The organism is bacterium SCSIO 12643 (genome assembly GCA_024398135.1).
GTDB lineage: Bacteria > Bacteroidota > Bacteroidia > Flavobacteriales_G > Salibacteraceae > CAJXZP01.
Window position 1 is genome coordinate 1,903,156 of record CP073750.1, and the last position, 230,686, is coordinate 2,133,841.

The following is a 230,686-nucleotide window of genomic DNA, read 5'->3' on the forward strand; positions in this document are numbered from 1 at the left end:
CCGAATGATCTCGTATATCACGCATCCGATTTTGATCGTGACCTATATGCTGGCCTTTATACTTTTTCAAAAAGAGAGCTATCTATATTATACCATTACTCCAAGTGGTCGTTGGTTTTTCTTAATGATAGCGGTTTTATTGACTGTAGTGGCTCCACTCATTTCGGTTGGGTATTTGGTTTACACGAAGCAGATTTCGAGCTTTTATATGGATCAGAGGCAAGAACGAATTATCCCGATGACCATTTCCGCAGCCTATACTTTTGGGTTGTATTATATGTTCTTGAAATTTTCAATGCCACCTGTAATTATGGCCATTGTAGGTGTTGGAGTAATTGGAGTAATCATTACGCTTCTGATTACTTTATTTTGGAAAATAAGTGCACATATGATGGGTATCGCTGGGCTTAGCGGAGCGATTTTGGGAATATCACAAAGCTTTCATCCAATCAGCGACTTTATTGTAATGAGCCTATTTGTTTTGGCTGGATTTGTTGGTACGGCAAGAATCAAACAAGACGCACATACCTTAAATCAAATCTTGATAGGATGGTTGATAGGATTTATTATTTCTTATGGAGGAATGATTTACCTAATGGATAGATCATTTACCTAAAAAGGTACAATAGAAAGAGCTACCGATACTTGTTTCATTTCAGGACCTCTACCTGGAATAAAGAACTCCGTTAGCGAGAAGAATGTACTAAAATTGATTTTTCCATAACCTGCTCTGGCAATTAAACCCGCACGAACATTGTTTAAATCCGGAAAATAATACGTTTTGTATTTCACGTTGTTTTTATCTACCAGTTTATCATGCGCATCAAACTGGAAACCCACTTTCGCACCAACAGAAAATTTCCAACGATATCCCCAATCATCTTGTTTTGAACGATATCTTAATTCGATAGGAACCTCAACCCAAGAAGTACTGATTTTATTATGATCGTATGTAGTCTCAGGGTCTAACCAGTCAGAGTATAAAAATGATTTGGTAGTATCTCGTCTGATTTGTTTGTTTGAGTAGTAACTCTGTGTACTGAATCCAACACCGACAGCTCCACTAAATCCACTTTGTCCGAAAAGCTTGTCGTAAAAAATCTGAATATTTAATCCGTTATTGTACCATTGAAAATCTGTAAATCCCGGACGACTGGTAAACGTTTCGTAGCCAAAATCAATCAGCATATGATCCTGATGTGTATTACGTTCTACCTTTTTAGTTCCTTCCTGAGCAATTGAAGTATTCGCTAAAAGAATACAGGTAAATAATAAAACGGAAAATTGTTTCATGAATTCAATTTAAGTGGGCAAAAGTATCTAATTCAACTTACCGTGGCAAGAGTAAACTATTTATTGATTTGTACGTCTTTAGAGGGTATATTTGTGTTGAAAATTAACCAATTTTAAAGTTTAATGTTAAAATCGCTGCTCTCTACATTTTTTTTAGGGTTGATTTCATTCTTTTTGAGTGCGCAGAATTTGTATAAATATGCACTAAATGATAGCGTTTCCATTACCAAGGATGGAGTGGTTTTAAAAAATGCATGGGCAGGTGGATTAAACAATCCGCAGTTTAACCATATGGATGTCAACTTTGACTGCGCAAAGGATATTATCATTTTTGATCGTTCGTCTAATGTTGTTCGAGTATACCTAAATGATAGCATAGTAGATAATCCGTCCTATGTATATGCACCTGAATATTCTCGTTTTTTTCCCGATGAAATTGTCCATTTCATGTTATTAAGGGATTATAACAATGATGGCAAGGAAGATATTTTCACATATAATAGTGCAGGATTAAGAGTATTTAAAAATGTAAGTGATACAGTTTTAAAATTTGAAAAGGTTACGGATTATTTACATGCAACTGTGCATGGAAACCCTAATAGTGCGGTATATACTATTTCATTAGATTACCCATGTATTGATGATATTGATTATGATGGTGATTTGGACATTATTTCGTTTAATGTCTATGGTGTTCATGCCAATCTGTATGAAAATGTATCTACGAATTTGGAGGATTTGGATTTTGTGGGGGATAATTCATGTTGGGGTAAGTTTTATGAAAACCAGTTAAATGACTCTTTAGTTTTAGGGGCGAGTTGTAAAGGAGGAAAGTCAGTTGATTCGGTAGGAGGAAACGTATCCAGACATCTTGGAGCATCTTTAACCACGTTAGATTTACATGGAAATAATTTAAAAGACCTTCTGATAGGAGATGTGGGATATAACAATGTAAGTATGCTTAGAAATGGGGGAACCCAAACCGATGCGTATATGATTACGGTAGACTATCATTACCCGACTGGTCCAGATGCGGTGGATATGCCCACATTTCCGGTGGCATTTTATTTAGATGTAGACAATAATGATCGAAAAGACTTGATTGTGTCTCCAAATGAGAGAGATTATGGAATGGATACCGGAAATGTCTGGATGTATAAAAATTTTGGATCCAATAACCTTCCAAATTTTCAGCTGGTTAAGAAGGACTTTTTAGTTAGTGAACAATTGGATGTAGGAACAATGGCATTACCTGTATTAGCAGATATTTCAGGAGATCAAATTCCAGATTTAATTATTGGAAATATTGGATATTTTGAAAGCTATAACTCGGTTACGTTTCAAGTAGAATATGATTCTCGTATTGCTTATTATCGGAATACAGGAACCGCAGAAAACCCGGCTTTTGAATTTGTGACCGATGATTTGGCAGGAATATCGGGGTCAGACTTTGTACGTGTAGCCCCAACATTTGCGGATTTGGATGGAGATGGTGACAACGATATGATTTTCGGAGAAAGTAATGGGTCGCTAAGTTTCTATAGAAATATTGCTCCACCGAATCAAGAAGCAGATTTTGTATTGGTGACGGATACTTTTATGGGCCAGCTTTTTGGAGTTCAACCTACTCCGTATCTATTTGATGTGGATGGAGATAATGCAATGGATTTATTGGTGGGTCAAAAGAATGGGAATATTAGACTGTATTTGAATCAAGGGGATAGTACCAATCCAATTTACACACTTTCAGCTACAGATACTTTAGGGGGAATTTATAATTATTATCCGGGTTATGAGAGCAATGCGGTTCCGTTTATTGGTAAAGTTGATGGTGGACCAGATAATGTCTTGGTAGTGGCTGATGGCATTGGCAACCTGATGTACTATGATGGATTGGATAATAATTTAATGGGAATCTATACGCGTGTTGATAGTATGAAAGTTTCTAATTCAATGATCGGGGTGACTGGAGCAAACCTGAATAGTAATGATAGTCTGGAATTAATTGTTGGGGAAAGAACGGGAGGTTTGATGTATTTAAACATGGATGAAGTTGGATATAACTTCAGTCCTTATCCAAGAGATACTTGTAACCTTATGGTGAGTGTTTCAGATGGTTTAGATGGAAGCAAAACGAGTAGTTTTGATATTTATCCTAATCCAACAAATGGAACTTTTAAAGTAAAAGTATTGGCCCAAAGTTATGGAGCAGGAGATTTAATAATTTTGGATATGGCCGGTAGAACGGTGTTTAGACAAGCCATTCAACTTACTAAAAGTGCTAATGAAATTGAATTACATGCTACAGGGATGTCTTCTGGAGTATACGTGGTTCAAATTCAATTGAACAACCAACTATTAAGGGAGAAATTAGTCATTCGATAGGTAGTTATTGAATGATTCTAATGAAAAATGCCTTTATACATGAATTAAACCGACCAAAATATATGAGTTATAGATTTATACTTTTAATATTAATATCATTCGCATTTTCCGCAAATGCACAACATACGTTTAAATACACCCGAAATGACAGTATTGAGGTAGAGAAGAATGGGGTCGTATTAAAAAATGCATGGGCTGGTGGGTTGAATAATCCTCAGCTGAATCATATGGATGTCAATTATGATTGTATCAAGGACATAGTCATTTTTGATCGATCATCAGAAGTGGTACGTGTTTATTTAAACGATGGTATAGTGGATGATCCATCTTATACATATGCACCGGAATATGCCGACTTTTTTCCAAAGGATTTAAAGCAATTTATTTTATTGAGAGATTATAATAACGATGGGAAAGAAGACATTTTTACGTTTAATGGTGGAGCAGGATTAAGGGTGTATAAAAATGTGAGTGATTCTGTGATGAAGTTTGAGCAAGTTACAGATTATTTACGTGCTGGAGCTAACGGAGCTGTGTATATTACCTATGTAGATTATCCATGTATTGAAGATATTGATAACGATGGAGATTTAGATATTTTGGCGTTTAATCAATTTGGGATCAAGTTGATATTTTATGAGAATATTACACCTGCAAATCAGGATACATTAATTTTTAGAACAGATGGATCTTGTTGGGGTAAGTTTTATGAAAATCAGCTGAATGATTCATTGGTATTGGGTGCGAGTTGTAAAACAGGTGTGTCAGGAAATCCGGGAGGGGGTAATGTCGCACGTCATTTAGGGGCAACGGTGAATGCTTTGGACCTTTATGGCAATGGATTAAAAGATGTTCTATTAGGGGACGTGGGCTACAATAACCTAATCATGGTAAGAAATGGAGGAACCATAAATGATGCGTATATGATTACGGTGGAGTATCATTATCCTGCAGGTCCTGATGCTGTTGAAATACCAACCTTCCCGGGGTCATTTTTTATTGATGTAGATAACAATGATAGAAAAGATTTAATAGCCGTATCTAATGAGAGAGACTACGGAATGGATACCGGAAATGTCTGGATGTATAAAAACTTTGGAGCGAATAATTTACCAAATTTTCAATTAGTTAAAAAGAACTTTTTGGTAGATGAACAGGTGGACGTAGGTACAATGGCATTGCCGGTTCTTGCAGATATTTCAGGGGATCAAATTCCGGACTTAATTATCGGTAATTTGGGATATTTTGAGAGTTATAATTCGAATACATTTCAGGTGGTTCATAATTCCAGAATAGCATATTTTAAAAATACCGGAACTGCAACAAACCCAATCTTTGAATTTGTTACGGATGATTTGGCGGGAATTTCTTCGACCGGGTTTACCAGAATTGCACCTACAATTGCAGATTTAGATGGAGATGGAGACAACGATATGATCTTTGGGGAAAATAATGGTTCTCTGAGTTTTTATCGAAATATCGCACCACCGAATCAAGAGGCTGACTTTGTATTGGTAGAAGATACTTTTATGGGGCAACTGTTTGGAGTGCAACCTACACCATTGTTGTTTGATGTGGATGGAGATAATGCGAAAGATTTACTGGTCGGACAAAAGAATGGTAACATTAGATTATATCTAAACCAGGGAGATAGTGCCAATCCAATTTATACACTCTCTGCTACGGATACTTTGGGGGGAATATTCAATTACTATCCGGGTAAAAAAAGTAATGCAGTACCGTTTATAGGGAAAGTAGATGGTGGTCCGAATAATGTTTTAGTGGTAGCTGATGGTGTAGGAAACTTATTGTATTACGATGGAATCGATAACAATCTAATGGGAACCTATACGCGAATTGACAGTATGAAAGTATCTAATTCAATGGTTGGTGTTACCGGAGCAAATTTGGATGGAAGTGATAGTTTAGAATTGATCGTTGGTGAACGTACGGGAGGTATAATGTATTTAAATATGGATACTACTGGATATGCCTATAGTCCTTACCCAAGAGATACCTGTGCACCTATTGTTGATGATGTAGAAGATTTACAATGGAACAATGCCAGAGACTTAAGTGTTTATCCAAACCCGAATGATGGTACCTTTCGAGTTAAAGTTCATGTTCAGAAAGCAGATGTTGGAGAATTAACCATCGTAGACATGGCAGGTAGAAAGGTGTTAAGACAAAAAATCAATTTAGCTAAAAATGCCAACGAAATCGAAATATCTGACTCTGGTATTCCGAACGGGGCCTATATCATACAAATCCGATTGAATAATCAGTTATTGAGAGAAAAGCTGATTGTTCGATAAATTGTAGATACTTCGATAATTCATATTAGATGAGGGTTTATTCTCGAAGTATGTACGCATAGATAAACCGAATTTAATATGAAATTAAAACACAAATTTACTTTCATAGTGTTACTGCTGTCTACAATTTCAGTGAATGCCCAACACTTATTTAAGTACACCCGTAATGATAGTATTGAGGTTGAAAAAGCCGGAACTGTATTCAAAAATGCATGGGCCGGTGGGATGAATAACCCTCAGCTGAATCATATGGATGTCAACTTTGACTGTGTCAAAGATATTGTGATTTTTGATCGTTCGTCTAATGCAGTTCGCGTGTATTTAAACGATAATATTTCGGATGACCCTTCTTATACTTATGCTCCGGAGTATGCGCGTTTTTTTCCAGATGATTTGAAGAATTTTATGTTGCTCAGAGATTACAACCATGATGGTAAGGAAGATATTTTTACATCACGTATTCTTGGATTCCGCGTATATAGGAATGTAAGTGATACCGCATTGAAATTTGTTGAAATGACAGATTATCTTAAATCGAATACAAATGGAGAACCAACTAGTGCGGTATACGTTCTTCCAGTAGATTATCCTTGTATTGATGATATAGATTCTGATGGTGATTTGGACATATTGAATTTTAATCAGGCAGCGACCGAGCCATATTTTTATGAAAATATAACACCATCCAATAATCTGGATACCATCATATTAGAGTCGGATAAATCTTGTTGGGGTAAATTTCATGAAGACCATATGACGGATTCTTTGGTTTTGAATTCCTATTGTGGAGGACGTGTATCAGGAAATCCCGGAAGTGGTAATGTCGCTAGACATCCTGGAGCAACTTTGACAACACTGGATTTATTTGGAAATGGATTAAAAGATGTTCTATTAGGGGATGTAGGTTATAATAATTTGGTGATGTTAAGAAATGGAGGAGACATTGACGAAGCTTATATGACCACTGTAAATTATCATTATCCTGACCCTTATCCGGTAGATATGCCCACATTTCCGGCCTCATTCTTTTTAGATGTAGATAATAATTCAAGGAATGATTTGGTTGTGGCGCCAAATGAACGGGATAATGGAATGGATACAGGAAACGTATGGTATTACAAGAATTTTGGAGCGAATAATCATCCCAACTTTCAATTACAAAAAAAGAATTTTTTGGTTGGTGAACAAGTGGATGTAGGTACTATGGCTTTACCCGTATTGGCGGATATATCAGGAGATCAAATTCCAGACTTGATTATTGGAAATATAGGGTATTTTGAAAATTATGATCCTTATAATTTTATAACAACGTATAACTCTAGAATAACATATTATAGAAATAATGGTACAGCTACTAATCCTTCATTCGAATTTGTGACAGATGATTTGGCAGGGATTTCCTCTACGGGATTTACCAGAATTGCTCCGGCTATTGCCGATTTGGATGGAGATGGTGATAATGATATGATTTTCGCTGAGAATAATGGGGCCTTAAGCTTTTATCGAAATATTGCACCTCCCAATCAAGAAGCAGATTTTGTACTTGTGGAAGATACGTTTATGGGACAGTTATTTGGGATACAGCCTACTCCTTTTTTGTTTGATGTAGATGGAGATAATGCTAAAGATTTATTGGTAGGTCAGCATAACGGAAATATTCGATTGTATTTAAATCAGGGAGACAGCACAAATCCTATCTATACCCTTTCTGCAACCGATACTTTAGGTGGGATATTTAATTATTATCCTGGTTACAAAAGTAATGCGGTACCATTTATTGGTAAGATTGATGGCGGAACAAATAACATATTGGTGATAGCTGATGGAGATGGAAACTTAATGTATTACGATGGGTTAGATAATAACTTTATGGGAAATTTCACGTTGATTGACAGTATGAAAGTGTCGAATTCTATGATAGGAGTGACTGGTGCAAACCTAGATGGAAGTGATAGTTTAGAGTTGATTGTTGGTGAACGTACTGGTGGTTTAATGTATTTAAATATGGATGCGGTAGGATATGCTTATAGTCCGTATCCCAGAGACACTTGTCCTCCTATTATTGATGATATAGAAGATTTACATAAGAATAATGGAAATGACCTGAGCATTTATCCAAATCCAAATGACGGAACATTTAAAGTTAAAATACAAGTTCAAAAGTCTGGCGCTGGAACTTTAACCATAGTCGATATGGCTGGAAGAAGGGTTGTTAGACAAGTAATCAATTTGTCCAAAGGACTCAATGAAATTGATATTTCAGGAACTGGTGTTCAAAATGGAGTTTATATTGTTCAAATTCAGGTAGGGGGGCAGCTATTAAGAGAAAAGTTGATTGTTCGTTAAAGCATATATGATTTTTAAATTTAAGTTAATTACCATCATATTTACCTTATCAGCATTTTCTGTGAATGGGCAACATTTCTATAAGTACACCCAAAATGACAATGTTAAGGTGGAGAAAGATGGTGTGGTACTTAAAAATGCATGGGCAGGTGGACTGAATAACCCGCAGGTGAATCATATGGATGTTAATTTTGATTGCGTCAAAGATCTGGTGATTTTTGATCGTTCAGCGAATGTGGTTAGAGTGTATTTGAATGATAGTATTGCTGATACCCCATCATATACATATGCGCCAGAATATTCGCATTTTTTTCCTGATGATATAGTGCATTTCATGTTGTTGAGAGATTACAATCAAGACGGAAAGGAGGATATTTTTACGTTCAATATAGCTGGAATGCGTGTATATCAAAATATTAGTGATACCGTATTAAAGTTTGAAGAGATGACAGATTACCTGCGCGCAAGTGTTTATGGTGATCCTACAAGTGCCGTATATGCGATTTCTTTGGATTATCCGTGTATTGATGATTTGGATAGTGATGGAGACCTGGACATTTTATCATTCAATATAGGTGGGGTCATGGCAAATTTCTATGAAAATATAACACCTCCTGATAATCTGGATACTTTGATATTTGAATCAAATAGATCTTGTTGGGGAAGATTTAAAGAAGATCAAATGACAGACTCTATTATCCTGGGGGTAAGTTGTAAAACGTCAAATGGTGGAGGGAATGTAGCCCGGCATCCCGGAGCAACGGTCATCGCTTTAGATTTACATGGAAATGGATTGAAAGACTTGCTAGTAGCTGATCCCAAGTATAAGAATTTGGTGATGTTAAAAAATGAAGGTACGCCTACCGATGCTTACATGACCACTGTGGAGTATCATTATCCCACTGGGCCAAATCCTGTGGATATGCCCACGTTTCCAGCAGCATTTTTCTTAGATGTAGATAACGATTCCAAAAATGATTTGGTGGTAGCACCGAACGAAAGAGATTATGGATTGGATACCGGGAATGTGTGGTTATACAAAAATGTTGGCGTCAATGATATTCCAAATTTTCAGTTAACCAAGAAAAGCTTTTTAGTGGATGAACAAGTAGATGTAGGTACCATGGCATTACCCGTTTTAGCTGATATATCAGGAGATCAAATTCCGGATTTAATTATTGGCAACATTGGGTATTTTGAGAGTTATAATCCCACCACCTTTCAGGTAAAATACAATTCTCGTCTGGCTTATTATAGAAATAATGGTACTGCTACCCATCCGTCATTTGAATTTGTAACGGATGATTTGGCTGGAGTTTCATCATTAGGATTTATCCGAGTTGCACCAACTTTTGGAGATTTGGATGGAGATGGGGATAATGATATGATTTTAGGAGAAAGTAATGGATCATTAAGTTTCTATCGAAATATAGCTCCTCCTGATCAGGAAGCAGATTTTGTATTGGTTGAAGATACTTTTAAAGGCCAATCATTTGGAATACAACCTTCACCCTTGCTATTTGATGTAAATGGTGACAATGCTAAAGATTTGTTAGTTGGGCAAATGAACGGAAATATTAGGTTGTATTTAAATCAGGGAGATAGTACCAATCCTGTCTATACAATTTCCGCTACAGATACTTTGGGTGACATATTTAACTATTATCCAGGAGAGCATAGTCATGCAGTTCCATTTATAGGGAAGATTGATGGCGGAACCAATAACACATTGGTAATCGCTGATGGTATTGGTAATCTGTTGTATTATGATGGTCTGGATAACAATTTAATGGGGACTTATACACGAATAGACAGTATGAAAGTTTCTAACTCAATGATTGGGGTGACCGGTGCAAATTTGGATGGGAGTGATAGTTTAGAGCTTATTGTTGGTGAACGTACCGGAGGTTTAATGTATTTGAATATGGATGCTTTGAAATATGCATATAGTCCATACCCTAAAGATATTTGTGTGATTCGTGAGGAAGATTCAAGCGGGTGTGTAACAGATAAATTAGATATTTACCCGAATCCCAATAATGGAAATTTTAGAGTTAGGTTTAATATTCCGTATTCCGGGGATGGGGATTTGGTGATATTTGATATGGCCGGTAAAACAATATTTCGGGAACCAATATATGCAGTAAAAGGAAGGAATGTAATACAGGTTTCTAATTTGGAAATTTCGTCAGGATTTTATGTAGCGCGCATTGAGGTTCAAGGTCAGTTGTTTAGAGCGAAATTGATCATGGAGTAACTTAGGGTTGCGTATATCACGGAAATGAATTTCTTTGCTAACGTAAATGAATCATCAGTGGTATTTTATTATTAATCCCGTATCTGGAAGCGGGAAAGGGCTGTCGCAGTGGAAGCAAGTTCAGAAAGAGTTAGATAAAAACAATCTGAATTATTCATTTGAAATATCGGATTATCATCAACACACCATAGAATTAGTTAAGCAACAATACCAGAAAGGAATTCGCAATTTTATTGGAGTTGGAGGAGATGGAACTATCAATGAGATGGTTAATGCGGTGATGTCGGTTGAGAATCCTGATCAGGATGTGGTATTGGGTTTAATTCCTGTTGGAACCGGGAATGATTGGGTGAGAAATTTTAAAACACCACTTCGTCCAGAAAATATTATAGATAAGATAACCCAATATAACTTGATGCGTCATGATGTGGGGCAATTAGAAACAGATCATGATATAAATAAGCATTATTTTGTTAATGTAGCTGGAGCTGGCATTGATGGACAGGTGGTGCAAAACCTCGAAAAACTCAATGCAAATGGCAAATCGGGTAAAATGTCTTATTTATCCAGTGCTATAAAAGCATTATTGAACTTTAAGTCTCCGATAAGTAAGTGTTTTATTGGGGGCGAAATACGCTATGAAGGCGCTACGCTTCTATTGACAGCCAGTTTAGGACAATATTTTGGAGGAGGAATGCATATTAGTCCCAATGCGGAGTTGAATGGAAACAAACTGGACTTTACTGTAGTTCAAAAAGTTTCCAATTGGATTGTTTTTCCACAGTTATATAAGCTGTTTACAGGAGGAATAGAATCTATTTCATTTGTAAATAAGTATCAGAATAAATTGGGACAAATGGAGAACTCGAAAAAGATACCTGTACAAGCGGATGGAGAATATGTGGGAGCATATAAGCAGATAAAATTTTCAGTGATTCAGGATGCGATATATGTCCTGCATTAAAGAGATTTGTATTTTGCGCTTTTTACTTTAGATCTAAGGGAAATGAACTATTTATCAGTCGAAGACTTAACAAAAATGTATGGGGATAAGGTGCTCTTTGAAAAGATCACTTTTGGGTTGAATAAAGGAGATAAAGTTGGACTGATTGCAAGAAATGGAAGTGGTAAAACAACACTTTTAAAAGTTCTTGCAGGTATTGAAGAACCGGATTCCGGCAAGGTGGTTTTTCGAAAAGATATTAAAGTGGGCTTATTAATGCAGGATGTTGACTTTGAGCCGGGACTAACTATTTTGGATGCGGTATTCTCATCCGATTCTGAAGTTTTTCGAGTAGTTAAGAATTATGAGCTAGCTGTTTTGGCAGAGGATCATGAAAAGATCACGGAGCTGTACGAAAGTATGGAACGCATGGATGCCTGGAATCTCGAGAATAAAGTCAAAGAGATTCTGGGAAAGCTAGGTTTGGACCGATTAGATGCTAAAGTGGGAACTTTATCCGGAGGTCAACAAAAAAGAATTGCACTCGCGAAGTTATTGATCGAAAATCCGGATTTGATTATCCTGGATGAGCCGACCAACCATTTAGATATCGAAATGATTTCCTGGTTAGAGTCATATTTATCAACTAGTAACACCACGTTGTTTATGGTGACCCACGATAGATATTTTCTGGATGCTGTAACGAATAAGATTCTGGAAATTGATCGAGGAGACATGTATATGTATAAAGGAAGTTATGGATACTTCCTTGAAAAGCGTGAAGAACGACAGGCCAATATGGTGGCGCAAAAACAAAAAGCGCAAGGTCTTCTTAAAAAAGAACTGGAATGGTTTAGAAGACAACCCAAAGCGAGAACGACAAAATCTAAAGCCAGAATAGATGCTATTGGAGCAATTAAACAAGCGGCATCTGTAAAAACCAAAGAAGAAAAAGCAAAAATTTCTTCTCAAATGGAACGCTTGGGAAGCAAAATCCTGGAGTTTCATAATGTTTCTAAATCATATGGTGATAAAGTTCTATTCAAAGGATTTGATTACAAATTTGGACGAAATGACTTTGTGGGTTTAGTTGGAAAAAACGGAAGTGGAAAGTCTACTTTGATCAATATGATGTTAGGGAATTTACCACCTGATACTGGAAAAATCATCGTAGGCGAAACGGTTAAGTTTTCATTGTATTCTCAGGATGGGTTACAAGGAGGTATGGATCAAAGAGTGATTGAGGTGGTAAAGAAGATTGCAGAAGTGTTTCCTTTAAAGGGAGGGAAGTTTATTTCCGCTGCACAGATGTTGGAAAGGTTTCTTTTCCCTAGAGACATGCACTATTTAAGAGTGGATCAATTAAGTGGTGGGGAACGTAAAAGATTGCACTTGGTTCAGGTGTTAATGAAGAACCCAAACTTTTTGATACTGGATGAGCCCACGAATGATTTGGATATTTTGACCATCAATGTATTGGAAGATTTCTTGTTGTCCTATCCGGGATGTTTGGTGGTGGCCAGTCATGATCGCTTCTTTTTAGATCGAATTGTGCATCATGTGTTTTCTATGGATTATGCAGAGGAGATTAAAGATTTCCCGGGGAATTATACCCAATATGAAATTTGGAAAGCGGAGCAAAAGAGCATCAAACAAAGCGAGGTGAAAACGAAAGAGAAACCCAAGAAGGTGGAAAAGGTTAAAACCAAACTTTCGTATAACGAGCAAAGGGAGTTCGATGCATTGGAAAAAGAAATCCCGGAGCTGGAAAAACGGAAAGTAGAGTTGTCGGAAGAGTTAACCCGGGTAGCTGATGATCACGAAAAAATTATGAAGATATCAGCGGAGCTTACGCAAATAGTAGATGAATTGGATACCAAAGAAATGCGTTGGTTGGAATTATCAGAGTATGTTTAGCAGGGTCAACACGTAATACTTAACCTGGGTTCATTGTAGAAATAAATGGTTCCCTTTAGGTTTGACTGAGAATTATTTGAGTTGAATACTAACCTTTACATTATGGATAATATTCGAAAATATTTTGAAAAGTTCATCGATCTGGAAGATCATATTTGGAAGTTGTTTGTGGAACGATTAGAACCTGTGACCCTGTCAAAAAATGAAGTGATATTGGCGAAAGGTCAGGTGGAAAACTATGTTTCTATTATTGAAACCGGAGCTATAAGATTTTTAATTCCTAATGAAGAATCGGATTTAGATACAATCTTTGGTTTTGGCTTTAACGGACATTTTTTTAGCGCCTATGATTCTTTTATCAGAAAAACACCTGCCGAATATCAACTCGAAACTTTGGTGGATACCAAAATATGGAGAATCTCTCATCATGATTTAAATGAATTGTTTGATCAAACCAGTGAGGGGAATAGTATTGGCCGACAGATTGCAGAACAATTTTTTATAGGAAAACAAAAGCGAGAGTTAAGTTTACTTACCCAATCCGCAGAAGAGCGTTACAATAACTTGTTTACCCATCAACCCCAATTGATTAAAGAAATTCCTTTAAAATATATTGCTTCCTATATTGGGATTACGCCTCAGGCATTAAGTCGAATTCGCGCCAGAATCAGCCAGGGCATAGCGGTAGATTAATATGACATATTTAACCCTTTGAAAGGCGATACAGCATTTTATGGTTTTAGCCTTATTTGTAATCGTTCTAAATTAAAATTCCGGGTTTTTATCGTGTCATATTAATGTCTTGAATGGATGAAACGCACTACATTTGTGCATATTTTAAACATAAAATGTATTCAAAATGAGTCCTCTTAAAGGTTTTTTTAGTTCGTCAGTTGCACGAAAGTTTTGGATGGCAATTACCGGTTTCTTTCTGGTAACATTTTTGATTGTCCATCTTACCATTAATCTGTTTTTGTTTGTTGGTCCAGAGTTGTTTAACGAAGCTTCTCACTTTATGGCAACAAACCCTTTAATCCAAATCATGCAGTATGTATTGGCTGCTGGCTTTTTGGTACACATTGTAATGGGGATCAAATTGACAAGACAAAATGCTGCTGCCAGACCAGTTAAATATGCTTATGAAAATGCTTCGGTAAGTTCTACATGGGCTTCACGTAATATGATTATTACAGGTCTTTTGGTATTGGTGTTTTTAGTGTTGCATTTACGTGACTTCTTTTATGAGTTGAAGTTTACAGATCACGTATCTGATGACTATGTGCTGGTAACTAGTTTATTTAGTATTTGGTATTACGCAGTATTTTATGTTTTAGCATTTATTGGTTTAGGAATCCACTTAAATCATGGATTTCAATCTGCATTCCAATCCGTAGGTTGGAAAAACAGCAAATGGAAAGGTTTATTACAAACTTTAGGTACCGTATATAGCGCAGTGATTGCCATTGGTTTTTCTGCGATAGCTATTTATTTTTTCTTAAATCCAGTTCAATAATTAGACTATGTCAAAGTTAGATTCAAAGATTCCGGAAGGTCCAATTAAAGATAAATGGACCAATCATAAGAACCATATTAATGTGGTGAATCCAGCTAATAAACGATTAATTGATGTCATCGTTGTTGGAACTGGATTAGCTGGAGGTGCAGCTTCTGCATCATTGGCTGAAATGGGATACAATGTAAAAGCATTTGCTTATCAGGATTCTCCAAGACGTGCGCACTCCATTGCAGCACAAGGAGGTATCAACGCAGCAAAAAATTATCAAAATGATGGTGATTCGGATTACCGTCTGTTTTATGATACAGTAAAAGGTGGTGATTACCGTGCACGTGAAGCAAACGTTTATCGTTTAGCAGAGGTATCAGGTTCAATTATCGACCAATGTGTGGCTCAAGGTGTTCCTTTTGCACGTGATTATGGTGGTTTGTTAGATAACCGTTCATTTGGAGGGGTATTGGTTTCTCGTACATTTTATGCGAAAGGACAAACCGGTCAGCAATTATTGTTAGGTGCTTACTCTGCAATGAATCGTCAAATTGCAAAAGGTAAAATCGCGATGTACAACCGTCACGAAATGTTAGATGTGGTAGTTGTAGATGGGAAGGCCAGAGGAATTATTGCGCGTGATTTGATCACAGGTAAATTAGAACGTCATTCTGCGCATGCAGTTGTTATCGCTTCAGGTGGATATGGGAACGTATTCTTCTTATCAACAAATGCGATGGGTTCTAATGCAACTGCGGCATGGAAGATTCATAAAAAAGGAGCGTACTTTGCAAATCCTTGTTATACACAGATTCACCCAACTTGTATTCCACGAAGTGGAGACCATCAGTCCAAATTGACATTGATGTCTGAGTCTTTACGTAACGATGGTAGAATTTGGGTACCTAAGCATATGAAAGATGTGGAGGCAATCCGTAAAGGAACGAAGAAACCAACGGATCTTTCAGAAGACGAAAGAGATTATTATCTGGAAAGAAGATATCCTGCATTTGGTAACCTGGTTCCTCGTGATGTGGCATCAAGAGCAGCAAAAGAGCGTTGTGATGCAGGTTATGGTGTAAATGCTACAGGAGAGGCGGTTTATTTGGACTTTGCTTCAGCAATTATACGTTACGGAAAAGAAAAAGCTCATGTAACCGGATTACACAATCCAACCCAAGAAAAGATTATCGAATTGGGTAAGGCTGTGATTGAATCTAAGTACGGAAACTTATTCCAGATGTATGAGAAGATTGTGGATGAGAATCCATACGAGACTCCAATGATGATTTATCCAGCAGTACACTATACAATGGGTGGAATTTGGGTGGACTACAATCTTCAAACAACAATTCCGGGATGTTATGCGGCTGGAGAAGCAAACTTCTCTGATCACGGAGCAAATAGACTTGGAGCATCTGCATTGATGCAAGGATTGGCTGATGGATATTTCGTATTGCCATATACAATTGGAGATTATTTAGCAGCTGAAATTCGTACCGGTGAGATTCCAACGGATTTGCCAGAATTCGTAGCAGCTGAAAAAGATGTTCGCGATAGAATTCAAACTTTAATGAATATTAAAGGAACCAAATCTGTAGATCATTTCCACAAACGTTTAGGAAAAGTGATGTGGGATAAAGTTGGAATGGCGAGAAATGAAAAAGGCTTGAAAGAAGCGATGGATGAGATCAAACAAATCCGTGAAGAATTCTGGAAAGACGTGAAAATTCCTGGTTCTGCGGAAGCAATGAACACAGAATTAGAGAAAGCAGGTCGTGTAGCTGATTTCTTAGAATTAGGTGAGTTATTTGCAGTGGATGCATTACACAGAAATGAGTCATGTGGTGGTCATTTTAGAGAAGAATCTCAAACTGAAGAAGGTGAGGCATTGCGTAATGACAAAGACTTTGCGTATGTTGCAGCTTGGGAATACACTGGAAACCCAAGAGAAGCCAAACTTCATAAAGAAGAATTGACTTTCAATGATATAGAGTTAAAACAAAGAAGTTATAAATAAACCTCTCTAGAGGAAAAAATTATAGATTATGTCAGATAAAGGAATGAACTTATTACTTAAGATTTGGCGTCAGCAAGATGCTAATTCTAAGGGGAAGTTAGTAGATTATAACGTTACTGGTATTTCACCTGATTCTTCTTTTCTAGAGATGTTAGACGTGTTAAACGAGCAATTGGTAGACAAAGGAGAAGAGCCTGTAGTATTTGACCATGATTGTCGTGAAGGGATTTGCGGGATGTGTTCGTTATTCATCAACGGTGAAGCACATGGTCCGGATAAAGGAATTACAACATGTCAGTTACACATGCGTATGTTCAATGATGGTGATACGATTTATATCGAGCCATTTAGAGCAGCTGCCATGCCAGTAATTAAGGATTTGGTTGTAGATCGTACCGGAATGGATAGAATTCAACAGGCAGGTGGATACATTTCTGTAAACACTTCTGGGAATACGCAAGATGCGAATGCACTTCCAATTCCAAAAGCAGATGCAGATGCTTCATTTGATGCGGCTACCTGTATTGGTTGTGGCGCATGTATCGCTACTTGTAAGAATGCTTCAGCTATGCTATTCTTATCGGCTAAGGTTTCACAATTTGCTTTGTTACCACAAGGTAAAGTAGAAGCTGCAGATCGTGTGAAAAACATGGTGCGGGTTATGGATGAAGAAGGTTTTGGTAACTGTACCAATACCGGAGCATGCGAAGTAGAATGTCCAAAAGGAATTTCTTTAGATAATATCGCGAGAATGAATCGTGAGTATTTATCTGCCGCATTAGCGGATTAATAACAGTTCTTATTTTCTAAAACGCCCCATACCGGAATGCTGGTATGGGGCGTTTTTTTGTTTAGGAGTAATTAATCCCCCTTCTCATACAACCGAGAGGGGGAAGGGGTTTGATGATTAAAAACGGACTTTATTGAAAGTTCCGGTAACATGATAATCATATGCCTGATAATTGTGAGCGCCTTCTGCCGTAAGATCAAATCGACCTGAGATAATGCGATTAATCGTATCAAATGTGGTGATGGTTACCGAACCAGAACCGCCCTTGTTGATTTCCTGAAACCATAAGCTGACTTCTCCCGGATAATCATATTTTTTGGTGGTAATCCGTCCTGTATCCGTTTGCATATGAATAGTGAAATCGCCATTAAATTGGAGGTCTAATTTTTCATAGGAATGATATGCCCCAATTTTATGATTTCGCCCCATAGCGTTTGTACATCTATCTTGACCGGAGACCTGTATGGGAGCATTTTTTTCACACTGAAAACCTTCATCTTCGGATTGTAAAAGATCACATGAACCTAAAATTAATAGCGGTAATAAAACGAATAAAAACTTCATAACTCTATTTTTTAATGATGGTTAAGCCAATACCACCTTGTAAGAAAAATCCGGTGTAAGGTTTGATTCCGGTTTCGAACATATAACACATTCCAAAAGTTTTGTTGGTTTTGGATTTTGGGTCAATTTGGAACAGTTTAATTCCAATTCGTGCGCCTAAAGGGCCTTTTTTACTTAATGATGTGACTACATCAGTTACATCATTGCCACTCATATCTTCCCATTTGTTGGATGGCAGAACCATGAGATCGAAATAGAAATCTCTCCCAGCAGAATTAAACTGACTTCCATAAGTGTCGGTTTTTACAAATAAACTCGTAAGGGTTCTAATTCCAATACCAGCATAAAGTCCGGCTGTTTTGTAGTTGACAAAATTGGAGTTGTTGTTTAGGTCTTTAAAGCCTTCCAGATATTCTAAACTATTTCCGGTAGACTTTCTATAGAACCCTCCTCGCAGCATATATTGTCTTCTTCTTTCTGCAGGAATGGTAATAGATTTAGTGGATGTAGTTCGAGTACCATCCCAGTTATCAGTTTCTTTACGATCGAGTATAACAACTGTTTTCTTTTTAACCACTTTGTTACTGAAAATGAGATAACCTCCTAACTCTATTTCCAAATTGGGATTGAAGTTTTCTTCTTCTAAAAGTCCTACGTTAAATAGACTTCTTCTTAAAGTGAATTGTGCTCCCACAAACGATGGCAGTATTTCTACATGCCCCCAAACACCCACATTAAATGAAAGAGGGGCAATTATATCGTGTTGCATCATTTCCAAATGAAGTAGATCGGTATTGATGCTCACCATGGGAGACTTTTTAGTCTCGTTGGAGGTGATCGTATAGTTTATTTGTTGTGATAGCAGTGATGAAAGCGGTACGATACATATGACAAAGAGTGTGATAAATTTTTTCATGAGAATGCTAATTTTTTGTTTCAACAAAGATTTAGCGCTTTGGGAAGGGTTACAATACGCAAGATTGCGTATTTTTTAATCGTGGAACTACCGTTTAATTTGTATCCATAAAATTGAACACGTATGATGAATATTATAATAACCGAAGATTTACCGCAATTGGCTTTGGCTTTGAGAAACAAGGTCGAGTTAGCTCCCGAGTTTAAAGTGAAGCACATGGCAAAGAATGGTAAAGATCTGGTGACTTATTTACAGAAAGATCATCAGGTTGATGTGATTCTAATGGATATTAATATGCCTATAATGAATGGTATTGATGCGACACGGATTGTATCCGAAAGGTGGCCGGCAATAAAAATTGTTATGTGTACTGTATTTGATGATGAGTACTATCTTTTCGATGCGATCATGGCAGGTGCCAGTGGCTATTTATTAAAAGAAGAGCCTCCGGCAAAAATCCATAAATCTATCTATGAAGCATTAGAAGGTGGTGCACCAATGAGTGCAGAAATTGCGAAAAAATCGTTGAACCTAATTCGAAAAGGAACTCCTAAGAAGGAAAAGAATATTGCTGAAGAATATAATTTAACAACTCGTGAGCACGAGATTTTGGTAGCTTTATCAAAAGGTTTGAGTTATGAGCAAATAGCTAGTAATTTGTATATTAGCTACGGTACTGTAAGAAAACATGTCGAAAACTGTTACCGAAAATTAAGAGTGCATTCTAAGGTAGAGGCCATTAATAAACTCAATACATCTAATGATTAGATTTATAATTTTCCTTTTGGTATTAAGTCCGGTATATGCCGTGGGATCTGATGAAGATGCTAAGCGATTGGATGAATTAGAACAACTGGCCCGAACATCATATCGTACTCAAATTGACTCTTCTATTTATTATGCGCGTGAGATTACGACATACGATTCGAATGCCTATGATACATCATATGCCTTTGCGTTGAATTGGTTGGGGATATGTTACATGAATAAAGGTTTATCTGATACTGCAAACATGTGGTTTGAAAAGGCCATTGATTTTGCCCGGAGCAGAAGCATTTTTGATATCGTAAATAAAGCATACCTGAATCGGAGTATCAATTACTTTGGTCAGGGAGATTATCAAAAAGCTTTAGATCAAAGTTTTAATGCTTTAGAAAGCTTTCACAAAACCGGAGACACCATTGGAGAAGCGCATGCGAGCTATAATATTGCCAATGCGTTTAATCGATTAGAACGATACGAAGAAGCAAAAGAGTACTATCATAAGGCGGAGAAAACCTATCAAAATTTAAATCCGAAATGGAGCCTGGCTAATGTGTACAATGCCTTGGGTACAGTTCATAATTTTAACGAGGCGTATGATTCCGCTATATATTATTTCAACCAAAGTATAGATATAAAAGTCGCTGGTGGAGCTGAAGTCTATTGTGCTTCGGAGTATAACAATTTAGCCAGCATCTATGAAATCCAGGGAGATGTAGAAAAATCAAAGAACTATTATATTAAATCGTATCAGGCCGCAGAGTATAGGGGAAATTATGCGGTGATGGGGAATAGTCTCCACAATCTGGGACTTCTGTATTACAACCAAAAACAAAATGATTCTGCATTATTCTATATGCAAAAGGTGGTTGAAATATTGGATGTTTATGATGATGAGGAAGAAAAGATGCGGATGTTTCTGTTGTATGCCAATATCTGGTCTACAGTAGGGCAATATGACAGTGCATTTTATTATCTCAAAACGGGTAGCATGCTTTCAGATAGTATTCGTGGAGTTGAGGTACAAAAAGAAGCTGTAGCATTACATAAGAAATTTCAAGTAGCCGAAAAAAATGAAAAGCTGGCGTTACAGAAAGTGGAATTATTACAACAAGAGAAAACCCAGTTTTATCAGTATATCGCCATTGCGAGTTTGTTAATATTAGTAGGCTTCCTTTTATGGACATATATTCAAAAAAGAAAGAATGATCAGTTGCGTTTAAAAGCCTCTTTAAATGATGAGAGAAGCCGTATTGCGATGGATTTGCATGACCATGTTGGGGCAGAGTTGACTGTTGTGACCTCAAATTTAGATAGCAGAATTTACACTTCTGAATATCCGGTAGAAAAGCAAAACTTGGAGGGAGTAGTCGCTCAGGTAAGAAAGATTAGTGAAATTCTTAGAGAAACAGTTTGGTCTATACGAGCGGAGTCTATTATGGTAAAGCAGTTGGGAGAAAGGATTAGAACATTTAGCGAAAGGTTTTCCGAGGAGTCTATAAAATTAGAAATGCATACAAATTGTTCTGACCGGGTGTTAACTCCTCAAATCGCGCTGACTTCATATCGCGTCTGTCAAGAGGCTATAACCAATGCATTCAAATACTCAAAGGGAACAAAAATCAGTATCAAAATAGAACTTAAATCTCATCAATTGATCTTTTCGGTGGAAGATGATGGCATTGGTTTTAATGTGTCTGAATCTGAAGAAAGAGGTTTTGGATTATATAATATGCAACACCGTGTAGAAAAGACAGATGGGGAGTTTCATTTAATCTCCGAAGAAAATAAAGGAACTCAAATTAAGTGGCAATTTTCGGTTTGATTTTTGATTGAGAAATGCCATTAATGTATTGAATTAACCAATTAAAATTAAAGATGATCCAACGAATACTATACGTGATTACCTTATTTCTTAGTTCTACAATTTTAAATGCACAAAATGAGACAGTTCCTTTGAAAAAAGTGGAATGGAGTGCTCATGTTTTTGGAAATCCTGAAACCAACTTTTCAAAAGATAGGAAATACGCCACGAGTAGTGGTTATCAGTTGAAATATATCATTTATCCTCTGGCACACAGAAATACACGATTTGGTTTGGGGTTTGGATATGAACGTTTAAATACGTCCAATATAGATTCGTTCAGTATTCATGAAAATAGAATTCCTTTGCTAGCGTCAGTTAAGTTTTCCACTAGAGATAATGAACTGTTTTTTGCGAAACTAGAATTAGGTACTGCAGTTGTTTTCGCTTCTGAAAAACACTATGAGAATGGAGATAAAGGAGTCAATCATAGATCAGACATAGGGGCACCCATCCTTATTTCCGGTAGTGTTGGAATGACATTAATTCATCGACCGGATAAATACAATATCGGTATAGAGTTGGGATATGCTTATAAGCAATATGGATACAAGCATATCCTGGAATACAATGCGAATGCAGTTGTTTTTGGAATATTTGCAGCGTTACCTTAAAACTAATCTAAGATCGCTTTTACTCCCGGAAGTTCTTTTCCTTCAATAAGTTCTAATAATGCTCCACCACCCGTAGAAACGTAACTCACATGATTTTTTAAATCATATTTGTTTACTGCAGCAACAGAATCACCCCCACCTACAAGTGAATAAGCATCACTTTCTGTAGCGCGAACTACTGAAAATGCCACTTGCTTGGTTCCTTCTTCGAATTTATCGAATTCAAATACACCCATTGGACCATTCCATAAAATAGTTCTGGATTGCTCAATACAAGTTTTATAATGCTCAATAGCATCCGGACCTAAATCCATACCCATCCATCCTTCAGGAATGTTTTTGGTTGCACATTCAGATCGATCCGCGTCCGGACCAAAAGCATCCGCTACTGCAGAATCCTCCGGTAAAAGAACGTGTACATTTTTCTCATCGGCCATTTCAAGAACCTTCAACGCAGTATCCAGATAATCATCTTCTACCAAAGAATTTCCTATATCACCACCTTGTGCTTTAATGAATGTATAAGCCATTCCACCTCCGATAAGCAAGTTATCAATCTTATCCAGAAGATTTTCAATAATGCTGATTTTTGAAGAAACCTTAGCTCCACCAATGATTGCTGTAAATGGAGGTTTTGGATCATCCATAACCTGAGCGACATTGTCCAATTCTTTAGCCATTAAAAGACCAAAAACTTTAGAAGTTGGGAAGAATTGTGCAATAATTGCGGTTGAAGCATGTGCTCTATGCGCTGTACCAAATGCGTCATTGACATAAATATCACCTAAAACGGATAATGACTTTGCAAAATCTACATCACCCGCTTTTTCTTCAGAATAAAAACGTAGATTTTCTAATAACAACACCTCACCAGAGTTTAGATTTTCTGCTAAATTCTCAGTTGCAGAACCAATGCAGTTAGATGCGAATTTCACTTCTCTTTCCAGAAGTTCAGATAAATGATTTACAATATGCTTTAAAGAAAATTTTTCTTCAGGACCATTTTTTGGACGTCCCAGGTGAGACATTAAGATTACAGATCCTTCGCTGTTAAGCACATGCTGAATGGTTGGCAATGCTGCACGAATACGCGTGTCATCCGTAATATTCATGTTCTCATCCAGAGGCACATTGAAATCTACACGGATTAAAGCCTTTTTACCTTTAAAATCAATATCATTTACTGTTTTCATCATGTCAATTTTTTTCGCAATTCAATAGTCGTACTTTTTTTAAAAATAGCGAAAGGTTTTTAACGGTTTTTATAGGATTTGAACCGATTGTTTAAAATTTATTTTTCTGTTGAAAAACTAGCAATCATGGGCTTGATAAAATGAGTTAAAATAAGGTGTATTCACTACTTTTGGCCCAATGCAGTTTGATGACGTAATCGGACATAAAGAACTGAAATCTCGATTAAAAGAGATGATTGATGCAGGACGAATTAGTCATGCTTTGATGTTTACGGGAAATGAAGGTTCCGGTAATTTGGCAATGGCTTTGGCATTTGGTAGTTACTTATTAGCTAAAAGCAGTCAGGATTTCAATGCCGCTATGACCAAATGTGGGAAATTTGTACATCCTGATTTTCATTATTGTTATCCGATTAACCGAACCAAGAAGATTACTGGTTCAAAAATTATGTCCAAGGATTTTTTGTCTGAATGGCGTGAAGCGCTTTCAAAGAATCCTTATATGTCATCTAGCGAATGGTTGGCGCATTTGGGAATTGCGAATAAGCAAGGGCTGATTAATGTGGAGCAGGCACGAGAGATTCTAAAGGATTTAAGCTTAAAACCGTATGAGTCTGAGTTTAAAATCATGTTGATCTGGCTTCCTGAAAAAATGAATAATGCGACTGCGAATAAATTGCTAAAGATTCTGGAGGAACCTCCGCAAAAAACAGTGTTTTTATTGGTGAGTCAGAATCCTGAACAGCTGATGGCGACCATTCAGTCTCGTGTTCAGATGATCCATGTAAAACCCATTGGTCAAGCTGATTTAAAAGAAGCTATTGTTCGCAATTTTGAATTAGGTAACGATGAAGCCGAAACGATTTCCAAAATATCACAAGGGAATTACCTGGAAGCACAAAAACTGATTAATGATAATGAGGTACGCCAGTTTAATCAGGAGATGTTTATCAAGTGGATGCGGTTCTTATGGCAAAAGGAGTTTTTAGAGTTGATGCAATGGTCGGAAGTGATCTCAAAATTGGGCCGTGAAAGATTGATGTTGTTCTTTAGATATGGTTTGCACGTATTTAGAGAAAGTCTGATTATGAATTACGGTTCGTCCGATATCCAGATGACAGGAGGGGCAGAGAAAGGTTTTATTACAAAGTTTTCTCCGTATGTGAATCAGCTGAATGCCATTGATATGATTGAACTTTTTGAAGAAGCAGAATATCATATTTCGAGAAATGCCAATCCAAGGATATTGCTGATGGATGTATCCCTGAAGATGATGAAATTAGTACGTAAAAAAGTAAAATAAGAAGATATGCTAAATGTAAAGGTGATTAATAAGTCGAAGCATGATTTACCGGAATATGCTACTGAAGCGGCAGCCGGATTAGATTTAAGAGCAAATATTGATGAGTCGATTATGTTAAAACCTTTGGAAAGAGCATTAGTGAAGACGGGTGTTTTTATGGAGTTACCTGTTGGATATGAAGCGCAGGTACGTCCAAGATCAGGGTTGGCATATAAAAAAGGAATTACGGTATTAAATTCACCGGGGACTATTGATGCAGATTACCGCGGAGAGGTTGGCGTTATTTTGGTAAACCTATCAAATGAACCATTTGAAGTAGTTGATGGGGAGCGTATTGCACAATTGGTGATTGCAAAACATGAGCAAATTTCCTGGGAGACCGTTGAAGTTTTGGGAGAGAGTGACCGTGGTGCAGGAGGTTTCGGAAGTACCGGAAAGAAATAGATTACGTATCGATCGTAGGTGATTCTAATTTGAATGGGGAGTTAATCATTTAAACTCGCTTATCTTTGCATGCGCAAAACAATCATATATGAGTACTTTAAGACAAGAAAAGGTATCGGAGTTATTAAGACGTGAGTTTAGTACGATTATCCAACGAATGGAAGGAGATTTCTTACCTGGGAAGATGACCACGGTGACGACTGTTCGTATTAGCCCTGATTTAAGTTTTGCTAAGGTGTATGTGAGTATTTTCCCAACTGATGATTTGGCTGAGGATGTAGCAGCGCTAAAATCGTTTGCCCCTCAAATCCGTTTTGAATTGGGAAAGAGAGTGAGACACCAGTTGAGAATTGTTCCTCAATTTGCATTCTATGGAGATGACTCATTAGATTATGCGGAAGAGATTGATCAACTTTTGAAAGAGTAGATTTTGAATCTTCCATTTTTTATAGCCAGACGTTATTTATTCTCTAAAAAGAAGAAGAATGTCATTAACCTAATTTCCATTATATCCATGTTTGGAGTGGGAGTTGGTGCGTCTGCTTTAATCATTGTTTTATCCGCATTTAATGGAATCAATAATCTGGTAGAGGGTCTGTACTCGAGTTTTGATGCGGAGATTCGAATTGAGGTTGTTAGAGGTAAAACGTTTGAAGATACTCCGGATTTAAGACATAAGATTCAGGATCACCCATCTGTTGAAAGTTTGAACAGGTCGCTTGAAGAAACCGTTTTAATTAAATACAAAGACAGCCAGGCATTTGCAGTAATTAAGGGAGTAGACTCTGTGTTTATTACGCAAAGTGGGTTGGATAGTTTAATGTGGGCAGGAGAGCCTGAACTTAGAGCCAAAAATGGTAATCCAAAATTGATTGTAGGATATATGGTGGCCGAGCAGTTGGGTTTATTTATACATAATGCTTTGCAACCTTTGTTTGTTTATGCGGCAAAAAATACCGGAGGAAACCATGTCAACATTGATAATGCGTTTTATATCGAGCCTATTTCACCTTCAGGGATTTTTGCTATAAATCAGGATATAGATGCAAAGTACACAGTAGCTCCTTATTCATACGTTGAGGAGCTTATTCAAAAGCCAGGGCAGGTGACTGCATATGAATTGAGGTTAGCAGATAAGAGTGACCCTGAGAAAGTAAAAGAAGAAATTCAGGCCTGGATTGGAGATACATACAAAGTGAAAACAAGATATGAGCAAAATGAATTGTTGTATAAGACCAATAACACAGAGAAATGGGCCACATTTTTAATTCTGACGTTCATTTTGTTAATCGCTACCTTCAACGTGATTGGATCTTTAACTATTTTAATTTTAGATAAAAAGAGAGACATTTTCGTGTTAAGAGGGATGGGAGCTACGAAACAAATGATCAAAAGAATCTTTTTTGTGGAAGGACTTTTGATCTCTTTGACCGGAGGAGGAGTAGGGCTTTTGTTGGGGATAATATTGGTAGTATTACAGTCGCATTTTGGTTTTATTCCAGTAGAAGGTTTACTGATTGATCACTATCCTGTAGAACTAAAGTTGATGGATATTTTATACATTATCGGTTTGATTACAGTTATAGGGAGTATCGCTGCAATGTTGCCAGCCAGAGTTGTTTTAAATAGATTTAAGGCTTAAGTATTACGTATCAGGTTACTACGGAATTAAAACAAATTATTACTTTAGAAACTGTATTTACGTAACCAAAAAACTTAATAACCATGTTAGCACATATTGACATTGAGAAGGTTTTGTTTTTAGATATTGAAACGGTACCCGAGTATCCAAATTATACCGATGTTCCAGAACGTTTTCAAAAGCTTTGGGATAAGAAGTCAAAGTCTTTTGTCGGAGAAGAAGAAACATCGGCTGATGTATACAATCGGGCAGGGATCTATGCGGAGTTTGGTAAGATTGTCTGTATTTCTGTAGGGTTTGTGGCCAGAACATCAGAAGGACTTACACTTCGAATCACTTCTTTTGCCAATGATGATGAATCTATTCTTTTAAATGAGTTTGCAACGCTTTTAAATAAGCATTATTACAATATTCAAATGCACCGTTTGTGTGGACACAATGGTAAAGAGTTTGATTTTCCATTTATCGCACGAAGAATGTTAATTCATGGAATGGCATTGCCTGCATTATTAAATATTGGAGGACTAAAACCATGGGAGAACCCTCATCTGGATACGATGACTTATTGGAAATTCGGTGAGTTTAAAAATTTCACTTCATTAGATTTATTGGCGGCCATTTTTGAAATCCCAACACCAAAAGATGATATCGATGGAAGTCAGGTATATGGAGTATACTATGAAGAAAATGATTTGGATAGAATTGTGGAATATTGCCAAAAAGATGTGGTGACTCTGGTTCAGGTATATCGAAGGTTGGCGGGGCAAAGTTTGATTGAAGAATCGAACATTAAAATGGTTTAATTATTCATCTCGCATGCCTTTCTTGGCGGCATCATAATCTGGGGTTTTTAATGATTCGGAATATCCTTCTGGATAGTTGCTTTGCCCAAAAACCAGAAAATAGGAGTCTTTGGTCATACTATCCCAATGGATAATGCCTCTCCGATATTGCATAGATTGAAATAAGTTTAACCCTATAAAAGCAATAATCAATATTCTCGTAATCCATGCGCTAAACTTCCAATGGAAAGTTGTGGCAATGAAAGCTGCCAAAGGAATACTTAAAATTGCTGTTGCATCTATCATTGGTCTGGATCCAAAACTCCCACCATACCACCAACACCACCAGCTATAGATAATATAAATGTGGGCAATGAAGTAAAGTAGTATGGCCATTTTAAACTTTGACGCTTTTGATCTGGACCATAATAAAAACAACCCAATAATGGAGAATACCATGATTGGAGCATAAATCAACCAACCTTTACGAAAGCTAAATAAGCCTTCCAGAATTCGGGGGTCATTAAAGAAGAAGCCTTCATCATTATAGGAATAATAAATCCAATCACCCGTATTCATATGCCAGTACCAAAGTTGTGGAGTAATTACAAGGCATATGAGAATGAACATCAGTAGAACTTGATAATAATGGGTGAATACATCTTTTAAACGTAATACAAACTCGGCAAAAGAGCGAACGCCATAAAACAATAGAATAAGAATCACAATGGCATTTATTGGCCGTATTAAGACAATGAGACCGAAAGAGAGCCCGACCCAGATTGCATTTTTCCAATGGAAGTTTTCCAGCCATTTGATAACCTGCCAGACAAAAAGTGAAATGAGAAAAAAGTTGTAGATATGACTCATTGGACCCTCAGATGTGGTATAGTAGTAATAATTGGTTCCTAGCGCGATTCCTAATAAGGTAAATGAAACCGTTTTTTCATCGAAGTATTTTAGAAGGAGTTTCCTTTGGATAAAAATGGCAGCAATAGAAAAGAAAAGAGCAGATAATGCCATGAAAAGATGATAGATCCATGAATACCCATCAGCCGGGATATCCATTAAATGGGCTGAAAGATGTGCCAGTCCAAAAAAGGGCGTATACATCATTCCCATTCCCATAGTCATCTTTTGAACCTTATTTCCGTTTGGAGCATTTAATGTCCAAATTTCCCTTTTGTCATCAGCCGGGAGATCATGAATGAATTCAAAAGTTAAGTCCTTGTAAATGAAAGTTGCAGGCAAGTACGAGTAGTACACATACATATCATGTTTGAGCACATCTCTACTATTCCATTTGGACTGATTAAATAAAGTAAGTGTTAATACGATTGCTATAACCCAAGAAATAATAAGACTAGGAGATAGCTTCATCACTTACAGTTCGGACTTAAATGTGGTCTTTGAAAAAATATTGTATTTCAAGATCGAGTAAATGGCGCGCACACCATCTTTCCAACCAATTTTCTTACCTTCTTCGTATGTACGACCATAATAAGAAATACCTACTTCATAGATTCTAATCTTTGGAACTCTTGAAATTTTTGCGGTAACTTCTGGTTCAAAACCGAATCTTTGCTCTTTTAAATAGATGCTTTTGATTGTTTTAGCTTCAAAAACTTTGTAGCATGTTTCCATATCCGTAAGGTTCAGATTAGAGAACATATTTGAAATAAAAGTCAAAAACTTATTTCCGATAGAGTGCCAGAAGAATAAAATTCTATGCGGATTTCCGCCCATAAACCTTGATCCGTAAACTACATCAGCAAAACCTGATAGAATCGGTTTTAAAAGAATATTGTACTCTTCAGGGTCATACTCCAAATCAGCATCCTGAATAACGACATAGTCTCCTGTAGCTTCATTAATGGCTCTGTGAATAGCTGCACCCTTTCCCATATTTACGGGTTGGTTGTATAACTTCATATCCGCTTCCGGATGCTCTGCGATATACTTTTTAATGGCGCCTTCCGTATCATCGGTTGAGCAGTCATTGACTAAAACAATTTCCTTCTTGATGTTGTTATTAAGCTTAACAGCTAAAACTTTATCAAGGATCAAATGAATAGTTCTTTCTTCGTTATATGCCGGAATAAGTACGCTTAAAGTATTAAATGCCATTTCTTGAATTTGGGGCAAATGTAATTTATTTCGGTGGCTCGTGAAATACTATCGATTTTGAACTTAAATTATTGTTTTTTCTGGAAGATTAAAACTTCATATTCTTGGCCACCATACACTTGAAATGGATGAACAGGATGAAATTCTTTGAGCTTTACCAATTGAGAATCCTGTTCCAGATTCGTCTTAGGTAATCCACTTTCATTTGGACTAAAATGTGCATCCCAAATAATAATGGTACCTGGTTTTAAATCTTTATGTGGTTGGTTGTTATCGTATAACTGGTTTCGACTATGTACATCCGAAAAATGATCTAAGTCCAGTAGATATGCGTTTAAGGGATTGTAATAGATAATGTAGTTTTCATCCAGATTATTCTCTTTAATATATTTAGCAACCTGATGTAATTCGGTTTCTTCCTGGCCTAAATAAATAGGGAATTTATTTTTGGAAATGCCTTCTATAGTGACAATTATAGCAATGAGAACAATGAAGCTCCATTTGGCCCATGGACGGTGTGGTATGAGCCTAAAGAGTTGATCAGTTCCAAATAAAGCGATGCAAGCCACTGCAGGAACGATTCCGGCCATCACACGAATTAAACCGGCAGATCCACCCATACCATAGGCCCAAACCACACTATGCGCGGAAAAGTATCCTAGTGCAACTCCCAATATGAGTAATATCGAAATGGATTGGTGATTGAATTTATGTTTGAATACATAAACCAGACTCGTTACAAGTCCTACGGCAAACATAACTATGATAGGCCATCCAAAGATACCTGGAGAATGATCTACAAAATGAAGTAGTTTCCCGCTGCCGTACAAAGCCGAAGCATCGTGATATGGGTTTTTGGTGATGGGCCATAAAAAATCATGATATACAGGATATCCAGCAAGAGACATGACTATGAAACCAGTAAGCAAAAAGAAAATGGACTTGTAGTTTTTTACAAAAATGAAAGAAAACATTATTAAAGGGAAGAATATAATTCCTTCTGTTCTGGCAAAAGGAACAAAAGACATGGCTATTGCACTGTAAACGTATTTTTTATCTGTAAAAAGATAAATGGATAGAATGGTGAGAAATGCAAATATTATTTCAGTTAGACTTGAAAATGAAATCAAAAAGAACATTGGAGTAAACACCGTAAATAAAATACCTAACCATGAATTCTTGATATGTAGTTTCTCAGCACTCTTATAAACCAATAATCCGGAACCTAAAGCAATGAGAATGTTGAAAGTAACAGCACCTTTAAATCCAAATTGGGCTAGAGGAGATGCTAAAATGGTAAACATCGGTTTACCCCAGTGGTCAAAAAATAAATGAGGATGAATAAAAGCCCATTTAGCAAATAAATAATGCATATAAGTATCGGCACCACCGGGAGAACCCTCATTAAGCATATTTAAAACCATCATTGCGATAAACAAAATGGCTAACAACAGCCAGGTACCGAATTTTTTCATGATAAATTGCCTTTAAGGTTTGTGTATCAGATTGATTTTAATTTGATGTACTTTGATTTTATCAGCGTGTGAAGATACACCAATTTGAAATGTTGCACCTTCCGGGATCGTAGGAATCTGATAATAGAAGTCTGCAAAATTATAACGTGTATTTTCCTTTTGTGTAGCTGCAAAAACATGAGGACTATACCAATAGATATTTTTCCCGGTAGAGTCGTTTATAGAGAGTACAATTTCCGAATTACCTGTTTCGTATTCAATGTCTGCGACAATATGTACGTGGTTTACCTGATCCAAATGGAGAATACTATCAGCAATAAATGAAGCGATTATTTCATGTTTTTCCGATTCGAATTGCACGGGAGGATCCATAATGAAATCTTCAGAATAAATGACCTGATCTAAGTTGTAGTTGATTGTTTTTCTGAAAAAAACACCTCTGTATTTTTTCTCGGTATGTAAACCAATAAACCTGAATTTATCCCACGTCATTTCTTCCCAGTCCATGATATAATTCTGGTACTGGAATACTTGTATAATATTAATGGGTATCAAGAACAGGAATAGCAGTGTAAGCACGTGTGAATAGATTCTATTCTTGAAATGATTTAAAAACTGCGCGAGGGCAAAGGCAAAAACGATATAGTATTCTATCATGGGTCTGGAACCATAACTAGCGCCATAATACCACGACCACCAGGAGGATAGTACATAGGTAATTAATGTGACAAGAATGATAAATATGCCCAGTCGGTAATAGTTTTTGGTTCTAAGCCACACAAACAAACCTCCAAGTAGCGAAATAAAAAGTAACGGAGTATGAACAAAAGCACCTTTTCGGGCGCTAAATAGAAAATCGAAAAAAGCAGGGGATAAAAAATTAAACCCTTCATCCTGATATCCCCAAATAAAGAACTGTCCGGTTTGATGCCACCATAATAATGGGACAATACTCACTACAGCTAGAAATATCAAAAAAGCTTTATAAATATGGTTGCGATGGGAGAAGAATATGTTTGTGAATGTATTTTTAAAATCTTCAAAAGAATTAAAGAATAAAAGTAGGATCACTGCTGAGATCAAATTCACAGGTCTGATAATCGTAATGAATCCCAATATAAATGCCGCAATAAAAAAGTCAATTGTCTTTTGTTTTTGGAGATAAGAATATCCGTAGAAGCTAAATATATTGACCAGCGCAAAAGAATATACGTGTGTAAAAGATGGGTCGTATTGCACATAGTTTAAAAGTGGAGTAGCCAGAGTAAATAAGATTAGGATACTCAGGATAACAATAGGGTTGATATTAAAGCATAATAATAACCTACGGAGATATAAAAGTCCCAACCATAAATAAAATATAGCCGCAAAGAAGATAGATTTCTGATAAGGGTAACTGTATCCGTCAGCGGGGTATTTAGAGTTTAAAGCATAGATATGTGCTCCGGCAAAAAAAGGGCTCCAAAGTATAGAAACCCCAGGGAAATATTTATTGATTTGTTTTCCGTTGACATGTTTTAAATAACCCGCACTATATGATTTTTGATCATAATAGTCGGTTTGTAACGTGTCGGTATATTTAAAGTTTAAATCGTGATATATAAATGTAGCAGGAAGATAGTCGTAATAGCCTTTTCCGTCTGCTTTAATAAGTAATTCCTGATTACCGAGGTAATTGTTTATGACAAGAAGTACTGCTATGATAACAATTACTTCGGAAATCCACAGAAAATACTTTTTCAAGAATCGGGTATTAGATACGCATTTCAGGAATATCTCCTTCTACAATTAAATTTCCTTCAGTTGCATTTTTAATTTCTTCTACCGAAACTCCAGGTGCTCTTTCAATAAGCTTAAACCCCCCTTCAACAATATCAACAACAGCTAAGTTGGTGACCACACGTTTTACACATTGTACTCCCGTAATGGGTAGGCTACATTGTTTTAAAAGCTTGGACTCACCTTTTTTGTTAGTGTGCATCATAGCAACGATAATGTTATCAGCACTGGCTACTAAATCCATAGCACCCCCCATACCTTTTACCATACGTCCTGGAATTTTCCAGTTTGCAATATCACCGTTATCAGCTACCTCCATTGCTCCCAAAACTGTAAGTTGTACGTGTTGTCCACGAATCATAGCAAAACTGGTGGCAGAATCAAAATATACTGCTCCAGGTAAATGTGTAATTGTTTGTTTTCCTGCGTTGATTAAATCAGCATCTTCCTCTCCCTCGAATGGGAATGGTCCCATTCCTAAAATCCCATTTTCAGACTGGAATTCCACATTTACACCTTCAGGAATATAATTAGCAACCAAAGTTGGAATGCCAATACCTAAATTTACGTACCAACCATCTCTCAATTCTTGAGCAATACGTTTTGCAATTCCTATTTTATCTAATGCCATTTTATAATGTTTTGTAATGTGTCAAATTAATAAATGAGTAATGTTGAATTGGAGATTTAACTAATCTCTGGTTCTTACAGTTCTTTGTTCAATGCGCTTTTCAAAGTTGGCACCCTTGAAGATACGTTGCACAAAAATTCCGGGAGTATGAATTTCGTTAGGGTCCAACTCACCTGCAGGAACTAGTTCTTCGACTTCGGCTACGGTAATCTTACCTGCCATAGCCATCATTGGATTGAAGTTTCTAGCAGTTCCTTTAAATACCAGGTTCCCAGCTTCATCTCCTTTCCATGCTTTTACAAATGCAAAATCTGCAGTCAAAGCAGTCTCCAAAATATGCGGCTTACCGTTATAAACTCTTACTTCTTTGCCTTCCGCAACTTCAGTTCCATATCCGGCAGGGGTAAAGAAAGCTGGAATTCCAGCACCACCGGCACGACATCTCTCAGCCAAAGACCCTTGCGGAATTAGATCAACTTCTAATTCTCCGCTTAACATTTGACGTTCAAATTCATCATTCTCTCCTACATAAGAAGCAATCATTTTTTTGATTTGTTTGGTCTGGAGCATAAAGCCTAAACCAAAATCGTCTACTCCGGCATTGTTTGAAATACATACCAAATTATTGATTTTTGATTCTACGATGGCCTGAATCGCATTTTCAGGAATTCCACATAGTCCAAAGCCACCAAACATCATGGTCATACCACTTTCAATGCCTTTTGTAGCTTCTTGTGCGTTAGCAACAACTTTATTAATCATAATTTATAGTATTTTAAAATTTATGTTCCAAAATCAAATTCATCAGTACCACCAGAATTGTTTGATTTGGCTTTCTCACAGTCTAATTCTTTATTGTAATTCAGAGGAGCTTCAAATGGTTGTTTAGATAGGTTAAGTGTGGTATCTGCCCATGCTTTTTTCATATAGTAGCCCCATATTGGTAATGCCGTATTTGCACCTTGCCCTTTGGATGTATATCGGAATCGTACAGCACGATCTTCGGCACCTACCCAAACTCCGGTAACCAAATCCGGAGTTAAACCCATAAACCAACCATCTGAGTTATTTTGTGTGGTACCTGTTTTTCCGGCAATAGGATATGTTCTTGGAAAACCATCATATTCTCTTTTAGGTGAGTCGTAAAACAAACGCACTCCTGTACCTACAGTTACCCTAGATCCCCAACGACTTTCATCTTTACCTAAATATGGACCTCTGGCGCCATGAGTAACTCCTTCAAGTAGAGTGACCATTTCATAAGCATTTTCCTCACTCATTGCTTCGCGGCTATCTGCTACAAAATCGGCAATCACAACCCCATTTTTATCTTCAATTCTTGAAATGAAAATAGGTTCATGCCAGATCCCTTTTCCAGGGAAAGTGGCTAATGCGCCAACCATTTCGTATAGAGAAATATCTGCAACACCAAGCGCTAACGAAGGAACAGTGTCTAATTTACTGGTTACCCCCATCCTTCTGGCGTATTCAATCACGGCAGCTGGGCCATATTGTTTCATTACCCACGCGGTAATGGTATTCATAGAATTAGCCAAACCGTATTTTAGAGACACCATATCACCATATTTCCCATCACTGTTTTTAGGTGTCCAGTCTTGTAATAACCCATATTCTCCTTTATGGAATGTGGTTAATACATTTGGAACTTCATAACAAGGAGAGTGTCCGTTTTGAATGGCTAATGCATAAACAAAAGGCTTAAAGGTAGAACCTACCTGTCTTTTTCCTTGCTTTACATGATCATACTTGAAATATTTATAGTTGATTCCTCCCACCCAGGCTTTAATTTCACCTGTATGTGGATCTATAGACATCAACCCACTTTGTAAGAACGATTTGTAGTACTTGATAGAGTCCATCGGGGTCATATTCGTATCGACTTCCCCATGCCAGGTGAAAACCTTCATATCTGTTGGCATGTTAAACACAATATCAATAGAATCTAAGGGGTAGCGATGTATCGTGTGTTGACAATCTTTTGCTGTACATTCCCAAATGGTCTCTCCATTTTCGGACACTGCTTCCTGAACAAAATCTCCTCTTCGGCCGCAGTTAGCACATTCTTTACCCGTCATGATAAAATAACGTTGCGATCTTTTCTTTGCACTATTCAGAATTCGGTCAATTTGTTCCTTCTTTAAATCATTACTGAATGGTGGGTTTTTCCAGCGTTTATTGTTTTTATCAAAATCTTTTTGAAGCTCTTTACTTAGATGTTCGGCTACGGCATATTCGGCATAAGTTTGAAGCTTAGAATTAATGGTTGTATAGATCTTAATTCCATCTTTATACAGATTGTATTTGCTACCATCAGGTTTGCTATATACATAGTTTCCTTTGGCATCTTTTTCATCCAGAAGTTTCTTCATTTCTTTTTTTAGAACCTCTCTGAAATAAGGCGCTTGCCCATCTATGTGGGTCATTGTGGTGTAATTTGATCGAAGTGGAAGGACTTTTAAAGAATCTTTTTGTTCTTGTGTGATATAGCCGTTTTTAGCCATTTGGCCGTAAACTGTATTTCTTCGATTAAAGGTGCGTTCTCTTCTTTTATCTGAACCTACAGGATTGTAGTAAGTTGGATTTTTCAGCATTCCTACTAAGATTGCAGCTTCATCAATTTGAAGTTCCTCTACCGGTTTAGAAAAATATATCTGAGCAGCAGACTCGATCCCCTTCGCATTGTGGTTGAAATCAAACTTATTAAGATACATGGCAATGATCTCGTTTTTGGTGTATTGTCGTTCTAGTTGAACAGCAATAACCCATTCCATGAATTTGTATTTGATACGTTCAATTTTATTTCCAGCTCGATCAGAAAATAACAGTTTTGCCAACTGTTGTGAAATGGTACTGGCACCTCCACGTGTTCCCATTGCCGCAATAGCAGTAACCAATCGCTTGATGTCAATCCCAGAATGACTATAGAAACGTTCATCTTCAGTATTCACCAATGCGCCTACCAGTGTATCCGGAAGTTGTTCAAAAGGAACGAAGGTTCTGTTTTCTACATAAAATTTACCTAAGACCTTAAGGTCAGAGGAGTAAATTTCAGTGGCCAGAACACTATTAGGATTTTCTAACTCTTCGAAAGAGGGAAGTGTCCAGATATAACCACTGGATAATGCCCAAAAGAATACGATTGCTAAAGAAATTCCTCCTAAGAATATAGCCCACATCCAAAGGATGAGTTTAATAAATTTAGGTTTTTCTTTTTCTTTTGCCATGAGGTAAATTTAAGAATTTATCTGTTTTAAGATCACGCCAATATTTTGAACATGAGGTAAAAAATCATGACGCATACCATGTTTAATTTTCATGGTATAGGTACCTTCTTTAACGAATTTGAAACTTTGATGAATCAAGATAGGATTGTCGATGAGGTCTCCAACTCCGCTTCCAATCCATCTACCATCCGGATAAGCCATTGGGCAGTTTATGGAGTCTGTATGGGTGTATCCATCCGGTTCTGTTGTTTCGACAAATAACCAAAGGTTTTGATATGCATAGTCCGGAGTAATTCTTACATCAAATATTAGGTTATACTTATTTGAAGTATCCGGAGCATCAAACGAAAATTCAATAGGTTTAGAATAATCCCATCCTTCAGCATCAACATTCTGAAGTTGCTCATATACCACGTCATCGTTACATGATGCAAAACTGATCAAGATACTAAGCGTTAGGATGGAGTAGATTAACCTTTTCATTCTTTATTTTCACCTACGTTCTTCGGTTTACGATTTTGGTTGTTTCTATTTCTATTGTTGCGATTCTTATTAGACTTATTTTTTGCCGTTGCATTCGGACTCTTTTTGCGATTTGAATCATTTTGACCTTTAGCCTGATTTTTGTTTTGATCGTTGTTTTTTGCTTGCGAACGATTACCAGATTTTCTTCTTGACGGTCTTTTTTGTTCTTTTTTCGCTACATCCTGCTTCTCTTTTTGATCAGGTTTGTTTTGTCCTTTGTTTTGAGAACGATTCTGTGGTTTCTTTCTCTTTTTGTTTTTACTTCGGCCTTTACTTTTTGTATCGAAACGTGTTAAACTGTCTTGCCCAACTACATTTCCAAATTCAGGCTCCATTTCAATTTCCTCAGTAAAATCAGCAAACTCTTCTAAGTCTTCCGGTTGTTCATCGCGTTTGTTCATTTCAATAATTTCATGAACACGATCAATCGAAAGTGCAACTATCTTGGAGTTATCCCCAATATAGCTGTACCACATAATACCTTTGAAAATATCAGATTTAAAACAGTATGCTTTTCCTTTTATTGTGCGCAATTTAACATCACTACTAGGAAATCCTTTCAATGCGTCTAAATAACTGTCTAATTCGAAGTTCAGGCAACATTTGAGTTTACCACATTGACCCGCTAGTTTTTGCGGATTAATAGATAGTTGCTGATATCTTGCTGCGTTGGTAGATACTGAACGGAAATCAGTTAACCAGGTAGAACAACATAGTTCTCTACCACAAGAACCAATACCACCCAATCTTCCTGCTTCCTGGCGGGAGCCAATTTGACGCATTTCAATTCTAATTTTGAACTGATCAGCTAAATGACGAATAAGTTCTCTGAAATCCACACGCTCATCAGCGGTATAGTAAAATGTAGCTTTACATCCATCCGCTTGATATTCTACATCCGAAATCTTCATATTTAATTTCAGTTCCGTAGCAATATGTCTGGCCTTGAGCATTGTCGGGCGTTCCAATGAAAGTGTTTCCTGCCACTTTTCAATCTCCGCCTGATTTGGTTTTCTCAGTATGTTTTTGATGTCTTTAGAATCGGTTGGGCATTTTTTAATGCGCATTCTCCGCTTCACCAGCTCACCGAGCATACTGACAATTCCTATGTCATATCCATTCTGGGATTCAAGCACCACAGGCTCTCCAGGATGAATATCAAGTTTATTTTTATTTCTAAAAAACTCTTTACGAGTATTTTTAAACTTAATCTCAACAAGGTCGAAATCATTATATCTGGAAGGTTCCATTCCAGTCAACCAACTGTATACATTGAGCTTATCGCATCCCGATGTAGAACAAGAACCACTTGATTTACAACCACCAGAAACATTACTCGAATCAGAAACACTGCTGCAGTTTGTACACCCCATATACTTTTCTTTTCGAGAATTATTTCAATTCAAACAAAGGAAAGAATTTTATTCAATTTTTAGTTACCCAATAGACGATATTTAGAGAATTCAATAAAATATACCAATTGGTATATTTTTATATATTTGCATTTCCATGCCTTCAAAATCACAAATAACAACGGAATATATCATTAAGACGGTATCACCGGTTTTTAATCGTAAGGGTTATTCAGGAACGAGTATAAGTGATATTACTGCAGCTACAGGTTTGACCAAAGGGGCGATTTATGGAAATTTCACGGATAAGAACGAATTGGCAGTTCGTGCATTTGTTTATAATGTGAAACTGGTTTCTGCCAAAATAGAAAAGGCTATTTCTTCTTCGGATAATAGTTTGGGGAAGCTCTATGCGATTTCTGATTTTTATAAAGATTATTACCAATTCACTTATGAATTTGGAGGATGTCCCATTTTGAATGTGGGTATAGATTCCAATCATCAGAATCCGGCTTTGTTGGAGAAAGTAAAAAAGGCCATACGTAATTTACAAAGTAATCTGGCGATCATTATTCAAGAAGGGATTAATGAAGGTGAAATCAAAAAGGACGTAGATCCTAAATTGTATGCGCGGAGAATATTTTCGATGGTGGAAGGGGGAATTTTTATGTCTACCGTTTTGAAAGATAAGACCTATATGGAAGATTTAACAGAGGCAATCACCAATCTGATCAATAAAGAGTTAAAGCGGTAAATTTTTTTAAACTAAAATATACCGATTGGTATAAAAACATGATAAGAGTAATAAGACAATATCACAAAACACTTTCTGCAGTGAGTCCCAATCTGGCGGCAAATTCAGCATTTGAATTATTTAAGAAAGTACGTAAGAAAGCTATTCGTGATCGTGAGAAGCCGTTTTTTGAACGTGCAAATCAATATGATTTAGAATTTCAAGGTAAGCAGATCCATTGCTACGAATTTGGAAATCCGGAAAATGATATCGTGATTTTACTTCATGGGTGGGATTCTAATTCAGGTTGTATGTATCGATTTGTAGATCCACTTTTAGAGAAAGGGAAGTACGTTTTAAGTTTTAATTTACCCGGGCATGCGTTTTATGAAGATTCGAAGACGAATTTACATGAGGCCAAACTGGCATTCCAGCACTTTATGAATTCACTACCAAAAGGAAAAAACATCTCCATCGTTTCGCATTCTTTTGGTTCAGCGGTAACTGCTTTTGGTTTGGCGAATATGGATTTGAAAGTAGATGAATTAGTGTTTTTAACTTCACCAAATGAGATGGAGGACATTTTTGTGGAATTCAAAAATATGATTGGTTTAAATGATAAGTCTTTTAACATTTTGAAAAATAAGGCCAACAAGATTTTGGGTGAACGTTTAGAAGATATTTCAGTTGCGAAGAAATTAGAAGCGGCCAAATTCGATCATCTGTACTTATTTCATGATCAATCAGATAAAGTTTTGCCATACGGAAACTCTTTAGCGATCCATGACCATATTTCGGATTCGACATTGTATAAATACGATCAAATTGGGCATTATAGAATGTTGTGGAATGAAGATTTGGTGAATGAGGTGATCTCTGTTTTGAAATAGATTAGATATTCACTCGATCAAGAATTCTTTTGATGTCTTTCCATTCCCAAATCAGGATGACACCTAGAAATGCCAGCAAGAAAGTTGTACTTGTGAGATAATGAAGTATTTCGCTATCTATAATAATCCATGTACTTAAATACCATAAACCGAAAGCGAGAACAGAGTATCCTAAAATCTTGAATAAATTGTAAGGGATTGGGAAGTAATGATTTCCCAATAGATAACTGGCCAAAGCCATAATTCCATAAGCACTAAATGTGGTCCATGCTGCTCCTACATATCCAATTTTAGGGATAAGATAAATATTCATTCCAATAGTAATCACAGCTCCCAAAATTGCGAGCCCAGCCCCATAGATCGTGCGGTGCGTCATTTTATACCAAACAGATAGATTATAGATCCACCCCAGGAATATGTTGGCAAACAATAGAATTGGTACAATCGATAGTCCTACCCAATAATCGGAATTACGAATTAGAATCTTGAATAAATCGAGATAGAGCATGACCATTAAAAAAATGGTAGTTACCACAATAGTGTACCATTTCATTACGTCCGCATATACTTTTCGGTCATTGCCTTCATAATCTTGCGCAAAGAAGAAAGGTTCCGCTGCGTATCTGAAAGCCTGAGTGAATAGTGTAATGAGTACTGCCAATTTATACACCGCTCCGTAAATACCTACTTGTGCCAATGCGGCTTGAGTTCCCATTTCGGGTTCTAGTAAGATTCTGATGAGTCTGCGATCTAATGTTTCATTAATGATTCCGGCAAACCCTGCAATAACCAGAGGGGAAGCGTACTTAAAGAGTTTTTTCATCAATGATGGATTGATCTGAAAACTAAAACCTTGATATGAAGGAGCTATAAGTATGAATTTAACAATGGCCTGAGCCAGATTTGCAATGAAAATGTATCCAACACCAATGTTAGGGTCAAAAACCGCATCGGTAATAAAATTACCTCCATTCCTATAAACAGTGATGCAATACCAAACAAAGAATAAGTTCAAACCAATGTTAACCCCTATACTGGCGAAGTTGATCAGGGCAAATTTTAAAGCTTTTTGTTGCGTCCGCAATTGGGCCAGTGGAATGACGGATAGCGCATCAAAACCTAATGTAAATCCCATCCAGATGACGTATTCCGGATGGTCAGCATATCTCACAGCTTCTGCCAGATCAGTAGTAAAAAAAACAGTGGTAAGGATAAAGAGAACAGAAGTTAATGTGACAAAAAATAAACTGGTCCTAAAAACTTCCTCAGGAGTATATTCTTTTTTATTGGTAAATCTGAAATACGCAGTTTCCATTCCCCAGGGTAAAATAACCGCAATGAACGCAACCAACGCATAAACATCATTGACTACCCCATATTCAGCGGGAACAAAGATGGAGGTATAAATGGGGAATAATAAATAATTTAAAAACCTGCCCAAAATACTAGGAAGTCCGTATATGGCAGTTTGCCCGGCAAGCTTCTTTAATTTACTCATTGAAGATGTGTCTATGATTCCAGTGGCGAAAAGTACGCATAACTCATGTTAAAATCGAATTTGATTTTTTAGAGTTTTCAATAGTTAGGGGTGAATCATTTATAACGTAGATTCTATACTATATTTTGCTAATCCCAAAGGTAAATCACCTTTTTCGTGAACGGCATTATCACGTAAAATTTGTAACTGCAGTTCTCCTTTGCCAGAAATGAGTTCAATTTCAAACCAAACAGGAGAGCCGTCTTCAAATTCAGTAAGCAACTCAGACTCCCAATTATAGGTGTTGATAGGGCCAACTGATTTCGTGCCGCCATTTTGCAATTTATACGATACTCTATAAGTTGGGATACCATTCCCCAGATTTACGATTTTATATTGAACCGTCCACATTGGAATGGGATCCTGTTTACAGGATGAAAGTCCAAATGCGATTAACACAAAAAAAAGTAATGCGGATTTACTCATTTTGCTAAGGTAAAGGAAGTTTGATTGTGGTCAAATCTTATTTTTGAAATATGAGTTTATCAATACAATCTGATGCGCATTTTATGAAGTTGGCTTTGGCCGAAGCTCAGAAGGCATTTGAAATGGATGAAGTGCCGGTCGGGGCTGTTATTGTGAGTAACGGAAGAGTGATTGCACGCGCACATAATATGACGGAACGCCTTAATGATGTGACAGCTCATGCCGAAATGCAGGCTTTTACTGCAGCATCAGAGGCTTTGGGTGGTAAGTATTTATTGGATTGTACTTTATATGTGACATTAGAACCTTGCGTTATGTGTGCTGGCGCATCTTTTTGGACACAAATTAGCCGTATAGTATATGCTGCTCCGGATGAGAAACGTGGGTTTAATCGAATAAAAACAGAGTTACTTCATCCGAAAACAAAAATAGAAGGTGGGTTAATGGCTGCAGAGAGTGCTGATTTGCTGAAAACTTTCTTTAAAGGAAAGCGATAAATTATTTTTGGTAAATCGTTTTCATTTGAATCATTGTAGCTATACTTAAAGCTCTTGTTTTAGCTTCACGTGCGTGGTCACCGATAAATAAATCGTCTACAGTTTCATTGAATAGCTTTAGCCAGGTTTCAAACATGTTCTTGGTAAATGGGAACTTAAAATGAAGTTGTTTGTGTACGGCCATTGGATTTCCTTGATAACCAGGATTTTTTAAAATAATAGCTTCCCAGAAATCATACATTTTAGGTAAATGAGCTTCCCAATCCAGTTTTGCTACACCGTTAAACATATGGTCTAACTCTGGATCCTGTTGAACCCTTTCATAGAATGAATTTACCATTAGGATTATATCCTCTCTGGACGTGATATCTTTTTTCATGCTTAGTTTAATAATTGGTATACCTGTCCGGCAATTTCAAGTTCTTCGTTAGTTGGAGTAATCAGAATTTTCACTTTGGATTCAGGTGTTTGAATTTCTCGGATTCCTTTAACTCTGAGATTATTCTTTGTATGATCTATGTGGATACCGAGATGACCCATTTCTGCACATACCATCTTTCTAATGAGCGCGCTATTTTCACCTACACCAGCGGTAAACACGATTCCGTGAATAGGTCCTATTGCTGCGATATATGCTCCAATGTATTTTTTAATTCTGTATGTATAGACATCCAAAGCAAGTTGAGAAAGTGCATCACCATTCTCAGCTTTTTCAGTAATATTTCTAAGATCATTCTCTCCGGCAAGGCCCTTCATTCCGCTTTCTTTGTTCAGCAGATTTTTTACTTTTTGAATAGAGTATCCTTTTTCTTCTTCTAAATAAAAGATAATCCCCGGGTCTAAATCACCTACACGAGTACCCATAACCAATCCGGCCAGTGGAGTCATGCCCAATGAAGTATCAATAGACTTTCCGTTTTTTACTGCAGCCATACTGGCACCGTTTCCCAAATGAATGGTGATGAGGTTTACCTGGTTTACATCGATTCCAAGATGCTCAGCAGATACTCTGGTAACATATCGGTGTGATGTACCATGGAATCCATAGACACGAATTCCATAATCATTATACAAATATTGTGGAATGGCATAATGATAGGCTTTTGGAGGCAATGTATGATGAAACGCGGTGTCAAATACTGCTATTTGTTTGGCGTCTGGAAAAACAGATTCGGCTACTTCTATTCCTTCGTAATTTGGTGGATTATGCAGTGGTGCGAGTCCAAAAAGTTCCTTGATTTTAAGTTTGACCTGCGCATCAATGATCGTTGTTTTTTGGAATGTTTCTCCCCCATGAACCACACGATGTCCTATGCTTTCAACTTCTCTGGTATCTGAAATCAACTTGTAAGTTGGATCCAGTAACCAATCCGAAACGAGTTTTAATCCGGTTTGATGATTGGCAATGACACGCTCTTCTTTTTTTTCCTGATCTTGAGTAGACATCTGAATGACGCCATTTTTTTCACCGATTCGTTCAACCAGGCCTACAGCTAATTGTGTACCTGAAGGCATATCGATCAATGCGAATTTAATAGAAGAACTACCTGTATTGATAACTAGTGTTTTCATGATTTTAATTTACAGATTGAATTGCGGTGATGGTAACTGTGTTGACAATATCATCTACCAAACATCCACGACTTAAATCATTTACAGGCTTTTTGAGCCCCTGTAGAACAGGTCCAACGGCTAGAGCTCCGGTTTCTCTTTGAACAGCTTTGTAAGTGTTGTTTCCGGTATTTAAATCCGGGAATACCAGTACCGTGGCTTGTCCCGCAACCGGAGAGTTTGGTAGTTTCTTTTGACCAACAGCCAAATCTACTGCAGCATCATATTGAATCGGACCTTCGACCAAAATGTCCGGACGAAGTTTTTTAACTATTTCTGTAGCCTCACGTACTTTTTCTACATCAGCACCTTTTCCGGAAGACCCGGAAGAATACGACAACATGGCTACTTTAGGTTCAATACCAAATCGTTTGCTGGTGTCTGCAGATGAAATAGCAATTTCAGCAAGCTGCTGGGCATTTGGATCCGGATTAATTGCGCAATCACCATAAGCGACTACACGATCTTCCAGAAGCATAAAGAATACTGAAGATACGGTTTGTGAACCCTCAGAAGTTTTAATAATCTGTAATGCCGGTCGAATGGTATGTTGTGTGGTATGCGCTGCTCCGGAAACCATTCCATGTGCATCTCCGTGATGTACCATCATTGTACCGAAATAGGAAACATCGGTTAGTGCATCCATGGCCATATCCATATTCACACCTTTATGCTGTCTCAAATTGAAATATTCCTGAGCGTATTTTGCACGTAGAGGTGAGGTTTGAGGATTTATAATTTCCAGTTGCTCATAATCAATACTGATGTTATTTTGATGGGCTAGTGATTTTACCATAGCCTCATCACCAAGTAGAACCAAATCGACTAAATTCTGACTTTGCAGGATCTCAATTGCCTGTAGAATTCGAATGTCATTTCCTTCCGGAAGTACAATTTTACGTCTATTATTCCCTGCGATTTTTCTAAGATGATATAAGAACATCTTAGGGGTCATACCCTTGGATTTTAATCCAGCAAGTTTCTTAAAGAATTTAGATGCCTCTACATATTTATCAAAAAGATCTAGGCTTAAAGCGATTTTTTGTGTGTCTTTTTGATGAATGCTGGATTTTACCTGCTCCGCTTTCACAGATGTTTCAAATGTGAAGCTATCAACGGATAATACAGGGATTTTTTGTGGAAGTCCATCGATTACTTCAAGTGTTTCGTCTGAAGGTAACATTCCACCAGTCAGAACTATTCCAGAGACATTAGGTCTTTTGTTAGACATGCTGGCTTGCATCGCTCCAACTAAAATATCGGTTCGATCCCCGGGAGTGATCGCCAAACTTTTTTCGGTCATGAGTTTAAAGTAGTTATTTAAACGCATGGCCACAGTTTGAAAATCGTATACCAGATTATCCAGATGTTCATGACCGAACAGAACCTTTGCATTCAGTTGTTCTGCAATTTCTCGAACGGACGGACTACTTAAAATTTTATTCGTTGGAATTGCAGATAGCTCTCCCGCGTGTTCCGGAAGTTCTTTGCGAAGTTTACTTAATAATTCTGTCCTACGCTCCGGTTGAACTTTATTAATGATGGTGCCTAAAATTTTACAATTGTGGTCCTGGTATGATTGGATGGCCCATTGAATTGGGGTAAGAATATCATCAATATCACGCCCAAGTCCCTGACCTAATACCAAAACAGGTAAATCGAGGTTTTTTGCGATCAGGGCATTGAGGTCCAATTCAAACTCTGAACCATCACCAATATAATCTGTTCCCTCACAAATAACAAAGTCGTAAGCTTCCTCGAGTTGCTTGTATTTATTGATAACCTGTTCAATAAACTGGTCAAATTTGTTATGAGCCAGTAAATTAAGTGCCTCAGTACGTTCCATAGCATAAGTGCTCTCGTATGGCTGATCCAGGTTATGGTGATTTAATATAAGTTCAATGTTATGGTCTTTACATCCAACTTGTGTATCACGAATAATGGGCCTAAACAGTGCGACTTTTTTAGTATGACGAAGGGCCACCTCAAAACAGCCCAAAGCAATTAGAGTCTTTCCTGAATATGGCTCTGATGATGAGATATATAAAGAACGTGCCATGACATGAAATTTTAGAGCAAAGTTAGGCTATTATTGGATTTACTGGTGTTTAAAAACATGAAGTTTGAAGGCTGAGGACTTGATATATATCAGTGTTTTTGTGCAATTATTTTACACAAAAAAAGCTTCTGGTTATTAGAAGCTTTTTTTAATGATTAAAAGAATGAAATCTATATGTAGCTTAATCGAATCATATTACTCATGCCCTTACTTTTGATTGGCATACTGGCAATATTTACAACTAAATCATCCTCTTCCAATTGGCCTGTAGCTCTAAGTTTGGCTTTAATATCTTCAATGGTTTCATCGGTACTAACAAATTTATCGTAGAAGAAAGTACGTGTGCCCCAAACCAAACTCATCATCTTTAAAAGTCTACGGTTTCCGGTAAATACATAAACTCCGGCTTTTGGTCTGAAGCTGGAAACCTTGAGTGCGGTGTAACCGGAAAAAGTCATGGTGACGATCGCTTTAGCCGAAACCTTCTCCGCGAGGTCCAATGCTCCAAAACAAATATTGTCTGAAATGTATCTTTTGGTGTTAATTAATGGCTGGAAATCTGCGTTATAGATCCCATCAAATGTTTCAGTTTGCTTAATGATTCGAGTCATGACTTTAATTACGTCTACCGGATGCTCCCCAACTGAAGTTTCACCGCTAAGCATAACCGCATCGGCTCCGTCCATAACCGCATTGGCCACGTCATTTACTTCTGCACGTGATGGAGTGATACTATCGATCATAGATTCCATCATTTGCGTAGCGATAATAACAGGTTTGGCCATCTGTTGGCATTTTAGGACGATTTCTTTTTGAAGCAATGGAACTTCTTCTAAAGGAACTTCCACACCCAAATCTCCGCGTGCAACCATAACGGCATCCGTCACTTCAATAATATCATCCAGATTTTTAATCGCCTCAGGCTTTTCAATTTTAGCTATAATTCTGGAGTCTTTTTCTTTGCCAGTGATGATTTCACGAAGCTCTATAATGTCTTTAGCTTCACGTACGAATGACAACCCTATCCAGTGAATGTTTTGTTCCAAAGCGAATTCCAGATCTTTAAGATCTTTTTCGGTTAAACTTGGCATAGATATTTTGGTATCCGGAAGATTAACTCCTTTTCTGGAATGTAGAGGACCGCCATAAACCACTTCTAGAAGTGCTTCATCCATGCCATTAGACTCAACAACTTTGAATACCAGTTTTCCATCATCTACCAGTATTTTGTCTCCTATTTCGACATCTTTAGGAAAAGATTCATAGTTAATATGAACTTTATCAATATCACCTAAATAGGGTTTGGTGGTGAAAGTCATTTGATGACCTTGCTCCAACATGATAGGTTCGGAATATAAATTCCCAATTCGGATTTTGGGACCTTGAAGATCACCAAGAATTCCAGTATGTGTATTGAGTTCGTGATCTAGTTCACGAATTGTTTTGATTGTTTCAATTAGGTCTTGATGTACGGCATGTGAGAAATTAATTCTACATACATTCACTCCTTCCAGTATCAGTTGTTTGATTGTTTCTCTGGAAGATGTAGCCGGACCTAAAGTGGCAACAATTTTAGTTCTTTTGGGAGCGTTCATTATGTAAGTTTTGTTTTGACTTTATCTAAAGTCACAGGGAAAGCAGTCAGTACACTTTCTATTTGTTTGATCTTTTTTAGTGCATCTTCAAAATCCAATTCTTCGTAAAACCCTGTAACCACCATGAAGTAGTCAATTTGCTTTTGTGTGGGAACCAACAGAGATTTTTCTCCATGATTGCTAATTAAATGAAGTGTGAATTTTTCCGATGGATTGGTCCAGTTAAAGTATGCATGTCCATCCAGTTCCTGGATGAAGTAAATATTATCCGGATACTCTTGGGTTGCTTGTAGTTCACATTTTAAAGCACGATTAATTTCCCAAGCAAATTTGATGCTTTTTTGGTGACAACTGATCGCAATAACAAAAGCATCAGCATCGGAATCTATTTTAAGGCGCTTTAAAGCCATATGAACTCAATTAACCGGACTAAATTAAGGAAAAACGATCCTGAAAGCTTCACATTTTTTGTTAAGGAATTAAAGGGTTAATGTTAAAAAGTGTGCTTATGATTCAATTTGTTTTAGAGCTTCAGCAGCAGCTTTTTGCTCTGCCTTCTTTTTAGATGCTCCAAGAGCGCTTGCAATTTCGTTACCATCAAAAATCACCTTGCTTTGAAATGATTGTGGTTCTTCTCTTTGGAAAATGGAAGTGTGAAAGTGTACTTTGACTTTGTTTTTTTGAGCTTTTTCAATCACACGACTCTTAGGATCAGGTTCTTGCGTTAAAATTGTATTGAAGTCAACATGTGGAGCAAGAATCTGATTACGAATAAACTTATTCGTGGCTTTAAATCCTTTATCCAGGTAATAGGCTCCGATAACTGCTTCTAAGGCATTTCCACTCAAAGATGTTTCTTTGATTTCACGTCCCATCTGTACTTCAATAAGTCGGTCTAATTGAAGTGCAATGCCCAGATTATTTAGACTGGAACGACTCACAATTCTGGAGCGAATTTGTGTTAAAAAACCTTCTTTTCCTTGTGGAAACTTCTCATATAAAACTTCTGCAACCACAGAGTCTAATATAGAATCTCCCAGAAATTCCAGACGTTCATTGTTTTGAAATGAACTTTCGTAAACGGATTTATGTCGTAAAGCCTGAAGATATAACTCAGGCTTTGATGTCCGAATACCTAAAGATTTTAATAATGTACGGAGATGGGGATTTTCCTTCTCAAGAATAGCAGTCTTCCTGTTAAAGAAGCCAAACACAAATATTAACCTTTGTATTTTCTAAATAATACAGAAGCGTTGTGTCCACCAAAACCAAAAGTGTTGCTTAAGGCTGCATTTACTGTACGTTTTACTGATGAACCGAAAGTTAAATTCAAGTCAGAATCAATATTTTCATCATCTGTAAAGTGATTGATCGTTGGTGGGATCTCATCATTATGTACAGCTAGAATTGTAGCGATAGACTCAACTGCACCAGCAGCTCCAAGTAAGTGACCTGTCATTGATTTTGTAGAACTAATATTAAGCTTGTAAGCATGTTCTCCAAATACAGATTTGATTGCTTTAATTTCAGCAATATCGCCTAGAGGTGTTGATGTTCCATGAACGTTGATATAATCTACGTCTGTAGGTACTGCATCGTTAAAATCAGATAGTGTCTGCTTCATCACGTTAATGGCGCCCAACCCTTCTGGGTGAGGAGCAGTAATGTGATGTGCATCAGCAGTCATTCCACCACCAATTAACTCTGCATAAATCTTCGCACCACGCGCTAGAGCGTGATCTAATTCCTCAATAATTACGGCACCACTACCTTCACCCATAACGAAACCATCACGGTCTGCATCAAATGGACGAGAAGCTGTTTCAGGAGAATCATTTCTTAAAGAAAGCGCTTGCATAGCGTTAAATCCTCCAATTCCCGATTCTGTAATTGCCGCTTCAGCACCACCAGTTACCATTACGTCAGCTTTACCCAATCTAATAAGGTTAAAGGCATCAATCATAGCATGTGTAGAAGAAGCACAAGCAGAAACGGTTGCATAATTCGCTCCTCTAAAGCCATACTTGATAGAAATCTGGCCAGCAGCGATATCTGCAATCATTTTAGGAATAAAAAATGGATTTAGTTTTGGTTTAAAATCGGTCTTAGCCAAACCAACAACTTCATCCTGATAAGTTTCGATTCCACCAATACCTGAGGCAAAGATGACCCCAACTCGATCTAAATCGAGTTTTTCCGGGTCTAAATTTGCATCTTTAATGGCTTCATCCGAAGAGATATGAGCGAATTTGGCATACTTATCCATTCGTCTACCTTCTCTTCGATCAAAATATCCATCTACGTCAAAGTCTTTGACTTCACACGCAAATTTCGTTTTGAAATGCTCCGTGTCAAAATGGGTGATCAAAGCTCCACCACTTTTACCGGCAACTAATGCATTCCAATATTCAGGTACATTATTACCAATAGGGGTGATTGCCCCTAGTCCAGTTACAACTACTCGTTTTAACTCCATCTCAACAGGGATTAGATAAAAAAATTATTTGTTATCTGTAATGTAAGTTACAGCATCTCCAACGGTTGCAATATTTTCTGCTTGATCGTCTGGGATAGCGATTTCAAATTCTTTTTCAAACTCCATAATTAATTCAACTGTGTCTAGTGAGTCTGCACCTAGATCGTTAGTAAATGAAGATTCTAGTGTTACTTCACTTTCGTCAACTCCTAATTTGTCAACGATAATAGCTATTACTTTTTCTTTAACTTCTGACATCTCTGTAAGATATTTAATGTTAATTTATAATCGCGGCAAAGAAAAATAAAAGATGAGTGTTAAACAAGTTTTTACAATTTGTTTCAATAGTATGCGATAATGTCGTTTTTGTCCTTTCTTTTTAGGTCGGGAACCTTCACGTTATCAAGGGGTAAGCCAACAGGTATGAGTAGGTATGGTTGTTCGTTTTCCGGACGATTTAGAATCTTTTTTAAAAATCTCATCGGACTTGGCGTGTGTGTGAGGGCAAATAATCCTGCATTATGGATTGCTGAAATCAGAAATCCTACAGCAATCCCGACAGATTCATTTACATAATAATTATTGAGTTTTTGATTATCCTCTCCAAACTCATAGGAATGCTTCATTACTATAATAAGGTATGGTGCGATATCAATAAACTCTTTAATGTGATTTGTATCGAATTGCTTTAAATCTTCAAGCCATTCTTCACTCATTCTACGCGTATAGTTCTCGTATTCTTCTTTTTCTGCTGCTTCTCTGATTTTGCTTTTTATTTCCGAATCTGAAACGATACAAAATGTCCATGGCTGTTTATGTGCACCAGAAGGAGCAGTAGAAGCGGTTTGAATGATATTTTCTAAAATTTCAATTGGAAAAGTCTGATCCGAAAATTCACGTAAAGATCTTCTTTTGTCCATGTGTTCGTAGAAGTCTTTACTGCGTTGTAGCATTTCATCAGTAGGATAGGTAGTTGGATGATAAGGAATGAAATTTTCGGAATGACTCATATTTTATTTCTGTTTTTGTTTTTCTGCTTCTTTAAGTAAAGCTTCTTCTTTTGTAAGAATGACTATCACACTATCATAAAGTTCCTGCATTTTCTTAGGGGAATCTTCATAATATTCAAATGATGTTTTGAACTGAGGAAGCGTTACATTATGAGCGTTAAATATAACATTATAGTTTTGAAGTACAAGTTCCGAATTGTCTTTACCTCTAATACTAAGTCTTCTTTGAAAACGGGCCTCAACTTTACAGATGTCAGCCAGAACCTCGATCATTTGAGGTTCTGGAATTAAATCTTCTGGTTTCTTGTTGTTTTCATCATTAATACAAGAAGATATTAATGATGTGATTAGAAGGCCTAAAAATAAAATGAGTTTGTTATTCATGATTATCTATCAAATTCAAGTCTTTGACCTTGTTTGGAATCATCTATTGTGCCATTGTTATAAGCCATATGTCCATTCACAAATGTTTTTTCGACTTGAGTTCTAAACGTGGTCCCTTCAAATGGCGACCAGCCACATTTATATAATATGTTGCTTTTGTCAACGGTCCAGGGTTTATCCGGATTGATTAAAACCAGGTCTGCAAAGTATCCTTCTCTAATGAATCCTCTGCTTTTAATGCTGAAGAGCTTGGCTGGATTATGGCACGCTTTTTCAACGGTTTTGGTAATGTCAAGAACACCATCTAAATGGAATTCCATTAATGCTGTAAGTGAATGTTGAACCAATGGGCCACCAGAAGGGGTTTTGGTATAAACTCCTGTTTTTTCTTCCAGTGTATGTGGTGCATGATCAGTTGCAATGATATCTAATACGTCATTATTCAAGGCATCAATTAATGCTTGTCTGTCTTCTTCATCTTTTACCGCAGGATTCCATTTGATAAAAGCTCCTTTGGTTTTATAATCATCTCGATTGAACCATAAATGATGTGTGCATGCTTCTGCAGTGATTCTTTTATCCAAAAGTTTGCCTTGTTCAATCAGTTCTAATTCCTTTTTAGTAGAAAGGTGCATGATGTGAAGTTGAGAACCATTTTCTTTGGCTAAACGAACCGCTTTACTGGATGATTTGTAACAGGCTTCATGACTACGAATATCTGCGTGATGTTCGTAAGGAATATCATCACCGAATTTCTCAACGTATTTCTGCTGGTTTTCTTTTATGGTGTCATCATCTTCACAGTGCGTAGCAATAAGAACCGGTGAGTCCCTGAATACATTATCTAAAGAGTTGTCATTATCTACAACCATATCACCCGTTGATGATCCCATAAATATTTTGATTCCGCAGATTCTAGATGGATCAATACTTCTAATCTCATTGATGTTACTATTTGTAACACCTAAATAGAACGAGTAATTTCCTAATGAAGTTTTTGCAGCGATATCGTATTTCTTTTCCAGTTCTTCGATGGTTACCGCTTGAGGAACTGTATTAGGCATTTCCATAAAAGTGGTAATTCCACCTGCCACTGCAGCAGTTGATTCTGATTGGATATCTCCTTTGTGTGTCAATCCTGGCTCTCTAAAATGTACCTGATCATCAATTAATCCCGGAATTAGGAATTTATTTTGAGCATCAATGACATGGTCGGCTGATGGGAGTTCAGAAGTTTCTGTACCTACTTTAGAGATGATTTCATTCTCAATAAGAACAAATCCATTAAAAATTTCGCCTTCATTTACAATACGGGCGTTTTTGATTAATGTGCGCATATAGTTTTATTTATGGTGTACAAAAATAAAACAACTATGGTCACACTATCTTTGGATAAGAGGACTATTCATTATTGTTTAACAAATTGGCCGGTACTTAATTCTTGATGGTTATTTAGTAATTGGAATATGTATGTTCCTGCGCTTAGATTAGAGACATCAATTTTCCATAAGAATGAGCTATTTATGTTGTTGTAGTTTCTTTTTAGTATGATTTGGCCACTTGTATTCATAATTATTAACTGAACATTTTTTAGTTCCGCATGCGCTCCATAAAATGAAATTTCATTAGACACTGGATTTGGGAAATAAGAAATATTCAGCTTATTTGATATTTCAGGAGTAGATAAAGGCCAAAGTTCCACGGTGATGTCGGCAGTGTCCTTACATCCGTTTTGATCAATTAAAATAGCTTGTAAATATCCTGTAGGATTGGTTCCCCAATTTACTGTGATTTGATTATTATAGTTAGTAGCAATTGTTCCTCCGGTAACATTCCAACTATAAAATGCTCCATTTTGAGCATTTAAATTATAGGCTGCAACTGTATTTTGTGAAGAAATAATAGGACCAGAAATATTTCCAATCACAGGATTTGAGTGAACATCTACATTGTAAGACATATTTCCGGAACAACCTACTGTTGTGGTATAAGTAATGGTATGTGTACCAACACCAGCAGCATTAGGATTGAAAATACTATCCGTCATTCCCGCAGTTCCCGAAAAAGTTCCTCCAGCAGGATTTCCAATTAAAATAACACTTGAATCATTCAAACAATAAGAAGAGGAAATGTTCACTATTTGAGGAGAGCCGTCATGAATAGTTGCGACTTGTACAGCAGAGTCAGCACAACCGTTATTAGAAACCGTATATGTAATATTTACATTACCGATTCCATTTACTGTGGGGTCTAATATATTATTATTTACACCAATTCCGGAATACGTTCCACCGGTGGGTGATCCTCCGGTTAAAGTTACAGGACCTCCTGTTAGACATATAGATGGGATTGGAGAGAAGCTTACTGTTGGAGGTGCATTTACTGTGAATATAGCATTTCCTGGTATTGCACAAGGATTGTTTGTATCAAAATACGTTATTGTATAAGTTCCTGGTCCAGCAGCTGCCGGATCAAAAGTATTCCCATTTACTACTCCTGTTCCTGAATAAAAACCTCCTGCAGGAAATCCACTAGAAATGGTGAAAGGAGAATCTCCACTACAAACGGTGGTATCAGAAAGTGAATAAAGAACACTATTTACTACATTGATTTGACTGGAATCTGTAGCTGAACACGAGTTGTTATCTGTAAATGAATAATAAATAGTGTGGCTACCTAATCCCGCACTAGTGGCGTTAAAGGTAGACCCAGTTACAAACGACCCTGAATAGGTGCCTCCAGTAGGTGATCCTCCGGTAAGTTGTACGGCACTTGAAATTTGACATACATCATTAAATGTACCTAGCGAAACATTAGGTAATGGATTCACAGTGATTGTAGAATTTGCAGCAGAAATACATAATCCGCCTGGTCCAAAATAGGTAATGGTATGTGTACCTGCACCAGCTAATGCCGGATTAAATGTTCCTGCTAAAGTGTCTACTCCGGGTCCTGCATAATTCCCCATGATTGGAGACCCTCCGGTTAAAGCAAATGTTGGAGCATCTATACAGACATCATTAAAAGCACCCAATGAAGCTGCTGCTCCTGCAATGACAGTCAGATTTGAGGTTGCCGAACCACTACATCCGCTTGGGTCTGTATATATATATGTAATAGTATGTGTGCCCATTCCGGCAATAGCTGGATCAAATATGTTGTTGGATACCCCAGGTCCGGAATATGTTCCTCCTGAAGGTTGTCCTCCTCCTAATGTAAACGCTGCGCTATTGCTACATATAGATGCAGGTAAAGCAGGCAATGTTACAGTTGGTGGGTTGGTTACCGTAATATTTTGAGAGCTTGATCCGGAGCAAGTTCCGGAAGTTACAGTATAAGTTAAAGTATGTGTCCCTAGCCCTGCAACAGCTGGATCAAATACACCATTGGTTACACCAGGACCTGTCCATACACCTCCAGAAGGAGAGCCTCCGGTTATGGTTAATGCCATTCCGCTCACACAAATATCATTAAGCGGTTGAGTCGTTGGACTTGGAACAGGAGTAACAGTGATATAGTTGGTTTGCGTAATACTATCTGAGCCATTTACGTTCGTTGCTTTAAGTTTTACCGCATAAGTACCTGGAGTATTATACACAATTGCAGGGTTTGCATTTGTTGCACTCGAAGGAGTCCCTCCGGTAAAAGTCCATTCTAAACTAGTTGGGTTTCCAGTAGATGCGTCACTGAAAAATACGGTATCACCAATGCAAATATTGGTTGGTGTACCAGTAAATGCAGCTGTTGGAGCCGGAGATACCGGGTTTAATTGAATCCCTGAAATAATAAGAGAATAATTTTGAGAGGCAGCCAGTGACCCTTTATGAGAGATAGAAAAAGTATAGGCACCGGCAATTGGCGCATCAAAAACTACCTTTTCCACGTTGTCTTTAGTGTTATCTGCTTTTACTGCTGCGTTTGAAGGCATTGCAGAATTTAAAGTCCATGGCATTTTTATAGTTCCTGAAGGTCCGGTGATTCTTAAATCCAAATCATTAACTAACATTGAGGTGGTAGGGTCTAATGATGGTGCTACCGGAGTTCCGGCAGGATCATTCCACACGATGGTTGCTTCGATATCTTGTAGTCCGTTTGAATAATAGGTGAAAGTTGCGGTTCCGTTATTAGACAATGATGACTCAATGATTCTGTTGGTGAGCGTATCAGCAATAAGATCTGCAGCACCTTTAGCATTTAATAACCCCCAACCAAAAGAAAAATCAGGTCCGGGATTGGTGCCAGCTTCATTAGCAGTATGAATTACCAAAGCCTTTAGAGTTGATGCTTTCATGAAGGTGCTGTTAGAGTCATTATACATCTCTTGAAGTAATGCTAAAGAACCTGTGGCATTTGGAGCGGACATTGAAGTTCCGCTACTGGAATAATAATCTGTAGTATTATCCGCTCCCGTAGAATACAATGAAACCCCATTTGCTACGATATCTGGCTTAATACGTCCATCGTCTGTTGGACCCCAGCCACTAAAACTCGACATTACTACATCACTCGCTTGAGAATATCCACTTGGAATATCATTTACAGCACCTACCGTTAAAATATTTTTGGCATTTCCATTAGAAGAAATACAATCATAACCATCAACTCCTCCGTCCTGAGGACGTGATACCGTTGAGGTCACCCATCCGTTAAGGTTGTCAAATATTTCATGTGATGTTACTGAACTTGGTGGAAGATCATTTCTATCATTACCAGCGGATTTCACAATAAGATAATCAGGAGCAGCATTAGCAATTTGATCCCAACTTTGAGCTCTGAAAGTATAGAATCCGAATTGGTAATCTTCTGTACCACTAATAGTGGTGTCGCCATACCATCTCCAGGTACCGTTATTCATTTCTCTCCATCCGGTTATGGTACCATAGGAATGGTTAGAGATAATTCCGGTAGCTGAGAATGTAGTCATTTCACTGGCGTCACTATAGAAATCATGTGCGCGAACAGTAGCAGCTGTCGCCATTCCTTTTGCATTTGCAACAACACCTGATGCGATCATAGTTCCACAAACATGTGTCGCATGGTCACTATTACTGGACGGATTATCTACTTGTGTTACTCGTCCGGTTAGTTCTTGATGGGTGCCCAGGACTGATCCCCCATCCCATTCTCCGATAATCATCCCGTTACCCGTTAATCCGTATCCATTTGTGGCTCCGGCAATGATGAGATTCGTTCCAACTGTGGCTGCAGCATTGGTATTATCTGTAGAATAGAATATTGGAAATCCGGTTGGTGTAAATCCTACCAAACCAATGATGTGTCCATTGCCATCAATTTCGAGAATTTGTGCCTGACCTTTTTGTTGTAAAACAGCCGCTTTTGTACTATCCTGAATCTCTTGTGATCTGAATTGTTGAAATAGTCGAAGCAGTTCTTTTTGATCAGAAATGTTTTTTTGCTGAGCAAAAGAGAAAAAAGGAATGACAATACATAAAGTGGTAAGAAATCTAATCATGTTGTTATGTTTAGGATAGACATCAGTCGCAAATATAACTGATTTGATTTTGAATAAATTATATTAAAGTGCTAGAGGCTTTAACTAATAGGGCATAAAATGCAAAAAGCCCCTATGTTTTGAGACATAAAGGCTTTATAGCATGACGATTCCTAAACCGATGTGAAAGTACACATTTGTTTGGTTCGCAAAACACGGGAATTAAAAAAGTAATTAACAACTTGTGAATAACTCTATTTGAAAGTGAGTGAATTACAGCTCTTTCTCTACCAGGGCTGCGATTTCTACAAGGTCATTATACCAGTCAGGACCATACTTTCGTATGAGTGGTTCTTTAAGAAAGCGATATACAGGAACACTAAGTTCTTTACCAAGTGTACATGCCTCGCTACAGATATCCCATTCATCATAATTGATCGCATCAAATTCTCGATATGATTTAATTCGAATCGGGTATAAATGACATGAGATGGGTTTGGGCCAATCAATTAATCCATCATTATAAGCTTTTTCGATTCCGCATAAAGCCATTCCATCATCTCCAAAAATAACATAGGCACATTCTGCATTGTTAATTAATGGAGTTTCGTACTCATTGTCTTTTTGATCGAAAACTGAAGTGCCTTGTTGTTCAATCGCTTCAACACCCTCAGGTCTTAAGTAGGGTTTTACCTTATCGTAAACCTCTTCCAGAATTTGTTTTTCTTGATCTTCTAAAGGAGCCCCAGCATCACCAGCAATGCAACATTCTCCTTTACATGCCGAAAGATTACAAACGAATTCTTTTTGGAAAACATTTCTAGATACAATCGTTTTACCTACTTCGATCATCATGAATTATTTGAGTGCAAATATCCTTTTTTTGAATTCATGACCAATCAAATCCTTATTAATTTCTATTATTGTTTCAAGCGCACAAATTGATTGATACTTGAAAAAAACTTACTACATACTATCGATATTTTTATTGATTGGGCTTGAGTTGTTTGCCCAAAATGAAAAGCTTGACTCGCTTCATAATAAGGCCGAAGAATATAATTTAAAAGGAAGTTATGCGGAGCTGTTTTTAACATACGATGCTCTAAGAAATGAGTACGTTAATTTAAAAGATACGAATGAGATTGTTGCTACCATTTTGAATATGGCTGATGCGAGTAGAGGTGGAGGAAGTCATTCTGAAGCTTTAAAAGTGCTGGATAATCTGGAAAGCTCGGATTATCACTTAACGGTTTTAGATCAGATAGAAATGGATTTGATTCGAGGGTCCATTCATTATGAATTACACCATAGAGATAAGGCTATTCATTGGGCTCAGGAAGGTTTGAGACTTAGCTTGCAAGAGAATGAACAAGGAAACTTAGCACTTTTGTATAACCTTTTAGGAGCGTGTTATGTTGAGGTAGATACAGATTCTGCATTAAAGTATTTAGATGCTTCGGTAGAAATATTTTTGATGGAAGAAGATAGTGCAGGAGTGATATTGCCGAGAATTAATATGGCTCGTTTATATATGGAGCGAGGCGAACAAGAGATGGCGGTTAAAATGTTGCTATCATCACTTGAAATATTAGATCAATACGAAGTGGCTATTTATAGAAAAATGGCCTATGATTTTTTGGCTATTCTATACATTGAAATGAAGGATTATGAGAATGGGATTAAATACATGAAGCTTAGGGATAGTGTTAATTACATGATTAATAATAGTCAAATCAAATTTAGAATTACGCAGTTTCAGGATGAGCTAGAGCGTCAGAGAGCGGAGAGCGATTTGATGACTTTACAGGCCAAAGTGGAAATAGCAGAGGTAAAGAATAATCGTGATAGTATTATTATCACCTTAGGATTGGTATTGGTGGTTGTATTGGGGATGTTCCTATTTTTTACTGTTCGAAACAATAAGCGTATCCGGGTATTAAATACAGAATTGAAACAAAAGGCTGATGAGTTAGAGCGATTGAATGGCTTTAAGAATAGGGTGTTATCGGTTATAAGTCATGATATGCGATCTCCATTAGCACAAGTGATCACTTTTCAGCAAGCTAAGAATTCAGGTGTAAGTTTTGATGAAGAAGAGATTGCTGAAATGGATAAAACTATATTAGCAAGTGTGCAAAATGGTTTGTTGATATTGGATAATCTTTTGAAATGGGCGAACAGCCAATTTAATGGAATGTCTATTGATTTAGTAAGTTTTGATTCTTTTCATTCCATATCTGTAATACTGAATCAAGTAAGTCAATTAGCTAAAGAGAAGCATTTGAGCTTGACCACTTATGCAGATCATATTGATGTGGAAACGGATGAGGCATTGTTTCAGATTGTGATTAGAAATATTGTAAGTAATGCCATTAAATTTAGTCCATTGGGTTCTGAAATAGAAGTGAGAACTGAATTATTGGATGGTTTTTTCAAAGTTAAAATTCGTGACCAGGGTTCGGGTATTTCCCAATCCGTATTGGATAGTTTAGAAATAGGAAAGGATATTAAAGCTGAATTGGGAAGTTTGGGAGAGAAAGGCGCTGGAATCGGGTTGACACTTTCCATTGAATTCGCAAAGTTGATTCGGGGGACACTAGCATTTAAAAATTTGGAAGGAAAGGGTACAGAGGTGGTGTTTACCATACCCCAAAAACTTAAAGACTCCTAGAAGTGATATCTGACAGCGAGCAGGATGTCAATGCCATTACTATTGATTTGATTGAAGTTTGAGTTCAAATACTCGAAATAGTAAGGCAAGTTTTGTTTAGGTTTAATATTAAATCGTTCTATTCTATACCGAATTCCTGCTTTGAAGTTAAAGTTGTTGACGACATAAGTTGCTCCAAATCCAGCTTGAATTCCAGTGGTTCCGGCATAATTAATCCTATGTGTTTCGTTATTCAATTTGATAATTAAATCATTTGGAATAGAATAAAGAAGACCTGCATTAAAGTCTAAAAGAAATGTGGGGTTGACTTCAACAAAGTATTTACCATTTAAATGAAAATTAAAACGATTGAAAGAATACCCTTGTTCCTGAATTTGTCCGGAGTATTGCGTGTTGTAAAATTCCTTATTAATAGTATAGGAAAGAGACGTTTCAAGATATACCAAATTTGTGAGTTTTAAACCCAGCCCAACTTCCGGACTAAATCCTTTTCCCAATTCAATTTGTAAAGACTTCGTGCCGTCCGATAAAGAGTTATTCAAAACAGTATTATAGGTGTAGCTATTCATTCCCATACCAAAACCAATTTTGGTAACGGCATAAAACTCACTTGTGCCAAATTGAGCAAAGACCCAAAGTGGTAAACCGAATAGAACAGATGTAATAACCCTTTTCATTTTTAAGAATCGAACATGCAAAGATAAGGATGTAAAAAATCGATTAAAATGAAAAGCACCTACTTTTTAACAGTAAAAAGTGTGTTATTTATACGTTTGATCTATCCATTGATGAAGTAGTAGGGAATACTTTATGAGCAATTAGAGCTGTAATGATCACGGTGAAACTTCCAATTACATTATACCATAAATATCCCAAATCTATATAGTCGTATACGGTAAGGAAATGTAAAATTAAAACTAGCGTCTGTCCGGTCAATGCGCCTATTAATAGTGCATTTTGTTTAATGCTCTTTATAAAGAATGCCACTAAGAAGATTCCGAGAATAGTACCATAAAATAAAGAACCTAATATATTTACCAATTGGATGAGGTTGTCAAATAAATGAGCAGATAAGGCAATTCCAATGGCCAATACTCCCCAAATAATAGTGAGTACTTTGGATGCGATTACATAATGTTGATCTGAAGCTTCTGTTTTATACAATCTTTTGTAATAATCAATCATAGTAGTAGAAGCTAAAGCGTTTAGCTCACTTGCGGTAGATGACATGGCCGCTGATAGAATCACCGCTAATAGCAAACCAATGACTCCGTGCGGAAGATATTTTAGAATAAAGGTCAGGAATACGTAATCCGTATCTTTTCCATCCACATTGACATCGGCATCTTTTATTACTGTTTTTAGCTCTTTTCGAATATCCTGAGACTTTTGATATAGGTCTATGGATTGTTTTTTGTATTGCGCTTTTTCTTCGGATGATTCTGCGGATAGATAATTTTCAATAGCTTGTTTCTTTTCAGAAAAAGTCGCAGAATAGTCAGATTCTAGTCTTTTGAATTTATCTACTTGTTCGGTTTGATATACTTTTTGTTTGCCTGGTGTATTGAAAAATGCGGGAGGTTCATTGAATTGATAAAAAACGAAAACCATTAAACCGACAAACAGAATAAAGAATTGCATAGGGATTTTTAAGATGGCATTAAACATCATGCCCATCCTACTTTCTTTCAGATTTTTCCCACCCAGATATCTTTGAACTTGAGATTGGTCGGTTCCAAAATAGGATAGTGATAAGAAAAAACCACCTAGAAGTCCGGTCCAAATGGTATAGCGGTTTTTAAGGTTGAATTCCGTATCAATGATTTCCATCTTGCCCATGATTCCTCCAATATCTATGGCCTGGGCAAAACTGATTCGCGTACCCAGGTTTTCCAGGATCAGAAAGAATGCAGTAAACATTCCAAACATAATGATACCCATCTGCCACTTCTGGGTTAAACTCACTGCTTTTGTACCTCCTGAAACGGTGTATATAATGACTAATATCCCAACGAAGATGTTGGTAAGGTCTAAATCCCATCCAAGTAATGAGGATAAAACAATGGATGGTGCATAAATGGTGATGCCTGCAGCCAGGCCTCTGGATATCAAAAAAAGGAAAGCTGTAAAAAGCCTGGTTTTAAGTCCGAAACGTTGCTCTAAATATTCATAAGCGGTATAAACATTAAGCTTATAATAAATAGGTATAAAAACCGCTGAGACAATGATAAGTGCAATGGGAAGTCCGAAATAGAATTGAACGAAACCCATACCATTTTCATAAGCCTGCCCTGGAGTGGAAAGAAAGGTGATTGCACTGGCTTGAGTGGCCATAACGGATAAGCCAATAGTCCAGGAATTCATTTGGTTGTCACCTTTCAGGTAACTCGAAATACTGCTGTTTTTTCGTGTTTTCCAGGCACCATATAACACGATGAATAATAAGGTGCCGATTAAGATGATCCAATCTAATGCTACCATAATGATGAAATGAAATAGTAAACAAGAATTTGAATCAGTAGGAAAACCAGAACTCCGGCATACACCTTAGTCCAGTTATATTTTTTTTCACCTTCTTCCATTGTTATTGATTGGTTGAGTTTTCATCCTGGCTTACATCTTTACCATAGCTAATGATGTTGCCAAATAATTTATATGCGCCCAAAACTCCTGCAGGTAGCTGTCGGAAGAATGAGATTCCGGTAAATACATATTGACCTTTTCCGTAATCAGTTACCAGTAGACTTCCTTTAGCCATATCTTCGTTGGTGTCGTTCCAGCCAATGATAGGAGTGTAATGTTCGTCCCATGACCCGGCAAAATACAAGCCTCTTTCCTGGACCCAATGATCAAAATCACTTTCGTTGATTGGATTGGGGTATTTAAGAATAGGATGATCTCTTTGTAAAAGTTTTGGAGAGGCATCTTCTTCAGTTACACGTGTGCGAGATAGCCTAAAAGGATATGGACCTAATTCTTCGGTGACCAGTCCCCGGTTAGTGTTATATTGAACAAGTACAAAACCACCATTATATACATAGGTATTTAATATAGGTGAAGCACTTTTCATGGCTTTAACTTTATTAAATGCGCGAATGCCAATAATTACTCCGTCATAATGTTTTAAGCTTTCTGCAGATATATTTTCAGGATCCAAAACCGTTACCGTACAACCGATCTCTTTAAGTGCAGAAGGTATTTCGTCACCAGAACCTTTAATATATCCCCAGTTTTTTCGTGTAACCTTAATAGGTGTATTGATAAAGCGCATTTGTGCTTCCGGTAACACTACTTGTGTTGGAATATGTGGATATTCAATTTCTATCAGGCTGTTTTTGAATGGGCTCTGAGGAGTTTCCCAAACGACAGCTTTTAGTTGTAATATTTCCGAATCAATTTGATCCAAAGTGAAAGAAATAGGAATGCTTTGATTTGCTTTAAGTTGTGGTATGCTTTGTGCTTCTGATTTTTGAATTCCTGATGAGGTTTCCCATTGCAATTGAACTTTCACATTTTTAGTATCGCGATTACCTCTTACATGTAAATGTATTTTGTTGTGGAGTGATACTTTTTTGTCAAACTTCACGGTAATTGGCTCAACGATGTTTACCGGGCGATATAATTCTCCACGCACGCGATCAGTCCATTTATAAAGTAGCGGACGTTTGTATTCAATAGTTCCGCGAGAAGTTTTAAATGTAAATGTAGCTTGAACCGATGGGTTGTTTTCAGGTTGAGAAATCAGATTTCTGTGAGTTACGTTAAACCAGTCTGCTGATGATGTGTTTTCCAACCAGTACGGTGTCGTAGTTTGTGAAGAAGTCATCATAGAATCTGTTATCTCCAAATATGAATTGTTCAATGTTTTGTTAACCGTTTGTATACGATCAGAAATCTGAATGGATTGTAATTCATACGGATAGTTGCTTTGAGAAATGGCGTAAGTATGGTAGGTGAACTCTTCATTTTTAATAAGTAATGGCGAGTTTGTTCTGAAATCTAACCATAATCCACCGCAAGCCGCAATGATGTTTTTTAGCTCATACTCCTTTTGATCCTGATAGTTGTTTTGAGGCATTTCTTTAATGTCGAAATAAAGATTCACTAAATCTTCAATGCTTTTTTGAGGATTTAGAGGGTCGAATTTGCTTCGAATAGCGTTCCATTTTTTCTCAATCTTTTTTCCGCCTTCCAGATCAGACCAGGCTCTGAATTTATTTTGTAAGACGTCTTTTTGAGTGGAATCACCTTTGATTAATTTGAAGTATTCAATTCGATCTCCGCGTTGAATACTCATCCCGAATCCCTGACTTTGATGTTGGCTTCTGCTCACAGAGGCTATCTCAGAATAAGAAACTCCAAGTTGCGAATCATATGCACCTATGTTTAAGGTTACATATTCATCTTTATGATTTGCGATGTCTTTATTCCACCAGGAACTTTCATTCCAATACAATTTTTGAGTTTCCCATGTGCCATATTTTTTAGCGGATTCAGGAAATCTGTTTGGGTCGGCTGCGGCATCAAACGCTTCTGCTGCAATTATCGCTGAAACTGTATGATGTCCATGACCTGCACGGCTGTCTGGAGGGAACCGGGTCACAATAACATCGGGTTTGAATTTTCTAATAACCAGAACGGCATCTGCCAAAAGGCTGTCTTTTTCCCAATGTTTAAAAGTTTCCTCCGGAGATTTGGAATAACCAAAATCAATAGCTCTTGAAAAGTATTGGGTTCCACCATCAACGCTTCTAGCCTGAAGAAGTTCTTGAGTTCGAATAATGCCAAGAAGAGCGCCTTTTTCATCTCCAATTAGGTTTTGACCACCATCACCCCGTGTTAATGAAAAATATGCGGTATTCACATTTAGCCCTTTACTCATGTAAGCAATAAACCGGGTGTTTTCATCATCTGGGTGGGCTGCGAAATACAATACATTATTTAAAACACCGATGCGTTCAATTTGTTTTTGGATCTCAGTTCCCTGATAAGATGGTTGTTGACAAAATGCTTGAATTTGAAATAGAGCTATGAAGCTAAATATGATTGATTTCATATACATTGAGATTGTGAAGTTTCAAATATAGTTGCAGAAATTATTAGAAGGGGCATTTTGTCTTTTCAAGATTAAAAATTGTGATTTCTGTAACAAAAATTCAGGTTTTTAAGATTTAAAAACATCAAAAATGAGAAGGTATAAATTGGGAATATAGGTTAAAAAAAGATGTGGATAGATTGAAAATGAGACGGATGATTTTGGGATTTATAGAGTCAAATTTTTGCTATAAAATAAAAATCTTATTTAGAACGGTTCTAAATTAAAAAACCAATTGTCATATTTTTGACGTTTATTAACACAAACTTTGCCTTTCTACTATATTTGCGAGCTATTAAAACGCGTAAGCGAAGAATTAAATTTAAGCATTGAAATACGCTCCACATGAGTCTAAAAATTTCGATTAATAAGTATAAAGTGCATTTAGGTGTGCTTTCTTTGTTTCTAGTTTTGGCCTTTTCAGGGTTTTCACAAGACGGAAAAACATTATTTAAAGCCAATTGTGCGGCATGTCATAAGATAGATAAGAAACTAGTTGGTCCTGCTCTTGCTGGGGTGGAAGATCGCTGGGAGAGTAAAGAAAATCTTATTGCATGGATTAAAAATTCAAGCGAATATTTAAAGAACAATCCAGGTGATTCTTATGCTCAAGATCTATTCAAAGAGTATAATCAATTGCAGATGGCAGCTATGCCACTTACAGATGATGAGGTTAATGCGATCTTAGCATATGTAGCAGCGCCACCAGCAGAGAAAAAACAAGCTCCTACGCAAGAAGTGGTGACTGAGGCTCCGGCTGAAGATTACACTAATATTTGGTTGTTGGCATTTACGGCAATCTTCTTGGTAGTGATTGGGGTGTTGTTAAACGTAAAAGATTCTCTAAAGAAATTATTGTTAGATCTTAAGGGTGAAGAAGGTTTAGCTGCAATCGGAGAAGTTAATGATATAGGTCTGTCTCGCATGGCTCAAATGGGAATGTGGATGGATAACAACAGAAAAATGGTGATTGCTTTTGCAGCCGTTGGTTTTATTGTGTTGTTGTATATCATTTGGTTGCCATTGTTTAATGTGGGTGTTTATACAGGATATGCGCCAGAGCAACCAATTAAATTCTCTCACAAAATTCACGCAGGAGATGACGGTATTGATTGTGTGTACTGTCACTTTGGAGCTGAGAAAGGACGTACTTCTGGAATTCCACCAGTTAATGTATGTATGAACTGTCATAAAGGTATTGAGTCTGGAAAACGTTGGGGAACTGAAGAGATTAGTAAAATCTACGAAGCTGCAGGATGGGATCCGGAAAATCAAAAATATAATCCAAGAAAACAAAACCCGATTGAGTGGGTGAAGATTCACAACTTGCCTGATCACGTTTATTTTAATCACTCTCAACACGTAGTTGTTGGTGGGGTAGATTGTAAAGAATGTCACGGTGATGTGGCTACTTTCGACTACCCAATGCACCAGGAAAATGACCTAACAATGGGATGGTGTATCGAGTGTCACAGAACAAAAGAGGTTAAAATGGAAGGAAATCCATATTATGATAAACTTCATGACCAATTGGTGGAGAAGTATAAAGATCAAGGTTTAGAGTCGTTTACTGTAAACCAAATTGGTGGAATCGAATGTGCAAAATGCCATTATTAATAAGTTAGCCATAACGAGAAAAGACAGATATGAGTAATTCAAGACAATACTGGCAAAGTGTTGAGCAGCTGGAAAACAGCGAAGAGTTCGTTGCAAAGCATCAGAATGAGTTTTCAGAGGAGTTGCCTTTAGATCAGTTTCTAGAAAAAGAAGAATTAAGTACTACATCAACGTCAAGAAGGGATTTTCTGAAGTTTGTGGGATTTAGTCTTACCGCTGCAACGTTAGCAGCATGTGAGGCTCCGGTAATGAAATCTATACCTTATGTGGTGAAGCCAGAAGAGGTGACTCCAGGTATAGCTAACTACTATGCATCTTCTTATTATGATGGATTTGAGTTTGCACCAATTTTGATCAAAACAAGAGAAGGTCGTCCAATTCATATCGAGGGAAATAAGGAAAGCGAAATGACACGTGGTGGTATTACTGCACGTGTAAATTCATCTCTTTTAGGATTATATGACGAAGCAAGAGTTAGAAATCCTAGATTAAACGGAGAAGAAACCAAATGGAGTAAAGTAGATAAGGCGGTTAAAGCAAGTTTGAAATCTGCGAAAAAAGTTAGAATTCTTTCTAACTCTATTATTTCTCCATCAACGCAAGCTGCATTCGATTTGTTTGCATCAAAATTAGGTAGCGAAGAAGCTCCTGTTGATTTTAAACACGTAACTTACGATGAGAGTTCATCAGCAGGTATCTTAATGGCGAATAAAAATTACTTCGGTAAAGCAATTATTCCAAGTTATAGATTCGAGAATGCTAAAGTTGTGGTAAGCTTTGGAGCAGATTTCCTTTCTACATGGTTAAATACTTTAGAGTATTCGGATGGTTATTCTGCAAACAGATTGCCGGACCATGGAGAGATGTCTCGTCACTACCAGTTTGAAGGAAGTTTTTCTTTAACAGGAACAAATGCAGATATTAGAGGAGCAGTAAAACCAAATGAAATTGGTTTAGCAGTTATTGCATTATATAATGAAGTTGCGAAAGCAACAGGAAACGCATCTATTAAAGGAGCGAAATTTGAAGATGATAACGATGTTGCCGGAAAGATTAAATCTGCTGCAAAAGATTTGTTGTCACACAAAGGGAAATCATTAGTAGTTTGTGGATCTAATGATATCGCAACTCAAGAGGTGGTAAATGGTTTGAACCAAATGTTAGGTTCTTATGGAAAGACCATTGATATCACAAAACCATTAAACATTCGTAAGTCAAACGATCAGGAATTTGCAGATTTAGTTGCTGAGATGAAATCAGGTTCTGTAGATACTTTATTGATTTATGGTGTGAATCCAGTGTATAGTGCTCCAGCAAGCTTGGATTTTGCAGGTGCATTAAGTAAAGTGAAAATGTCGGTTTCATTCTCAGATAAAGCAGATGAAACAGGAAGCATGACTACTGTCTTGGCTCCGGACAATCACTACTTCGAAAACTGGAATGATTATGTTCCTGTTGAAGGTTCAGCATTTATTGCACAACCTGTTATTCGTCCATTGTTTACGAAAACTAAGACACAACAAGGAACACGTCAGGCACAAGAAAGTATTTTAAGATTCGTAAAAGTAAGAATGAGCTTTTACGATTTCATGAGAGAGAATTGGAAAACAACAATTCTTCCTTTACAAACAAAATATAGCTCATTTGATGAGCTTTGGAATAACACGGTTCATGATGGATTTGTACATTATACACCGGCTCCAGTTCCTCAAACTTTAGAGGCGATTATTCCAACGGATATTAATACATCTGCATCTAACGTAGTAAAAGGCTCTAAAGCTTCTGGAATGGTAGCTGAGTTATTTACTGAAACAAAGATGGGAATCGGGAATCAAGCGAATAACCCATGGTTGCAAGAGTTGCCAAATGCATTAACTAAGGTAACCTGGGATAACTATGTAGCGATGAACCCGGCAGATTGTAGAGCACAAGGGTATAATACTACTTATGGTCAGCAGTTACCAGCATCTTTGGTAAATGTTTCAATTGGAGGATCAACTTTGAAATTACCAGTGATCGCTACTCCAGGTCAAAAAATTGGAACTGTTTCTATCGCATTAGGTTATGGTAGAACAAAGACTGGTAGAGTGGTTGATCAAGGTGATATGGTTGCTCCTGATGGTTCTAAAACTATTGGTGCAAACGTATTCCCAGCTGTGAATGCAAAAGGTTCAACATTCAATTATTACGTGGATAACGTAACTATTGAATTGGCAGAAGAAAAAGAATACCCGGTAGGTTTAGCGCAAACGCACTTTACTGAAATGGATCGTAAGATTGTGAATGAAACGTCTATTGCAACATATGCAAAAGGAAAAGATGTTTACAATCCGGACCCAACAGTGGTTGATTCTTATGGTGTTTCTCAAAAAGTTGAAAAACTTGATTTATGGGCAGTTCAGGATATTGCTACTGGTCATAGATGGGGAATGACAATTGACTTAAACTTATGTTATGGTTGTTCTGCTTGTGTTACAGCTTGTCATTCTGAAAACAACGTTCCTGTTGTAGGTAAGGATGAAGTTCGTAGAAATAGAATCATGTCCTGGTTAAGAATTGATCGCTATTTCTCTTCTGACATGAGCAAAGCTACTCAGGGAGATACAGGTAAGATTGATATGTACCGTCAAATGGAAGTTCCTTCAGACTATCCAGAGGCTGTACACCAACCAGTAATGTGTCAGCAATGTAACCACGCTCCTTGTGAAACTGTATGTCCGGTTGCTGCAACTACACACAGTGATGAAGGTTTAAATCAAATGACGTATAACAGATGTATTGGTACAAGATATTGTGCGAATAACTGTCCTTATAAAGTACGTAGATTTAACTGGTTCAATTACGTTGGCGATTCTAAGTTTACAGATGTAAACCCTTCACAAAATGATTTAGCGAGAATGGTTCTTAACCCGGATGTCGTGGTAAGATCTCGTGGTGTGATGGAAAAATGTAGTTTCTGTGTACAAAGAATTCAAGCGGGTAAATTAGAAGCTAAGAAAGCAGGTCGTCCGGTTCAGGATGGTGAGGTGACAAGTGCATGTTCTGCAGCTTGTGCAACTGGAGCTATCAGATTTGGAGATTTGAATGATGATAAAACACAAGTTAGTAAAGTGTCTAAAGATGAAAGATCTTATCACTTGCTAGAGGAAGTAGGTACACAACCTAACGTGTTCTATCTAACTAAAGTTAGAAACGTGGATGAAGAGCGTATCCCACCAGGTATTGGTCATGGAGCTGCTCACGGTGGTGATCACGGTCACGATGCACATGGAGGTCACGAAGCGGAAGCTCACGGTGAAGCCCATGAAGAAGCGCATAACGAAGAACATTCAGCACATTAATTAAGAATAATATTACGATTAAAATAAAACCGAATGGTTAAGGAAGCAGAAGTTAGGGATCCGTTAATTCTTGGTAAGGATGTAACTTACCACAGTATTACCGAAGACGTTTGTCGTCCAATTGAAAGTAAAGCAGGCAGATTATGGTGGCTTGTATTTGGTATTTCAGTAATCCTCGCAATATGGGGAACTGGAATGATTCTATATACTATCGGACGAGGTATTGGTGTATGGGGTCTGAACAATACAATTGACTGGGCCTGGGATATTACCAATTTCGTTTGGTGGGTAGGTATCGGTCACGCAGGAACATTGATTTCAGCGGTACTGTTATTGTTCCGTCAGAAATGGAGAATGGCAATTAACCGTTCTGCTGAGGCGATGACAATTTTCGCTGTAATCATGGCAGCATTATTCCCAGGAATTCACATGGGTAGAATTTGGTTAGCATATTTCGTTTTCCCTGTACCGAATCAATTTGGTTCTCTTTGGGTAAACTTTAACTCACCACTATTATGGGACGTATTCGCGATTTCGACTTATTTCTCGGTATCGTTTGTGTTCTGGTATATTGGTTTGATTCCTGATTTCGCAACTATCCGTGATAGAGCAAAAGGACCTATCGCTAAAAAAGTATATGGTTTATTAAGCTTTGGATGGACTGGAAACGTGAAAGCATGGGTTCGTTTCGAAGAAGTATCATTGGTATTAGCAGGTTTGGCTACTCCGTTGGTATTCTCAGTACACTCGATCGTATCTATGGACTTCGCAACTTCTGTAATTCCTGGGTGGCATACAACTATCTTCCCTCCATACTTCGTTGCTGGGGCGGTATTCTCAGGGTTTGCCATGGTACAAACGTTATTATTAGTTGTAAGAAAAGTATTGCATTTTGAACACTACATTACATTCCAGCACATTGAGTTGATGAACCGTATTATCACGATTACTGGTTCAATTGTAGGTGTAGCATACTTATCTGAGTTATTTATCTCCTGGTATTCTGGTGTAGAGTATGAGGGATATGCATTCTTGAATAGAGCAACCGGACCTTACTGGTGGTCATATGCAATCATGATGACTGCAAACGTGATCTCTCCACAGTTATTCTGGTTTAAGAAATTAAGAACAAGTTTATTGTTCTCTTTCTTCATCTCTATTATCGTAAACATCGGTATGTGGTTTGAGCGTTTCGTAATTATCGTTACTTCTCTACATAGAGATTACATTCCTTCTAACTGGTCTATGTTCCATCCGACATTTGTGGATATAGGTGTGTATTTAGGAACAATCGGAATCTTCTTCGTGTTATTCTTTGGATTCACCAGATTATTCCCTGTGTTAGCGCTAAATGAGTTAAAATCTATCTTGAAATCTTCAGGTGAAGCGTACCGTGATAAAGATACTGGACACCACTAATATTTGTAGCTAAAAGCAAGAAAAATGACTAAAGAGAAATTTATATACGGAATGTACAATGATGACGACTTAATGATAGCCGGCATCAAACAATTACAGGCCAAAGGAATTCACGTGAGAGATGCCTATTCTCCATTTCCAGTTCACGGACTTGAAGATGTTTTAGGAATTAAATGGACGCGTATTGCGATTGCTGCATTTATATACGGAATTACCGGATTAACATTAGCAGTATTGGCAATTAACTATATGATGATTATAGACTGGCCTTTGAACATTGGTGGGAAGCCAAACTTCCATTTTTACCAAAACGTTCCTGCGTTTGTTCCAATTATGTTTGAGTTTACAGTATTGTGTGCGGGTCACGGTATGGCGATCACATATTTCTTCAGAAATATGACTTTGCCAGGGATGCCAGCGAGAAATCCACACCCAAGAACTACTGATGATCATTTTGCAATTGAAATTGCAGCTAAAGAAAATACGAACTTCTCTAAAGAGCAAATCGAAGAAATGGTAGCTGAGTCAGGTACTGTTGCTGTATTTGAAAAAGAGAGAATTGTAAAATTCCTATAATCGACTAAACAATGAAAAGAAACGATTTAAATGTATTAAGTATTGCTAAGAAGATTTCTGGAGCATTATTTATTGGTCTTATAGGATTGAGTTTACATTCTTGTTCATCCGATCCTAATTCTCCTGGAGTGGAGTATATGCCAGACATGTATAGAAGTCCGGCACTAGAGCCAAATATGAGACAAGAGGACGAGTATGCTAAAGACAGTATGGAAGTACGTCTACCTGCAGAAGGAACTATTCCTCGTGGTTACATGCCGTTTATGATTCCTGAATCAAATGAAGGATACGCTATGGCAGCGGATTTAAAAAATCCAATTTCTTACAGTGATGAAGTTTTAAAAGAAGGTAAAGTAATTTACGGTAAAATGTGTTCGCACTGTCATGGTAAAACCGGTAAAGGTGACGGAGGTGTAATTAACAATTCTGATTTTCCACCACCACCAGCGTATGATGGATCAATTAAAAACTTACCAGCTGGTAAGATCTTTTACTCGATCACTTATGGTAAGAACATGATGGGATCACATGCATCTCAAATTTCGCAAGAGGATAGATGGAAATTGGTATTCTATGTTCAGAAGTTACAAGGACATGATGTTGCAGCTTTATATGCTAAGGACGCAGCGCAGGAAGTAGCGGCTGATACTGTAGTACTCGCTGATTCACATTAAAAAATATAGTTCTAAGATTTAATAATACAAGAAACTTTAGATAAATGGACCAATTCACTTTTACAGATAAATCCAAAAAGATCTTTATCGCATTGATTTTGATTGGAGTTGCATCGATCATCTACGGAATTGTAGACGGAGATGTTAGTGGTCATCGTATATGGACTAGTGCCTTGATTAACGGCTGGTTCTTTTTTAGTACAGCTTTAATGGGTACCGTATTTATTGCTATCAATTCAGCTGCACAATCAGGTTGGATTGTGGTTTTAAAGCGTGTTTTTGAAGCCGTAAGTTTATATGTGCCAATTGGAGCAGTTACATTAATTATCGTGTTTATCGCATCATCTATGCAATGGAATCACATCTATCACTGGATGGATCCTGAAGCTGTGGCGCATGATCCAATTTTACAACATAAAGAGCCTTATCTGAACTTGCCATTCTGGTGGACAAGAGCTATCGTTATGCTTGGAGTTTGGACACTTTTTACTCTTATTTACAGAAGAAAGTCTTTGAAAGAAGATATGGAAGGTGGAACAAAAATCTACAAAGCAAGTATGGTAACTTCAGCGATCTTTTTGGTATTCTTCGGTTATACATCTGTTGTTGCAGCATGGGACTGGTTAATGTCAATTGATGCACACTGGTTCTCTACACTTTATGGATGGTATGTATTCTCTGGTATGTGGATTAGTGGTATGATCATGGTATTCCTAATCACGCATTACTTGATGAGCAAAGGATATTTAAAAGAAGTAAATGCAAGTCATATTCATGATTTAGGGAAATTCATTTTCGGTATATCTTTCTTGTGGACTTACTTATTCTTCAGCCAGTTTATGTTGATCTGGTATGCAGATATCCCGGAAGAGGTAACTTACTATATTCCTCGTATTAATGATTATACAGTTTCTTTCTGGTCAATGGTTCTAATCAACTTCTTAGTGCCAATGTTATTCTTGATGTCTAAGACTACAAAAAGAAACAGAAATATACTTGCTTTTGTATCGGTTATTATTTTCTTTGGCCACTGGATGGACATCTATTATTTGATCACTCCTGGAGCTATGAAAGCAGACGGACACATTGGTGTTGTTGAGTTAGGAATGATGCTAGGATATTTAGGAATGTTCCTGTTTGTGGTGTTTAAAGAACTTGCAAAAGCTCCGTTGGTGGTTAAAAACCATCCGTTGCTTGATGAGAGTAAACATCATCATATTAATTAAGAAATTAGTGAAGCATCAGATGATATAAATCTGGTGCTTCATTTTATTTTTTGGTAGTTGATTCTACCAAATTGAAACGTAAAATTTATAAACCAAATCAATCAATATGGGCTTTTTATTAGGCTTCGCTACACTGTTAGGTGTGATTTTAATTGTTCAAATCATTCGCGTATTTGAACTTACTTCAAAACTTAGTGGTAATGACCAGTCAACTGTAAGTTGGAAAGACAATCGTGCTAGAGCGTTTTCGTGGTTATTATTTTTAATTGGATATTTCGGGTTATTTATATGGGTGGTTCTTAGATGGGGACCTCATGTACTACCTGAAGCTGCTTCGGTTCATGGAGAAAGTATTGACTTTTTATTTGATTTAAACTGGCTGATTATTATCGTAGCATTCGTTATTACTCATGTGGTATTTGTAGCGTTTGTGTTGAAATTCTATGCAAGACCTGGTTCTAAAGCAGAGTTCATCACACATAACAATAAGCTTGAGATGGTTTGGACGGTAGTACCAGCATCTGTATTGGCAGTAATCATTATCTACGGTTTAAAAACCTGGGATGAATTTAATGGTGATGTTGCTGAGGATGCAATCAATATCGAGTTATATGCAAAGCAGTTTGATTGGACTGCTAGATACGCAGGTACTGATAACCAATTAGGAAAAGCAAACTTTAATTTCATCAATACTGTAAATCCACTTGGATTGGTAACTGAAGCTACTATTGATATTCGTATCGAGGAGCTGAATGCTCAAATTGATGAATTGAATGAGGAGTTGAAGCACGTACCAGAAGATGGTTTAAAAGAAAAAGAAAAACTTGCTGCAATTCATCATAAAGAAACTCAGTTGGCAAAAATTCATGCATTCAGAAGAAACAATGAATTGGCGAAAAATGCGGCTAAAGATGATAAGTTAGTAAAGGTTGAAATGCACATTCCTGTAGGACGTCAGGTGAATATTCAAATGCGTTCTCAAGATGTAATTCATAGTGCATTTATGCCTCACTTTAGAGCGCAAATGAACTGTGTTCCTGGGATGATTACTCGTATGAGATTTATTCCTACGATTACTACTGCAGAAATGCGTAAGAAAACTGGTAATCCTGAATTCGATTATATCTTGTTATGTAATAAGATTTGTGGAGCGGCTCACTATAACATGCAAATGAATATTATAGTAGATACTCCAGAGGATTACGAGAAATGGATAGCAGAGCAAGGCACATTTAATTCAAAATTAATGGCAGCTTTGGGATTAACAGAAACGGATAATAAACTAGCTCTTAAATAATTAATAAGCATTGACTATGAGCAACACAGCACACGCAGCGGATCATCATCACGAAACGTTTATTAGCAAATACGTATTTAGTCAGGATCATAAGATGATTGCTAAGCAATTCCTGGTAACAGGGATGTTTATGGCAACTATTGGTATGATCATGTCTATTCTATTTAGAATTCAAATTGCATGGCCTGGTGAAGGTTTTGCAATTGTAAATTTCTTCCTGGGAGATAAATGGGCTCCAGAGGGTATTATGGATCCAAACATGTATTTGGCTTTAGGTACCATCCACGGAACTATTATGGTATTCTTCCTTTTAACAGCTGGTTTAAGTGGAACATTTGCCAATTTATTGATTCCTTACCAAATTGGAGCTCGTGATATGGCTTCAGGATTTATGAATATGTTATCATACTGGTTATTTGCAGGTTCTTCTGTAATCATGGTGATCTCATTGTTTGTTGAGTCTGGACCGGCATCAGCAGGTTGGACAGTTTATCCTCCATTGAGTGCATTACCACAAGCAATGCCTGGATCAGGTTTGGGTATGACATTATGGTTAGTGAGTATGACATTGTTCATCGCATCGTCTATGATTGGTGGTTTGAACTATATCGTTACGATCGTTAACCTTCGTACCACAGGTATGAAGATGACACGTCTGCCATTAACAATTTGGGCTTTATTGGTAACTGCAATTATTGGTTTGTTATCATTCCCAGTGTTATTATCAGCAGCACTATTATTATTATTTGATAGAAGTTTCGGAACATCATTCTACTTGTCAGATATCTTCATCGCTGGTGAGGCATTAGATTACAATGGTGGTTCTCCAATTTTATTCGAGCACTTATTCTGGTTCTTAGGTCACCCGGAGGTGTATATCATTTTATTACCTGCCTTGGGTCTGACTTCTGAGATTATTGCAACCAATGCACGTAAACCTATTTTCGGTTATAAAGCGATGATCGGTTCTATTTTGGCAATTGCATTCTTATCATTTATCGTTTGGGGTCACCATATGTTCGTAACAGGTATGGATCCATTCTTAGGAAGTGTATTTACATTTACCACTTTGTTGATTGCAATTCCTTCAGCGGTAAAAGTATTTAACTACATTACGACTTTATATAAAGCAAATATTCAGTTTACGCCTGCGATGATGTTCTCAATCGGTATGATTTCAACATTCATCTCTGGTGGTTTAACTGGTATTATTTTGGCGGATTCTGCATTAGACATTACAGTTCACGATACTTACTTTGTTGTCGCTCACTTCCATATTGTAATGGGATTCTCTGCTGTAAATGCGATGTTTGCAGGTGTGTATCACTGGTTCCCAAAAATGTATGGTAGAATGTTAAACCAAAAAATGGGTATAGCGCATTTCTGGTTGACTCTGATCTCTGGATATGGAGTATTCTTCCCAATGCATTTTTTAGGATTGGCAGGTGTACCTAGAAGATATTATACAAATTCAGAGTTTCCATTATTCGACACTTTCGTTGACATGAACGTGTTGATGACAGTATTCGCAATTATTGCCGGGTTCGCTCAGGTGATCTTCTTCTTTAACTTTTTCTATTCAATTAGAAGAGGACCAAAAGCACCTCAAAATCCATGGAGAGCAAATACATTAGAATGGACTACTCCTGTTGAGCATATCCACGGAAACTGGCCAGGTGAATTACCTGTAGTTCATAGATGGGCTTACGATTATAGTAAACCTGGAAAACCAGAAGATTTTGTACTACAAACTGTACCTTTGGAGGACGGTGAAGTAGATGGAGAGCACTAAGCTTAATAAAACTATAAAAGGAAAGCCCTTGCCGTTGTGCAAGGGCTTTTTTGTTGTGCTATTATTGATGGTTTCAACTACATCTATGTATGCACAATTTTTTGATTCTATTGAAACCAGTTTAAAATATAAACCCAGATTGGATTTAAAGCTGGAGTCCCGAAATTCTTTTTTTGCAAATGAATGGGCAATCATAAGTGGTGCACGTGCGGGATTGGATTTTAATAAGACCTTTAAATTGGGAGTTGGTTACAGTTGGTTAAGAAAGGAAATTCAACACGCCATTATTGTGGATGATAGGTCTGTAAATGCAGATTATTTCTTTCATTACGGGGTGTTCTATGCGGAGTATACCTTTTACAAAGTGAAGCCTTTTTCTATGAGTATATATGCTTCTGTGGGAGGCGGAAGGTCCTGGGATAGATATATTGACCTCAATGGAGAGCGACAGACGGCTAATAGTAGTTTTGTTTTTGTGTATGAACCCTATATGACTGGAATGGTTGATGTGCTAAAGTACTTCTCGGTTGGTGCGGGTATGGGTTTTAGATTGGTCGCTTCCGGAAGTGATTTTTCACGTAAGCGCCTGAATACATTAATTTATGTTTTTAAGCTCAAAATAAAACTACCCGAATTGCTGGATGATACCGTCCGCAAATAAATACCTAATAATAGGTATTGTCGGCCCTTTTCTTTTGTCATTCATTTGTCACTAAATAGAATGAATCTAAATAAGGGAAATGAAAAATTATATAATACTATCCATATTAATTTGGGTATTAGGGTCATGTAGTGGTACGAAGAGTGAGGAAAAGGCTTCTACAGGAAAAGGAAAAAAGACTGCAGTGTTAATTGTGAATCACGGTTCTGTGGCGGAATCCTGGCGTAATCAATTATTAGATATTGAGACAAAGATTGAGGATGAGTTATTGGCGCAACCTGGTATTGCGGACGTAAGAACTGCGTTTATGGAATACACTGAGCCTTCTATTGCAACACGAATGAAGGAGTTTGACGAGGAAGGTTATGATGAAGTAGTTATTGTACCGGTTTTTTTGACTGTGAGCTCTCATTATTCACATGACATTCCGGTCATTGTTGGTTTAAGTGCTGACCCTAAGATTAAGGAAGAGCTTAAGAAAGAAAAAATAGAAGTGTATCGTGCAAAAGCAAGAGTTACAATTGCACCGCCATTGGATTACTCTTCGATTTTGAAAAAGAACGTAGAACGTAGAGTAAACGCTTTAAGTAAGAACCCGGACAATGAGGGAGTACTTTTAGTGGCATACGGTGATCAGCAATATAACCAGCAATGGGAAGAAATGGTGGAGAACATCGGTAAATATCTTAAGATGAAAACCGGACATAAGGATATTGCTTATGCATGGTGTGGTCATTTGGTTCATTATTCAACAGAGCCAACAATCAAAGGGATCGAAAAATTGCAGGAATTAAATGACAATGTCGTAGTGGTTCCTGTTCTTATTGCGAATGACCCATATTTCCAAAAGGATATTATCCAGAAGGCGGTTGATGCGGTCAAGGTGGATGATAACGTACTATATGTACAGGATGCTATATTACCTGATGACAACGTTAATAATTGGGTGAAGGACATTGCAATTAAAACCGTGAAAGGTTTATAATGAAATGAATTTGAATAATATACCTGTAAAGAAGGTGCTTGCAACATTGATTGCAGGTGCCTTTTTTTTGTTTTTCTGGATAAATGGCCCGTTACAGGTTGCGGATGTTTTGGGAGATCTTGAAATTGAAGAAACAGAATATGCCAAACCTATTTTAGTTGGAGCGCATCGTGAAACAAAGTCATTTGGTGAGATCGGTGATGTAGAAACGAGAGGAGATGGCTGGGTATTGATCGACAAGCAAGATACTGGCGTTGATAATTTCGGCATGGTAGCTTTAGAAGGAGAAAATGTGGCGTTTGATCCGGAATATCAAAGGAGATTAGAGGGGAAGATTAAAAAGTTGATAGATGATCCTATACAGACGAAGCCGGTTATTGATGGAGACTTTTTATATATCGAGGTAAAGTGGAAGGATAAAACATATTATTATGCCGAAAGCGGAGGTATTATTCGTCATATCAAAGGTTATGGTGGTCCTATCAATGTGGGAATTCTGATAAATGATAATGGCGCTTTAGAACGAGTGTATCATATATCTTCTAAAGAAACACAAAGCTATCTGGTGAAGGTTCAGAAAGCTGGTTATTATAATACCTATGTAGATCTGCCCCTGGAAGAAATGCATGAAATTGATGCGGTTTCGGGAGCGACTTTAACAACTACTGCAATAGCATCTACAGTTACGGATTTGGTGCATCAGTTTAGCGAGGAGTTTACCGATCATTTGGATCAGGATAGATGGATGAGTTCTTTTACGGTCGAAGCAATAGATTCCTGGTTGTGGATACTCCATATTATGGTTATAGGATTAATGTTTGTTTATGGTTTCCAGAAAAAATACAAGAAATCGAAACGAGACATTAGAATCTTGAGCATCGTTTCTGTGGTTTATATTGGGTTTTTTATGAATAGCTCTTTTACCTATATTAGTTTTATTCATCCGTTTCTGGGAACTACCCTATCTCCATTGATTGCATTTTATGCGCTATTCTCCATTTTAGGGGGCATATGGGGACGAAACACCTATTGCACATATGTTTGTCCATTTGGTCATGTTCAGCGCTTGAGCGTCCAAATTTCGGGTAAAAGATGGGTGTCTAAATTCTTTCTATCCAATAAGTGGGTGAGTGGAATTAGAAATGCGTTTGCTATTGTTTTATTAACCGGAGTTTTATTGGGTCTAAGATCCTGGGGAAATTATGAAGTTTTCCCTGATTTATTCGGATTGGATTTTGCTTCGGGGTGGTTATTGGTAGGAATATCTGTAGTTTTAATTAACCTGAAGTTTCCATTTATCTGGTGTAGAATCGCATGCCCGACCGGAGCGGTGTTAGATGGAATCTCCACTGTTTGCAAGAAGTAATTATTAATCATAAGTATAAAAAAAGCCCGACTCTAATTAGAGTCGGGCTTTAGATATTGTAAATAAAACGTATAATCTTAAGCGTTCATTGCTTCTGCACCGGAAACGATTTCTAGAATCTCCGTTGTAATAGCAGTTTGACGCGCTTTATTATAAGTTAATTTTAGATCTTTTAGTAGTTCAGATGCGTTGTCAGTCGCTTTATGCATCGCAGTCATACGTGCACCTTGCTCTCCGGCAAATGAGTCCAAAATCGCCTTGAAAATTTGAGTTTTCAAAGATTTAGGAACGATTACATCCAAAATATCTTCTTTGTTTGGCTCGAATATGTAGTCCACTGTAGCACTTGAATCATTGCTTTCTGGTGGAACAACAGGTAGGAACTGCTCTTCAACTACAATTTGAGTAGCCGCATTTTTGAAAGTATTGTATACCAATACGATTTCATCAAATTGACCTGCAGCGTATGCATCCATAACCTTTTGAGCAACCTGCTCTACGTTATCGTAGGTGAGATCATCGAAAAGTTCGTTTGCATGCTCTGGTAAAGTTCCATCAGTAACAGCATATCCGTCACGAACCATTACATCGGCTGCTTTCTTCCCAATGCTAAGCACTTTTACATTCTTATCCGAATACTTGTTATCGATAAGATCTTTTGTTGCTTTAACAATTTGAGAATTAAAACCACCACATAAACCACGGTTTGATGTGACAGGAATCAATAAAACATTTTTCACTTCGCCATGAGGACCGTAGATGCTTTCTGAAGAATCCAAGCTTGAAGTTAAATTGGATAAAACTTCAGTTAGTTTTTCAGAAAAAGGTCTCATTTGAGTAACTGCATCTTGTGCTTTTTTAAGCTTAGCTGCAGATACCATTTTCATGGCAGAGGTGATTTGCATCGTTGAATTCACCGATGTAATCCTGTTTCTTACCTCTTTTAAACTTGCCATTATTTACGTTTTTAACGTGTTCTAAAATTTAGTATGCAGCTGTCATATCAGCAGCTACTTTTTCCAATACATCAGTTTCAGCGTTGGTATATTTACCAGCTCCTAATGCATCTAAAGTTGCTTTATGAGAAGTTCTCATAGTTTCTAAGAATTCACCTTCAAATTTCTTGATATCCTTTACAGGAACAGCTTGAAGTAATCCTTTAGAACCTAAATAGATAATTGCCACTTGCTCTCCTACCGGTAGTGGTGAGTTTTGAGCTTGTTTCAAGATCTCCACGTTTCTAGCACCTTTATCAAGTACAGCTTTAGTTGCAGCATCCAAATCAGAACCGAATTTAGAGAAAGCCTCTAACTCACGGTATTGAGCCTGGTCAAGCTTCAATGTACCTGCTACTTTTTTCATTGATTTTACCTGAGCAGAACCACCCACACGAGATACAGAGATACCCACGTTAATCGCAGGACGTACACCTGCTAGGAATAAGTTAGACTCCAAGAAAATCTGTCCGTCAGTAATCGAAATTACGTTAGTTGGAATATATGCAGATACGTCACCCGCTTGAGTTTCAATAATTGGAAGTGCTGTTAATGAACCACCACCTTTTACTTTGTCTTTTAATGACTCAGGTAAATCGTTCATTGTTTTAGCGATATCATCATCAGCGATTACTTTAGCAGCACGCTCTAATAATCTTGAGTGAAGATAGAATACGTCACCTGGATAAGCCTCACGACCTGGAGGACGTCTTAATAGAAGTGATACCTCACGATACGCAACAGCTTGTTTTGATAAATCATCATACACAATTAAAGCTGGACGACCGGTATCACGGAAATACTCACCAATTGAAGCACCTGCGAATGGTGCATATACTTGCATTGGTGCTGGATCAGAAGCAGAAGCAGATACAACAGTAGTATAAGCCATAGCTCCAGCATCCTCTAAAGTTTTAACGATCTGTGCAACTGTAGAAGCTTTTTGTCCAATCGCTACATAAATACAGTATACAGGCTCGCCTTTATCATAAAATTCTTTTTGATTGATAATCGCGTCAATAGTAACGGTAGTTTTACCGGTTTGACGGTCACCAATAACCAACTCACGTTGTCCTCTTCCTACAGGAATCATCGCGTCAATAGACTTAATTCCAGTTTGAAGTGGCTCGTTTACAGGCTGACGGAAAACAACACCAGGAGCTTTACGCTCTAATGGCATTTCAACCAACTCACCTTGAATTGGACCTTTACCATCAATTGGATTTCCTAATGTGTCAACCACACGGCCAACCATACCTTCACCTACGTTGATTGATGCAATACGATTAGTACGTTTTGCTGTTGAACCTTCTTTTAAGTCCCCTTCAGGTCCTAAAAGTACAGCACCAACATTGTCTTCTTCAAGGTTCAACGCCATACCTACCAAGCCATTTTCAAACTCAATAAGTTCACCGTATTGGATGTTAGTTAAACCATAAATTCTTGCAGTACCATCACCAATTTGGAGAACGGTTCCTACTTCTTCTAATTCAGCTTCTGAATTAAACCCAGAAAGCTGGTTTCTTAATATTGCTGTTATTTCAGCTGGATTTATATCTGCCATCTTTGTAAGTTCAGATTATAATTTGCTTGTGTATGTTGTATTATATAAGTCCCTTTTAAGTGTCTTTAACCTGTTGGCAACACTTACATCAATTTGATGTGTATCTGTACGGAAAATAAAACCACCGATTAAATCAGGATTGATTTCCTCGTTGATTTCAATTGTACTGTCAGGGGCGTCTTTCTTTAAGAATGCTACGAGATCATTTTTAAGCTCATCATCCATTTTACTAGCTGTAGTAATATTTACAGATAGAATTTTGTTATAAGCTTTATATTGCTTCTCAAATGCACTGAAAATATGTGGTATAATTGATGAACGGCTGTTCTTAGCTAACAGAATCATGAAGTTTAAAGTTGTCGCAGAAATCTTATCAGCAAAGATTTCTTTATAGATAGACACTTTTTTCTCTTCTTGAATTACAGCACTATTCATCATCATAGCTAACTCCTTACTTTCGGTAAGAACATTTTGCATTGTCATAACATCAGTATTCACTGCGTCAAGTTCTTTGCGCTCAATAGCAAATGTTAACAATGCTTTAGCGTAACGTGTTGCTGCTTTATTCAACTTCATCTTAGTTCAAATTCAAGTCTTTTACATATCTCTCAGCCAATGCTTTTTGGTTGTCATCAGAAGAAAGATTTTCTTTAAGAATCAATGAAGCTACTTCAATTGATAATTCAGCTACCTGATTTTTGATATCAACCATAGCTTTTTGCTTTTCAGCTTCAATTGCAGCTTTAGCGTTAGCAGTAATTTTTTCAGCTTCAGCTTTTGCTTCAGAAGCAGCATCGCCAACAATTTTATCTCTTGTTTCACGCGCTTCTTTTAGCATTGCTTCTCTCTCAACTCTAGCTTGTTTTAACAATTCTTCATTGCTAGATTTAAGCTGAGCCATTTCTTCTTTAGCTGCTTTAGCTTCGTCAATGGCATTACGGATACCTTCTTCTCTTTCCTCAACAGAGTTAAGAATCGGACCCCATGCATATTTCTTTAAAATGATAAGTAGAATGACAAAAAGTACACTTTGCCAGAAAAAAAGACCAACCGAAAAATCGTTATATAAACTTTCCATTTTTATTCTTTAAATAAATTTTATAAAGAAGCAGTTACAACCAACCGTTGTAACTGCAATCTTAAGTTTTTAGTTTACTGCGAATAATGCAGCAAATCCAATACCTTCAATCAAAGCCGCAGCAATAAGCATAGCTGTTTGAATTTTACCAGTAGCTTCTGGTTGACGAGCGATAGCGTCCATTGCTGATCCACCGATTCTACCAATACCGATACCTGCACCGATAACAACAAGTCCTGCACCTACGATAGCTGGAATTTCCATAATCTATAAAATTTAATTATTAATATATACTTAATTAGTGATCACCGTGCTCTTCAACTGCCATACCGAAGTATAGTGCTGATAATACAGTGAAGATATATGCCTGTAATGCAGCTACAAGTAGCTCAATTAAAGACAAGAACATAGTTAAACCGAAGAATGCAGTTCCAGCGAAGTAACTATGGAACGTAAACATTAAACCGATCAAACTCATTAATACAATATGCCCTGCTGAAATGTTTGCATACAAACGAATCATTAATGCGAAAGGCTTAATAAATACTCCAAGTAACTCAATTGGAGCCAAAATGATTTTCATTGGAGTTGGTACACCTGGCATCCAGAAGATGTGCATCCAGTAGTCCTTCTTACCGTTGATTTGCGTTAAGATAAACGTCATGATTGCTAAAGAGAAAGTAATCGTGATATTACCTGTGATATTGAATCCAAAAGGCATCAATCCCGCAAGGTTTAAGAACCAAATGAAGAAAAAGATGGTTAATAAATAACCCATGAATTTTTTGTAGTGCTTTTCACCAATGTTTGGAATCGCAATCTCATCTCTAACAAAGATGATGATTGGCTCCATAAATCTACCAAATCCGGATGGTAATTGTTTGTTGTATGATTTAGCCATTCCTTTAAATAGGAAGAATAAAATCAATACAGTCAACATGATGGTAAATACATTCTTGGTGATAGAAAAGTCTAATGGGTGAACATGGTGACCATGTCCATCATCCATAAAGTTTCCTTCAGCGTCAGTAGTATAAATCTTACCGTGCGCTTCTTTGAAGTAATCTCCGTTGCTCTCCACTACACCGTGATGTAATTTAGAAGAACTAAATATGTGTAATCCGTTATCATTCCATAAGATTACCGGAAGTGGAAATCCAACCCCATGTAAAATACTGAATCCATAAGAATCAATAAGGTGATGATCAATGGTTTCTTTTACTGTTTCATCAGTAATACCAGCCTCATGTGAATTGGAAGAAGTCTCGTGATGTTGTGCGTTTAGATTAATCGCAAAAAGCATCATTATCGCGACTAAAACTTTTGTGTATACTTTTCTTTGCATTTCAATCAACAAAATGGTTGCTAAAATTAGGCTGCGAAATTAGGTATTCGATTTTATATATGATAGCAAAAAAGTTGATTTTATTTCATGCAAAAGTCATGATGCTTGGAAAGTTAATATATATCTGATTTGTAGCGTTATAGATAGTGCGCGAAAAGTATCTTTTTTGGAAGGTATTGGATCGAATCTTTGATCAACTAATCCATTTTGTTGAGAATACGAATGAGAAAAGTTGTTTCTAACGTAAGAGAAATGGCGTAAGGAATAAAAAATAAACCAAATTCGGTCTTGCTGATTTCTCCATCTAATGCGTATTCCGGATAAAAGATCAAAAAGAAGATTAAAAACTTGAATAAACTGCCTCCCATAAAAATAAAACCCAGGTTATGGGCTTGTTTTATACGTAGCATATATAGGGTGATCGTTATTGCCAGTGTGAGAATAAAGTTTACCGAATAGGATAAGTAGAATTGACCTGTTGTGATGTCAGTATATTGAGAGACATAGTGGGCGTGAATGAAGTAGGAGATAAACAATGCTATGGATAGTATCGCAGTGAATACTAATAATGGTTGTTTATTCCACATTACTTGTTCAGTTTGTTGACTTGTTGGATGAGATTGTAAAGAGATACCGCCACTGCAAATAAAGTAATGCCTATGGTAAACCAGTTTTTGTCATTGGGATATTGGGTATCTAAGTATTTACCCAGTTTGGCACCTAAATATATAGTGACGCCCATTTGCGCTCCTACACCTGTAAGTTGAATCGCAGTATTAAGCGGTCTTTTCTTTTTGTCTTTGTTCTTGTCCACCCGATGAAATTGCTTTTACTTTTCCTGAAATAGAAAGTTTACCTTCTAATTCTGCACCTGGCTCCACAGATAGTTTGCCGTAGGTGATTTCGCCACTGATTTTTCCTGTAGCTTGAACTTTCAGCATTTCTGATACATTAATAATACCTTTAAGGTTCCCTGAAACATTTCCTGTTACACAGTTCACCTCTCCTTCAATAACTCCAGTGTTTCCAACAACAAGTTTTCCTTTAGAAGTGATCGAACCATCAACTCTTCCGTCAATTCGAATATCACCTTGTGTTACAATATCACCTTTTACTTGAGTTCCTGCAGCCAGGTGGTTGCGCATTACCCCGTCTATTTCGTTTGATTTTGCCATTTTCGATTTTGAATTAAACATAGTTGTTGGTTTTCGGAGGGCAAATATAGGAATTCCTACGAAGTGTAAGGCTTGTAAGGGTATAGGTAAATCTTAAATGTGAACAGAAAATGAAATATTTAGGATTTTTAACAGAATCCAACTAATGAACTCTAAATTAGAGGTCCTTATATTTTATTGTAGCCCATCTTTGGTAGTTTACATGATCTTTTCCTTTATAAAATAAAGCATAGTTCATATAGGACACAATAAAGAAACTATTATGATTAGAAGTAATAGTTTCTAATTTAGATGCATTTTCAAATGCAGTTTTGTAGACCTTAGCTTGTTTTGCGTTTTTAAAAGATTTAATAGTAATCATGTGCGTACCTTTCTTATAAATGATGGATGACATTTTAAGCCCTTCCATTTTAAAATTCGTACGATTAAAATTACTGATGCTGGTTTTAATGTCGCTGAGTTCTTTTCCCGAAGCCTGAACAATAATAACGAAGTTATGTTTGGAAGTTAAGTCAAGTTTGTAATCCATTTCCTCCACTTCAGCTTCCATTTGTTTTTGTTGTGCTTCAGCCAATTCTTTGGCTTTTGCATCTTGAACTTTGATATTTAATCCTTCTATGATTTGTTGTGCACGGATTCCATATTCATCATCGGAATATTTGGTAGCTATTTCAGTAAGTTCTCTTCTTAATGCGTCTTCACCTTCTTCATGACCAATAGCTAAAGCGCGTAAGAACATAGCTTTTGGTTTTATTCGGGTATGTCCGTAGTTGTCGATAATACTCGTACAAGTTTCAATAGTTTGTGCGTAGTAACCACGTTTGTAGTATTTGATATAAGCTTTTTGATAAATTTTAGAAGCTTCTACAAAATCCTCATTTTCTCTTTCTAAGAAATTAGGGTCTCTAATTACTTGTGCGTACTGAGAGTCAGGAAAATCATTTAGAATTTTATTCTTGTAATAATTTGATTTTGCAAGATCTCCTTCATCTAAATGCATTCTATACAATCTATAGTAACTATCAACGGTGTATTTATGCGGATGGAATCTGTTATTTAGCTCTTCTAAAGTAGAGATGGACATTGGTGTATCTTCCATCTGATCTTTATAGATCACAGACAATGCATAATATGCTTCAATGATTTGATCGTTTGAAGCTTTGACCTGTTCTTCCGTTACCGGGAGATCTTTTAAATAATAATTAGGATCTAACCAATCACCAGAGATTTGTAGTGTGTCTCCATCTTCATTTACAAAGAAATCATTGTCTCCTCCTTCGGTAGAATCATCAAAAGTTTGTTCTTTTGAACTTCTTCTCCAGTTGTCTTCATTTGCACGTCTACCCCAAATTCTTGTAAATTCTTGCTTACCTGCATCCCGTGTGGTTGGATTGTAGAAATACCATTTATTACTTCCAGCTGGTAAACCTCCAAATCCACCTGGTCCACCCGGACCACCGGCAAATCCTCCCGGATTGTTTAATGCTCCAGCCTCAGCTTCAGTTTTATTTTGTTCCTCTAATAGTCTACGCTCTTCTTCATCCACTCTCTTTTGAATAATGTCTGCAATAAGATCTTCTCTTTCTTCGGGATCCATTTTAGCCACCATCTGTAAGCTATCCTGAGTTTCGATAATGATAATTTGAGCAACTAGATCTTTTAGGTTGTTGGATAATTTCCGAATGTTTTCGGCATCTGGGAAATCGTCTGGCATGTAAGTCACACAACTATCATAGTTGGCTTGTGCTTTTTGGTATTCTGGTTCCTTAAAATAAATCTCACCAAGACGTAAAAAGGATTTTGCTTTTTGATTGTTGTTGTCAATGCTGGCTACAGTTGATTTTTCGAGATAATCAATAGTTTGCGGAAGATCTCTTTCGTTATAAGACATTTCTGCAAGTGCATAGTAGATTTGATCTTGAAATTCAATATACTTTTCATCTCGCAACATTTTAAGAAGTTCTTTACGTACTCCTTCTGCTCCACCTGTTTCCAAACTGTAAGCCATTGCCATTTGAATGCGTGTATAAAACTCCATCTTGTATTCAGGATGCATTTTCAATACACGAGCAAATACACGCATGGATTCTTGTCGCTCTTCCTGATCTTTATAAAGCTGACCAAGTAAATATGTTAAACGAAGCCTTTCAGGTTTTTTCTTGGCGTGCGAAATAGCGGTGAGTAGTTCAGAAATTGCGCCTTCCATATTTCCCTGTGCAAGAAATATAGAAGTATACATTTTACTAATATCCAGTTTAAGTCTTTCAGGAAGTTCTTTGTCACTTTCCAGGTGTGAAAGGTATTTTAAAGCTTTTTCATAATTTTCTTCTTTGGCATATAATCGGGCTAACCATAATCGAGCATCAAAACGGGATTCCTGATCTTTATATTTTCGAGCAGCTTGATTAAGAAGTTTATAAGATTTGGCAAAATCATTTTTATAATAATAAGCTTTACCCATTAGGAAATAACAGTCGTCAATCCATTTGGTGTATTCTTTTCCTCTCTTTTTAATGGAGTTTTTGGTGATCACCTTCGCACATTTCTCAACCACAAGATCCATGTCTGAAGAAACTAAGTCAGCTTGCTCAATCGGTAGTTCTTTGTAAACAGGAAGAATTTTAGTGTAGTCATCTGGCATAGCCAAATCAATCTTAAGTTCGGCTTCCTTCATGATTTCATTGGCATTAAAATATCCATTGAAACGTGTCAATACACTATGGTAATAACGATGTGCCCACCCGGTTTTTTTGGTGGAACATCCATTAAAAAGAAATAGTCCTGCAAAAAGGAGGACTACCAGTGAATACTTCTGAAGGTTTTTTGTCAAGATAACCTGAATGAGATATTTGTTGCTGTTAACTGATTTGCGCCAAAAATATTTTATTTTATTAGAATAAATTCATTAATCTTTTCTATTAATAGAAAGAATCATGATTTTTGTAGCACTTTATGGAAGAAAAACCAGAGAAAAGACGAAAGAAAGTAATCCGGAAACTCAGGTATAAGTTTCGTTTGGTAATCATCAATGATGATACCTATGAAGAGCATTTTTCACTAAAATTAAGTCTGTTAAATATCATAACTGCCGTTGGTTTATTGATGATTTTTGTGGCTGTATTTGTAGGTGGAGTACTCGCATTTACACCATTAAGAGAATATATCCCAGGTTATTCAGATTTGGAAACCAAGAAGAATGCCGCTTATGCCGCGCATAAAAGTGATTCACTGGCGAAAGAAATCGCAATACGTGATGTTTATCTGAAGAATATTAAAAATATCTTATCAGGTGAAATTGCTGCAGATTCTATTATCGAAGCACCATTTGAAGACGTTAGGATTGAAAATATTCAAGATGTAAAAAGTCAGGAAGACTCCCTGATGAGAAAGAGTATAGAAGAACAAGAACAATATGCTTTGCATAATTCTGACGGGGAGATTGAAGATAAAGTGTATTTGTTTTTTAATCCGGTGAAGGGTACCGTAATTGAGCATTTTAATGTGAAGAAAGGACATTTTGGTGTAGATGTGGTGACCAAAGAAGGAGAACCCATTAAGTCGGTAATGGATGGAACGATTGTGATGGCAGATTATACAACTAAATCTGGTTTTGTAGTTCAAATTCAACATCATAATGATTTACTTTCGGTGTATAAGCATTGTTCAGCTGTATTAAAACAAACCGGAGAAGTGGTGAATGCCGGAGATCCAATTGCTGTTGTAGGGAATACAGGAGAGTTGACCACAGGTCCACATTTACATTTTGAATTATGGGAAAACGGAATCCCAATTGACCCTGAAAATCACATTATATTTTAATGGCGCAAATTATTGTCTATACTGATGGTGCCGCAAGAGGAAATCCTGGCCCAGGTGGATATGGTATTGTTTTAATGTCGGGAATTCATAGAAAAGAATTGTCTGAAGGATTTAGAAACACTACGAACAATAGAATGGAGCTGCTGGCTGTGATTGTAGCTTTGGAAAGCATTAAAGGAAGCGGACATTCGGTAACCATTTATTCGGATTCAAAATATGTGGTGGATTCTGTAGATAAGGGCTGGGTTTTTGGATGGCAGAAGAAAGGGTTTAAAGGGAAGAAGAATATCGATTTGTGGAAACGTTTTTTGGTCGTGTATTCAAAAAATCCTGTTAAGTTCATTTGGGTAAAAGGACATGCAAATATTCCGGAAAATGAGCGTTGTGATGCACTTGCTGTTGCAGCTTCCAGGCAAGAGAATTTACCTCCCGATGTAGGATATGAAGAAAATAACTAGTAAAATTCATTGTTCGTAACTGATTGTTTATCAGTTAATTTTTTTGGCTTTGTCAAAGAAATGTCACCAAATAACCCCACTTAGAATTCAAGCCTTTCGTGTTAAGGGGTAATTCAGGCCAATTACGTAATAGCTTTTTTTTTACCTTATTAAATCTCTATACGATGAAACAATTAATATGGATCATTTGTCTTGGAATTCATGTGTTTACGTTTGGTCAAAACAATCCTCCGGTTGCAGTTGATGATACGATTTATTTAACTTATGGTGAAGCGCATTCTGTGGATTCAATCAAGTTAAACCTCGATTTTTTGTCAAATGATTATGATGTAGATGGACATGGCTTTCAATTAGAATCGGTCATTTATACAGGTCAAAATCAAATCACATCTTTAAAGCCCGGAAATTATATTATTTGGCTGCATTACTATCCGGCAGCAGGTTATTCAGGTACCGAATCTTTCAAATATGTTATTCGAGATAATGGCTCCTCAGCCATGCGTGATACAGGAGAGGTGACTCTGATTGTGATGCAGAAGTCGTTTGCACAATTGACAATAAACAACATTAATGCAACCATTGATAAAGATGCGTTGTTTGTTAATCCCCAAGTTTATGGAAATGGTTTTTCAAGCCCTAAAATTAATGGGGTGCGTTCAATTTTTGGTTCAAATATCTGGATCTCCGGTTTACATAATAATACCGTACATTCTAATATTAGAACTTATGGCTCATGGTTAGGGACCTTTACAGGGAATTCAGGACCAGTGTCCAATGTATCACATATGGATTCATTATACAATACCAAGTGGGATCGTGTGTGGAAAGTATCAGCGCATCAGATAGATTGGCATAAAAATCATTGGAATGATTTGGGGTATCAAGTACCTCAAGAATTATTGGACTGGCCTGCACATGGAAATATTGTGAATGGTGAGGCTGCGAATCTGGCACCATTTTTCGACTATAATAATGATCAAACTTATAACCCGTATGATGGGGATTATCCATTAATTAAAGGAGACGAAGCCATTTATTTTATTTATAATGATGGGTATTCTGAGGTTTCTCTTCATCCTATGTTTGCAGAGGTTCACGGAATGGCATATGCTTTTGGTTGCGGAGACTCAGCGCTAATGAATACTGTATTTGTAGATTACAAGATTTACAATAGATCAAATAAGACGTATTATTCAACTCGAGTAGGTATGTGGAGTGATTTGGAGGTGGGAGATGCATTAGATGATTATATTCAATGTGATGTAGATCGAGGTATGTTTTTCGCTTATAACGGAAGTGATTATGATGCGAGTTATAAGAATCATCCTGGAGCTCAGGCTGTGGTGATATTACAAGGATTAAAACAGGATGATGATGGGATTGATAACAATGCGGGGATTGGGCCGAATCAAACCGTTAACGGAAAAGGGTTTGGCGATGGTATTGTGGATAATGAATATTGGGGAATGGAATATTTCCAGTATTATGTAAATACTTCTGGATCTGTATTATCTGATCCTCAGATTGAATGGGAGTATAATAATTATTTGCAAGGGATGTGGAAAGATGGTTCTAACATTGTACATGGGGGAAACGGTCATTTTAGTTCAGTTCCTCCTAATCCAACCGAAACTAAATATATGTTTCCCGATAATTCTGATTCGCAGAATTATGGTACCAATGGAACATCCGTACCGGTTTGGAATGATGCATTGGTGCAAGCTCCTGGAGACAGGAGAGGAGTTGCATCTACTGGACCGGTTACGTTTGCTCCGGGTGATGCAATTGAATTAACATATGCCTTTGTTTTGGGGAGAGATTATAATGTTGTTGGTGCTCAGGCAGGTGTTGATGTGATGTTGGAAAGAGTTGATTCGGTAAGAAGTTACTATGCCCAGGGAAAGTTAACTCCGTGTGGGTTCCCACTAAGTGTGGATCCGAAAGACCCGGAAATAGGTATGGAAATATACCCGAATCCTACACGTGATATTGTATATGTAAATCTGGAAAAACCAGATAATATGAGAATTGATGTTCTTGATGCTGCGGGTAGAGTATTGCAGACAAGAAAAGTAAATCAATCAAATGTGATCATAGATTTGACTCAGTTTTCAAACGGAATTTACTTTATTAAGGTTCACTCAAAAGATAAAGTAAGAGTTGAAAGAATAATGAAGCGATAATAATTCAATATTGGTGTGAATGAATTGATTGTTATAGAAGTTATTTAACCTTAAGCAGCTCGTTAGAGTTCGTATATAAGAAGATTTTGTTTGATAGATGAAATTTCAAGCGCGCATCCTTTTTTTCGTAGCAACGCGTGCTTGAAATTTCTCGTTTTAATGACTTTATATATTGGCTAGTTCTTTTAGGTTTTTAGATTTGTCCGAAAACAAATATAATGCAGTTACCTAAAAAAGTTAAAATTAGTGACATAACCATTAGAGATGGTTTTCAACATGAAGAGCATTTTATTCCAACTGCATCAAAAATTTGGCTGGGAAAGCAATTAATAGATTGTGGGTTTAAATCGATTGAAGTTACCAATTATGGTAATCCTAAAGGAATGCCACAATTTCAAGATGCGGATGAGGTGCTTCAGGGGATTCGAAAAACAAAGTCGGGTTGGAATGGCGCTCCCGAAACTCAGCTTACAGCGGTAACTATACGTGAAAAAGCTATAGAACGAGCGATTGAAGCCAAAAAACAGGGGTACGGGCCTGATAGAATATTGTTGATGGTGTCTACGAGTGAGGCACATCATAGAGTAAATTCCGGTTTGTCTTTAGATGAATATTGGAAAATGTCTGAGGAGTATATCCGAAAGGCAAAGGATGCAGGGCTAAAAGTCTGTGGTACGGTAAGTACCATCTGGGGGTGCCCGATTTCAGGCCCTACTGAGATGAGTTTAGCTGTTGACTTTACAGAAAGATGGTTGAATATGGGAGTGGATGATGTGGAACATGCAGATCATGATGGCTCCGCTACTCCTCAAAGCATATACGAATATTTCACAATGCTATTAGACCGGGTGAAAGTTCCGGAAGAGCATATTGTGCATTTACATACCACCAGAGGATGGGGTTTAGCGAACGTGTTGGCTGCACTTCAAGCTGGAATGGTCCATTTTGAATCTACGATGGGAGGAATAGGCGGACAGCCAGCAAACTTTGTAGATGGAGTGCCTGTGGCGGGAACAGGGGCATACTATATCAAGGATCCTAACATCTCAGGATTGGTGAGTACCGAAGATTTGGTGGTGATGTTGGATGAAATGGGTATTGATACTGGACTTCATGTGGAGAAGATATTAGAAACCGGTGAGATGGTAGAGAGAATTGTCGGACGTAGATTACGTTCTGAGAGTATTAAGAGCGGTAGAATAAAAATATAATAACATAAAAAAAGCGCTTCATGTATGAAGCGCTTTTAAATTCTATAAGAGGTTACCAGCTACCTTACTTCTTAGCAATTTGATTTGTAGAGTAATCTACAACCTGATAAACCTTACCGTCTTTATAATGGGTCCAGGTTCCTGTTTTTTTACTATCTGCAAAATAACCGATAGTTTGAAGTTCAGTATTGATATTATACGTAATCCATTTTCCACTTAACTTTTCATTTTTGAAATAACCCGTTTCGTAAAGTTCTCCGGTTTCAAAATAGTATGTGGCTTCAACTAAATCCGGTGCAATCTCAACAAACTTTAATTTTAAGTTCCCATTAGCATAAAACTCCTCTCTCACTACTTTACCATCTTGAGCAAATAAACCTGCGCTTAATACAGTAAAAAGTCCTAATAAAATTAAATTTTTCATAATCGTCTGGTGTTTGTTACAGTACAAATATAATAAGATTATGGAAATATTACGCCAATGTTAAGCTAATATTAACCAATGTAAAACAGATCTTAACTTAAATGTTTTAAAAACAGCGTTTTAGCTTCAGTCTGTTTTATCTTAAATGTTAACAATAGACTTAACATTAACTTAATAAACGAATGGAATAAGGAATAATTCGAGATTTAAAGGGATAAAAACTAATAGAATTATGGGAATTCCATTCATATATTTATCAACCTTTTGAATTCTTTCTGCACCTTTTCGATCTGATTGAAAATTGGCGTATTTTCGCGCCAATGAGTAAGATGAAGAACATACGTAATTTTTGTATAATCGCACACATTGACCATGGTAAAAGTACTTTGGCGGATAGATTATTACAGGAAACAAATACCATATCAGAACGTGAAGCTCAGGATCAGTTATTGGATGATATGGATTTGGAGAGAGAGAGAGGTATTACAATAAAATCTCATGCCATTCAAATGAGATACCTTCAAGATGGTGAAGAGTATACATTGAACCTAATTGATACCCCAGGGCACGTGGATTTTTCTTATGAAGTATCACGATCAATTGCTGCATGCGAAGGAGCATTACTTATTGTCGATGCGACTCAAGGGATTCAAGCGCAAACCATTTCAAATTTATATTTGGCTCTAGATAGTGATCTGGAAATTATTCCGGTACTGAATAAAATGGATTTGCCTAGTGCTATGCCTGATGAGGTCTCAGATCAGATTGTTGATTTGATTGGATGCGAGTATGAAGATATTATTCCAGCTAGTGGTAAGACAGGTATTGGTGTAGATAAGATATTAGAAGCTATTGTAGAAAAGGTGCCAGCACCAGTCGGAGATCCGGTAGCACCTTTGCAAGCCATGATTTTTGATTCGGTGTTTAATTCTTTTAGAGGGATTATTGCTTATATCAGAGTATATAATGGAACCTTGAAGAAAAGAGATTTGGTGAAGTTCTTAAATACCGATAAGGAATATTATGCGGATGAGATCGGTGTATTGAAATTAAATCAAGAACCATGTGATACTTTATCTGCCGGTGATGTAGGTTATATTATTTCCGGAATTAAAGTAGCGCGAGAGGTAAAAGTTGGGGATACCATTACAAGAGTTGAGGATCCGTGTGAACCTATTACAGGTTTTGAGGATGTGAAGCCAATGGTATTTGCGGGTGTTTATCCCGTAGAGAATGATGACTATGAGGAGTTGCGTGATGCAATGGAGAAGTTGCAATTGAATGATGCTTCTTTAACGTACGAGCCCGAAACATCAGCAGCATTAGGGTTTGGATTTAGATGTGGCTTCCTTGGAATGCTCCATATGGAGATTATTCAAGAAAGGCTGGAAAGAGAATTTAATATGACGGTGATCACTACTGTTCCAAACGTATCTTACATAGCACATACGAAGAAAGGAGAAACTTACACGGTGATGAACCCATCAGAGTTTCCGGACCCAGCTATTTTGGAATACGTAGAAGAGCCTTATATCTCTGCGCAAATTATTACCAAAGCAGATTTTATAGGGTCAATTATGACGCTCTGTATTGAAAAACGTGGTATTCTTCAAACGCAGAACTATTTGACTACAGATCGTGTTGAGATTATATTCCACATGCCATTGGGTGAAATCGTATTTGATTTTTACGATAGACTAAAGACAGTATCCAAAGGATATGCTTCCTTTGACTATCATCCCATAGATTATCAAAGATCAAATCTGGTTAAATTGGATATTCTTTTAAATGGCGATAACGTAGACGCTTTGTCTGCGCTGATTCATAGGGATAATGCATATAATCTTGGTAAGAAGATTTGTTCGAAGTTGCGTGAACTCATTCCGCGTCAGCAATTTGATATTGCGATTCAATCCGCGATTGGGGCTAAAATTATTTCCAGAGAGACCGTTAAAGCGGTACGTAAAGATGTAACTGCAAAATGTTATGGTGGAGATATTTCCAGAAAACGTAAACTTCTGGAAAAACAGAAGAAAGGTAAGAAGCGAATGCGTCAGGTAGGGAACGTTGAAATTCCGCAGGCAGCGTTTATGGCAGTACTAAAATTGGATTAAAAAAATCCCGATTCTTTTGAATCGGGATTTTTGCTTTTATATAATAAGGTTATTTGCTCGTTAAATGTATTTCTTCTACTTGAAGAACCTCACCGGTATCGGAATTATATAGGAATACAACTACATCCATATTTTCAGGTTTCCAGTTATCATTAATTTTTACCGAAATTTCGTCAGCTGGAGAAATAACTTCTGCAACATCACCCATGGACGGGTCTGTGAATATTGTCTTTCCATCACCGCCTCCAGGGAACCCAACTCTTAGAACATGATTGTGCTCATAGTCCTTTACATAAGGATCGTTCAATCTACTATCCTTTTGAGGAGCTATGATTTTGTTTTCCAGTAAATAACCTACAATCGCAATGTTTCCAGTTACATTTTGCAGACATGTAGCTTTATATCTCACGCGTAAAGAACGATCACCAGGTTTGCTATTATAGATGTTTTCTAATTGCAACTCGAATCTAGGAGCCATGTATGTTTGATCCGCAATAAGCTTATTTACTTCTTCTGACCATTTTTGATAATCCACTTTAACAGCTCCACTTATTTCCGTGCGGTTTAGTAATCCTCCTGGAAATCCTGAGATTTTGTATTTGATGAGAAGTTTTTCACCGGTTTTCGTTTCAAAATCTGAAGGAAAGGGATGTTCCGGGTCACTCATATCAACTTTGGCAAATGAGCCATTATGTATGGCAACAGATATAAAATCTTCTGGGTGATCAGTTTTTATTTGTTTTGCGATATCCGCCCCTTCAGGACAATTTGGGCATTTATGACCTGTGAATTCCTCAAGCATAATTCTTCGTTTAACGACTGTAGTGTCATTGTAAACAGTGTCGTTATATTGCTCATCACCCGGGCGAGCTCCGTTATTATTATAAGGTTGGGTAATTAAATTGCAACTATAGGTAATGGTAAGGAGTAAAAATGAATATCCAAAAATTCTCTTTTTCATGATCGGTTGATACTGGTTATTAACTACGAATATAACATTCTATAAATGTGATAATGCATATAATCTACGGAAAAATAATGGTTTAGGTTTTAAGGTGATTTCTAAATGGAAATAAAGTTAAGCTCAAAAAAAATCCCGATTCATTTGAATCGGGATTTTTTCATATTAGCAATAATATTATTGACTTGTAAGAGAGACTTCTTCAGCTTGAAGAATCTCGCCTGTATCAGAATTGTATAAGAATACAACTACTTCCATATTTTCTGGTTTCCAGCTATCGCTAACCGCCACAGAAATTTCATCTGATGGAGATATGACTTCAACAATATCCCCCATAGAAGGGTCCGTGAATATTGTTTTACCGTCACCGTCACCTGGGAATCCGATTCTAAGAACATGATTGTGCTCATAGTCCTTTACATAAGGTTCGTTCAATCTACTATCCTTTTGTGGAGCTATGATTTTGTTTTCCAGTAAATAACCTACAATCGCAATGTTTCCAGTTACATTTTGAAGACATGTAGCTTTATATCTCACGCGTAAAGAACGATCACCAGGTTTGCTATTATAGATGTTTTCTAATTGCAACTTGAATCTGGGAGCCATGTAAGTTTGATCAGCAATAAGCTTATTTACTTCTTCCGACCATTTTTGATAGGCTACTTTGACATTTCCATTAATTTCTGTACGGTTTAACATTCCGCCAGGGAATGCTGCAAATTTGTACTTAATTCTAAGTTTTTCACCAGTTTCTGTTTCAAAGTCCGAAGGATATGGATGCGTTGGATCGCTCATATCTACTTTAGAAAATGCGCCAGAATTGTGTATTGCAACCGAAATGAAATCTTCAGGATGATCTGTTTGTATTTGTTTAGCAATATCAGCTCCTTCAGGACAATTTGGACATTTATGACCCGTAAATTCTTCCAGAATAATTCTTCTTTTAACAACGGTTGAATCGTTGTAAACAGTATCGTTGTATTGTTCATCACCTGGTCCAGCCCCTCCCTCAGGATATGGATTGGTAACCACATCGCAACTTGCAGCTACGATAGATGTTAGTATGATAAATCCAAATAGTTTTTTCATAACGTTTATGTTTAGAACGTGCTGGATAAAGTAAGTTTAACACCATTAGATGCTGGTACTACACGACAAATTCCTCCTACACAGAATAAACCTTCTCTTTGTCGGCCATAGCTTAACATGATCTTATTGGCCTTTTGTGTATATCCTACAGCTGCAGTGAAATAGTGTATTCTTTTTTCAGCAGATTTATTTCCGTAATTGTATTGATCCAATAATGAGAACGACCAATGAGGAGAAACAGTATATTCCGCAACAAATGCGGCCCAATCGCCATCATGTTGATCTGTGAATAATGTTTGAGCTTCTACTCTTAATGTATTCTTTCTATCAAATTTAAATTTCCCCTCGGCAATAAAAACGTTTGCCAAAATATCTGATTCCCCTGGTTTCCCTTGAAGAATATCTATGTTGTAAAACAAGTTCTGATAAGTGAATTTTAATTGAAACAACTTTGAGAATTTATGAACGATTTTCATATTGAAATCATGCCATAATTTTGTGTCTCCCGGTTTGAATAAATCTGCAGAATAACCTAAACGAGTAGTCTCCATATCATTCAGGTTTGTGGTATCTACATCATTTGCAAAAGAGAAATTAACGAATAAAGTCGTTCCATATTTTCCTCCTAACAGAGATTTACGCTTAAACTTGTATACTGCATCCACCTGAAACGCCATTTCATTTTGAAGTTGAGTCGCATATGGATAAAGCGTTGCCATCAACAAATAACTGTGCGGCTTTGTTAAAGACGGAATAAAGTTAATGTATTCTTCCGTAAATTGACTGGAGTTGTCTCTGTCACTACGATAAGACATGTTAATCAATGTATGCGCAGTAACATTAATTCCGAAACCTCTTTTGGAGTAACCTAAACCTGCTTCTAACGATTGACCATTTCTAAAGATATATCGGTTATCAGCAGAAGGGTCATTGTATTTATAAGCGTATTCACTGTATACATACATCCCTTTTCTGGAAACTTTAAATCTACCATCAAGAATCATTACGTTTTCAGGTAATACCAAATCCGGACTATTATCAGGTTGGTATTTACTTACTACACTACCACCAAACTGAATCTTGGTAGGGTTGTCTTTTAAATTATCCAGTAAATCGTTTAGCTGAACATTTAAATCAGCTCCACGAACGATACCCTCACTTTGAGTAAAATAATTCCTTTGAGTACCGATTAACATTTTAATTCCAACTCCCTTGTTGTTGTACTTTACTCTAAAACCATCAAAAGAGTTGTCGACACCTAATGTCGGTTCAAAATAACTTCTTAAAGGAAATCCATTACCGAATTGTTCATAGAAGTTTCCCGCAGTGAAATCAAAATTACCCAATTTATAACCAGCATATCTATAAGGAATTCCATTTCCAATATATTCTGGACTATAACCTAATAAGGCATTTTGATAACTTTCATATCTAATTCCAGCACGGAAGTTTCCTTTGGTATAATTTAGGTTAAGAAAACCATTAAACAATACTTGTTCAGGAACATCAGGTGCACCAATAAGGGTATCATCACGATAGTATTGAGCCCCCAAATCGAAGTTTCCATGAATTTGACCTAAATCGGTACCAGCTGGTATTGGAGAATTTTGTGCGTTAACCTGAAACGCAAATACAGTTACAAATAAAAATGAAACTATTATTTGAATCTTACGCATAATGATATGTTCAGAAATGTAAAATTAAATTTCTTCTCCCGCGTTCAGCTTGTGAACAAGCTCTAGAAGCTCTTCCTCATCTCCAGGGTTATAGCCATTGTGTTGCCACACAATCTCACCTTTACCGTTTAAAAGGAATGCATGAGGTACATTGTTCACATTCATTGCACGTCTGAATTCCGAATTTACATCCAACAATGTAATAAAAGGCCAATCTTGTCCATATACATATGGTTGAACACTGTTTACAGAACGAGAATTATCGATAGAAACGATATAGATTTTCACACCAGTTTCTTCCCAGTCTGGCCACTCATCTGCAATTGCATTTAGTTCAGCTTTACATGGTGCACACCAGGTTGCCCAGAAGCTAATAATAATAGGCTTTCCATCGTTTTTAATGTTCAATGTATTGAATGTTTCAAAATCAATATTTTGAATTTGAACTTCAGGCAATTTTGCTTGTGAAAAAGCACTGATAGATAACGCAATAGCGACAATAAAAGTGGATAAATATTTCATGTTTTTTTGTTTGAGGCTGTAATTATAAACCAAACATATTAATAGAACAAAAAAAAGTGCTTTTAATATAGATGATGTCTTTTGTTTAACATAAAATTTAGAATGAAGATTTTGATTAAATTTGGAGCAGGCTCATTTTTGTGTAAGTATAAGTAAATTAGAATGTTGATGAAATGTGATTTGAAACTTCGGAACCGTAAATGGATTTTTTTAGTATTTATTTTGGGGTTCTCCGCCTGTAAAAAGGATGTTGAACCAACTAATACGCTGACGCAATATCAAAAGGATAATCAGATGTTAAGCGAATACTTGAACTTACCTTCAAGTCCATATAATTATCAGGGGATTACATTGCCTGGATATCTTGGGAATACGAATATTTTAATTCATGATAATACACCTGCGGATAACCCGGTGACTGATGAGGGTGCAACATTGGGTAGAGTTTTATTTTACGATAAAAAATTGTCCAGGAATGGAACAATATCATGTGCCAGCTGTCATGTGCAGGAGTTTGGTTTTAGTGATACAGCTACATTGTCAAAAGGATTTGAGGGAGGACTAACAGGACGCCATTCCATGGGTTTGAGTAATTCCAGATTTAGAACAAACGGACGTTTTTTCTGGGATGAACGAGCTGAAACTTTAGAAGATCAGGTATTGATGCCAATTCAGGATGCTGTTGAAATGGGTATGACTTTAACCGATTTGGTGAATGTAGTGGATCAACAGGAATATTATAAAATATTGTTTAAGCGTGCATTTGGAGATGATGAGGTTTCATCTGATCGTATTTCGAAGGCGCTTGCACAGTTTATCAGATCCATGGTTTCATTTAATTCTAAATATGACCAAGGGAGAGCCCATCATGAAGTGAATGAACCATTTGATAATTTTACTGTGCAGGAAAATTGGGGGAAATCACTTTTTAATAGCATCGATAAAGGACAATGTGGTAGTTGCCATTCTACAGATGCGATGATCACGGTTGTTTCTCGTAATAATGGATTAACCAGAGAACCAGATGATTTTGGGTTGGAAAAAACAACAGGAAATCCTTTGGATAGAGGTAAGTTTAAGGCTCCTTCTTTGAGAAATATAGCAGTTAGGCCTCCATATATGCACAATGGAGATTATAAGAGTTTAACGGAAGTTATTCAGGGATATAGTACAGGAATTAATTGGTCTCCAACATTAGATGGTCATTTAAAAATGCCGGGTGGTCAAACAGCTATTCGCTATAACTTGACTCAAGAAGAGATAGAAGCGTTAGAGGCTTTTTTAAATACGTTGACCGATACCGAATTCTTAACGAATAAGATTTATAGCGATCCATTCAAATAAAATAAAAAAAGCCGTTTACCTTTCTGGTAAACGGCTTTGTATCATCTAAGTGAGATATCTTATTTCTGGATCACTAATTGTGAAGTAGAAACCTGACCATCAATAGTCACTTCCACCATGTAAACACCAGCGTTTAAGCTTGCAGTATTTAACTCGATGTTGTTTTGACCACCGTTCACTTTTACATTGTTCATGTAGATTACAGTTTTACCTACTAAGTCTAAAACTTTAATTGACGCGTTAGCCGCATCAGCAGAAGAAATAGCTAAAGTAGTATTGCTTACTGCAGGATTTGGATAAATATTGATGTTGTTATTTGCAGCATCAACATTGTTTACAGAAGTAATTCCACTCGTTGCATTCGCAGCATTGAAAACTGTTTTGTCAGAAGCTTGTAACCAAACTACAACACCTAAATCAGTGAATTCCTCAACAGAGTGCTCAGTTGCATCATTAATCAAGTCAGTTGCATTGTTAGGTAATCTGAAGTTACCCTGGAAAGTGTAATCTTTACAGATTTTTTGGTTCATTCCAGCAGTAATGTTTACTGTTTCACCATCTGCATCTGGAACCATTTTTTTCACAACATCAAAGAACTCAGTCTCACCGTTTGTTCCAACGTTTTGAACTGTTTTGTGCTCTTTAATAGCAATTTGAAGTGAAGCGTTACCTAAATCTTTTAATGCAGTAATAGTTGCGCAAGTTCTCACTTTTTGATCTGCAACAGTTACGTTATATTCAGCATCAATGTTAACGAAAGCTGGTACTTCAAGAGCAGCAGTGTGCTCAGCCATAGTGAAGGCATTTGAGTTACCATCCCATCCACCATCGATTTCCATTCCAGGAACAGAACTAATGTTGTAATATCCTCTTCTAGTGTTTCCATCAGCAGCGTTGTATGGATCACCATCACCTGGCCAGCTCATTTGATACTTGATAGAAGCAAATTGAGAATCTGGAAGTGTAGCGATAATACCTTCGAAGTTTGCATTACCAGGAACACATGGAGGACATGTAGAACTTGTGAAAGTTTCGTAAAGAACTACTCTTGGGTATGCATTAGAATACGTTGTAGTGTTTTTGTCTGTTTTATCATTTGATGGATCAGAATCAGGATTTCCGTTAATAGCAGAAGCCCAGAACTCAACGTTGAAAGTAGCTTCAGTAGTTGGATCCCACGCAGTTGGATGCGTTACAGTAGCTGAAGTACCAGAAGCAATACTTAAACCAGAAACTGTAGCTACAACTGGAGTACCACCATCAACACTATAAGATAATTCTAAGTCAGTGATCGTTTGAGCACCTAAGTTAGTGATAGTAGCTTCAACACTTGTTCCACCTTGACCTAATTTTAAGTAATTAGGAGTCATTAAATCTGACATAGTAGCTTCGTAATCTGGTTGAACACCAGGAATGAATGCGTAGTAAGAGTTGTCCGCAGGACCAACATCAGAACCACCAGAAGTTGCACTGTTTACTGAAGCTAAAGCTGGAGACCCAGGAACACTCATTGCGTTACTAGCGTCAAATTGAATACCAGCAGTTAAAGCTACACCAGCTCCTGCATTCACATAGTTACGTGCGTCTACGATATAAATTTTGTTAGTTGTTTCTTCTAAAGCGATTGACCAGTAAACCCAGCCACCGCCTTGAGGCCATGATGCTGAAGCCCAAGTGATCCAGTATTGTCTGTTTGGTGCAGTACCGTGAGTCTTAACGATAACACCATCGTTACCACCACTTAAGTTTAATCCCCAAATACAAATTGAGTTATCTGGAATCATTGCTGTAGGAAGAGCTACATTATTACCAGGTCCCACTCCAGTTGAAGCAGTAAATGAAACAACACCATTTGGTGCAACATATACAGAATTGTAAGAGTTTCCATTAAAGGTAAATGAAAATGGTAGAGTTTGCGCTGATGACCAATCTGTATCACCAGAGTTTAATACCTGAGTATATCCTGTTGAATTAGCTAACATATAAGCAGCTGTTTGATCTTCATCGGTATTTAAACCACCAGGATTTTGACCAGCATTAATAAATGGTAATTGATAATACTGAGCAGAAAGAGCTCCCGAAATCAATACCACAGATAATAAAGTAAAGATTTTTTTCATGCGAAAAAATTTAATTTGATGTGAATAATTGAAATTTATAAGCCGTAAATCTACAATAATAATTTATTGTACAAAATTTATTTTTCGCAAAGAGTGATGGAAGTCATATGTTAAGTGTGAGTGGTAAATGGGTTGATAATTAAAAGGTTAATGTAGTAAAAGAAAAAGCCACTTACCCGCTAGGGTAAATGGCTTAATGTTTTTGTCAAGGTAATTTTTTATTTCTGAATCACCAATTGTGAAGTAGAAACCTGACCATCAATAGTCACTTCCACCATGTAAACACCAGCGTTTAAGCTTGCAGTATTTAACTCGATGTTGTTTTGACCACCGTTCACTTTTACATTGTTCATGTAGATTACAGTTTTACCTACTAAGTCTAAAACTTTAATTGACGCGTTAGCCGCATCAGCAGAAGAAATAGCTAAAGTAGTATTGCTTACTGCAGGATTTGGATAAATATTGATGTTGTTATTTGCAGCATCAACATTGTTTACAGAAGTAATTCCACTCGTTGCATTTGCAGCATTGAAAACTGTTTTATCAGAAGCTTGTAACCAAACTACAACACCTAAATCAGTGAATTCCTCAACAGAGTGCTCAGTTGCATCATTAATTAAATCTTGTGCACTGTTTGGTAATCTGAAGTTACCCTGGAAAGTATAATCTTTACAGATTTTTTGGTTCATTCCAGCAGTAATGTTTACTGTTTCACCATCTGCATCTGGAACCATTTTTTTCACAACATCAAAGAACTCAGTTTCACCGTTTGTTCCAACGTTTTGAACTGTTTTATGCTCTTTAATAGCAATTTGAAGTGAAGCGTTACCTAAATCTTTTAATGCAGTAATAGTTGCACAAGTTCTTACAGTTTGATCGTCCACAGTTACGTTATATTCAGCATCAATGTTAACGAATGCAGGAACTTCAAGTGCAGCATCGTGAAGTGCAGCAGTGAAAGAGTTAGAGTTACCATCCCATCCACCATCGATTTCCATTCCAGGAACAGAACTAATGTTGTAATATCCTCTTCTAGTGTTTCCATCAGCAGCGTTGTATGGATCACCGTTACCTGGCCAGCTCATTTGATACTTGATAGAAGCAAATTGAGAATCTGGAAGTGTAGCGATAATACCTTCGAAGTTTGCATTACCAGGAACACATGGAGGACATGTAGAACTTGTGAAAGTTTCGTAAAGAACTACTCTTGGGTATGCATTAGTGTAAACATTAATGTCATGAGTTTGAACATTGTCTGAAATGTCCGCATCAGCCACACCATTTACTGCAGTAACTTTTACTTCAATAGTGTAATCACCTTCTGCAGATGGAGTCCAAGGAGTAGTATGCGTGAAATCGTAATCTGTTAGAGGAGCAACGTTTAAACCAGTTAAAGTCGCAGCAACAGGAGAACCACCATTTACGGTATACTCTACATCCATAGAAGTAATAGCGGCACCACCGTTGTTTCTAATAGATCCTTTAATATCTACAGCACCGTTACTTAATTTAGAATAGTTAGGAATATCCAAAGAAGATAAAGTAACATCTTCGTCAGCAGGAACGTAAACAGAAATGTCGTCAATACCCATTCCATAAACCCATCCACCATCATCGTTATAACGGAAACCTACCATAATGTTTTGACCAGCATAGCTACTTAAATCAACAATTACGTCAGTCCATGCACCAGCACCTGATAATGTACCTAAAACAGAATATGATGAACCACCGTTAGTAGATACTTCAACGGTAGCAACTTCTTGAGCTCCCTGGTAGGCAGCAGCAAAATAGTATTGAGAATATTTCATGAAAACAGCGCCAGATTGATTCGTCAGGTCAATAGCCGCGGTATATAAAAAGTCATCACTTTTATCACAGTTACAATCATCATCATTGGTAGCCGCGAATTGTGTGTTGTTTCCAGTTAATGGGAAATATTGAGAACCTAATGTGTTAGCAGTTCCAACGTTCCATCCACCATCAGTAGCATTTGTGGTTACCCCCCATCCGGCAGGCATAGATCCTCCCTCAAAATCTTCACTAAAGATTTGAGCGGATAAGTTGCTCGCAAGAGCCAAGGCTCCAGCAAAAAGTAAAGTTTTTTTCATAGCATTTTCGTGTTTAATATTTGGCGCAATCTAAAAAAAAAGACTTAGTAAACAAAGTTTTAATTGACACACTATAATTTAAGTTCTATTTTTGGCGCTGATATTTACACCAAAACTTTGTTTATGATGAAAAAAATACTCCCAATATTTATAGCGGCAATGGTTTTTAGCGTAAGCTCTATTGCTCAAATTACATTTAGTAAGGATACAGCTTACTTGCAGTTGCAGGACGGGGTGTTAAATGCAGCAAAAATCTTATTGTCCAATAATTCTGGTCATGATATTGACTTAAGATGGAGCTTGATTCAATCAACGCTGAATGATAATGTAAATGGAACTTATCCTAATACCGTAAGCTGGAAAATGCAGTTTTGCGATTGTGTAACTTGTATTGGTAACGATTTTGGAGTTTTGCCAACAGGTGCTCAGTGCCCTGATGCAATGCCTGATGGTACAAATGAAGAGTGGTATTTAACTGCTGATCCAAATGGGCAAAATCCAACTGCCGATGGTATGTTTATTATCGAGGTTCAAAATGTTACTGACAACATTAAGGATACGTTGGTTTACATTGCAGAGGCTCCGAATTCTGTGAAGAAAGTGAGTTATAATGCTAATGTGGCAAGTTTTCCAAATCCTGCGAATAATGAATTAGTTGTAAACTATCAGTTGACAAATGTTTCTTCTCCTGTTTTAAATGTGTATAGCATTATTGGTGGGAAAGTAGGAGCATATGAGTTAAACTCTGTTACTGGAACATTAAACCTGAATACTTCGGATTTCGAAAATGGGATGTATTTCTTCACTATTGAAGAGAAAGGACAAAGAGTTTACATTCAAAAGTTCAATGTGGTTCATTAATCCATAAAAAAGATTTTAAAATATTGAAAGCCAAAACATTTGTTTTGGCTTTTTTATTGTTTGGAATTTAGAAGTTGTTGAATGAGTTTAGGAACTTTATCACTTGCTTTTTCTTTGAATAGCTTTATGTGATGAGGTACATCAATCTCATCTGCGTGTGGGTCGATAAGGAATATTTGGCATGAAGGAGGTACTGCATGAATTAGACCAGCTGCAGGATATACTTGTAAGCTTGTACCAATAATAATGAGAATATCCGCTTTTTGACACTTCTCATGTGCATCTTCAATTAATGGAACATCTTCACCAAACCAAACGACATGTGGACGCATTTGTTCTCCGGAAGGAGTGAGATCTCCAAGTTTAATATCCTGGTATTCGATATCCATGATTGGAGTGTGTGAAAATTCGCCTTTGGCTTGAGTTAGAAGTCCATGTAGATGCAGAACATTTTTAGAACCTGCCTGCTCATGTAGATTGTCTACATTTTGAGTAATGATCTCAACATGGAAGTGATTTTGTAGTTCGGCTAGTGAAAGGTGGGCAGAATTGGGTTTGACCTTTTGGAGTTCTTTTCTTCTGAAATTGTAAAAGTCTAAAACGAGTTGCTTGTTGTTATTCCAGGCTTCTGGGGTGGCTACCTCGTAAATACTATAGTTGTTCCATAACCCATTGGATGCTCTAAATGTGGCAAGTCCACTTTCGGCACTTATTCCAGCTCCAGTAAGTACAACGATGTTTTTCATAGTTGAAATGTGTATGGTAGCAAGATAAAATGGATGAGGTGCATTCGCAAATTTTGAATATGAAATAATTCTTGTGTTTAAATAGAGAGGAGAGGTGGTTAAGGTGATATCTATTATTTAGATTTGCCAGTTAGAACAAGAATGTTTTTTAAAATACTATGTGTTAGGGGAAAGTGTTTTACCAGAAAGAACATCGATTGATAATTGAGAAATTACGATTTATCGTATGAAGATAAGAAAGAATGAGGCCTTAAACTATCATGCAGAAGGCCGACCGGGGAAAATAGCAGTTGTACCAACAAAACCATATAATACGCAGAGAGATTTGTCTTTGGCGTATTCACCCGGAGTAGCTGAGCCATGTAAAGAGATTGCTTTGAATAAGCAAGATGTATATAGATATACGGCTAAAGGTAATTTGGTAGCTGTAATTTCTAATGGAACTGCAGTATTGGGGCTTGGGAATATAGGCCCTGAAGCTTCTAAGCCGGTAATGGAGGGTAAAGGCTTGTTATTCAAGATATTTTCTGATATTGATGTTTTCGATATAGAGGTAGATGCAACGAATGTTGATGAGTTTGTAAGAACTGTAAAGAATATTGCACCAACGTTTGGTGGAATTAATTTGGAAGATATTAAAGCTCCAGAAGCATTTGAAATTGAGGCTAGATTAAAGGAGGAATTAGATATTCCGGTGATGCATGATGATCAGCATGGTACTGCGATCATTTCTGCTGCGGCATTAATAAATGCTTTGGAACTAGCCAACAAAAAAATAGAAAAGATAAAGATTGTTGTTAATGGTGCTGGAGCGGCAGCCATTATGTGTGCGAGATTATATGTGAAGTTGGGAGCAAAACTTGAAAACATATTTATGTTGGATAGTAAAGGGGTGATTAATGCTGAAAGAGGAGAGTTGCCTTCAACAAAAGAAGCCTTTAGAAATAAAACAACGATGAGTTCATTACAAGAGGTGATCAGGGATGCAGATGTGTTCTTAGGTCTTTCCAAGGGTAATGTTTTATCGCAAGATATGGTACGTTCCATGGCTAAGAACCCGATTGTTTTTGCATTGGCAAATCCCGTGGCGGAAATTTCTTATGCTGATGGAATAGCTTCAAGAGATGATATCATTATGGCCACAGGACGTAGCGATGCGCCAAATCAAGTGAATAATGTTTTAGGGTTCCCTTATATATTTAGAGGGGCATTAGATGTTAGAGCAACTTCTATTAATGAAGAGATGAAGTTAGCAGCGGTTAAGGCATTGGCTAGTTTGGCAAAAGAACCCGTTCCTGAGGAGGTCATAGAAGCTTATAATGAAAAGAATCTGACATTCTCAAAGGAATATATTATACCAAAACCTCTGGATCATAGATTGATTACAGCAGTGTCCATTGCGGTGGCAAAAGCAGCAGTTGAAAGTGGTGTGGCAAGAGAACCGATTGAAGATTGGGTGGCTTATAAGAGAGAGCTTCAAAAAAGATTAGGTATTGATAATACCATGATGAAAAGGTTGGAGGCTAGAGCTAAAAAAGATCCGCAAAGAATTGTTTTTGCTGAGGCACATGATGTAAAAGTGTTAAAAGCGGCACAATCTGTAGCGGACAGAGGGTTAGCAAAACCAATATTACTAGGTAAGGACACGAAGATTGACCGTTTAGCAAATGAATTTGCCATTGATATTTCAGGATGTGAAATTATTGATGCCAGAAGTGAAGAGACGGAGGAGCTACGTAATAGTTTTGGTAAGATGTTCTTTGAAAAAAGAAAACGTAAAGGATTAACGTTGCCTGAAGCTAAGAAACTCATGCGGGAGCGAAATTATTTTGCGGCAGGTATGATTGAAGCAGGAGTGGCAGATGCTGCGATTTCAGGTTTGACCAGGAATTATCCGGATACGATTCGTCCAGCATTACAGGTAGTAGGAAAAGATAAAGACGCATTGAGAATTGTTGGGATGTATGTGTTGATTACCAAAAGAGGGCCTATGTTCTTTGCAGATACAACTATCAACTATAATCCAACGTCAGAAGAGCTAGTGGACATTACATTACAAGTAAATGATGCTGTCAGACGTATGAAAGTAAAGCCTGTAATTGCAATGTTGTCGTATTCTAATTTTGGTTCGTCTTCCGGTGGAGAGGCCAAGAAAGTGGCAGATGCAGTTGAAATATTACATAGGGAATACCCGGAAATTCTGGTGGATGGAGAAATGCAAGCCAATTTTGCTTTGGATACCGAATTATTAGAAGAAATTTTCCCATTTTCGCAACTTGTAAATCAAAAGGTTAATACATTTATATTTCCAAACTTAGGTGCAGGGAATATTGCGTATAAAATGTCGCAGCAATTAGCGGCATCCGATGCCATCGGTCCTATATTGCTTGGAATGCATAGGCCTTTCCATGTACTTCAATTAGGAAGTACAGTACGTGAGATAATTAATATGGTAACTATTGCGTCAATTGATGCGCAGGCTAAAAAAAGTGAATGATAGAGTATTTAAAAGGTAGATTAACCGAAAAGAACCCAAGTTACGTAGTTATCGAATGTAATGGGGTTGGATATTACTTGAATATTTCTTTGCATACATACAGCGCCATCGGTGATGGAGAAGCTTTAAGTTTATATACACATTTAGCGATTCGTGAAGATGCACATGTGCTTTATGGTTTTGCGGAAAAAGAAGAACGCCAGTTTTTTAGACAGTTGATTTCGGTTTCAGGTGTTGGTGCAACCACTGCGCAATTGGTGCTGTCTTCGTTAAATCCAAAGGATGCTATGGCTGCGATTTTGAATGGCGAGGTGGCCACTTTACAATCCGTAAAAGGAATTGGAGGTAAAACAGCACAAAGAATAATTATTGATTTAAAAGACAAAATAGGGAAATTGGATGCGATTTCTGATATTTCTTTGACCCCACACAATACCAATCGCCAAGAGGCGTTATCTGCATTGTTTGCTTTAGGATTTGATAAAAATAAATCATCAAAAATGGTGGACTCTTTATTGAAAACCAATGCAGATATGCCAGTTGAAGAACTTGTAAAATCAGCACTTAAAAAATTATAGTGTAGGTTAATTATTATTGGAATTGGGGAATAATTACAGGATAAAATTTTTGCTCATTGTTGTCTTCGCATTATTGTGCGATAACGCAGTTGTGTATGCTGGGGAAGCATCTGAGTGGAATTATTATGCGCAAAACCCAATAGATTCGGGCGATAGCGATTCTATTAATCTGGTATATCCATACGAAGATAATAGTGTAAGTCCTTTTAATTCCGGAGAGTCGCCAATCAACCTGGGAGATCCTTCCAATATCAATCAGGAAGTTCAATATGATCCGGTAACCGGTAATTATTATATCGTTTCAAAGATCGGTGATACCCTGGATTATCGACCTATTAACTATATGACGTTTGAGGAATATCTGGATTACGATTTGGATCAGGCTTTATCTAAGTATTGGAAGGATAAAAATGCTACGGAGAGTGAATTAAGTAAAGACGATGATAAGAGTAAAGATCTTATACCGTCTTTGAATGTTGATAGTAAGGGGTTCGATAACATTTTTGGAGGAAATACGATTGATATTCGCCCGAGTGGATCCGCTCAGATTAAGTTTGGTTTAAAAAATTCAAAGACTCAGAATCCTGCTTTATCAGAAAGACAAAGAAGTATTACCACGTTTGACTTTGATCAACAAATTCAGGTGAATCTGATTGGAAATATCGGGGATAAAATGAAAATGTCCATTAACTATAATACTGAAGCGACATTTGACTTTGAGAATCAGGTCAAGGTTGATTTCACGGGTTATGATGACGATATTATTCAAAAGATCGAGGCGGGTAACGTAAGCTTGCCACTATCAGGGTCTTTAATTACAGGGTCCCAAAGTTTATTTGGGTTGAAGACCAAGTTGAAATTCGGAAGACTGGAGGTGACATCGGTCTTTTCGCAACAAAGAGGTAAGAAGGAAGAAATTGAAGTAAAGGGAGGAGCTCAGGTTAAAGAATACGAGTTAAAGGCAGATGAATATGATGAAAACAGACACTACTTTATTTCGCATTTTTTCAGGGATAACTACGAGCAAGCTATGTCAAGTCCACCTTTTGTGAGTTCTCCAATAAATGTAACTCGAATTGAAGTTTGGGTGACCAATAACAATAACACGACCCAAAACACGCGAAACCTAATTGCATTCCAGGATTTAGGGGAAGCCGATCCGGATAAAGTGTTTAATCAAAATGGAACCGGACCTTTACAAGTCACTTCAACGAATGGGTTCCCGAATAATCAGGCAAATACCCTATATAATGCGGTAAATATTCCTGAAGTGAAGGGATATGATCAATCAACACCAGCGCTTGCTGCTTTAGGATACATTGCACAAGAAGATTATCAAAAAGTTGGTTTAGCAAGGTTGTTGACCGAGAATGAATATACGTTTAATCCGCAGCTTGGGGTGATTTCATTGAATATGGAAATGCAACCAAATCAGGTGTTATCCGTAGCGTTTCAATATACTTATCAAAGTCAGGTGTATCAGGTTGGGGAATTTTCAACAGACGTAGTAAACAGTCAGGCCATATTTACGAAAATGTTGAAGAGTTCGAAGATTAACACCAATGCTCCGATGTGGGACTTGATGATGAAAAACGTGTATTCTATTGGTGCATATCAGGTACAGAAAGAGAACTTTAAGTTTGATATCTGGTATTTAGATAGAAGAACAGGAGTGCCAACGAACTATATTCCTTCCGGTCCTGCGAATGTAAGTGGTCTTCCTTTGATTCAGGTGATGAATTTGGATAAGATGGATAGAAATATGAACCCTGGGCCTGATGGGGTTTTTGACTTTTTGTCCGGGCCATCAAATCTGCCATATATCAATCCTAAAAATGGAAAGGTGTTCTTCCCGGTATTGGAGCCGTTTGGTAGTCATATTCATAATATTTCAGGAGGCGATGCAGAGTTTATTGATAAGTATGCCTTTGATTCTTTGTATACGAATACAAAGCCTGATGCGCGGGCGAAATTTCCAAATAAGAATAGATTCTATTTTAAAGGAAAGTACGAGTCTTCCGTGAGCAACGAAATTTCTGTTGGTGCAATGCAAATTCCGCAAGGGTCGGTTAAGGTAACTGCCGGTGGACGTGAATTGGTTGAGGGGTCGGATTATCAGGTAGATTATAATCTGGGTAGAGTGAAGATTTTAAATCAAGGATTATTGGAGTCAGGTATTCCGATTAAGATTTCATTAGAGAGTAATTCATTATTCAATATTCAAACCAAGACATTATTAGCTTCCAGATTTGATTATAAAATCTCTAAAGATTTTGTAGTTGGTGGTACGATTATGAATTTGTCTGAGCGTCCTTTGACGCAAAAAACAAGCTATGGCGATGAGCCCATATCGAATACGGTTTGGGGAGTGGACGGAACATATCGATCAGAATCTCAGTTTTTAACACGAATGGTAGATAATTTGCCGGGGATTGACACGAAAGAAAAATCGAACTTTCAGGTAACCGGTGAGTTCGCACAATTTATTCCTGGACACTCAAAGGCCATTGGAAAATCTGGAACCTCATATATTGATGACTTTGAAGGAAGTCAATCTACCATTGATTTGAGATCAAGAACATCCTGGTCATTAGCTTCTATTCCTCAGAATCAGCCCGCGTTATTTCCTGAGGCAAGCTTGGTTAACAATACAGCACTTGGTTTTAATAGAGCTTTGTTTTCATGGTATACTATTGATCCATTATTTTTTAGGAATGACTCCCGGACACCTGATCATATTAAAAATGATCCGGCTATGCAGAGTAATCACTTCATGAGAGAGATTACCGTGACTGAGGTTTTCGAAAATCAACAGGTGAGTAGTGTGCAAAATCAAAATATTCCAACATTGGATATGGCATTTTATCCAAGTGAAAAAGGTCAGAATAACTATGATTTTGATGGTAGAGACTCTATTGGTAATGTGTATAGTGCAGGTATTAATCCGCAGGATGGAACATTATTAGAACCAGAAACCAGATGGGGAGGGATTCAAAGAAAGATTGACCAGCAAAACTTTGAGGCGTTAAATATTGAGTATATCCAGGTATGGGTAATGGACCCGTTTAACGAAGATTATGAGGGAGGAAATGACGATGGTACATTATATATCAACCTGGGATCAGTTTCTGAGGATGTGCAAAGAGATGGTCAAAACTTTTTTGAGAATGGTTTGGTCTCTCCGCCTACGGATATCGCAACCGAACCTTTTACCAGTGCATGGGGTCGATACACTCCTGGAAATCAAATTGTAGATGGGTTTGATAATGATCCGGATGCGCGTCAATATCAGGATGTTGGTTTAGATGGGATGCGAGATGTGGAAGAAGGTGAATTCTTTAGTGAATATGCAAGTAATATTGCTGGTATTCCAAACCTTGAAAATGATATTTCACAGGATAACTTCGTGTATTTCAGAGCTGATGCTTATGATAATCAACAGGCAGATATTTTAACCCGATACAAAAAGTTTAATGGTTATGAAGGGAACTCTCCATTATCGACAAGTGCAGGAGCAGCAGCGGTGGGGTCAACCCGACCAAACCAGGAAGATATTAATAAGGATAAGAATATTGACGAAACGGAATCATACTGGCAATATAAAGTAAAAGTAAGCCGTGCGGATTTTAACAGAAATAACATTGGAAATAACTATATCACAGATGTTCGAACTGCGGTGATTCCTACAAAGGATGGTAGAACCAGAGAAATTGATTGGTATCAGTTAAAAATTCCGATTCGCCAGGGGGAGCCAATAGGAGGGATTAGAGATTTTAGATCCATCCGTTTCATGAGGGTGTTTATGAGAGGGTTTGAAAATCAGGCGATCATGCGTTTTGCCAGATTGGAATTGGTAAGAGGGGAATGGAGAAAGTTTGAAGGAACATTGGAAGATCCGGGTGATTATATTTTGGGAGATGACTTTACAAACTTTGACGTGTCTGCAGTAAATATTGAGGTGAATTCCTCAAAAGAGCCTGTCAACTATGTGTTGCCTCCATTTATTCAACGGGAGATTAATGTCGGTTCAACCAACCTGAATCAATTGAATGAGCAATCTTTAGCATTAAACATTTGTGAGTTGCCAGATGGACAAGGTAGAGCGGTGTACCGTACGTTTGATTTAGATGTTCTTTCCTATAATACGATTAAGATGTTTGTCCATGCCGAATCGTATGAAAATGAATCTCCGGTGAATGATGGAGATTTAGTAGCTTTTATGCGGGTAGGAACAGATTTTGAAAATAACTATTATGAGTATGAAATTCCACTAAAGATTACGTTACCAGGACAGTATAATGGAGATGATGATCAGCAAAGATTGTTTGTTTGGCCTGAGGCGAATAATATGGAAGTCTCACTGAATGACTTCAAAGACATCAAAATCCAGCGAAATAAAGAGGCTATTGTATCTGGAGGTGGTGCTGCGAATTTTGATACGCCATATTCGGTTAAAAAAGGAAAAGCAAAAGTATCAGTTGTAGGTAATCCAAGTTTGAATGGTGTTAAAACAATTATGTTGGGTATTCGAAACCCAAGAAAAGAAGTAGGTGACGAAGATGATGATGGAGAAGGAAAATGTGCTGAAATCTGGTTTAATGAGTTGAGGTTAACGGATTTTGATGATCAAAGTGGTTGGGCATCTATCGTAACAGCAAATGCAAAACTTGCGGATTTTGCTACAGTTTCTGTTTCAGGTAGTATGAGTACACCTGGATGGGGAAGTATCGATAAAAAGATTAGTGAGAGACAAAGAGAAACCAGACAGGATTTAGATGTGCAGGCAAATGTGGAATTAGGTAAGTTCTTTGGTAAAAAATCCGGGGTGAAGATTCCAACTTATGTAGGTTATACGGTAGGTATTGTGAAGCCACAGTTTGCGCCTTTAGCTCCCGATATTGAATTTGAAAAATATGTAAAAGAAGCTTTCCCTGCCGGGAGAGAACAAGATTCGGTGCGTAACGTGCAGCAAAAAGTCGTTACCCGAAAGAGTTTGAATTTTACGAATGTTAGAAAAGAAAGAACCGATACGAAGAAGAAAAAGAAGGTATATGATATTTCAAATTTTGCCTTGAATTACTCTTACAACTCAACCGAGATGCATGATTTCGAAACGGAATTTGATAATATGAAATCATATCGAGGCGGAATTTCTTATAACTATTCTTCTGCGCCCAAAAACATTAAGCCTTTTACAAAGAGTAAATTCTTAAATAGCACAAAGTGGTTGGCTTTAGTGAAAGACATTAACTTTTATCCATATCCTAAATCATTTAGTTTTTCTACAGATGTAAATCGTCAATATCAGGAGTCCAGAACCAGAAATAATAATCCTGAGTTATTAAATACGATACCGGTTTATGTAAATAAAACATTCGATTGGAATAGAAACTATGCGGTACGATGGGATATAACCAGAGCAATTAAATTGGACTTTACCGCGCGAAATAAATCTTTGATTGAAGAGTCTGCGGGTAGACCAAGTGATTCGCTGGATATTTGGAAAGAAACAGTTAGAAATAGTATTCGAGATTTTGGAACTAATCTGAATTATAACCATGCATTTAATGGAACCTGGGCGATCCCGTTGAATAAGATTCCGGCATTGGATTGGACGAATAGTACATTCAAATACGGGTCTACATACAGTTGGGTGAGAGCACCATTTATATCTGACAATTCAGAGACTGGGGGGTTAGGGAATACGATCCAAAATACGCAGACGATGCAGATAAATGGAACTTTGAATTTTGTAAATCTGTACAACAAATCAAAGTATCTCAAAAAGGTGAACTCTAAGAGACCAACCGCAAAAAAGAAAAATGATAAGAAGAAAACGGAGGATAAAAAGGACAATAACGATACAACAAAAACCAAGACTAAAAAGCCTAAAAAAGATGGGCCGCCAAGTTTTGTAGATGGTATTTCCAGAGTGTTGATGATGGTGCGAAAAGGGAATGCAAGTTATAGTGTAACTAACGGAATCATGTTGCCGGGATATAATCAGCAAACAGAAGTTATAGGTATGAACAATAATTTTAGTGCACCTGGACTCGGTTTTGTATTTGGACAACAAACAGGATTTGGTGATAGTGATGACTTCCTGGATTATGCCCAACGGAATGATTGGCTCGTCCGGAACCCCGATTTCAATAATCAATATAGAGAGACCAGAGGGGAAAAGTTAAATTTAAAATTGACAGTTGAGCCGGTTCGAGATTTTAGGGTAGAATTAAATACCAGTTGGAATGATGCTAAAAGTTATACCACATATAACAGATATTATGATACGCTGACTTTACCAGATGGGTCTCAGGTATTTGATGATTTCAATAGAGATAGCCCGCTAGAACAAGGTAATTTTAGCACATCTTTTAATATGATAAGAACAGCATTTTCAAAAGATGGTGATGATTATACCAGTGCTCCTTTTGAACAGTTTGCTTCCAATAGAGCGATAATCTCTGAGAGATTGGGTAGAGAGTCACAACAAAGAGGGTATTCAAATGGCCCTTCTGATAGTGGGTATTATGATGGGTATGGTCCAAACCATCCTGATGTATTGATACCGGCATTTCTCGCAGGGTACAGTGGTCAGAATGCGAGTTCAATAAGCACCAATGTATTCTCGAAAATGTATATCCCAAATATGCGTTTGACATACACAGGTCTGGGAAAACTGCCATCTTTAAAGAAGCATGTTAGAAATGTGAGTATTTCATCAGGATATAAATCATCGTACATTATTGGTGGATATACTTCCAATATCTTGTTTGATGATAAAGGTGATGGTTTTACCGATGTGAGAGATACGAGTTCATTGTATAACAACTTTGTATCAGAATATACCTACAATAGTGTTACGATTAGGGAAGCATTTAGTCCATTAATCAATGTAGATGTGACATTGAAAAACTCGGTGCAAGTACGATTTGAGATTAAGAAAGACCGTACAATTAATTTAAGTACGCGAAGTTTACAGGTAATGGAGGTTCGTGGACAAGAGTTTACGTTAGGTTTAGGATATACGTTCAAGCAACTAAGAGCACCTTTCCAGCCTAAGACTAAAAGAAAAGCAATTAAGAGTGACTTTAAAGTCAGAGCGGATTTCTCATTGAGAAAAAACCTAAGTATTACCAGAGAGTTAACAACAAATATTAACAGGAATAATCCAACGAATGGTCAAAATACATTATCGGTTAAATTAACAGGTGATTATAAGTTAAACAGAAAGTTAACTTTAAGACTATTCTTCGATTATAGATCTAATACTCCTGTTATTTCATTATCGTATCCAAACTCTACAACCAACGGAGGATTTAGTATTAGGTTTAACCTTAACGGATAGGAAAAAATAATATATTTGAATCTCAAATTTTGAATAACTAATTAAAGCTAGATATAATGGGAGTACCTGCAGATTTAAAGTATAGTAAAGACCACGAATGGGTTAAAGTAGAGGGTGATGTTGCAACAATCGGAATTACTGATTATGCACAAGGAGAGCTAGGCGATATCGTTTATGTGGAAGTAGATACTGAAGGAGATACATTAGATAAAGAAGAAACATTTGGTACGGTTGAAGCCGTAAAAACTGTTTCGGATTTGTTCATGCCTATTTCAGGAGAAGTGATGGAGTTTAATGAAGCTTTAGAAGATGCTCCGGAAACTGTAAATAGCGATGCTTATGGCGAAGGTTGGATGGTTAAAGTAAAAATCTCTGATCCTTCAGAATTAGAAGCGCTTTTAGATGCAGCGGCATATGAAGCTTTGATTGCTGGATAAGGATTTGTATCTAAGTAAAAATAAAATCACAATATTTTGGGCACTGCTTATTGCAGTGCTCAGTTTTTTACCCGGTAGTAACTTCCCTAAAATGCAAATAACCAACCTTGATTTGGTTATACATTTTTTCTTCTATAGTACATTTTCATTTCTTCTTATATTAGGTAATGTACGTCAAACGCAGTTTGATGTCTTAAAAGAATCTCCAGTGTTCTGGGGATTAATAGTTTCCATTTTTTATGGTGGAATGGTAGAAATAATTCAAGGCACGGAATTTGTTTCTAGGTCCACAGAATTTTCTGATTTTATCGCTAACTCGGTTGGTAGTATCATCGGATGGATTCTGTTTCAATTTATTTATGGACCTAATAAAAACTTTAAGACATGGAACGAAAGAAGTCGCCCAAAAAAGATTTTAGAAAACAATCGCCACAATTTTTCCTCATCGGATTAGTTGTTGCGCTCAGTACAACCCTGCTTGCTTTTGAATACAAGACATTTGAGTATCATACTTATGAGTTGCCAGACCCTATTATTAATGAAATGGATGAGGATGAATTACCTCCATTAACATTTCCAAAGAAAAAAGTGTTGCCACCACCACCGGTTCAGCCTATAGAGCCCATGCCAGTTCCAGATCCAGAACCTACTCCAATGCCTGACCCGGAGCCAGACCCTATTCCAGAACCAACACCTGATCCTGATCCAGACCCAAATCCGGGAATATGGGATGAACCGGAGCCTTTGGATAAAGAAGATATTCCAATCAATATAGCTGAGGTGATGCCTGAGTTTAAAGGAGGGGAGAGAGCCATGTATGAGTACTTAGGTAAAAATGTTAAATATCCGAAGTTCGCTCTGGAAAATGGTTTGGAAGCCAAACTTTACGTTCAATTCATCGTAAATAAAGATGGATCGATAAGTGATGTTAAGGTATTGAATCCTGAAGGTTATGGTTTTGATAAGGAAGCGATACGCGTAGTATCTGCTATGCCAGGCTGGAAACCAGGTAAACAGGCAGGTAGAAAAGTAAGAGTATATTATGTGCTCCCTATTAATTTTTCGATATTATAAGTACAGTAAGTAATAATTATAAAAATCTTGCTATTTTAGCAGACTCAAAAAATTGGATATAAATGGAAGTTAAGAAAAATCCAGAAGTAGATGTAAACCGAAAGTCGGGAATGTACTTTATGATTGGTGCAGTCGTGGCTTTATCAGTGCTTTTACTATCTTTCGAATGGAAAGTGTATGAAAAGAAGGTTGCCGAGTTGGGTAAGCTGGTTCTTGATGCTGAAGAGGATGAATTGATTCCGATTACACAGCAAGAATTACCACCACCACCACCACCTCCTCCTCAGACAACAATTATTGAGATTGTTGAAGATGATGAGGAAATCGAAGAAGAGCTGGAAATCGAAGATACTGAAGCTGATGAGGATGAAGTTGTAGAGATTGTAGAGGTTGAGGAAGAAGAGGAAGTAGCAGAAGAGGAGATTTTTACAATTGTGGAAACGAATCCTTCGTTCCCTGGAGGAGAAGCTAAGATGTATGAATTCCTAGGGAAAAATATGAAGTATCCACCTATTGCAAGAGATAATAATATTCAAGGTAGAGTATATGTATCTTTTGTTGTGGAGAAAAATGGTGCGATTACCGATGTAAGAGTTTTACGTGGAATCGGTGGAGGATGCGATGAAGAAGCAATTCGTGTAGTAAAATCGATGCCAAAATGGAGTGCAGGTAAGCAAAGAGGTAAGCCTGTGCGTGTAAGATTTAATCTTCCAATCGTATTTAAATTACAGTAAAATTAATTACTTAAAATAATTGAAGCCTGTCTTATTTATTAGGACAGGCTTTTTTATTTTTATCCCTCGAATGCTTACTATGGACAGATCGGAATTGCAGAGCTGGGTAGCCAGTCAATTGGCTGAAAATGATCAGTATAAATCCTCGTATGAAAATCAGGATTTAAAAAACATAATTCAATGTATTGATTTAACAACACTAAATGCGACTGATAGTTCGAAATCGGTGTTGGAATTTGTGAATTCGGGTAGAGAATTCTTGTCTGAGAGAAGTTTACCTACAGTTGCAGCCATATGTGTATTTTCTAATTTCACGTCATTAGTGCGCAAGTCATTAGAAGATACTGGAATATCCACAGCATGTGTCGCAACTTGTTTTCCGCATGGACAAGCAAGTCTGGACGTGAAGGTCCAGGAAGTAAAAGATGCTAGAGCTCAAGGTGCTGATGAGATCGATGTGGTGATTAACAGAGGTCAGGTGCTTGATGGTGATTATGAAAGTGTATTCAATGAAATGGCTGCTTTTAAGGAAGCTGCTGAAGATGTACACGTGAAAGTGATACTGGAAGTATGTGAGTTAACATTGGAACAAGTTTATCATGTTTCTCAACTGGCCATTAAAGCGGGTGTAGACTTTTTGAAGACATCAACCGGAAAAGGAGCTAGTGGAGCGAGTTTGGAAGCATCTATGATCATGTGTAGGACGATTAAAGAGCACTACGATTTAACGGGTAAAATGGTTGGATTTAAAGCTGCTGGAGGTATTTCAACCTCTGATGTAGCCATGCAATATTACAATATGGTGTCTTCAATACTTGGAGAAAAATGGTTGAATAATGCGTATTTTAGAATTGGGGCAAGTAGCTTGTTAAAGAATCTGGTTGAAGATTTAAAATAAAGAAGAATTGGATTCAGGAATGAGAAAGTATATTATTCAAATAATTCTAACTACGCTACTATTTATTGGTGCCGGAAGACTATTTGCACAAAAGATTCTTCTACCTTTTGATCGGATAACTGCGCTGGAAGTAAATAGACAGTTATACGAGTTAGATACCAATATCCATTTTTCGTATAAACCGCTTCTCTTAAATAAATCTGAATATGATACGATCATGAAACATGTTCAGAAAAGATTAGGGGCAAAGCATCGTGAAAAATGGGGAGGAAGAAAGCTATTCAATGAAAACCTGGCGGTTCTTCAGGCAAAAGATTTTTATTTAACTATTGACCCATTAATGAACTTCGAATTTGGGAAGGATTTGGATGATAAGTCTAATGGTCAGGTGACTACGAATACGCGAGGTATATTAATTCAGGGAAATATTACTGAAAAAGTATATTTCCGTACCGATTTCTATGAAACGCAGTCATATTTTCCAACTTATATGGACAGTATGATTTTGTCAAGTGGTGCTGTTCCTGGACAAGGTAAAGCAAAGCCTTTTAAAACAAATGGATATGATTATCCTTTGGTGACCGGAATAGTCAATTTTCAGGCATCGAAAAATGTCAATTTGCAATTTGGACAGGATAAAATGTTCATCGGTAATGGTTATCGTTCGTTGTTACTGTCTGACAATTCATCTCCATTTTTATTCTTACAGGCAGGTCTAAGCCTTTTTGAAAATAAATTGAATTATCACGCAAATTGGAGCGCCCTTCAAACGTTGGTTAAAGTTCATGGTGGAGGAGGTGATGATTTGTTTGCCAGAAAACAAGCTAACTTTAATTATGTTTCTTTTAAACCAAATTCTATCTGGGAAATAGGCCTTTTTGAAGGGGTGATATGGGAAAGATGGAATGAAAACTCGTATTCTCAGGATTTTGATCCTTTGTTTATTAATCCAGTTCCATTTGTGAATTCATTCGCAAAGAAATCAGATACATTGGTGAATTCAATTCTAGGGATGAACGTGTTTGTTAAACCATTTACCTACACATCGTTTTATGGACAATTATCTTATGGACTAGAAAAAGAAGGCGTAGGTTTTCAAGTTGGAACAAAGCTGTATGAAGTCTTAGGCATTGAAGGATTGAGTTTGCAAGCAGAATACAATCAGGTAGGAGGTAATGTATATGGAGTAAAGAATGATTACGTAGATTATTTCCATTATAATCAACCGCTGGCGGTGCAGCAAATGGAAGATTTTTCTGAGGTAATTCTAATAGGAAATTATAGACATAAGAGATTTTTATTATACGCCAAAGCTTCTTTGGCGGATGTGGTTAATCCTTCAATTGGTGATGTAACTATTCAGAACTATGAAGCGAATTTGGGATATATTTTTAATCCAATTACCAATCTTATGGTAAATGCCGGGGTGAGATATAGAGATCATTCCGTTACGGGCTCAACTAATTGGGTGTACTTCGGATTGAAAACAAATTTGAGAAATCTGTATTACGACTTTTAATGAGAAGACTAAAAAAATATCTGATTGTAATCTTTGTCGTAATGGGTATTTCTCCCTTAATTGGACAAAACAGGATGTACTTGCCTTTTCAAAGGCAGACGAATATCCCACTACAAAATAATTTAGATACTTTAGGTTCTAATTTTCATCCTGATATTTATCCATACCAGACACAGGATGTTGATAGTACACAGTGGTTTAGACAGGTGTATAAAAGCGAATTTTTTAGTGATAAGTTCTTATTAGACTTCACTCTCAACAAAAAATCAGAAGAGTATCCACTTAAGTTATCCATTTCTCCAATTGGTGAATTTCTTACAGGATTTGAGTCGGGACGAGATGCGAAAACTTTTACGCAGACTGGGTTTGGTTTGAATTTTTCTGCGATGCTGGGTAAAACATTAGATGTCAATATCAATTGGATGGAGAGCCATTCAAGTTTTCCGAGTTTTGTGGAGTCGTTTATCTTTAATCAGAAAGTGGTTCCTGGACAAGGATGGGGAAGGCCCACCGATATGGGTTATCATTACAAAAATAGTAATGGATATATCAGTTATTCGCCAGGTAAATACTTCAATTTTACCGTAGGAAGAGGTAAGAATAAGTTTGGAGATGGGTACCGATCATTGTTGTTAAGTGATGCCGGGAATAACTACAATTATTTTAGAATTGTTACCAATATCTGGAAGTTTAAGTATGTAAACTTATATGCGCAAATGGATGACATATATAATGTGCCAGGCGCTCCAGGTGTAACAAATAAAAAATATTCTACTGCGCATTATTTATCCATCAATATTAAGAGAAGATGGAGTATTGGATTATTTGAAAGCATTCAATGGATGGGGCAGGATTCGGTTGTTGATAGAGGCTTTGACCCATACTATTTAAACCCTATTATATTTTTAAGACCAGTTGAGTTTAGTTTGGGTTCTGCTGATAATGCTTTAATGGGATTGAATGTTGGGTTTAAAGCAACGAATGAGATAAAATTATACGGGCAATTACTATTAGATGAATTCTTGCTAAGCGAGATTAGAGCTGGTAATGGTTGGTGGGGAAATAAATACGGAACACAATTAGGTGTAAAATATTACAATGCGTTCCATGTGGATAGGCTGACTTTGCAAGCGGAGTTCAATAGAGTAAGACCATACACTTATAGTCATCGTTCTGCGGGACAGGCTTATGGTAATTATAATCAACCATTGGCACACCCAAGTGGAGCGAATTTTAATGAGGGTGTGTTTATTGCCAGTTATTATGTCAACAAATTTTACGTAGAGTTGAAATCTACTTATTTAATGCAAGGAGTGGATGTGGATTCTGTGAGTTATGGTGCTAATATTTTTAAATCTTACGATCAACGCCCGGGCGATTATGGAATAGAAGTAGGACAGGGAGTTAAGCGAACATTGACTACATTTAATTTAAAAGCATCGTATTTATTAAGTGCAAAAGCCAATATTCGTGTGGAAGCAAATCTGTCTGGATATAATGAAGTAATAGGTTCAACGGAGAATAATATTTTCTGGGCTAGAATAGGAATTCGGACTGGAATATTTAATGAAGATTGGGACTTCTAATTTAGTTTAAATCTAAATTAGATTTTAATCCTGAGATATTTAGAATGTTATAAAGCTATACTTGGCTTTACGATATCCGGAAATAGGGCAATTATTCATTCAATTTTTTATTTTGATACTTGTCTCGTTGTCTAATAATTATAGATTTGCACTTAGTCAATCAAGGCAATCAATATGATCACTAAATCGAGAGCAGTTGTAGCTAGCTCAGCTTCGCTCATAGCTAAATTAAAAGTTTATGCCGCATTTACGAAAATGCGTTTGGCTTCTTTGGTTGTTTTTTCAGCAGTAGTTTCTTATGTATATGCCGCACCATCAGTGAGTATGGTGAGTTTGATTGTGCTTTCTATAGGAGGTTTTTTGGTAACAGGAGCTTCTAATGGAATGAACCAGATTATTGAGAAAGATTTCGATAAATTAATGGATAGAACCAGTAGCCGTCCTATTCCATCAGGACAGATGAGTGTGATGGAAGGATTTATGGTGGTGGCTATCACAGGGATTACCGGAATTTTTATGTTATGGTATTTTTTGAATCCATTATCAGGTTTATTAGGTGCTTTGGCGATGTTGATGTATGCGGGAATTTATACTCCACTAAAGCGTAAAACATCATGGGCTGTAATTATTGGAGCTTTCCCTGGTGCGATTCCTCCATTATTGGGTTATGTGGCTGTTACTGGTAAATTTGGTTTGGTTCCGGGAATCTTGTTCATAATTCAATTTGCTTGGCAATTACCACACTTTTGGAGTATTGCGTGGAAGTTAGATGAAGACTATAAAAAAGGTGGTTTTACACTTTTACCGATTAACGGGAAAAGAGATCAAGCTAGTGCCTGGGTAATATTATTAACTTCATTGTTAATGATTCCCGCGGGTTTATTACCATATTATTTTGGAGAAACAAGTATCTACTCTGCAGTCCTGATTACTTTGTTGGCATTGTGGATGGTATACTATTCTATGAAATTAGTTCAAACAAAAGATGATAAGATGGCTTTAAAGGTTATGTTTGCTTCTTTTGCATATTTGCCTTTAGTGCAATTGGCATTAATGTTTGACAAGATATTTTTAATGTAATGGCAAGCGGTATTTCCATACAAGAACAAGGAATAATTCGTTCAAAAACGGCAAAGCCTCTTTTATGGGTAGCTATGGCCGGAATGTCCATGATATTTGCTTCATTGACGAGTGCTTATGTGGTACGTCAGGCAGATTCTGATTGGTTAAGTATTGAACTACCGATGCAGTTTTACTACAGTACAGCAATTATCGTATTGAGCAGTATTACTTTGGTTTTTGCGGATGTTTCTGCAAAAAAAAATAATCAAACAGGAATTAAAATAGGTTTAATTTCAACATTTGTTTTGAGTTTGGCCTTTGTATATTCTCAGTTTGATGCCTACAATATTTTAATGGATCAGGGATTTTATTTTTCCGGTTCCGGTATTTCTTCTTCTTTTTTATATGTGCTGACTATTGTGCATTTGGCACACGTATTTGGAGGAAATATTTCTTTATTGATAACATCTATTAAAGGCCTAAAAGGTAAATATTCAGCTGAAGATAAGCTAGGAATCGAATTGGCTTCCTGGTATTGGCATTACCTTACAGGTGTATGGATGTTTTTACTTATGTTTTTACTTTATATTAAATAAATAAAATACCCAATCAATTATGGCGGGAGAAGCTACACAACAATTGACAACAGCAGAACTTTGGGCAGGAAAACGCTCACCATTTAGCATTAGCTATGGTAAAATGATGATGTGGTTCTTTTTGATTTCAGATGCATTAACGTTTACCGGGTTTCTTGGTGCATTAGCGTTTATGAGAGTTTATTTTGGAGATATTTGGCCAATTACGGAAAATATTTTCTATCACTTCCCATTCTTTCATCATACTGAGTTGCCATTATTATATGTGGCATTTATGACGTTTATCCTGATTATTAGTTCTGTAACTATGGTTTTAGCTGTGGAAGCTGGACATAGAATGGATAAGAAAGGTGTAACTAAATGGTTATTCTTAACGGTAATTGGTGGAGCTGTATTCTTAGGTTCTCAAGCTTGGGAGTGGTCAACATTTATTCACGGTTCTGAGTATGGAGCATACGATATGGGTGATGGTACCATGGGTAGAATTATGAATGAAGAAGGAACGATCATCCAGTTGAGAGATGGATCATTACTTGAAGGAGCAGCAGCTGAAGATATTAAAGCGACTCAAAGAGTAGTTCATGGGGCAAACCTTACAGAAAATGAATATGGTTTACCGCTGTACGCAGATTTCTTTTTCTTCATTACAGGTTTTCATGGAACTCACGTATTGAGTGGTGTGATCATTAACCTGATTATTTTATTACGTGTTAGAAAAGGAGTTTACGAAGAAACCGGTCACTATGAAATGGTTGAGAAAGTTGGTTTGTACTGGCACTTTATTGACCTTGTTTGGGTATTTGTATTCACATTCTTCTACTTGGTATAAACCTTATAAAACATTAATATTATGAAAAGAGACGATATTATAGAGTATTCATTAGGAGCACACCATAGCGAAGAAGAAGGTGTAAAGAAACGTAAAGAAATTTATAAGGTTACGGTTATTCTTTCTGTGATTACCATTATTGAGGTAACCATGGGTATCATCTTAAAAAAGACGGATTTCTTAGGTGCACAAGCGATCTGGGATATGATTAAGATTGCTTACATTGGATTAACGGTAGTAAAGGCAGCTTATATCATTATGATATTTATGCACTTGGGTGATGAAAGAAAACCATTAAGATGGTTGATTTTGGCACCGTATATTTTCTTCTTGTTGTATTTATTGTTCTTCTTATTAGTGGAAGCAGGTGCGGATACAGCAATCTAAGTATTATAGAAATTAATAATATTATATATAACCGTTAGTTCTCTTTGAGCTAGCGGTTATTTTTTACACGTAAGTTTGTAAGCGATCATGGGGAATAATAAAGTTACAAAGGTGATAATCGTGTTGGTGATATTGTTATTTCCATCACTTTTATATGTGATTTTTACAACCGGGAAGCATCATATTGGCCAGATGGAATATTATGGACCATCAACCGATTCATTGGTTTATCAGGTACCTAATGCTAAATTTTTAAATCATCTGGGAGACTCTATTTCCATGGATGAATTAGATGGGAATATCATTCTTTACAATTTCTTTTGTTTGCAATGTAGTGACTCAAGTGCTAGAAATGCATTGTTGGTTAAGGCGGTAACTGAGCGGTTTTTCGATAAGAAAGATATCAAATACGTGTCGATTAATCTGACACCTGGTGATTGGGGATTGGCAGAAGTTAAAGAGTATGTTAAGCCATTTAATATCGAAGAAGATCAATGGTTTTTTGTAACCGCAGATTCTAATTATTTGGAAGACTTTGTTCATAATGGACTTTTGGTGAATTCTGAGTATGATGAAATACAAAAACCTTATGCTCCGGGAATGGCCACTATTGTCATTGTGGATAAGAATAAACATATTCGAGGGTTTTTAGATGGGAATCAATATGTAGATCAGTCTACCATAATTGATGTGATTAAGCGAATTCGATTAGAAGAATACCAAAAAGCAAGTAAAAAAAGGGAGGACTATTTTGAAAGGAGAAGGTAAGTACACGGGTTGGATTGTGTTAATAGCTATTGTATTGCCCGTAGCAGTGGCCATTTTATATATTATGCCAAAAGGTGACGGAGCATCAGAAATGGTAAAGTCCATACCATTCATGAATGCTATTTTTAATGGAGCTAGTTTTTTAGCTCTGGTGTTTGGTTTGGTAGCGATCCGAAATGGTAAAAAGATGGTGCATCGCGGTTTTATGATGGGCGCGATGGCTATGAGTGCACTCTTTTTAGTTGGATATGTTATTTATCATTCGCAAGTGCCTAGCACACCATTTGGAGGCGAGGGAATCATCAGATGGATCTATTTTATCATATTAATTACGCATATCATATTAGCGGCTGGGTTGGCTCCATTGGTATTAATCACATTTGCACGAGCTTTAAAAGGCGATTTTGAGAAGCATAAGAAGATTGCAAAATGGACTTATCCAATATGGTTATACGTTTCTTTGACTGGGATCATTGTGTATATGATGATAGAACCATATTATTAAATTTGCAGACAGAATGAGTCTCAATATGTGTTCAAAGTGGTCTAAATATCTTCTGGTAACAATTTTTGTCTGGTCTAACCAATTAGCTTTTGGGCAATGTAGCATGTGTCGTGCGGTAGTCGAAAGTGATATTTCAGGAAAAGGTGCGGGAATTAATAATGGTATTGTTTACCTCATGGCCTTCCCATATATGTTAGTAGCGTTATTGGCGGTTGGGCTTATTTATAAGATGAGAAAAGATAGTATGTAAATCTATTTCTCCTCTAATTCTTCTGATTCAGATTCTTCTTCAGGTCTAAGAGCTGGCAACTCAATCATGGCCTTTTTTACAAATGCTGTAGGAAATTCTTCTTTGATTTTTTGCAATAGTCTTTCTGCTTCTAATTTGGTTCTATAATCACCAATTCTTACCTCATAATTTGGACTTTTCCATGTAAGATGAGATGCTGAATTGCAATCCGGAAATTTCTCATTGAACTCAAGTAAAATATTTCGGGCTTTTAGTTTACTATTTGCCCCGGAACCAGAGTAAAGAAGTACGGTATATCCTTTAATCTGAGGTTTGTTTTTAGATTGCTCTGTATAAATTTCGTTTAATTCCTGAACTTTGATTGGAACATTAGATTTTAAATGTCCACGGGTTGAATCTTCCAAGGCTTTTTCAACGGTGTTGGACAGGGTATCTGTTAAGATTCCTTCCCCGGTTTTCACTGTATTTGTATCAGGAGCAGCAGGAAATGATTTCCATGCATTATTTTCTTGAGAAAAAATAACCAAAGGCATCATAAAAACACTAACGAAGAAAATCAATCTGGACATAGTATCAAGTTTGAAGAGATGCAAAAATAAGCAAATCGTATTCCGAAAAATATTTTGAATAAAAAAAGGAGGGCTGTCCAATACCCTCCTTTTTCGTCAACCTGAAAAATCGTTAATTATTGATATAGTATTCAGGATTAACCTTTGTGCCGTTAAGTTCAATTTCATAATGTAAATGTGGTCCTGTAGAAGTACCTGAGGAACCTACAGTTCCAATAATATCTTTTTGAGCTACCTTTTGACCCAAGGTTACTTTAATGTCTTCTAACTGAGAATATCTTGTTTTGAACCCGTTGGCGTGTTTAAGAATAATGTTATTACCATAACCTGTACTCTTGTGTTCAATTTTAACAACTTTACCATCAGCTGTGGCCATAACCGGAGTTCCCATTTTTGCAACATAATCAATTCCTGTATGCATTTTAGCAGCTTTGGTCAAAGGATGAGTTCGCATCCCAAAACCAGAAGAAATTTTAATGAGTTGAGATGATTTTATAGGAGTTATGTTTGGCACTTTTTGACTTGGCTTTTTAAAAGAAAAGAGGACTAAAGCTACGGAAAGCATAATAAAGCTAATTCTAAATATGAATTTCATGGTCTTGATGTTTTAGTATAAGAAATAACCGAGGTAGCTGACAACAAATTTAAATGGGTGTTCTTTTCATGGAGTTAATCAAAACTTAATGGATGTTAAATTTCGTTAAACCCGTATTCCCGTTGGCTTTAAGCTTATTTTTGTGTGTTCATGCAGAAGAATATTATTAAGGTACTCATTTTTGCGATTGCATCTGCGGTTATTGCTTTGATCGCCATGCAGTATTATTGGGTTCATAGTTCCGTTGAGCTAAGAAAAGAAGAATTCTCTAGAAATGTTGCGGATGCCCTAAAATCTGTTTCAGATTATCTGATGCGCTACGAAGCTGCAACATTAATTCAGGCTCAAGAACAGAATAGATACTTGTTTATAGATGATCATGCAGAAGAGAAAATAAATACTGCTGGAGGAGATACCAATTATGAGTACATGATGATTGAACGTTATGTACAGGATGGGGAAGAGGTTCAGGTATCTATCACAGAAGAAAAAGATGGTGTTCGAGTAGCTGATTCTAAAGAAATTCAAGATAGAACTTTACCTGAGTTTGGAACGGAGAAAGAGACTGGGAGTGGTGTTTGGTCATTTGGAAGTACTGGACATTCTTATCGAGGGATCTCTTTAAACAAGGAGATAGAAGAGAGAATTGCACAGAAAAATGCTTACATCGGTGAAATTGCGAAGAGTTTGACACGAGTTAACTCTACGGAGAAATTAGAAGATCGCATTGATTCTTTGTTTTTGGATTCTTTGCTGCATTTGGCATTCTTTGAAAGAGGTATAAAAATCGATTTTGAATTTGGGGTTTTCGATTATAATGGGGTTTATCGATTCGGAAACAAACAGAAGTTGAGTACCAAACTTCAAGATTCACATTATAAAGTCCGTTTATTTAAAAATGATGTGATGGGTAAACCGGGTTACCTCAAAGTCTTTTTCCCAAAAGAAAAAGGATTTGTACTGCAATCAACTGTGTTTATGTTGTTGACTTCTTTACTCGTTGTACTTGCCATCATATATATTTTTTACTGGACTGTGAAGGCTATTATTACTCAAAAGAAAAATTCTGATATTAAGAATGACTTTATTAATAATATGACGCATGAGTTGAAAACACCGATTTCTACAATTTCTTTAGCGGTGGAGGTTTTAAATGACCCAGCGATGTCGAGTAATAAAAATCTTTTAGAGCGTTATCTGGGAATGATTAATGAGGAAAACAAGCGTTTGGGGATGTTGGTTGAGGAGGTATTACAAAGTGCAGCTTTAGATAGAAGTGCCTTTAAATTAAAACAGGAAGAACTCAACATTGCACAACTGGTAACAGAGGTGGTGGGTAAAATGGATATCAAGATTAAAGAAAAGAACGGCAATGTTCAGGTTGATGTGGACCCATCCGGATTTTATGATTTCGTTGGAGATCGTGTACACCTGACTAATGTCCTCTATAATTTAATGGATAACGCTATAAAATATTCAAGAGAAAATCCGGAGATTAAAATTGAGGTTCTGAATGTAGTAAACCAAATTGCGATTCGTGTGAGCGATAATGGTATAGGAATTGCAAAAGAGCACGTCAAGAAAGTTTTTGAAAAATTATACCGGGTACCAACAGGTAATCTACATGATGTGAAAGGCTTTGGTTTGGGCTTAAATTATGTTAAAACAATAGTCTCCAGACACCAGGGACACGTGGATGTGAAGAGTGTTTTGGGAAAAGGTTCTACTTTTATCATCTATTTACCTATTGACAGTAAAAAAATAAATTCTCCGGAACAAGAAAATTAATACTATGCAAAAATTCAGATTACTTGTAGTTGAAGATGATCCAAATTTAGGGACAATTTTAGCCGAATATTTGAGAGCTAAAGATTATGATGTGAAATTATGCGAGGATGGGCAAGAAGGGTTTGATTCATTTACAAAAAGAGAATATGATCTGGTAATTTCCGATGTGATGATGCCTAAAAAAGATGGGTTTACTATGGCTACGGAAATCAGAAAATTGAATAGTAAAGTACCCATTATCTTCTTGACTGCGAAGTCTATGAAAGAAGATACCATCGAAGGTTTTAAATTAGGTGCGGATGATTATATCACTAAGCCATTTAGTATGGAAGAATTGCTTTTGAGAATTAATGCAATTCTGAGAAGAACAAAAAGTGATGTAATAGATGATGAGAATATCAAGGATATTCAATTGGGAATGTTCAACTTCAATCCTAATGAACGTACATTAGTGAACGGAGAAACCTCTGAAAAACTTACATCCAAAGAATCTCAATTGTTGAAACTTCTGGCACAGAATAAGAATGAGGTGCTGGAAAGAGAATTTGCTTTAAAAGCGATCTGGGGAGATGATAGCTATTTTAATTCACGTAGTATGGATGTGTATATTACCAAATTACGTAAGTATTTAAGACCAGATACAAACCTGGAGATTATCAATGTCCATGGTAAAGGTTTCAAACTAATTGTGAAAAAGGCATAACATTTGCGTATAGAAAAGCGTCTGTTGCAGTTGCTGTATTTTATAAAGAAAATACATTTGCAGCGCTTAAAACATAAATGTTATGAATAAAATGAAATTTGTATTCGCAATTGTGCTGGTTTTCTTGATCTCACCAGTATTTTCTCAAGTAAATTTTGGATTAAAGGTCGGTGGTAATTACAACCTAAATAGCCTTTCGTCAGATTCATTGAATTTGAGTATTGAGAATACAACATCATTGCTTGGAGGTGGATTTGTAAGAATTAAGTTAAAGAAAATTAGTCTTCAGGGTGAAGCTTTGTTTGCAAATAAGAAAGCAGAAATCATTGATGCCAGCTCGGGAACAACTAAAGTGAGTTTTAACTCGTTTGATATACCACTGATGATCGGTTATAAATTAATTGATTTGAAAGTAGTGAAGCTAAGAGTGAATGCAGGTTTAATTCCTTCTTTCGTAACAGGAAATAGCGGGGACTTAAAAGAAATCAACTATAAGGATGCGTATTATTCAGCAACGGCCGGATTGTCATTGGATATCCCATTATTCTTATTTGATATCAGATATCAGGGTGCCATTGGTGATTACTATGAATTACAAAATGTAAATAGTAATACTACACTTTCCAATAGCATGGTTACGTTATCTGTGGGTTGGAAAATCTTGTAGCAGAAAAAAATATATGGAAAAGCCATCCCCAACAAAGTTGGGGATGGCTTTTTTGTTTTATAAACATGGAGTTCTGCCCCCATCAACAGGAATATTGATTCCGTTGATGTAGCTTGCAGCTGGAGAAGCTAAAAATGCGACAGCATTTGCAACCTCTTCTGGTTGTGCGATTCTTTTCATCGGAACAGCAGCAGCCATTTGAGCCAATATTTCATCTGTAGATTGTCCGGTTTTAGCAGATTTATTTTCCGCAATAGATTGTAATCTGACTGTATTCGTAGCACCAGGTAAAACATTATTTACTGTGATGTTATATTGTCCTAATTCATTTGCCAATGTTTTAGACCAGTTACCTACCGCACCGCGAATGGTATTAGAAACACCTAAACCGTTTAATGGCGCTTTTACCGAAGTGGAAATGATATTCACAATTCTACCAAAACCATAATCTTTCATTCCGGGTACTAGAGATTGCGCGAGAATTTGGTTAGCGATAAGGTGCTGATTAAAAGCAACTCTATATGCTTCAGGATTGGCATCAATAGCGAGTCCCCCAGCAGGTCCACCTGTATTATTTACCAGGATATGCACGGGTTTCTCATCAGCAATAAATTGATCAACTACTTCTTTTAGTGCAGATGGATCAGAGAAGTCTGCGGATAAGTAACTATGTTGAACACCGTTTGCTGGTAGTTTTGCTACTTCTGCTTCCAGTTTTTCTTTATTTCGAGCAACCAAAATGACCTCCGCGCCCATTTGTGCCAATTCTTCTGCAACAGCACGTCCTATACCCTGTGTACTTCCACACACCATAGCACGTTTTCCAGTTAAATCTAGATTCATTGTTTTTGATTTTTGTACGGACAAATGTAACAGAAGAAGTAAAGAATAGAATAGTGAATGAGAATAAGAATATATTTTTTGCTGACCGATTATTAAACTAGTCCAGAAAAAACGATTCCTTTCCTTACTTTTACCGACATAAAACAAATTCAAATGGCAGTAGCAAGACCTTTTAATTTATGGCAGTGGATAGAGGATAATAAAGACCTATTAAAGCCGCCAGTGAGTAATAAAAACTTGTATGTAGATTCCGGTGATTATATTGTAATGATTGTTGGTGGACCTAATGCGAGGAAGGATTATCATTTTAACGAAACAGAAGAATTGTTTTTTCAATTAAAAGGAGATATCAATGTAAGAATTCAGGAAAACGGTAAAGCTGTTGATGTGGCGATTAAAGAAGGTGAAATGTTCCTTTTACCTGCCAGAATTCCACATTCACCTATGCGAGGTGAAAATACTGTTGGATTAGTGATAGAAAGAAAAAGAGGTGGCGATCTAAAGGATGGATTGATGTGGTTTTGCGATAACTGTAACAACAATTTGCATAAAGTATTCTTTCCTTTAGAAAATGTAGAAAGAGACTTTTTACCAAGGTTTAAAGAGTACTATGCCTCTGAAGATTTAAGAACATGTGATAAGTGTGGACATATGATGGAAACTGATCCACGATTTGTAGAATAATTAATCACCACTAGAAAAAATAAGATGACAGATTATACGGGATTAAAGATAGATACCCATACGCACATCATGCCCCGCCATATTCCTGATTTTGCTAAGAAATTTGGGTATGAAGGTTTTATAATGTTACATCATCACGATCATGATGATAATGTGGACATGATGCAAGGTGACAAGTTTTTTAGAACGGTGGAGCCAAATTGTTTCGATGCGCATACTAGAATCAATGATTACAAAAAGTCTGGCACTCAAGTTCAGGTGATATGTACCGTACCAGTATTGTTTGCATACTTTGCTAAGCCAGAGCACGGCTATGAAGTGGCGAAGTTTTTAAATGATGATATTGCGCAAACTGTACATGATAATCCTAAACATTATATCGGATTAGGAACCTTACCTATGCAAGACGTGGATCTTTCGGTAAAGGAATTACATAGGATCAAGAAGATTGGTCTGGCTGGAATTCAAATTGGATCGAATATCAATGATTTGAATCTAAATGAAGAGGTGTTTTATCCTATATGGAAAACATGTCAGGAGTTAGGTTTAGCTATTATGGTACACCCATGGAATATGATGGGCTTTGATCAGATCAGAAAGTACTGGCTGCCCTGGCTTGTAGGAATGCCTGCAGAAACTGCGCGTGCTGCTGCATCTATGATTTTTGGAGGTGTATTTGATAAATTCCCGGAACTGAGAGTCATGTTTTCACATGCCGGAGGTTCATTGATCCCAACCATTGGAAGATTGGAGCATGGTTTTAATTGCCGACCAGATTTGGTGGCTATTGATAATAAGAATAATCCTAGAAATTATCTGGGTAAGTTTTGGGTGGATAGTATTACACACGATCCGGATTTATTAAAATATATCATCGATAGAATAGGTACTGAGAGAATTACTTTAGGTAGTGACTATCCATTTCCATTAGGAGATCTTGAGATAGGTAAGTATATCCTGGATATGGGATTATCAAATAAACAAATCGAAGATATTTACTGTAATTCGCCATTAGAATGGCTAGGTTTAGATAAGTCTCAGTTTATGTAAAAAATGAAAAAAACGCTACTACTTGCTTTTTGTCTCTTGATTTTAGGAAATGTATTTGCTCAAAATCAAGAGAAGAATGAAAGCAGACCAAAAATTGGTTTGGTTTTGAGTGGTGGTGGTGCAAAAGGTTTTGCGCATATCGGTGCAATCCAATTACTTGAAGAAGTCGGGATCATTCCTGATTACGTTACAGGAACCAGTATGGGTAGCATCGTTGGGGCGCTCTACGCAATGGGATACTCTGTTGAAGAAATGCGAAATATTTCGGATACAACGGATTGGACAGTTGTTTTGTCTAATACCGTCTCTTTAAAAGAAGTTACCGTAGCAGAAAAACCTTACTATGGTACTTTTCTAACCGAACTAGATGTTAAGAAATCAGGAGTTTCACTTCCTGGAGGTCTGATAGAAGGACAAAACCTTCTACAAACTTTATCTGGATTGACTTACCCAGTACATGGGATAGAAAGCTTTGAAGATTTTCCAATTCCTTTCACATGCGTTGCCACGGATATTGTGAATGGAGTACCTGTTGCATTAAACGAAGGTGATATTACGACAGCTATTCGTGCAAGCATGGCTATTCCAACAGCATTTACCCCTGTGGAATATGATTCGTTGTTACTGATCGATGGAGGATGGACAAGGAACTTACCCGTTCAGGAAGCTAAGGATATGGGAGCGGATATTATTATATCCGTAGACGTGGGTGCTCCGCTCAAAGAGAAAGATGAGTTGCAAAGTATGATCTCTATTTTAGATCAAACTGCGTGGCTTTTAAGTGTTCAAGACACAAAAAAGCAACTTGAGATGAGCGATTATGTGATAAAACCTCAGGTTGGCGGATTCTCCACTTTTGCATTTGATCAAGCGGATACGATCATTAATATGGGATATATAGAGGCTGCAAAGCAAAAGGCAGTTTTTGAGGCATTGGCCAAGAAAATATATCCTAATGGAAGAAATGAGGTCAAAATTGAGAAGCCCAATACGGATTCTGCTTTTGTGATTTCAGACATTAAGGTAACCGGATGCAAACTGACTTCGGAAAAATTTGTAAAAGGGCGATTAAATCTATTAAGAAAGGGGAAGGTATCAGTTAAAGAGGTTGAAAGGGAAATCGGTTTATTGTACGGGTCGATGTACTATAAAAAAGTAGGTTTTGATGTGATCCCTACTACGGATTCCACCCAGGTTTTATACGTCAAGGTTGTAGAAGATAATCCGGCTAAATTGAAGCTATCATTTTACTACGATAATGAGAATAGTTTGGGATTAAATGTCAATTTTACATTAAGAAATCTACTATTAAAAAATTCAAGATTAATTTTTGATGGTTTTATATCTGAAAACCCAATTTTCGGATTGAAATATTTAAAGTACATCGGAATTGATCAAAAAGGGTTTGTATATGCGGAAGCCGAGGGGACCAAAGATTCCAGATTTACAGGGACTAACTTATATGGGCAACCGAGTGATTTTAATTATCAGGAATTTATTGGGAGTGTTGGGGTCGCGTATACCATAAATAATAGTTGGATTTTTGGTTTGGAAACAGGGATTCTAACCGCCAGAGCAAGACCAACATCTAATCCGGATAGTTTGATTAAAGACTTGCAGCAAACAGCTTATCCGTTACGTGCTTATGTAAATCTGAACACATTAGATCGTGCGGTTTTCCCGACCAGAGGAACCCGAATTTTCGCATCAGCCAGTTACAATTTTGATATTAAAATGAAGGCCAGGTTACAACCGGATGTCACTAGTATTACGCCAGAACAAATCAATCAAGGCTTACAAGTTGATCCTTATTTTTCCTACCAACTCTCCATGCAGCAGTTTTTACCTGTGCTTCCCAAATTGTCATTGTATTTAGATGGTAAATTAGATTTTTCGAGTTCTACCGATATTGGTTTTAATGATTACGCAAAAGTTGGAGGGATTGCACCGATTTTAAAAACTGGAACACCATTTTGGGGATTAAAACGAAACGAAATTGCTTTGGTCCAAATGGCGACACTGTCTTTTGGTTTTCAATGGAATGTGGCGGGAGCATTGTATTTTAGAGGGAAGTTGAATTATTTAAATTCTAAATATCCCATGGCGCTTTTTGTAAAAGATGAAACTCCTACACTTTATGTAGAATCTCAAGATCCTTATAAGTTTAAATATAAAGATGAATATCTGGAAGAGATTTGGGGATTTGGAGGAGAATTGGCATATAACTCTCCAATAGGACCTATCCGAGCGTTGGTTCATTATAGTCCTAAAGCGAATGTGGCGCATTTCTTTATGGGGATAGGCTACAATATATTTAAGTCTAGAGGAGATTATTAAGTCGATCTCCTATTGTTTCAATAACAAGAACATAAGAAAATACAATACTTAAACCCCAATATTAAGTTGTTGTTAACTCTTTCTTTATATTACTTTTGCAGCTCAAATCGTGATATATGAGTGATGCCATCCAACATGAATGCGGTATAGCATTCGTCAGACTGTTAAAGCCATTAACTTATTATAAAAAAAAGTACGGAACGTCTTTTTATGGATTGAATAAGATGTATCTCCTCATGGAGAAACAGCACAATAGAGGGCAGGATGGAGTAGGTTTAGCGAATATTAAGCTAAACATGAATCCGGGACAACGATACATTTCCAGACACAGATCGGTAGATAATCAACCTATTAAAGATGTTTTTGAGCATGTTCATTCTCGTTTTAAAAAATATGAGAGTGATGAGCCATCAAAACTTCAAGATGTAGAATGGTTAAAGCAAAATGAAGGTTTTACCGGAGAAGTATTTTTAGGACATTTAAGATATGGAACTTACGGTAAGAATTCTATTGAAGCATGTCATCCATTTTTAAGACAAAACAACTGGATGACCAGAAATCTGGTTTTAGCAGGGAACTTTAATTTGACCAATGTGGATGAGTTATTCGATATTCTGGTTCGAATTGGTCAGCATCCAAAAGAAAAAGCAGATACAGTTACTGTAATGGAAAAAATCGGTCACTTTTTGGATGTAGAAAATCAGGAGTTATTCGATAAATACAAAACATTGGGTTATAGCAATCAGGAAATTACCAGTTTGATTGCGAAAAACCTGAATGTTGCTAATATACTAAGACGCGCATCAGAAGAGTGGGATGGAGGATACTTAATGTCCGGTATTATTGGGCATGGAGATGCATTTGCATTTCGAGATCCAAATGGCATTCGTCCGGCATATTATTACCAGGATGATGAGGTTGTCGTTGTGGCTTCCGAGCGCCCTGCAATTCAGACGACATTCAATGTAGGATACGAAGATGTTCAGGAATTAGAAAGAGGGAAAGCTTTAATCGTTAAAGCAGATGGTGAAGTATCATTTGAACAAATTTTAGAACCAAGAGAAAACCTGGCTTGTTCATTCGAAAGAATCTATTTCTCAAGAGGATCCGATAGAGAGATTTATCAGGAGCGACAGCAATTAGGAAAGAACATTTTTCCTAAGATTATGGAAAGTGTTCAGGGTGATTTTAAAAACACCGTTTTTTCATTTATTCCAAATACTGCAGAGGTATCATTCTTTGGTTTGATGCGTGCTGCAAATGAATATTTGAATGAATATAAAGCAAAAGAGATTGCCAAATTAGGTGATGCGGCAACTCCGGAGAAAATCAATGAGATACTGGCCCTGGCTCCAAGGATGGATAAGTTAGCCATCAAAGATGCGAAGCTAAGAACGTTTATTACGCAAGATGAAGGACGTAATGATCTAGTAGCTCACGTATATGATGTGTCTTATGGGGTAGTGCAAAACCGAAAAGATACTTTGGTGATGATTGACGATTCCATTGTTCGTGGAACTACATTAAAGCAAAGTATTTTAAGAATATTGGATACTTTACATCCAAAAAAGATCATTATTGTGTCGTCTGCACCTCAGATTCGTTATCCGGATTGTTATGGTATTGATATGGCTAAAATGGGAGATTTTATTGCATTCCGTGCAGCTGTGGCTTTACTAGAAGATAGAGGTCAATCTGATTTATTGGATAAAGTCTATAAGAAATGTAAAGCACAAGAGACTTTACCAAAAGAGCAGATCAAGAATTATGTGAAGGAAGTATACGATCCGTTTACGGCTGAAGAAATTTCTGCTAAAATTGCAGAATTGGTAACACCTGCAGATATTGATGCTGAGGTAGAGGTTATTTATCAAGGTCTAGAGGGCTTAAAAGATGCGTGCCCTAAGAATCCTGGAGATTGGTATTTCTCTGGCGACTATCCAACACCAGGTGGATTTAAAGTGGTGAATAAAGCATTCATTAACTACATGGAAGGTAGTAACGAAAGAGCGTATTAAACGTTCTGGAATTTTAAATATTAGGGAAGCCTCACATGTAAATGTGGGGCTTTTTTATTTCTTACGATTAATGGTATAATCTACCAATTCAATTAGAGAATCTTTAGCCTGTCCATCAGGAAAATGAACCAGTCTGGCTTTTGCACTATCCGCAAATTCCATCATCTTAGCTTTGGTGTGTTCTATGCCTCCACTTTTCAAAACGTACTGAATGACCTCATTTACTTTTTGAGAGTTTTCGTTGTGATTTTTAATGATTCGGATTAATCGACTTCGATCTGATTTAGGCGCATTATTTAGTGCGTAAATCATAGGTAAGGTCATCTTCTTTTCTTTGATGTCAATACCAGTAGGTTTTCCGATTTTGGAACCTTCACCAAAATCAAACAAGTCATCTTTTAGCTGGAACGCCATACCCACATCATTACCAAATAGACGTGCTTCTTTAATCATTTTTTCATTCCCACCAGAAGAGGCCACGCCTGCTGCACAACATGCTGCAATTAAAGTTGCAGTTTTCTGACGAATAATATCGTAATAGATATTCTCATCAAAATTGAGATTACGCGTTTTCTCCATTTGAAGTAACTCGCCCTCACTCATTTCTTTCACTGCATTTGCTACGATTTTAAGAATAGCAAACTCGTCATTGTTCAATGCTACTAATAAACCTCTTGAAAGTAAATAATCGCCAACCAGAACGGCTATCTTATTTTTCCATAATGCATTAATGGAAAAGAAACCTCTACGCTCGTAGGAAACATCCACTACATCATCATGAACTAAAGTCGCAGTATGTAGGAGTTCTATGAGTGAAGCTGCTGTGTATGTGGAATCTGTAATCTGATTCGCCATTTTAGCAGAGAGAAAAACAAACAACGGACGCATCTGTTTTCCTTTGCGCTTGATAATATAATGCATGATTTTGTCAAGTAAGGATACTCGACTTTTCATGGACTCCCTGAACTTGGATTCAAATCCCGCCATTTCGGCTTCGACAGGAGCCTTTATTTTATCTAAAACACTCATTTTAATTGGAACGCAAATATAGGAGAAACACCAGTAATCATGGGTATGTAAATCTTGGATTCGATTTATTTTAAAGCGGCCCCATTTTTATTGGCGAGCTGGCCACACGCTGCATCAATATCATCCCCTCTACTTTTTCGAACCTGAGAGTCTACCCCTTTATATTTTAGGAACGCCTGAAATTCTTCGGTGGTCTGACGCGTACTTTTTGAGAAATCAGAATCATCAATGGAGTTATACTCAATGATGTTTACTTTGGAAGGCACCTGAGCACATAGATTTGCTAGTGCACGAACATCTTCTTTGGTATCGTTAAACCCTTTAAAAAGGATGTATTCAAATGTGATTTTGTTGCCTGTTTTTTGATAGAAATACTTCAGCGCATCCATTAACACATCCAAATTGTTGGATTCATTAATGGCCATGATCTTATCGCGTTTGCTATCCATAGCTGCATGGAGTGAAACAGCTAGATTGAATTTAACCTCATCATCGCCCAAACGTTTGATGGCTTTTGCAATTCCAGCAGTAGAAACTGTCAATCTTCTGGATGCCATTCCGAGTCCTTCAGGAGAAGTGATTTTATCAATGGCACCTAGTAGGTTTCTATAGTTTAGCAACGGTTCCCCCATCCCCATAAAGACGATATTGGTGAGTCCCTTTCCATAATGCTTTTTAGATTCGTCATTGATGATAGAAACCTGATCGTAGATTTCAGCCGCATCAATGTTTCGCATCATCTTAAGTTTACCGGTAGCACAAAAAGAACATGCTAAACTACAACCTACCTGAGAAGATACACAAGCGGTATTTCTGGTTTCGGTTGGAATTAAAACACCCTCAATGATTTTGTGATCATGTAGTTCTAAGGCATATTTAAATGTCCCGTCAATACTCTTTTGAGATTCGGCAATAGTTACTGGAAGAATCTCAAAATGTTCATTCAGAATTTCGCGATGCTTCTTAGAAAGATTAAGCATCTCATCAAAAGTTTTGGCAGATTTATTCCAAAGCCAATTGTGAATTTGACGTGCTCTGAATTTTTCAAAACCATATTCGCTTGTATGAGAAATGATCTCATCAAGTGATAGTTTACGTATATCGATTTTAGACATTTTTATACCGAATACAACTGTTCAAGTTGTAAAATGCTTAGATGATAAGCATGGCGTCTCCATACGCCTGGAATCTGTATTTTTCTTTGATTGCTACATCATAAGCATGACGTACGTAATCATAATCTCCAAATGCCGCAACAGCCATCAATAGTGTGGAGTGCGAATTGTGGAAATTAGTGATCAAAGAATTTGCTACAGAAAACTCATGTGGAGGGAACAAAAACTTGTTTGACCAGCCATCAAATGGTTTTAAATAACCATCTGTAGAAACTGTGGTTTCCAAACTACGTAAAACAGAAGTTCCAACTGCACAAACACGCTTCTTTTCGTTGATCGCACGATTTACGCGCTCTGCCGTTGTTTCCGGAACGATTAGTTTTTCGCTATCCATTTTGTGTTTCGTCAAGTCTTCTACCTCAACCTGACGGAAACTGCCTAAACTGGTATTGATCGTAAGGAAAGTGTAATCTACACCATGTAATTCCAGACGCTTCATCAAATTACGGCTAAAGTGTAATCCAGCAGATGAAGGAGCTACTGCGCCTTCGTTTTTAGCGAAAATAGTTTGGTATCTATCTACATCCTCAGGTTCAACTTCACGCTTGATATAATCAGGAAGCGGAGTTTCTCCCATTTGGAAAATAAGTTCTTTGAATTCTTTATAATCACCATCAAATAAGAACCTTAAAGTTCTTCCTCTTGAAGTGGTGTTATCAATTACCTCAGCAACTAAATCATCATTTTCACCGAAGTATAATTTATTACCGATACGGATTTTACGTGCAGGATCTACTAAAACATCCCATAATCTGCTCTCGGCATTTAATTCGCGTAGTAAGAAAACTTCAATTCTTGCTCCGGTTTTTTCTTTGTTACCATACAATCTGGCAGGAAAAACCTTAGAATCATTCATGATCATCACATCACCTTCACCAAAATAATCCACGATATCTTTGAAGGTTTTGTGCTCGATTTCACCGGTATCACGATGCAAAACCATTAATCTGGATTCATCTCTTTCTGGTGCTGGATATTGAGCAATTAACTCATCCGGAATATCAATCTTGAACTTTGTTAATTTCATGCGAATTGTTTAAAAGTCTGCAAAAATATAAAATAACCTGTAATAAATCAGATGAAATAACTACTTATCATAGAGGTGAAAAGTAGATTTAATATTACTCCTCAGGAGATGGATTGTTTTTAATTGTTTCAATCCATTCTTCTATAGATGATGCATCCGCAACTTTATGGTCTCCAATAGCTGTTCGCCTTAAAGATTTAAGATAGCCTCCTACATTTAGTTTTTGTCCTAAATCGTGTGCTAATGATCTGATATAGGTTCCTTTAGAGCATTTAACTCTAAAGTCAATTTCAGGTAATTCTAACCGTGTGATCTCATATTCATGTATGGTGATCACGTTTGGTTTTAGATCTAAGTCAATACCTTTTCTGGCAAATTCATATGCTTTTTTCCCATCGATCTTTTTTGCCGAAAAAAGTGGTGGGATTTGCTCTATGGTCCCAAGAAACGACTGTACCGCTTCGTGAACAGCTGATTCGGTGATGTGAGAAATATCAAACGTTTGATCAATTTCCGTTTCCATATCATACGAAGGACGTGTGGCGCCTAAAACGATTGTTCCGGTATATTCTTTGGGCATGCCCATATAAGAATCAATTGTTTTTGTTGCTTTTCCGCAACAAACAATCAATAAACCTGAAGCAAGAGGATCTAAAGTTCCCGCATGGCCAACCTTAAATCTTTTTATTCCGGTTTTATGTTTGAGTTGATATCTTAGTTTGTTAACCACATCAAATGAAGTCCAGGTGAGAGGTTTATCCACCAAAAGGACTTCTCCGGCTTTGAAATCGTATATCCGAGACATTAGATCAAGTTAATACCGATGGCAATAAGACCTACAACGAAGCAGTAATATGCAAAATACTTTAACTGACTTCTTTTCACCAAAGAAATCATCCACGTACATGCTAAAACCCCTGAGATAAATGCAGCGAAGAAACCGATAGACAATACAGGAATGGAAAGCGTTCCGAAATCGGTTCCTCCATCCAGAATGTCTTTCGCCATCTTTCCCAAAATCAATGGAACAACCATTAAGAAAGAAAAACGTGCTGCTTTTTCTTTATCAATTCCTAAAATAACGGCTGTAGATATAGTGGCTCCTGACCTTGAAATTCCAGGAAGTATAGCGATAGCTTGTGAGATTCCTATAATGATTGAGGATAAGAATGTCACCGGTTTTTCTGTCGCTTTAGCACGATCTGCAAGAAGCAGAAGTCCTCCCGTTAGTAAAAGCAAAAAACCTACAGCCAAGACCTGACCACTAAACATAATTTCCAATTGATCATTAAATAATACACCAATCACTGCGGCAGGGATCATGGATAAAATAATTTTCACGGAAAAAATCTTCTCTTCATTCCATTCCGTTGAGAACAGACCAGAGATGATTTCCAAAATATCTTTACGATAAACAACAATGGTGCTTAATGCAGTTGCGCCATGAAGTAAAATCGTAAAAGCCATACTTTCTTTAGGTAGACTTGAATCTCCAAAGAGTGCTTTTACCAATTCTAAATGCCCACTACTGCTTACGGGCAAAAACTCAGTGAGTCCCTGGATGATTCCAAGAACTAATGCTTCTAATATGCTCATCAGATTTTACTCAGTGGTTTTTTTCATAATAGCGTATAGAATCACGCCATAACCTGAAAGAATCACAATAGGTGCAACACTTAATCTACGGGTAGAAAAAATAGCATCACTGAAAACATTTGGATCATCGGACCCACCTCCTGCCATCAGGAAGAAACCGATAATAACCAGTACAAATCCGGCAATTAAATAGATGTAATTTGTTTTAGTAAAAGGCAGTTGATCGCCTCCTGAAATTTCGTTTTTATTTGCCATTTTATCTATATAATTGATCTGTTTTTAATCTTAAATATCTTCTCACAGCCAGAGTAGTGCTCATCCAACTAATGAATAGTCCTAATGCGATAACTCCGACAATAACCATTGCATATAATTGAATATCGTTGATGTCAAAAAGTTCCGGCATTTGGTTTTGAATGGAATATACTACCAAAGCAATCAATACTATGGAAATCAATGCTCCATAGAAACCGTTAATTAAACTCTTTACTACAAAAGGTCGTGTAATAAAGCTGGAAGTTGCTCCAACGAGTTGCATACTTCTGATAATGAATCTCTTGGAGTAGATCGCCAATCTGATAGTGCTATTGATCAGTGCGATCGCAACGAAAAGCAACATAATTGAGAATGAAACCAATACCAACGTGATTTTTCGAATGTTCTCATTTACCGCAGCCAAAAGGTCTTTATGGTAATCTACATTTCTAATTTTTGGGTTCTCCAATAAATCCGCTTCTATCCAGGCTAAACTATCCGGATGCGCATATTCCGCATTCATCTTAATATCAATACTCGTTAAAAGAGGATTATAACCCAAAAAGTCTACAAAATCTTCACCTAAATCTGCCTGAAGAATTTCAGCAGCATCGTCTTTTGAAACAAATTCGGTGGTCTTTACATAACGAGAAGCATCCAATGACTTTTGAAGTCTCTTCACATCCGAATCTTTGACATCGTCACGTAAGTAAATGGTGATTCCAATATTTTCCTTTACCGATTCAGAAATGGACTTGGCTTTAAGTACCAAAAGTCCAGTAATACCTAGCATAAAAAGCACTAACGAAATACTAATGATAACCGAGAAGTAAGATTTACCTGAGTTGCCCGAAGCCATGTGATTGATATGGAATTACCGTTTGTTACAATTAAAGCCGCTAAATTAAAAAAATAAGTCAATGATGGTGAATGACAGGTGATAAATAGGTTTAAGATATGTTAAGTTGCTAATGATCGAATTTATAGGTATTTTCATCATTTAAAGTCCGATCTACTATGAAGTTTTTTTATCTCATACTGGTACTAATAGTACTGTCCTTTCAAGATAGTGTTGCTCAAGATTGGAGCCTTGTGATGCCAAACGATACATTGGTTTATGAACGGCAAGATAATAATCAGTTTTTTACGGTTTGGGTGGATAGTACTCAGGTAAACGGAACAGATACTACTTATTTTATGAATAGAATTTTTCCCGGAGACACTATTAGTATTGGTAATGGTGTAATATGTGATTCAAGTATGGCTGGAAGTTGGAGTCATTTTGGTGATAAAAGAAATTTTAGTTTGATACAATTTTGTGGTCACCGCGTTGAGGTTACCGGTACTAAAACAACTATTAAATATGACCAAAAGAAGTTTGTTATTTTTTCTAATAGTCCCGTTGGATATTCATGGATATGTGATAGTGTGGCAATGGACTCAATGAAAGTGGTATCTGTGGATACAGCATTTTTACATTCATACCAAGTACAGGATTCGGTAAAAGTGTTGAAATTTAAGGGTAGAAATATGTATGTATCGAAAAACCATGGAGTAGTTTCTGCTTTTGACTTTAGGAAGTCTCAACAAAATATATTTAAAAGTGTAGGTGTTCAGAATTTGAATATGGGAAGAATCATACCCATGGTGTCTGACATTTATGATTTTAAAGTAGGGGACGTTTACTATAGAAGGTCTGGAGGGGGTGATTCCCACATATACTATGGTAAATTAAGTAGGGTGAGAATATTATCGAAAAGTATTTCAGGAGACTCTATTAAATATACTGTTGATTTGACATGGCAAACCTATCAAAGTTATGATCAATCAGGAGTAGGTACGCGTTATCAACAACCTGAGAGAGATATTAGGATTATAAGTTATTCTATAAGCGACCCGGGATATCTGATTAACGCACTCCCAAACACTTTCGCTACAGATTCAATATCAAATATAACTACATCTGTATGGGTGTTTAGAGATGATCAAGATAGAATTGAGAAGAGAAATTATGAATTATGGAAAGTGCGAAATATATGCGAATACCCTTCTCATATTGTTGACTATGATGTTGAAGGACCTAGTATGCATTGTTCAGAAGGTTTAGGAATTATTAATACAGGATATCATGGATTATATAGTTCAGAAGATAGATTAATAGGCTATAAAAAAGCAAATGGTGAATCATGGGGAGATACGTTGTTTACAAGTGTGTCTGAACCCGATTATACTTCTGATTTTATCTTGTCACCAAATCCTGCTTCAACTGTGTTGAATATATATAACCCGTTAATAACCAAAAATGTAACTATGGAGGTTTATGGTGTTCATGGCGAATTGGTTCAAAAACAAACAATCACTTTGCCATATCAAGCCGATGTATCCGGATATTCACCTGGTGTGTATATCATATCGATTTCTGATGAAAAAGGAAAAGTGATGCTCCGGGAGAAAATAGTTACTCAATAGGCAATTTAAATTTCCTTAACCCAAAAAATGATTTTCAATAAGTTGATTTATCTACCTTTGCGGGCTTAATTTTTATCACAAAATAATGCGAACAAAAATCAAAGATTTGTTGGTGAGTGAAGGCCAACAGGAAGGAGTAAACATTAAAGGTTGGGTACGTACAAAACGTGGAAGTAAGAATGTATCATTTATTGCGATGAATGATGGATCAACATTGAATAATATCCAGGTGGTGGCTGATAATCCGAATTTTGATGAGGAGGTGATGAGAAATATCACTACCGGTGCTGCTTTGAGCATTATTGGAGACCTGGTAGAAAGTCAGGGAAGTGGTCAAAAATTTGAATTGGTGGCGAAAGAAATAGAGATTTTAGGTGTGGCAAGTACGGATGAATATCCATTGCAACCCAAAAGACACTCTCTGGAGTTTTTAAGAGAAATTGCGCATTTACGACCGCGAACCAATTATTTTTCAGCAGTATTGAGAGTCAGAAATGCTGCGGCTTATGCAATCCATGAATATTTTAACCAAAAAGGTTTTGTGTGGATGCATACGCCAATCATTACCGGTTCGGATGCAGAAGGTGCTGGCGAAATGTTTAAAGTGACCAATTTTGACATCAATAATGCACCAAAAACTGAAGATGGAGAAGTAGATTTCTCAAAAGACTTTTTTGGAAAGGCTACTAACCTTACTGTTTCGGGGCAGTTGGAAGCAGAGCTTGGTGCTATGGCATTGGGTGAGGTTTATACTTTCGGCCCAACGTTTAGAGCAGAAAACTCAAATACATCGCGTCACCTGGCGGAATTCTGGATGGTAGAACCGGAGGTAGCATTCAATGATTTGGATGACAATATGGATTTAGCAGAAGATTTCTTGAAATATGTGATCAAGTCTGTTTTAGATACATGTGGTGATGATTTAACCTTTTTGAGCAAAAGGTTAATAGATGAGGAGAAAGTGAAGCCAGCTGTTGAACGTTCTCCGATGGAGTTGAAAGAAAAATTACAGTTTGTCATTGATAATGATTTCGAGCGAGTTTCATATACGGACGCAATTCAAATTTTGAGAAACTCTAAGCCAAATAAAAAGAAGAAGTTCCAATACTTAATTGATGAGTGGGGGGCAGATTTGCAGTCTGAACATGAAAGATATTTGGTGGAAAAGCACTTTAAAAAACCGGTGGTTCTATTTGATTACCCAGCGAATATTAAGGCGTTTTACATGCGTGAAAATGAAGATGGAAAAACAGTGAGAGCCATGGATATCTTATTCCCTGGAATTGGTGAGATGGTTGGCGGTTCTCAAAGAGAAGAGCGCTACGATGTGTTATTGAATAAGATCAAAACCATGGGAATTGAAGAAGAAGAATTATCATGGTATCTGGATACACGTAAATTTGGAACCGCACCACATAGTGGATTTGGTCTTGGGTTTGAGCGTTTGATTTTGTTCTTAACAGGAATGACCAATATCCGTGATGTAATTCCATTCCCAAGAACTCCGGGAAACGCAGAGTTTTAAAATCGTTTGTTATGATCGAACCAGGAGGTATATTACATGTTCCTGAAGATTTTTCAGGAAAAGTGAGTTGGGAAAGCCCATCCAATATTGCTTTGGTAAAATATTGGGGTAAAACCGGAAATCAAATTCCGGCCAACCCATCTATTAGTTTTACGCTAAGTGAAAGTAAAACGATTACCTCCATCAGTTTTAAACGAAGAGCAAATGTGAATTCAGGTCCACAGGTCTGTTTCATGTTCGAAGGAAAAGAAGCTGGTAAGTTCGGGGAGAAAACGTTTTTGTTTTTAAAGAAGATTGAAGATTACTTTCCTTTTTTAAAGGAATTAGAATTGGAAATTGATACAAAGAACACGTTCCCGCATTCTAGTGGGATCGCTTCTTCTGCCTCAGGGATGAGTGCAATGGCTTTATGCTTAATGGGTATTGAACGTTTATTAAACCCGGAGATTACCGAAGCGTATTTTTACAAAAAAGCTTCTTTTATTGCGAGATTGGGTTCAGGAAGTGCATGTCGTTCAGTGTATGGTGGTTTAACTACCTGGGGTGAAAGCACTATTTCAAATTCAAGTAATGAAATAGCGATTCCACTTTCAGATACCCATAAGGTTTTTGATGATTTTCAAGATACGATTTTGTTGATTGAGAGAGGTCAAAAAGAAGTGTCTAGCACGGTGGGACATGGATTGATGCATAAAAATCCGTTTGCGCAAACCAGATTTGACCAGGCGCGTGAGAATACGCAACGTTTGGATGAGATTTTAAAATCCGGGAATCTGGAAGAATTTGGTGCATTGGTAGAAAGTGAAGCATTGACGTTACATGCAATGATGATGACTTCCAGTCCTTATTTTATGTTGATGAAACCCAATACTGTTGAGGTGATTCAGAAATTATGGGAGTATCGTAAAGAATCAGGAAAGCATGTGTATTTTACTCTGGATGCAGGAGCAAACGTGCATTTATTGTATCCAAAATCAGAGTCCGTTGAGGTTTTATACTGGATTAAAAATGAGTTAATTGGCTATTGTGAAAATCAGATGTATATTTGCGATACGGTAGGACACGGTCCTCAAGAGTTAAAAAATGATTAAAGAAGCACTCTTTCATTCAAAGATTCTGCTCTTCGGAGAATACGGTATTATTCAGGATTCCATGGGTTTATCTATTCCATATAAAGCATATATGGGAGAGTTAAAGTTTGAGGATATTGATGAAGCAGACGCTCAGAAATCAAATGCACATTTGGTGAAATTTCACGCGCATCTAGCAAAACTAAATGCTGCTGGGGAACTTCCTGTGGATTTAGATTTAGACCGTTTTGGAGCGGATATTTCAAAAGGAATGCATTTTGACTCTACCATTCCGCAAGGGTATGGAGTAGGAAGTTCAGGAGCCCTGGTAGCTGCAGTTTACAATCAGTACGCTGTAGATCGAATTGATCCCGAAAATGAGCTTTCTAAAGAAAACATCTTAGAATTAAAGTCTGCTTTTGGAAAGATAGAATCATATTTTCATGGCAAGAGCTCTGGAGTAGATCCGTTGATTTGTTATTTGAAGTTACCTGTATTGATCAAATCAAAAAGTGATGTGAATACCATTGGGATTCCTGATGAAAAGGAAGGAGATGGAGCGATCTTTTTGATGAATACCGGAACTATCGGAGAAACTCAGGGAATGGTTAATATTTTTATGGAGCGTATGAAACACGAAGGGTTTCGTAATATGATCCGTAAAGATTTTAAGAAATATAACGATCAGTGTATCGCAGCTTTTCTGGAAGGGGAGACGCAACCACTTTTTGATAGTTTAAAACATCTTTCTTCATTGGTTTTACAAAACTTTAAACCGATGATTCCTTCTAATTTCCAGAAATACTGGGAAGACGGATTAAAATCAAATGCGTATTATTTAAAATTGTGTGGATCAGGTGGCGGAGGGTTTATCCTAGGTTTTACCCGTGATTTTCCTAAAGCGCAGAAAATGCTTCAAGGTCAAGAGCTAGAAGTAATTTATAAGTTTTGAGCCCGCTGTTTAACAGACGTCAGCGTTACGCCATATTCAAATCCTGGTATTTATTATCCTTAATTCGGTGGTACAGTATTTTAACTGTAGTCGTTGCGCAGTATCTGGCTGCATTGTATTTATTAAATGATGGGAAGGATAAATTAGAATTGCTTTTAGATCCTTATTTGCATTTATCTGTTGTTGCAACTGCATTTATTATCGCTTCAGGTTTTATAATCAATAGTTTTTATGACCTGGAACGAGATACAGTCAATCGTCCCGATAAAGTGATTTTTAGTCGATTGGTAAGTCAAACAACTTGTTTGAATGTCTACTTCTTTTTTAATACCGTAGGGGTTGTGTTAAGCTTTTATGTATCTAAGAAAGTCATGTTGTTTAACTTTTTGTTTAGTGTAGCATTATGGTTTTATTCTCATAAGCTAAAAAAGAAAGCTTTCCTTGGTGAACTATCAGCAGCTATCCTGACACTGGCGCCATTCTTTGTGGTGATCGTATATTATCGTGCTTTTAGTTTTGACTTATTTCTATATCTCAGTTTTATTGGGTTAGTTGTCTTAATCCGAGAGGTGGTGAAAGATATTCTATCAGAGAAGGGAGATATCATTTTTGGATATGAAACATTACCTATAAAAATAGGTGTAGGTCAAACTAAGATGATTTTAGGGTTATTGATGGTGACTACTGCAATTCCATTTGGTGTTCTTTTCTATTTGCAGGGATTTACATTGGTGATGGGTTATTTTTTTATGGGGGAGTTGTTGGTGATTTGGAGTGGCTATTTATTGTATAAAGCCCAGGAAAAAAGGGACTTTGAATTACTTAATAACATATACAAATTCTTGACTATCGCTGGGGTTTTAAGTATTCCTTTGGTATAAAAAAAGGCCATCTGAAACCAGATGACCTTTTGTGTGTGGAATTGATGATTACTTGTTACTCTTCATGAATTTGATGATTTCAGTTGTTCCATCCTGATATTGAATTTGAACAAAGTTGAGCCCGGTATTTAAACCAGAAATATCAATTTGTGTTCTTTGGGTACTCAATACAGGCCTTCCATAGCCATTCAAAATAGTTGCCTTCAGGATTTCTTTTTCAGAAATAATCTGGATCACGGTTGTTGCTGGATTTGGAGCAATATGTGCTGGACTTACCTGAGCAAAAGTTCTTTCTGTGTTGAATTTATCTTCATTAGAAGAAGTTTCATTCGTAGTCCAATCTTCTATGTGTACATCAGCATTTCCTGAGTTTGGCTCAAGGTGTGCTGAAGTGGTTGGATTACAATCTTCAACATACATCCATGCGACTAATGCATCAGGAGCTTCATTAGTTACCCACCATTTGTTCTCATAGATTTTTCCATTGTAGAAAACTTTTGTTCCTGCTGTAGCATAAACTGCGTTGGTATCCCATACTTCATACCCACAGCTTGCCGATAAGTCAGGACCTCCGTTACAGTATGAGATAAATAACCAAACATTATTTGACCCAGGAACCTCATTTGCTGCTGCGTACCACTGATTTTCATAGATACGATTGTTCCATGAAACCTGTGTGCCTGGAGTTGCATATACCTGAGCTTGCCACGAGCTTACACTACATGTTGATGTGTCTGCGTTGATGGTAAATAAAGATTGAGCGGTTGTAGTGGCACTGTCATTATCCATTGCAGAGATAGAAAGTGTATGCGAACCAAATACAGTTGGCGTATAACTTCCTGAATAAGTACTTCCATTTGAGCTTAATGTTACAGCTGATCCATTGATGGTAGCCGTAACCGTTTGTACAGTTCCATCAGTATCTGTCGCATCAAAAGAAACATTGATTGCACTCAAACTTGTTTGATTAATAGAACTTCCATTTGCAGGAGTTACAGCAGTAATTGATGGCGCTTGATTACTTGTTGGTGCTACAATATTGAATACTGTTTGTGATGTGCTAGAAGCATTGTCATTATCGGTAGCAGTAATTGAAAGTTGTTGTACACCATAAACAGTAGGTGTAAAAGAACCTGAATATGCATTTCCAGTATTTGTTAATGTGATGTTGTTACCATTAACAGTAGCACTTACAGTTTGAATCGTACCATCCACATCGTTAACTGTAAATGATATTGCTACAGAAGCCAATGAAGCTTGATTAATATTACTGCTATCAGCGGGAATAATTGCACTAATAGTTGGTGCTACATTGCTGATGGTAGTATCAGTCCCGCAAGTTCGGATATATTCCCAAACCTGATTTGATCCAGGTGCTTCGTTTTGTGTCCACCATTTGTTCTCATATAACTTGTTGTTGTAAACCACTTCCTGACCTGCAGCTGCATAAATATCAGAAGCTGACCATGCATTCACACCTTCACAACCAGTTGCATTGCTCGCATCAATAAGCGTGACGTTAATCACATCTGAAATACTATTTCCTGAATTCTGAGCCGTAGCGGTAAGTGTATAATTTCCAAATGCTGCTGGAACCCAGTTTCCGGTTGAACCATTAAAAGTGTTTCCTGAAACAGTCATTTGAATATTGGTAAGTACATTATTTGGATCAGAAACATTCAAGCTTAAAGGAATAGTATCTCCAATATGGATGGCTATAGTATCTCCATCATTTGGCGTGCTGAAAGCAATACCGGTCACATTGTTACACTCGTTTACATCAATTTGGAACGGAGACATATTTGCACATCCTAATTCAGTTGGATTATCAGATCCATCTAAAGCCATTCCAATACCTAAGATATCTGTATATCTGTCAAAGTGTGCGATTCTACCCAATACTTTTGGAGATTCTGTACCTGAATTACATTCAATTGCAGGATTAATAATGTTAACTGTTGCACCAAATCCAGGTACAATTCCAGCTGATACTTGCGCTGCAGTTGGTTGCCAGTTTTCTACCATGATATCATGTGCAGATGGTTTTGGATATTGTGGAGTCATCCAAAACCAGATCGCGGTTTGAAAAGCTACAGCTCCATCCAGTAAAACGTTTTCCGGATTATCTAATAATACTTGCTTGTCTCCATAAAGGAAAGCACTCACTTGTCCATAATTGGTATTCCAGCTTAATTGAATTGGGCCTCTACCATGGTAAGATTTACCAGGTGTTGGTGGATATAACGTACTTCCGGCATCAATATATCCTAATGAACCTCCATTACTATATCCTTGCTCTTCGTTGAAATACAATCCGTAAGAATATTGTCCTCCAGGAGCTGTTGGCCATCCGCCTGTTGTTTCCTGAGAGATGTTTGCCAGAAATGCCATGATTTCTCTTTGTTGATTCTCTAATGTGCCATCGTTACCGAAAGAACCGTAATCCACTTCTTGCGTAATAATTGACGCATTACTTGTCGCAAATCCAGCATCTTCTCTAATCACAATTGAATTAGAAGTTGACTTGTCAATTCTCGTAATCTTGTAAATGTTTGTTCCACATCTTCTTTCAAAAACAATCTTGATGTTTGCCATTCTATTAATAGCTTCAACAAAATTTGCGTAGCTATAGAAGTCTCCGGTTCCTGCGTTATTTGAACCTACACCAAAACGATGTGGGAAGAACTGATCCCATAAAGCTGAGGTCATAATATGAGAAATTCTATTGGTAGCTGTGTCATTAGAGATATTCACAGTTAATGAATCTGTAGCAGAAGCCGTATCATTATCTGTTGCATTTACAAGAATGACATAGTCACCATATGCATTTGGTAATAGATTGTAAGAATACGTATTACCATTTTGAGTGAAGTTTACAGGTTGACCGTTCAATTCGAATGAAGCATTGGCAACAGAACCATCTAAATCTTCAATTTTAATTGAAACAGGAACAGTTGTAAATGTATCCTGAGAAATTGTTGTGTCCTGATTCGGAGCTAAGAATGAAATAGCCGGAGGATTGTTTGAAGGAACATAATTCCCAGAGAATACTTTGTTTATTGTATTTACTAGTGGTGCAGTAGTGGAGGGAGCATGTGGTAACTTGTTGGCATATGTTGCTGTAACTGTACCAGGATTTAAATCTCCGAAAGTCTGCCATACAATCACTCCCGCGATGTTATTGCTATCCACATACTTTGCTTTTTCAGTAATTGAGTTTACATCATCGTAGCTCAAAAAGAAGTTGCCTTTTGTTAGATAAGGAACCTTAGCTTCATTATCCCAATGGTAAGTCCAACCAGACATATTATCTAAAATGTAATCGTAGTTTGGTGTTCCATCAAATGCACCCCAATTGGTATAATCCGCAGCGGTCATAACCGGTCCGTCCGGATTTACATTCTTTTGAACTTTAACTGTAGGTGCATTTAAACTTGCAGGACCGTTGGTAATGACACCACGACCATAGAACCCAACGCCCATGTTAATTTTAGAAGGAGACACCCCTTGACTTACTAAATATTGGAAAGTAGTGTGCCATGATAAACCTGCGGTTTCCTGGTTGGTGTATGGATATAAAGGTGAGTTATGACCTGCTTTATTAGACCATCCACCATGCATGTCATAAGACATCATGTTGTAATAATCCATTGTGGTATTCAAACTTGTCCAGTTAAATCCAGCTAGTTTTACAGGATCTGCGTTAAACGCAGCTGAAATTAATTTGTTTGGACCGATGGCAGCACGTAGCTCAGCCATTAATGTAGTGAAATTTGCGTAATCTGCATTTGAACCTGTAAAGTTCATACCTGCAAATGGACCTGGAAATTCCCAGTCGATGTCAATACCATCAAAATCATAGTCGTTTACAAGTGTTACACAATCTTGAATGAATTTACTTCTCTTTACAGAATCAGCTGCCATTTCAGGAAAATGTTTACTCATACTCCAGCCACCGATAGAAGCCATTACTTTAACGTTATTGTCATGAGCCAAAGCGATTAAACCTTTTTTACCGTTTGGTTTTGGTAATGGAAGTGGGTAAGATCCTGTGGTACCATCCGTATGAATCCATCCTGAGCCATTTCCTTTATAACCATGATCCTGGTAAGCCCAATATTGTGCATGATTGGGTTTTGTGTCCAGATCATCTGGTAAATACTGGATAACTTCTAACTCTCCATCACGAAGCCATAAATCCCAGCTTGAGTAGATGTCTGTGTTAAACATCGCAGCCGGTTGTTGAACCTGACCAGATAAGTGTATGTTTTGGTTTCTAAAATCGCCACTGTGCAAAGACCCGTCATTGGCTACGCCAAAAAAGGACCAGTTAAGAATAGTATACTGAGAATAATCGATATTTAGTTGGTTAAAAAAACCAGCGGGAACGCCATGATTGGTACCTTTCCAGGCATCCCAGTTTGTAAAGTATCCGATTATCTCTTTTTGGTGTTGATCTTTGGTAAACTGATAGTTTACCGTCTGCGCATTCAGGTAAAAAACCGAAATGAGGCTAAAAAATAGTAGTCTGTACTTCATAATTTTTGAATTTTGTAAAACTCTATTTACGGTCCGTAGGGGATTAAGTTCATTTTATTATGCATGTAGTACTAATTTGATGTGTGAGATTTATAACCATCCATCTTTTGTCACAGTAATATCATGGGATCACGGTAAAGTGTTAAAAAACCTTAAATTCTTTAGGGTGCAATCTGAAATATGAGCAGAAATGAAACTTTATTTAAGTAGAATATGAGGTGGAAGAAGGTGTATAATTGAAGAATAAATTCGACTTAATTCTATATTTGGGTAAAATCCAGTTATATGAATTATCCAGAGCCTATTTTTTCTAAACTACCCAATATTGGTACGACCATTTTTTCTGTTATGTCTCAACTGGCAGCAGAAGAAAAGGCGATAAATCTATCGCAGGGATTTCCAGATTTTGAAGTTTCCAGAGATTTGATGACTTTGGTATATGATCAAATGAAAGCTGGATTTAATCAATATGCACCGATGCAAGGTGACATAGGATTGCGAGAACAAATTGTTTCCAAGACCTATAAACTTTACGGACAGGTATACGATCCGGAGACAGAAGTGACCATTACCGCTGGGGGTACACAAGCTATATATACTGCGATAACTGCGTTGTTACACGAGGATGATGAAGTAGTGGTTTTTACCCCGGCCTATGATTGTTATGTGCCAGCTATTGAACTGACGGGTGCGAATCCTGTATTTATTGAATTGCATGCACCTGATTATAGTATTGATTGGGATGAGGTGAAGAAAATGATCAATCACAGAACGAAGATGATTATTATGAATTCTCCGCATAATCCTAGTGGAACAATTTGGAGTTCATCCGATATGGAAGAATTGGAAAGAATTGTGAGTGGAACCGGGATTATTGTTTTGAGTGATGAAGTATATCAGCATATCGTATTTGATGGAAAGGAGCATCAAAGTGTCGCACGTTATCCCGGATTGGCTGAACGTAGCTTTTTGATTGGTTCCTTTGGAAAGACTTTTCATATTACAGGATGGAAAGTGGGGTATGCGATGGCTCCAAAAGAATTGATGAAAGAATTTAACAAAGTACATCAGTTTGTAACTTTTGCAGTTAATCATCCGGTTCAAAAAGCCTTGGCAGAATACCTCAAAACAGAGCGTCATTATTTAGGAATTGCAGAAATGTATCAAAACAAAAGAGATTTGTTTATTGATGCGTTGAGTGGGTCCAGATTTAAAATTAAGCCATCGGAAGGAACCTATTTTCAATTATTGGATTACAGTGATATTAATGATGATATTGACACGGCATATGCGCGTGAACTGACTCGAAAATATAAAGTGGCTTCAATTCCTATTTCTGTGTTCTATAAAAATGAGAGCCCGGACAGAATGTTGCGATTTTGTTTTGCCAAACAAGATGAAACATTGATGAAAGCAGCTGAAATATTAAATGCGATATAATGGTGTATGGATTAAAATATAGTTTTGCGCTGTAGTGAAACAACTCAGTATCTATATTAAGAAGTTTTTGATCTGGCGCTCGAAGCATTTGTCAGATAAGCACTTTATGTATTTGCTGAGTATTGTGATTGGACTATTATCAGGGCTGGTGGCTGTAGTCATCAAAAGTTCAGTACATTTTGTAGAATATATCTTAAGAAATCTGGATCAAACGGTAGAAGATTATCTCTATTTCATCTATCCGTCAGTAGGAATTCTAATCGTGATTTTGATCCTTAAGTTTGTTCTCAAAGGAAAGATCGAACCAGGAATACCGAATCTTTTATATGCGATTTCCAAGGGGAATGGAAACATGGGAATCAAAGGGACCTTTTCAACTGTATTAACCGCATCTATAACTGTTGGATTTGGTGGCTCTGTAGGACTGGAGGGGCCAACAGCTGCGACTACCGGAGCTTTAAGTTCAAATATTGGTCAGTTACTTCGACTGGATTATCGAAAGAAAAAGATGCTGATTGGTGCTGCGGCATCCGGGGCGCTTGCTGCAATATTTAATGCGCCAATTGCGGCTATTGTATTTGCTTTAGAGGTGATTATGTTAGATCTGTCTGTAACCTCATTGATCCCATTACTTTTGGCATCTGCCAGTGCGACTCTGATGTCGAAGTTGTATTTTAATAATGATTTTTTATTTCATTTTAAGGAAATAGAACCATACTTCTTTAGCGATATTATTTTTTATGTGATTTTAGGAATTTTAACCGGATTTATATCTGTTCAGTTTACCAATACCTATTTCTACATAGAAAAGCAGTTTAATAAGATCAAAGGTGATTATACAAAACCAATTGTGGGTGGAATTCTGGTAGGGATTATGATTTTTACGTTTCCGCAATTATATGGAGAGGGATATCCTACCATTAATGCTTTAGTCGCAAATGATTTGGATACGGCCTTAGCTCCATTTACACTTTTTGATTTATCTGATAATATGGTCCTGGGATTGGTACTTTTGTTTTCGTTGCCAATTCTAAAATCGTTAGCTGCATCATTGACTTTAAATGCAGGGGGAATTGGAGGAATCTTTGCCCCAACCCTTTTTATTGGGAGTTCTGCTGGATTCATTTTTGGCTACGTACTTAATCTTATGGGTATTGAGAATGTTTCCAGAAGTAATTTCACTTTGGTTGGAATGGCAGGTGCAATGGCAGGTATTCTACAAGCACCTTTAACTGCCATATTCTTGATTGCAGAGATTACAGGTGGTTATACTTTGTTTTTGCCATTGATGATTACTGCAGTGATCTCATTCTTATCGGTTCGATATTTTACACCCTATAGTATTTATACCAAGCAGTTAGGAGCGAGAGGCGAGTTGATTACGCATCATAAAGACCGTGCAGTTTTGACTTTAATGCGTTTACAAAATGAGATTGAAAAGAATTTCTTACCGGTCCATGCATATGATAAACTAGGAGATTTGGTAAAGATTGTGGCACGTTCTTCACGGAATTTATTTCCAGTGGTGGATGAAAAGAACACTTTCCTCGGGGTGGTTAATTTGAATGATGTGCGTGAGATTATGTTTGATCGTGAAAAGTATGACAAGCTTTATGTTCATGAGTTAATGACCCCGGCACCGGAGTTTATTTATTTTACGGATACCATGGAAAGTGTCATGTTGAAATTCGATCAAAGTGGAGCATGGAACTTACCGGTGGTAGATGAAGATAGTAAGTATATCGGCTTTGTATCCAAGTCTAAATTATTCTCTGCGTATCGTAAATTGCTTCGTGATTTCTACGAAGAGGGAGATTAAATTCTAAAATCAATTTCTCTCACCACATAAGTAGGGATTGGAATACCATTAAAGGTTGCTGCATTCAACGGAGGAAAAGCTTTAATCATATTAATGGCAGCCTCATCCAGTCCATACCCTAATGACTTCAGTATTTCAATGTCACTAATGATTCCGATCTCGTCCACTTTATAGCGTAACAATACTGAGCCATTAATGTTAAGGTCTTTGGTTGCTTTAGGTACCTGGAGATGCGCACGGATATATTCCTTCTCCGAATAACTTCCTCCTTCAAATTCTGCAGGTTTGAGTTCTGGCCAGTATTTGTATCCAATATTGCGTTTGACTGGAAATACGAGTTCCTTTTTATCCTGGTAAGACAATTTAGATTCAATGATCTCCATTCCCGGAATTTCAGGGTAAAACCAGTAGTAAGTTTGGTGTGCATGTGTTTCAGCATTTTCTATAGTGATCCAGTCTTTCTCAGGAGGTTTATACCAGTTAGAATCAATTGTAGTTTCTGATTTGAAATCTTCTTCAGAGTTGATGTTTCCGAATGTATCGTAGTAGGTGAATTTGCCATCGCGATTACCATATGAGTAATGGAATTTCTGCATAATTTTATTACTTTGAATATGTTTCTGAATGCCATGTAGAAAACCATATTGGTAGTTTAATTCACCAACGAGCTCTCCATAGGAATCATATGCGCGCCAAATGCCATGACGTAAGCCGTCTTTCTTAGGGCCTTCCTCACGTTCCTTTGGTGCAGTTGAGGTTTTACGTACCAGATACGTTTGGTTTGGAATTCGATCGAAATCTACAGTGAGATATAATTTATGGTATGGAGAATATACCTTCCATAACCCAATGGCGGTACCATCTTTAAATGCGCCAATACCACTGATTTTACCACCAAGGTCATAAATGTTTAAAGAGTCATTTTTCAGACCGTTTTCATAAGTGGTTTTAGAGTATAAATTACCATTATGATAATAACGTTTTAAAATCCCATTTCCATTTCTAAATTCATCATTTTTTCGAGGCATGCCTCCTTCAGAATGTGAAGCGACTACAGATATGAGTTGACCTTCGGTATATTTGTAATGTTCCCAAATGACCCCGTTATCGTGATAAAGAATGTAAGAACCATCTAGTTTATCGTCTACATGTTGCGCATAATGGAAAATATTGAAGTTTTCAAAATAATACGAGAGGTTACTTTTGATGTGTTTTCCCTCATATTCATATTCGTGATTTAACGCAATAATTTCATTGTCATAATACTGGATGCATTGAATTGGAAACCCCTTAGGATTATAGACGATATCAATGGCTTTAGAATGGTTGAAATAGTATCCTTGCCAGTGTCCAACACGTTTTCCGTTGCTATACTGAAATTTAGCCTGAACATCCCCTTGAGGACCCCAAATAACCCATTCACCATGGGGCTGACCATTCTGATAATTGGCCTTCATTTTTTGTTGCCCATTAGGATAATACAAAGTCCATTTACCTGACATTAAACCATCTTTGGTATTTCCCTTAATGATGGTTCGGTTTTTATAAATCACCAAATAACGTCCGTTGGGAATACTGTCTTTGTTGGCGGTAACATCCGTTAAAATTTGTAGTTGATCGTTGACTTTGAGCTTAATCTGAGTGACGGTTTGACTATAGCTCAAAAGGGCGATGCCATAACTGATAATGAATAAAAGCCATTTCATGATTTAGGTGGGGTTTGATCCTTAATACCCAATTCATTTGCGGTGATATTGCTTAAGGAAGGTTTAGTGTTTTTCGGATTGGGGTCAAATAAATCTCCGTCAGGTTCTTCAGGACCTTTTTTATCTTTAATTAAAGACCAGGTCATTAATAAGCTAGTTGCCAATATGACGTATAATAGAATTCCATTCTCGAAACCCGGAATAGCGAATTCTTTGGGAATCGCAAAGAATAATAAAACAGTGATTAATCCTCTTGGAGCAATAAATACTTGTGGTAAGATATCTCGCCCAACAGTAATTCTAAGAAATAACCAGCGCAATCCAAAAGTCAGAATGAGGATTGCAGCGCTTTGAAAGAATACAGTGAAACTAACCAATTGACTCAATACAATTGTAGATCCAAAAATGACAAAGAAGAAGGTGCGAACCACAAATGCACTTTCTATAGTAATTAACCTGAAATCAATCAATATTCTTCTTATCGCACTGGGGTTTAAATACCCTTTTAAAGGACCCCTAAAAAAGACTTTGGGATTATTGATAATTAAACCAAAAACCAGAATAATCAGAAGCGATGAAAGGTGCTGCAATTTCCCTATTGCATACAAAAGAATAAGTACACTAATAAGCAAAAAGAGCTTGACTTCAGATTTGAGTTTCTGAAAAATGATAATCAAAACATAACTTGCGATGACAGAGATAGCGATAGTGAAGCCGACACTACTCCCTAAAGAAATCCAAAAAGAAGCATGTGGCTCCGGATCAAACTGTTGAATCATGAGGTAGAAAAACGTAATCCCTAAAATATCAGAGAACGTACTTTCATAAATCATAAACTCTTTTTTATCCTCATTTAATCCATGAACAGAGGGTAATACAATCGCACTACTCAGGATAGACATTGGAATAGCGTAGAGCAGTGACTTTTCAAATCCACCATGAAGAAATAAGTTTAATACGCCTCCAATTGCAAAGGAAGTAGCTACCAATCCCAATAGGGCGACTACAAAGGAACGCCATAATATGGGCCATTTTTCCCGTTCTAGTTTAAGATCCAGAGCGGCTTCTAATACAATCATTATAAGCCCTACAATTCCCAGGATTTCCAGTAGAGGCATGAGGTCTCGTTCAATGATATGAAATAACTGATCGACCTGATTGAGAATAACGCCTAATAAAATTAACAGTAAAACCGAAGGAATACTCGTTTTTTTCGAAATGAGGTTAAATAGGTAAGATAGGATTACAATTAGTGAAATTCCTATCAATAAATGGTATGGTGAAATTCCATTCATGGGCACAAGATAGAGAATATACAGGGATTCAAAAAAGAAAGATTTTGAATTTCCTACATTCTGTTATTGATTTTTTCCTAAATCCATCATGATTTGATTTCCGATCTGCAAAAAGCTGGTACCGATCAGGTAATCTAATTTGTTATCATATGATGATGAATTTAAAGTGGTCATTCCACTGGTGATTTCCTTGCCATTGACATCTGTAATAGTGTAATGTACTTTAATGATTCTTGGATAATTATCACTTTGAATATCCAGTTGATTGATGTTTTGCGGAATCACCATTTCATATTGATTGATAAATACAAATGTGTTGGCATTATAACGCTTATTCAACAAATACAAAAAGTCGGTATTCAATACATGTGCATTGGTATATTGTGGACGTGTTTCAGGATTACTCACGATTTGTCCATTTTCCATATAGGTGCCTTTTCTAGGCTCTGGTTTAGGATCTTTCTTTTTAATCTTCTTGGTCCATTTATCCAGAGTAGACTCTTTAGATTTTGGCTCTGGAAGAATTTCATATTTGTATTCCATAGATTCATATACAAAATCCATGTCTTCTCGATACGGAGAATAGCATTCAGGAATCACCCCGGATGGAACACTATCTGCAAAAGCCATGGCTACTTCTCGAGCTAAAGACAATAAAATGGTATCACGTAGTTTTTCAAAACTGATTTTATTTTCATCAATCATCTGACGATCAAAAAACGAATTATAAAGTTTATAATTCGCTGGAATTACCATGATGTCTACTTTTAAGGAGTCATCCGATAGTTGTGCTCTACGAGATTGTGTGTTGTATGAATCATCTTGTGCATTAACTACAGTTACGCTCAAGATCAATACAAGATATGCTATGAGTTGCTTCATTTTGATTCAAAAAAACTTGAGATGCCGCTCCAAAGATCGTTCCCATTTGCAAATACCATCAGTCCTACCAAAATAATAATTCCGGTCATTTGTGCATATTCCATGAATTTTTCACCCGGAGGTCTTCCAGCAATCATTTCGTAGATTAAGAACATCACATGGCCACCATCTAAGGCTGGGATCGGAAGAATATTCATAAACGCCAATACCATAGATAAAAATGCGGTAAGCCCCCAGAAACGTTGCCAATCCCATGAAGCAGGAAATAGGTTTCCAATGGTACCAAAACCACCAATTTGGGAAGCACCTTCCTTGGTGAATAGAAGTTTCATTTGGCGCACATAATTGGTCACTGTGTTTTCGGCTTCTTTATATCCAGCTGGTAAAGACTCAAAGAAGGTGTACGTTTTAGTTTCAAAGTTGAAAAACTTTGTCGCACTGGTATTTCCAACACCAATCTTTCCGTTTTCTGAAATTTCGACTGGGACTTTGATTAGTTGTTGATCTCTGATTAACCCAATGGTTACAGTCTCTCCTTTGTGTTTTCCGACCTGTCTAACGAAATCCGAGAAGTATTCTGCGGGTTGCCCGTTTACCGTAAGGAAAGCATCACCTTTTTGAATTCCGGCTTTAGCCGCAGTAGATTTTGGCAAAATAGAGTCAGCCACAAAAGGAATTCTTTCAGCGAAAGGATTTTTTTCTTTTCTGGAAAGTATCTGTGCTTCAAAATCACCTGGGATTTCAATGTCTATGTTTTGACCATTGCGATCCACCTGTAACGATTGGATATTTTCATCTAACAATAGCTCTAAGAAGATATCGTGATATGTGATGTCATCTGCAAGTGGTGTGTTATTGATAGCCGTGATTCGATCTCCATTTTTAAACCCAATTTCTTCCATATATGGACTCACATCTACACCATATTTAGCTTCATTGGCAGGTAAGTATGCTTTTCCCCAGGTAAAAAGAATCATGGCGTAGATCAAAATTCCCAGAATCACATTCACAGTAACTCCACCAATCATGATGATTAATCTTTGCCATGCGGGTTTTGTTCTAAATTCCCATGGTTGCGGATCTTGAGCCATTTGCTCGGTATCCATAGATTCATCAATCATTCCGGATAGCTTTACGTATCCACCCAGTGGTACCCATCCAATACCATATTCGGTATCACCTTTTTTGAATTTGAAAAGTGAGATCCAGGGATCAAAGAACAGGTAAAATTTTTCAACTCTTACCCCAAATAATTTGGCTGGGATAAAGTGTCCTAATTCGTGTAAAACTACCAAGATGGATAGACTCATGATGAGTCCAAGAGCCTTAATCAGAATTTCTTCCATGAATGCATTAAAAATTAAGCTGCAAAAGTAATCTAATCGATTGATTTAATATTCCACTGGAAAGGGGAGAGGATAGATACCAGTGTTAAAATTTATTATTTCACTGATGATTTGATAAATCATCAATTTCCTTTTGATTAGGAAGCCATAGCCACATTCCGATGATTCCAAGAAGGAAGATCATTAATGTATTGCTAACTTTTTTCTTTTTTCCAAGGGGTAACTTTTTCCAATTATACCATATAAGATAACCAGTAAAAGAGTAATGTGTAAGACCAATGATCCATAAATCAAGGCTGTTTGAATACATCTGGTAAATTAGCTTTTCATGGGTGAATGAGAGAATAAAATAACCGATTTCAACAATAGTCAGAATAATAAGGATGTTTTTTAAACGATTGATTTCGAGTTTGAACTGGTTTTTTAGGGGGATGAGGTTTTTCATTTAGATGAGGTTCTAAGACAACTTCGGTCGGGCGAACTGATCGTATATACGTTTTTCAATATTAAATCCGAATCGATCTTTTTGAATTCTCCATTGTCCCAGTTTTCTGAGTGGAGCGAGACTCTTTCGTTCTTCTTTCAAATACGCCAGTTTTAAATAGAATTTTAAGTTTTCAAAGAAGGCTTCTTTTTCCCTACTTACCCACGGGCCGGATGAACCGATATAGTCAAATTTGGACCATTCATCTGTCGATTGTGGAAGTTGATATCCATTGGCAACGACATCTTTTGTAATCGCAGATCCTGGATATGGTTTGAAATAAAAGATGGGAGTATCAAACCTCGCACTTTTTGCGCGTAGTTTTTTCACCACTTTTACTGTTTCCGATACACTTTGATCTGATTCGCCCGGAAAACCTACGATAAATGGGAAAATCACGGCAATATCCAATTCCTTGCATTTGTCTGCGCAGTAAAAAACCTGAGTAAGTTTGACATCCTTTTTCATCCAGTCCATCATTTCCTGAGAACCGGATTCTACACCGATCAAGAGACGCCTTAAACCTGCTTTTTTACATAACTCCCAAACTTCAGGAGAGAGTCGTTGCCCTTGATCTGCACGCATGGTAGCCGCCCAGGAGAAATCGAGTTTGCGATTTACAATTTCTTCAGACAATCCTTTGATTCGTTTTTCATAGGTGAAGAAAGTCTCATCCTGGAAGTTTAGATCGGTAAAGCCATATTTCTCTTGATAATAGGATAATTCGGAACCCATTTTTTCAGCAGATATGGCAGAGAACTTTCTTTGAAAAACAAATGGATCTGCACAAAAAGAACACCTAAAAAAGCATCCAACCGATGAGATATAATCGAACTGTCTTTTGTTTTTCTTTTTAAAGTAGGCTTCTACATCAATTAAATCATAATTGACCCGACCGAAAGTATTTACATCTGTAATGGCACGAGGAGGGTTTTGATGGGAATTACCTGCTTTTCTAAACGAAATTCCTTTAATTCCATCTAGAGATTTTCCTTCCTCCAGATGAGAAACCAATTCCGTAAAGGTTACTTCACCCTGTCCCTGAACCGTAATATCTATAAAGGGTTTGTCATCTAATGGTTGTAAAGGAAAAAGAGAGGTATGCCATCCTCCCCAGATAATGGGTAGATCTGAACGGAGTTTTTTGACTTCTTCCGAGACCTTAATAGCATCTGTCAAAGGTGCGCCTGTAATTACCGTAGTGCCAAAACAAACCGCATCATCTAAATGTGGTGTTAAATGTTTAATGGCATTATTAACCATTCTGCCATCCACAATGATCACCTCATATTTACTTTCATCTAATGCTGACCCAATAGCCAATAAAGCCAGGGGCATATCAAAGAAAACTGCTTTTGGATTATATAAGACGACCTTTTTTCGTTTGTTCATTTAGCTGCCAAATCGGATAACAAGTGGCTAAAAGTACATCAATATTTATCCAAAGAGGAAAAGTATTTATTTTTTGTCTTAGCAAGTTTGATGAAAATAAGCATATGTCTTTCCGTCCCAATAGATTTGACCTCCACCCAGATCTGACTTTTCTATTTGTAGAGAAGGGAGGTCCAAAATAAGCTCTCCTTTTTCTCCGGTTCCCGTATTTTCCTCAAGTCCTGGTTCATTGATTTTCTTTCTATTAATCTTCCAGATATCTACATATCCCATGTCATCGGACAGACCATTTTTTATTTTTAATCCAGCACCTAGTATGTAAATTTCTTTTGTGACTCCATGTATAATTGCAAATCCTTTTTTTCCGGTGTTGATTTGTTCAATAGAGAGAGCAACGTCTAAATTTCCATCACCATTAAAATCAGCTTCATGATATAAAGGGTTTAATCGTTTATCAATTTTATATTTATTTAGTAAGGATATCCCATTTAAGACATTACTTTTTAATACCCAATCAGGTAATCGGTCTAAGATGAAATTTGCAGTATCAGAATAGTTTTTTGCATCTAATTTAGTAGTGTAAACAGAATCAATAATCTTATCGAGAACAATTTTAGTGTGATTTACATTTTCAGTTTTTAAAGGGATCGAACCCGTTAAGATTGTAAGTCCCAACAGTAAAATTGTAATAAAGCTATACATTAAGGAAAAATAAAAATAGAGACTAAAAGTACATCAATATTTATCCAATATGAAAGTTAATTCCGCCTTGAAATGGGTTGATAGGATTAATTGGGTGAGTGCAATCCCATTTTATTTCCTTCAGAGTCAATAAATATAGCGAAGTATCCGCTTTCATCCGCATGTGGTGTTTTAGGGATTATAATTTGACCTCCATTGTTTTCAACTTTGTTTAGTGCAACTTGAAGATCATCCCCACCATTGATATAAATCGTTACACCACTTGAAGAAGGAACATAATCTTCTCCTTTGACGATAACACCGGTGACCATTTGACTTTCGTAAGGCAAAAGTCCCATCTCCATTCCTGGGAATTCCATTTTCTCAATTTTTAAATCCAGAATTTCTTCGTAAAATTTAATGGCCCGGGTCATATCGGTAGCTGGGATTTCAAAAATGGCAATGTAGCTGTTCATATTTTTGGTTTTTTGGTTGTGATTTAATTCTGAATGGGATGGTGCATTAGGTGTGCATGCAGTAATGAGTACTGTGGCTGCGATAGCCATTCCTTTTATAATTCGCATAGCATGTTGTTTTATGCAAAATTATTTTGGAGGGTGAAGCGAAAATTGTAAAAATGCGACAACTAATCTTTGGAGTAGAGGAGGGAAGACAATGTGAAATTTTTATCTGTGTAAAACTGCTTGGGACTTATCCCGGTAAAATCTTTAAAGTCTTTGATAAAGTGTGCCTGATCATAATATTCACTTTCATATCCTATATCAGTAAGTGTTTTGTTGTCGTTTAATAGTGCTTTTAAAGTTTTTTGGAAACGAATGGCTTTGCACAATTGTTTTGGACTGGTACCTACAAGTGTGGTGAATTTTCTTTCCAATGATCTACGTTTTCCAGGGTCGCTTTGAAGTGTGTCTTTAATGCTCAGTGCACCGTTGGTCTGTAATATTTTATCAATGGTAGATGCTACAAGGTCTGGAATATTAATATGCTCTTTGAGTAGACTAAATAAGAAATCTTCCAGGAGTAAAATCCTTTTGCTGGTATCTGTTGCGTTTTTAATTTTTTGCTCAATTTCAATTACTTTTTTTTCTTCGAATAAAGTTTTTAATGGGGTATCCTTATCTGCCAGATCGTTCATAGAAACAGAGGTGAAATATGAAAAAGCACCAGGATGGAACCGAACCGCGAAAGACGCTACTTTTCCGGTAGGTTCTACCCACATAGGCTGATTTATTTGTCCAACTATAAAAGAACTGGGTTGCAATAAATATTGGTTATTGGGTAGGATTCTATGGATGTCATCGCCTAGATTAAAAATCATCTCCATACACCCGTCTGAAAGTACTTGCTGTCTACCCTTGGGTACTTCTTTAGGAATCTCCAATGTCCAATAGCATTTTACAAGTGCCTTTAATTCTGAATGGGAAGGATAGGTGTTGTATTCCATTTTGAGTGTTTTTTATGAATTAGAATTTTTTGTTAGAAAGTAATAAGAAAAGCCATTGAAGGCTAAGATCACCAGAACAAAGCCAAAAGTTGATACGAGATGATCAATTGTAAGTATTGCCGCTAAACACAATGTGGTGGTGATAAGATTAATGATATAGTGGACGATGGGTTTCCAGTACGGAATCTTATTTGGAAATCTTGATTTGAAAATGTTAATGGTGAATAGCGATAGTGTGAACTGGATAAATAATACCGGAATGAATGACCATGGGTCACCGGGATACTGTACACCTGATTGAATCACAAACTCATCAAACATCAATTCTTCTTTCTGCATTTCCGGAGAAAGATCTTCCAGTGTTTTGTCAGACATCCCTGTGGGTGAAACGAAAAGGAGTTTGAAAGAGGGGCGATGTTTGAGAAATATATACGGTTCGTAAAACTCATCATCTCGAAATACACCAGTAAATAAAACAGTCATGAGTAAAGAAAATATGGCTATACCGTAGTTGATTTTCATGTGAATGTTTTAAATACTCTGTGGAAAATTCAACATACATTTAATTACCATGAAAAGTGTTAATACACCAAGGCCAAATAAAACCATGGCTTTCCTTTTTTGAAGTAGTTCATGTTTGGAAAGCATTCGTAAAATCATCCATAGCAAAAGGACGATGATGATAGATATGAAGATGGTAGCAAAAGAGATACTGGTCCAATTTCCGGAGTGCCATCTGGTCCAAATAGAGGGTTGAAGTCCGTTACGATTTATGGCAGAGCTCCAATCGGTTTCTAAATTAAAAGTATCCAATTGATGGTTAATTTCGTTGTAAATAAAGAAACTGCGATTGTTTTCATCATAATCCGGGCCGTATGTTCCGATGATATACGATTCATAAAAGTACCATTCTTTTAATCCTTGTAACACAAAACTATCCTGAACAATTAGTGTTTTTGGTCCCCAGTTATCGCTGATAGAGTTCCCTCCAGGAGTTTCTGCTTCCCAGTCTGTCCAGGCAATAGCTTGCGCACTAAAGGCGCAAAAAACCAAAATGGTTGCTAGAATGATTTGGAGGTTTTTCAAGCTGTTTTGTCTTTTAATTATCGGCCTCCAAGTTAAACTTTGTTTTAATACAATTTAGTATTGAGGTGTTTCTGTTTTATAAAGCAATATCAATGCAACTACTCCAATAAACAGTTCTCCAATCATAGCATAAAAAAGACCTTCTGCTGGCATGCCATCCAGTGTTAAACTGATCAACCTTCCAATACTATACGAAAGGAAGAATAGGGAGGTAATCAAAAGAGAAATGGATTTCCAGTTTTTTCTAAAAGCGCCTATTAAGATTATCAAACTTGCTGATAAAATGGCTGTCCCTGGAGCTCTGGTTTCACTAAAGTGACTGGCATTGCTAATAATAATGTTAGATTGTGCTTGTAGTTCAACCGGGAAAAATACTAAGCTAATACCCACATAAAGGCCAATAATACCGGATAAGACTAAAAAGCCTGTGACTACTTTTGAATAATTCATTTTGATAAAATTTAAGAATAAGTGATATGTCAAAAGTATTGGGGTGATGAGCTGGAGATTTGTTTGAAAAGAATTTTAATTTGTTTGAAAAGACCTATTTTAAGACTTCACTTGGTCTACAACCATATTGCTTGTAAAACGCATTGGAGAATGAACTTACACTTTCATAACCAATAAACCAGGCGACTTCTTGAACGGTCATTTCTTTGCCGTTTAGCAATTGATATGCCCTTTGTAACCTTTGTGTTTGAAGGTATTTAAACATCGGAACACCAAATATTTGTTTGAAGTTTCGTTTCAGTTTATTGCTGTTAATTCCTATGAGTTTTGATAATTCGTTCAGAGATGGAGGGTGATTCATATTCTCGACTAAAATCTCTTTGGCTTGATGAATTTTCTTTATTTCATCCGGGTTAATTTCTGACCTTGAACCCAACTCGATTTGTCCGAAATAGTGCGATAATAATTCCAGAACCTGACTTTTAAGAAATAGTGCACGTGCGGAGTTTTGTAGTGGGGTTTCAAAAATTTTGGAGACAGCCTGATGCATTTCCGGAATCATCAATATTTGATGACCTATTTCAAAACTCTTATTTGAATTCAATAGTGGTTTTAGATGATGAAGGTATAAAGCGTTTTTTTGAGAAGATTGTTTTTTAAGGTTACGAAGCGTTATAAATACACTTACGCTATGCAGAGGTGCCGACTGGGATATTTTATGTGAAAATCGAACGCCTTGGTCTCCATAAAAGGAAAGTGCCATTCCTTTTCTACTTTTCAAGGTTTGCAACTCGTTTCCATATCTCACTTCAATATCTACATGACCAGATCCGTAAAATGAAATACCGACAATGTGATCATCAAATTGACATTGAAATAATTCAGCTTCCTGAGCATCAGTTTTGTCAATTAAGACAATAAAATCATCAATTTCAATAATGTCCGTTGTCATCTGGTTGATATACTTATTTGAGTTAAGTGAGTGGCTTTGTGGTTATCATTCTCTTTTTACTTGTAGCTTCGCCAGGAATCGAACCTGGATCCTAGGTACCGGAAACCCATATACTATCCATTGTACTACGAAGCCTTTATCTGCCACGAAATTAAACAGCTTTTTTAAAAGCACTAAGAATTACGACTTAATTCTTTGGTGAAGCAGATTGTTTTATAGAAATAGCTTGAGCTACCCGGATTCCGTCTACAGCTGCCGACATAATCCCGCCTGCATATCCTGCACCTTCACCGGAAGGGTAGAAGTTTTTGATTTGTTGATTTTCCAATGTTTTTTCATCTCGCGGAATCTTAACCGGAGAAGAAGTACGCGTTTCTACACCAACAATCTGCGCATCGTTGGTTAAATAACCCTTCATAGATTTCCCCCAGGTTTTAAATGCACCTTGAAGTGGACGAGAAACTTCTTCAGGAAGTAGTTGCCTCATGTTTGTAGAAGTCAACCCGGGAATATATGAGGTGTCATTAAGTGAATTGGAGAATTTACCACGAACAAAATCCTGAAGCCTTTGAGCTGGAGCACTTTGCGTTTGATTCGCCATTTCAAATGCCTTTTGCTCCATTTTTTTCTGATATGCTACCCCAGCAAGCGGACCATATTCTTCAATGAAGGGTTTGTATTCTTTTTTCCCAACTTCAACGACAATACCTGAATTGGCATATCTGGAATCACGTGTAGAGGTAGACATTCCATTGACGACAATCTCACCAGAATCTGTCGCTGCAGGAACAATGAAACCACCCGGACACATACAGAAGGAATAAACGCCTTTGTCCTGTACTTGAGTTACCAAATTATATGCTGCAGCAGGAAGATTGCGATCACGCTCTAAGCCACAATGATATTGAATAGAATCAATCGTTCTTTGCGGATGTTCCACACGAACACCCACTGCAATATTTTTAGGTTCTATTAGAATACCTAATTCATGGATTTTTTCAAAAATATCTCTGGCAGAATGCCCAGTCGCTACAATCACCGAATTACCGATAAATTCTGTCCCATCCTGAGTTATTACGCCTTTCATTTCATTTTTAGAAATGATAAAATCAGTTACCCGGGTATTGAAATGAACTTCACCTCCTGATGCAATGATCTGTTGACGGATATTTTTAATGATTTTTGGAAGTTTATTCGTTCCAATATGCGGATGGGCATCATATAAAATGTTTGGATTGGCTCCAAAAGCTACCAGGGTTTCCAGTACCTCAAGAACATTTCCCCGCTTTTTAGATCGCGTATATAATTTCCCATCAGAATAGGTCCCAGCACCTCCTTCTCCAAAGCAGTAATTGGAATCCGGATTGACAATGTGTTTGCTATTCAGAGCATTTAAATCTTTTCTTCTCAGACTCACATCCTTGCCGCGTTCCAATACGATTGGACAAAGATTATGTTCAATGAGCTTTAATGCCGCAAATAACCCGGCAGGTCCGCTTCCCACAACTATAACCTTAGATCTGGATGAAACATCAGGATAGTCTCTCAGATAGTTTTTTTCTTTAGGGGCAGGTTCGTTGACATAAACTTCCAGACGTAAGCGAATTAAAATACGTTTTTTACGCGCATCAATAGACTTTCTTAAAGTTGCAATATGATTGATTTCCGATGGATCAACTTGAAGTTCTTTCGCAACAACTTTAAGAATTGCATCTGAATTGTTTGCAGCTGCTGGAGATAAAGCAATATGAACTTGTTGAATCATGAATAATCAATTGTAATGAATTCCTAAAGAGCAAAGCAATTTCTAGGCTTCAGCTAGTTTTTTTGATTTAAATGAATTCCAAATAAAATATAACCCAATAATGACTACCGGAATACTCAGTAGTTGTCCCATGTTTAAGGTATAAGCATCTTCAAACGCTTCTTGATTTTCTTTGACGAATTCCACAAAGAATCGGAAACCGAAAACCAAAACCATAAACATTCCGAAAATAAATCCACGTTGTTCGCCTTTGTTATATTTCCAGTAAGCCTGATATAGAATAACGAATGAAATTAAGTAAGCCAATGCTTCGTAAATCTGGCTTGGATGACGTGCAATGCCGTCTCCCAAACGAGCAAATTCTACCGCCCAGGGTAAATCTGATGGTTTTCCAATAATTTCTGAATTAAAGAAGTTTCCTAATCTTACCAAAGCACCACCAAACGCGATAGCTATTACAGAGCGATCTAGAATCCATAGTAATGGTTTTTTCGAAACGCGATGAGACCAAATCCATAGTGAAAGAATTACACCAATAATGGCTCCATGACTCGCTAGTCCACCTTCCCATATTTTTAAAATGCTTCCCAGGTTTTGAGAATAGTAGTCCCATCCGTAAAAAAATACATGACCCAATCTTGCACCTAATATGGTGCCGATTAGCACAGTTAGGAATAATGAATCTACCCATTCAGGTTTTAAATTTTCATTGGCAAAAATCTTTTCCTCGATTTTAAAGCCTACCATAAACGCTACAGCAAATAAAACCCCGTACCATCTTGGGTGGATGGGTAAATTTTCGAATAATGATGGGAAAATTTCCGGATTTACATCCCAAACAATTGTAGCTAATGTCATCATTGATCTTCGAGTATTACGTTATTAAAATTGGGCTTGCTAGTGTCGTTTACGATATTTTTATATAAAAACTGTTGAATCTCTGCATCAGAAATTAAGCTTTGTAATGTATCCAACATCCAATCCTTATCTGCAACAATTGTAGAATCCAAAGCAATAGATTTAGCCTCATAGAATCGAATATAATCTTTGTATTGAGCAACTGTAAATAAACTATCTGTAAACTGAATATGACGATATACATCTGCTTTGGTCTTTATTTTTCCTGCTCTGTTTTGAACGTAGTTTTTAATAAACTCATAAAACTGTGGATTATTCAATGCATTGGTGTCATTAACGTTTAATGATCCTGTAGATTGATAAAAATGCCTGGATATCGGAACTTCTGTTGAGGTTCTCATCATTGGATAAGCTTCTAAATAGGAAGCCATAAAATATAAGTTGGTCAATGCTTCTTGTTGCATAAAGTACTTACTCCCGGTTGGGTGATTGGCGATGTACATCACTAACATCGTGTCCATTTTCCCGCGAAGTTGATTCACCTCTTCAAGAAAATCATCTTCGTTGTAAGAATAATACTTTGAAGAATTGGCAATAAACCCGGCATGGGCTATATGACGATCAAATAAATATCTGGACTCATATTTTAGTTTCCCAGAGAAATCTGGTTTTTCAGATGGTTTTTGGGCGTCAAAATCTAATGATAAACGTTTGCCCGTTTGAATGAAATAGAGTTGTTTATTGTGATCGTATTCTAAGAAATAATAGCCTTCTTGTAAATCCATAGGTTCTACAAAAATCCCGTTAGAGTCAACGGTGATTTCTTTCTTGAAGTCTGGACCTTTACCTTTAACAACATCTATTGGTGAAGTCAGGCTATAAAACAATAGTGTCGAATCCTGGAGGTTATGAATCTCTGCATCCACACCATTTTTTACAGGTTTTTCTTTGGGAGTTGAGGAACATGAAGTTATTCCTAATATGAAGATAGCCAGGATGACCCTAGAGAACAGTGAATTCAGCATAAAACGCTCCTCCGTTTGAAGTTCCGGTTACTTTATAATATAATCTTCCATTTATGTACACGCCTTCAATATCATCAGCTAAAGTGTAAAGCCCTTTAGCATTATGAATATTGCTCAATGTGAGATTGTTTGATGTTCCAGAAATTGAACATTCAAAGGAATCACCACCCTGAGCATCGACTCGAATTAATTTCTTATCAATTCTACTGACTACCAAATTGATCTGACTTGAAAAGTTGTCCTGCGGATGTGTAGCATAATTAACTACGTAATTCCCATCATAAGGTCCCACAATATTTCCCGTAAGATCCGGATCTACGGTAATTGTTGGTGGGGGTTGACATCCGGTACTTGGAATAAGTAGAGCGCCTAAAAACAAGACCACTCCAAGTAATTTAATAATGCGTATCATACTAAAGCTTTAATGTTATTCTTGATCAAGAACTTGAACCTGTAAAGATAGTTCTTCCAATTGTTCCTCAGAAATCACAGAAGGAGAATCAATCATGATGTCTCTTCCGGAATTGTTTTTTGGGAATGCGATAAAATCACGTATAGATTCCTGACCAGATATTACTGCGGCAATTCGATCCAATCCAAAAGCGATACCACCATGAGGAGGTGCTCCATATTCAAAAGCATTTAATAAGAATCCGAATTGCTCTTCAGCTTCTTCTTTGGTAAACCCTAACGCATCAAACATTTGACTTTGAATTGTTTTATCGTGGATTCTGATTGAACCACCGCCCAGTTCAACGCCATTGATCACCATATCGTATGCATTGGCATATACATTTTTTGGATCTGTTGCAAGTTTGTCCATGTCTTCAGGTACCGGAGAAGTGAATGGGTGGTGCATTGCGTGATATCTTTGGCTTTCTTCATCCCATTCTAACAGTGGGAAATCAACAATCCAAAGAGGGGCAAAACCTTCATTACGTAAACCTAATCGATCACCCATTTCTAAACGTAAAACGTTCATGGCGTTTTGGGTTTCATTCAGTTTACCAGACATAATTAACATCAAATCACCAGGTTCAGCATTATCTAATGCGCCCCATGATTTTAAAACCTCAGGAGTGTAAAATTTATCTACAGATGATTTTGTTGTGCCGTCTTCATTGAACTTCACCCAAACCAACCCTTTGGCTCCAACCTGAGGGCGTTTCACAAAATCTATAAGTTTATCTAATTCTTTTCGAGAGTATCCGGCACAACCTTTTGCTACGATACCAATTACGGATTCTGCTTCGTCAAATATTTTGAAGTCGTGTCCTTTGGCTAAATCCGTTAAATACTGGAATTGCATTGCAAAACGAATATCCGGTTTGTCAGAACCATATAAACGAATGGCATCGTCATATTTCATTCTTGGGAACTCCGGTAAATCTACATTCTTAAGTTGTTTGAACAGGTGTTTCGCCAATCCTTCAAAGGTTTGTAACACATCCTCTCTTTCTACAAATGCCATTTCACAATCAATCTGTGTGAATTCAGGTTGGCGATCTGCTCTTAAATCTTCATCTCTAAAGCATCTTACAATCTGGAAATAACGATCATAACCACTGATCATTAAAAGTTGTTTGAAGGTTTGTGGAGATTGAGGGAGTGCATAAAATTCACCTGAATTCATTCTGGAAGGAACGATAAAATCACGTGCCCCTTCCGGAGTAGATTTGATAAGGTATGGTGTTTCAATATCCAGGAAGTTTCTGCTATCTAAGAAATTCCGTGTTTCCAAAGTCAGCTTGTGACGTAAACGCATATTTTCTTGAAGAGGAGATCTTCTTAAGTCCAGATATCGATATTTCATTCTGATCTCTTCGCCTCCGTCTGTTTCATCTTCGATTGTAAATGGAGGTAAAGCAGACGCATTTAAAATCTCAAGTTTTTCAACCTTAATTTCGATATCTCCGGTAGGCATGTTTTTGTTTTTGCTGGACCTTTCAATAACCTCACCAGTAATAGAAATCACAAATTCGCGACCTAATTTACCTGCCTCCTGACTTAATTCTTCATTATCCTCAAGGTTAAAGGCAAGTTGTGTAATACCATAGCGGTCACGCAAATCAACAAATGTCATTCCTCCTAATTTACGGGAACGTTGTACCCATCCAGAAAGGGTAACATTTTGACCAATATTGCTGATGTTTAATTCTCCACAAGTGTGCGTACGATACATGATTGTTTCTATTTTGATAAACGAATGAAATCGAATATTAAGATTTTCAAAGCGTGCAAAATTAATGGATTTTATGTATCATGTAAGCAAGGGAGAAAAAGAATAGAATACAATTAGAATTATTTAGCAATAATGATATTGGATCATTCGTTTTTGATGTTAAATTTGTTAATTGTGACTAAATATTTAATCTGCTACTAACTAAATAGCAAAAACTATAAACACTACCTATGAATCAGTTGAAAGAACTTGAAACCCTTTGTGCTGTCCATGATGTTGTACGAAAACGTGTAAAAGGGACTGTATCTCAAATTGCAAATCATATAGGAATCTCCAGAAGTTGTTTCTACAATTATTTAGAAAGAATTAAAGATATGGGTGGGAATGTAGGTTATTCCAGAACTTCACAGTGTTTTTATTATGAAAATGAATTTTTTCTGAAGGTTCAAATAGAAACGAGCGAGATGAATTATGTGATTGGTGGGAGAAAAAAAATAAAGTCCATGAACTTTGGACGGAAGGAATATATATTTGGGTCACCAAAAGAGGATAACCTTTCTTTTGGGAGTTAACGAGAACAAGCAACAACCAAAAATTGTTTCAACATCTTGAAAGAAAAAGGAAGTGCGGCAACACTCCCTTTTAAGACGCATCAAGTCAGGCTTGCCGGCTATGATTACGTGTGCATATCAGCAACTGTAGGGTGCCGAAAATGCAGAGGCAAAGGTATTTTTATTTTTAAGAGTAGGCCAAATAACTTATAACAATGAAAAAGTTAAAATTAACCGGAAAGTTATCTTTGAATAAAGAGACTATTTCAAAATTAAATGATGAGCAAATGAATGATGTAAATGGTGGTAGAGGTAGCGGTAGTGATCGCTTATGCTCAAATATTCCATGTGCAACTACAGGATGTCCATCTATTGGAATAGTTTGCGAGCCAATTACTCCACGAATTAGTTCTTAATTATAGAATTTTTTGAAAATAGGTTGGTGTATTTAACACCAACCTATTTTCTTTTTTATTTAAACCATCTATTTATGAAGAGTGTATTAGTATTTGTAGTTTTCATTCACTTAACCATTCAGGCTTTTTCCCAGATTTATGTAGACACACTGGTAAATCAGATGTATAAAATATCTGATTGTGATAGCCATTTAATATACTCAGAAATTGCTAAAATCGTAAAGGACAAAAGAATTGTAATACTGGGTGAAGCCGGCCACGGTGATGGCGGTGTTTTTGAATTAAAATCAGGTTTGATTAAATATTTAGTTGAAAACCATGGATTTAACACTGTGGCTCTGGAAGGAGCAGGATTCTTTGATTTCCAGTATATCCAGAATAATGTACCAGAAGTTGAAGGAATTCAAAGAGCGTATTTGGGTTGGGCTCCAATGTGGAAAGATGCTAAAGAGACTAGCGTATTAAATAAGCTTATAGAAGAAGGAAAAGTAAAGGCTTTTGGAATGGATTCGGAAATTAGTTACGGAGCTAGTTTGTTGCCTTATTATTTGAGTAAAATGTATTCATTCGATGGGATCGATATGGATAAACTCTATAAGCTTAACCGTAGATTATATAGGCAAGACAGTACATTGTCAGCCGAAGATTATAGAATGATTGATTCATCCTATATCGAGATTAAAAAAAGATTAGATACTATGACAATTGCCATGGATGTAAAGGAAATACTGTTACAGTCTGTGGATAATGCATTAGCACTTTCAGAAGAATATCATATTGTATTTATTGATAAGGATATGAGAGATTATGGAATTAATACAAGAGATCAACAAATGGCTAATAACATTATGTGGTTTCTTGAAAGAAACCCGAATGCTAAAATGATTATTTGGACGGCCAGTTTTCATGGCGCTACTAAAATTAAGGATATTGTATATGATGAAGAAGATCCTAAACTATATGATTTGTATGTCACTTTGGGAGAACATTTAAAGGAAAAATATAAAGAAGGAGTATATTCAATTGCCTATACTTCCGGAGGTGGAGTTGCGGGAATGTACTTAACCGGGCAGGAATTTCCTGTTGATCCATTTGAGGAAACATTAGAAAGTCAATTATATCAAAAACCCATATGTTTTGGATTTCTAAATTTCAATGGGTTGAACCTAAGTGAATCTAAACAATATCAAAGTATTCTTATGGGCTACAGATTAAAAAAAGGAATCTGGCAAAATGCGTTTGATGGGATTTTTTATTTAAGAACAAATCATGCAACCTCACGTAGAAAATAACCTTATATGGAAGATAAAAGTAATTTAATTGATGAAATTTTCGAAAAGGTCGTTCGGTGGCATTTAAATCCAGAGAACAAAGATTATGGTCTTCTAACAGGGAAAACAGGCGAGTGTGTGTTTTTTTATAATCTATATACAAAGACTGGGGAGGCCCGATTCATGGGGTATATAGGAGATTTTATTTCTGATGTGGTTTCTAATCCAGAAAAAATATTTAATAAGGTCACACTTTGTGATGGAGCTGCGGGTTTTGTTTGGTTTTTAAAATTTTTACAGCGAAATAAAGAGATTGAAAGTATCTATGATGTTATCGATAAGGATTTAACGAATTTTCTCTTTGAGTCTGCGGAAAAACAGTTTGATCGTGGGAATTGGGATTATATGCATGGTGCGTTGGGTATAATCTTGGCCTTAGCAGATGACGAACCTAGATTTATACATTTAATGGAAGAAAAACTTCTAAGTCTTAAAAAAGAAGATGGAGGCGGTTTTATATGGGAATCTGAGATGTATGGAGATAAAATTAATTTGGGAATTGCGCATGGTTTACCAAGTATCGTTTACTTTCTAGGGAAGTACAGAGAACATTTAACTAGTATAGATTCGATGTTCATTGATACGATATTGACTTCGGTGACGAACTCTAAATTGGGACATGGTCATACCAGTTTATATCCCTCTTTTATGGGAGACGATTCCGTTTCAAGGTTGGGATGGTGTTATGGTGATATTTCTATTGGTTCCTCTTTATTAGATGTTAGTAAGCTAAATAAAAAAGCAGAAAATATTCTTTTAGAAACCGCCAGACATTCTATGTCCAGAAAAGATAAGTCGGATACGTTAATTGCGGATTCATGTATTTGTCACGGAACTGCAGGAGTAGAATTGATATACAATAAGTTTTATAAAAACTATACAGATCAAGGTTTTAAAGATTTTGCTCAGTATATGAATGCGGAGACGGGCAATTTATTACGGAAAAATAATTTTAAATTTTTTGATAGATATTCATCGGAATGGATGGAGAATTACTCTTTACTTGAAGGATTATCAGGGGTGGGTCTGGTATTGCTGGGAGTAGATAATGGATGGGATGAATGTATAATGCTAAGTTAACTCTATATGAAATTGGAATTTGACAAATCATTAATCGTCAGGTCTCCATTATTGTCATTTAAAGAATCTTTAACCTTAAATGATTTAAAGAGTCTGTTTAATGATACGGTAATAATGGAAGCAATATTTCTTTCATCACCTGATCTCTACAATAGAATAAATGATTGGAAAAGTGGTTGTGATTTTTCCAAAGATGATGAGGGGAAATTGATAAACACCATGGTGAAATATGCGAGTAGAATGAATTCTCGATGTACACCATTTGGACTGTTCGCAGGATGTGTGGTTGCTACATTTTCTGAGTATACTGATATGAAGATTCATTCAGGGGCCAAAAAAAGAAGTACCAGATTGGATATGAATTATACGGGTGCGTTGGCGCAAAAAATAGCTAAAGAAGATTATATCCTGCCCAATTTAAAGTTTTACCCAAACACAAGTTTATATCATATAGCCAATAAATTAAGGTATGTAGAATATTACTATAAAGGGAAGTCTCGCATACATCAAATATCATCTGTGGATAATTCTATTTATCTACAAAGAATAATTGATAAATCACAATCAGGGGCAACAAGAGTAGAGTTAATCGAGGAGTTGATTGATGATCAAATATCTTTTGATGATGCAGCTGAATTTATTCATCAGGTTATAGAGTCTCAAATTTTGGTTAGTGACCTGGAACCTTGTGTCACTGGGGAAGAGTCGCTTGATCAAATTTTAAGTGCTTTGTCCAAAATGGATAAAGTCAGTAATAGTGTGCAGTTACCAGGATTGATCTTAGAATTAAATGATGTCAAAAGTAAATTAGCAGATTTGGACACCCGTACAGGGAATTTATCGGGAAGATATTTAGAAGTTCAAAAACAATTGGATTCGTTTAATATACCTATTGATAATGGAAAACTTTTTCAAACGGATCTATATCATATGCCGGTTGACTCTGAAATGACGATCACCAAAAACATTCAGAATCAATTACGAAAAACGATCGAAGTACTTAATTATTTAACCCCGTATCAAGAGAGTAGTAATTTAAAGGATTTTAAATCTAAGTTTAAAGAGAGATATAATGATCAGGCGGTTCCGTTATTAAAAGCTCTTGATTTGGAATGGGGAATTGGATACGCACAAAATTCCGTATCCAGTGGAGAGGTTAATCCATTGATTAATGATTTGTTCTTACCGAAATTGGAGATACGAGAATCTCAAATAAAATGGGACCCGGTCCAAGAGTTTTTGCTGACAAAGCTGAATAAAGCACTCAATGAAAATAAGAAAGTTGTTCAGGTTGAGTTAGGTGAAGTAAGGCATTTAAAGAAACTTAACTATGATGATTTGCCTTTGACATTTTCTGTGAAATTTAGACATCTGTATAAAAAGGAAAGATCCGATTATTTGAAGATCGATAGTATTGGAGGTTCCAGTGGAATAAATCTATTAGGCCGGTTTGCATCATCAAATCAGCATATTGAAAATATTGTGGATGATCTGGCAAAGCATGAACAGAAAAAAACAAATGCAATAATTGCAGAAATTGTACATCTACCAGAAAATCGAGTAGGCAATATTTTAATGCGCCCATCTTTTAGAGATTATGAGATTACCTATTTGTGTAATTCCAGTTTACCTCTGGAAAGACAAATAAAAGCAAGTGATATTTTGGTGTCTATTGTGAATGATAGAATAGTACTTCAGTCAAGAAAAGATGGAAGAGTTATTGTGCCAAAGCTTGGAAATGCGCATAATTACGCTACTAATTCGATGCCTGTATATCATTTTTTATGTGATGTGCAAAATCAAGGATTGAGAGGTGCGTTGGGGTTTTATTGGGGGGTGTTATCAGAACAATTTAAATTTTTACCAAGAGTAGAGATTGGAGATGTTGTGGTTTATCTGGCAACTTGGAGTTTATTAAAAAAAGACTACCAGGATTTATGCGATAATCCTCAGAGCATTTCTATATGGCAAGAAAAATGGGGGGTTCCCAATCAAATTTTGCTAACCGATGGTGATAATGAACTCTATGTGAACTTAAAAGATACTTTAAGTTTAAATATGTTTTTATCAGAGATAAGAAAGCGAACATCTATCAAATTTGTTGAGTTTCTTTTTAAATCTGAAAACGCGATAATCAAAGATGAGAAGAACAATTCTTATACGAATGAATTGATAGCAACGGTTAAGCGAAAGGTTACTGATACAAATGCTGAATTGGCTGTAAATCCCCATAAAGGGTCGGATGAAAAAGGAGTAAGTCATTTTAATTTGGGATCGGAGTGGTTGTATTATAAAATTTATACAGGAACTAAAACTGCAGATATGATTCTGACAGATGTGATCAAGCCATTAGTCGAATTTCTAAAACAAAAAAAGTGGATTGATTCATGGTTTTTTATCCGTTATGCAGATCCCGAACACCATCTTAGATTAAGATTCCATTTACCTGAAATAGATAAATTGGGATTGGTGATTTCTAAATTTAATGAGTCTTTCGAAGAATATGAAAACAATGGATCGATCTGGTCTATAAAAAATGATGTTTATGAGAGGGAAAACTCAAGGTATGGCTATAACTCTATTCACATAGCGGAACAAATATTTCATTGGGAAAGCGAGTGTATAACCGATGTGATTGCTCATATTGAAGGTGATGAGGGGGAAGAGGTGAGATGGAAATTTGCGGTAAGAGCAGTGGATGACCTTATTGATATTTTTAAATATACTCCTGAAGAAAAAAGAGATTTCATGGAGTGGTTAAAATCAGCTTTTGCAGAAGAATTCGGTATGGATCGATTCCTAAAAAAGCAAATGGATAAAAAGTTTAGGGAGCATCGGAATTTGTTAATTGAAGTATTAGATCGGAGTAAAGATCAATACTCAAATCACAAGACTTTATTAGAATTATTATCCAGAAAGAGAATGTTCTCACAGGGGTTGGTAGATGAGTTGTTGGAGATGCAACGTAACAATGAGTTGCACGTGAATATGCATGAATTATTGGCGAGTTTTATTCATATGCTGCTGAATAGATTATTTAAAAGTAAACAAAGAGTACATGAAATGGTTGTGTATGACTTTTTGTGGAGAACCTATCGTTCAGAAATAGCAAGACGAAGTAAGATTAAAGAAAGTGTATAACAAAGTGTAATGGGATTTCCTTTTTATCGTCAACCTGACAAAATGGACTGTGGTCCAACCTGTTTGCGTATTATATCAAAGCACTATGGACGTAATGTATCTTTAAATAGACTTAGGGAATTGTCAGAAACTACGAGGGCGGGATCTTCTTTAAGAAATATTTCTGATGCCGCTGAAAAAATTGGGTTTCGAACACTTGGTGCAAAATTAGATCTGGTGAAACTGAAAGAGGAAGCTCCGCTGCCTTGTATTGTTTTCTGGCAACAACAACACTTTGTTGTTGTATATAAGATCAAAAAGAATACGGTTTATGTTTCTGATCCCGCGCATGGATTACTTGAGTATAGTAAAGAGGAGTTTATAAAAAACTGGATAGGTTTAAGCGCAATTGAAAGTTCAGGTGAAGGAATTGCGTTATTGCTAGAACCTACTCCTCAGTTTATGGAGGATGAAGAAAATGATAAAGAAGTAAATAAGGGGTTCCGATTTTTATATAAATATCTATTTAGGTATAAAAGCTTTTTGGTTCAATTGGCAATTGGATTATTGGCAGGAAGTATTTTGCAATTAATATTTCCGTTTTTAACACAAAGTGTTGTAGATATTGGTATTCAAAATCAAGATATACACTTTGTTTATTTAATATTAATAGCGCAGTTGTTCTTGTATTTTGGGAAAACTGCTATCGATATAATCAGAGGTTGGATTTTTTTGCATTTAAGTGCTCGAATAAATATATCCTTAGTTTCTGATTTTTTTATCAAGTTGATGAAGTTACCTATTTCATTCTTTGATGTGAAAATGACTGGTGATCTGATGCAACGTATTAATGATCATGAACGTATTGAAAACTTACTTACTTCAACCTCTTTGAATGTATTGTTTTCATTTTTTAACCTAATTGTATTTGGTGGAGTCCTGGCATGGTATGATCTATCGATTTTTGCGATTTTCTTTATTGGTAGCTCACTTTATGTGTTGTGGGTAATTCTTTTTCTAAAGCGAAGAAAAGATCTCGATTATAAAAGGTTTTCTCAAATGAGTGATGAGCAAAGTAAAATTATGGAGCTTATTAATGGAATGCAAGAGATTAAATTGCATAATGCAGAAAGACAAAAAAGGTGGGGGTGGGAATACGTGCAGGCTAGATTGTTTAGAGTGTCTATGAAAAGTTTAGTATTACAACAAACTCAAATAATTGGTTCAGGATTTATAAACGAAATAAAGAATATATTCATAAGTATATTCTCTGCAAAACTGGTTATTGATGGCCAAATTACTTTAGGTATGATGATGTCGATTTCCTATATTATTGGTCAATTGAATAGTCCAATTGAACAGTTGATAGGTTTTGTGTACTCTGTTCAGGATGCAAAGATTTCTCTGGAACGTTTATCAGAAATTCATAACAAAGAAGATGAGGAAGGTTTGCCGGGTGTGGATGGAACAAATGAGAAGGTTGTTGAAATTCCCCTAGATTCAGATTTTGCATTAGATCAGGTTTGTTTTAGATATGTTGGTAGTACGTATGAAGTGATTAAGGGGGTGGACCTGGAGATTCCGGCAAACAAAATTACTGCTATTGTTGGCGCAAGTGGTAGTGGGAAAACTACTCTAATGAAGATGCTTCTGAAGTTTTATGAGCCCACAGAAGGAGATATAAAGATTGGGAGATTCAATTTACAGAATGTATCACAAAAATATTGGAGGGAAATGTGTGGAGTAGTAATGCAAGAAGGGTATATATTTAATGATACGATAGCAAATAATATTGCAATTGGGGAAACGGTGATCGATAAGGAGAAGTTGAAACGAGCTGTTGAAATTGCCAATATAGAAGACTTTATAGAAGGATTACCTCTGGGGTATAACACTAAAATAGGAATGGAAGGAATTGGTATGAGTACGGGGCAAAAACAGCGTTTATTGATTGCCCGTGCAGTGTATAAAGATCCAAAGTTTATCTTTTTTGATGAAGCTACAAGCGCACTCGATGCAAAGAATGAAAGTATTATTATGAATAACTTAAATACTTTTTTTAGAAAAAGAACTGCTGTTGTAATAGCGCATCGTTTGAGTACGGTTAGAAATGCAGATCAAATAGTGGTTTTAGATCAAGGTAGAATTATTGAGAGAGGTACCCATGAAGAGTTGGTGAGCCTAAGAGGAAGTTATTATACATTAGTTAAAAATCAGCTTGATTTAGAAAAAATTAATGCCTAGTCAAATGATCCATACTACGAAAGAATCGGAAGTAATTGAGGTTCGAAATCAGGAAACACCTGAGTTTGTTGTGGAAAGACGTTCAAGAATTGATGAAATTAGATCAGATGAAGTGCAGGAAATTTTAAATCGGTTACCGTCCTGGACAGTTAGATGGGGGATGACATTGATTTTTTGTTTGATTTTGATTTTGATAACTTTTTCATGGATTGTCAAGTATCCGGATATTATTAAAGCTCCAATGGTATTAAGTACTGAGAACCCACCGGTGCGTTTGATAAGCAAGGTCTCGGGTAAAATAGTTAGTTTGGAAAGAGCTAATGGAGATATTGTTTCTATGGGAGAAAAGTTGGGGCTAGTAGAAAGTCCAATATCCCTTGAAGAAGGGAACTATTTAAAAAATTATATCAGAGAAGTTAATATCCTTTTAATTGATAGCACACACAGTTTACCTCAAATAAAACCAGAATTTGCTTTTGGGGAGCTTCAACAGGCATTTAATCAGTTAAGTAAATCTTGTTTTGAATATCAGAAACTGCAACGCAATAATTATGAGAGGCAAAGAATGAATTCTTTACAAGATAAAATTGATAAATACGAGAAGGTTCGCGTAATTACTAAAAGGCAATTGAGAATTGCAGAATTGGATTTAAAAAATGTAAAATATGTTTTAGATGAAAATGTTATCCTGTTTGAAAATGGTACAATTTCAAAAATGGAACTATTTGCTGAGGAAAGTAAATATCATCAGAAACAGATGGAAATAGAGAGTTTAAACAAGTCGATAGCAGAAATGGATGTCAACTTGAGTAATTTGAATCAAGAACTAGCTGATTTAAAATATAATTATTTGGATAAGGTTTTGGTTTTAAAAAATGACATTAGTCTGTATGTCAATAGTATTCAGAGTGGTTTGGAGAGTTGGAAGTTTAACTATGAAATTTCAGCACCTGTTAATGGTAGATTAGTCTATTTGTCGCATTGGAAGAAAAATGAGTATATTAATTCTTCAACCCCATTATTTGCTGTTATTCCAGAAAATGAGGAGTTTGTCGCGAATTTAAAAGTGCCTTCAAATGGATATGGAAAGATTAAAGTGGGACAAAAAGTGAGGTTAAGTTTAAGCAGTTTTCCGTCTACAGAGTTTGGTTATTTGGAAGGAGAAGTATCCAGATTAAATGAAATATCTAATCAGGGTGAATATTTGGCTGAGGTTAGATTGATAAATGGAATGAAGAGCAGCTACAATATAAATCTGGAGTTTACTCCAGAGATGGAAGGAGTCGCTGATGTGATTACTGATGATCTAAGAATATTAGAAAGGCTGTTCATTCAGTTCAATAAATTAACGCAACGATAATTGGTTATTTTAAACGTTAAAGGGTGTCATTTCCATATCAAAAATTCTTTGAAAATGAACCTGAAGTTTATCTTTTACTTCCTGCATATCAACCTCTCGACCTAATTCTCTTTGCAATGAAGTAACATCTTTATCTACAATACCACACGGAACAATATTGCCAAAATATTCTAAATTGGTATTTACATTTAATGCGAATCCATGCATGGTTACCCAACGAGAGGTCTTAACTCCAATGGCACATATTTTTCTCTCTTGTGGAGTTCCAGGATCAATCCATACACCAGTATATTTTTCAAATCGTTCCCCTTTGATGCCATATTCAGCACATAATTGGATTACAGCCTCTTCAATATTTCTAAGATATAGGTGTATGTCTGGTTTGAATTGATCTAAATCTAGGATAGGATAACCTACTAATTGACCTGGGCCATGATAAGTAATATCACCACCCCTATTAATTTTATAAAATGTAGCCTCTTTATCTTCAAGACCTTGTTCGTCTAATAATAGATTGTCTAAAGATCCACTTTTTCCAAGCGTATAGACATGTGGATGTTCAACGTAGAAAAAGTAATTTTTCGGAGAAGTAGGCTGTTCACTTTTTATGTTTTTCAGTTTAAGCTCAACACTTTCTTTGAAGATTTCCTCCTGAAAATCCCAGGCTTCCTGGTAATCCAATTTACCTAAATCTTTGAAAAATACTTTTGGCATAGCTTTAAATTACTCGTGTGATTTTGCTAATTCACTTTTGAGGTAATCAATAACTTTAACTTCAACAACATCAACATCATTTAACTCACTTAGGTGGAATGAAACCCAATCTTCAAAGTGGATATGGTATAATGTTCTACAAATTTTAGAATCTCCCTTTCCCCAAATTTCAAATATACTATCTGTATGTTTGGATATGATTTCTTTATTTATTTCAATTCTATGCTGATTTTTAGAACTGTCATCCGAATTGCGTAGAAAAACGACAGAGAATTTATTATCTCCACCAGCCCATCCCACTAGCTCATTATGATTCATTTCAGGAATGATATGATGCCAGCAAAGCATTTTAGAGTTTTCATTAATCTGTTGACGGAACCTCGTTGCAATGCCATCATATCCTGAAACTGAGTAAATAACAGGTATAGTGTTTTGCAGGTTCTTAGCTAATGATTGGGATTTACTAATGATATTGCCTTCTTCAAGGTCAATTAATGAAATTGATTTTCTTATTTCCGATTCGATATCAAATTGAGTGATTCCGTAATGATTGAGTAAAAACATGAGTGAAACAAGTGAAAAAGCGATCATAGATCTTGGTGGGTTGCCACCTTCTATCAAGATACAATTTAGATTGTTTTGATCAATAATTTCTTTTGCTATTCCACCTGAAGTAATAAATGCAATTTCAGTATTTGACTTGATCGCTTTATGGATAACACTAATTGTTTCTTCGGTATTCCCAGAATATGTAGAGCCAATAACCAAAGTGTTCTCATTTACCCATGTCGGTAATTCGTAACTGTTATTTATAAAAACCGGAATCTGAGTTGCAGCAAGCTCGGAGATAATTGTTCCACCAATCCCAGAACCACCCATTCCGGTAATGAGTACATTGTGAAATGTTTTATTTGAAGGGGTCAAAACTGTATTCTGTCCAATTTCTAAAGCTTCATTTAATTGCTTTGTGAAATTTTGAATTAGTGTTTTCATATTTCTTTGTTTAAGGGGTGCCAAATTTAGTTTAAACATATAAATCTCGCATAATTTATTTCTGTAAAGGGTGTGAATAATTCTATAGGTGGATGTGAATATTATGTGAATTTTGTGTGACGATTACATCGGTTTATGACGATTTGATTAAATATAAGTGAATTAAAAAGGTATAAAGCCTGTTTTTATTTAATAAAATTCTATTTTTGCAGCAAAATTACGAAGAATGGAAAAGAGGGGTTTCGAACCCCTCTTTTTGTATCTTAAATTAAAGTCAAGGCGATTATAGATGATTCAAGAGTCAACAGTCAGAAAATTAATAGAAGAAACCATAGAAGGAACGAATATCTTTTTGGTCGATCTTAAGATTGGTTCCGGGAATAAAATTTCTGTTTTGGTAGATGCTATAGGAGGATTACCTATTACAGATTGTATGAAAGTAAGTCGTGGTATTGAGTTTAATTTAGATCGTGAGGAGCAGGATTTTGAATTAAATGTTTCTTCACCAGGGCTGGATAAACCTTTAAAGGTATTTAAACAATATGAGAAGAATATTGGCAGGAGTTTGAAGGTGACTCTAGTGGATGAGGGTGTTGTAGATGCAAAAGTGACTTCGGTTTCAGAACCGGAAATTGAGTTTAGTTTGGAAAAAGTGATTACTCCAAGTGTATCTCTTGAGAAATTAAAAAAAGGAGATGCTTTTAGAGTGATAAATAAGGATATTAAAGAAGCAAAAATTAATATTTCGTTTAAGTAAGCGGAAGTTAAATATTACAGTTATGATGAATACAGATCAACTTATTGAGTCGTTTTCGGATTTTAAAGAATTCAAAAACATCGATCGTGTAACTATGATGAATATCTTGGAAGAGGTATTTCGTTCCATGATCATTAAGATGACGGGAACAGATGATAATTATGATATTATTATCAACCCGGATAAAGGTGATATTGAGATTTGGCGTAATCGTGAGATTGTAGATGATGATGAGGTAGAGGATGAAAACTTGGAGATTTCTTTGAGTGATGCCACGAAAATTGAGCCTGATTTTGAAATCGGAGAAGAGGTTGCTGAGCAAATGCAACTAGAAGATTTTGGAAGAAGAGCAGTATTGGCATTACGTCAAAACCTGATTTCTAAGATTCATGAATTGGAAAAAGATTCTTTATATAAACTCTACAAAGATAGAGTTGGAGATATCCTCACGGGTGAAGTTTATCAGATCTGGAAAAAAGAAGTCTTAATTTTAGATGACGAGGGTAATGAGTTGATATTGCCAAAGTCCGAGCAAATTCCAAGTGATTATTTCAAGAAAGGAGAGACTGTTCGTGCGGTGATTAAGAAAGTAGATATGCGTAACAATAGTCCTGTGATTATTTTATCGCGTACTGCAACTGAATTCTTGGCGAGGTTATTTGAACTAGAAGTTCCTGAAATTTTTGATGGATTGATTACAATTAAGAGTATTGTAAGAGAGCCGGGAGAACGTTCTAAAGTAGCAGTTGAATCTTATGATGATAGAATCGATCCGGTTGGAGCTTGTGTGGGTATGAAAGGATCTAGAATTCATGGTATTGTAAGAGAATTACGTAATGAGAATATTGATGTAATTAACTATACAGCGAATCCTCAATTATTTATTGCACGCTCGTTAAGCCCTGCGAAGATTACAAATACAGTGATTGATGAAGAAAACGCAAAAGCAGATGTTTTCTTAAGACCAGATCAGGTTTCTTTAGCCATCGGAAAAGGTGGTCACAATATTAAATTGGCAAGTAGAATTACTGGTTACGAAATTGATGTTTACCGTGAAGAAGGAGGAGACAACGAGGATGTGGATATCGAAGAATTTGCAGATGAAATTGACGGATGGATTATTGACGCTTTAAAAGCGATCGGATGTGATACCGCAAAAAGTGTAATTCGCTTGTCTAAAGAAGATTTAATTCAAAGAACAGATTTAGAAGAAGAGACTGTTGATGCAGTATTAGCAATTTTACGTGCTGAATTTGAATAAAACCGCGTAAAAATGATTTAGTTTATATTAATTTGCCACCAAATACAACTTTCCAAATATGGCAGGTCCAACAAAGAGATTAAATAAAATAGCAAAAGAGTTTAACGTAGGAGTGAACACAATTGCCGAGTTCCTTAAAGGAAAAGGTCATGAGATTGATGCTTCACCTAACGCTAAAGTTTTGCCTGAAATGTACGAATTGCTTGTAGAGCAGTATGGTTCAGATAAAGCTAGAAAAGAAAAATCTCAAGAATTAAGAAATAAAAAAGTGGAACGTAAGACGATTTCACTTGAGCCGGAAGCTCCTATAAGACCAACTGTAGTAGAAAAGGCTGATCCGGTATCTGTTGAGCCTCCAAAGGAAACTCCTAAGCCAGAAGTGAAGGAAGAAGTTGAAACACCTGCTCCAGTGAAAGAAGAGGTGAAGACGGAAGAGGTGAAAGAACCTGTTGTAGAGGAAAAGCCAGTAGTTGAAGTGAAAGAAACAAAACCTTCAACTGAGGTGGAAATCAATAAAGGAGATCAGGGAGAATTTGAGGATGGTAAAGGGCCTAAGATTTTAGGTACGATTAAGTTGGAAGAACAAAAGCCAAAGGCCAAAGGGAAGCCAAAGAAAAAGCCGGAGCCACCTAAAGAAGAACCTAAGAAGGAGAAGAAACCTGAACCTCCAAAGGAAGAGAAGAAGGAAGAACCAAAACCTTCGAAACCTGCCGAGCCGGAAATGGTAAAGGCACAGGTGGAAAAATTAACTGGTCCAACAGTGGTTGGTAAGATTGAATTACCAACGAAGCCGGAGAAAAAGAAAAAGCCAGTGGCTTCTTCTACGAATCCGAATGGAAATAAAAGAAAACCAAGAAAGAGAATTGCGAATCCAGGAGGTGGTCAAAACAACCAGGGAGGTAATAACCGAGGCGGTCAAAATAGATCAAATCAGGGAGGCAATAATCGAGGTCAAAATAGAAGAAAGGGGAGAAAGCCAGAACCAGTTGTACAACGTACTGATGAGCAAATCCAAAAAGAGATTAGTGAAACTCTGGCAAGATTAAGTGGTAGCAAGAAGTCGAAAGGGGCTAAGCACCGTAGAGCGAAGAGAGAAAGTGCAGCGCAACAAATGGAGGAAACTCTTGCGGCTCAAGAATCTCAAAAGAAAAACATCAAAGTAACAGAGTTTGTTACCGTTCATGAATTGGCAACAATGATGGAAGTGTCCATCACAGATGTTATTTCAGCATGTATGACTTTGGGAATGATGGTATCCATCAACCAAAGATTAGATGCAGAGACGTTATCTATCGTAGCAGAAGAATTTGGATTCTCTGTGGAGTTTGTAGGTGCAGATACCGAGACAGATGAGGTAGAAGAAATTGTGGATGCTGAGGAAGACTTGGTACCAAGAGCTCCTATCGTTACGGTAATGGGACACGTTGATCACGGTAAAACCTCTTTATTGGATAAAATTCGTGATGCAAACGTAATTGCCGGTGAGGCCGGAGGAATTACGCAGCATATTGGCGCCTATATGGTGTCTTTAGAAGATGGTAGAGAAATCACATTCCTGGATACTCCGGGTCACGAGGCCTTTACAGCGATGCGTGCACGTGGTGCTCAGGTTACAGATATTGCCATTATTATTATTTCAGCTGACGATAGTGTGATGCCTCAAACTATTGAGGCCATTAATCACGCGCAAGCGGCTGGAGTGCCAATGGTATTTGCATTTAATAAAATGGATCGTCCAGATGCAAGTGCAGATAGAATTAGAGAGCAATTATCACAACAAAATATCCTGGTAGAAGAGTGGGGTGGAAAATACCAAACTCAGGAAATTTCGGCTAAAACCGGAATGGGTATTGATGATTTGTTAGAGAAAGTATTATTAGAGGCCGATCTTTTAGAATTAAAAGCTAATCCGGATAGAATGGCTTCAGGAACTATTATTGAAGCGTCTCTGGATAAAGGTAGAGGTTACGTAACTCAATTGATTGTTCAAACCGGAACAATCAGGGTAGGTGACTTTATTGTTGCTGGACAATATTTTGCAAAAGTAAAAGCGCTAACCGATGAACGTGGTAAATCTATTCGAGAGGCAGGACCGTCTCATGCGGTATCAATGTTAGGTTTCGCAGGAGCACCAAATGCCGGTGATAGCTTTAAGCAGTTTGCTGAAGAGCGTGAAGCAAAACAATTAGCGTCTAAGAGAGAGCAGTTACAAAGAGAACAAGGACTTAGAACGCAGAAACATATTACATTAGATGAGATTGGTCGAAGATTATCATTAGGTGATTTCCACGAGTTGAATGTAATTGTAAAAGGTGATGTGGATGGGTCTGTTGAGGCATTAGCAGACTCGTTAATGAAACTTTCTACGGAGAATATTCAGGTGAACGTAATTCATAAATCGGTAGGTCAAATTTCTGAATCTGATGTGTTGTTAGCAACGGCTTCTGATGCGATTATTGTTGGATTCCAGGTAAGACCTTCAGCAAGTGCGAGAAGATTAGCAGATAAGGAGCAAATTGATATCAGATTGTATTCTATTATTTACGATGCGATTGAGCAGATGAAAGATGCAATGCAGGGTATGTTGAAACCTAAACTGGTTGAAGAGATTGTTTGTAATATCGAGATTAGAGAAACTTTCAAGATTTCAAAAGTTGGAACAATTGCAGGTTGTTACGTTCTGGATGGAACAATTACACGTAATACACATGTAAGAGTTATTCGAGATGGTATCGTAGGATACGCTGGAAAACTGGGTTCTTTGAAGCGCTTTAAAGATGATGTAAAAGAAGTAAAAGCAGGATACGAGTGTGGATTGAATATTGAAGGATACAATGATATTAAAGTAGGTGATATCATTGAAGGATATGAAGAACGCGAAGTAGAGCAAAAACTGTAATGCATTAATTACATTTAGAAATATTAAAGACGGTCATTAAATATTTAATGACCGTTTTTTTATGCCTTGATTTTGTTATTCGACTGACAAAAACCAAAACCATCTATCCCAAATTTCTCCCTTTTAAATACAGTATTTTACGTTCTTTAAAATATAATCAGAACACCTTAGGTATGTCATAAATTTGTCTTGGAAAATAGTGCGATTATGACAAAATACCTTCTTATCATCTCATTCCTATTGAATGGATTTATCTCTTTAGCCCAGGAAGTTTGGAGTTTGGAAAAATGTGTGCAATATGCATTGGAAAATAACCTGGATGTGCGTCAGGCAGAATTGAATGTTGAGAATGCACAAACTGGTGTGATGCAATCCAGGAGTCAGTTTTTACCTAGTGTAAATGCATCGGCATACTATGGATATAACTTTGGTCAACGTATTGACCCATTTACGAATCAATTCGCTCAAAGTACAGTAAATACAGGGAATTTTAATTTGTCAGCCAATTGGACGCTTTTTTCAGGATTACAAAACCTGAATGCATTGACGCAAAGTCAATATGATGAAAAAGCATCTGATTTTGCATACAAAAACGCACAATATTTGACCAGTTTAGCGGTAACGACATCTTTTTTGCAAATTCTATTTAATGAAGAAACCTTAGGGGTAGCTGAGAAGCAATTGGAAATTACTGCGCAGCAGGTTGATCGTACGAGAAAACTGGTAAATGCGGGTAGCGCTCCGCAGGGAAGTTTATACGATATTGAAGCACAATATGCTCGGGAAGAGCTTGCAAAAGTGAATGCTGATAACCAGGTAGTTTTAGCGTATTTGTCGCTGAAACAATTGTTGCGTCTCCCGGGAGACTTTAACATGAAGGTGTTGGTACCCTCTAAATATGACAGTAGCGCTTTGGCACTTCCTAAAAGTTTAGATGCGGTAATTCAAACTGCGTATGATTCATATCCAAGTATTAAAAGTAATGAGTATTCATTACTAAGTGCTGAAAAACAAATCAGCTTATCAAATGGAGCAATGATCCCAAGATTAACATTAAGTGGATCTTTAGGTACGGGTTATTCAGGAAATGCAACAGACGTAATTGGGCAAACTTTTGAGGGAAACAGACCCATAGGTTTTGTGGAAAACTCTAATGATATTGTTTTGAGTCCATCATATTCAACCCAAACAAGAACACAAGGTTTTGGTGATCAGGTGACAAACAACTTTAACCAATCTTTAGGTTTAAGCTTAAATATCCCAATTTTCAATAGAATGAATAATCGCGCAGCTGTGAATAGGGCTAAAGTGAACTATGCGATTCAGGAAAACAATCTGGAAAAAGAGAAACAAAAAGTAAGACAGGATATTGAAAAAGCTTACGCAGATGCGTTAGCAGCTTATAAAAGTTATATGTCTACGGAGAAAGGCTTGAAGTCATTAGAGGAAGCATTTAATTATGCGCAAAAGAGGTTTGATGTCGGGATGATTAATGCGGTAGATTATAATGTGGCGAAAACCAATTTGTATAGAGCGCAGAGTGATCTGGTTAAAGCAAAATTCGATTACATTTTTAGAATGAAAATATTAGACTTCTACCAAGGGAAGTCATTGACATTATAAGTTCAAATGACGAGATAAAGAACTTTCAGATGAATAAAAGAAATATATTAATTGGAGTAGGAGTCCTGATTTTCGGTGTGCTTTCGTTCCTTGTTGTAAAAAAATCTAAAGAGAGCAATGCCAAGTATACGGTAACTTCTACAGAGATTGTTAAAGGAAAGATTGTTGAAACGGTTTCAGCTACAGGTAGAATTCAACCGGAAAGAGAGGTAAAGATCAGTCCGGAAGTTCCTGGAGAGATCATTGAATTACCTGTTGTGGAAGGTATGAAAGTTTCCACGGGAGATTTATTGGTTAAAATTAATCCGGATTTATATCTGGCATCCGTTAGTCGTGCCCAGGCAGGATTAAATTCTGCGAAAGCCAATATGGCTAATTCCAGAGCAAGGTTAACACAATCTAAGGCGAGGTTTATAAATGCTGATGAGAACTATAAACGTCAATTGCAGCTGAATAAAGACGGTGTTGTTTCCGATTCAGATTTTGATCGTGTGAAGAGTGAATTTGAAGTGGCAAAGGCTGAAGTGTCTGCAGCTGAAGAGAGTGTTAAAGCAGCAGAGTTTAATGTGAAAAGCGCACAGGCTACTGTGAAAGAAGCTAATGATAATTTAAAACGTACGACTATCTATGCACCAATGAATGGGACGGTATCCAAATTGAATGTTGAACTTGGAGAGAGAGTGGTAGGGACTGCGCAAATGGCGGGAACAGAATTGATGCGCGTGGCAGATTTAACTCAAATGGAAGTTCACGTTGAGGTAAATGAAAGCGATATTGTGAGGGTAAAAGTAGGAGATCAGGCTACGGTCGAAGTGGATGCATATCTAAATAGAAAGTTTACCGGAGTGGTGAAAGAAATAGCGAATTCTTCAGCATCATCTAATATTCAATCTACGAATGAGATTACCGTATTTAATGTTGAAATTAGTATTGATCGAGCATCGTATGAAGATTTAATTGATCCTAAAAATCCGCATTTAAGTCCTTTCCGCCCGGGTATGTCGGCTAATGTTGAAATTTTAACCAATGAAAGAGATAATATTGTGATGGTCCCTATTCAATCTGTTACCATTCGCCCTGATAGTTCTGAGAACGTAATGAGAACGGTTAAAATTAATCTCGAAGAATATGAGGATGATGAATTGTTTGAGGTGATTTTTGTCTTGGAAGATGGCGAAGCGGTAATGAAAAAAGTGAAAACTGGAATTCAGGATACTAAAAATATAGAGATTGTGGAAGGAGTAAGTGAAGGAGAAACTGTTATTTCAGGACCGTATTCTATTGTCTCCAATAAATTGCTCCATGGGGATAAGGTGGAAATTAAGAGTAAAGAGGATCTTTATAAAAGTGATTCGGACGAAAAATAAGAGCGGAAATCACTAATTTCTATCTTTTGAAATATTTTCTCGAAATCAGATAGCCTATTTTCGCAGCCAGATTATGGCTACAATCTTAAATATTGAAACTTCCACAACAGTTTGTTCGGTGGCTATTGGAATAAATGGTAAGCTTTGTGCTGCCCATGAAATAAACGATGGGTATTCCCATGCGGAGCAACTGGAGGGCTTAATAGAAAAGTCTTTAGTTGATGCGCAATTGTCCATAAAAGATATTGACGCAATATCAGTGAGTAAAGGTCCGGGATCATATACGGGTTTAAGAATAGGGGTTTCATTGGTAAAAGGTTTGTGTTATGGTCTCAAAATACCAATGATTTCTGTTCCTACATTAGAAGCCATGGCAAATCATCCCGATGTAGTTGGATTTGGCGGATTAAAAGTCCCAATGTTGGATGCCAGACGAATGGAAGTTTATACCTGTGTATTGAATGCCGACAATTCGGTAAAGGAAGAAACAAAGGCCCTGGTATTGGAGTCAGATTCATTTGAGGAGATACTGGAACAAAGTCAAACTGTTTTTTTTGGGCCTGGAATGGATAAAAGCAAGTCTCTTTATGCAGACCATTCATCGGTTACATTTATTGATGACGTATTCCCTTCAGCCAGGTTTATGATTCCAATTTCGGAGCAGAAATTTTTAAATGAAAATTTTGAAGATGTGGCCTATTTTGAACCTTTCTATTTAAAAGATTTTGTTGCTGGGAAGCCTAAAAAAATGTTGTAAGCAATGGGAGTAACATCCTTTTGTAGTCCTAACAATTATGTTAATTTCGAGCTCCTTAACTTTATTGTAAAGTTATAGCGATAAGAGAGATGTTTTTATGTGGGAATTACTCGCCAGATTTATTGTAAGACGTAGTGTTTTTATACTGATTACCATACTAGTAGGGACAGCTATTGTAGGGTATAATTCTACGAATTTGCGTTTACAATGGACACTCCCAAAGATGCTGCCAGACAATGACTCAACGTTGATTGCGTATAATGAGTTCAAAGAAAAGTTCGGTAATAATGGGCAGGCGATGATCCTGATTCTGGAAGAAAACCCTTTAGATGATCTGGAATTGTTTAATTCCTGGTATAGATTCGGACAAACATTAGAGGATATTGATGGGGTGGATACAGTGGTATCTATCAATAGACTTTTCAATGTGGTTAAAGATACCGCAAACAAGAGATTCGACCTACGAAAAATTGTGCCTCATGAATTGAAAACGGAGGCTGAATTGGATAGTGTTCGGGCTTTGATATATTCCTTACCGTTTTACAAAGACCGGTTGATCAATGATACCAATCATGTGAATTTGATGCTGGTTACATTGAATGGCAAAATCTTTAATTCCAAACAAAGAGAGCCGTTAGTGTCTAAAGTTTTTAGTAGTGTTGATGAGTATGCGGAGACCAATAAATTACATATTCACTCAAGTGGTATGCCGTATATCCGAACCATGATTACGCATTTGGTAAAAACGGAATTAGGTCAGTTTTTAGGTTATGTAGTTTTAGTTACGATTATTGTATTGATGATCTTTTTCAGATCATTTTCTCCCGTGCTGGTTTCTATGCTTATTGTGATTCTGGGGGTCACCTGGAGTTTTGGAATTATTACGTTTTTTGGTTTTGAAATCACAATTCTAACGGGAATTATTCCGCCTTTAATCATCGTTATTGGTATACCGAATTCCATTTACCTCATTAATAGATACCATTCAGAATATGCGCTACATCAGAATAAGGTATTAGCGATTAGTCGTGTGGTGCGTAAGATTGGTCAGGCGACCTTGATGACTAATGTGACAACTGCGGTTGGGTTTCTGGCTTTTGCTTTTACACAGAGTTCGATTTTAGTAGAGTTTGGAATTGTTGCGTTTGTGAATATCATGATTCTATTTGTGTTATCGATATTTATGATTCCTGCTATTTTGAGTGTTTTGCCACCACCAAAGAAAAGGCAGATGCGTCATCTGGATCGTAAAGGTTTAAATAAGATAGTGGATGGATTGATCCATGTGATTTCATATCATAGAACAAAAGTATATTGGGCTTCATTAGCGTTAGTAACTATTTCACTTTATGGACTTTCTTTAATGACGACCACAGGTAATCTTACTGATGATTTACCTCAAGATGATCCGGTAATTCAAGATCTGCATTATGTAGAAGATAACTTTAGAGGTGTGATGCCTTTTGAGATAGGAATAGATGGATTAAAGCCAGGTGTGGTTTCTAAAACATCTACATTAAAGCGGATTGATAAGTTAAATACACTGTTCGCGGATTATCCTGAGTTTGGAAAACCAATGTCGATTGTAGAAGGGATTAAGTTCACCAAGCAAGCGTATTACGGAGGTAACCCAAAGAAATATCAATTGGTAAAAGGCAATGAAAAGTTGTTTATCAAGAAATATCTTGATAATACACAGGGTAATTCCAATATGTTGAGTCCATATGTAGATAGTACTGGTCAGTTTGCGCGTGTTTCAGTGCCAATGAAAGATGTGGGTAGTATTGAAATGGACTCTTTAATGAGTGATTTAGGGCCAAAAATCACGGAGATTTTCCCGGAGGAAAAATTTAAAATTCAATTGACTGGTCCTGGGGTAGTTTACCTAAAAGGAACGAAATATCTTGTAAAGAACTTACTTCAAAGTTTGGCGTTAGCGATTTTAATTATTGCAGGTTTAATGGCAATTTTGTTTAAGTCATATAGAATGATCATGATGTCAATTTTGGTTAACCTTATTCCGTTAGTTGTGACAGGTGCTATGATGGGTTTCTTTGGAATTCCGCTAAAACCTTCAACAATTTTGGTATTTAGTATTGCTTTTGGAATTTCAATCGATGATACCATTCACTTTTTGGCGAAATATAGACAAGAACTGGAGAACTGCGAATGGGATTTAAAACCGGCTGTAATAGATTCCATAAAAGAAACAGGTGTAAGCATGATGTATACATCTATTATTCTGTTTTTTGGATTTGGTGTTTTCGCCTCATCTCAGTTTGGAGGTACTCAAGCTTTAGGAATTCTAACATCATTAACTTTGATTGTTGCAATGATTGTGAACCTTGTACTGTTACCCTCTCTATTGTTGACCATGGGAAAACAGTTAACAAATAAAGCATTTAAAGAGCCTTTAATTGAAATTATTGATGAAGAGGAAGATATAGATTACTCCGGCTTAAGAATTGAGAATAGAGAGAGTTAGGAGAAATAAATATAATTCATAAAAAGTGGATACGGATAGTATCTGTTGGATATACTAGAGGAATAATGCAGGAAATTAGTGCGATCTCAGAGAAATTAGCTGAAGGGATTAGTAAATTAAATTTGGACCGTGATCCTTCAGGGCTATACGAACCTATAAAATATATTCTATCATTAGGAGGAAAAAGAATCAGACCATTGATGACGCTTATTGCGGCCGAAATGTTTGACCATACTCCATATAATGCAATGCCTCAGGCTTTAGCCATAGAGGTGTTTCATAATTTCACATTGTTACATGATGATATCATGGATGATGCTCCATTGAGAAGAAACAAAGAAACTGTTCATTTAAAATGGAATGTCAACACAGGGATTCTTTCAGGTGATGCCATGTTGATTAAAGCATATCAGTTATTAAGTGCAACCTCACCGATTTATCTGTCTGAGATTTTCAATTTGTTCAATGAAACTGCACTAGGCGTGTGCGAGGGACAACAAATGGATATGGAGTTTGAAACACGTGATGATGTGAAAATTTCCGAATATTTAGAAATGATCCGATTGAAGACTGCAGTGCTTTTAGCGAGTTCTTTAAAAACCGGAAGTATTATTGGTGGAGCTAATGATGCCGATGCGAATCGCATGTATGAAATTGGGGAGAATTTGGGAATAGCATTTCAATTGCAAGATGACATTTTAGATGCTTTTGGAACTCAAAAGATCGGTAAGCGAATCGGTGGAGATATTATCTCTAATAAGAAGACTTATTTATTAATCACTGCTCAGGAATTGGCTTCAGGAGATCTGAAATCCAGATTGGATTATTGGATTCAAGCTGAGGATTTTGATGAAGCAGAAAAGGTGCGTGAAGTATTAGACATTTTTAATCAATTAGGCATTCAGGAGATTGCGCAAAAGGAAATGAACAAATATTCTGATAAAGCCATGAAAATGCTAGAAGAGTTAGAGGTTTCCAAAGAAAAGAAAGTGAATATCAATGCGTTGATGAATAAGTTGCTCCAACGTGATTTCTAAAAGTTATGGGTGAGCTGAGCTGGATTCAAGAAAATCAAAAATGGATAGTACAATATCCTGATTTTTTAGATCTTGTACGTCAGCAAATTCAAAAGGATTTTGGATTGGAAGGATTCCAAATGGAATTTGGAAGTTCAGATGATTTGGAAGATGTTTATCATAAACTTTATGATCAAATCACGAGATTTGTACAACAGGATTTTAATGGGTTGATGCGATTGTTATATCGTATTGATATAAGTGAAACCAAGGTGCAAAAACAAATGGATTTGATTCCGGACGATACAGCTAGAGCGATAGCAGAATTGATTATCAAACGTGAAGTACAAAAAGTAATTTTAAGAAAACAATTTAGTACAGATTAGTATTAAATTTGTCTCTATGGGGGATTAGCTCAGTTGGCTAGAGCGTTTGACTGGCAGTCAAAAGGTCACCGGTTCGACTCCGGTATTCTCCACAAATAGGAATATGTAAATCAGAATAATTATCTTATTGTTTTGATTTACATCAACTTAAATCTTATTCTCAACGGTTCGACTTCCCCGAACAGTTCTAGTATCACATATTGAATTATCAGTAATGATGTTGTTAATCAATACTTTAAGGGTTCGGTTCTTATAAGCTTTTTTTTTGAAGTCTTTAGGTATTATTAAATATCTAATTGTAAATGTTTGTAGTCGTTTGTAATTATTTAAATAGGATGATTACATTTAGCCACTTGTTGTACACCATAATGAGATGACTACACAAGAGTTTAAGAAACAAACGGGCAAATATCTAGGAGCAAAAATTCGTGAATTGGGATTCAAAGGCTCTGGTTTCAATTATATAATGGATTCAGACAATTATGTATTCACAATAGGAATTCAAGCAAATCGATATGGAGGTAGTTTTTGTGTAGAATTGGGAGTTCATCCTAAGAAAATAACATCTAATGGGTTTGAAGATTTAGATTTTAAAAAACTCAAATATTACAACTGTGAATTTAGGACAAGACTTGCAAGAGAAGGAAAAGGTGACAAGTGGTGGAATTACACAAACTCAGAATCAAAAAACCTTCAACTCATTGACGAAGTTCTCATTTATATTGAAAAGTATGCCTTACCTATAATCGATGGTTTCATAAAAGACAAAGACCTATTGGAGAAGGTCAAAATAACAGATTTAAAAAATAGATTCATTCCAATCCCAGACTACAAAAGTGGTTTAACACCAATGATTTCTGATATACGGTTAGCTTGGGTTTTAGCTGTTGAACTTGAAGATATCAATCATGAGAAATCATTTGAATTTGCTAAATATGCTTTATCAAATGATAAATCGCCAAGTAACTTTTTTGGAAATACCGACTTACAAAGAATACTTAAATCCTATAATTACAGTTCAGGCAAAGGAAAAACATCTCAAGATAAAATGAACTTTTGGACAAGACTTACAGGTAAATTGAAAAACAAATAAATACGGTGTACAACATGGTATATAGCAAATAGGGCGTTTAGTGGTTTACGAAAGTTCTGTGCTATCTACCAACACCGCCAACGCGAAGCCTCACCGCAGGTAAATCGTTGATTTGGCCTTTAAAATGAATAAGATAAAAACAAAATACAACGTTTTGGCTCAGTGCAAACTCGAAAGTTTATCGCTTTCTACTGCCCTACTTGCCATATACTAACCGTTGTGTGTAATTAAACTTATTTATTCAAAGAGAATAACAATAATATTATGAATCATTAACTGTTTTTAAAGACGAAAACAAAATTACAATCTATGGATTTTTATAATAAATACGCGGTTTACTTTGGAATTTTATTCGTCATATCAATGTTTATAGAACAAGCTTTTTGTATTCTGATTTTGGGGATTTTAATTGGAATAATTTCGATTGAATCACTGTTTATTAGAATTACTCTTAATAGAATAGGTGTAAAGTGTAACGGTGAAATTGATGGGATAGAATCGGATAATGAAAACTTCAAAACTCCAAAAATTAAATTTAAGACTTTAGAAAATGAAGAAATAATTGGAACCCCTTCGTTGTATGTTTCTACAAGTTTTAGCCAAGTTCAATCTTATAAGTCTAAAATCGGAAGAGAAATCCCAATAATCTACAATCCCAATAACCCAATAAAGTTTGAACTATATAATGAAAAAGGATATGGTACTATAGGAATTATTGTTACGGGTATCTTGTCCTTTGGATTGCTAATTCTCGGAACTCTTGAACTTACAGGTATTATCAATAAATTCAATTAATTTCTTTAAAAACTACGCACAACAATCGCTATATGGAATTCTTCATAATGCTGTACTTTCTTTTAACTACGTATTCGCTTCCGGAAACACATTAAACATGGCGTAACATTAAGATCTATAAATCCTCTCTCAACAAATAAATCTCACGTAATTGGTTCGACATAGTTCCTATCGTCTCCACTGAAATGAAAAATGCAAACCAGAATAATCTTGTATTATTCTGGTTTACATTAAATTAAGCTACATTCTGATTGGTTCGATTTTCCCGAACAGTTCTAGTATCACATATTGAATTACTAGCAATAATGTTGTTAATCAATGTTTTAATGATTCGATTCCTATAAGCTTTTTTTTGAAGTCTTTGGGTATTATTAAATATCTAATTGTAAATGTTAGTTGTCGTTTGTAATTATTTAAATTAGATTATTATTTTCAAGTACAAGTTAGAAACCATCACCGCTTAATTTATAAAAATGAGAAACCAATTCTTCACACTTATCATTCTAATTCTGGGACTATTTAACTATTCGTTTGTGAACACCAATTCAGAACAGAATCCTATTGAATGTAAATCCTTAGATATAGGTTGTTTACAAATAGGAGGTGAAAATTCTGGAGAACTTATTATAAGAACCAATGAAGAATATCAGAGATTACTTCTAAGGCGCTCCCCTCATTCGGACTGTGGAAATTATGAATTACCACTAATTGATTTCAATAATCACATATTAATTGGATATATCAAGGGATTTAAAGGATGTAAGGAACCAATTGCTAATCATACAATATCCGAAGTAAATGGAACAATTCAATTTAATGTGGAAGTTGAAGAATTAGGAGCATGCAAGCGCCTTAACTGGGTGACAATTTGGTGTATGGTAAATAAAACCGAAGAAAATCCAACGGTTAGCTTTAAAGAAACAATTACAACTAACGTCAATTATAAAAATTAACGGTAAAAAAGAAAATAGAATTGAGTGTTGAATCTGGCGAGAAAAACGGTTGCTAACAATCGCTATATATAATGCTCCGTTTAAATCTAAACACTACGCTTCTAATTCATTTCACGATAAAGTGTATTTTAGCTTTTAAACCGATAAAAACTTAAAAAACTAAACATTACCTGCACGTGCGTATCCGAAGCCTTCGCCTTTCGAAAACGTACTATACATAGCGGGGACGTTGGCAAACATTTAAAATGAACTCCATGCTTAAAACATTAATTTTCATACCAATCTTAATATTGACCGTCAATTTAGCACAAGGACAAACTTACAATTACGATTACATTTTTAACGAATGGAAAGAAGGTGAAATTGATATAAATGAAAATGTAAGTGATGGAGGTACACGAAGAGGAGGTTGGGATTTTTTGACAATTAATAAGGACAGCACCGTGATTTATGCTGGTGCTTTTACTTGTGGTTTTGGCTCCAAAAGAATAGGTACTTGGACTCTTGACAAGCAAAATAATATAATCACCTTTTTATTTAAGAATACTGAAGGATACATAAACAATCCTGAAAATGGTGAAATTGATCTTACAGAAACTTATCTTATAAAAAAATTGAATGAGACCGAGTTAATACTAATTCATCAAAACGGAAATCCGCCAATACAAATAGGATTCTTTGCAAACCAATAATTAAAACAATTTGCCCACAACGGCTATAAGTAATTGCTTGTTCTCGCCTACTCCTGAAAATCCTCTTTCAACAAATAAATCTCACGAAGTTGGTTCAACATAGTTCCTATCGTTCCCACAAACTAGAATATACGAATCTAAAATAACCTGTATGGTTTGTATATGATTGAACTCTAGATTTGATTACGGATTTCTAGGTAGTTCTCATATCAATTATGTATTTTCATAGTCAGTGGTAATTATTTAAATTGGACAATTGCTTTTCGCTATTTGTTGAAAGCAATTAAAAATTGAATATGAATATTAGTGAATATTTAGCAAATCGGCTTAGAGAGATTCTTTTGAGCGGTAAATGGGTCATTGGAACGAATTTTAAAGAACAGATCGAAGATTTGACATGGGTAGAGGCTACAAAGCAGGTGGAAAACTTTAACTCAATTTCTGACATAACTTTTCATATCAATTATTATTTGTCAGGAGTTATGGATGTTTTTAATGGTGGGGATCTTACCATTAGGGATAAGTACAGCTTTGATGCACCGGAAATTAAGAGTGAAAAGGATTGGAATCTGAGAAAAGAAAAATTTGTAGAGGATTCAGAAAGCTTCATCCAATTGGTTGAGAATATGGAAGTAGAAAGATTAATGGATGTTTTTGTAAAAGAAGAATATGGGTCATTTTACAGAAGTATTGATGTAATCATTGAACATACTTATTATCATCTGGGACAAATAATTCTGATTAAAAAGAAAATAAGAGAAGCAAGTGAGAATTAGTTTAATGGTTACTTCATTTTTATGGTTAAACTTAGGAGTGGTTAAACACTCTGATTTAAATGAATTTCAAGAGTTATTTGTCCATACGTTCAAAGTGTATAGATAATCATATAATTAAAATAAAAAATGGAACGCAAAGTTTGTACGGTATGTGATCTGGAAATTGAGGAAAACTATTGTACCAGATGTGGACAAAAGTTTACAGGTCATAAACTTTCCGTTCTCTTCTTAATCAGTGATTTTCTTTCTAATTTCTTTTCGCTGAATAAATCTGGTTTCTCTACGATATTCAGGATTTTGGTTGATCCCAAAAAGGTAACTACCAACTACAGTTTGGGCTATCGGAATTATTATAGCAGTCCCGGTAATATCTTGTTGTATGGAATAGCGATGATCACATTACATTTATTACTAATTGATAAAACGGCATTAAATTTTAGAGTTGGTGATAGTGTATTAAGTGCTCAGTATGGTTTTTTGATTGCTTTCTATCCCTTTATTATGATTGTATCGTATTTGAGTTTTATAAGGAAAAAAGTGACATTTTCAGAACATTTAGTTTCTACCCTATATACTTCAACTTCGGTGTTGATTTTAATCGTTTTGATGAGTGATATAATTTATTTGATTTCGGGTAAACTTTTTGAAATAGAAGCATTTTGGGTATTTATGATATTGGCTTTCTTTTGGAATAGTCGCGTTTTTACCGCTGAAAATAAATTTAAAAACATACTGCAAAACACACTTCTTCAGTGTTTGGTTTTCACGGTCATTGTTGGAATTGTTCTCCTATTGAATTTGATATTGGCTACCAAATAGAACTTAATTTAGAGGAAACGTTAACTTCATTATGTGATGAGAGATACGTTGAATTAAACATTAATCTGTGGGTGTTTTTCTGTTTATTCGGATGATATTTATGTTTATCATATTACATTTGAAGTTAATACTAAACATAGTTGTATGCCTCATTTTGTATTAGATTGTTCGGAAAACATTATCCATATAAAATCTCCTGAAGAGATTATTCAAAAAGTATATGATACGGCAGAATCAACGGGGTTATTTAGTCCTGAAGATATTAAGGTGAGGATAAACCCTTTTAAGTATTACAATATTGGAAATTCTCAGGACGACTTCATACATGTGTTTGCCAATATAATGGAGGGCAGAACAACGGCTCAAAAAAAGAATCTTTCGGAGAGAATCGTAACTGAATTAAAACAGATGTTTCCGGATGTGCCTATCATTTCTATAAATATTCGAGATTTTGAAAAGGCGACTTATTGCAATAAATCAATGGTCTAAATGATCACAGTTTTACCGACCATCCCCCTTATACTTCAACCATCAAGAAACGCTCATTTTTCCAAAAGATAAATTGTAATATCGCAATATCATAAGCGTAAGATACTTACGTTTAATCTTTACAGCTGCGGGATATATTGATAAAGAGATATGTCCATGGATGACGCGCCAATTTTTTAAGGTCAGCAGAAATTGTAAATTGACGTTCTACTGAAACTCAAACATTGGCTACCTGCATATTTCTATGTTTTAAATTGAAATTAAGGGTGTATGCATATTACCGAAGAATATTATAAAGAAGAAAAAGACATTAACCTACTCACCAAATTTTTATGGTGGGCTGCTGGAGCTGATCGTAAATTGTTGATGAGGTGTTCCTATTCAGATCATGTAAAATACTTTGGTTTAGGAGGGATTGTATTTGCCACAGGAGTTCTAGCTGCGATTTCGGGCGGATACGCATTTTACACTATTTTTTCACCTAAAGAAATTCAAGGAGCGATAGAGAGTTCAATTGATATCTATTCTGTGGTTAAAGCAACCGTATTTGGGATACTATGGGGCTTGATTATTTTTAATCTGGATCGTTTTATCGTTTCTAGCAGTGCCATTGGAGACGGATCTGGAAAAATCACTTACAGGGAGTTGTTACATGCGATACCCAGAATAATTATGGCTTTAGTGTTGTCAATTGCGATTGCAGCCCCATTGGAAATTAGAATATTTAAAACTGAGATTGATGCGGAATTATTCAGGGTGCAAAATGAGCGAATTTTAGAATTAAACAAGATTACAGATGCAGAATTTGAGGAAAGAATTCGAATTGCACTTACCGATCGGGGAGAGTTAGAGAAAGAAATTCAAAATCAAGAAAAACTGATCAAAAAGCAGGAGATCAAATATCAAGAGGAAATAGCCGGACGTGTATCCGGGGTACCAGGAGCTGGAAGCGCAGCAAAAGCGATTAGAGATTATATTGACCAGCGCCTTAAGCCAGATTTAGAGCAAATGAAATCGGAGAATACCAGTTCCATTGCGGCATTGAATACCGATATTGAATCCTTAAGAAGTGAAAAAGAAGCCGCGTATCAGAGTAATAAAAATCAGGCGAAAAAACTGGATGGGCTTCTTCAACGACTGCTTTTGGCAGAAGAAATTGCGGGATGGAAAATTATCTGGTTGATACGAATGATTTTTATTGTAATTGAAACAGGACCTATTTTCTTTAAGATGATGGTTGTAAAAGGACCTTACGATTATCTAGAAGAAAATTTAAAAGAAGAAATTAAGGCTAACGCAGGTATTATTTCACAGAAAGCAATGGACGTTAATACGTTAAAAGATGAAGATTATGTCTATGTTGGGTCTCAACAGTTGATGCATGATAAATTGAAATGGTTTAGGGCGAAAGAAGAATTGTTGGATTATGTAATTAGTAAATGGAAAAAAGAAGAGCAATCCAGAGTAGATGAGAATATCGCTGATTACATTCCGAAAGATTCGAATTCAGCAAAATGAGAGCATTAGGTTTCATAGGTGCAGAGAAGCAAATATTAAATGATTGTTCTCTAAGGGAACGAAAGGGATATCAGTTTTTTAATGGCGTACAGTTTTTTTTGGTGATGCTTGTCGCCTGGGAAATTCATTATTTGGTGGGAATTGTATTTGGAAAGACTTGGTGGTCTATTCTTGCGGGGGTCTTCTGGGCATTTGTATTTTTTAATTTGTATCGGGTGATTTTGTTTACCGTATCCGGAGAAAGAGGAAATACATTTCGGGAGAAATCGCAAATTGTATTATTAAATGCCTTTAAAATATCTATAGTAGTATTTTTTGCATTGATGATTTCCATTCCATTGCGTTTGTTTTTATATGAAGATTATATCAACCAAAAGATCCCTGAAGTTGTGGAAGAAAAGATTCTGGAGGTCGCACAAAGTGTGGATATTATCTATGAAGAAAGGGAACAGGTTATACATGACAGACTCCAATATTATGAAGGACAGTTACTGAGTTTACGTAAAAGCATTGGAGAGCAAAAACAGAAAAGGAAACAAGAAATTAGACAGGATGTAAAAGAGGTGATCGCTACGAATATTGAGAAATTAGAAAGACAATATCAGAGAAAAGAACAATTTTTTAAGCCTGTGATTCAGGAGTATAATTATAGGTTGATAGCGCTTCAAAAAGAAAAAGCTATTGAAATGACTTCATATATAGAAATGATCGAGTCTTCTAATCTATTATCCGAACGGTTTTCTCTTCTGGTTCGTCATAAACCGATATCTGGATTTTTATTCACTTTATTTATTGTAGCGGTATTTCTATCCCCGTTAGGATTTAGACTGTATTCGGTTTATAGTGAAAGCTCGGAATACGATCTGATTCGAGATCAAAGAGTTCGAAACGAAATCTTTGCCAATCAATTGAATTTTAAAAAGAGCTATCATAGAATAATTCAGAATTTGTTGAATGTGAACCCCGAGAGTTAAAGAGGTAAGTTAAGAACGGTTTCTTAAAATCGAATTATTTTTAGACTTTGAAAATATGAATACACATGCAGGATAAGTTATTCCAATTCATTTCAAATTACATCGAGCTTTCTGAAGAAGAAAAACAAGCTATTATTGATTTAGATATTTTTCGAATGGTCAATAAGGGAACTGTTTTACTTCAAGAAGGGGAATATACCAAAGAAAGCTATTTCGTTTTGCAAGGTTGTATTCGGGTGTATTACGTGATTGAAGGAGAAGAAAAAACAACCGCATTTTATACTGAAATGCAGGGGGTGACGCCTCATTGTGTGTTAACAAAAAAGCCTTCGGAGTATTATCTAGAAACCACAGAAGACTCCATATTGACTGTTTCGAATGTGGATATGGAAGGTGAAATTTTTGAGAAGTTTCCAAGATTTGAATCATTATGTCGTGTCCTATCCGAGGAACTTTTAGCGAAGAATCAAGATACATTTGATGCGTTTAAAACTTCTTCTCCGGAGCAGCGATATTTGAACCTCATGAAAAACAGGCCCGATTTATTGCAACGTGTACCGCAACATCAACTTGCGAGTTATTTGGGTATTACACCACAGTCCTTGAGTAGATTACGTGCAAGAATTATTGAAAAAGAAAAATAGAGACTCAGTTGATTTATTAACTTAAGTGAACGACTAGCGCTTAACCCTCAATCTAGCTTTGCATGAAAACTTTAAAAGAGAAATTATGCAAAGGAAAATCACAGTATTAAGTGTCGTATTGATGTGTTTATTTTCAATACAAATAAAAGCCCAGTATGAAAAAAATGATACAACGTTCAAAGAATGTTTTGTAGGTAGTAGTTTGTTTATACTTGGGAATCTATTTCCAGGTAATAGACCGGATTTTGTACAATTAAATTTTGGATATAGAATCACAGGAAAGGATGTTGTGTCATTGGAATTAAAAACGTGGAAATATGCCTGGCCTTTAGGTATTCCATATGGAGAATCATTTGAAGCACCTGAAGAAGAATTTCCAGGATACATTCGAGAGTATGGTTTTGCATTCGCATATCAGCGATACTGGTGGAAAGGGCTATATACAGCGGTTCATGTGATGAGCGCCTGGCAATCATTTTATAATGAAGAAGGAAATAAGTTTGATAATGGATACCAAATTTTCAATACGTATAGATTAGGATACCACATCAAGTTGTTTAAAGATAGGATGTTTGTGGAGCCATCAATAGCCATTACCCATCGACCATATCATACCGAAATGCCAGAATCCTTTAAAGAAATAGATGATAGATGGCCGAATTATTTTGTTGGAGAACCGGGACTTCATTTTGGTTATAATTTTTAGAGAATAGAAAAAACTTCTTTAGGATAAATGACTTAAAAGTGAAATATGCATGTTAAAAAAGTCAGTTTATTTAATAGTCGAAGGGTAACTTTGCCAAATAGAAAATTCAGGAAATATGAAGTCATGGATTTCGGGATGGTACATTGGATTGGCGTCTAAATTAAAAGTGACGCTTGTTTTTTTCTTTATTGCAGCGGTCCTGGGATTATCTATGCGACTGATGCATGCCGGATGGATTTCGATTCATTTTAAAAACATTTTGCATACACATTCGCATATTGCGCTTTTGGGATGGTTATATAATGTGGCTTTAATTGTTTTGCAATATGTCATATTTCGAAAAACGAATAGCAAGATAGATTTGGCTTTTTGGTTGAGTCAGATCACTTTTCTGGGGATGATGTTTTCATTTCCATTTCAAGGTTATGCAGCGATATCCATTACATTCTCTACATTATATCTGTTTTGTACGTATTATTTGGTTTATGTCTTATACAGAGAAACTCAAAACCTGGAGAATAGATATGTTGCTAAATTAATCCGATGGAGTGGGATATATTTAATTTTCTCTAGTATTGGTCCTTACGCATTAGGATTTATTATGGCAAAAGGTTTAGCAGATACCCATTGGTATAAGCTGACTATTTATTGGTTTTTGCATTTCCTGTATAATGGATTTTTTCTTCTGGTTGTATATGCTTTTGTTTTTGATCAGTTGAGAGGTTTGAAGTACTCCAAACAAGTTTTCAAATGGATGAATCTGTCTATAATCCCATCATTTGCGCTCTCCGTATTGTGGTTAGAGCCACATACCATATGGTATTTCATTGCTTTGATTGCAGCAATACTTCAACTGCTGGTTCTGGGGTTGTTGATTAAACAAAAGGAGATCGTGCAATTTTGGAAAAATTCATGGGCCCAAAAAGTATTTATTTTTTCTGTTTTGGCCTACACCTTAAAAGTGGTGTTTCAAGTGACAGCGGTGCTTCCGGCAATCCAGACGTTTTTAATGGAAACAGTCTCCTATGCAGTTATTGGTTTTATTCATTTAGTGATGTTAGGCTTTTTTACACTATTCTTCTTGGCTGTGCTGATTGAAAAGCAGTGGCTGCAAATGACACCATTTAATAAAGTTGGATTGAGCCTATTGATTATTGGAATAATAGGATCTGAGATTTTATTATTTGGACAAAGTATTGTGGTCTATTTTGAAGTACTTCAAATTCCAGAGTATTTTCAAATGTTAATGGCAATAAGTACTTTGATGCCTATTGGGATAGGATTAATGATGGTTGAGGTTTTGAGGAATAAGGTTTAGCTATCTTTTACCAATACGATTTGTTTTTGATCAAGTTTGTAAACAAGTAGATAAAATTTTTCAAACTCTTTATAACTCTCTTTAGACCATGTCCCAGATTTAATTAAAAGTTCTCGGGTATATTTAATCTCTGAATCTGTTGAGTCAAATTTTATTGAATAAGTGCCATATGGGGTGAATATGAATTGTGTAGAAGGAAATGATTCGACTTTGTAACCTTTGGGAATGTGAACGATGGTTTCTTTCTTTTCAAGATATCCTCTTCGAACATGTATAGGGTAATTTCGAGTTTGAAATTGCTTCTTAATCTTTGGAAAATGATCATATTGATTAGGTGAAAAAAATATTCGCGAGGGTAACTTTGAATAGTTATTTGATCTCTTGAATGTTATGTTTTCATGATACTCAGGTATCTTCATGTTTTTGGTCTCGATATTAAAATCAGATATATCGATCTCTTCATTTTTGAATTGAGATTTAATAAATTTCATTCTTTTTTCTCCTTCAGATTCTATGACATCCTTATACCAACTATATTGTAAACCTTTACCCGATTTTTGAATCTGATACTTTTCTGTCCCGTCAGGTAATATACTGACTAGAACCTCTTTTTCTAGAAGGTTTAGGGAATCATTGTATTTTGGTGTATGAACCAGATGACTATTGTTCTGAGAAATAAGTAAAGCCTTCCTATTATCAGTGAAATCACCAAGAAAACCAAAAGGGATGGTTTGACTCGTACATTCTAACCAGATACTGTCATTGTTTAAAGGTACACATAAAATAACGTGATTAAATTGTTGTGAAATAAAGTCTTCTTGAATTTCAGGTGTTTTACGACCAGCCAAAACAATGGTGTAGTACGAATGAATGTTCGCTATTTCAAGAAGTTCTTTCATTGTATTCGATAAACCTTTACAGTCACCATAACCATTTTGATAGACCTCATTTATATGAGCAGGTCTCATTCCCCCAATCCCAAGAGCAATGTTTACATAGCGAGTATTATCTTGTAGATATTTATATAAAATGGATACTTTTTCGTAATCTGATTTAGCATGTGCGGTTAGTTCATTTACTTTAGAAATGACTTCTGGAGAAATAGGCTTGTTAAATTGATTTAAGTTATATACCCAGTTGCCATATTCTATCCAGGAGTTTGATTCACCATAAAAACCGTGATATTTAAATTTAGTAGGAGCAAAATCTATGTATTTCCAATAAGCCATTGGAGGAGTAAATAGTTCTATGTCGTCAATTGCATGAATAGAATTGATTTCCCATTCATATTTTTTTGAGGACCCATTATTTGTGATTTTAGGATTAATATCAATGTTGAAATTTTTGTAATTAATATCGAAATCGTTTGAGGTGTTAATGGTATAAGATGAATTTAATATTGATGTATTGAATTCGGTTAGTATACCCCAGGGTTGGAAAGTAAAATATCCATTATAATTTATTGTATAGGAATATGAATAGCTATAAGGATAAGAGTTGTGTTCAATTGGTAAGTACTTAAATCGATGATCTGTTGTTCCAGGATTAAATGGGTTGGCAGAGAAATCTCGAATATCTCTGGTTTTGTATTTTTTTATAGAGTTACCATTGGCATCGTAAATAATTACGGAGATATTAGAAATGGAAGAAGAACTTGTATATGGAATTTCTAAATAAGCTCCAGAAGCACCAACGCGGTTTAAAATAATAGCACTTTGTTCAACTGTTAAAGTAAGAGCCTTAACGGAAGAGACATCTAAAACGCTCTTATCCGTGACAATAATCTTATTGGCATCAGTTCTAAAATCTTTTGGAATACTTAAAACACCATTTTTTAATATGCTCTCAAAGCTTTGAGAGATACACAAGAGGGGAGTTATAAGGAAAAAGAGAAATAATAAAACTCTCATTTCGGTTTATAATTTTTTTAGAACAATTTTTTCGTTTTGTTTTTCAATAATCTGCGAGTAGAACTCTCTTAGGTAGTTGTATTCGTTAAGTGGAAATATCGATTTCTTAATATCTAACCTCATTGAAACGATTATTTTTTGACCAATTTGAGAAGCCTGGAAAATGAATTTCCCTCCCTTATTGGGAAGAGTGATCATTATTGCCCGTGGAACACTTTCAACATCGTAACCCTGAGGAATGGTAAGTTGGAGAGAATAGGTATTATTAATAATTGCCCCAAGGTCTATTGGCATTTCTCTTTTAGATTCTGTAAACAAATTTTCTTGAATTTTTCCCAATAAAACAGGATCAATATAAATATAATCGGATTGATCATTATTGAAGTTATATTCTACATCTAAGTTTAGATTAAGAGGTTTTTCCTGGTTATTGATGTTCTCAATAACAAAATCATTAACGTCAAAATCTGTTAGTTGTTCAGCAACAAGCCTTTTATAGTCATCCTCTCCATCGTCATAAATTTTAATTCTTTCTGATCTTGCAGAATACGAGCTAAAAGATTGAGTGATCTTTTGACCTTCACTTTTATTTAGATCAATTTCGATCATAGTTACTTTTTTATACTTTCCTTGTTCGGATAGGTTAATCCATTTCATGTTATCCGGAGTTAGAAGGAGTCCTTTGTCGTTTGAAGCAATTGGAGGGATTTCATCCCAAGGTCCATACGTATCGGAAGCATCTATGAGATGAACTTTATTGTTAAGAACGAGGCCACATAGCAAATAATCAAAACAACCAGGTGTTGGATATTGACTATGTAAGAGCCCATTTCCTGAAGAGGATGAAATTACAGGATATGCTTTGAATCCTGCTTTTTTATAGGCTCCTACTAAATTCATATTAATTTCAGCGATAGTTCCTTTTTTGTTATTCCAGGCTTCTCGTAAATCATTGATGTAAATTGTTTTTCTTGTACTTTCAGTGAAGTTATGGGCTATTTCATTATAAATGTTTTGAGCGGTTTGAAGTGAATCAGGATCAATTAATGGCTGGACAATCTTTTTTAAATATGCGGTGTGTTCTAATGCAAGTTCAAAGTTGTTTTTATATTGAAAACCTGCGTATCTTCCATACGATTTCATGTAATCATAGGTATATCCATCACGAGCTCTGAAAGAAGTAATAGCAAAAACAATTTTTGTTCTATAATCTTCAATGTTTGGCGAAAATCTATCTTTTTTTAGCCCGGGTAAATCTCTTGCGATCCAAATATGTCCATGAAGTTTATCTAAATTAATTGATTCTGAAATAGGTCTAATTCCCATAATAATAGGTCTGAAACCAAGAACTTCATTGTAAATAACCATGTATTTACTTTCTTTAACAGGAATTGATTTTTGAAAAGACCAATTCGGGAAATCTGTAATATCTGGATTATAAAAGGTGTATATATACTCTACAATAGAACCTGATTTCACTTTGGGAAGGGAGAATTTCCAAGAATATTTATTCTCAGTAATCTCTTCTTTAATGATATCAGATTTACCAAGTTCATATTCTCTTACCTGACCATCTTCTAAATTAAATGTTGAGCCTTTCCTTAAATACATGCTTTCCCCATAAATGCCCTTTTGATAAATAGTTTTAGAGAAATTTCCCCAGTCCAAACCATCAGCATTAAGAATTTTGATTTTAATGTGCCTGTAAAAGATGTATTTGCCATCCTCAAATTTTGTTTTGCCAAATTCTTTTATCACATATGCTTCTGCTGATGGATCAATCTCACAAGTGTTGTCCTCTAAATCTGAGATTGTAACATCTCCAAATTCAAAATCTTGATTTTGTGAAAAAGAAGAAAACGATAAAAAGGTAAGTATAGTAAGTAAAAAGAAGTAAGGGAATTTCATATTTTAGAATTGATATTTGAATTAGAGTTGAAACAAATATATTACTCTCAACGAATAAAACAATTGTTTAGTTTTCAGGATATATGAATAGAGTACCTAAGAATTTTAGATGAAAATCACGGAATACCGTTAGAAATCAAATCTAAAACCCGTTGTTCATTTGTATGGATTTGAAAACCAGAAGTGATTATTTGCCTATCAAAAGAGTGGTTGAGACATATCTGAAATACATCGCATAGAGTTGTTTCGGTGTCGCGAATAATTTTTCTGATCTATCATACGATTTTGTTGCACAATAAAAATCGTAGACCTCTATCAGTAAGCCCGATTTAATATCGGGTTTACTTCTTATTTGAATGACCTAGTGGATTTTGATTTAATAGTTGAACTGTCGCCCTATAAAGTTCAGGGTTATACTGATAAAACTTTTCTGATTGTTCGAAAAACACCTCTAACGAAACAGACATAAATTCCTCGATGTTAGTTGCGGCATAATCCCTAAAAATGGAGGGGGTGTTTTGTCTAATCCGATCAATTTCTTTCTGTGCTAAACCAATCCATTTTCTATACGATTGAGGCCTAATAAAACCACTCACACCATTTCTAAGATATTTATTTTCTAAACTCATGGCGTGAGTCATTTCGTGTATGCCCAGATTAATTCCGTCTGATGGATTATCAAGCCCTTTGAGAAAGTTGTTCCAGGATAACGAAATACTCTTTCCCATTGGAAAAACCTCTCCTTTGTGCCGTCTTTGTGTTACAGGAGAGTAATACTCCTCAGGGTAGATGTATATTTTAGTAAACCGCGGGAGTTGGAAAAACTTAAACCCGAATGTGATTTGAACAGCCGTAGATGCAATGAGTACTTTCATTTCACGGGTGATTTTTAGTCCATCTTTTCCAAGATAGTTTTTGGAACGAATAAATAGTACCACCCGTCTTTCAAACCTGGATTTTAACTTTTGATTTAAGTTTTGGTAGTAAATACTTCTTTGCTGAAGAATACTTCGAATTTCTGGATCAATAGGTCGAAAGTTATGCCAGTATTGATATTGAATGATATGATAGAGTACATAGGATATGATAAAAATGGGAAAGCCAAGTACAAGAATAATCGCAATGATTAAGAAGATGATTTCAAATAATTGATTGGTGTCCATTCTTGATATACTCTATCCCCAAACATATCGATTAATTACGAGCAAAAAAATTTGAACATAAAAAAAGTCCGTCTGTTAAAGACGGACTCTTCAAATAACTATTAAAAATACTATTTCAAGTAGTTTTTAAAATCGGTTTTAGCTTTTACGATTGCAGCGATTTTTGGAATCTCTACACGTTCTTGTTCCATGGTATCACGATCTCTAATGGTCACTGTATGATCTTCTAATGTTTGATGGTCTACCATAATACAGAAAGGAGTTCCAATAGCATCTTGTCTTCTGTAACGTTTTCCCGGAGAATCTTTTTCATCATATTGGCAGTTGAAATCGAATTTTAATTCATCCATAATCTCTCTGGCCTTTTCCGGCAATCCATCTTTACGTGTTAAAGGCATAACAGCAGCTTTAATCGGAGCCAACATCGCAGGTAACTTTAAAACAACACGCTCTGTTCCATTTTCCAGTTTTTCTTCTGTATATGCAGCTGATAAAATCGCCAAGAAAGTACGATCTAGTCCAACAGAGGTTTCAACTACGTATGGCACATAGTTTTCGTTAATTTCCGGATCGAAATATTGTAATTTCTTTCCAGAGAATTCTTCATGTTGTTTCAAGTCAAAATCTGTTCTGGAATGAATTCCTTCCAATTCTTTGAATCCCATAGGAAAATCAAACTCGATATCAGAAGCTGCGTTGGCGTAATGCGCTAACTTGATATGATCATGGTAACGATATTTATCTTGAGAAATTCCTAATGATTTATGCCAGTTGATACGTTGTTCTTTCCAATGCTCATACCATTTCATTTCTTCTCCCGGACGAACAAAAAATTGCATTTCCATTTGTTCGAATTCACGCATTCTGAAGATGAACTGGCGCGCTACGATTTCGTTACGGAATGCCTTCCCAATTTGAGCAATTCCGAATGGTATTTTCATGCGTCCGGTTTTTTGAACGTTCAGGAAGTTTACAAAAATACCCTGAGCTGTTTCCGGACGTAAATAAATAGTATTTGCCGAATCAGCCACTGATCCAATCTCTGTAGCAAACATCAAATTAAATTGCTTGACATCGGTCCAGTTTTTAGAACCACTTACCGGACAGGAGATTCCTAAATCTTCGATTAAAGTTTTGATTCCAGCTAAATCATCCGCATCCATCGCAGCTTTAAATCTGCCATTGATATCATCAATTTTAGCTTGATTTCTTAATACGTTTGGATTGGTCTTTAAAAACTCTTCTTCGTTAAAATCATCGCCAAATCTTTTCAGGCCCTTAGCGACTTCTTTTTTGATCTTAACATTATATTTTTCTACGTGATCTTCAATAAGAACATCCGCACGGTAACGTTTTTTAGAATCTTTATTGTCGATCAACGGATCGTTAAATGCATCCACGTGACCAGACGCCTTCCATGTGGTTGGATGCATGAAAATAGAAGCATCTAAACCCACAATGTTTTCGTTCATCTGAACCATTGCGGTCCACCAATAATCTTTAATGTTGCGTTTTAGTTCCGCACCCATTTGACCATAGTCGTAAACGGCACTTAATCCGTCATAGATTTCACTACTTTGAAATACAAAACCATACTCCTTAGAATGGCCAATGATCTTCTTTAAATTATCTTCTTTTGGTGCTGACATATATTACTTTTTTATGCGGCTGCAAAAATAAATACATCGTACAATCCAACATGCGTTTTGATAGGATTGTTTCAGCTTCAATAGGTCATCATCGGAAATCCATATGTAAATTCTGAATTTTACCGATTAAGCCCTGCTAAAAGTGAATTGTGTAATCTCTGGTGGCATTCCGATTCTTCCAGGAAATCCCAGATAACCAAAGCCACGATTCACATATAACATTTGATGCCCAACTTCATACATTCCTGCCCATCGTGGATACCTGTATTTTACCGGACTCCACTTAATATTTCCTAACTCTACTCCAAACTGCGCACCATGCGTATGACCTGAAAGTGTCAAATCAATATCGGGATGACCCTTAGTTACAATTTCTTCAAAATGCGATGGATCATGAGATAGAAGAATCTTAACTGGGATGTTTTCCGTTCCACTTTTAGCTTTATCCAGGTCTCCGTGTTGAGGGAAAGGTTTTACACCCCAGTTTTCTACACCAATTACAGCAATTTGTTCCCCATTTTTTTCAATGATTTGATGATCATTTAGAAGTGTTTTGAATCCCATTTCACCATGAATTTCAATCAATCTGGCAAAATTTTGTGCTTTTGCTGAATCACTTGGCCATGCACTATAATCTCCATAATCATGATTTCCGACAATGGCCAGTTTTGCAATTTTAGCGGGTAAAGCCTTAAAATCTTCAATCCAACCTTCTGCCTCTGAAGAAAAGTTATTGACCCAATCACCTGTAACCACTAAGATATCCGGGTTGATTTCCTTGATCATTTCAAATGCTTTAGCTACTGGTGCCTTATCTTCAAAAAAACTTCCAAGATGCAAGTCTGAAAGTTGAACAACCGTTAGACCTTCAAAGGACTTTGGAAGATTTGCTAGTTTCACCGGAATTTTCTTTACCCCAAAATCATATCTACCTTTAATCATCCCATACGCTGCCCCTGCAAAAGGAACCGCAGCTGCTCCCAATCCCAATTGATAGATGAATTTTAATCTCGAAATATTCTCTCCACCGGATGATGTCGTACCAGGCGCAAAATAGTTTGCGATATTTCTTACGAGTAAAATAATATCATCACTAAAAATGAATAGGGAAAAAACAATTTTTGGAAGATAGATCAGTAATGTAAGTCCAACTAAATAATAAGTCGATTTGTAGTTTCTAAAATCTGTGTTATTGGAAACGTTAAAAATCACGTACAATAACCATACAATGAATGTAACATAAATAAGCCAATGACCAATTAATATACTTTTTCTTACAAGCTCATTTTGAATGTCATTTAGAAGGACCTTGAGTCCTTTAAAGACATACAAATCGATTAGAAAAAGAAAGGTAATGAGAATGAAAATTGGTATATAGTTGATTGATCTCGATGCCATATCTGAATTTAAAAAATGCAAATTTAAGAGTTGATGAGAATACGGTAGTTCTCAAATTGTTAAAGAATGATAAGCGGTAATATGATGCTATGAAGAATTGATTTTCTTCGTTCACCCTAACTTGTGGATATCTATTTGACTAAAGTGGGGATACTGAACATCAAAATGGATCTAATTTGCAGATTGGGTATTGGAGAATATTAAAGGGAGATGAACTTAAAATATATAGGAGCTATACTATTGGCTATTGCAGCCATGTTTGTTGGGGTGTATTTGTTACAACCAGAGGAAAAAACTTTGCCAGTTGTGGAGCAACTTCCCGAGCAGGTCATTGAAGAAGTAGAACCTACGGAGTACCTTTTTGGAATTCCTATAGATTCATTCGAGATCTATCAATCGGAATTTGGTAAAAATGAGTTTTTAGGGACTATATTAGACCGATTTCATATGACCGCTTTGGAAATAGATCAGGTGGCAAAAGCTTCAAAAGAAATTTATGATGTTAGAAAGTTTAGAAAAGGGAAAAACTACACCATTTTCAGCACAAAAGATTCCATACCACAAGTAGCGTATTTTATATATCAACCTAACTCTATTGATTATGTGGTTTATGATTTGAGAGATTCTATTCATATTTATAAAGCGCAAAAAGAATTGGTGACTCAGACAAGAAAAGCATCTGGAGTGATTCAATCTTCTTTATATCAAACTTTAGTAGATCAGGATTTGAGTCCGGCATTGGCTGTACGACTTGCAGATATCTATGCCTGGACTATTGACTTTTATAGAATTCAAAAAGGAGACTTTTTCCAGGTCATTTTTGAAGAGCAATATGTAGATGGTGAAAGAGTTGGAGTTGGAGAAATCCTGGCGGCTAATTTTAACAACTATGGAGATGACAACTACGCATTTTTGTATGATCAGGGGGATGGAGATGATTATTTTAATGAAGAAGCTGAAAGTCTAAGACGCGCATTTTTAAAGTCTCCATTAAAGTTTGGTAGGCTCACATCTGCTTATACCAAGAGGCGGTTTCACCCGGTTCAGAAAAGATATAAAGCGCATCTAGGTACCGATTATGCGGCTCCAACCGGAACCCCAATTTTGGCAGTTGGAAGTGGAGTGGTGACTCACGCACAATACTCAAAATACAATGGAAACTATGTGAAGATTAGACATAATAGTACGTATACAACTCAATATTTACACATGAGTAAAATTGGGAAGGGAATCAAACCGGGTGTACGCGTAAAGCAGGGACAAACGATTGGATATGTAGGAAGCACAGGATTAGCTACAGGGCCACATGTTTGTTATAGATTTTGGAAAAATGGAGTGCAGGTAGATTCCAGAAAAGAAAAAATACCACCATCAAAACCAATTAAAAAGTCCAAAAGAGCAGATTTTGATGCTTTTGCGAAAGAGTGGAAAAGCAAGGTAGATTCAATTTCCGTGAATCAACCTAACGTATAAACTATTTAATGATAAATCCAGGGGTTTCTACTTCGTTACTATAATGTCCTGCGTTATCCAGAATTCTAGATTTAAACATTACAGAATCATATCCTAATAAACTTAGATCTGGGTGTAATTTTTTTTCAATTTCTCCATCCAACATCGGATTGGCGTTGCTGTTATTTAAATCCGGAATTTTGGAATCTAAACCCACATTATTCCCAAAGTCATGTTTAACCCATTGACCATTTACTACATGATATAGGTCTATCATAAAGTTATTGGTTTGTGTTTCGCCATTTTCGTCCACGATAGTAGCTGTTGGGGACATTCCAATATCACCATCACAATCCGTAAAATTGAAGGTGAGTAAGTAATTTATAGTGTCTGTGGTTGATGGCGTAAATTGTGCAAACGTCATCTTTGGAACGGGATCACTACAAGTCTTTTTTTCACACGAAGTAGTGATAAAGCCTGTTATCAATGCGATAAGTGCTATTTTTGAAGCCGTTTTCATATATACAAAAATATGATTTTATTGATAGTCATATAAACGAAATAAAATTGAAAAAGTATAGTCACGAAGCATTAAATGTAAGAAGCTCAGAAGATTTTAAGGCGCAGGCGCTACTGACTTTTCAATTTCAATATCAAAATGTACCAGTATACAAGCAGTTTGTAGACTATCTTGGTGTAGACCCGAATGATGTTCAGGAGATAGAACGAATTCCTTTTTTGCCTATTACGATTTTTAAATCGCATCAGGTGATTGCTAGCGATTGTGAAGCAGAAACGATTTTTAAAAGTAGCGGAACAACTGGAATGGCCAGAAGTACGCACTATATTCATCGATTGGATGTCTATGAGCAATCTTTTATAAAAGGGTTTGAGGTTTTCTATGGAGACATTAAGGATTATACGATTTTGGCATTGTTACCTTCATACTTAAGTCAGGGAGAGTCTTCTTTGGTGTATATGTTTGATCAATTGATTCAATTAAGTAATAATCCTGATAGTGGATTTTATTTAAATGACTACGACCAATTGGTTTCTAAACTGAGAGATTTAGAAGTTAAAGGTGAGAAAGTGATTTTACTCGGAGTTAGTTACGCGTTGTTAGATATCATAGAGCAATATGATTTAAAGTTAAATCATACGATTGTAATGGAGACAGGAGGGATGAAAGGACGGAGGAAAGAAATGGTCAAAGAAGAGTTACATCGGGTTTTGAAAGAAGGGTTTGGTGTAGATCAAATCCATTCGGAATATGGAATGACTGAATTGTTGTCACAAGCCTATTCGAAAGGAAATGGTGTATTTGAAACACCACCATGGATGAAGATAATGATTCGAGATGCAACCGATCCTTTAACCTGGGTAGATGCTAATCAATCGGGTGGAATTAGCGTGATCGATTTGTCTAATTATTATTCTTGTTCTTTTATTGCTACCCAAGATTTAGGAAAAAACATCTCTGAAAGCCAGTTTGAAATCATAGGGAGATTTGATGATACGGATGTCAGGGGCTGTAATTTATTATTGGCGTAAATTTTTTTTACATTTTTTAAGCAATTTTAAAGAGTAGTTTTTAACAGTTTAACCATTTGTTTTTTAGTTGTTTAGTTTGTTTTGGTTTAAACTTCAAACAAAAAACAACCGTTTGTCCTTATACCAAAAGAGAAAAAATGCGTGTATGCCTAAGAAATTTGCTTCTGGGGCTTTACAAGAGTGTAAAAACGTAGTACATTTGCGGCCCCATTTGTAGAATGGATTTTGTGAAATTAAAAATTTTGTTGTATTATCACATTCTGTTTCAGAATGAGACAATAGTAAACATACCTGATTATAAAATATGCGTCAATTAAAAATTACCAAACAGCTCACCAATAGAGATTCAAAATCAATCGATAAATATTTGAGTGATGTCTCTAAAGAGGGTATGGTAACTCCGGAAGAGGAGGTATCATTAGCTGTAAGAATTAAACAAGGAGATAAAGTAGCTTTAAATAAATTGGTGAATGCCAATTTAAGATTCGTTATTTCTGTTGCAAAACAATATCAAGGTCATGGATTAACATTGGAAGACTTGATTGCAGAGGGAAATATTGGTCTGATTACAGCAGCAAAGAGATTCGATGAAACTAAAGGTTTTAAATTTATTTCTTATGCGGTATGGTGGATTCGTCAAAGCATTATGCAGGCGATCGCTGAGAATTCAAGAGTTGTAAGATTACCATTAAATAAAGTGAGTGCGATTCAAAAAATTGCACATGCATTCTCGAAATTAGAGCAAGAGCACGAAAGAGCTCCTTCAAATCAAGAAATTTCGGAATTATTGGAAACTTCATCTGATAGTGTTGCCGATCTATTTACATATTCTCAAAAACAGGTATCGGTGGATGCTCCTTTAATTGATGGGGAAGAAAACAGTTTATTGAATGTTTTAAGTAATGGGCAATCTGAAAACCCAATGAGTGGTTTGATGAGAGAATCTTTATGTAGAGATATCGAAAGAGTATTGGTTTCATTGAAAGCCAGAGAGGCGGATGTTGTACGTTTATCTTTTGGATTAAATGGAAAAGCGCCAATGACATTAGAAGAGATTGCGAATCAATTGGGATTAACCAGAGAGCGTATTCGTCAGATTCGTGAAAAAGCTTTAAGAAGTTTACGTAAGAAAGCAAATTCAAATTTGCTGAAACATTATTTATAAGAATAAGTCTATTCAAAGTAAAAAGTGCTCCAAACGGAGCACTTTTTTTTTGACCTATTTTATTGTTTCTCAAATTAAATGAAACATTGAAGTGAAAATATTTTGAATTGGTGCAACAGATAGAAATAAGAACAAGTCTGTTAAATTGTAAACTGAGAATAGGACAATTAGTTTAAGATCAAAAGGAAGGATATTTTAAATTTATCCTTCCTTTTAAAAACAAAACATTGGCAACAACATACTATCACATACATAACGACCTGGCGGTTCGTGCTGGAAAAGGAGATCAAGGCGCTCAGTTCGAATTGTATGAGTTGTATTATAAAGCCATGTTTAATACTGCTATCCGAATTGTAAAGGATGGTATGATTGCTGAAGAACTCATGCAGGATGGGTTTATGACTGCATTTACGAAGATGGATAAATGGCATCAGAAATCAAGTTTTGGCGCCTGGTTAAAAAGAGTGGTCATTAACGAATGCCTGGATTATTTGGCGAAGAAAAAGTTGGATACAGTAAGTATGGAGGAAATGCAAATTTCCGATACTGAAGAGGAAATATTGGATGAGCCGGATTATGATGTGGCTGAAATCAAAAAGGCGATGTCGCATTTACCAGATGGATATCGAGCGATTTTAAGTCTCTATTTATTTGAAGGTTATGATCATGAGGAGATTAGTGAAATAATGAAAATCACAAGTTCTACATCAAGGTCACAATATCTAAGAGCAAAAAAGAAATTAATAGAATTGATTAATAAGAAAGAATATGTCGGATAGATTAAAGAAATATATTCAAGATCAGGAGGAGCATTTTGATGCGCTTCCAAGATCAGGGCATTTTGAGAGATTCAAACAAAAGCAACAACAGCAGGAAGTAAAAAAATCACAAACGAAAATGTGGTTTGTTTTGGGTAGAGTTGCTGCAGTATTTATTCTGGTTTTTGGAGTAGGGTGGCTATTCTTTAATCTGGGAAAAATGCAAGGATCAAATCAATTGGCACAAGTAGAAGATGCAGTGATGCCTTTCTCAGATGAGTTGTCTGAGGCGGAAGTGTTTTTTACAGAGCAGGTCAATCTAAAAAAAGCAGAGGTTTTGGCATATTCATCTTCTAACAATGAAGCGACCAAGCAGATTATGTTGGAGTTGGAGAAGTTGGAACTGCAATACATTGACTTAAAAGAAGAATTAGAAGTAAATAGAGATAATGCGCAAATTATTAATGCGATGATCGAAAATTATCGCATGCGCTTATCAGTTTTAGAAAGACTATTAGAACAATTAAAAAGATCAAATACAATTAAACAAAAACACCATGAAGAAATTCAAGCTTAAATCGATCGCAGCCTTACTAAGTGTCCTATTCTTTGGTTTGCAGGTTTTTGCTGGAGGCCTGGAAGAGTTTAAAAAAGAATACCACGAAACGTTTGATGTCAATAAAGATGTGATACTAACGGTTTCTAACAAATTTGGATTTGTGAAGATCGTTACGAGTGAAACCGATCAAATCAACATAGATGTTAAAGTAACCGTTGAAGCGAAAAACGCTGAGAAGGCAAAGAAGTTATTGGATGAAATTCAAATTGAAATCACAGGAAATAAAGAAAATGTATCCGCAATAACCAAATTGGCTAAAGGCTCAAAATTTAAAGAGTTATCGATTGATTATACGATTACCATGCCCGTCTCCGGAAATGTGGATATCACCAATAAATTTGGTAGTTTCTATTTGAATGAGCTAAACGGAAATTCGAAAATATATGTAGGGTATGGTTCTTTGGATATTGGAAGTTTGAACAGTCAGAATAATGATGTGACCGTGAAGTTTGGAAGTGGAAAAGTAAAATATGCACAATATTTAAACTACGTTTCCAGATATTCTTCTGTACATATTAATCGAGCAAAACTGCTGAATTTAGATACCCAATATGGAGATGCGCGTGTGGGTGAAGTAGGAAGAATGGATTTAAAAAATGCCTATGGTGATGTAAACTTGGGCACCATTGTGGAACTAAAAGCAGATGTGCAATTTGGTGACCTGGATGTTGAAGGAATCATTAGTCTTCTGGAAATAGAGTCGCAATATGGTGATGTAGATATAGATTTTATATCTAAAGATTTTACAGAAGTTATCGTTCACTCGGCCTTTGGTGATGTTGGATTGGCATTTCAAAGTGGAAGTAACTTTGAGTTACAGGGTAAAGCGAGTTTTGGAGAAATCAATATCCCCGGTGGTACCTTATCTAGTGTAGATGGAAGTGGTAATGCCGATACATATAACGGTAAGCTATTTGAAGGAACTTCACCATCTAAGGTGACTGCAAAAATGAGCTACGGAGATTTAGATATCTCTATCCATTAAAAAGGGAAAATTATTTCACTTTATATAACCAGGCGGATGCATTAGCATTCGCTTTTACTTTTTTAAGAGCTAATCTAGCATCTCTAGAAGAAGTATAACCACCATATGAAACTAAATATAAGCCATTTTTATAGTCTAGCATTTCAGCTTCGTAACCTTGGCTAACAAGTTTATCCATAAGTCGGGATGCATTAGACTTTTCACTAAAACAACCACCGACAATTTGATAACGTTTCTTCTCAATCTTTTTTGGGGCTTCGGCAATCACAACATTGGTTGTTTCCGGAACAGCAAACTTGAGATTAGAAGTATTCAAATCTTCCAGTAATAAATCTTTAGCATCAAGATCGAGTTCCAATAAATGACCAATTCTTGGTGTATACTCTTCGCAAGGAGTAGGTTTAAAAGGATTCAGATTTGAAAACTGAAAGTTCTTATCTTTATTTAAAACACCAGACTTAGTTGGGATCCATACCAGATAAGCCAAAAATGGAAGGACTGCCAATCCCCATCCTACTTTGCTCCAGGTTCCGGTTTTACGGATATACTGAATTTCCGGAGTAGCAGTTTTTGGTGAGAGGACATTCTCTTTTCCAAAATATGGTTGAGAATGAAGTGGGGTTATATGAAAAGTTTCTAAACCAAAACTCATCATACTGTCCATCTGATCCGGTTCAAATTTCAATAAGTTTTCCGAAGTTCTGTAGAAAGTGCCAATTCCAGGAAGCTCAAACAAGTTTTGTTTTTGTAATTCTGATTTGGCTTGATATACAAATGCTTTAAGATATTCTAAAGCGTCTTCGTATGAAACACCTTGATTTTCTGCAAAAGCATGTGCCAATAGGCCGTCATTACTTTTAACATTTTTGTTGAAACTCACGGTTCTACCCGGAGGAGTCAACTTGTTTTTGGACATATCTATTTGAGCACTTGAAGGATTAACAATAAAAGCACCAAATTCAGGTATAGTCACACATTCATTGAATTGCAACAAGTCTGAAATAACTAAAGATATGTTAGAAACGTTCACAAAACGAAAGTAACATTTTTTGGATATTGTCCAACCACAATACAGATGTTGAAATGATAATTTTAAATTTGAACGCACTTAAAAGCAAGTTGAAAATGATCCGAACAAAACGATTTGTTATTCTTAATATGCTATTGATCAGTATTACGATGAATGTCTGGGGACAATCAAACATGTCTCAGGATTGTCAAAAGGTGCTGCAGAAAATGTTTGATTCTGTTTATGCTTTAAAGTATACACAGTTTGAAATGTTGGCTAAGGAAAGAATAGAGGGCGAAATGAAAAAGAGTCATTCTTTGGGAATCATTCAATATCAACCCAGAAAGATTTTTTTAAGAGGATTTGATGAAGAAAACGCTTTATTAAATGAAATACTATTTATTCAGGGGCAAAACAGCAATAAGGCTTTGATATCCCCCAATGGATTTCCATACATCAATTTAAATCTGGATCCTTTGGGAAGTACCATGAGAAACAATCATCATCTAACTATATTGGAAGCAGGAGGAAGATATCTGGTGGATATGCTGAGGTTGGGAATTCATGATTACCTGAGTAAAGAGGATCAAATAAAAGATCGATTCAAAGTATACTTTGAGAATAAGGGAGAAATAAAAGTGGTTTTGGATAATCGGGATTACGGGATTATTGAACATGAGGTAATCAAAGAACAGACCGTACGTGAATTTTGTTTTACCAGAGGTATTCCTGAATATAAATTAACAGAGTTGAACGATGTAGATATTTCAGATCGGCTCGAAGTAGGACAGAAGTTGAGAATCCCCAATATGTATGCTAAGAAATTTGAATTAATTATTCGAGAATTGGATTATGTCCCGTTGCAAGTTCGTATATTTGATGATCTGGGATTGTTTGCCGAATACGAATATCTTGAATTTAACACCAATCCCCAGATTAATGAATTAACCTTTAGCAGTGATAACCCTGCATATACATTTTGATGTAATTGAACATAGACATAAAATACGTACTAGCCCTTATTCAACTTAAAGGAATTGGTGATGCGACTGCCCGAAAGTTAATGGAATATTATGGTTCCGCTGAAAGTGTATTCGATCAAATAAGTCGACCGTTTGAGCGTGTAAAATGGTCCGAAAAATTAATTGAGGCATTTCAATTGGAACCGGATTGGGAATCTATTGAAGAAGAATTAAACTTTTTATCCAGAAGTGGTGTAGAAGCACTGAGTATTTTGGATGAAGCTTATCCCAGAAGATTGAGGTTTTGCAGTGATGCACCAGTTCTTATTTATGTAAAAGGAACAGTGGACTTAAATCACCCTAAAATATTAGCTATTGTAGGCACAAGAAGAGCTACTTCACAAGGAAAAGAGATCACCAGAAAAATCGTGGAAGGATTGGCAGATCAGAATGTTTTGATCATAAGTGGACTCGCTTTCGGAATCGATATTGTGGCGCACCAGGCCGCATTACAAAACAATATGCCAACTATTGGCGTGGTAGCCCATGGTTTGGATAGAATCTACCCTATGGAACATATTGGTGTAGCTCATGAAATGGAGAAAAATGGTGGGATGCTAACTGAATTTAGAAAAGGTGTAAAACCTGATCGTGAGAATTTTCCCAAAAGGAATAGGATTGTGGCGGGAATGGCAGATGCAGTTTTGGTGATTGAATCTCAAAAGAAAGGAGGTTCTATGATTACTGCTGATTTGGGATTTGGTTATGGGCGAGATGTTTTTGCGATCCCAGGAAGACCAAATGACCAGCAAAGCGAAGGATGTAATTATCTGATACGAAATAATAAAGCAGCTTTGATAGAATCAGCTCAAGACATCAAATATGCCATGAATTGGGAAGATGAGGTAAAACCAAAATCAATTCAGAAGCAGTTATTTGTGGAGTTAACCCCTGAAGAAGAGAACTTAATGGGCATATTGAAAGATCAAAAAAAGATCGGATTAAATGAATTGTGTTTATCCGCAGGTATCCCTGTGAGTCAGGCTTCCATGTCCATTTTGACTATGGAATTGAACGGATTGATCAGGACGCTTCCGGGTAAAATTATTGAGCTGGTATAGTATGAATTCATCTGTAATTAAGCAACACAATTTAAGCGCTTAAAACCAAGATTTTTA

The 230,686-nt window shown here is 36.5% G+C and carries 195 protein-coding genes and 2 tRNA genes (1 of these 197 cut by a window edge); 109 read left to right on the plus strand and 88 right to left on the minus strand.

The genetic code is table 11. The features are described from left to right. On the plus strand, positions 1-616 hold the 3' portion of the coding sequence (locus tag KFE94_08060; GenBank protein UTW68056.1) for a hypothetical protein. It extends 11 nt beyond the left edge of the window; 616 of the gene's 627 nt are visible here — the last part of the coding sequence; its start codon lies beyond the left edge, outside the window; it ends in the stop codon at positions 614-616. On the opposite strand, the gene KFE94_08065 is transcribed toward KFE94_08060, so the two are convergent. Next, positions 613-1,293, minus strand: a complete 681-nt coding sequence (locus tag KFE94_08065; protein ID UTW68057.1) for an outer membrane beta-barrel protein — start codon at positions 1,291-1,293, stop codon at positions 613-615. The two genes, KFE94_08060 and KFE94_08065, sit on opposite strands and share 4 nt — an antisense overlap. Before the next feature lie 123 nt (positions 1,294-1,416). On the opposite strand from KFE94_08065, the gene KFE94_08070 reads away from it, so the two are divergent. The 10 genes from KFE94_08070 to KFE94_08115 all read left to right on the plus strand — a co-directional run bounded on the left by KFE94_08070 (position 1,417) and on the right by KFE94_08115 (position 17,770). Further along, entirely contained in the window at positions 1,417-3,678 is a 2,262-nt protein-coding gene (locus tag KFE94_08070; protein ID UTW68058.1) for a T9SS type A sorting domain-containing protein, read from the plus strand. Between the two features lie 62 nt (positions 3,679-3,740). Next, positions 3,741-5,993, plus strand: coding sequence for a T9SS type A sorting domain-containing protein (locus KFE94_08075; protein UTW68059.1), 2,253 nt, complete (start codon positions 3,741-3,743; stop codon positions 5,991-5,993). 78 nt (positions 5,994-6,071) lie between these two features. Beyond that, the gene (locus tag KFE94_08080; protein ID UTW68060.1) at positions 6,072-8,339 is read left to right on the plus strand and encodes a T9SS type A sorting domain-containing protein; all 2,268 of its coding nucleotides are present in this window, start codon (positions 6,072-6,074) and stop codon (positions 8,337-8,339) included. Between the two features lie 7 nt (positions 8,340-8,346). Continuing rightward, a complete protein-coding gene (locus KFE94_08085) occupies positions 8,347-10,596 on the plus strand; it encodes a T9SS type A sorting domain-containing protein (GenBank protein UTW68061.1) in 2,250 nt (749 codons plus the stop codon). Positions 10,597-10,642: 46 nt separating this feature from the next. Beyond that, positions 10,643-11,560 carry a YegS/Rv2252/BmrU family lipid kinase gene (locus tag KFE94_08090; protein ID UTW68062.1) on the plus strand — a complete coding sequence of 306 codons (918 nt, stop codon included), beginning with the start codon at positions 10,643-10,645 and terminating at the stop codon, positions 11,558-11,560. Between the two features lie 42 nt (positions 11,561-11,602). Next, positions 11,603-13,456, plus strand: coding sequence for an ABC-F family ATP-binding cassette domain-containing protein (locus KFE94_08095; GenBank protein ID UTW68063.1), 1,854 nt, complete (start codon positions 11,603-11,605; stop codon positions 13,454-13,456). 102 nt (positions 13,457-13,558) lie between these two features. After that, positions 13,559-14,149, plus strand: coding sequence for a Crp/Fnr family transcriptional regulator (locus KFE94_08100; protein ID UTW68064.1), 591 nt, complete (start codon positions 13,559-13,561; stop codon positions 14,147-14,149). 166 nt (positions 14,150-14,315) lie between these two features. Next, positions 14,316-14,969: a succinate dehydrogenase cytochrome b subunit gene (locus KFE94_08105; GenBank protein UTW68065.1), complete on the plus strand. Its 654-nt coding sequence runs from the start codon at positions 14,316-14,318 to the stop codon at positions 14,967-14,969. A gap of 7 nt (positions 14,970-14,976) precedes the next feature. Then, positions 14,977-16,980 carry a fumarate reductase/succinate dehydrogenase flavoprotein subunit gene (locus tag KFE94_08110; GenBank protein UTW68066.1) on the plus strand — a complete coding sequence of 668 codons (2,004 nt, stop codon included), beginning with the start codon at positions 14,977-14,979 and terminating at the stop codon, positions 16,978-16,980. 43 nt (positions 16,981-17,023) lie between these two features. Then, complete coding sequence (locus KFE94_08115; GenBank protein ID UTW68235.1) at positions 17,024-17,770, plus strand: succinate dehydrogenase/fumarate reductase iron-sulfur subunit; 747 nt, start codon at positions 17,024-17,026, stop codon at positions 17,768-17,770. Between the two features lie 117 nt (positions 17,771-17,887). On the opposite strand, the gene KFE94_08120 is transcribed toward KFE94_08115, so the two are convergent. Continuing rightward, a complete protein-coding gene (locus KFE94_08120) occupies positions 17,888-18,334 on the minus strand; it encodes a hypothetical protein (protein ID UTW68067.1) in 447 nt (148 codons plus the stop codon). A 4-nt stretch (positions 18,335-18,338) separates the two neighbouring features. Continuing rightward, positions 18,339-19,250: a hypothetical protein gene (locus tag KFE94_08125; GenBank protein ID UTW68068.1), complete on the minus strand. Its 912-nt coding sequence runs from the start codon at positions 19,248-19,250 to the stop codon at positions 18,339-18,341. 123 nt (positions 19,251-19,373) lie between these two features. Here KFE94_08125 and KFE94_08130 point away from each other — a divergent pair, with 123 nt between their 5' ends. The 3 genes from KFE94_08130 to KFE94_08140 are packed head-to-tail and all read left to right on the plus strand — an operon-like array spanning position 19,374 to position 22,490. Beyond that, positions 19,374-20,018, plus strand: coding sequence for a response regulator transcription factor (locus tag KFE94_08130; GenBank protein UTW68069.1), 645 nt, complete (start codon positions 19,374-19,376; stop codon positions 20,016-20,018). Next, the gene (locus tag KFE94_08135; protein ID UTW68070.1) at positions 20,011-21,837 is read left to right on the plus strand and encodes a tetratricopeptide repeat protein; all 1,827 of its coding nucleotides are present in this window, start codon (positions 20,011-20,013) and stop codon (positions 21,835-21,837) included. Before KFE94_08130 ends, KFE94_08135 begins: the two co-directional genes overlap by 8 nt. Before the next feature lie 53 nt (positions 21,838-21,890). After that, positions 21,891-22,490 carry a hypothetical protein gene (locus KFE94_08140; protein UTW68071.1) on the plus strand — a complete coding sequence of 200 codons (600 nt, stop codon included), beginning with the start codon at positions 21,891-21,893 and terminating at the stop codon, positions 22,488-22,490. A 2-nt stretch (positions 22,491-22,492) separates the two neighbouring features. On the opposite strand, the gene KFE94_08145 is transcribed toward KFE94_08140, so the two are convergent. Beyond that, a complete protein-coding gene (locus tag KFE94_08145; protein UTW68236.1) occupies positions 22,493-23,683 on the minus strand; it encodes a phosphoglycerate kinase in 1,191 nt (396 codons plus the stop codon). 178 nt (positions 23,684-23,861) lie between these two features. Here KFE94_08145 and KFE94_08150 point away from each other — a divergent pair, with 178 nt between their 5' ends. The 5 genes from KFE94_08150 (at position 23,862) to KFE94_08170 (ending at position 27,875) form a co-directional block, all read left to right on the plus strand. Continuing rightward, a complete protein-coding gene (locus KFE94_08150; protein ID UTW68072.1) occupies positions 23,862-24,986 on the plus strand; it encodes a DNA polymerase III subunit delta' in 1,125 nt (374 codons plus the stop codon). A 6-nt stretch (positions 24,987-24,992) separates the two neighbouring features. After that, the gene (gene dut / locus KFE94_08155) at positions 24,993-25,430 is read left to right on the plus strand and encodes a dUTP diphosphatase (GenBank protein UTW68073.1); all 438 of its coding nucleotides are present in this window, start codon (positions 24,993-24,995) and stop codon (positions 25,428-25,430) included. An 88-nt stretch (positions 25,431-25,518) separates the two neighbouring features. Further along, entirely contained in the window at positions 25,519-25,857 is a 339-nt protein-coding gene (gene rbfA, locus KFE94_08160) for a 30S ribosome-binding factor RbfA (protein UTW68074.1), read from the plus strand. A gap of 3 nt (positions 25,858-25,860) precedes the next feature. Beyond that, positions 25,861-27,072 (plus strand): ABC transporter permease, encoded by a 1,212-nt coding sequence (locus KFE94_08165; GenBank protein UTW68075.1) that lies wholly within the window; start codon positions 25,861-25,863, stop codon positions 27,070-27,072. Positions 27,073-27,155: 83 nt separating this feature from the next. After that, positions 27,156-27,875, plus strand: coding sequence for a 3'-5' exonuclease (locus KFE94_08170; GenBank protein ID UTW68076.1), 720 nt, complete (start codon positions 27,156-27,158; stop codon positions 27,873-27,875). Here the strand turns inward: KFE94_08170 and KFE94_08175 are convergent, their stop codons facing one another. The 9 genes from KFE94_08175 to KFE94_08215 form a co-directional block, all read right to left on the minus strand. After that, complete coding sequence (locus KFE94_08175) at positions 27,876-29,234, minus strand: hypothetical protein (protein ID UTW68077.1); 1,359 nt, start codon at positions 29,232-29,234, stop codon at positions 27,876-27,878. 3 nt (positions 29,235-29,237) lie between these two features. Then, positions 29,238-29,981, minus strand: a complete 744-nt coding sequence (locus tag KFE94_08180; GenBank protein UTW68078.1) for a glycosyltransferase family 2 protein — start codon at positions 29,979-29,981, stop codon at positions 29,238-29,240. 68 nt (positions 29,982-30,049) lie between these two features. After that, entirely contained in the window at positions 30,050-31,456 is a 1,407-nt protein-coding gene (locus KFE94_08185) for a hypothetical protein (protein ID UTW68079.1), read from the minus strand. 12 nt (positions 31,457-31,468) lie between these two features. Further along, entirely contained in the window at positions 31,469-33,199 is a 1,731-nt protein-coding gene (locus KFE94_08190; GenBank protein UTW68080.1) for a hypothetical protein, read from the minus strand. 10 nt (positions 33,200-33,209) lie between these two features. Continuing rightward, positions 33,210-33,866 (minus strand): CoA transferase subunit B, encoded by a 657-nt coding sequence (locus tag KFE94_08195; GenBank protein UTW68081.1) that lies wholly within the window; start codon positions 33,864-33,866, stop codon positions 33,210-33,212. Positions 33,867-33,926: 60 nt separating this feature from the next. Continuing rightward, positions 33,927-34,628 (minus strand): CoA transferase subunit A, encoded by a 702-nt coding sequence (locus KFE94_08200; GenBank protein ID UTW68082.1) that lies wholly within the window; start codon positions 34,626-34,628, stop codon positions 33,927-33,929. A gap of 20 nt (positions 34,629-34,648) precedes the next feature. Continuing rightward, positions 34,649-37,111, minus strand: coding sequence for a transglycosylase domain-containing protein (locus KFE94_08205; GenBank protein ID UTW68083.1), 2,463 nt, complete (start codon positions 37,109-37,111; stop codon positions 34,649-34,651). Between the two features lie 9 nt (positions 37,112-37,120). Next, complete coding sequence (locus KFE94_08210) at positions 37,121-37,594, minus strand: gliding motility lipoprotein GldH (protein ID UTW68084.1); 474 nt, start codon at positions 37,592-37,594, stop codon at positions 37,121-37,123. Continuing rightward, positions 37,591-39,009, minus strand: coding sequence for a hypothetical protein (locus KFE94_08215; GenBank protein ID UTW68085.1), 1,419 nt, complete (start codon positions 39,007-39,009; stop codon positions 37,591-37,593). Before KFE94_08215 ends, KFE94_08210 begins: the two co-directional genes overlap by 4 nt. A gap of 136 nt (positions 39,010-39,145) precedes the next feature. Here KFE94_08215 and KFE94_08220 point away from each other — a divergent pair, with 136 nt between their 5' ends. Continuing rightward, the gene (locus KFE94_08220) at positions 39,146-39,742 is read left to right on the plus strand and encodes a TetR/AcrR family transcriptional regulator (protein UTW68086.1); all 597 of its coding nucleotides are present in this window, start codon (positions 39,146-39,148) and stop codon (positions 39,740-39,742) included. A gap of 38 nt (positions 39,743-39,780) precedes the next feature. Beyond that, entirely contained in the window at positions 39,781-40,611 is an 831-nt protein-coding gene (locus KFE94_08225; GenBank protein UTW68087.1) for a hypothetical protein, read from the plus strand. Between the two features lies 1 nt (position 40,612). Here KFE94_08225 and KFE94_08230 read toward each other — a convergent pair whose 3' ends face one another. Together KFE94_08230 and KFE94_08235 are read right to left on the minus strand one after the other, a co-directional pair. Further along, positions 40,613-42,109, minus strand: coding sequence for an oligosaccharide flippase family protein (locus KFE94_08230; protein ID UTW68088.1), 1,497 nt, complete (start codon positions 42,107-42,109; stop codon positions 40,613-40,615). A 99-nt stretch (positions 42,110-42,208) separates the two neighbouring features. Further along, on the minus strand, positions 42,209-42,574 hold the full coding sequence (locus tag KFE94_08235; protein UTW68089.1) for a hypothetical protein: 366 nt from the start codon (positions 42,572-42,574) through the stop codon (positions 42,209-42,211). A 50-nt stretch (positions 42,575-42,624) separates the two neighbouring features. On the opposite strand from KFE94_08235, the gene KFE94_08240 reads away from it, so the two are divergent. Beyond that, positions 42,625-43,071 carry a nucleoside deaminase gene (locus KFE94_08240; GenBank protein UTW68090.1) on the plus strand — a complete coding sequence of 149 codons (447 nt, stop codon included), beginning with the start codon at positions 42,625-42,627 and terminating at the stop codon, positions 43,069-43,071. Position 43,072: 1 nt separating this feature from the next. Here the strand turns inward: KFE94_08240 and KFE94_08245 are convergent, their stop codons facing one another. From KFE94_08245 to KFE94_08305, 13 genes are all read right to left on the minus strand, one after another. After that, positions 43,073-43,450 carry a group III truncated hemoglobin gene (locus KFE94_08245; protein UTW68091.1) on the minus strand — a complete coding sequence of 126 codons (378 nt, stop codon included), beginning with the start codon at positions 43,448-43,450 and terminating at the stop codon, positions 43,073-43,075. A gap of 2 nt (positions 43,451-43,452) precedes the next feature. After that, complete coding sequence (locus KFE94_08250) at positions 43,453-44,643, minus strand: acetate kinase (GenBank protein ID UTW68092.1); 1,191 nt, start codon at positions 44,641-44,643, stop codon at positions 43,453-43,455. Positions 44,644-44,647: 4 nt separating this feature from the next. Then, entirely contained in the window at positions 44,648-46,741 is a 2,094-nt protein-coding gene (gene pta / locus KFE94_08255; GenBank protein UTW68093.1) for a phosphate acetyltransferase, read from the minus strand. Between the two features lie 170 nt (positions 46,742-46,911). After that, positions 46,912-48,336, minus strand: a complete 1,425-nt coding sequence (pyk, locus tag KFE94_08260) for a pyruvate kinase (protein UTW68094.1) — start codon at positions 48,334-48,336, stop codon at positions 46,912-46,914. Then, on the minus strand, positions 48,336-48,746 hold the full coding sequence (locus tag KFE94_08265; protein UTW68095.1) for an IPExxxVDY family protein: 411 nt from the start codon (positions 48,744-48,746) through the stop codon (positions 48,336-48,338). The genes pyk and KFE94_08265 overlap by 1 nt, the downstream gene beginning before the upstream one ends. Before the next feature lie 96 nt (positions 48,747-48,842). Further along, complete coding sequence (gene rnc, locus KFE94_08270; protein UTW68096.1) at positions 48,843-49,550, minus strand: ribonuclease III; 708 nt, start codon at positions 49,548-49,550, stop codon at positions 48,843-48,845. Between the two features lie 5 nt (positions 49,551-49,555). Beyond that, the gene (gene fabF / locus KFE94_08275; protein ID UTW68097.1) at positions 49,556-50,812 is read right to left on the minus strand and encodes a beta-ketoacyl-ACP synthase II; all 1,257 of its coding nucleotides are present in this window, start codon (positions 50,810-50,812) and stop codon (positions 49,556-49,558) included. Positions 50,813-50,836: 24 nt separating this feature from the next. After that, positions 50,837-51,070: an acyl carrier protein gene (locus KFE94_08280; GenBank protein UTW68098.1), complete on the minus strand. Its 234-nt coding sequence runs from the start codon at positions 51,068-51,070 to the stop codon at positions 50,837-50,839. Between the two features lie 83 nt (positions 51,071-51,153). Next, positions 51,154-51,822 (minus strand): nitroreductase family protein, encoded by a 669-nt coding sequence (locus KFE94_08285; GenBank protein ID UTW68099.1) that lies wholly within the window; start codon positions 51,820-51,822, stop codon positions 51,154-51,156. Positions 51,823-51,825: 3 nt separating this feature from the next. Beyond that, positions 51,826-52,206, minus strand: a complete 381-nt coding sequence (locus KFE94_08290; GenBank protein ID UTW68100.1) for a DUF4296 domain-containing protein — start codon at positions 52,204-52,206, stop codon at positions 51,826-51,828. Positions 52,207-52,208: 2 nt separating this feature from the next. Further along, positions 52,209-53,543 carry a dihydroorotase gene (locus KFE94_08295; GenBank protein UTW68101.1) on the minus strand — a complete coding sequence of 445 codons (1,335 nt, stop codon included), beginning with the start codon at positions 53,541-53,543 and terminating at the stop codon, positions 52,209-52,211. Positions 53,544-53,614: 71 nt separating this feature from the next. Beyond that, on the minus strand, positions 53,615-57,679 hold the full coding sequence (locus KFE94_08300; GenBank protein ID UTW68102.1) for a S8 family serine peptidase: 4,065 nt from the start codon (positions 57,677-57,679) through the stop codon (positions 53,615-53,617). A gap of 252 nt (positions 57,680-57,931) precedes the next feature. After that, complete coding sequence (locus tag KFE94_08305) at positions 57,932-58,510, minus strand: DUF3109 family protein (GenBank protein ID UTW68237.1); 579 nt, start codon at positions 58,508-58,510, stop codon at positions 57,932-57,934. 100 nt (positions 58,511-58,610) lie between these two features. On the opposite strand from KFE94_08305, the gene KFE94_08310 reads away from it, so the two are divergent. Continuing rightward, entirely contained in the window at positions 58,611-60,329 is a 1,719-nt protein-coding gene (locus KFE94_08310; protein ID UTW68103.1) for a tetratricopeptide repeat-containing sensor histidine kinase, read from the plus strand. On the opposite strand, the gene KFE94_08315 is transcribed toward KFE94_08310, so the two are convergent. From KFE94_08315 to KFE94_08325, 3 genes are all read right to left on the minus strand, one after another. Then, on the minus strand, positions 60,326-61,006 hold the full coding sequence (locus tag KFE94_08315) for an outer membrane beta-barrel protein (protein UTW68104.1): 681 nt from the start codon (positions 61,004-61,006) through the stop codon (positions 60,326-60,328). The genes KFE94_08310 and KFE94_08315 overlap by 4 nt on opposite strands. 88 nt (positions 61,007-61,094) lie before the next feature. Then, positions 61,095-62,810 (minus strand): sodium:solute symporter, encoded by a 1,716-nt coding sequence (locus KFE94_08320; protein ID UTW68105.1) that lies wholly within the window; start codon positions 62,808-62,810, stop codon positions 61,095-61,097. A gap of 103 nt (positions 62,811-62,913) precedes the next feature. Next, complete coding sequence (locus tag KFE94_08325) at positions 62,914-65,385, minus strand: PIG-L family deacetylase (protein UTW68106.1); 2,472 nt, start codon at positions 65,383-65,385, stop codon at positions 62,914-62,916. A gap of 384 nt (positions 65,386-65,769) precedes the next feature. Between KFE94_08325 and KFE94_08330 the strand changes: the two genes are divergently transcribed. From KFE94_08330 to KFE94_08380, 11 genes are all read left to right on the plus strand, one after another. Next, positions 65,770-67,041 carry a c-type cytochrome gene (locus tag KFE94_08330; protein ID UTW68107.1) on the plus strand — a complete coding sequence of 424 codons (1,272 nt, stop codon included), beginning with the start codon at positions 65,770-65,772 and terminating at the stop codon, positions 67,039-67,041. 29 nt (positions 67,042-67,070) lie between these two features. Beyond that, positions 67,071-70,382: a TAT-variant-translocated molybdopterin oxidoreductase gene (locus KFE94_08335; GenBank protein ID UTW68108.1), complete on the plus strand. Its 3,312-nt coding sequence runs from the start codon at positions 67,071-67,073 to the stop codon at positions 70,380-70,382. A gap of 33 nt (positions 70,383-70,415) precedes the next feature. Beyond that, positions 70,416-71,801, plus strand: a complete 1,386-nt coding sequence (gene nrfD / locus KFE94_08340) for a polysulfide reductase NrfD (GenBank protein UTW68109.1) — start codon at positions 70,416-70,418, stop codon at positions 71,799-71,801. A 24-nt stretch (positions 71,802-71,825) separates the two neighbouring features. Beyond that, complete coding sequence (locus tag KFE94_08345) at positions 71,826-72,377, plus strand: DUF3341 domain-containing protein (protein ID UTW68110.1); 552 nt, start codon at positions 71,826-71,828, stop codon at positions 72,375-72,377. A gap of 11 nt (positions 72,378-72,388) precedes the next feature. Continuing rightward, positions 72,389-73,051, plus strand: a complete 663-nt coding sequence (locus KFE94_08350) for a c-type cytochrome (protein ID UTW68111.1) — start codon at positions 72,389-72,391, stop codon at positions 73,049-73,051. Between the two features lie 95 nt (positions 73,052-73,146). Next, positions 73,147-74,277 carry a quinol:cytochrome C oxidoreductase gene (locus KFE94_08355; GenBank protein ID UTW68238.1) on the plus strand — a complete coding sequence of 377 codons (1,131 nt, stop codon included), beginning with the start codon at positions 73,147-73,149 and terminating at the stop codon, positions 74,275-74,277. 496 nt (positions 74,278-74,773) lie between these two features. Next, complete coding sequence (locus tag KFE94_08360) at positions 74,774-75,574, plus strand: hypothetical protein (GenBank protein UTW68239.1); 801 nt, start codon at positions 74,774-74,776, stop codon at positions 75,572-75,574. Positions 75,575-75,590: 16 nt separating this feature from the next. Then, complete coding sequence (locus KFE94_08365; GenBank protein UTW68112.1) at positions 75,591-77,366, plus strand: cbb3-type cytochrome c oxidase subunit I; 1,776 nt, start codon at positions 75,591-75,593, stop codon at positions 77,364-77,366. Between the two features lie 85 nt (positions 77,367-77,451). Further along, a complete protein-coding gene (locus KFE94_08370) occupies positions 77,452-78,027 on the plus strand; it encodes a hypothetical protein (protein ID UTW68113.1) in 576 nt (191 codons plus the stop codon). A 70-nt stretch (positions 78,028-78,097) separates the two neighbouring features. Then, the gene (locus KFE94_08375; GenBank protein UTW68240.1) at positions 78,098-79,012 is read left to right on the plus strand and encodes a cobalamin biosynthesis protein CbiX; all 915 of its coding nucleotides are present in this window, start codon (positions 78,098-78,100) and stop codon (positions 79,010-79,012) included. A 10-nt stretch (positions 79,013-79,022) separates the two neighbouring features. Beyond that, positions 79,023-80,378 carry an FMN-binding protein gene (locus tag KFE94_08380; GenBank protein ID UTW68114.1) on the plus strand — a complete coding sequence of 452 codons (1,356 nt, stop codon included), beginning with the start codon at positions 79,023-79,025 and terminating at the stop codon, positions 80,376-80,378. Between the two features lie 77 nt (positions 80,379-80,455). Here the strand turns inward: KFE94_08380 and atpG are convergent, their stop codons facing one another. From atpG to KFE94_08430, 10 genes are all read right to left on the minus strand, one after another. Then, positions 80,456-81,334, minus strand: a complete 879-nt coding sequence (gene atpG / locus KFE94_08385) for an ATP synthase F1 subunit gamma (GenBank protein UTW68115.1) — start codon at positions 81,332-81,334, stop codon at positions 80,456-80,458. A 28-nt stretch (positions 81,335-81,362) separates the two neighbouring features. After that, positions 81,363-82,937, minus strand: a complete 1,575-nt coding sequence (gene atpA / locus KFE94_08390; protein ID UTW68116.1) for a F0F1 ATP synthase subunit alpha — start codon at positions 82,935-82,937, stop codon at positions 81,363-81,365. 15 nt (positions 82,938-82,952) lie between these two features. Next, positions 82,953-83,507, minus strand: a complete 555-nt coding sequence (gene atpH / locus KFE94_08395; protein ID UTW68117.1) for an ATP synthase F1 subunit delta — start codon at positions 83,505-83,507, stop codon at positions 82,953-82,955. Between the two features lie 7 nt (positions 83,508-83,514). After that, entirely contained in the window at positions 83,515-84,015 is a 501-nt protein-coding gene (locus KFE94_08400) for a F0F1 ATP synthase subunit B (protein ID UTW68118.1), read from the minus strand. Positions 84,016-84,084: 69 nt separating this feature from the next. After that, a complete protein-coding gene (gene atpE, locus KFE94_08405; GenBank protein UTW68119.1) occupies positions 84,085-84,279 on the minus strand; it encodes an ATP synthase F0 subunit C in 195 nt (64 codons plus the stop codon). Positions 84,280-84,313: 34 nt separating this feature from the next. Continuing rightward, on the minus strand, positions 84,314-85,360 hold the full coding sequence (gene atpB / locus KFE94_08410) for a F0F1 ATP synthase subunit A (protein UTW68120.1): 1,047 nt from the start codon (positions 85,358-85,360) through the stop codon (positions 84,314-84,316). Between the two features lie 197 nt (positions 85,361-85,557). After that, positions 85,558-85,947 carry a hypothetical protein gene (locus KFE94_08415; protein ID UTW68121.1) on the minus strand — a complete coding sequence of 130 codons (390 nt, stop codon included), beginning with the start codon at positions 85,945-85,947 and terminating at the stop codon, positions 85,558-85,560. Next, positions 85,947-86,174, minus strand: coding sequence for an AtpZ/AtpI family protein (locus KFE94_08420; GenBank protein UTW68122.1), 228 nt, complete (start codon positions 86,172-86,174; stop codon positions 85,947-85,949). The genes KFE94_08415 and KFE94_08420 overlap by 1 nt, the downstream gene beginning before the upstream one ends. After that, complete coding sequence (locus tag KFE94_08425) at positions 86,137-86,535, minus strand: polymer-forming cytoskeletal protein (protein UTW68123.1); 399 nt, start codon at positions 86,533-86,535, stop codon at positions 86,137-86,139. The genes KFE94_08420 and KFE94_08425 overlap by 38 nt, the downstream gene beginning before the upstream one ends. Before the next feature lie 157 nt (positions 86,536-86,692). Further along, a complete protein-coding gene (locus KFE94_08430; GenBank protein ID UTW68124.1) occupies positions 86,693-89,365 on the minus strand; it encodes a tetratricopeptide repeat protein in 2,673 nt (890 codons plus the stop codon). A 122-nt stretch (positions 89,366-89,487) separates the two neighbouring features. Between KFE94_08430 and KFE94_08435 the strand changes: the two genes are divergently transcribed. The 4 genes from KFE94_08435 (at position 89,488) to KFE94_08450 (ending at position 94,206) form a co-directional block, all read left to right on the plus strand. Continuing rightward, positions 89,488-90,354, plus strand: coding sequence for a M23 family metallopeptidase (locus KFE94_08435; protein UTW68125.1), 867 nt, complete (start codon positions 89,488-89,490; stop codon positions 90,352-90,354). Beyond that, positions 90,354-90,812 carry a ribonuclease HI gene (rnhA, locus tag KFE94_08440; GenBank protein ID UTW68126.1) on the plus strand — a complete coding sequence of 153 codons (459 nt, stop codon included), beginning with the start codon at positions 90,354-90,356 and terminating at the stop codon, positions 90,810-90,812. Before KFE94_08435 ends, rnhA begins: the two co-directional genes overlap by 1 nt. 164 nt (positions 90,813-90,976) lie before the next feature. Beyond that, positions 90,977-92,995, plus strand: a complete 2,019-nt coding sequence (locus tag KFE94_08445; protein ID UTW68127.1) for a T9SS type A sorting domain-containing protein — start codon at positions 90,977-90,979, stop codon at positions 92,993-92,995. 218 nt (positions 92,996-93,213) lie between these two features. Continuing rightward, the gene (locus KFE94_08450; GenBank protein UTW68128.1) at positions 93,214-94,206 is read left to right on the plus strand and encodes a pyruvate carboxyltransferase; all 993 of its coding nucleotides are present in this window, start codon (positions 93,214-93,216) and stop codon (positions 94,204-94,206) included. A 64-nt stretch (positions 94,207-94,270) separates the two neighbouring features. Here KFE94_08450 and KFE94_08455 read toward each other — a convergent pair whose 3' ends face one another. Continuing rightward, positions 94,271-94,630 carry a hypothetical protein gene (locus tag KFE94_08455; protein ID UTW68129.1) on the minus strand — a complete coding sequence of 120 codons (360 nt, stop codon included), beginning with the start codon at positions 94,628-94,630 and terminating at the stop codon, positions 94,271-94,273. Between the two features lie 329 nt (positions 94,631-94,959). Here KFE94_08455 and lepA point away from each other — a divergent pair, with 329 nt between their 5' ends. Further along, entirely contained in the window at positions 94,960-96,744 is a 1,785-nt protein-coding gene (lepA, locus tag KFE94_08460; protein ID UTW68130.1) for a translation elongation factor 4, read from the plus strand. Between the two features lie 49 nt (positions 96,745-96,793). Here the strand turns inward: lepA and KFE94_08465 are convergent, their stop codons facing one another. The 4 genes from KFE94_08465 to KFE94_08480 form a co-directional block, all read right to left on the minus strand. Continuing rightward, the gene (locus tag KFE94_08465; protein ID UTW68131.1) at positions 96,794-97,705 is read right to left on the minus strand and encodes an Omp28-related outer membrane protein; all 912 of its coding nucleotides are present in this window, start codon (positions 97,703-97,705) and stop codon (positions 96,794-96,796) included. 177 nt (positions 97,706-97,882) lie between these two features. Then, on the minus strand, positions 97,883-98,794 hold the full coding sequence (locus KFE94_08470) for an Omp28-related outer membrane protein (GenBank protein ID UTW68132.1): 912 nt from the start codon (positions 98,792-98,794) through the stop codon (positions 97,883-97,885). An 11-nt stretch (positions 98,795-98,805) separates the two neighbouring features. Next, positions 98,806-100,470 (minus strand): hypothetical protein, encoded by a 1,665-nt coding sequence (locus KFE94_08475; GenBank protein ID UTW68133.1) that lies wholly within the window; start codon positions 100,468-100,470, stop codon positions 98,806-98,808. A 24-nt stretch (positions 100,471-100,494) separates the two neighbouring features. Then, positions 100,495-100,992, minus strand: coding sequence for a TlpA family protein disulfide reductase (locus KFE94_08480; GenBank protein ID UTW68134.1), 498 nt, complete (start codon positions 100,990-100,992; stop codon positions 100,495-100,497). A gap of 168 nt (positions 100,993-101,160) precedes the next feature. On the opposite strand from KFE94_08480, the gene KFE94_08485 reads away from it, so the two are divergent. After that, entirely contained in the window at positions 101,161-102,336 is a 1,176-nt protein-coding gene (locus KFE94_08485; protein ID UTW68135.1) for a cytochrome-c peroxidase, read from the plus strand. 59 nt (positions 102,337-102,395) lie between these two features. Here the strand turns inward: KFE94_08485 and KFE94_08490 are convergent, their stop codons facing one another. Further along, the gene (locus KFE94_08490) at positions 102,396-104,456 is read right to left on the minus strand and encodes a T9SS type A sorting domain-containing protein (protein UTW68136.1); all 2,061 of its coding nucleotides are present in this window, start codon (positions 104,454-104,456) and stop codon (positions 102,396-102,398) included. Between the two features lie 218 nt (positions 104,457-104,674). Next, a complete protein-coding gene (locus KFE94_08495) occupies positions 104,675-106,567 on the minus strand; it encodes a T9SS type A sorting domain-containing protein (GenBank protein ID UTW68137.1) in 1,893 nt (630 codons plus the stop codon). A 126-nt stretch (positions 106,568-106,693) separates the two neighbouring features. Between KFE94_08495 and KFE94_08500 the strand changes: the two genes are divergently transcribed. Beyond that, the gene (locus KFE94_08500; GenBank protein ID UTW68138.1) at positions 106,694-107,428 is read left to right on the plus strand and encodes a T9SS type A sorting domain-containing protein; all 735 of its coding nucleotides are present in this window, start codon (positions 106,694-106,696) and stop codon (positions 107,426-107,428) included. Positions 107,429-107,481: 53 nt separating this feature from the next. Here KFE94_08500 and KFE94_08505 read toward each other — a convergent pair whose 3' ends face one another. Then, positions 107,482-108,174 (minus strand): NAD-dependent deacylase, encoded by a 693-nt coding sequence (locus tag KFE94_08505; GenBank protein UTW68139.1) that lies wholly within the window; start codon positions 108,172-108,174, stop codon positions 107,482-107,484. A gap of 226 nt (positions 108,175-108,400) precedes the next feature. Between KFE94_08505 and KFE94_08510 the strand changes: the two genes are divergently transcribed. The 17 genes from KFE94_08510 (at position 108,401) to KFE94_08590 (ending at position 129,242) form a co-directional block, all read left to right on the plus strand. Then, entirely contained in the window at positions 108,401-110,671 is a 2,271-nt protein-coding gene (locus KFE94_08510) for an NADP-dependent malic enzyme (protein UTW68140.1), read from the plus strand. Next, positions 110,668-111,249 (plus strand): Holliday junction branch migration protein RuvA, encoded by a 582-nt coding sequence (gene ruvA / locus KFE94_08515; protein ID UTW68141.1) that lies wholly within the window; start codon positions 110,668-110,670, stop codon positions 111,247-111,249. The genes KFE94_08510 and ruvA overlap by 4 nt, the downstream gene beginning before the upstream one ends. A gap of 49 nt (positions 111,250-111,298) precedes the next feature. Then, positions 111,299-118,597 carry a cell surface protein SprA gene (gene sprA, locus KFE94_08520; GenBank protein UTW68142.1) on the plus strand — a complete coding sequence of 2,433 codons (7,299 nt, stop codon included), beginning with the start codon at positions 111,299-111,301 and terminating at the stop codon, positions 118,595-118,597. A gap of 56 nt (positions 118,598-118,653) precedes the next feature. Beyond that, positions 118,654-119,034: a glycine cleavage system protein GcvH gene (gene gcvH / locus KFE94_08525; GenBank protein UTW68143.1), complete on the plus strand. Its 381-nt coding sequence runs from the start codon at positions 118,654-118,656 to the stop codon at positions 119,032-119,034. Continuing rightward, positions 119,024-119,488, plus strand: a complete 465-nt coding sequence (locus tag KFE94_08530) for a VanZ family protein (protein ID UTW68144.1) — start codon at positions 119,024-119,026, stop codon at positions 119,486-119,488. Before gcvH ends, KFE94_08530 begins: the two co-directional genes overlap by 11 nt. Next, a complete protein-coding gene (locus KFE94_08535) occupies positions 119,419-120,108 on the plus strand; it encodes an energy transducer TonB (protein UTW68145.1) in 690 nt (229 codons plus the stop codon). Before KFE94_08530 ends, KFE94_08535 begins: the two co-directional genes overlap by 70 nt. A 62-nt stretch (positions 120,109-120,170) precedes the next feature. Beyond that, complete coding sequence (locus KFE94_08540; protein UTW68146.1) at positions 120,171-120,842, plus strand: energy transducer TonB; 672 nt, start codon at positions 120,171-120,173, stop codon at positions 120,840-120,842. Between the two features lie 79 nt (positions 120,843-120,921). Further along, the gene (gene deoC / locus KFE94_08545) at positions 120,922-121,740 is read left to right on the plus strand and encodes a deoxyribose-phosphate aldolase (GenBank protein UTW68147.1); all 819 of its coding nucleotides are present in this window, start codon (positions 120,922-120,924) and stop codon (positions 121,738-121,740) included. Between the two features lie 19 nt (positions 121,741-121,759). Further along, positions 121,760-123,259 carry a hypothetical protein gene (locus KFE94_08550; protein ID UTW68148.1) on the plus strand — a complete coding sequence of 500 codons (1,500 nt, stop codon included), beginning with the start codon at positions 121,760-121,762 and terminating at the stop codon, positions 123,257-123,259. Continuing rightward, positions 123,259-124,845, plus strand: a complete 1,587-nt coding sequence (locus tag KFE94_08555; GenBank protein ID UTW68149.1) for a hypothetical protein — start codon at positions 123,259-123,261, stop codon at positions 124,843-124,845. The genes KFE94_08550 and KFE94_08555 overlap by 1 nt, the downstream gene beginning before the upstream one ends. 174 nt (positions 124,846-125,019) lie before the next feature. Beyond that, the gene (gene cyoE / locus KFE94_08560) at positions 125,020-125,925 is read left to right on the plus strand and encodes a heme o synthase (protein UTW68150.1); all 906 of its coding nucleotides are present in this window, start codon (positions 125,020-125,022) and stop codon (positions 125,923-125,925) included. Further along, positions 125,925-126,503, plus strand: coding sequence for a cytochrome c oxidase subunit 3 (locus KFE94_08565; protein ID UTW68151.1), 579 nt, complete (start codon positions 125,925-125,927; stop codon positions 126,501-126,503). Before cyoE ends, KFE94_08565 begins: the two co-directional genes overlap by 1 nt. A 19-nt stretch (positions 126,504-126,522) precedes the next feature. Next, positions 126,523-127,332 (plus strand): cytochrome c oxidase subunit 3, encoded by an 810-nt coding sequence (locus tag KFE94_08570; protein ID UTW68152.1) that lies wholly within the window; start codon positions 126,523-126,525, stop codon positions 127,330-127,332. A gap of 21 nt (positions 127,333-127,353) precedes the next feature. After that, on the plus strand, positions 127,354-127,719 hold the full coding sequence (locus KFE94_08575; protein UTW68153.1) for a cytochrome C oxidase subunit IV family protein: 366 nt from the start codon (positions 127,354-127,356) through the stop codon (positions 127,717-127,719). Between the two features lie 87 nt (positions 127,720-127,806). Beyond that, a complete protein-coding gene (locus KFE94_08580; GenBank protein ID UTW68154.1) occupies positions 127,807-128,487 on the plus strand; it encodes a hypothetical protein in 681 nt (226 codons plus the stop codon). A gap of 64 nt (positions 128,488-128,551) precedes the next feature. Continuing rightward, on the plus strand, positions 128,552-128,992 hold the full coding sequence (locus KFE94_08585) for a DUF420 domain-containing protein (GenBank protein UTW68241.1): 441 nt from the start codon (positions 128,552-128,554) through the stop codon (positions 128,990-128,992). A gap of 25 nt (positions 128,993-129,017) precedes the next feature. Continuing rightward, positions 129,018-129,242 (plus strand): hypothetical protein, encoded by a 225-nt coding sequence (locus KFE94_08590; protein ID UTW68155.1) that lies wholly within the window; start codon positions 129,018-129,020, stop codon positions 129,240-129,242. Positions 129,243-129,244: 2 nt separating this feature from the next. Here KFE94_08590 and KFE94_08595 read toward each other — a convergent pair whose 3' ends face one another. Both KFE94_08595 and KFE94_08600 read right to left on the minus strand, forming a co-directional pair. Beyond that, positions 129,245-129,811 (minus strand): SPOR domain-containing protein, encoded by a 567-nt coding sequence (locus tag KFE94_08595; GenBank protein UTW68156.1) that lies wholly within the window; start codon positions 129,809-129,811, stop codon positions 129,245-129,247. A gap of 112 nt (positions 129,812-129,923) precedes the next feature. After that, a complete protein-coding gene (locus KFE94_08600; protein UTW68157.1) occupies positions 129,924-130,406 on the minus strand; it encodes a M23 family metallopeptidase in 483 nt (160 codons plus the stop codon). 150 nt (positions 130,407-130,556) lie between these two features. Between KFE94_08600 and KFE94_08605 the strand changes: the two genes are divergently transcribed. The 3 genes from KFE94_08605 (at position 130,557) to KFE94_08615 (ending at position 133,564) form a co-directional block, all read left to right on the plus strand. After that, positions 130,557-132,194, plus strand: a complete 1,638-nt coding sequence (locus tag KFE94_08605) for a HAMP domain-containing histidine kinase (protein UTW68158.1) — start codon at positions 130,557-130,559, stop codon at positions 132,192-132,194. Between the two features lie 4 nt (positions 132,195-132,198). Continuing rightward, positions 132,199-132,897, plus strand: a complete 699-nt coding sequence (locus KFE94_08610) for a response regulator transcription factor (GenBank protein UTW68159.1) — start codon at positions 132,199-132,201, stop codon at positions 132,895-132,897. A gap of 82 nt (positions 132,898-132,979) precedes the next feature. Continuing rightward, the gene (locus tag KFE94_08615) at positions 132,980-133,564 is read left to right on the plus strand and encodes a PorT family protein (protein UTW68160.1); all 585 of its coding nucleotides are present in this window, start codon (positions 132,980-132,982) and stop codon (positions 133,562-133,564) included. A 57-nt stretch (positions 133,565-133,621) separates the two neighbouring features. Here KFE94_08615 and KFE94_08620 read toward each other — a convergent pair whose 3' ends face one another. Beyond that, complete coding sequence (locus KFE94_08620; GenBank protein ID UTW68161.1) at positions 133,622-134,407, minus strand: SDR family oxidoreductase; 786 nt, start codon at positions 134,405-134,407, stop codon at positions 133,622-133,624. 153 nt (positions 134,408-134,560) lie between these two features. Between KFE94_08620 and KFE94_08625 the strand changes: the two genes are divergently transcribed. The 4 genes from KFE94_08625 to KFE94_08640 all read left to right on the plus strand — a co-directional run bounded on the left by KFE94_08625 (position 134,561) and on the right by KFE94_08640 (position 140,496). Then, a complete protein-coding gene (locus KFE94_08625) occupies positions 134,561-135,091 on the plus strand; it encodes a 3-hydroxyanthranilate 3,4-dioxygenase (GenBank protein ID UTW68162.1) in 531 nt (176 codons plus the stop codon). Between the two features lie 24 nt (positions 135,092-135,115). Continuing rightward, a complete protein-coding gene (locus tag KFE94_08630; GenBank protein UTW68163.1) occupies positions 135,116-136,141 on the plus strand; it encodes an amidohydrolase in 1,026 nt (341 codons plus the stop codon). A gap of 3 nt (positions 136,142-136,144) precedes the next feature. Further along, on the plus strand, positions 136,145-138,478 hold the full coding sequence (locus KFE94_08635; GenBank protein ID UTW68164.1) for a patatin-like phospholipase family protein: 2,334 nt from the start codon (positions 136,145-136,147) through the stop codon (positions 138,476-138,478). 116 nt (positions 138,479-138,594) lie between these two features. Then, a complete protein-coding gene (locus KFE94_08640; GenBank protein ID UTW68165.1) occupies positions 138,595-140,496 on the plus strand; it encodes a class II glutamine amidotransferase in 1,902 nt (633 codons plus the stop codon). 54 nt (positions 140,497-140,550) lie between these two features. Here KFE94_08640 and KFE94_08645 read toward each other — a convergent pair whose 3' ends face one another. The 7 genes from KFE94_08645 to KFE94_08675 all read right to left on the minus strand — a co-directional run bounded on the left by KFE94_08645 (position 140,551) and on the right by KFE94_08675 (position 146,437). Beyond that, complete coding sequence (locus KFE94_08645) at positions 140,551-141,525, minus strand: polyprenyl synthetase family protein (GenBank protein UTW68166.1); 975 nt, start codon at positions 141,523-141,525, stop codon at positions 140,551-140,553. Positions 141,526-141,590: 65 nt separating this feature from the next. Then, a complete protein-coding gene (gene rlmN, locus KFE94_08650; GenBank protein UTW68167.1) occupies positions 141,591-142,640 on the minus strand; it encodes a 23S rRNA (adenine(2503)-C(2))-methyltransferase RlmN in 1,050 nt (349 codons plus the stop codon). Positions 142,641-142,677: 37 nt separating this feature from the next. Continuing rightward, a complete protein-coding gene (gene queA / locus KFE94_08655) occupies positions 142,678-143,727 on the minus strand; it encodes a tRNA preQ1(34) S-adenosylmethionine ribosyltransferase-isomerase QueA (protein ID UTW68168.1) in 1,050 nt (349 codons plus the stop codon). Between the two features lie 94 nt (positions 143,728-143,821). After that, complete coding sequence (gene truB, locus KFE94_08660) at positions 143,822-144,532, minus strand: tRNA pseudouridine(55) synthase TruB (protein ID UTW68169.1); 711 nt, start codon at positions 144,530-144,532, stop codon at positions 143,822-143,824. Further along, entirely contained in the window at positions 144,532-145,323 is a 792-nt protein-coding gene (locus tag KFE94_08665) for an undecaprenyl-diphosphate phosphatase (protein ID UTW68170.1), read from the minus strand. Before KFE94_08665 ends, truB begins: the two co-directional genes overlap by 1 nt. A gap of 6 nt (positions 145,324-145,329) precedes the next feature. Beyond that, positions 145,330-145,578: a DUF3098 domain-containing protein gene (locus tag KFE94_08670; protein ID UTW68171.1), complete on the minus strand. Its 249-nt coding sequence runs from the start codon at positions 145,576-145,578 to the stop codon at positions 145,330-145,332. 1 nt (position 145,579) lies between these two features. Then, positions 145,580-146,437, minus strand: a complete 858-nt coding sequence (locus KFE94_08675; GenBank protein ID UTW68172.1) for a permease-like cell division protein FtsX — start codon at positions 146,435-146,437, stop codon at positions 145,580-145,582. 158 nt (positions 146,438-146,595) lie between these two features. Here KFE94_08675 and KFE94_08680 point away from each other — a divergent pair, with 158 nt between their 5' ends. The 5 genes from KFE94_08680 (at position 146,596) to KFE94_08700 (ending at position 152,475) form a co-directional block, all read left to right on the plus strand. Beyond that, entirely contained in the window at positions 146,596-148,047 is a 1,452-nt protein-coding gene (locus tag KFE94_08680; protein UTW68173.1) for a T9SS type A sorting domain-containing protein, read from the plus strand. An 85-nt stretch (positions 148,048-148,132) separates the two neighbouring features. After that, the gene (gene asnS / locus KFE94_08685; protein UTW68174.1) at positions 148,133-149,572 is read left to right on the plus strand and encodes an asparagine--tRNA ligase; all 1,440 of its coding nucleotides are present in this window, start codon (positions 148,133-148,135) and stop codon (positions 149,570-149,572) included. 11 nt (positions 149,573-149,583) lie between these two features. Beyond that, complete coding sequence (locus tag KFE94_08690) at positions 149,584-150,663, plus strand: diphosphomevalonate decarboxylase (protein UTW68175.1); 1,080 nt, start codon at positions 149,584-149,586, stop codon at positions 150,661-150,663. Beyond that, positions 150,659-151,594, plus strand: a complete 936-nt coding sequence (locus tag KFE94_08695; protein UTW68242.1) for a mevalonate kinase — start codon at positions 150,659-150,661, stop codon at positions 151,592-151,594. The genes KFE94_08690 and KFE94_08695 overlap by 5 nt, the downstream gene beginning before the upstream one ends. Beyond that, entirely contained in the window at positions 151,591-152,475 is an 885-nt protein-coding gene (locus KFE94_08700; protein UTW68176.1) for a geranylgeranylglycerol-phosphate geranylgeranyltransferase, read from the plus strand. The genes KFE94_08695 and KFE94_08700 overlap by 4 nt, the downstream gene beginning before the upstream one ends. Before the next feature lie 48 nt (positions 152,476-152,523). Here KFE94_08700 and KFE94_08705 read toward each other — a convergent pair whose 3' ends face one another. Then, positions 152,524-157,014, minus strand: a complete 4,491-nt coding sequence (locus KFE94_08705; GenBank protein ID UTW68177.1) for a T9SS type A sorting domain-containing protein — start codon at positions 157,012-157,014, stop codon at positions 152,524-152,526. A 285-nt stretch (positions 157,015-157,299) separates the two neighbouring features. Between KFE94_08705 and KFE94_08710 the strand changes: the two genes are divergently transcribed. Then, complete coding sequence (locus tag KFE94_08710; GenBank protein ID UTW64770.1) at positions 157,300-158,454, plus strand: aminotransferase class I/II-fold pyridoxal phosphate-dependent enzyme; 1,155 nt, start codon at positions 157,300-157,302, stop codon at positions 158,452-158,454. 106 nt (positions 158,455-158,560) lie between these two features. Next, positions 158,561-160,273, plus strand: coding sequence for a chloride channel protein (locus KFE94_08715; protein ID UTW64771.1), 1,713 nt, complete (start codon positions 158,561-158,563; stop codon positions 160,271-160,273). On the opposite strand, the gene KFE94_08720 is transcribed toward KFE94_08715, so the two are convergent. From KFE94_08720 to aspS, 19 genes are all read right to left on the minus strand, one after another. After that, positions 160,270-161,979, minus strand: coding sequence for a TonB family protein (locus KFE94_08720; GenBank protein ID UTW64772.1), 1,710 nt, complete (start codon positions 161,977-161,979; stop codon positions 160,270-160,272). The two genes, KFE94_08715 and KFE94_08720, sit on opposite strands and share 4 nt — an antisense overlap. Then, positions 161,976-163,274, minus strand: a complete 1,299-nt coding sequence (locus KFE94_08725; GenBank protein UTW64773.1) for a cation:proton antiporter — start codon at positions 163,272-163,274, stop codon at positions 161,976-161,978. The genes KFE94_08720 and KFE94_08725 overlap by 4 nt, the downstream gene beginning before the upstream one ends. Positions 163,275-163,337: 63 nt before the next feature. Beyond that, on the minus strand, positions 163,338-164,156 hold the full coding sequence (locus KFE94_08730; GenBank protein ID UTW64774.1) for a hypothetical protein: 819 nt from the start codon (positions 164,154-164,156) through the stop codon (positions 163,338-163,340). Continuing rightward, positions 164,153-165,502 (minus strand): RIP metalloprotease RseP, encoded by a 1,350-nt coding sequence (gene rseP / locus KFE94_08735; GenBank protein ID UTW64775.1) that lies wholly within the window; start codon positions 165,500-165,502, stop codon positions 164,153-164,155. The genes KFE94_08730 and rseP overlap by 4 nt, the downstream gene beginning before the upstream one ends. 100 nt (positions 165,503-165,602) lie before the next feature. Beyond that, positions 165,603-165,947, minus strand: coding sequence for a hypothetical protein (locus KFE94_08740; GenBank protein UTW64776.1), 345 nt, complete (start codon positions 165,945-165,947; stop codon positions 165,603-165,605). A 12-nt stretch (positions 165,948-165,959) separates the two neighbouring features. Continuing rightward, positions 165,960-167,378, minus strand: a complete 1,419-nt coding sequence (locus KFE94_08745; protein ID UTW64777.1) for a B12-binding domain-containing radical SAM protein — start codon at positions 167,376-167,378, stop codon at positions 165,960-165,962. A gap of 78 nt (positions 167,379-167,456) precedes the next feature. Continuing rightward, positions 167,457-168,053 (minus strand): hypothetical protein, encoded by a 597-nt coding sequence (locus KFE94_08750; GenBank protein UTW64778.1) that lies wholly within the window; start codon positions 168,051-168,053, stop codon positions 167,457-167,459. 113 nt (positions 168,054-168,166) lie between these two features. Further along, the gene (locus KFE94_08755) at positions 168,167-168,535 is read right to left on the minus strand and encodes a VOC family protein (GenBank protein UTW68243.1); all 369 of its coding nucleotides are present in this window, start codon (positions 168,533-168,535) and stop codon (positions 168,167-168,169) included. A gap of 170 nt (positions 168,536-168,705) precedes the next feature. Next, positions 168,706-169,524 (minus strand): AraC family transcriptional regulator, encoded by an 819-nt coding sequence (locus tag KFE94_08760; protein UTW64779.1) that lies wholly within the window; start codon positions 169,522-169,524, stop codon positions 168,706-168,708. 12 nt (positions 169,525-169,536) lie between these two features. Then, the gene (locus tag KFE94_08765) at positions 169,537-170,046 is read right to left on the minus strand and encodes a hypothetical protein (GenBank protein ID UTW64780.1); all 510 of its coding nucleotides are present in this window, start codon (positions 170,044-170,046) and stop codon (positions 169,537-169,539) included. Between the two features lie 9 nt (positions 170,047-170,055). Then, positions 170,056-170,610 (minus strand): hypothetical protein, encoded by a 555-nt coding sequence (locus KFE94_08770; protein UTW64781.1) that lies wholly within the window; start codon positions 170,608-170,610, stop codon positions 170,056-170,058. A 54-nt stretch (positions 170,611-170,664) separates the two neighbouring features. Further along, entirely contained in the window at positions 170,665-171,060 is a 396-nt protein-coding gene (locus tag KFE94_08775; protein ID UTW64782.1) for a DUF4345 domain-containing protein, read from the minus strand. A gap of 94 nt (positions 171,061-171,154) precedes the next feature. Then, complete coding sequence (locus KFE94_08780; protein ID UTW64783.1) at positions 171,155-172,012, minus strand: helix-turn-helix transcriptional regulator; 858 nt, start codon at positions 172,010-172,012, stop codon at positions 171,155-171,157. A 63-nt stretch (positions 172,013-172,075) separates the two neighbouring features. After that, a tRNA-Arg gene (locus tag KFE94_08785) sits at positions 172,076-172,147 on the minus strand. Positions 172,148-172,199: 52 nt separating this feature from the next. Then, positions 172,200-173,777 (minus strand): FAD-binding protein, encoded by a 1,578-nt coding sequence (locus KFE94_08790; protein ID UTW64784.1) that lies wholly within the window; start codon positions 173,775-173,777, stop codon positions 172,200-172,202. Positions 173,778-173,819: 42 nt separating this feature from the next. Continuing rightward, entirely contained in the window at positions 173,820-174,638 is an 819-nt protein-coding gene (gene lgt, locus KFE94_08795; protein UTW64785.1) for a prolipoprotein diacylglyceryl transferase, read from the minus strand. Then, positions 174,635-175,660: a hypothetical protein gene (locus KFE94_08800; protein UTW64786.1), complete on the minus strand. Its 1,026-nt coding sequence runs from the start codon at positions 175,658-175,660 to the stop codon at positions 174,635-174,637. Before KFE94_08800 ends, lgt begins: the two co-directional genes overlap by 4 nt. Next, positions 175,638-176,072 (minus strand): hypothetical protein, encoded by a 435-nt coding sequence (locus tag KFE94_08805; protein UTW64787.1) that lies wholly within the window; start codon positions 176,070-176,072, stop codon positions 175,638-175,640. Before KFE94_08805 ends, KFE94_08800 begins: the two co-directional genes overlap by 23 nt. Before the next feature lie 15 nt (positions 176,073-176,087). After that, positions 176,088-177,842, minus strand: coding sequence for an aspartate--tRNA ligase (gene aspS, locus KFE94_08810; protein UTW64788.1), 1,755 nt, complete (start codon positions 177,840-177,842; stop codon positions 176,088-176,090). Between the two features lie 230 nt (positions 177,843-178,072). Between aspS and KFE94_08815 the strand changes: the two genes are divergently transcribed. The 7 genes from KFE94_08815 to KFE94_08845 all read left to right on the plus strand — a co-directional run bounded on the left by KFE94_08815 (position 178,073) and on the right by KFE94_08845 (position 187,944). Next, the gene (locus tag KFE94_08815; protein UTW64789.1) at positions 178,073-178,414 is read left to right on the plus strand and encodes a hypothetical protein; all 342 of its coding nucleotides are present in this window, start codon (positions 178,073-178,075) and stop codon (positions 178,412-178,414) included. A 194-nt stretch (positions 178,415-178,608) separates the two neighbouring features. After that, on the plus strand, positions 178,609-178,809 hold the full coding sequence (locus KFE94_08820; protein ID UTW64790.1) for a class I lanthipeptide: 201 nt from the start codon (positions 178,609-178,611) through the stop codon (positions 178,807-178,809). A gap of 74 nt (positions 178,810-178,883) precedes the next feature. Next, positions 178,884-180,101 carry an erythromycin esterase family protein gene (locus tag KFE94_08825; protein UTW64791.1) on the plus strand — a complete coding sequence of 406 codons (1,218 nt, stop codon included), beginning with the start codon at positions 178,884-178,886 and terminating at the stop codon, positions 180,099-180,101. Positions 180,102-180,107: 6 nt separating this feature from the next. Beyond that, positions 180,108-181,220, plus strand: a complete 1,113-nt coding sequence (locus KFE94_08830; protein UTW64792.1) for a hypothetical protein — start codon at positions 180,108-180,110, stop codon at positions 181,218-181,220. A 6-nt stretch (positions 181,221-181,226) separates the two neighbouring features. Continuing rightward, entirely contained in the window at positions 181,227-184,361 is a 3,135-nt protein-coding gene (locus tag KFE94_08835; GenBank protein UTW64793.1) for a lantibiotic dehydratase, read from the plus strand. 9 nt (positions 184,362-184,370) lie between these two features. Further along, positions 184,371-186,584 carry a peptidase domain-containing ABC transporter gene (locus KFE94_08840; GenBank protein UTW64794.1) on the plus strand — a complete coding sequence of 738 codons (2,214 nt, stop codon included), beginning with the start codon at positions 184,371-184,373 and terminating at the stop codon, positions 186,582-186,584. A gap of 4 nt (positions 186,585-186,588) precedes the next feature. Beyond that, complete coding sequence (locus tag KFE94_08845; GenBank protein UTW64795.1) at positions 186,589-187,944, plus strand: HlyD family efflux transporter periplasmic adaptor subunit; 1,356 nt, start codon at positions 186,589-186,591, stop codon at positions 187,942-187,944. 9 nt (positions 187,945-187,953) lie between these two features. Here KFE94_08845 and lipB read toward each other — a convergent pair whose 3' ends face one another. Continuing rightward, positions 187,954-188,658, minus strand: coding sequence for a lipoyl(octanoyl) transferase LipB (gene lipB / locus KFE94_08850; protein ID UTW64796.1), 705 nt, complete (start codon positions 188,656-188,658; stop codon positions 187,954-187,956). A gap of 9 nt (positions 188,659-188,667) precedes the next feature. Then, complete coding sequence (locus KFE94_08855) at positions 188,668-189,651, minus strand: bifunctional phosphoglucose/phosphomannose isomerase (protein ID UTW64797.1); 984 nt, start codon at positions 189,649-189,651, stop codon at positions 188,668-188,670. Between the two features lie 289 nt (positions 189,652-189,940). Here KFE94_08855 and rimP point away from each other — a divergent pair, with 289 nt between their 5' ends. From rimP to KFE94_08965, 22 genes are all read left to right on the plus strand, one after another. Then, positions 189,941-190,408, plus strand: coding sequence for a ribosome assembly cofactor RimP (gene rimP / locus KFE94_08860; protein UTW64798.1), 468 nt, complete (start codon positions 189,941-189,943; stop codon positions 190,406-190,408). A gap of 25 nt (positions 190,409-190,433) precedes the next feature. Continuing rightward, positions 190,434-191,669, plus strand: coding sequence for a transcription termination/antitermination protein NusA (gene nusA / locus KFE94_08865; GenBank protein UTW68244.1), 1,236 nt, complete (start codon positions 190,434-190,436; stop codon positions 191,667-191,669). Positions 191,670-191,727: 58 nt separating this feature from the next. Further along, the gene (gene infB / locus KFE94_08870) at positions 191,728-194,568 is read left to right on the plus strand and encodes a translation initiation factor IF-2 (GenBank protein ID UTW64799.1); all 2,841 of its coding nucleotides are present in this window, start codon (positions 191,728-191,730) and stop codon (positions 194,566-194,568) included. Between the two features lie 207 nt (positions 194,569-194,775). Continuing rightward, positions 194,776-196,191: a TolC family protein gene (locus KFE94_08875; protein UTW64800.1), complete on the plus strand. Its 1,416-nt coding sequence runs from the start codon at positions 194,776-194,778 to the stop codon at positions 196,189-196,191. 29 nt (positions 196,192-196,220) lie between these two features. Further along, positions 196,221-197,558: an HlyD family secretion protein gene (locus KFE94_08880; GenBank protein ID UTW64801.1), complete on the plus strand. Its 1,338-nt coding sequence runs from the start codon at positions 196,221-196,223 to the stop codon at positions 197,556-197,558. A gap of 73 nt (positions 197,559-197,631) precedes the next feature. Then, the gene (gene tsaB, locus KFE94_08885; GenBank protein ID UTW64802.1) at positions 197,632-198,315 is read left to right on the plus strand and encodes a tRNA (adenosine(37)-N6)-threonylcarbamoyltransferase complex dimerization subunit type 1 TsaB; all 684 of its coding nucleotides are present in this window, start codon (positions 197,632-197,634) and stop codon (positions 198,313-198,315) included. A 97-nt stretch (positions 198,316-198,412) separates the two neighbouring features. Next, entirely contained in the window at positions 198,413-200,800 is a 2,388-nt protein-coding gene (locus tag KFE94_08890; protein UTW64803.1) for an MMPL family transporter, read from the plus strand. Between the two features lie 65 nt (positions 200,801-200,865). After that, a complete protein-coding gene (locus KFE94_08895; protein ID UTW64804.1) occupies positions 200,866-201,837 on the plus strand; it encodes a polyprenyl synthetase family protein in 972 nt (323 codons plus the stop codon). Between the two features lie 5 nt (positions 201,838-201,842). Further along, positions 201,843-202,202, plus strand: a complete 360-nt coding sequence (locus KFE94_08900) for a hypothetical protein (protein UTW64805.1) — start codon at positions 201,843-201,845, stop codon at positions 202,200-202,202. An 18-nt stretch (positions 202,203-202,220) separates the two neighbouring features. Then, positions 202,221-202,294 (plus strand) — tRNA-Ala (locus KFE94_08905). A gap of 281 nt (positions 202,295-202,575) precedes the next feature. Next, positions 202,576-203,295, plus strand: a complete 720-nt coding sequence (locus KFE94_08910; protein UTW64806.1) for a DUF4304 domain-containing protein — start codon at positions 202,576-202,578, stop codon at positions 203,293-203,295. Positions 203,296-203,604: 309 nt separating this feature from the next. Beyond that, positions 203,605-204,090: a hypothetical protein gene (locus KFE94_08915; protein UTW64807.1), complete on the plus strand. Its 486-nt coding sequence runs from the start codon at positions 203,605-203,607 to the stop codon at positions 204,088-204,090. Between the two features lie 473 nt (positions 204,091-204,563). Further along, on the plus strand, positions 204,564-205,043 hold the full coding sequence (locus KFE94_08920; GenBank protein UTW64808.1) for a hypothetical protein: 480 nt from the start codon (positions 204,564-204,566) through the stop codon (positions 205,041-205,043). 254 nt (positions 205,044-205,297) lie between these two features. Then, on the plus strand, positions 205,298-205,735 hold the full coding sequence (locus tag KFE94_08925; protein ID UTW64809.1) for a hypothetical protein: 438 nt from the start codon (positions 205,298-205,300) through the stop codon (positions 205,733-205,735). A gap of 296 nt (positions 205,736-206,031) precedes the next feature. Further along, complete coding sequence (locus KFE94_08930) at positions 206,032-206,511, plus strand: DinB family protein (protein ID UTW64810.1); 480 nt, start codon at positions 206,032-206,034, stop codon at positions 206,509-206,511. 126 nt (positions 206,512-206,637) lie between these two features. Further along, complete coding sequence (locus KFE94_08935) at positions 206,638-207,330, plus strand: hypothetical protein (GenBank protein UTW64811.1); 693 nt, start codon at positions 206,638-206,640, stop codon at positions 207,328-207,330. A gap of 144 nt (positions 207,331-207,474) precedes the next feature. Beyond that, positions 207,475-207,819: a 5-carboxymethyl-2-hydroxymuconate Delta-isomerase gene (locus KFE94_08940; GenBank protein ID UTW64812.1), complete on the plus strand. Its 345-nt coding sequence runs from the start codon at positions 207,475-207,477 to the stop codon at positions 207,817-207,819. Between the two features lie 270 nt (positions 207,820-208,089). Next, the gene (locus KFE94_08945) at positions 208,090-209,337 is read left to right on the plus strand and encodes a DUF4407 domain-containing protein (protein ID UTW64813.1); all 1,248 of its coding nucleotides are present in this window, start codon (positions 208,090-208,092) and stop codon (positions 209,335-209,337) included. Continuing rightward, complete coding sequence (locus KFE94_08950) at positions 209,334-210,311, plus strand: DUF4407 domain-containing protein (GenBank protein ID UTW64814.1); 978 nt, start codon at positions 209,334-209,336, stop codon at positions 210,309-210,311. Before KFE94_08945 ends, KFE94_08950 begins: the two co-directional genes overlap by 4 nt. 65 nt (positions 210,312-210,376) lie before the next feature. After that, positions 210,377-210,955 carry a Crp/Fnr family transcriptional regulator gene (locus KFE94_08955; GenBank protein UTW64815.1) on the plus strand — a complete coding sequence of 193 codons (579 nt, stop codon included), beginning with the start codon at positions 210,377-210,379 and terminating at the stop codon, positions 210,953-210,955. A gap of 85 nt (positions 210,956-211,040) precedes the next feature. Further along, positions 211,041-211,661 (plus strand): hypothetical protein, encoded by a 621-nt coding sequence (locus tag KFE94_08960; protein ID UTW64816.1) that lies wholly within the window; start codon positions 211,041-211,043, stop codon positions 211,659-211,661. A gap of 115 nt (positions 211,662-211,776) precedes the next feature. After that, positions 211,777-212,979 carry a hypothetical protein gene (locus KFE94_08965; GenBank protein UTW64817.1) on the plus strand — a complete coding sequence of 401 codons (1,203 nt, stop codon included), beginning with the start codon at positions 211,777-211,779 and terminating at the stop codon, positions 212,977-212,979. On the opposite strand, the gene KFE94_08970 is transcribed toward KFE94_08965, so the two are convergent. The 5 genes from KFE94_08970 to KFE94_08990 form a co-directional block, all read right to left on the minus strand. Continuing rightward, positions 212,976-214,847 carry a DUF3857 domain-containing protein gene (locus KFE94_08970; protein ID UTW64818.1) on the minus strand — a complete coding sequence of 624 codons (1,872 nt, stop codon included), beginning with the start codon at positions 214,845-214,847 and terminating at the stop codon, positions 212,976-212,978. The genes KFE94_08965 and KFE94_08970 overlap by 4 nt on opposite strands. 48 nt (positions 214,848-214,895) lie before the next feature. Beyond that, complete coding sequence (locus tag KFE94_08975) at positions 214,896-216,797, minus strand: DUF3858 domain-containing protein (GenBank protein UTW64819.1); 1,902 nt, start codon at positions 216,795-216,797, stop codon at positions 214,896-214,898. A 341-nt stretch (positions 216,798-217,138) separates the two neighbouring features. After that, positions 217,139-217,960 (minus strand): zinc-dependent peptidase, encoded by an 822-nt coding sequence (locus KFE94_08980; GenBank protein ID UTW64820.1) that lies wholly within the window; start codon positions 217,958-217,960, stop codon positions 217,139-217,141. Between the two features lie 110 nt (positions 217,961-218,070). Beyond that, positions 218,071-219,609 carry a glycine--tRNA ligase gene (locus tag KFE94_08985; GenBank protein UTW64821.1) on the minus strand — a complete coding sequence of 513 codons (1,539 nt, stop codon included), beginning with the start codon at positions 219,607-219,609 and terminating at the stop codon, positions 218,071-218,073. 126 nt (positions 219,610-219,735) lie between these two features. Then, on the minus strand, positions 219,736-221,007 hold the full coding sequence (locus KFE94_08990; protein ID UTW64822.1) for a metallophosphoesterase: 1,272 nt from the start codon (positions 221,005-221,007) through the stop codon (positions 219,736-219,738). A gap of 210 nt (positions 221,008-221,217) precedes the next feature. Between KFE94_08990 and KFE94_08995 the strand changes: the two genes are divergently transcribed. Then, positions 221,218-222,480 carry a peptidoglycan DD-metalloendopeptidase family protein gene (locus KFE94_08995; GenBank protein UTW64823.1) on the plus strand — a complete coding sequence of 421 codons (1,263 nt, stop codon included), beginning with the start codon at positions 221,218-221,220 and terminating at the stop codon, positions 222,478-222,480. 1 nt (position 222,481) lies between these two features. On the opposite strand, the gene KFE94_09000 is transcribed toward KFE94_08995, so the two are convergent. Then, entirely contained in the window at positions 222,482-222,979 is a 498-nt protein-coding gene (locus KFE94_09000) for a hypothetical protein (GenBank protein UTW64824.1), read from the minus strand. A 47-nt stretch (positions 222,980-223,026) separates the two neighbouring features. On the opposite strand from KFE94_09000, the gene KFE94_09005 reads away from it, so the two are divergent. The 5 genes from KFE94_09005 to KFE94_09025 all read left to right on the plus strand — a co-directional run bounded on the left by KFE94_09005 (position 223,027) and on the right by KFE94_09025 (position 227,537). Then, on the plus strand, positions 223,027-224,010 hold the full coding sequence (locus KFE94_09005; protein ID UTW64825.1) for an acyl transferase: 984 nt from the start codon (positions 223,027-223,029) through the stop codon (positions 224,008-224,010). 304 nt (positions 224,011-224,314) lie between these two features. Then, a complete protein-coding gene (locus KFE94_09010) occupies positions 224,315-225,175 on the plus strand; it encodes an RNA polymerase sigma factor RpoD/SigA (GenBank protein UTW64826.1) in 861 nt (286 codons plus the stop codon). 329 nt (positions 225,176-225,504) lie between these two features. Further along, entirely contained in the window at positions 225,505-225,954 is a 450-nt protein-coding gene (locus tag KFE94_09015; GenBank protein UTW68245.1) for a sigma-70 family RNA polymerase sigma factor, read from the plus strand. Further along, on the plus strand, positions 225,944-226,510 hold the full coding sequence (locus tag KFE94_09020) for a hypothetical protein (protein UTW64827.1): 567 nt from the start codon (positions 225,944-225,946) through the stop codon (positions 226,508-226,510). The genes KFE94_09015 and KFE94_09020 overlap by 11 nt, the downstream gene beginning before the upstream one ends. Beyond that, positions 226,491-227,537: a hypothetical protein gene (locus tag KFE94_09025; protein ID UTW64828.1), complete on the plus strand. Its 1,047-nt coding sequence runs from the start codon at positions 226,491-226,493 to the stop codon at positions 227,535-227,537. The genes KFE94_09020 and KFE94_09025 overlap by 20 nt, the downstream gene beginning before the upstream one ends. 10 nt (positions 227,538-227,547) lie before the next feature. Here KFE94_09025 and KFE94_09030 read toward each other — a convergent pair whose 3' ends face one another. Then, the gene (locus KFE94_09030; GenBank protein ID UTW64829.1) at positions 227,548-228,567 is read right to left on the minus strand and encodes an SPOR domain-containing protein; all 1,020 of its coding nucleotides are present in this window, start codon (positions 228,565-228,567) and stop codon (positions 227,548-227,550) included. A gap of 95 nt (positions 228,568-228,662) precedes the next feature. Between KFE94_09030 and KFE94_09035 the strand changes: the two genes are divergently transcribed. After that, a complete protein-coding gene (locus tag KFE94_09035) occupies positions 228,663-229,529 on the plus strand; it encodes a DUF1571 domain-containing protein (GenBank protein ID UTW64830.1) in 867 nt (288 codons plus the stop codon). A gap of 5 nt (positions 229,530-229,534) precedes the next feature. Beyond that, positions 229,535-230,629, plus strand: coding sequence for a DNA-processing protein DprA (dprA, locus tag KFE94_09040; protein UTW64831.1), 1,095 nt, complete (start codon positions 229,535-229,537; stop codon positions 230,627-230,629). Positions 230,630-230,686: the final 57 nt, after the last annotated feature.

Excerpts from the sequence above, each read along its gene's own strand:
- KFE94_08065 (UTW68057.1), bottom strand. The coding sequence starts at position 1,293 with ATGAAACAATTTTCCGTTTTATTATTTACCTGTATTCTTTTAGCGAAT.
- KFE94_08070 (UTW68058.1), top strand. The coding sequence starts at position 1,417 with ATGTTAAAATCGCTGCTCTCTACATTTTTTTTAGGGTTGATTTCATTC.
- KFE94_08075 (UTW68059.1), top strand. The coding sequence starts at position 3,741 with ATGAGTTATAGATTTATACTTTTAATATTAATATCATTCGCATTTTCC.
- KFE94_08080 (UTW68060.1), top strand. The coding sequence starts at position 6,072 with ATGAAATTAAAACACAAATTTACTTTCATAGTGTTACTGCTGTCTACA.
- KFE94_08085 (UTW68061.1), top strand. The coding sequence starts at position 8,347 with ATGATTTTTAAATTTAAGTTAATTACCATCATATTTACCTTATCAGCA.
- KFE94_08090 (UTW68062.1), top strand. The coding sequence starts at position 10,643 with ATGAATCATCAGTGGTATTTTATTATTAATCCCGTATCTGGAAGCGGG.
- KFE94_08095 (UTW68063.1), top strand. The coding sequence starts at position 11,603 with ATGAACTATTTATCAGTCGAAGACTTAACAAAAATGTATGGGGATAAG.
- KFE94_08100 (UTW68064.1), top strand. The coding sequence starts at position 13,559 with ATGGATAATATTCGAAAATATTTTGAAAAGTTCATCGATCTGGAAGAT.
- KFE94_08105 (UTW68065.1), top strand. The coding sequence starts at position 14,316 with ATGAGTCCTCTTAAAGGTTTTTTTAGTTCGTCAGTTGCACGAAAGTTT.
- KFE94_08110 (UTW68066.1), top strand. The coding sequence starts at position 14,977 with ATGTCAAAGTTAGATTCAAAGATTCCGGAAGGTCCAATTAAAGATAAA.
- KFE94_08115 (UTW68235.1), top strand. The coding sequence starts at position 17,024 with ATGAACTTATTACTTAAGATTTGGCGTCAGCAAGATGCTAATTCTAAG.
- KFE94_08120 (UTW68067.1), bottom strand. The coding sequence starts at position 18,334 with ATGAAGTTTTTATTCGTTTTATTACCGCTATTAATTTTAGGTTCATGT.
- KFE94_08125 (UTW68068.1), bottom strand. The coding sequence starts at position 19,250 with ATGAAAAAATTTATCACACTCTTTGTCATATGTATCGTACCGCTTTCA.
- KFE94_08130 (UTW68069.1), top strand. The coding sequence starts at position 19,374 with ATGATGAATATTATAATAACCGAAGATTTACCGCAATTGGCTTTGGCT.
- KFE94_08135 (UTW68070.1), top strand. The coding sequence starts at position 20,011 with ATGATTAGATTTATAATTTTCCTTTTGGTATTAAGTCCGGTATATGCC.
- KFE94_08140 (UTW68071.1), top strand. The coding sequence starts at position 21,891 with ATGATCCAACGAATACTATACGTGATTACCTTATTTCTTAGTTCTACA.
- KFE94_08145 (UTW68236.1), bottom strand. The coding sequence starts at position 23,683 with ATGAAAACAGTAAATGATATTGATTTTAAAGGTAAAAAGGCTTTAATC.
- KFE94_08150 (UTW68072.1), top strand. The coding sequence starts at position 23,862 with ATGCAGTTTGATGACGTAATCGGACATAAAGAACTGAAATCTCGATTA.
- dut (UTW68073.1), top strand. The coding sequence starts at position 24,993 with ATGCTAAATGTAAAGGTGATTAATAAGTCGAAGCATGATTTACCGGAA.
- rbfA (UTW68074.1), top strand. The coding sequence starts at position 25,519 with ATGAGTACTTTAAGACAAGAAAAGGTATCGGAGTTATTAAGACGTGAG.
- KFE94_08170 (UTW68076.1), top strand. The coding sequence starts at position 27,156 with ATGTTAGCACATATTGACATTGAGAAGGTTTTGTTTTTAGATATTGAA.
- KFE94_08175 (UTW68077.1), bottom strand. The coding sequence starts at position 29,234 with ATGAAGCTATCTCCTAGTCTTATTATTTCTTGGGTTATAGCAATCGTA.
- KFE94_08180 (UTW68078.1), bottom strand. The coding sequence starts at position 29,981 with ATGGCATTTAATACTTTAAGCGTACTTATTCCGGCATATAACGAAGAA.
- KFE94_08185 (UTW68079.1), bottom strand. The coding sequence starts at position 31,456 with ATGAAAAAATTCGGTACCTGGCTGTTGTTAGCCATTTTGTTTATCGCA.
- KFE94_08195 (UTW68081.1), bottom strand. The coding sequence starts at position 33,866 with ATGGCATTAGATAAAATAGGAATTGCAAAACGTATTGCTCAAGAATTG.
- KFE94_08200 (UTW68082.1), bottom strand. The coding sequence starts at position 34,628 with ATGATTAATAAAGTTGTTGCTAACGCACAAGAAGCTACAAAAGGCATT.
- KFE94_08205 (UTW68083.1), bottom strand. The coding sequence starts at position 37,111 with ATGGCAAAAGAAAAAGAAAAACCTAAATTTATTAAACTCATCCTTTGG.
- KFE94_08210 (UTW68084.1), bottom strand. The coding sequence starts at position 37,594 with ATGAAAAGGTTAATCTACTCCATCCTAACGCTTAGTATCTTGATCAGT.
- KFE94_08215 (UTW68085.1), bottom strand. The coding sequence starts at position 39,009 with ATGGGGTGTACAAACTGCAGCAGTGTTTCTGATTCGAGTAATGTTTCT.
- KFE94_08220 (UTW68086.1), top strand. The coding sequence starts at position 39,146 with ATGCCTTCAAAATCACAAATAACAACGGAATATATCATTAAGACGGTA.
- KFE94_08225 (UTW68087.1), top strand. The coding sequence starts at position 39,781 with ATGATAAGAGTAATAAGACAATATCACAAAACACTTTCTGCAGTGAGT.
- KFE94_08230 (UTW68088.1), bottom strand. The coding sequence starts at position 42,109 with ATGAGTAAATTAAAGAAGCTTGCCGGGCAAACTGCCATATACGGACTT.
- KFE94_08235 (UTW68089.1), bottom strand. The coding sequence starts at position 42,574 with ATGAGTAAATCCGCATTACTTTTTTTTGTGTTAATCGCATTTGGACTT.
- KFE94_08240 (UTW68090.1), top strand. The coding sequence starts at position 42,625 with ATGAGTTTATCAATACAATCTGATGCGCATTTTATGAAGTTGGCTTTG.
- KFE94_08245 (UTW68091.1), bottom strand. The coding sequence starts at position 43,450 with ATGAAAAAAGATATCACGTCCAGAGAGGATATAATCCTAATGGTAAAT.
- KFE94_08250 (UTW68092.1), bottom strand. The coding sequence starts at position 44,643 with ATGAAAACACTAGTTATCAATACAGGTAGTTCTTCTATTAAATTCGCA.
- pta (UTW68093.1), bottom strand. The coding sequence starts at position 46,741 with ATGGCACGTTCTTTATATATCTCATCATCAGAGCCATATTCAGGAAAG.
- pyk (UTW68094.1), bottom strand. The coding sequence starts at position 48,336 with ATGAACGCTCCCAAAAGAACTAAAATTGTTGCCACTTTAGGTCCGGCT.
- KFE94_08265 (UTW68095.1), bottom strand. The coding sequence starts at position 48,746 with ATGGCTTTAAAGCGCCTTAAAATAGATTCCGATGCTGATGCTTTTGTT.
- fabF (UTW68097.1), bottom strand. The coding sequence starts at position 50,812 with ATGGAGTTAAAACGAGTAGTTGTAACTGGACTAGGGGCAATCACCCCT.
- KFE94_08280 (UTW68098.1), bottom strand. The coding sequence starts at position 51,070 with ATGTCAGAAGTTAAAGAAAAAGTAATAGCTATTATCGTTGACAAATTA.
- KFE94_08285 (UTW68099.1), bottom strand. The coding sequence starts at position 51,822 with ATGAGTCATTCCGAAAATTTCATTCCTTATCATCCAACTACCTATCCT.
- KFE94_08290 (UTW68100.1), bottom strand. The coding sequence starts at position 52,206 with ATGAATAACAAACTCATTTTATTTTTAGGCCTTCTAATCACATCATTA.
- KFE94_08295 (UTW68101.1), bottom strand. The coding sequence starts at position 53,543 with ATGCGCACATTAATCAAAAACGCCCGTATTGTAAATGAAGGCGAAATT.
- KFE94_08300 (UTW68102.1), bottom strand. The coding sequence starts at position 57,679 with ATGATTAGATTTCTTACCACTTTATGTATTGTCATTCCTTTTTTCTCT.
- KFE94_08305 (UTW68237.1), bottom strand. The coding sequence starts at position 58,510 with ATGATCGAAGTAGGTAAAACGATTGTATCTAGAAATGTTTTCCAAAAA.
- KFE94_08315 (UTW68104.1), bottom strand. The coding sequence starts at position 61,006 with ATGAAAAGGGTTATTACATCTGTTCTATTCGGTTTACCACTTTGGGTC.
- KFE94_08320 (UTW68105.1), bottom strand. The coding sequence starts at position 62,810 with ATGGTAGCATTAGATTGGATCATCTTAATCGGCACCTTATTATTCATC.
- KFE94_08325 (UTW68106.1), bottom strand. The coding sequence starts at position 65,385 with ATGAAATCAATCATATTTAGCTTCATAGCTCTATTTCAAATTCAAGCA.
- KFE94_08330 (UTW68107.1), top strand. The coding sequence starts at position 65,770 with ATGAGTCTAAAAATTTCGATTAATAAGTATAAAGTGCATTTAGGTGTG.
- KFE94_08335 (UTW68108.1), top strand. The coding sequence starts at position 67,071 with ATGAGTAATTCAAGACAATACTGGCAAAGTGTTGAGCAGCTGGAAAAC.
- nrfD (UTW68109.1), top strand. The coding sequence starts at position 70,416 with ATGGTTAAGGAAGCAGAAGTTAGGGATCCGTTAATTCTTGGTAAGGAT.
- KFE94_08345 (UTW68110.1), top strand. The coding sequence starts at position 71,826 with ATGACTAAAGAGAAATTTATATACGGAATGTACAATGATGACGACTTA.
- KFE94_08350 (UTW68111.1), top strand. The coding sequence starts at position 72,389 with ATGAAAAGAAACGATTTAAATGTATTAAGTATTGCTAAGAAGATTTCT.
- KFE94_08360 (UTW68239.1), top strand. The coding sequence starts at position 74,774 with ATGGTTTGGACGGTAGTACCAGCATCTGTATTGGCAGTAATCATTATC.
- KFE94_08365 (UTW68112.1), top strand. The coding sequence starts at position 75,591 with ATGAGCAACACAGCACACGCAGCGGATCATCATCACGAAACGTTTATT.
- KFE94_08370 (UTW68113.1), top strand. The coding sequence starts at position 77,452 with ATGTATGCACAATTTTTTGATTCTATTGAAACCAGTTTAAAATATAAA.
- atpG (UTW68115.1), bottom strand. The coding sequence starts at position 81,334 with ATGGCAAGTTTAAAAGAGGTAAGAAACAGGATTACATCGGTGAATTCA.
- atpA (UTW68116.1), bottom strand. The coding sequence starts at position 82,937 with ATGGCAGATATAAATCCAGCTGAAATAACAGCAATATTAAGAAACCAG.
- KFE94_08400 (UTW68118.1), bottom strand. The coding sequence starts at position 84,015 with ATGGAAAGTTTATATAACGATTTTTCGGTTGGTCTTTTTTTCTGGCAA.
- atpE (UTW68119.1), bottom strand. The coding sequence starts at position 84,279 with ATGGAAATTCCAGCTATCGTAGGTGCAGGACTTGTTGTTATCGGTGCA.
- atpB (UTW68120.1), bottom strand. The coding sequence starts at position 85,360 with ATGCAAAGAAAAGTATACACAAAAGTTTTAGTCGCGATAATGATGCTT.
- KFE94_08415 (UTW68121.1), bottom strand. The coding sequence starts at position 85,947 with ATGTGGAATAAACAACCATTATTAGTATTCACTGCGATACTATCCATA.
- KFE94_08425 (UTW68123.1), bottom strand. The coding sequence starts at position 86,535 with ATGGCAAAATCAAACGAAATAGACGGGGTAATGCGCAACCACCTGGCT.
- KFE94_08435 (UTW68125.1), top strand. The coding sequence starts at position 89,488 with ATGGAAGAAAAACCAGAGAAAAGACGAAAGAAAGTAATCCGGAAACTC.
- rnhA (UTW68126.1), top strand. The coding sequence starts at position 90,354 with ATGGCGCAAATTATTGTCTATACTGATGGTGCCGCAAGAGGAAATCCT.
- KFE94_08445 (UTW68127.1), top strand. The coding sequence starts at position 90,977 with ATGAAACAATTAATATGGATCATTTGTCTTGGAATTCATGTGTTTACG.
- KFE94_08450 (UTW68128.1), top strand. The coding sequence starts at position 93,214 with ATGCAGTTACCTAAAAAAGTTAAAATTAGTGACATAACCATTAGAGAT.
- KFE94_08455 (UTW68129.1), bottom strand. The coding sequence starts at position 94,630 with ATGAAAAATTTAATTTTATTAGGACTTTTTACTGTATTAAGCGCAGGT.
- lepA (UTW68130.1), top strand. The coding sequence starts at position 94,960 with ATGAAGAACATACGTAATTTTTGTATAATCGCACACATTGACCATGGT.
- KFE94_08465 (UTW68131.1), bottom strand. The coding sequence starts at position 97,705 with ATGAAAAAGAGAATTTTTGGATATTCATTTTTACTCCTTACCATTACC.
- KFE94_08470 (UTW68132.1), bottom strand. The coding sequence starts at position 98,794 with ATGAAAAAACTATTTGGATTTATCATACTAACATCTATCGTAGCTGCA.
- KFE94_08475 (UTW68133.1), bottom strand. The coding sequence starts at position 100,470 with ATGCGTAAGATTCAAATAATAGTTTCATTTTTATTTGTAACTGTATTT.
- KFE94_08480 (UTW68134.1), bottom strand. The coding sequence starts at position 100,992 with ATGAAATATTTATCCACTTTTATTGTCGCTATTGCGTTATCTATCAGT.
- KFE94_08485 (UTW68135.1), top strand. The coding sequence starts at position 101,161 with ATGAAATGTGATTTGAAACTTCGGAACCGTAAATGGATTTTTTTAGTA.
- KFE94_08490 (UTW68136.1), bottom strand. The coding sequence starts at position 104,456 with ATGAAAAAAATCTTTACTTTATTATCTGTGGTATTGATTTCGGGAGCT.
- KFE94_08495 (UTW68137.1), bottom strand. The coding sequence starts at position 106,567 with ATGAAAAAAACTTTACTTTTTGCTGGAGCCTTGGCTCTTGCGAGCAAC.
- KFE94_08500 (UTW68138.1), top strand. The coding sequence starts at position 106,694 with ATGAAAAAAATACTCCCAATATTTATAGCGGCAATGGTTTTTAGCGTA.
- KFE94_08505 (UTW68139.1), bottom strand. The coding sequence starts at position 108,174 with ATGAAAAACATCGTTGTACTTACTGGAGCTGGAATAAGTGCCGAAAGT.
- KFE94_08510 (UTW68140.1), top strand. The coding sequence starts at position 108,401 with ATGAAGATAAGAAAGAATGAGGCCTTAAACTATCATGCAGAAGGCCGA.
- ruvA (UTW68141.1), top strand. The coding sequence starts at position 110,668 with ATGATAGAGTATTTAAAAGGTAGATTAACCGAAAAGAACCCAAGTTAC.
- gcvH (UTW68143.1), top strand. The coding sequence starts at position 118,654 with ATGGGAGTACCTGCAGATTTAAAGTATAGTAAAGACCACGAATGGGTT.
- KFE94_08535 (UTW68145.1), top strand. The coding sequence starts at position 119,419 with ATGGAACGAAAGAAGTCGCCCAAAAAAGATTTTAGAAAACAATCGCCA.
- KFE94_08540 (UTW68146.1), top strand. The coding sequence starts at position 120,171 with ATGGAAGTTAAGAAAAATCCAGAAGTAGATGTAAACCGAAAGTCGGGA.
- deoC (UTW68147.1), top strand. The coding sequence starts at position 120,922 with ATGGACAGATCGGAATTGCAGAGCTGGGTAGCCAGTCAATTGGCTGAA.
- KFE94_08550 (UTW68148.1), top strand. The coding sequence starts at position 121,760 with ATGAGAAAGTATATTATTCAAATAATTCTAACTACGCTACTATTTATT.
- KFE94_08555 (UTW68149.1), top strand. The coding sequence starts at position 123,259 with ATGAGAAGACTAAAAAAATATCTGATTGTAATCTTTGTCGTAATGGGT.
- cyoE (UTW68150.1), top strand. The coding sequence starts at position 125,020 with ATGATCACTAAATCGAGAGCAGTTGTAGCTAGCTCAGCTTCGCTCATA.
- KFE94_08565 (UTW68151.1), top strand. The coding sequence starts at position 125,925 with ATGGCAAGCGGTATTTCCATACAAGAACAAGGAATAATTCGTTCAAAA.
- KFE94_08570 (UTW68152.1), top strand. The coding sequence starts at position 126,523 with ATGGCGGGAGAAGCTACACAACAATTGACAACAGCAGAACTTTGGGCA.
- KFE94_08575 (UTW68153.1), top strand. The coding sequence starts at position 127,354 with ATGAAAAGAGACGATATTATAGAGTATTCATTAGGAGCACACCATAGC.
- KFE94_08580 (UTW68154.1), top strand. The coding sequence starts at position 127,807 with ATGGGGAATAATAAAGTTACAAAGGTGATAATCGTGTTGGTGATATTG.
- KFE94_08585 (UTW68241.1), top strand. The coding sequence starts at position 128,552 with ATGCCAAAAGGTGACGGAGCATCAGAAATGGTAAAGTCCATACCATTC.
- KFE94_08590 (UTW68155.1), top strand. The coding sequence starts at position 129,018 with ATGTGTTCAAAGTGGTCTAAATATCTTCTGGTAACAATTTTTGTCTGG.
- KFE94_08595 (UTW68156.1), bottom strand. The coding sequence starts at position 129,811 with ATGTCCAGATTGATTTTCTTCGTTAGTGTTTTTATGATGCCTTTGGTT.
- KFE94_08600 (UTW68157.1), bottom strand. The coding sequence starts at position 130,406 with ATGAAATTCATATTTAGAATTAGCTTTATTATGCTTTCCGTAGCTTTA.
- KFE94_08605 (UTW68158.1), top strand. The coding sequence starts at position 130,557 with ATGCAGAAGAATATTATTAAGGTACTCATTTTTGCGATTGCATCTGCG.
- KFE94_08610 (UTW68159.1), top strand. The coding sequence starts at position 132,199 with ATGCAAAAATTCAGATTACTTGTAGTTGAAGATGATCCAAATTTAGGG.
- KFE94_08615 (UTW68160.1), top strand. The coding sequence starts at position 132,980 with ATGAATAAAATGAAATTTGTATTCGCAATTGTGCTGGTTTTCTTGATC.
- KFE94_08620 (UTW68161.1), bottom strand. The coding sequence starts at position 134,407 with ATGAATCTAGATTTAACTGGAAAACGTGCTATGGTGTGTGGAAGTACA.
- KFE94_08625 (UTW68162.1), top strand. The coding sequence starts at position 134,561 with ATGGCAGTAGCAAGACCTTTTAATTTATGGCAGTGGATAGAGGATAAT.
- KFE94_08630 (UTW68163.1), top strand. The coding sequence starts at position 135,116 with ATGACAGATTATACGGGATTAAAGATAGATACCCATACGCACATCATG.
- KFE94_08635 (UTW68164.1), top strand. The coding sequence starts at position 136,145 with ATGAAAAAAACGCTACTACTTGCTTTTTGTCTCTTGATTTTAGGAAAT.
- KFE94_08640 (UTW68165.1), top strand. The coding sequence starts at position 138,595 with ATGAGTGATGCCATCCAACATGAATGCGGTATAGCATTCGTCAGACTG.
- KFE94_08645 (UTW68166.1), bottom strand. The coding sequence starts at position 141,525 with ATGAGTGTTTTAGATAAAATAAAGGCTCCTGTCGAAGCCGAAATGGCG.
- rlmN (UTW68167.1), bottom strand. The coding sequence starts at position 142,640 with ATGTCTAAAATCGATATACGTAAACTATCACTTGATGAGATCATTTCT.
- queA (UTW68168.1), bottom strand. The coding sequence starts at position 143,727 with ATGAAATTAACAAAGTTCAAGATTGATATTCCGGATGAGTTAATTGCT.
- truB (UTW68169.1), bottom strand. The coding sequence starts at position 144,532 with ATGTCTCGGATATACGATTTCAAAGCCGGAGAAGTCCTTTTGGTGGAT.
- KFE94_08665 (UTW68170.1), bottom strand. The coding sequence starts at position 145,323 with ATGAGCATATTAGAAGCATTAGTTCTTGGAATCATCCAGGGACTCACT.
- KFE94_08670 (UTW68171.1), bottom strand. The coding sequence starts at position 145,578 with ATGGCAAATAAAAACGAAATTTCAGGAGGCGATCAACTGCCTTTTACT.
- KFE94_08675 (UTW68172.1), bottom strand. The coding sequence starts at position 146,437 with ATGGCTTCGGGCAACTCAGGTAAATCTTACTTCTCGGTTATCATTAGT.
- KFE94_08680 (UTW68173.1), top strand. The coding sequence starts at position 146,596 with ATGAAGTTTTTTTATCTCATACTGGTACTAATAGTACTGTCCTTTCAA.
- asnS (UTW68174.1), top strand. The coding sequence starts at position 148,133 with ATGCGAACAAAAATCAAAGATTTGTTGGTGAGTGAAGGCCAACAGGAA.
- KFE94_08690 (UTW68175.1), top strand. The coding sequence starts at position 149,584 with ATGATCGAACCAGGAGGTATATTACATGTTCCTGAAGATTTTTCAGGA.
- KFE94_08705 (UTW68177.1), bottom strand. The coding sequence starts at position 157,014 with ATGAAGTACAGACTACTATTTTTTAGCCTCATTTCGGTTTTTTACCTG.
- KFE94_08710 (UTW64770.1), top strand. The coding sequence starts at position 157,300 with ATGAATTATCCAGAGCCTATTTTTTCTAAACTACCCAATATTGGTACG.
- KFE94_08715 (UTW64771.1), top strand. The coding sequence starts at position 158,561 with ATGTATTTGCTGAGTATTGTGATTGGACTATTATCAGGGCTGGTGGCT.
- KFE94_08720 (UTW64772.1), bottom strand. The coding sequence starts at position 161,979 with ATGAAATGGCTTTTATTCATTATCAGTTATGGCATCGCCCTTTTGAGC.
- KFE94_08725 (UTW64773.1), bottom strand. The coding sequence starts at position 163,274 with ATGAATGGAATTTCACCATACCATTTATTGATAGGAATTTCACTAATT.
- KFE94_08730 (UTW64774.1), bottom strand. The coding sequence starts at position 164,156 with ATGAAGCAACTCATAGCATATCTTGTATTGATCTTGAGCGTAACTGTA.
- rseP (UTW64775.1), bottom strand. The coding sequence starts at position 165,502 with ATGGAAGAAATTCTGATTAAGGCTCTTGGACTCATCATGAGTCTATCC.
- KFE94_08740 (UTW64776.1), bottom strand. The coding sequence starts at position 165,947 with ATGAAAAACCTCATCCCCCTAAAAAACCAGTTCAAACTCGAAATCAAT.
- KFE94_08745 (UTW64777.1), bottom strand. The coding sequence starts at position 167,378 with ATGAACAAACGAAAAAAGGTCGTCTTATATAATCCAAAAGCAGTTTTC.
- KFE94_08755 (UTW68243.1), bottom strand. The coding sequence starts at position 168,535 with ATGAACAGCTACATTGCCATTTTTGAAATCCCAGCTACCGATATGACC.
- KFE94_08760 (UTW64779.1), bottom strand. The coding sequence starts at position 169,524 with ATGGAATACAACACCTATCCTTCCCATTCAGAATTAAAGGCACTTGTA.
- KFE94_08765 (UTW64780.1), bottom strand. The coding sequence starts at position 170,046 with ATGAAAATCAACTACGGTATAGCCATATTTTCTTTACTCATGACTGTT.
- KFE94_08775 (UTW64782.1), bottom strand. The coding sequence starts at position 171,060 with ATGAATTATTCAAAAGTAGTCACAGGCTTTTTAGTCTTATCCGGTATT.
- KFE94_08780 (UTW64783.1), bottom strand. The coding sequence starts at position 172,012 with ATGACAACGGACATTATTGAAATTGATGATTTTATTGTCTTAATTGAC.
- KFE94_08790 (UTW64784.1), bottom strand. The coding sequence starts at position 173,777 with ATGATTCAACAAGTTCATATTGCTTTATCTCCAGCAGCTGCAAACAAT.
- lgt (UTW64785.1), bottom strand. The coding sequence starts at position 174,638 with ATGATGACATTAGCTACAATTGTTTGGGATGTAAATCCGGAAATTTTC.
- KFE94_08800 (UTW64786.1), bottom strand. The coding sequence starts at position 175,660 with ATGCTGAATTCACTGTTCTCTAGGGTCATCCTGGCTATCTTCATATTA.
- KFE94_08805 (UTW64787.1), bottom strand. The coding sequence starts at position 176,072 with ATGATACGCATTATTAAATTACTTGGAGTGGTCTTGTTTTTAGGCGCT.
- aspS (UTW64788.1), bottom strand. The coding sequence starts at position 177,842 with ATGTATCGTACGCACACTTGTGGAGAATTAAACATCAGCAATATTGGT.
- KFE94_08815 (UTW64789.1), top strand. The coding sequence starts at position 178,073 with ATGAATCAGTTGAAAGAACTTGAAACCCTTTGTGCTGTCCATGATGTT.
- KFE94_08820 (UTW64790.1), top strand. The coding sequence starts at position 178,609 with ATGAAAAAGTTAAAATTAACCGGAAAGTTATCTTTGAATAAAGAGACT.
- KFE94_08825 (UTW64791.1), top strand. The coding sequence starts at position 178,884 with ATGAAGAGTGTATTAGTATTTGTAGTTTTCATTCACTTAACCATTCAG.
- KFE94_08830 (UTW64792.1), top strand. The coding sequence starts at position 180,108 with ATGGAAGATAAAAGTAATTTAATTGATGAAATTTTCGAAAAGGTCGTT.
- KFE94_08835 (UTW64793.1), top strand. The coding sequence starts at position 181,227 with ATGAAATTGGAATTTGACAAATCATTAATCGTCAGGTCTCCATTATTG.
- KFE94_08840 (UTW64794.1), top strand. The coding sequence starts at position 184,371 with ATGGGATTTCCTTTTTATCGTCAACCTGACAAAATGGACTGTGGTCCA.
- KFE94_08845 (UTW64795.1), top strand. The coding sequence starts at position 186,589 with ATGATCCATACTACGAAAGAATCGGAAGTAATTGAGGTTCGAAATCAG.
- lipB (UTW64796.1), bottom strand. The coding sequence starts at position 188,658 with ATGCCAAAAGTATTTTTCAAAGATTTAGGTAAATTGGATTACCAGGAA.
- KFE94_08855 (UTW64797.1), bottom strand. The coding sequence starts at position 189,651 with ATGAAAACACTAATTCAAAATTTCACAAAGCAATTAAATGAAGCTTTA.
- rimP (UTW64798.1), top strand. The coding sequence starts at position 189,941 with ATGATTCAAGAGTCAACAGTCAGAAAATTAATAGAAGAAACCATAGAA.
- nusA (UTW68244.1), top strand. The coding sequence starts at position 190,434 with ATGAATACAGATCAACTTATTGAGTCGTTTTCGGATTTTAAAGAATTC.
- infB (UTW64799.1), top strand. The coding sequence starts at position 191,728 with ATGGCAGGTCCAACAAAGAGATTAAATAAAATAGCAAAAGAGTTTAAC.
- KFE94_08875 (UTW64800.1), top strand. The coding sequence starts at position 194,776 with ATGACAAAATACCTTCTTATCATCTCATTCCTATTGAATGGATTTATC.
- KFE94_08880 (UTW64801.1), top strand. The coding sequence starts at position 196,221 with ATGAATAAAAGAAATATATTAATTGGAGTAGGAGTCCTGATTTTCGGT.
- tsaB (UTW64802.1), top strand. The coding sequence starts at position 197,632 with ATGGCTACAATCTTAAATATTGAAACTTCCACAACAGTTTGTTCGGTG.
- KFE94_08890 (UTW64803.1), top strand. The coding sequence starts at position 198,413 with ATGTGGGAATTACTCGCCAGATTTATTGTAAGACGTAGTGTTTTTATA.
- KFE94_08895 (UTW64804.1), top strand. The coding sequence starts at position 200,866 with ATGCAGGAAATTAGTGCGATCTCAGAGAAATTAGCTGAAGGGATTAGT.
- KFE94_08900 (UTW64805.1), top strand. The coding sequence starts at position 201,843 with ATGGGTGAGCTGAGCTGGATTCAAGAAAATCAAAAATGGATAGTACAA.
- KFE94_08910 (UTW64806.1), top strand. The coding sequence starts at position 202,576 with ATGACTACACAAGAGTTTAAGAAACAAACGGGCAAATATCTAGGAGCA.
- KFE94_08915 (UTW64807.1), top strand. The coding sequence starts at position 203,605 with ATGGATTTTTATAATAAATACGCGGTTTACTTTGGAATTTTATTCGTC.
- KFE94_08920 (UTW64808.1), top strand. The coding sequence starts at position 204,564 with ATGAGAAACCAATTCTTCACACTTATCATTCTAATTCTGGGACTATTT.
- KFE94_08925 (UTW64809.1), top strand. The coding sequence starts at position 205,298 with ATGCTTAAAACATTAATTTTCATACCAATCTTAATATTGACCGTCAAT.
- KFE94_08930 (UTW64810.1), top strand. The coding sequence starts at position 206,032 with ATGAATATTAGTGAATATTTAGCAAATCGGCTTAGAGAGATTCTTTTG.
- KFE94_08935 (UTW64811.1), top strand. The coding sequence starts at position 206,638 with ATGGAACGCAAAGTTTGTACGGTATGTGATCTGGAAATTGAGGAAAAC.
- KFE94_08940 (UTW64812.1), top strand. The coding sequence starts at position 207,475 with ATGCCTCATTTTGTATTAGATTGTTCGGAAAACATTATCCATATAAAA.
- KFE94_08945 (UTW64813.1), top strand. The coding sequence starts at position 208,090 with ATGCATATTACCGAAGAATATTATAAAGAAGAAAAAGACATTAACCTA.
- KFE94_08950 (UTW64814.1), top strand. The coding sequence starts at position 209,334 with ATGAGAGCATTAGGTTTCATAGGTGCAGAGAAGCAAATATTAAATGAT.
- KFE94_08955 (UTW64815.1), top strand. The coding sequence starts at position 210,377 with ATGCAGGATAAGTTATTCCAATTCATTTCAAATTACATCGAGCTTTCT.
- KFE94_08960 (UTW64816.1), top strand. The coding sequence starts at position 211,041 with ATGCAAAGGAAAATCACAGTATTAAGTGTCGTATTGATGTGTTTATTT.
- KFE94_08965 (UTW64817.1), top strand. The coding sequence starts at position 211,777 with ATGAAGTCATGGATTTCGGGATGGTACATTGGATTGGCGTCTAAATTA.
- KFE94_08975 (UTW64819.1), bottom strand. The coding sequence starts at position 216,797 with ATGAAATTCCCTTACTTCTTTTTACTTACTATACTTACCTTTTTATCG.
- KFE94_08980 (UTW64820.1), bottom strand. The coding sequence starts at position 217,960 with ATGGACACCAATCAATTATTTGAAATCATCTTCTTAATCATTGCGATT.
- KFE94_08985 (UTW64821.1), bottom strand. The coding sequence starts at position 219,609 with ATGTCAGCACCAAAAGAAGATAATTTAAAGAAGATCATTGGCCATTCT.
- KFE94_08990 (UTW64822.1), bottom strand. The coding sequence starts at position 221,007 with ATGGCATCGAGATCAATCAACTATATACCAATTTTCATTCTCATTACC.
- KFE94_08995 (UTW64823.1), top strand. The coding sequence starts at position 221,218 with ATGAACTTAAAATATATAGGAGCTATACTATTGGCTATTGCAGCCATG.
- KFE94_09000 (UTW64824.1), bottom strand. The coding sequence starts at position 222,979 with ATGAAAACGGCTTCAAAAATAGCACTTATCGCATTGATAACAGGCTTT.
- KFE94_09010 (UTW64826.1), top strand. The coding sequence starts at position 224,315 with ATGCGTCAATTAAAAATTACCAAACAGCTCACCAATAGAGATTCAAAA.
- KFE94_09015 (UTW68245.1), top strand. The coding sequence starts at position 225,505 with ATGTTTAATACTGCTATCCGAATTGTAAAGGATGGTATGATTGCTGAA.
- KFE94_09020 (UTW64827.1), top strand. The coding sequence starts at position 225,944 with ATGTCGGATAGATTAAAGAAATATATTCAAGATCAGGAGGAGCATTTT.
- KFE94_09025 (UTW64828.1), top strand. The coding sequence starts at position 226,491 with ATGAAGAAATTCAAGCTTAAATCGATCGCAGCCTTACTAAGTGTCCTA.
- KFE94_09035 (UTW64830.1), top strand. The coding sequence starts at position 228,663 with ATGATCCGAACAAAACGATTTGTTATTCTTAATATGCTATTGATCAGT.